Genomic DNA, 230,686 nt, shown 5'->3' with positions numbered 1-230,686 from the left:
TGGGTTGGACACTTTGTAACTTAATCATAATTTGTTCAAAATCTTGCGGACTAAATCCTAACCGATGCATGCCCGTATCTAATTTCACCCAGACTTTAATCGGTGTTTGAATATCCGCTTTCAATAGCCAGTTAACTTGATGAGGTGAATGCACTACCATTTCTAAGCGGTGTTGTTCTACTAGATTGATTTCATCGGCTGAAAAAACCCCTTCAAGTAGCAGGATACGATGGATAAATCCTTTTTGACGCAAAATTAGAGCTTCATCAACTGACGCCACCGCAAATCCGTCAGCCGAAGCAAGTTGATTAGCCACTCGGCCTACTCCATGACCGTATCCATTCGCTTTAATCACCGCCCAAATTTTAGAATTTGGTGCTAAATCGCGAACTTGGTTTAAATTATGACGTAATGCCGCTAAGTTGATTTGGGCGCAAATAGGACGTGACATACTAGTAATGCATATCCTGTGCTGGCATGGAAGCGTAATTTTCAAAACGAGTATATTCGCCAATAAAGGTTAGACGAATCGTACCTATAGAGCCGTTACGGTGTTTACCAATAATAATTTCAGCGGTGCCTTTATCATCGGTATCAGGGTGATAAACTTCATCACGATAAATGAAAATAATTAAGTCGGCATCCTGTTCAATCGCACCGGATTCTCGCAAGTCTGACATTTTGGGACGTTTATCTGGGCGTTGTTCTAAGCTTCGGTTGAGCTGTGATAAAGCAATAACGGGGATGTTTAATTCTTTTGCAAGGGCTTTTAAACCACGCGAAATTTCGGATATTTCATTTACACGATTATCGGTATTATGAGAGCCTCGCATAAGCTGAAGGTAATCGATGACAATTAAACCTAAACCGGTTACTTTTGATTCCGGATCCTCAACCCCCGAATCGATCGCTTTGCGGCGTTGTTTATCCCGAATATCTTTATCAATACGACGTGCGCGGGCTCTCAACTCTGTAATCATGAGAGCGGGTGTATCATCAATATAAATATCAGCGCTAGACAAAAGTGAAATAGATTTATTCATCTTGGCCCAGTCTTCCGGCTGGAGCTTACCAGTTCGCATGCGATGGGCGTCAATTCGGCCCAACGAGCTAATCATACGCATCGCCAATTGCTCGCCGGGCATTTCCATACTAAAGACCGCGACTGGATAACCGCTTCTTGTCGCTACGTTTTCAGCCAGGTTCATCGAAAAAGTGGTTTTACCCATGGATGGTCGTCCGGCCACAATTAATAAATCACCATTTTGCAGGCCGGATGTCATTTCATCAAACTCAGTTAAGTGGGTTTCAATTCCGGTAATCGAACCATCTGAGTTAAATAGTTCATCAATTCGGTTAATGGCTGAGGCCAATAGCTCATCCATGGTTTTGTATTGGCGTTGTTTACCTTCTCCATGCTCAGCGATCGCCATGATTTTGGATTCAGCAAAGTCCAGAATTTCACGAATATCTTTACCTTTGGTAAAGAAACAGCTTTCCGACACTTCATTTGATGCATCAATCAGCTTTCTAAGAACCGATTTTTCGCGCACAATTTGTGCATAGAATAGAATGTTACCGGCACCCGGTGTATTTGACACAAGTTCTGCAAGATAAGCTTTCCCCCCCGCCAATTCAATTTGATTTGAGGCTTCTAACAACTCCACCACTGTAACCAAGTCAAATGGTTTATTACTACGGCTTAATTCGCAAATGGCCGAGTAAATCGCTTGATGTTGTTTGGTATAGAAATCATATTCGTTAATGACAACTGAAACATCTTCAAATGAAGTGTTTGATAACATTAACCCGCCCAGTACAGATTGTTCTGAGTCGATGGAGTGCGGTGGCACTTTAAAGGGAGTTTGGGCGGCCGTTGTAACGGTTTGGAGATTGCCTTTCATAACCAACATGCTGAATTTATAAATGAGTTCTTATTATAAACGATGCGGATAGAAAAATCGGGGCTGTCGAGTTGAAATAAAAAAAAGCCAAAATGAAAAAATCATTTTGGCTTTTTTAAACGCAAGTAAAGCTGACGAATTAAGCGCCTGCTTTTACCTCAACATTAATTGAAGCAATTACATCAGTATGTAATTGAACATCAATTTCAAATGTGCCGGTATGACGAAGTGGCCCTTCAGGCATACGCACAAAACGACGCTCGATATCGAAACCAGATGCTTTTAGTGAATCCGCAATATCTTGGGTACCGATTGAACCGAATAGCTTGCCTTCTTCACCAGCGCTCGCTTCAATCGTGACAACCATACCATTCATTTTTTCATATACCGCTTGGGCCTGAGCTAATAACTCAGCCGCTTGCTTTTCAAGCTCTGCACGACGTGCTTCAAATTCCGCTACGTTGTCTTTTGTAGCAGGTTTAGCTTTACCTTGTGGAATCAGGAAGTTACGAGCATATCCGGCTTTAACCGCAACCTGATCACCCAAACCGCCTAAATTTTGTACTTTTTCAAGCAGAATAACGTTCATAAGAAAACCTCTATTTACTTTCTACCCATCGACTGCGGAAATCACTAAATGTATCCGCTAAGCCGACGATCGCTAAAACTAATACTGTTTGTGGAAACACAAGCAGTAAAAAATATAGAGCAAATAACCAACCCTTGCTGAGATGTTTAATAAACACTGCATGGTGGCTAATCGCCAGTCCTTGAAACATTAATACAATACTAAGCAAGCCAAATAAGTCACCTAACAATCCACCGCTAGATTCATTTAAAAATAAGCTGGCAATCGCGACAATCACCGTTGCTATCGCCACATTCTTAGGCAATCTTAACTGATGAAAATCTTTTTGGAACTGTCCTGGATAATATAAAACACCCTGCATCCAGCGCCCGATTAACACCGTACCAAACCAGAGAACAACCGCAAACATGGCTAATAACATAGACATAACATTGGTCATTTGCTCAATCGTGTCGGTCGAATAAGCCACACCGGCTTCTTCTAAAACAGGACGGAACATCTGGTCAAATAAACCCATCCACCATGCAGGTAAATCCCCTAACATGAAATGAGCGAGTAATAAACCTGCACCGGACATTAAGGCCGCTAACTGAAGTGTTGAACCCATTGAATTGCTTTGACGTAACACAACCGCCAAAATCCAAATAGGCACCATAAACTCAATAATGGCTATTAGACCAGGTAAGTAAGTTCCAGATAAAAATCCAGAAACCACCAGGTGAACAGCCATTGCAGCTAATAATGTTTTAAAACCATCGTTTACACCAACTCGTAATGTAATTAATGCGATAACGGCACCCGCAAAAATACCAAACGGGCTAAACCAAACAGTCAACAAGGCAAACCCAATCGCTGCTAGATAAGCCTGCATAGGGCCTTTCATCACAAAATTGGCAATTGCTATCATAGTATTACTTGTTTCTTCAGAACTTTAATTACTTGTGCTGATCAGTGTATGGCAATAAAGCTAATACGCGTGCACGCTTAATAGCTGTCGCCAATTGACGCTGATACTTAGCGCTGGTACCTGTAATACGGCTAGGTACGATTTTACCTGTTTCGGTAATGTAAGCACGCAAGGTATCAATATCTTTATAATCGATCTCTTTAACGCCTTCTGCAGAAAAACGGCAGTATTTTTTACGTCCAAAATTTCTCGCCATGTTACTCTCCCTTATGGTATGAAGTGGCTTCAGATTTATCATCTTTCTTGCCTGCCATGACAGACGGCTCAGTAACCGCTTCGTTACGTGCGATTACCATTTTGCGTAACACGGCATCATTGTAATAGAACGCATTTTCAAGTTCATCCAAAGCGGTTTGGTTACATTCAATATTCATTAGAATGTAATGCGCTTTGTGTACTTTGTTGATTGTGTAAGCTAATTGACGACGACCCCAGTCTTCTAGACGGTGAATCTTTCCATCAGCTTGTTCAATGATCGAACGGTAACGCTCGATCATTGCAGGCACCTGCTCGCTTTGATCAGGATGCACTAGGAATACTACTTCATAATGACGCATGGTCTCTCCTTATGGATCTAATAACAGAGCCTTTCACTTTTCAATGATAAGGCAAGGAATTCCAAAACGGCGTTTATGCCGCATGAAAGGCGAGAATTATAGAGAAATCCACGCCTTAATGCAATAAGTTTAGAGGGCTTTCTAGCTTAAAGATTGGTTAATTTCTAATAACGATGCCAAAGGGTCTGATGATTGAGTAATTGGACGGCCGATCACCAAATAATCCGAGCCAGCTTGAACGGCTTCAACCGGGGTCATAATGCGCTTCTGATCATCCGTTTTTGAGCCGGCTGGACGAATCCCCGGAGTGACTAAACAAAAATCCTTTGACACATGTTTTCTAAGTTCGGTGGCTTCTTGTGCAGAGCACACTACCCCGTCTGCACCAGAACTTTGCGCCAGTTTAGCCAAACGCACGACATTGTCTTGAATACTTCCTGATAGGCCAATAGCATTTAGCTGTGCAGGATCAAAGCTGGTAAGAATAGTCACCGCGGTTAAAATCGGCTGATGATCAGCAGACAATATAGCCTCTTTGGCAGCAGTCATCATATTGGGACCACCTAAAGCATGCACATTAACCATCCAAACACCCATGTTTGCCGCGGCTTTACAGGCCATTGCAACCGTATTTGGAATGTCAAGATACTTTAAATCTAAAAACACATCGAAACCACGACTGACCAGCTGTTCAACCAGGCCTGGTCCGGCGATGGCAAATAATTCTTTGCCCACTTTGAGCTTGCATTGCGTTGGATCAAGCTGATCAACAAGCTTGAAAACATCGGCTTGATTAGCAAAATCTAAAGCCACAATAACACGAGAAGATGACGACACGATCGTTCCCCTAGTAACGTAAAATTAATTTAAATTTAAACACTTAGCCCGGATTCTTAAGTGCCATATCATGTGACGGGGCTGAGGGTGTTTTATGCAATTGTTTTTTGAGTTCAATAATTTCAATGGCTTGTTGTTTATGCTGTTTATTCAAACGATGCAGTTTCCATTGCAAACGCATGACTTGCGTAAACACGAATAGACCGGCGAAAAGCATACCAAGGACAAATGAAACACTGAGTAAAACGGAAAGAGGAATGTGCCGCTGACCAAATAAATAATCAAACGACACAAGTGTTGGATTAAGCAAACCCAATACGACTCCAAATCCAACAAATGCAAGGGTTGCAATTAAAGATAGGAGCTTAATCATAAAAGGTTGGCTCAATTTTTAACATATGATATCAGTCGATGCTTTAGACGCATCAACCTGTTCACGCAGAATTTTACCCGGTTTAAAGTGTGGAACACGCTTTTCGGGTAGCTTTACTGCTTCACCAGTTTTAGGATTTCGTCCCATTCTGGCTTGTCTATGATGCAAACTAAAACTGCCGAACCCACGAATTTCAATTCGATCGCCTTCAGCTAAAGCATTAATCATCGACTCAATAATCTGATTTACCGCAATCTCGACATCTTTTTGTGAGAGTTGGGTTTGTTTTCTCGCTATGAGCTCAATCAATTCTGACTTGGTCATTTCAATACTCTTTACCTTCTCACTAATGATGAGGAACAGCATTGAGCTAATAAAATTAACTCAACACTGAACGACCAAACAATATTTTTAATTCAAGCTAATGAATTAAAAATCGTTTGTCAGGTTTAGAGCTGACCTTTTAATAAGTCACCAAGCGTATTGGTGGCTTGATCTTGATTAGAGGTATAGCCTTTAATCGCTTCTGCCTCATCCTGCTTATCTTTCGCTTTAACAGACAAAGATAGGCTACGGCTCTTACGGTCAATGTTAGTGATCTTAGCTTCAACTTTATCACCAACACTTAGAACAGTAGTTGCATCACGCGTTTCTTCTTTAAGTTCTGAAGTACGAAGATAACCTTCCACTTCTTCAGCTAAATCGATTACCGCGCCCTTCTCGTCTACAGACTTAACCGTCCCAACTACAATGCTGTTTTTGCCATTAGCGGCCACATATTGTGAGAAAGGATCTTGCTCAAGCTGCTTTAGACCTAGCGAAATACGCTCTCTTTCTGGATCAATAGAAAGAATGATGGTTTCAAGCTCGTCACCCTTCTTGAATTCACGAATGGCTTCTTCGCCATTTTGAGCCCAAGAGATATCCGTCAAGTGAACCAAACCATCAATACCGCCGTCTAGGCCGATAAAGATACCGAAGTCAGTAATTGACTTGATGTTACCTGTGATCTTGTCACCCTTGTTATGAGTCGCTGAGAAGCCTTCCCATGGGTTAACAGTACACTGTTTGATACTTAATGAAATACGACGACGTTCTTGGTCTACGTCTAGGATTTTCACGCGCACTTCTTGACCCAAGTGAACCACTTTAGATGGGTGAATGTTGCGGTTAGTCCAATCCAACTCAGAGGTGTGAACAAGACCTTCGATGCCTTCTTCGATTTCGATGAATGCGCCGTAGTCTGTGATGTTAGCCACTTTACCAGCGGTTTCAGAACCGATTGGGTAACGCGCGACCATATCTGACCATGGATCTTCTTCCATTTGCTTCAAGCCTAGAGAAACACGGTTACGTTCTTTGTCGAACTTAAGAACCTTAACTTCGATTTCATCACCAACCTGAACGATTTCTGAAGGATGGTTAACACGACGCCATGCCATATCAGTGATATGCAATAGACCGTCAACACCACCCAAATCGATGAATGCGCCGTAGTCAGTAAGGTTTTTAACGATACCTTTAAGAACGGAACCTTCTTCCATGTTCGCCAATAGCGCTTCACGTTCTGCACTGCTCTCAGCTTCGATCACGGCACGACGTGATACCACCACGTTGTTACGCTTACGATCGATCTTAACCAGCTTCAACTCAACTTCTTTACCTTCTAGGAAACCAAAGTCGCGAATCGGACGTGTGTCAACCAATGAACCTGGTAAGAAACCACGTACACCTTCAACATCAACGGTCAAGCCGCCTTTAACTTTACCGGTAACAAAACCAATAACGGTTTCGTTTTCTTCAACGGCAGCTTCAAGACGATCCCAAGTTTTCGCGCGTTTCGCTTTTTCGCGCGATAAGCGAGTTTCGCCGAAGCCATCTTCTAAGGCCTCTAGGCAAACTTCAACTTCATCACCAACGGCGACTTCTAGTTCGCCATTAGCGTCTTCAAATTGTTTTCTTGGGATGGCCGATTCTGATTTCATACCGGCATCAACCATTACGGTTTCTTTATCAATACCAACAACAGTACCGATGATTAAAGCGCCTGTTTGGAAGCGGTCTAGCTGAAGAGATTCTTCAAATAACTGTGCAAAAGTTTCACTCATGAGTGGATTACCAAATTAAATTACAAAACCGAATACAATACCAATTTTGGGGCAAGTAATGTGTTTCGGGTCAGTTAGCAATGGTTGATTCCCCAATAATCAACCTTGTCGTCATATCCCACGTTTTTGTAGGAATTCTTTTGCTTTTTCAAAGACTTGATCGATGTTTAAATCGCTCGTATCAATGATAAAAGCATCTTGCGCAGGCACTAAAGGCGATACTGAGCGGTTTTGATCACGCTCGTCACGTTCCATAATGTCGCGAGTTATTTGGGCAATATTAACAGTAACACCTTGATTTTTCAACTGGTTAACGCGTCTTTCTGCACGTACTTCAGCGGAGGCCTTTAAAAAAAGTTTTGCATGTGCTTTTGGGAAAACAATCGTACCCATATCACGACCATCAGCCACCAGGCCTGGTGCTTGTGCGAAATCCTTTTGGCGCTGTAATAAAGCCGCGCGTACTTCAGGAATCGCCGCTACTTTGGAGGCCATGGCAGCGACCTCTTCATTGCGAATGGCCGTGGTTATATCTTTACCATCAAACAGTACGCGTCCAGATTCAAATATCACCGGTAAGCTTTCGGCTAAATTCACCAGTTCAGGCATATTGGCCAGATCAATATTTTTCGCGATCACGCCATAAGCGAGCGTGCGATAAATCGCCCCACTATCTAAAAAATGAAAACCTGTATAGTCACATAAAAGTTGAGCTAATGTGCCTTTCCCAACTCCGCTTGGGCCATCAACAGTAACGATTGTATGCATTATTCTGATGCCTCCTGTGCGACAACTTTAAGACCAACTGAGTTTGCCAGCTCAACAAATCCAGGAAAAGACGTGTTTACGTTGGCGCAATCTTCAATTTCAATCGGTGCCACTGCCGTTAAGGCCGCAACCGTCATTGCCATTGAAATACGATGATCATGATGACTAATGATTTTTGATTTTTGCGGTACTTGTTGGCCACCTTTAATGATCATGCCATCTTCTGTCGGTTGCGCGTCAACACCAATGGCCTGCAAAGCATCCGCCATAACTTGGATCCGATCAGACTCTTTGACGCGTAATTCTTCAGCACCAGTTAACACCGTTGTACCTTCAGCGGCGGAAGCAGCAACAAATAAAACCGGGAATTCATCAATCGCTAAAGGCACTAAAGCTTCAGGAATCTGAATTCCTTTTAGTTTTGCATAGCGTACACGGACATCCGCCACCGGCTCTCCGCCGACTTCATGTTCGTTTTCCAAGGTTAAGTCAGCACCCATCAAACGCAAAATATCAATAATGCCGGTGCGAGTTGGGTTCAAACCTACGTGCTGAATTAATAAATCCGATCCTGGTGCGATCGAGGCGGCAACCATATAAAACGCGGCTGAAGAAATATCAGATGGCACATCAATAGGCCCAGCTTTGAGTTTTCCGCCACCTTTTAATGTAACGCGTGTGGCTAATTTATCTAAGGCTTCAGATTGCACTTCATAACCAAAACCGCGCAACATGCGTTCCGTATGGTCTCGAGTCGGTGCAGGCTCAATAACGCGGGTTACGCCATCGGCATATAAACCGGCCAATAACACGCAAGACTTAACCTGTGCACTCGCCATGGGTAAGGTGTAATCAATCGCTTTAAGCTTAGGACTTCCCTGAATCTTTAGTGGAGGAAGACCTTTATCCTCACTGGCAATCGTCGCTCCCATTTGTGTTAGAGGATCAATTACACGCTTCATGGGACGTTTGCTTAAAGAGGCATCGCCGGTTAATTCACAACTAAAGTCTTGACCAGCCAAAATGCCAGATAATAAGCGCATAGAAGTGCCTGAATTTCCCATATTCAGCGCGTGACTGGGTGCCTTTAAACCTTTCAAGCCGACGCCTTCAATTATAACTTTGCCCTGATGTGGGCCATCAATCTTAACCCCCATTGCTTGGAAAGCTTTTAAGGTCGCCAAGCTATCATCACCTTCTAAAAAGCCCGTTACGCTGGTTGTGCCTTCTGCAATTGACCCCAACATGATGCTTCGGTGTGAAATAGATTTATCACCTGGAACACGAATCGTACCGGTTAATGAGCCACCAGGCTGGATAATAAAACGTATATTTTTCATAAGGTTGGTCTTAATATTGAATTTTAATTTAAAGAAGTTAGATTATTAAATATCCGTGTTGCGATTTAGAATATGTTGATCCCGTGCCGCTTTGGCTTGATCAAACAGTGTAAATAACGCGGGACCATTTTTGGATTCAATTAACTGTGTGAGTTGTTTTAATTCCGCCTGATACTCGTTCAACCACTTCACTAGGGCTGTCGAATTATGCAAAGCTATATCTCGCCACATAGTCGCATCGCTGGATGCAATCCGTGTGAAGTCGCGGAATCCTCCAGCGGTGTATTGAAAAACATTGCCCAGCTCAGCGTGTTCATTCAACATATCCACTAACGCAAATGCCAGCATATGTGGCAAATGACTGGTTGCAGCAAATACTTCGTCATGAAAAGCCGGAGCCATTAAGCTGACATTAGCGCCAACCGATGTCCAAAGTGACTTTACTAACTCAACTGCGGATTCACTGGTGGTTTCAGTGGGAGTTAAAATGACACGATGGTTTTGGTACAAATCCGCTTCAACCGCTTCCACCCCGCTTTTTTCACGACCTGCAATTGGATGCCCAGGTACAAAGTTTGGCGGACAATCTCCCAGTTTCTCTACAATATCTTTGATTACGCTGTCTTTGGCACTACCGGCATCCGTTACAATTGTTTTTGGATTAAGATGTGGCACTATTTCGGCAAATAGCGAACCAATCGCGCCTAATGGGACGGACAACACCACTAAATCCGCGTCTTTAACGGCGAAGGTGACGTCTGTTTCATAGCGGTCAATGACACCGAGCGCAACCGCTTTTTCTAGATTTTCGACGCGATGTCCGTAACCGACAATTTCATCTACCAAACCCAGCTGTTTAAGCTTTAAAGCAAACGAACCGCCAATCAAACCCACTCCGATTACACATAAGCGCTCAATTCTCATGCGTTAAAGCACCTGATGCAGGGCATCGATAAAGTGTTGGTTTTCGGCCCGGTTACCAATGGAAACGCGTAAAAAACGAGTTAAACCATAGTTACTAACTGGGCGAACAATCACGCCATGGTGTAATAGTTTTGTGTTTATTTCTGAAGCCTTATCACCAAATTCAACACACACAAAGTTGCCTTCTGAATGAATAAATGAGATATCCAATCTAGCTAAAGCTTCGCAGATTTGTTGTTTACCTTGGCGATTCAATTCAACCGATTGCAAAACAAATTGCTGATCTTGCAAAGCCGCAGCGGCCGCTACTTGAGCAAAGTGGTTGACGTTAAATGGCGCGCGTAAGCGGTTAATATACGAGATAATTTCCTCACTAGCCACCATGTAGCCTACACGCAAAGATGCCAAACCATAAGCTTTCGAAAAGGTACGTGACACAATCAAATTTGGATATTGCGCTAAATAATCCAAGCCATTCGGGTAGTCTGATGTTTCTACATATTCTAAATAAGCTTCATCCAGCACGACCATGACCGTGTCAGGTACAGCCTTCATAAAGCTTTCCCATTCGGCTCGGCCAAAAAGAGTTCCGGTTGGATTGTTTGGGTTGGCAACATAGATCAGTTTTGTTTTTGGTGTAACCGCCCGAGCCATAGCTTGAAGATCATGAGCATAATTCTTAGCCGGAACCTCTACGCCAGTAGCGCCCACGATTTGTGCCGTAATCGGATAGACCGCGAACCCGTATTGAGAGTAGATTATCTCATCGCCTTGACCGCAAAAAACGCGACCAACTAACTCAAGCAACTCATTCGACCCGTTCCCCAACGCAATTTGATTTGTCGGTGCTGATAAGAAGTCACTCAATACTTCGCGTAAATAAAAGGTATTGCCATCGGGATAACGAGCGATGTCTTTGAGTGCAACCTCAATCGCACTCAATGCTTTCTGGCTGGCACCTAAAGGGTTTTCATTCGATGCTAATTTACTGATGTGCTTTAAACCAAGTTCACGCTGCAGCTCACTCACCGGTTTGCCAGGAACATAAGGTTGAATTGATTGAATTTGTGGCTGAACTAAATGTTCAAATATGGGACTCATACAAGACTCTCTACAATTAAATGGGGGTCGATCTAATCGTTTGTTAACGATTTATTCGAGTGGCGAAACCGGATAAGAACCTAAGAGCTTGAAAAAGCTGGTTTGCGCTTCCACTTCGTTTAAAGCTTCCGCCACCTTGGATTCGGTTTGATGGCCGACAATATCAATAAAAAATACATAATCCCATTTTTTATTGTTGGATGGTCGAGACACAATACGGGTCATGCCAATGTCGCGTTTAGCAAAGCTATCCAAAATTTTGGCTAGAGCACCGGCTCGGTTTTGGATCGATAACACTAGCGCGGTTTTATCTTCGCCACTTGGACAAGTTGTTTCAGACCCAATAACCCAAAACTTGGTGGTGTTATCACTCACATCTTCAATATGAGATTTTAAAATCGTCAATTGATATAAAACCGCCGCTTGTTCTGAAGCAATCGCGGCCAATGACGTATCCGCCTGTGCCATTTTGGCGGCTAGCGCATTCGATTCAACCGCTTCCAATTCAACCCCAGGCAAGTTATTTTTTAACCAGCTTCGGCATTGCCCTAAGGCTTGTGCGTGAGCAACGACTTTAGTGATTGAGCCCATATCTTTGGCATTGGATAATAAGCAATGATGAATGGCTAAATCGACTTCACCCGTCACATGAGCGCGCATGGTTATTAGACTGTCTTGGGTAGCATTAACCACGCCTTCGGTGGAGTTTTCAACTGGCACCAAACCATAATGCGTCACACCCGTTTCAACCGACTTAAATACGTCCTCAATTGTCGATACCGGATAAGGCTGGGCAAACGAACCGAATTGTTTAATGGTCGCCGCATGCGTATAACTGCCTTCTGGGCCCAAATAAGCCACTTTAATAGGCTGCTCTAGTGCCAAACAAGCGGACATGATTTCGCGGAATAAACGCGCCATATCATTGTCAGACAAAGGACTATTGTTGCGCTGTTTAACCGCACGTAAAACTTGGGCTTCACGTTCTGGGCGGTAAAAAACCGCTTCAACTTTGCCACCTTGGGTTTTTATGTCGGCTACTTTTTGTGCGCAACGCGCGCGTTCGCCAATCAGCTCCTGAATTTGTGCATCAATCGCATCGATCTCATTTCGGATACTATTTAATTGCTCAGCTTCTTGTGTATTCGGTGTCATGCGCAAACTCTTGTTATCCGTAGCGTTGAGCAAAGTCGTTCATAAACGCAATCAGCGCTTCAACGCCCTCTTCCGGCATCGCATTATAAATGCTAGCGCGCATGCCACCGACCACTTTATGACCTTTTAAGTTTAGCAAGCCAGCTTTTTTGGATTCTTCTAAGAATAGGCTATCCAAGCTTGAATCTTTTAAAGTAAATGGCACGTTCATCCATGAGCGCTGAGAAGGCTCAACCGGATTACTGTAAAAGGGATTCGCATCAATCGCCGCATAAAGTTTTGAAGCTTTGGTTTGATTGTGTTTAGCCATAGCCTCTACACCGCCCTGTTCTTTAATCCAGTCAAATACCAGACCGGCTAGGTACCAGGCATAGGTAGGTGGCGTGTTATACATTGAATCGTTTTCTGCCGTGACTTGCCAATTCATAAGTACGGGTGTGTTATCGCGAGCCTCGCCCAATAAATCTTCACGCACAATCACAATCGCCAATCCAGCAGGGCCGATATTTTTTTGCGCGCCTGCGTAAATCACACCAAATTGCGAGACATCAATTGGGCGCGATAAAATAGTGGACGACATATCGGCGACTAAAGGCACATCAACTTTTGGCGGTTTCATAAATTCCACACCACTAATGGTTTCATTCGGTGTGTAATGCACATATTTAGCATTCGAAGATAACGACCATTCCGATGAATCGGGAATACGATGGTGGTTTTCACACACCACATTCACATTGACATAACGCTGGGCTTCTTTAATCGCTTTATGCGACCAAACGCCCGTATCAAAATAATCCACCACATCATTCGGCTGGCTTAGGTTTAACGGAATCGCGCTAAACTGTAAAGAGGCACCGCCATGAGTAAACAATACTTTGTAGTTGTCCGGAATGCCCATAATTTCGCGTAAAGTCTGCTCAGCATGCTTGGCCATTTCCATGTATTCTTTTGAACGGTGGCTCATTTCCATTACAGACATGCCCGTGTCGTTCCAGTTCAACATTTCCGCTTGCGCTTTGCGCATCACGGCTTCTGGCAACATGGCCGGACCGGCGCTAAAATTAAAGGCTCTTGACATTTTTCAGGCTTGCTCCGAGTTATTTATCTTCGTTAGGATCAATTAAATCAAGTTGGAAGTCATCAGGATCATCAGCTTGAGTTGACTCATTTTCAGTGGTTTGTGACTCTTCTACCGTTGATGTGGCTTCCGTTGTTTGAGAGGCCATGACGGTGTTATCTGTTTCGACTGAATCTTCATCAATCATATCGTCATCTTCTGACGCATTAACGACGGCCAGACCTACTACGGCTTCGTCTTTACCAACATTAATTAACTTAACACCTTGTGTATTACGGCCCACAACTGAGATTTCACTCACACGTGTGCGCACCAAGGTGGCTTTATTGGTAATTAATACCACTTCTTGCTCAGGCACAACCGACAAGGCCGATACCACTTTACCGTTGCGCTCAGACGTTTTAATCGAGATTACGCCCTGACCACCACGGTTAATGGTCGAATAATCATCAACCGTCGTACATTTACCATAGCCATGTTCAGTGGCGGTTAAGATGAGCGTTGAAGGTGTCGCAATTTGCATGCTAATAATGGTTTGACCAGCCGCTAGTTTCATACCGCGAACACCACGAGCCTGACGCCCCATGACACGTACATCCGACTCTTTAAAGCGAATCGCTTTACCACCATCCGCAAACAACATCACTTCTTGATTACCATTCGTCAGTGCTGTTCCCACCAACTCATCGTTGTCTAACAAATCGACCGCGATGATGCCGTTGGCACGTGGACGCGAGAAATCCGTTAAACGCACACGTTTAACCACCGCATGTTTGGTCGCCATAAATACAAAGTGCTCTTCATCAAATTGGCTAATTGGTAAAATCGCCGAAATATGCTCACCGTCTTCTAACGGGAACACATTCACAATTGGCTTACCACGTGCACCACGGCTAGCTAAAGGTAACTGCCAAGTCTTCTGCCAGTACAATTTGCCTCGGTTCGAGAAGCACAGCAGCATATCGTGTGTGCTGGCGACTAAAATTTGACCGACTTCGTCTTCTTCTTTCATTGCGGTAGCGGATTTACCGCGTCCACCGCGTTTTTGTGCGCGATAGTCGCTGACCGGTTGGGTTTTAATATAGCCATCTTGCGACAAGGTCACAATTCGGTCTTCAACAGCGATTAAATCTTCTTCGTCTAAGTCTACGTAAGCATGATCAATTTCAGTACGACGCTCATCACCGTACAGCGTTTTAATTTCAACCAACTCTTCGCGGACTACTTCGGTTAAACGGTCTGGATTGCGCAGAATTTCGAGGAATTCAAAGATCTTTTCAATCAAACCTTTGTATTCTTCTAAGATTTTATCTTGCTCTAAACCAGTTAAACGGTTTAAACGCATATCCAAAATAGCTTGTGCTTGGGTGGGTGATAAACGATAAATATCCGCTTCAACCATACCAAAGCCAGGTTCAAGCTCTTCAGGACGGGTATCTTTTGCTTCTACACGCTCTAACAATTGAATAACATTACCAGCCGGCCAATTGCGTTCTAGCATACGATCTTTAGCCACGCTAGCGGTTGGCGATGACTTGATTAACTCAATCATTTCATCAATATTGCTTAACGCAACGGCCAAACCTTCTAACAAATGGGCTTTTTCGCGTGCTTTGCGCAGCTCAAAGATAGTGCGGCGCGTCACCACTTCACGGCGGTGACGGACAAAGGCTTCAATAATTTCGCGCAGATTAAGTAACTTAGGCTGGGCATTGATTAGCGCCACCATATTGATACCAAACACAGTTTGCATCGAGGTCAACTTATACAAGTTGTTAACCATGACTTCTGGCACTTCACCGCGACGTAGTTCGATGACAATACGCATACCGTCTTTGTCAGACTCATCACGTAACGCCGTGATACCTTCAATTTTCTTTTCTTTGATCAACTCAGCAATTCGTTCAATCAAACGAGCTTTGTTAACTTGATAAGGAATTTCATAAACGACGATGGTTTGTTTGCCAGACTTATCGGTTTCAATCTTGGTACGAGCACGAATTTGTACACGACCACGACCGGTTTCATAAGCTTCGCGAATACCGCGTGTACCGTTAATAATGGCGCGAGTTGGGAAATCTGGACCAGGAATGTGTTCCATCAAGCCAGCGACATCAATATCCGGGTTTTCAATTAACGCCAAACACGCATCAATCGTTTCATTAAGATTGTGAGGCGGAATATTGGTCGCCATACCGACGGCGATACCAGCCGAACCGTTGACTAATAGATTAGGAATACGACTTGGTAATACGTTAGGTTCATGCTCAGAACCGTCATAGTTGGCTGTGAAATCAACGGTTTCTTTTTCTAGATCGGCTAGTAACTCATGCGCGATTTTAGACATACGTACTTCGGTGTAACGCATAGCGGCGGCGTTATCACCATCAATCGAACCGAAGTTACCCTGACCGTCGACCAACATATAACGTAAAGAGAAAGGCTGCGCCATACGAACAATCGTGTCATACACAGCGGTGTCACCGTGTGGGTGGTATTTACCAATCACGTCACCCACGACACGCGCCGATTTCTTATAGGGCTTGTTCCAATCATTCTTCAATTCATTCATGGCGTACAAGACACGACGATGAACCGGCTTTAAACCGTCACGAACATCGGGTAGTGCGCGTCCTATAATTACGCTCATCGCGTAACTTAAATAGGACTGTTTCATTTCATCTTCAAGCGATATCGGGTGTATTTCACGTGCAAAATCTGACATGGAGCATCCAATCTAGTTATATTTTTGACATAAAGTCAGCATTATAACCGAATTATGACAGGACTATTAGCGCGAAATGCAAAAAATAAGCGGGTACAAAGCGTTTTTAATCCAGTAGAATATCGCCCTATGTGTTTTAACTAAAAAGCTGACATAAGCCCTATGAACGTCTCAGACAATTTTGATCAACAAGAGTTGCACAATTTTAACCAACATGCGCAAACTTGGTGGGATACCGAGGGAGAGTTTGGTGCCCTGCATAAAATTAACCCATTGAGACTGGAGTTTATGCAGCGCCATGTGTCCTTGTCTGGCCAAACCATCTTAGATATTGGGTGTGGTGGTGGTATTTTAAGCGAATCCATGGCCAAATTGGGCGCTAATGTGACGGGAATAGATTTGGCAGAAGATGTTTTAAACGTGGCCAAATTACACAGTTTAGATGCTGGCGTCGAATTAGACTATCAACTTATCTCAGCCGAAGATCACGCACAACAGCACCCCGAGCATTATGATGTGGTAACTTGCATGGAAATGTTGGAACATGTTCCCAACCCGCAAGCCATTATTAAAGCAGCGACCCATGCCACCAGGCCTGGTGGGTATGTGTTTTTCTCGACCTTGAATCGTACCACTAAATCCTATCTATTAGGTGTACTGGCAGCGGAATATGTATTAAACCTGGTCCCTAAAGGTACCCATCAGCATGATAAGTTTATCAAACCGAGTGAGTTGAGTGAGATGGCACGTGGTGCTGGTTTAACTTTAATTGACTCCGCCGGTATTGATTTTAACCCCCTATTTAAACACTATGCTTTAAGTCATAATCTCGACATTAACTACTTAATGGCCTTTCAAAAGCTGGATTAACCCAAACCATGACCCAAATTGATTGCATTTTATTCGACCTAGACGGCACCTTGCTAGATACCTCATACGATTTTAGCTATGCCTTAAACTTAACTTGCGCTGAGCTAGGCCAAACCCCACCGGGTTATGCCGAAGTTCGCAATACGGTATCGCAAGGCGGTGCCGCCCTTACCCGCCTTGCTTTTCCAGAGGCCGATGATGCTTTATTCGAACAACGCCGCCAACAGTTTTTAGCCAATTATCACGATCATATTGCCTTGCATACCCAAGTCTTCCCAGGCTTACTACCAGGCCTGGTGCACTTGGCGGAAAAAAACATTCCTTGGGGCATCGTCACCAATAAGCCAGAAAAATTAACGCATCATTTACTAAAAAACTTTGACTTCCCCAGTGCACCCCAAAGTATTGTGTGTGGCGATACCTTACCCATTCGCAAACCCAACCCAGAACCCATGTGGTTGGCTGCTGAACAATGCGGTTTTGCGCCCGAAAAGTGTTTGTATCTAGGCGATCATCCGCGTGATATCGAAGCCGGCATCAACGCCCGCATGCAAACCGGCGCGGCCTTATTTGGCTACTTACCTGAAGATAAAATCGACAACTTAGATCAAGCTGATTTTCTTTTCCGCACGCCATATGACATTACTCAGTTTCTAAAAGAGCGTTTTAACTAATGGATTTACAACCGAAAAAAACCTTTTTAATTACCGGCGCCGCCAATGGTTTGGGGCGTGCATTAGCGCAACATTTGAATGGCGAACAGCATCAATTGATTTTGCTTGATAGCGATCTTAAAGCGCTGAATAAACTCTATGACGAACTCGATGCCAGCGGTTGGAATAATGTTTTTTTGTTCCCCATGAATTTAACCGGCTCTGCTCAAGCCGAATTTGAACAATTGGCCGAAGGTTTAAATGAATTCAGCCAACTGGATGGCTTGTTTTTAAACGCCGCCATTTTGCCAGCTTTAACGCCAATTGAACACTTTGATCCCATGCAATGGTACGAAGTGATGCAAACCAACTTAAATGCTAACTTCCATTTGATTCAAACCTGCCTACCGAAGCTAAAAGCTAGTAACCAGGCCTGGTTGGTGACTATTTCTGACCAAGCGGTAAAAAATAATCAACAATATTATGGCGCTTATGCCGTGGCTAAAGCCGGTTTAGAACAACTCACTCAGCTAGTGGTAGAAGAAAACGCAAACCTTCAAGGTGTAATTGCGCACTTCCCTGCGCTCGCCAGCCACTTACGCTCCAAACTCTATCCAGGCGAACCGCCCTGCCAAAACGAAACCGTGGAATCCGCGGCGCAACGCTTAATCGCGACCTGTTTCAAACAGCAGACATACGACGATATAAGCTTACTATAATTGGTTTTAAATACACTATTGAACACTTAAAGGCGATCGAAATGAATATAGTTGAAATTGCACAAACACGTTACTCCACCAAAAAATTTGATAAAACTCGCCGTATTTCAGATTCGGATCTGGCGCAAATCAAAGCCCTACTACGCTTAAGTCCATCCAGTGTCAACTCACAGCCTTGGCACTTTATTATCAGTGGCACAGATGAAGGCAAAGCGCGTATCGCGAAGTCGGCGCAGGGTTCTTATGTAGCGAACGAATCAAAAATCCTAAACGGTTCGCATACTATTGTTTACTGTGTCAAAACCGACTTCACCGACGACTATATACACGCTATCACTAACCAAGAAGAATCAGATGGCCGTATTGACTCTCAAGAAATGAAAGATAAGGTGAATGCTGTTCGAACCTTTTATGCTGACCTACACCGCGTAAACTGGCACGACACCCAATGCTGGATGGAAAAACAAGTCTACTTAAATATGGGCGCTTTGCTATTAGGTGCGGGCGCTCTAGGCCTAGATGCCGTACCGATCGAAGGGGTGGATACCGAAGTATTGGATGAAGAATTTGATCTACCAAGTCAGGGTTACAAAGCCCTGGCCGTGGTCTCATTAGGTTATAAACAAGAAAATGACTTTAACGCCACCCTGCCGAAATCGCGCTGGCCTGAAGATCAGATTATTACTGAAGTTTAAATTTACCAAACCAGCCTAACAATGTTCATTGTTTGCAGGGCTGGTTTTCAATTCAAATCACTGGTACATTCAAGTTTCGTTTCATTATTAAACGGAGACTAGTATGAAAAATATCGTGATTATTCAAGGTCATCCTGATAATACTCATGCCCATTTTGGCCATGCCTTGGCGCAACAGTATCTTGACGGTGCACACGAAGCGGGTCATCAAGTGCAGATTATTCAAGTCGCCCGTTTAGATTTTCCCTGGTTAAAGTCCGATGAAGAGTTTGAGCATGGTGACATTCCACCAACCTTAAAACCTGCCCAACAAGCGATTGAGCAAGCCGATCATTTGGTGTTTATATATCCGTTATGGTTAGGCGATATGCCCGCGATTTTAAAAGCCTTTTTAGAGCAGGTGTTTCGACCCGGCTTCGCGATAGGCAAAGCGGATGACGAACAACGAAAAGGTGGATTACTCAAAGGTAAAACTGCTCGAATAGTGGTGACCATGGGCATGCCGGCGTTTATTTATCGTTGGTTTTATGGCGCGCATAGCTTAAAAAGCTTTAAGCGAAACATCCTTAAGTTTAGTGGTATAAAAATATCCGGCGAAACCTTGATTGGTTTTATGGGAAAAACCAAGCCACATATGAACCAGGCCTGGTTAGAGACCTTGTTGCAACTTGGTAAAAAAGCGATTTAAGATAAGATTAATTACGTTTCAATTGGGCGAACTTGTCCGCAAGTGTGCCCATGCTGTTATTGTTTGGTGATGGCTTCGGTGTCGCTTGTTTAGATTTGGTTGCGGTTTGAGCACCGGCAACGCCCTTCTCGGTTACATTCGGTGCGGTTTTCATCGACAAACTTATACGTTTGCGCGCTTCATCCACCTCCAAAACCGTCACCTTCACAATTTGTCCGGCTTTCACAATGGTGTGTGGGTCGCTGACAAAGCCATTCGATAGGTGTGAGATATGCACCAAACCATCCTGATGCACACCGACATCCACAAATGCGCCAAAATGCGTGACGTTCGTCACCACACCTTCAAGCACCAGGCCTGGTGATAAGTCTTTAATTTCCGTAATCGCGTCGTTAAATTCAACCGTTTTAAACGTCGGACGCGGATCTCGCCCGGGTTTTTCAAGTTCAGATAAAATATCACGTAGCGTCATTAAGCCTATGTTTTCATTTACAAACTCGGTTGCGTTAATGCGTTTTACCTGCTCAGGCTGACCAATTAATTGCGCTAAATCCACACTCAGTTTTTTGGCCATTTGTTCAACAATCTCATAAGATTCAGGATGCACCGCTGATTGATCCAATGGATGCTCACCTTCGCGAATTCGTAAAAACCCAGCACACTGCTCAAACGCTTTTGGCCCTAAACGTGGTACTTTCTTTAATTGCTGACGATTACGAAACGACCCATTTTCATCACGCCAATTCACAATTTCTTGCGCCAAACGCGACGACAAGCCCGATACATAACTTAACAAGGCGCTAGACGCGGTATTTAAATCCACCCCAACGGAGTTCACACAATCCTCTACCGTATTCTGTAGGGATTGTGCCAAAGCCGTTTGGTTCACGTCATGCTGATATTGGCCCACACCAATCGCTTTTGGATCAATCTTAACTAACTCGGCAAGCGGATCTTGCAAGCGGCGGCCAATCGAAATCGCACCGCGAACCGTTACATCCAGTTGTGGAAACTCTTGCTGAGCCATTTCAGAAGCCGAGTACACAGAAGCGCCGGCTTCTGATACCACCACTTTCTGGGTATTAGAGAACTTATTTTGGTTTAAAACCTCATTTACAAGCTGCTCGGTTTCGCGTGAGGCGGTGCCGTTGCCAATGCTAACCAACTCAACGCCGTAATCTTTAATCAGCGTGGCCAGTGTTTGTTTACTTTGATCCCACTGGCTTTGCGGCGCATGCGGATAAATGACGCCATGATGTAAAAATTTACCGGTTTGATCAACTAACGCCAGTTTTACGCCGGTACGAAACCCCGGATCAAGCGCTAACGTGACCTTGGCGCCCGCGGGTGCGGCCAATAATAAATCTTTTAAATTATGCGCAAACACGTCTATCGCGCCCTGTTCAGCCATTTCACGCAAACGACTAAACAGTTCGGTTTCGAGTGACTTGGCCAACTTTAAGCGCCAGACCTGGTGAATAACCTGACTAAAAAAGGTTTGGCTCGGTAAACGCTCAAACTGCAATTGATGAAACTGCTGAATGCGCGCTAAGAATGGATGAGAGCTGGTAGATTCTACCTGCGGCAATTCCAGCTTGAGTTTAAGAACCCCAGCCTGTTCTCCACGGAACAACGCCAAAGCACGGTGCGAAGGAATCTTACGAATCGGTTCTTCATACTCATAATAGTCTTTAAACTTTTCGCCTTCATCCACCTGCCCTTTAACCAAACGGCTGGTCACCACCCCTTCTCGCCACAGGGTTTCACGCAACTCGGCCACCAGGCCTGGTGGTTGCGACAGTTGCTCGGTCAAAATATCCTGCGCGCCACTTAATGCCGCTTCCGCGGTTTCAATGCCTTTTTCGACATTAATATAGGCTTGTGCCTCAGCTAGCGGATCAAGTTTTGGATTGGCTAACAACGCCTGCGCCAACGGATCAAGCCCGGCTTCTTTGGCTTTTAAAGCTTTTGAGTTACGGGTGAGTTTATAAGGTCGATAAATATCTTCCAACTCGGTCTTGCTTTGGGTGTTGGCCACCGCCTTTTCTAATTCCGGCGTCAGTTTTTGTTGCGCTTCTAAACTTTTGAGAATGGTTTGTTTGCGTTCTTGCAGACTGGTTAAATAGCCCAAGCGTGTCTCGAGCTGACGCAGTTGGATATCGTCCAACCCTTGCGTTGCTTCTTTACGATAACGCGAAATAAAGGGCACCGTAGCGCCATCGCTTAATAACGCGATAGCCGCCTCCACTTGGTTTGACTTAACCTTTAACTCATCTGCAATAATCTGCGCAAAATTCAAACTGTTCATGGTTCTCTCTTATTATTTTATTGATCAAGAATTTGTATTTTTCGGTTGGCCAAAAATGCCTCGAATTCGCCTTGTGAGGCCAGCGGCAATTGCACCTCTAACCGCACTTGTTCGCTGTATTCGGTTTGTAAAATCGACCCGTTTAGTAATTCAAGTTGGTGTCGAATCACCTGCTCATCGCCAAAACCACACTCAAGCTGTAAGGTGAGTTGAGCTTCAAAGGTTTGTATCGGCAAATCGGCCATCACCGCTTGCGCCGCTTGACTATAAGCTCGTGTTAAACCACCCGCACCCAGTTTGATGCCACCAAAGTAGCGCACCACGACCAGCATCACATCGCCCACACCCTTATGCTGCAGCACATTTAAAATTGGTTTACCCGCCGTGCCCGAGGGCTCGCCATCATCGCCCATGCCCGCATTCGACGCGCAATTTGGATCACCCAACAAATAGGCCCAACAATGATGACGTGCGTCAGGATAATCGGCTTTCAGTTCTTCCAGCATCGTCATCGCCTGCGCACGGGTTTCAACCAAATCCGCATAAGCGATAAATCGGCTTTTTTTAATTTCAATCTCAGCGCGGCCACGCTCAGCCGGAATTGGGTAACTCATGTGATTCGTTATTTTAAAAATTTGCCATAGCCTAAGACAAAGCCTTGTGATACGCAAATGGTTTTCACGTAAAATAGCCTCTCGTTCACGATACCAGGCCTGGTTGTTATGCAAACACAATTAAATTGGGATATTTTTTGCACTGTCATCGACAATTATGGCGATATTGGTGTCAGTTGGCGTTTGGCGAAAATCCTGCGTCACGACTTTCAGCAAAACGTACGTTTATTTGTAGATGATTTGAATGCCTTGCACACCCTCGTGCCTGAAACCGATCCGGTTTTAAACCAACAATTTATCCAGCAAATTGAAGTTCAGCATTTAAACTACGATCTAAGCACCAGGCCTGGTGAGGTGGTGATTGAAGCCTTTGGTTGTGAATTGCCGAGCGACTATGTCGAACAAATGAAAATATCCAAACCCATTTGGATTAACCTGGAGTATTTCAGTGCCGAACCCTGGGTGCAAGACTTTCACGGTTTACCATCTAAACAAGCCAACGGACTAGATAAAACTTTCTTTTTTCCCAGCATCCTATCAGGCACCGGTGGCTTAATGCGCGAAGCTGATTTATTGCAACGTCGCGCGCAATTTATAAGCCGTCACCACCATACGGGCATAAAGGCCTGGTTATCTGAAATTGGTTTACCCGAACCGATTCAAAACAGCTTTAAGGTCTCGCTTTTCGCTTATGAAAACAAAGCATTAGCCTCGCTTTTTGATAACTGGGCGAAAAGTGAACAACCGATTGAGGTGTATTTGCCGCAAGGTCGATTATTAAGCAGCGCGCAAGCTTATTTTAATCAACCGCTAAAAGCTGGAGATTCAATACAACAAGGTCAAATGCGTTTGCATATTCTGCCGTTTTTACCCCAATCTCAATATGACCACTTGTTATGGCTATGCGACCTTAATTTTGTGCGTGGCGAAGAATCTTTAGTGCGTGCCCAATGGGCCGGTAAACCGTTTGTTTGGCACATCTACCCAACAGAAGACGATGCGCACTGGACTAAGTTAAATGCATTTTTTGACGTCTATAGTCATACCTTAAATCCCGCTGCAAAACAAGCTCTTATAAGCTTTAATCAAAGTTGGAACCACCAAAAAATCGAGCACCAGGCCTGGCACTTGTTAATGCAACAATGGCCAAGTTTAAATCAGCATGCCGAAAACTGGATAAATCACTTAGAAAGTTTAGGCGAACTTAGCGCAAATCTAGTCAAGTTTGCTAAAAGCAAGGTATAATGCGGCGATTTTTAAATTTTTAGGAAACAAGCATGAAAACAGCACAAGAGTTTCGCGTTGGTAACGTGATTATGGTTGGCGATGAGCCAATGGTTATTTTAAAGACCGAATTTAACAAGTCTGGCCGTAACTCTGCGGTCGTTAAAATGAAAATGAAAAACCTACTGAACGGCAGCGCGAGTGAGCAGGTTTATAAAGCAGACGATAAGTTCGACCAAGTTATTCTTGAGAAGAAAGCTTGTACTTATAGCTACTTCGCTGATCCTTTGTACGTTTTCATGGACGAAGAATACAACCAATACGAAGTTGAAAAAGAAAACCTAGGTGACGCTTTAAACTACATCGAAGACGGCATGGAAGACCAGTGTGAAGTAACCTTCTATAACGAAAAGCCAATTTCGATCGAAATGCCGATCATCATCGTGCGTGAAGTGGCTTACACCGAGCCGGCCGCTCGTGGCGACACGTCAGGTAAAGTGATGAAAGTGGCTCGCCTACATAACGGTGCAGAACTACAAGTGGCCGCGTTTGTTGAGATTGGTGATAAAATCGAAATCGATACTCGCACAAACGAATTCCGCAAACGCGCTTAATTCGTAACGCTTCAAACGCAAAAATAAAAATGCCCCATTAATTGGGGCATTTTTATTGGGCAAAAAAATCTAATCACAACTTCATCTAGCGTATTTAAACTCTAAACATGCCAATTAACTGGCTTAACTGATTCGCTAGCTGACCAACCTGATTACTCGCATCCAGTGTCTTGTGTGCGCTCTTAACAACCTTCTCTGACGCATCACTGACTTTATTTAAATTACTATCCACCAAGTCAGCGTGTTTAGACTGCTGAAGGCTCGATTCTACAATCTGTGAGTTCTTTTGATTAATCGTAGAAACCGCTTTTTCAATCGAGGTTAACGACTGGCCAGCTGTGTTGGCTTGCTGAACACTTAAGTGTGCTTGTTCGCGCCCTTCTGACATTACTTTGGCCGCTTCTCTTGACACTTTTGCAAGGTGTGAAATGGTCGCTTCAATTTCCAAAGTCGATTCTTGGGTACGGCTGGCAAGAACACGCACCTCATCGGCCACCACCGCAAAACCTCGCCCATGCTCACCTGCGCGCGCGGCTTCTATCGCCGCATTTAACGCTAATAAATTGGTTTGTTCGGCAATGTCTTGAATCACACCCAGTACATTCGAAATATTAACGCTATCCTTTTCTAGGCGCTTAATCACCTCAGCGGCGGCATCCACTTGATTGGCTAGCTCATTAATTGAACGTGTCGAGTTTTCTACGTTTTGACGACCCTGTTGTGATTCTTTATTCGCGACCTCGGCCGCATTTAAAGCGTCTTTTGCCTGAATAGAAACCTTTTCTAAAGCCTCACGCATAGACTGCATGGCCTGCACCATTTTTTTAGTATCTTGTTTTTGTACATCCACGTCTTTCTGTGTCACTTCCACTTCATTCAACATGGTTAATGCAGCATGGTTCATCTGCGACGATACGTCGTAAATCTTTTGCACCATAAAACGCAAGTTATGCGTCATGATATTAAAACTGTCAGCCATCTCACCAATAAAGTCATGGCTATTAAATGTGCACTGAACCGAAATATCATTATTGCTGATAGACTTTGCGACCTCACCAATACGTTGAAGACGCTTAAGTAACATCTTGTTTAATAACCAAAAGTTAAATAATCCAATACTCACACCCGCCGCAATACAGGCGATCACAAACCAAATCAACATGCCTGGTTTCCATTCCACAAACAGATCGGCAAAAATCGGAAACACTAAGCCCATGATGATCCCAAAGCCTAAAAAGGCCAAAAACATATTCCTGAGAATGCTGGGCTGTTTGAAATTGAAGTTAAAAGTAATCACAACGGCTCTCCAGAGCTTGATCTAAAAGGGTTCACTAACTGATTGGTTTGTTAGCAAAAACCAAGCCACATTGATATGGATCAACTCACTTAAGGCTTAAACTTATTGAAATGGACTATGTGATTGGCAATCCGCATAATAATCTTCAATCATGCGTTGTTCTTCTAGCAGAAACCCATTCAATGCCTCTTGAAATGGATTGGGCGTTAACCAATGTGCGGATTGGCTGATAATCGGCTCAAACCCGCGCGCTATTTTGTGTTCACCACCTGCGCCGGGCTCAAAACGTTTTAAACCTTTCTCTATCGCAAACTCAATGCCTTGGTAATAGCAAGCTTCAAAATGCAGGCTGTTCACCTCATCTATACAGCCCCAATGACGGCCAAATAAAACCGAATCGCTCACAAACATGAGCGAACCGGCAATCGTTTCCCCATCACGATCCGCCATCACCAGTAATACTTGTTCCGGCAAGGCCTGGGCAACCGCCTGAAAAAAGCCTTGATTTAAAGTCGCTAAACTGTGTTTTTCGGCAAAAGTCTTTTCATAAAAATAGGCAAAATCTTGCCAATCCTGCTCGCTGGCGGTGTGCCCATTTAAGCGTCTCAAGGTTACACCGGCTTCTTCAACTTTGCGGCGTTCTTGTTTGATATTCTTACGTTTCTTGGGTTTTAATTGCGCTAGAAAATCATCAAAGGTTTGATAATCTCGGTTAAACCAATGGAAATGACAATCGTGGCGAATGAGCCAATCCGCTTGGTCTGACAACCAGGCCTGGTCGTTCGGCTCTTCATAATGCTCGGCAAATAAAATATGCCAACCACTCACACCCTGCTCTTCAGCTAACTTCTGAAAATGTTTAACTAATAACGCGCGGATTTGATCTGACGTGTAGCGATCATTAAGATCATGACTAATCAGAAAACGTTGCCCCGTCACTGGCGCATAAGGAATCGAACTCACCCATTTAGGGAAATACGCCAAGCCCACCGACTGCCAAGCCTGTGACCAGGCCTGGTCGAACACAAACTCACCATACGAATTGGTTTTAGCATAAAGCGGCATCGCCGCAATCAAACGACCCTGATCATATAACGCCACATGCTGCGGATACCAACCAAATTGGGCACTCACGCAGCCATGATCTTCCAACGCCTGTAAAAACTCATGGCGTAAAAACGGATTATTATCCACCACCAACGCATTCCAGGCCTGTCGATCAATATCCGCAATCTGTTGAACTAAACGTAATTCCATATGGAAAGATTTAACCCCAAAGATTTAAAGGAGGGTCTTGGAGCATCGCTTTAAGCAAATCTGTCCGTGTCACAATGCCAACAAGATGGTCTTGTTCGTTAACAATAGGCACGGCGGTTAAATGGTATTCAACCTTGACATGTGCGATACGTCTTACATCTGACACCGGGTCAGCCGTGATCACTTCATCAGACATGGCATCTTCAACGGTTTTGTTCCTAACGAATGAAATCTTGTCACCATCTTCGATTATAAAAGCTATATAAATCATTAAGCGTTACTAAGCCAACTAAACGCATTTGTTTATTACTGACGGGCATCTGATTCACCTTATGTGAGTGAAGCAGGTGGTAAGCCTCTTGAACCGGGGTTTCAAGCGGTATGGTGATCACGGGATGTTTCATGACTTGGTAAGCGTGAAATACTCGTTCACGCTTATTAGCGTGAATCATTTTTTTATAGGCATCAACACCCTTAGCATTGACTTCAGAGGTATCAGAGGTAGTGAGCCCTTGGACGACAAGGGTTTCATCTTGAGCAATATTGGCGTGGAAACCAACATCCTGAGTTTGATGAGGCGAATGTACTCTTTTAAGGTTTTCTAAGTTGTCTCTAAAACGACGACCTTGGATATTGTAAATTGCAAACATACGATGACCTCTAAAACAGGGTGATTATTTATTTTTTATCCAATACGACTTGTTTTCAATTCGGCCCATAACGTAGTTTCAGCTCATAAAATTGACGGGATCTTGTTTTGTTTACCTCTCCTGTGCATTGTAATACTACAAAAGGGGCTTTGACCCCTTTTCTTACATCGCGCTAAAAAATCATCACAGATTTGATAAGCGCGATTAACCAAGGGAAATGACAATCGTGGCGGATGAGCCAATCCGCTTTCGCCGACCACCAGGCCTGGTGGCTTGAAAAGAATAATATCAAATTGCGGCTTTTAAGTTTCTGAAGTTGTTACGGAGAGTTAAAAGTCTTCGCAGAAAATACTTTTGCATTTCTTGTTTGTACTATTTCTCATGCAACGGGAGCGCAATTCATTAACTCTTTATCAAATTAATGGGTCGCATCCCCTTTTTGCTTCCTTATTTCAACTCGTGACGGCTGAACGCCCTGCATCACCGGACACAAAAAGCATAGCGAAGAAAGAGCGGCACTTTTTGTGGTCGAGTGAATGCGCTTGTTAGGCATTTTTTCCCACTGCCATCAATACTTTCATATCATTCATGGTAAAAGGCTCATCCATAAAATGTAATTTTAAACCTGCGCTATTGTATGCTTCTATTACTCTATCTTTGCTAAGTCCAAAATCTCCATCATCTATTTCTGCTAGCCAATCCCATTGAACGAAAGTACCATTGGGCTTCAATATGGACTTAATAAGCGACAATGTATCCTCAAAGCAAGGTAGAAATGCACATACAGACGAAGCTACTACAACATCAAATTTATTGGAAAACAGATCGCCTTCATTAACTAGACTTTCTGTTAACTCATCAGTTAATGCCACGACATTAACCAGCTTCTTTTGATTCAAAATCGAGATCATTTTATTGGAAGTATCTAAGGCAACAATTTCTTTGGCGAGTGGCGATATTCTCTCGGTAAGAAGGCCTGTTCCACAACCAAAATCTAAAACCCTAAGGCCTTTAATATCTACCACTTTAGAAAGACTATCAAAAGCTTTTGCCGAATATGAGATTACATCAGAATTGCTATCCCATCCTTCAGCGTACTCATCCCACTCTTTACTCATAATTCAAACTCTACTAATACCTAACGAATGTAACTCTGAGATAGGGTTTATATACCTCTTAGTTATATGGTGCTAGCTCAATCAGGCCGTTCCTCGAACTTTGGCACCTCTGCTAACCCCTCATCCCAAGCCGCTTTGCTGGATAAAAAAATGTGTGCCGTTGGCAACATATTGACTTCAGTGTCCAAGCACCCTGCCGGAACGACGAGCACATCTGCCATTTGAGCGCTTGGCAATGCTGAACCACACAACTTACAAAAGCTCTTATTATGGCGAGTACCAGGGAGCGTAAAGGAAGTCACCGCATCTGCACCCGATTGCCAGACCAATTTAGCTGAATTTGAGAATAGATTGGCCGCATGAGCTGAGCCTGTATCTTTTTGACAGTACTGACAATGACACAGGTAAAAGCTATCAAACTCACCTTTTACCGAAAATTTCACTGTGCCACACAGACAAGAACCGAAATGATCCGTCATAAAAACCCTTCCATACCCTCTGTTTTAACGCCTTTGAAGTAAACGTAATTCCATAAGCACCAGGCCTGGTGGTGGGCGAAAATCTAATAAAACAATCTGTGGCAGCCTAAAATGAATGCCGATTCTCGATCAATTGTTTCATGGCTTGTGGCATTAAGCCTCGTAGATAGCCACTAATATTAGCTTCATGTCGCTGCCAATAGATACCAAGCAAAATAACACCAAGTCCCATCAATGTCAGCACAAAAGGAAACAACATACTGTCTTTGAATACATCATAAGCTAAGTGCCCAAGGTAGCCAGCCGCGCCCAATCCACCAAACACCGTGAAGACTCTACGTGAAAGAATGGCGCCAATGACAATCATCAGCAGATTGATGCATAAATAGATGAATTTGCTCAGTTCGCTGTCTGAGTTCATAAACGACAAGGCACCCCAAAAGGCGACCACGCCAAACAGGTAAAGCCAATAAGCATAGTCTTTTTGTTGGCGGGTTTGAATATCAACCCAAAAAGCCAATACGAGCATGAAAAGGCCAAATATCAGCGAGACTAACTTTCGAAGCTCAAACGTCAAATCCTCATTGTTAAACAAGAATGGCGTAAGGTCCATGCTCATATACCAAAGCGTCACCGCAACTGGCATCACCAAAAAAGGCAAACGATAACGCCACAACATAAGCGCGCCCACCGCCAGAGTCGCCAGCTCCATAAACATCCAGCGTCCATCAATCAAACGATGTAAATCACGATAAACCTGCCCTTCTTCCCACCAACCTAATGCAACTTGCAACCCATACACCGCCAAGGGCGTTAACACGACAACAAACGAAGCCGTAATGCCGGCTGGAATGGGGAGTTTACTACGGTTTAACAAAAACTCCGTTAACCAAAGCCCCGCGCCAGCATAAGCAAGCGCAATAAAAAACAGTCCCCATCCACCAAAACGCTCCCAACCCAGTGTCATAAACAAACTCATGGCACCAATCGCCGTCAAGCCACCCGCGTAATATAGGATATGAGAAAAACGAAAACTCGGCGTATCCATCCCCCGCTCACTCAAAAAAGCCCAAAGCTTGTCGGCCTGCTGCTGACTTATCAAGCCATCTTCAGCCGCCTCATTAAGTTGACTACGTTTTAAGTCCATGCAAATCCCTTTTCTCAATTCAAAAAGCTTACTTTCTTAACGGATCAAGAAGGTGCTTTAAACCGTTGTGATCTAACTCCTGCATTAGAGCTAATAATTGCCCTAAATGACCAGATGGAAAGCCCTCACGCGCAAACCAATTAAGGTAATTTCCTGGTAAATCAGCAATAATTCGTCCCTTGTATTTGCCATAAGGCATCGTGACGGTAACGAGTTTTTTTAAGTTTTCTGGATTCATAAGTTAACGTTTAGAGATAAGCCTTTATTGAGATTGAGAATGTAAGCCCTGGTTATACAGTTGCAGCTTTCGACAGCGTTTAATGGGAGCATCCCCATTTATCAAAAGCCATGACGGATAGTTTTAATCCGCCCTACGCTTTTTCCAGTTAAGCGCCTGATTTGTAGGCTTTGTTTTCAAAGGTTTAATTTTCTTGACTGGTTTTTGCAACAACAGATTGTTTGGATAGACTAACGTATGCCCTTCATCATCGCGCACATGAATCTGAAACATCCCAATTTCTAACAACTCACCTTTCACTGAGTTAACGCCATCCACAATCTCTATCGAATCCCCGACTCTGGCCGGAAAAGTAAAAAACACGATAACACCGGATGTTACGTTGCTTAAAATCGACCACTGAGCAAATAACGCCACACCCAAAACGGCCAAAACAGATGAGGCCACTAACCACAAGCCACGATAATCCACACCCCAGATCAACGTAACCAAAATAAACAAAACAACTAACATTAACACCTTAAAGTAACGGACTACCTGCTCAACCCGCACTTTTCGTTTGCTGTGCTGTGCCGCCCAAGAGCGAACGCCCTTGGCGACTAACTTAAAGACCATTAAATAGGCAATAAATGCACCTAGCGTAAAGGCCAACTGTGTTACCCAGCGATACTGCTCAAATAAATCCATATATTTAACTCTTAATAGTCACCACCAGGCCTGGTGGTTTGAAAGGAATAATATCAAATTGCGGCTTTTAAGTTTCTGAAGTTGTTACGGAGAGTTAAAAGTCTTAGCAGAAAATACTTTTTACATTTCTTGTTTGAACTCTTTTTCATGCAACGGGAACGCAATTCATTAACGCTTTACCAAATTAATGGGTCGCATCCCTTTTTTGCTTCCGTATTTCAACTCGTGACTGCTGAACACCCTGCATCACCGGACACAAAAAGCATAGCGAAGAAAGAGCGGCGCTTTTTGTGGTCGAGTAAATTCAGGCCTTACCAGAGTGAGTCAATCACTTGAGAGAAAAATATCTCCATTCGATGCTCACTTCTTACTCGGAGATTAAACTCGTTATTGCGTTAGATTTCACGAACTACGAATATTGGAGGGTATACGCGTTCCAGAAACAACTCAAAATCCCTGCCAGCTTTGTTGAACTGCCACTGATGCACGCCGTCTCGGTCCTCTGAAACGCGCTCGTCATGTCGGGGTGAGTCTGGCAACTCTAGGGAGAATGTGACATCCATTTTCCCCTTGGAGCCACCAGCATCCTTGATTTCTATATATACGCCCAAGCGCTGGTTGTGCCACTTGCCAAAGAGACTTAACTCTCGCCGAACTGGCTCAAACGGAGACGGAATGCTTTGAAACTCGGCTTTAAGGCGCCGGTTTTCTTCAGCAATGGCTTCGTATTCTTCTCTCGGGACGTAATCTCGGCTGATTGTTTTGGAAGGAAGGTAATCTTGAAGGATTTCATCTACATCCTCCTTGAGGACATACTCTTTGTGAACCTTGCTCTTTTCGACATATCCAGCCCCGATGACTGAACGATGTACGTAGTCGGCTTGGAGGTCGGCAACGGACACGACAGAATCCGCAGGTACGAGTTCCAAATCAAAGAAGGCTACGACCCAGGCAAGTCCGCTCGCCAGAACTATAAAAGAGTAACCCCCTGCAAAAATACACCCAATTACTCCGACAGGTTTCTTATTTTCGTTATTCAAACAGCACTCTCCTTCTGGTTTAGTAGTCATAACGCCCGCAACAGCGGAGGAGTTAAAAGGGGTCAAAGCCCTTATTATGCATTAATAAGTATTTTCGTGGGCGACCGACCACGGTTTAGTTGTCCGACCTTTCGACCTAAAGTCGATTCGATCTGCTCTTTAAAACGTTCTGACCCAATTGGCGTACCAGAAGATACACCTTTCCTTAAATCCATAAGCAAATCTTCAGCGATCGCTTGTTGGAAAAGCTCAGCACAACACTGACTACGCACCAGCGGGTTTTCACTTAACTTTACAAATTCCGAATGGGGTGTCACCAACAAATTAGGCTGGGCAAGCGCATTTGCATTGTAGCTAGAATAAAGATACGCCTCAGGTGAGCTTACTATCCCTGCTCTAATTGGATTCAATTCAATATATCGCATACATGCAAATAAATAGCGCTCTGAATCAATCAAACTGCTCTTAAAACGTCCTTCCCACAAACTGCCGCTGAAACCATATTTTTTATTAAAATAAGGTACATAATGCCGCCCTACAAACTGCATCAGGTGACTGATAGCATCTTCACCAGGGGCAGACATCAATAAATGTACGTGATTGGTCATCAGAACATAAGCATGTAACGAAACGTCATATTTATCCAACGCCTCGCGAAGCTTGTCCAGGTAAAAATAATAGTCCGAAGATTCAAAGAAAATAGGGTCACGATTGCGCCCACGTTGCACAATATGGTTAGGTACATCAGGTAAGAAGAATCTTGGTTTACGTGGCATAAATAATCCAGGCGTGGTAAAAAGTAAAGTTACTAACAATAAGGGCTCTGACCCCTTTTTTCATTAGCATGCATCAGCGTGGCCCACCCATACCGCGGTCCGGGACTGGGGTCAAATCCGGACCAAGATTCATATGCTCACAATAGTTTGCAAGTCCTTCGCAATGAGTTATCTCACCATCACTACTGACCGCTACAACTGTCGAATAATCTAGGCTCCGCCCGCCCGATCCTTCTTCCGCCTCTCCGAATTTGAAATACAAAAAGTCAGACAAGTAATTATTGAACTTCTTTTGAGCCACACCGCAGCCAAGAGCCTCTTTGGGATCAACTGTTTGGTGCCGAAAATAAGAAAGTGCTTTCAGTTCAATTGGCTGATGGTCACCTCTTTCACCAAAAATTAGCAGGTGGTGGCTATCTTCTTCAGCGAGCGCAGCTTTAGCGCTTTCATACGAATCTAAAGAGGGTTCAGCAAATTTCTGAACCTCATCATCAATGGTCTGTGCATTCCGCTTAAACTCGATCAGCACCCACTTATCGTTGTGTCGAGCCATCAAGTCAGCACCCGCCTCGTAGTTCCCATCCAAGGGAGCCATCAGAGCGTCCCTGTTCATACAGGTAATAACAAACAGGTACTCAACAGTTTTTTCCCACCACATTGACACTCGTACTCCTCACTTTTCTAAGTTAAGCTTTGCTCACCGGTAAATTGCAAGCGCAGCGAGTAATTTATCCGCGTGTAGCAACTTGTTATATACCGGTACCGCCAATTCAGTTCGTCTCACTTAGGGCAGCGTCCAAGCTTTCTAAAGCAGAAATCACCTCGTTGACAGTATGCTGATCGAACTCAGGCAAGTCAGTCTCGTCATGTGTACCTTTGTTCAAGTACGACCAATATGCGTTTCTTCCATCTTGACCTAGCACAGAAGTGAGTGCAGACACTATCAGCTCTTTATTAGGTATATTTGACTGAGAACGATTCAGCTTAGTTCTTAGATTTTCAGCTAATGCCCTTAGATCCCATGGCGCTGAAGGAGAACGACGAGAGACACTAATTAGGCTGTCCTCCTTATCACTATGCTTTCCGTAATGAAACCAAGTTTTTTCACATAGGTTCTCTAGCGCTCTTCTTGCCGACATCAACGCGTCGCGATACTCCCCTTGTGCATATAGATTGCGCGCAGCTAATACATAATTTTTGGGTCGCCTTAATGAGTCAACTTGAATATGGTCTTCGCCAGCGCTTGATAGGAAAATATATGACTGAGACGCAAGTGACTGACTCTTACCTAGCAGTTGATGTGTGTTATTAAAGAACTCCTCACCATGCACTGCCAAAATGATCTGACGACCTTTGAAAAAATCATCAACAAATAGCGTTTCCCTTATGGCACGACGATGCTCATCATCAATTGCGTTCACTGGGTCATCAAAAATAAGCACCGGACAACGCTCTTTTACGTTCTTAGCAAGCAATATTGCTAGCCCAAGGCAACGAATATGACCCTCACTCAGAATATGGAGAGCATCAAATGAGGAAGAAGGGTCTTTAAAAAATGCAATGCCCAACCGTTGATTTTGAGATAACGGAAGTTGAACAGAAGCTAATTTATCTGCTTCTGAATCGTAACGATTAAAAGCATTATAAAGTCTCACAACTAGGTCACCTAGGTCAGCAACCAACTGGCTCGGCAATCGATTCTTATATGCATTCAATCTTTCAACAAAGCTCTTATAAGAAGCTGCAATCTCTTGATTTATTTGAACTTTGGCATGCTCAGCATCCACATCAGCTATAAGTTGAGCATTCTCCGTATCAAAACTGGTCATTGCCTGTTGCGCAGCAATAATTGCTTGTCTAGCAGTGTTTCTGCGTGTTTCTAAGACAGTGATTTGCTCTTTAAACCAGCGCAAACGATTTAGCTCAGCTTGCTTGGTTGAACGTTTTTGAGCGTCCTGATCAGTATTTTTGTCGGCTTCCTCGAGATACTTTACCTGAGCTTCCAGGTGCTGCCATGGCGTAAAACCATCCGCTAACTGTTGCTGCAAGGAGTACCACCACCCGATATCGATTTGTGAGCCAGGTGAAATATGGAAATTTCGGATAGCATTGTTTTGTGGCAGAAACGTCAAACAAACATTCAATATTTGCGAGAGATCCAGCAACCATCTACTAACATTTTGTTGAAGCTGTTGTGCTGTTTTCTGAAGCTCTGCCAAGTGTTGCAACTTTTGAAGTTCTTCATTAGCGTTACCGTAAGGGTTTACGGATACCTGGGTGAGCGGCGTTTTACACGCTGGACAATGCTCTGGACTACTCGATTGTAGCTGAACAACTGCGTCGTATAGATTCTTGAATGATACCTCTTGACTTGCATTTTCCAGGTCTTTTTGCTTCAACTCCAGCTCGCTGAGGCCGCTTCTAATGGAGCTACCAAGTGTCTGCAATGCGCTAATTGTTAAGTTAGTTTTACTTGCTTGGGGCTGTTGCAAATCGGTTTCTAGTCGCTGGATTGCTCCTGGATTTTCATCATCACCGTTTAGTTCGAAGTCCAATTGGCTAAAGATTGCTCCGTCTCGGTACTGGCTGGCTAGTGTTTGCTCCTCCACATTTAGCCTTTGTAGCTCTGCATTGTTAGTCGTTATCTGCTGCTGTGAACCAGAAAGTGCCTGCCTTTTTTGCGCTAACTGAGCTGTTTTAACACCAGTAAGATCAATATATTTTGGGTCAAGCTCATAAGTAAAATTGCGTACAAAATCGTTGAAAGAGTCTAAGCCAAATAACGTTGATATAAGCTCAGTTTGCTTGGCGGGCGCCTGAGCGGCAATTCTAGAAAAGTTATCGATACGATTTTTTTCAACGAAACAAAATCTAAATAGTTCCTCATTTTCTTCAATTTCAACCTCAGCGTCTTGCTCGTTTAAGCCCGTAACAACTGGCGTCGCAAAACGATTAACATGTGCGTTTTTCAGGTAATCACCCTGATCTCGAAAACGCTTGCTTTCCGCTTCAGCTACGTTACCCAGAAGGCTATATTCAAGGGCTTCGCAGAAGCTAGATTTGCCAGTTCCATTTGGGCCGTATATAAGGACCAAACGGCTTTCTAAATCAAAAACCTCTTGCCTGGAGAAACCACGAAACGGCCCCACTGCCATACTTTTTATCTGAGTAATGGGAGAAGTTTTCTCGACGCCCTGCTCCGGTGATGACTGAATCTCTGCGCTTAAGGTATCCCAGTTAGCCTGTGCCAAAGCAATCATTCTCTTAACCCGCTGACCTTGATAGGTTCCTAGAGCAGCAAGATCATCAAGATTTGCCAGTACAAGATTCGCTAGCTTACACACTCCCGGAATAACTTCGTTTGAATTAAGAGTTCGCAAAAAGCGTAGATATTCAGACTTAATCATAATGCTTCCTTAGAATTTAGATTCAATCCCTTAACTTTTGGAACCTGTCGTCAAAGGCTTATAATGCTATCCAGTGAATTATAGATACGATCTGTGTATGTCTCCGCGCTGCTCCTATTTTAAGCAACATGGATCGCTAGTCGGTCATATCCTGTTCTGAGAACAAATTTTTGTTGATCACTTACAAGACATCTAATTTTTGCAAGTTTTGGCATATAACGACCTAGCTAATCCGACGAAAACCGCGCAGCGATTTTTTGGGGGAGCACAGTGTTATGTGCATCACCCCCCCAAAAACCACCCTGCAACTGTTAATACTGTAGTTAATAATGCTATAGCCAAACTTAGTTCTGGCGCCCTACGCCTTATAAATCCGTCTTCGTTTGTGATGCGCAAGGTAGCCACGGGCAATAATCTTCCGCTTGAAATAAAAATTAACCATAAGAACAGAACCAATAACAGCCAAGCTGTCGACAATGCTTCGTTTTTGAGTACATCTTCATACCCCAAGGTAGCCAATACTGTCGGTACCAATACCATTGCTAATAGCATGGTGCCTAAAGGCCATTTCACAAACCAGTAATACCAAGTACGATGAGACGAAATGAATGAATAAACTGTTTCTATAGCACCAGCGCACCATGCTTCATTATCAGCTTTGGCAGACACAGTGACCAAAGATCTTATAAATGAGTATGTTCTTATTGACACTACCTTGTCGCCTCGACTAATCCGCACGACAAAGCCATTAACCTTACCCTTTAGTTCCTTATAATTTTTTATTTCTTCAACAGAATCAAACTCCAGGAACTCATTCTTAAGTTTAAAGTCAATACTACAGCGTACGCTATCAGGATTATCAAACAAAGCAACGAGGCGGTCTACCAGAACCCCAAGCTCGACGATATCTAGCTCGAATGCGGGCAAGTTCTTTTCTCTCTCAACTTCTCGTTTCATGAATTTTTTTCCTTTTCACATAACACACCAAGCTGAGTGGCGCAGTATAGTGGCCAAGTTTTTTGGCCACAGATTTGGAATAATTTGACCAATAAATTACCTCAACTTTGCTTGGCACTTTACCGCTATTGATTATCATAATGAAAAAGAAACTTTATGAATAATACACTAAAGGCACCGGCCTGACTAGGTGAAATGCCGTAACATTTGCGCCGTAAGCGGTATATCTATTCTATAGTGAATAGGCATTACGATTGGATACAGCGCTTTGTGCAATTTCTCGGTTTTACAAACTATGCTGCATATCATGAAAACTCGGAGCAGCCGCTAATAGCGTTTGGGTGTAGTGGTGTTGTGGGTTTTCTAGGATGGATTGCACGTCGCCCTGCTCTACGATTCGGCCTTCTGACATCACGGCGACGCGGTGGGCGATGCGTGGGATGATGGATAGATCGTGGGTGATAAATAATAACGATAGGTTGTAGGTTTTTTGTAGGTTGTTTAACAGGTCTAAAACCTGTGCACGCACGGTGACATCTAGCGCGCTGGTGGGTTCATCGCAGATGATTAGTTCTGGCTCTACCGCTAAGGCGCGCGCGATGCCGATACGTTGGCGTTGGCCACCGGAAAACTCATGCGGGTAACGTAGTTTGTGTTCCGGCAATAGCCCTACTTGGCTAAGTAGTTCGGTAATGCGCGCGTCTTGATCGGATTTTTTCTGCGAGCCAACTTTAAGGCTTACCATGCCTTCGCGAATGATTTCGCCAATGGTCATACGCGGGTTTAAGGCCGAATATGGGTCTTGGAAAATGACTTGTATTTTTTGGCGTAAGGGTTTGATTTTATTTTCTTTTAGCTTGGCTAAATCAACATCTTGATAACGAATTTCGCCATCGGTGCTGTCGATTAATCGCAAAATGGCTTGGCCGATGGTGCTTTTGCCACTGCCGGATTCACCCACCAAAGCTAGAGTTTCGCCGCGATTAATCACTAAATCGACGCCATCTACCGCTTTTACATAACCGACGGTACGTTGTAATAAGCCTTTTTTAATCGGGAAATGCACTTTTAAACCACGCAAATCCAACAGCGAATCTTGGCTTGTCGCGGGTTTGTAATCGCGAGTTGGTAACGCATCCGCCAGTAGTTGTTGAGTGTAAGGATGGGTGGGCGCGGTAATAAAGTGTTCACATTCGGCGGTTTCTAGGATTTTGCCTTTTTGCATGACCGCAACTCGGTCCGCCATTTGCGCGACCACACCCATATCGTGGGTGATAAATAAAATCGACAAACCGCGCTCGTCACGCAGCTTTTTCAGCAAAGTGAGTACTTGGGCTTGGATGGTGACATCTAGGGCGGTGGTGGGTTCGTCTGCGATTAATACATCCGGTTCGCAAGCCAAAGCCATCGCAATCATCACACGTTGCTTTTGACCGCCTGATAACTGATGTGGATACCAATCCACCCGATCTGATGCTTCAGGAATGCCGACTTCATTAAACAGCTCGATGGTGCGCAGTTTGGCGTGTTTGGATGACAAGCCTAAATGAACACGTAACACTTCGGATACTTGATCCCCTACTCGCATCACTGGATTAAGCGAGGTCATGGGTTCTTGGAAGATCATCGCGACCGATTTGCCGCGCACTTTTTGCATTTGCGCTTCGGACAAACTTAACAGGGATTTTTGATGCAATTGAATTTCGCCAGCAGCAATATTTAACGCCTCTGGCAATAAACGCATAATCGCCAGTGAGGTTAAAGATTTACCACTGCCCGACTCACCCACCAGCGCAAAAATCTCACCCGGCTGAATGCTAAAGCTAATACGGTCAATCAGCGTGTTTTCGCCTACTTTAATCACCAGGTTGTGTATGTCTAAAACGGGCTTATTCACTTTGCATTCCTATTTAAAATTGATTGTCTCGTGCCTTGCAAGCGCTTAATTATTTTTGGGGTCTAGTACGCGTTGAACTCGATCTGAGAACAGATTGGCGGCCAGTACCAGAATAAACATAAAGATAAACGCACTTAGTAGCGACCACCATACCATGGGTTCGCGTGCCATTTCTAAGCGGGCTTGGTTAATCATATTACCCCAGCTGTACATAGTTGGATCGACACCGACACCGACATATGAAAGTACGGCTTCCGCTAACACTAAGGCGCTAAAGTCCAACACCACCGCGATCAATACGATATGCATGACGTTAGGCAGAATATGGCGGCCGATAATTTTAAAACGGCTTACGCCAAATGCGCGGGCGGCGGTGACGTATTCGACTTGGCTGATTTTTAGGGTTTCGGCGCGCAATAAACGACACAGCCCTGTCCAGCTGGTGAGACCTAGAATCAGCACCAATACGAGCAGACGAATATCAGCACGTTCGGTGGCGGTTTCAAACCAGTGCGGGTTGTTCATAATCATGGTTTGCATGACTAGCACGGCGGCGGCGATTAATAAAATGCCGGGGATTGAGTTCAACGTGGTGTAGAGATATTGAATGACATCATCAATCCAACCACGGAACAAACCGGCGCTGATACCTAAAATCAGTGCCAAAGGTAACATCACCAAGGTGGTTAAAACGCCAATCAATACGCCGGTTCTGACACTTTTAAAGCTTTGATAAAGCACATCGCCACCCACTTTATCGGTGCCGAGCACATGATAATAATGCCCTAAATGATAAAGCCAAGCTAACACAATTAAACCGATACTAAAGGTTAAATACGCGGTGCGCCATGGCAGATCGGTTTTACCTTTAAGCACCAGGCCTGCTTGTTGCCGCCAACGGACGTTTGTTGCGCGCGCGCGCCAGTAAAGATGCAGGCTAATGAATAACAGGCTTAATAACCCAGCCACAAATATCGCCCAGAGGGATTTAAGCAGAATATCTTGGTTTCGATCCTCCGCCGCTACTAAATGCGAGCCAGCATGGGTTAAATCGAGCGCGACTTGTTTGATTTGGCCGTCGTCGGTTTTAACAATGGAGCTACTGTGTTCTTTTAAAGCAAAAGGCGCGGAATAAGTGCGCTCTACTTTGCCGCGAATTTCACCAAACACCCAATCCAAAACACTCAGGGTTTGACCTTGATATTGGACTTTTTCACCCACGGGTTGATCGGGCAAGGCTAATCTAAAATGCAATGAATCCAGCAATGCGATGGAAACGTACATTAATAAGACAATCGCCGAGGTCATCGCGATTTTAGAGCGGAAAATTGCGATCCATTGGGCTTTAACCTGCGGCGAACGCGAGATTGTCCAGCCCCACAAACCTAGCGACACCACCAAGAGCCAAATCATGATGTCTGTCCATAACCATACCCACATCATGATAAACGCACCCTTGGATCAAAAATTGTGTAGGAAATATCGGTCAAAATCAGGCCAATGATATAAAGCACTGCGCCAAAAAACACCATGGCTTTTACAATCGCAAAGTCTTGGGCGTTGATGGCATCAATTGTATAGCTACCCAAACCGGGAATACCAAAGAAGGATTCCATAATTAAACTGCCCATAAACAGGCTGGGAATGACGACCACCACCCCGGTTAAAATCGGCAACATGCCATTGGGTAAAACGTGTTTAAACAAGACTTTGATTTCCGACAGGCCTTTGGCGCGCGCGGTGCGTACGTAATCGCGGTTGATTTCTTCGAGAAAAATACTGCGATACCAACGTGTGCCTGCGCCTAATCCGGCAAATACACCGATCAGCACCGGTAATATGACAAATTTGACGCCCGCCCAGCCGGATTCATAGCCGGAGATCGGCACCCAGTGGAGGATTTTGCTAAATAACACTTGGCCGGCAATGATATAAAACAGCCCAGAAATCGACATAATCATCACCGCAATCACCATCGCGGATGTATCTAACGCAGTGCCTCGGAATAGCACAATCAATAAGGCCAAGGTTATGGTCGTGATCAGGCCAATCGCAAAGGTGGGCAAGGCGATCTGCAAGCTTGGCCACATTCGCTCTAAAATATCCGCGCCAATGTCGCGCCCCGAATCCGAGCGGCCGAAATCAAACACAAATAATTTAAGCGATTCTTCAACAAATAATGTATTGGTGAACTTCACCAGGCCTGGTGCTTCGTTATTAAAGAACAAAGGTTTGTCGTAGCCGCGTTCGGCTTTCCAAGTTTCAATCATCGCGGGCGTGGTTTGTTTGGCGCCCAGTTGCGCGCGCGCCATATCATCTGGACTATTGACCATAAAAAACAGCACAAACGTAATCAAGTTTACGCCAATTAAAATCGGAATCGCATATAACAAACGCCGTGCAATATAAGCCATCATGAGGCGGTATCTCCTGTCATTACACGCTGTTGTTGGCGTTGGCGATAAGCCCACACCGCCCAAATAATCAGTAATAAGGTCGCGCCCGCGATTAACCACAGCGGCCAAACTATCGGTTGATTCCATTGAGCTTGTTGTTGCGCACGTTGCTCGGCATCAATCGCGAGATATTTGACTGTATTGTTGGCCAAACTGTTTGGCCAGACGTTTTTATACCAGCTGTGATACAAGCTGAGCGAGCGTGGGTGCAAACCCCAAATCCAAGGCGCATCTTGACGTGCAATACTTAACATTTCTTGCAGTTTTTCCATGCGCTCTGGCGTGTTTTCCATGGTACGAATTTGCTCAAATAAGCGGTCAAATTCTGGGTTGGCGTAATTGGACGAGTTAATCCCTGCTCCATTCGTTGCGACTGAGCTATTTGGGCCATATAACAAGAATAAGAAGTTTTCTGGATCTGGATAATCCGCATTCCACCCCCAGAAGAAGATCTGCGCATCGCCTTTACGCACCTTGTCCTGAAAGCGGTTGTAATCGGTCGAACGAATCATCAGTTCTATGCCGAGCTGTTCAAATTGTTTGCGCATCCAATCCATACGGCTGCGATCATCTGGGCCAGTGGCGACGGCATCATAATGCAATTGTAATCGGCGCCCCGTTTCAAGGTTTCGGCCTTCCGGATAACCGGCTTCTGCCAAGAGTTGACGGGCGGTTTCAAGCGATTTACGTTGTGCCTCACCTTCATGCCACTCGTGCACATAAGGATTGATGCCGGCTTGCCCTTCTAAATGACCAAAAATGCCGGGCGGTATGGGGCCTTGTGCCGCTAAACCGCGTTCGTTCATAAAGATCGAAATAAACTCTTCATAGTTCACCGCAATACTAATGGCTTGACGCAGTTTTTGCGCTTTTTCATCGTAACCGCCGACCACCTCATCGAGCATATTAAACGCCAGATAAAAAATGGTTGGCTGTACGCTGGAGCGCATTTGAATGCCTTTGGTTTTCATATCGCCGGTCAAGTCTAAATCGCCATTCACCGATACTTGCACCGCTTGGTCAAAGCTATCTGAGCTCACGCCCGAGGCATCGTAATATCCTTGTAAAAACTTATTCCAATAAGGCACGCTTTCCTTTTCGAGTGTGTAGATCACTTCGTCTATCATCGGTAAGCGTTTACCGGCATCGGCTAACAAGCTTGCTGGCATAGTGTCGGCTAGGCCTTCGCTTGGGTAAAACTGAGCTTGGTATTGCGGGTGTTTTTGCAAACGCATGCGGCTATTCGGGTTGTTTTCCACCAAACGATAAGGCCCAGTGCCAACCGGAAAGGTATCAAAACTGATATTCAAGTCCACCAGGCCTGGTTGTGCGTAAAACTGCATGACTTCCCAAGGCACAGGCGCAAAAAAGTTCATGCTCAGCCAATACATAAACTGGGGGTAGATGCCATGTAAACGAATACGCAGTTCGTGGTCATTGACAACGTTTACGCCATCAATTTGATGGGATCTTAAATCAAAAAACTCGTGATTATCGGCTTTAGAACGTAGTTCGCTGATCTGTTCCGAAAAGGCCTTCAAACCAACAATGTGTTCATTCATGCTGTCCAAAATGGGCGAATGGTTTTGACGCACCGCCATGCGTTTAATCGCATAAGCATAATCGTCCGCCACCAGTTCACGACTGGCTTGGTCTTTAAGCTCAAATGGCGATTTTAGTCCGCTTAAGTCCTTTGCCGATAAAGTTGCGTAGCGCAAATCGCCCTGTTCATCTTTGACAAAAGCCGGATGGGGTTGATATTGAATACCGGGTTTAATGCTTAAAATGACTTCCGAATAAGTCATATCCTTAGCTGTGGCTGACACCAGTTCGCCTTGTTGGTTTAAATAACGCACCTCTGGCATTTTGCTGAGTGTGAGCGGCTCTAGCGTATAAGGACGTTTTAAATAGTGATATTGCAGTGGCGGTTCTAAAATTTGTGCGTTGATCGCCCATTCGTTTGAGCTATAGGAACGAACCGGATCGAGATGTTTGGGCGGTGCGGAAAAAGCACTAAATAAAGTGTTAGAGGACACTTGCTGGGCGGTATAAGGCGTGTTCCATTGATCCGAACAGGCCGTTAGTGCTAAAGCCGTCAGGCTTAATAAAACAAATCGTGCGCCTTCAAACAGCATTTTTATCTTCGATTTTAATTTCACGTTATAATGGCGCCACTGTTTTATTTAGAATTGAATTATAGTTACGGAGTAAATTATGGGATTCTTAACGGGCAAACGTGCCTTAATCGTAGGCGTCGCCAACAACAAATCCATCGCTTATGGTATTGCAAAACAAATGCATGAGCAAGGCGCAGAGATCGCCCTAACCTACCAAACTGAAAAATTGAAGAGTCGTGTAGAAGGTGTGGCCGAAGAATTAGGTTCAAAAATCGTTTTACCTTTGGATGTGGCTGACGACGCACAAATTGAAAACGTATTTAGCGAATTGAAGAAACAATGGCCTGAAGGCTTGGATATTTTGGTTCACTCAGTGGCCTTTGCACCACGTGAAGAATTAGAAGGCCGCATGATTGATGCGTCTACCCGTGAAGGTTTCAAAACCGCGCATGACATCAGTGCTTATAGCTTAACTGCTTTAACTAAAGCCGGTTTTGAAATGCTAAAAGCACGCAAAGGTTCTGTGATGACCTTGTCTTATTTGGGCGCTGAACGTGCCGTACCTAACTATAACGTAATGGGTATTGCGAAAGCTTCTTTAGAAGCGACCGTACGTTATTTGGCCGCTGACTTAGGTCAAGACGGTATCCGTGTAAACGCAGTTTCAGCAGGTCCAATCCGTACTTTGGCGGCATCTGGTATTAAAGACTTCCGCTCTATGCTAGACAAAGCGGCACAAGCGACGCCTTTACGTCGTAACGTCACAATCGAAGAAGTCGGCAACACTTGCGCCTTCTTATGTTCTGACCTAGCGTCAGGCGTGACCGGCGAAATTACTTATGTAGACGGTGGTTACAACATCACCGCTTCAACCTAAGTTTTTCCGCATGTCATCCTGAGTGAAACGAAGGATCTTGTAGCCGAGCAACTCGGTGGGAGATGTTTCGCTTCACTCAACATGACAACGCACTTTTAACCCTGATTAAACAGTTTTTTGGTGTCGTAAGAAATCAGATAATTTTCAAATACCCGCTTGATATAGTATTTAGCCAGTTCTTTGGCTTGATTCACTAACTCGGGCGCCACATCAAATAAAGCCGGTTCTTGCCATTTAGGGCTTGGTAGTTCACCATTTTTAGGCATCAATCGCATCGGCAACATGTCGTAAATAGGCGCGAGTCCTTTTAGCTCAAAGTCTTCAAAGTAGAATGAAATATTCGCCAAATGTCGATCGTTATTACCTATATAGGCGCCAAAGGCATACAGCAAATGGATGGTGTTTTTTTCGTCTTCATTAATCACACCCTGCTGAAACAACGCATCCGCCGTTAAGGGCCAGTTTTGGGTCTCGCCGATGTAATGATCGGCCAAGGCTTTTAATGAAATCAAACCTCGTCGCCCCTTTTCACCAACGCGATCAAAACGTTTGAGCTGTAGATATAATCGCTCCGCCTGCACTAGTTTCGCTTCCGATACAGCCAGACCCGTCTGACCTAAGGTTTGTAAAGCTAAAAACTCACACACCAATAAGTCTTTATAACGAATAGCGAGGGGGTCATGCGCATCAAGCTTAGGCGTGTATTTGACCAATAAATGATCCGTGCCGTTATAGCAAGTAAACTTGGGTTGTTTGCCAACAACCCAACCGCCACGATTTACGCCGCTAGCCAATTCCTTAACAACCTTCGTATAATCGGCCTCTTTCACAATCGGCATTTCTGTATGTAACCAGGTTTCAACGGTATGACGTCCGAACATTAAATTGCCGCTTAAGTCAGTGCCGTAATGGGTTAAAAAATACACGAAATCTTGATGCGACCAATGTAATGAGTTCATGGTAACGCGACTATCTAAACGATGAATTTGCTCCAAACCAATTTCGGCCAAAAAACCGCTTGGTATTAAATCCATCATAAAATGCGGTAACTTTGTAAAAGCTTGAGTTTTGTTATTTTGGCTGAACGCCACCAAGCATCGTTGATTTGGCTGTCGATAAAAATAAGCCACTTTTTCAGCTTTACCTTGTGGGTTAATTTGAAAAATCGGCTCAGCCGAATCTTCAATCCAAGCAAAACGTGTGGCGCGACCCGCCCCTATTTTTTTAACCGGTAACTCAGCTAAGCTTCGACTCACCGTGGGCTGACTCAAGCCAGTTTTGTTTGCGATTTGCACGCTACTTAAGTTGTCCAATGCCAAGGCTTTCTGAATTTTAATGCGATTATCTTTCATACCTAAAGGCTTATCCGATACTTGAAAAATGAATAGATTAGTGAATAGTTTTAAAATAACATAATTTATTAAAAAATAACAAGTTAAAATAAATTATTATTGTTTTAATACAAGTTTATGAATAGTTTATAAGAGCGGTTTTTAAGCTGGGTTTTCAACTAAGAATTGCTGGATTAAAGCCAGTTTTCGCGGACGTGAAAGTTGTTTGATTTGGTATTCGTGCTGTGATGCTTGGGATCGATTAGGATGCGGCCAAAAAGCTTTAATTTCGACGGGACGACGTGTGGCGGTATACTTGGCTCCACCGACTAATTCGCCATTATGTTGCTTAAGACGGCGCGCCAAATTATTGGTCACGCCACAGTAAAGTGATTCATCCGAGCAACACACCAGATAGGTATACCAGGCCTGGTGCTTGGATTCTGTTGGTTCATCAGACGTCCGGCTTGCGTTAGAAATACAACGAGCCGTTTTGGAATCCGTCATGTCTTAATTTACAGCTTAATTAACTCAAAGCCTTGTGAGCTGAGTAATTCTGAATGACTGGACTGAGTGACCACGGCACGTGTATAAGGCGTGGTTAAATAACGCTGCGCGACTTCACGCAATTGCGCCAATTCAGCATTCAAAACACGCTGGCGATAAGCAAAACGTTTTGCGTGAGTGCGGCCATAAAGCTCTTGATAGAAAGCCTTTTTGGCTTCACCCGCTGGTGAACCAGGTTTATCCATCGCACTCACCACATTTAAAATTGCCTCATCAACTTGCGCTTGGGTTGCATCGGTCATGAGCCAATTTAAAGCGCGCTCAAAATCCGCATAGGTTTCCATTAAACGTGGATCGCGATACGAGAAGAATACAAATGCGCCGGCTTCGGCATCAAAACTCGCGCCGCCACCATAAGCTCCGCCCTTTTCACGAATCGCACTGTGCAGAAAGCCGTTTCGCAAACACGCACTTAAAACCGATAATAAAGGTGCATCTTCATGCCCCCACATAACGGCAGGATAAGCTTGCGCACAGAAATTAACCTGAGTAGACGTCAACCAGGCCTGGTGCTTAACCGGATCAGGCTTAGCTAGGTTTAAAACGCCAGATTGACTATTGACCGGATCGGCCAGTAAATCGGTAAAGCCTGCTTTAGCCGAGTCATAGCCCTGTTCATCCGCTACTAACAAGCCTTGCTTGGGTGCATGCGCAATCTTGTCACGCAATTGCGCCAAGGTTTGTGAAAACTGGCTTAGTTTCTCGTCGTTGGCTAAATCTTTATCCAGTTGTTTGATAAACCGAATACCGGCTAAACCAGAACGTTCAAAACTCCATTTTGCGGCGACTGAGAAGCTTTGCGAAGCCGCACTCATAGCCAAGCTGTGACCCGCGCCAGTAATGCGATGTTCCATAGAAGAACGAATTTGAGCAATCAAGTCTTTTAAACGTTGGGTTTCGCTAAAATCCACTTGATGCAGGGTTTCGGTCATCATTTGGCTTAGGTCGGCTTGGTGACGGTTTAAAGCTTTACCAGCCAGCACAAAATGGCTTTGATACTTGGTTGGATCGCTTAAATCAGCTCGTACCGCAGAACGCGCACTTAAGCCGCCTGTTACCGAGGCTTGCAATGATTGAGTCGCTAAATAATCACGCCCACCACTGCCGACTTCGGTTAAACAGCTATTAAACAACGGCATTAAAGCCTGTTCTTGTTCAGTTAAATCGGGCGTATCCATAATGAGTTGTTGATACACCAAGCCATTCGTACCGCGTTCGTAGCTGGTTAGGTTCGCCTGCTTGTGTTTTGGCTCAATCTTTGGCAGTTCTGGCTCAACATCATCCTTGGTGACTTTCGGCAAAATGTCAGGATCATCTTCCTGCGCTTGACGCACTTCCAACGCTTTGGCTTGATCAATAATCGCTTGTTTTTGTTCGTCAGTTAAACCCACTTGAATTTTAGCGAGTTTAGCTTTTTCAGCCTGCTCACGCTTGGCCGCTAATTCTGAATCAGGTTTTAGGGTTAAACGCACACGATGCGGATTATCCAGCAACCAGCTTTGAATCAAGTTAGGGATAAATTCGGGTTGACGCACTTCAGCTTGCAGCTCTAATAAAATCTTATCGACATCGAGTAACGCGACCGGATCACCTTGATGCAATGCACCCGGCAATGCACCAAGCATGAGCTCCAAACCATAAGGATAACTATCGCCGCCCACTTCACGTTGTGATAGTTCAAGTTGATGCAACATAGCTTCAACATGAGACTGGTCAACCCCTTCCTTAACAATACGTTCTAGCTCATTGATAATTAAGGCTTCAATAGCCTGCGCATGTTCTGGTTCGGTGCCTTGTAAACCAACCACGAACGCCATTTCTTTATTGGAATCTTCGATGCCACAAAGCGGTGATGGCGCGGTTGCCAACTCGGATTGCTCTAGCACATAACGCAATGGTGACGCGCTGTTATCCAACAACACGGACGACAATAAATGGCCTTTTAATACGTCCATTGGGTTTTTATTCAGACCTAATAACCAACCCAGTACAACGTGGGTTTTTTTGCTAGTATCTTCTTCCTCTAACGCATAGGTTTGTTCAATCGCTTTGGGCGTGGTAAAGCGTTGCTCGGTGACGACATAAGTTGGTTCGATTTGATCTTTAAAACGCGCCAACGCCAAGGCTTCAAAATCGGCTTGCAGATCGGCTGGATTTTGGTTGCCATAGGTCATAAACACGGCATTAGACGGATGATAATGCGTGCGATGGAAATCAACCAATTGCTGGTAGGTTAAATCCGGGATCGCTTCAGGATCACCACCACTGTTGTAATGATAAGTCGAGGTTGGATAAAGTTCAGTGGTTAAGGTTTGCCAAAGCGTTGAAATCGGTGAACTCATGGCCCCTTTCATTTCATTGAACACCACGCCTTTGTAGGTTAAAGCTGAGTTGGCATCGTCCATGGTTTCAAACTCAAAACGGTGACCTTCCTGGGCAAAATCAAGCGGATCCAAATTGGGGAAAAACACGGCATCCATATAGACTTGCAGTAAGTTTTGATAATCCTTGTCGTTTTCAGTCGCAAACGGATAGGCTGTCCAGTCACTTGAGGTAAACGCGTTCATAAAGGTGTTGATGGAGCGACGAATCATCATAAAGAATGGATCACGCACCGGAAACCGCTCACTGCTACACAAGGTGGTGTGTTCCAGTATATGCGCCACTCCAGTTGAGTCTTCAGGAACCGTGCGCAACGCTACCATAAATACTTTATGCTCATCATCGGCCGCTAAATGATAGTGCATGGCACCGGTAATTTTATGGCGATAAGTTAGTACATTAACCGACAAACTTTCTATCGCATGTTCACTGATGAATTCGAATGTTGTGTGACTGGGTTGCATAGCCTTCCTTTTGATTATTTCGGCGTGCCTAAAATAAAAAACCGTCTTAACAACGGTTTAAATATTTGAGTGCAAACTCATGTCTATATGGACGTGACTCGTTTAAACAAGGGTTTAAAACAAGCTACGTCCATAACAGAGTATTGGTATGTTGGCTGCTGTTTAAACCGCTTTGATTGACAGCTTAACACGCCCCTGTTTGTCAATTTCTGTTAAGCGCACTTTGATCTCTTGACCTTCTTTTAGATAGTCTTCGACATTCTCAACACGCTCATCCGAAATTTGCGAAACGTGAACTAAGCCTTCACGACCTGGCATGTAAGATACAAACGCGCCAAAATCGACGATTTTAACCACTTTAGCATCATATACTTTACCGATTTCCGGTTCAGCCACGATCTGCATAATACGCGCAATCGCATCATCCGCACAGGACTGATCGGACGCTGCAATACGCACCGTACCATCGTCGTCTAGCTCGATGACCGCACCCGATTGCTCGGTTAGCATACGGATGGTTGCGCCACCTTTACCGATGATTTCACGCACTTTTTCAGGTTTAACTTTAATCGTGGTAATACGTGGAGCCGTTGCTGCGACATCAGTATTAGATGAGGTAATGGCTTTATTCATTTCACCCAAAATATGCAAACGCCCTGCTTTCGCTTGATCTAGCGCGATTTGCATAATTTCTTCAGTAATGCCTTCGATTTTAATATCCATTTGAAGTGCGGTAATACCTTGATCCGTCCCGGCTACTTTAAAGTCCATATCACCTAGATGATCTTCGTCACCTAAAATGTCTGACAGAACGGCAAAGCCTGATTCTTCTTTAATCAGACCCATCGCAATACCGGCTACTGGTGCCGCAATTGGTACCCCGGCGTGCATTAAGGACATACTGGTACCACAAACGGTCGCCATCGAGCTTGAACCGTTTGATTCGGTAATTTCAGACACCACACGAACGGTATAAGGGAACTCGTCGGCTGTCGGTAGCATAGCCGCAACGCCGCGACGCGCTAACATACCGTGTCCAATTTCACGACGCCCTGGTGTACCCATACGACCACACTCACCAACTGAATATGGAGGGAAGTTGTAATGCAACATAAAGCGATCTTTGTAAGAACCGGTTAGCTCGTCAACAATTTTGGCATCTTGTTCGGTACCCAATGTGGTCACAACTAACGCCTGGGTTTCACCACGCGTAAACAAGGCTGAACCGTGTACTTTTGGCAATACGCCAACTTTGCAATCAATTCCACGAATGGTTTGGTTATCACGACCATCAATACGTGGCTGACCCGATACGCTACGGCCGCGCACGATGTCTTTTTGTAATTTACCAAATAAACCTTCTAATTCTTTCTCTGACGCCCCATCTGGATTTTCTTCCGTGGCTGCCAAGGTCTGAATTAGTTTTGCTTTAGCTTCATCTAAAGCCGCGTAACGCGCCATTTTGTCAGCAATGTTATAAGCCGATTCAACATCCGAACGGATTAAGCTAAATACTTGATCTTTTAATGCGGTGTTTTCGGCAACTGGTTGCCAATCCCAACGTGGTTTACCGACTTCTTCAGCCAGTTCACGAATCGCTTGAATCGCCACTTGCATCTGCTGGTGACCAAACATGACCGCGCCTAACATCACGTCTTCTGGTAGTTCGCTGGCTTCAGATTCCACCATTAATACTGCTGATTCTGTACCGGCCACACTTAACTCTAAATCTGACTCATCAAGGTGTTGAACCGATGGGTTTAAGATATATTCGCCGTCACGGAAACCGACAATCGCCGCCCCAATCGGGCCATTAAATGGAATACCAGATATGGCTAAAGCGGCTGAGGTACCTAACATAGCCGCCACTTCTGTTCCCGCATCTGGGTCTAAAGCTAATACCGTAGCCACGACCTGCACTTCATTCATAAAGCCTTTTGGAAACAGTGGGCGAATAGGACGGTCAATCAAACGCGAGGTTAAGGTTTCAAATTCCGATGGACGCGCTTCACGCTTTAAAAATCCACCTGGGATTTTACCGGCCGCGTAGGCTTTTTCTTGGTAGTTAACCGTTAAGGGGAAGAAGTCTTGGCCTTCTTTGGCTTTTTTAGCACCGACCACCGTGACTAAAATGCGAGTATCACCCATGCCGATTACAACCGCACCATCGGCTTGACGCGCAATTTCGCCCGTTTCTAACGTAATGGTGTGGTGACCATACTGGAAGCTTTTTACATGTTTTGCCATCAGAGTTTCCTTTCTGCTTGCTTTAACTGGAAACCTGAATCCCTAAAGTCACCTAGTTAATAAGCCAAACCACCAGTCCTGGTGATGGATAAAAACGGATGGGTTTAGGGATTCAGGTTATAAAGGGTTTTCAGTTAATTCGTTTAAATAATCAAAAATATCAGGTTTTTATTCAGCTACATATTGTACAGACTTTGTTGGCCTTGCGCCTACAAAAAAGCCCCGACTAAGCGGGGCTTTTTTAGCAGCTTGAAATCTTACTTACGTAAGCCAAGACGTGCGATCAAATCTAAATAACGCTGACCGTCTTTTTTGTGTAAGTAGTCTAGCAACTTACGACGACGACCAACTAAACGTAGTAGACCAACACGTGAGTGATTGTCTTGCTTATGCGTTTTGAAGTGACCAGTTAAGTATTGAATACGGTGAGTTAACAAAGCAACCTGAACTTCAGTTGAACCTGAATCGTTTGCGTTTGCGCCATATTCAGCGATGATTTTTGCTTTAGTTTCAGCATCAAACATTATCTTCTCTCCTAGAGATCGGTTTTTTATTAAAAGTCAATTTCCGCAACCGATAGCAGAAACTGAACGACGTACTATACAGATTTTATTGCGTTTTTCAATCTAATTTCGTAATTAATGCTTACCATAGCCGTGCATATAATGCTCGATCTGCGCCATGGATTCACTCATTGCGCGCACCAAATGATCTAAGCTGACTACGGCATTTTCAAGAATATTTACCGCAATATATGGATGCTCGACTTTTAGGCGGTCGTACATGGAGCGTGTTAAGGCCAATAAGGTGACTTTTTTAGAGGAGCAATACATTCTTAAATTACGTGGTTTGCGGTCGAAAAATGACATTTCACCAATCAAACTACCCTCACCTTGATGGCCAACATTCACTTCGTTCTGACCATCATAACTGGTAAAGCCAACTTTGCCTTGAATCACAAACATGAGGCAGTCGCCCACCTCACCGAGGTCTGAAATAATCTGATCACGCTCGTAAGTTTTCTCTTGCAAGTAACTGGTCAAGGTTTCAACCTCATTACGAGTTAATGACTCGCAAATAAAGTGTTGCTGGAAAAATTCAAAAAGTTCAGTGGCTGTCATATTCGTCATGTTTTATTCTCCTCTAATCGTCGCGCCAAGAAGGACGCAACCGGGCGGCCATCTTCAATGCGGCTTATTTTATCAACTATCACTTCAAACTCGGCAAATTCTTTTGCTAATTCGTGTTTTTTTATTAATAAATTGGGATTTTTGGGGGAGCCAAAGACTTCGGCACCCTCGGCAAAGGTAGAAATCAAGACATAACCACCAGGCCTGGTATGTGCGCGCATATAAGGATATAAGCTGCGATTAAGGAAACGATTCATCAGGATTAAATCAAACGATTGATTAGGCAAACAATCTTGCGAACGTAGATCACAACAGTGCCAATTCACGTCTACCCCATTGTGTTTGGCTAGGGTTTTGGCACGTTGAATCACTCGAGCTTGCTGATCAATCGCGGTAACTTGCCAGCCCTGCTCAGCTAAATACACGGCATCACGTCCACCGCCACAACCTAAATCTAGCGCGTTTAATGGTTCACTGTGCAAAAACGTCAGTAGATTCTTTTCATTCACTTGCTGCAACAAGGGGTTTGGCGACCATAAACGTGTGGATTTAACTCCGACCACTAGGCCTGGTGCTTTCAGATTAGCAAATTCAATATCGGTTAAACAGGCGCTAATTTTATAACCTTTTTCACGCAAAAAAGTTAGGATTAAGCCCAGCTGAGCTTCGGGAGCGATTAAACCCAAGTTCGCTGGAGCGGCCGGCAATTCGTTTAAACGATGTTGTAATTCAGGCCAGCTAAAAAACGCCGCATTGGGAAAGTGCCCGGCACTATATTCTTGCAACGAACGACAGTCTAACCAGGCCTGGTGGTCACTATTGAGCATGGGAGTCGAGGCTTGGATCGACGTTAAAACCACGCTTTATTTTTAAGCGTTGTTTATCTGCACGCCACTCACCAATCGCAAAAATCTGCTGATGCTCGTTATATAATCGTACCAAGCAATCTTTTTCTGGGTTTTGCGGTTTTACATCAAATAAAAACCCGCCCAACCATAGATGATTTTTTTGTTCAACTGTGAGATAAATCGCTTCATAATCGACCAAGGCAATATCAATCGGTAACAGATTAGTAACACGAAACATGGCGATTTCATCCAAATCACGCATCATATCGGCTTTGAACACGCCGGTTTGGGTACGGTGCAAGGCGGTTAGATGCCCTACTGTGCCTAAAGCCTTGGCAATATCTTCACCCAAAACCCGCACATAAGTGCCTTTTGAACAATGTACTTCAAAACGGATTTGGTGTTGATCGAAATCTAATAGGCTTAATTCCATAATCTGAACTTGGCGCGGCTCACGCTCAATTTCGATGCCTTTACGGGCATAGACATGTAGGGATTTACCTTCAAATTTAAGCGACGAATACATGGGGGGCACTTGTAAAATCTCACCACGAAACCGTTCTAAAACCGATTCAATTTTTTCGCGTGTTAAAGCAGGCACAGCCATCTGTTCAATAATTTCGCCGTCATGATCGCCGGTATCCGTTTCGACCCCTAACCCCAAGGTGGCAATATAACGTTTGTCAGAAGCGAGTAATAATCCCGAGACTTTTGTTGCTTCACCCAAACAAACTGGCAACAATCCGGTGGCAAATGGATCTAAGGTGCCGGTATGGCCCGCTTTTTTAGCCGAATAAATTCTGGTGACCTTTTGAACGACATCTCTTGAGGTCAAGCCCGCCGCTTTATTAACCAACACTATGCCATTGACAACTTTTTTTCGTCTACCTCTCGCCGCCATGCTTAATACAGGGCCTTTTTGATCAACTGTTCAATGTGATCAACATGTTCGGGAACGGTATCGTGGTAAAAACGTAAATTTGGCGTAATACGCAAACGTAATTGTTTGCCCAGCTCGGTGCGGAAAAACCCTTTGGCTTTTTCTAAGGCTTTAATCGCCTCTTCCACTTCAACATCACCAGACTTAGCACCCAGCACGGTAAAATAGATTTTCGCCAAGCTCATGTCTTTCGTGACTTTACATTCTGTCAGGGTCAAACCTTGCAGGCGTGGATCTTTGGTCTCACGACGCAACATGTTTGATAACAAACGAAATATTTCTTGCGACACACGATCGGTGCGGCTAAATTCTTGACTCATGATTTTCCATTTCCATCAGACCACCAGGCCTGGTTATTTTGTTTTCTGTAAAAACAAAATGCCCCGAAGGGCATTCTAATGTAGTTATTTAAACGTCTTCTTTAACGCCTAACCTTGCGGCTTTTCATCGGCTGTTGTCTGAGTAGATAAGCACCGATGAATAGACACAAGGCCAGAATAGAATCTTAATCTAAAGTACGCTTGACTTCATAACGCTTAAAGACTTCGATTTGATCGCCAACTTTAACATCATTATAGTCTTTCACGCCAATACCACATTCCATACCTTGACGAACTTCTTTCACGTCATCTTTAAAACGACGTAAAGATTCAAGTTCACCTTCGTAAATAACCACGTTATCACGTAATACACGGATTGGCTGGCTACGTTCAACAATACCTTCGGTAACCATACAACCCGCAATCATGCCGATTTTAGGTGCTTTAAATACATCACGTACTTCAGCAATACCGATGATTTCTTCACGTTGTTCAGCCGATAGCTTACCTTCAATTGCGCGTTTAACTTCGTCGACTACTTCATAAATAATGCTGTAGTAGTACAAGCCAACACCTTCACGTTCAATCAAACGCTTAGCCGATGCATCCGCACGCACGTTGAAACCAAATACTAAGGCATCGGACGCAATGGCAAGGTTTACATCACTTTCGGTGATCCCACCTACGCCACTGCTTACGACGGTTACACGTACTTCGTCGTTACTTAGATCGGTTAAGGCATTACTGATGGCTTCGATCGAACCTTGTACATCGGCTTTTAGCACGATATTGACGGTCTTCATTTCGCCCTCGGCCATCTTGTTGAACATATTATCCAACTTAGCACTTTGCTGACGCGCGATCTTAACTTCTTTATATTTACCTTGACGGAACAACGCGACTTCACGAGCTTTACGCTCATTGTCGACCGTGATCATTTCGTCACCCGCGGCCGGTACGCCAGATAGACCTAAAATCTCAACTGGGAAAGATGGGCCTGCGCTATCGACAACTTTGCCTTGTTCGTTCACCAATGCACGTACACGACCGAATTCCATACCACACAAGGCGATATCGCCTTTTCTTAAGGTACCAGACTGGACCAATACGGTAGCGACTGGACCGCGACCTTTATCTAGACGCGATTCGATTACCACACCTTTTGCATGTCCTTCTGTAGGCGCATCTAACTCTAGAATTTCAGCACTTAATAAAATCGCTTCTAGCAAGGCGTCAATCCCCATACCCGTCTTAGCCGATACAGGTACAAACTGGATATCCCCACCCCATTCTTCTGAGATGACGTCTTCGTTTGCCAATTCTTGTAATACACGGTCAGGATTGGCGCCCTCTTTATCCATCTTGTTGATCGCCACCACAATGCCAACGCCTGCGGCTTTCGCATGTTGAATGGCTTCTTTTGTTTGCGGCATCACACCATCATCAGCTGCCACAACGATAACCACAATGTCCGTTACTTTGGCACCACGTGCACGCATCGCGGTAAAGGCCTGGTGACCCGGGGTATCGATAAATGTGATATCACCATTTGGCGTTTCAACATGATAAGCACCAATATGCTGGGTAATCCCACCGGCTTCACCCGTGGCTACTTTGGCTTTACGAATATGGTCAAGCAAGGAGGTTTTACCATGGTCAACGTGACCCATGATAGTGACCACCGGTGCACGGTGAACAAATTCACCGTGATATTCTTGCTGTAGCACTTCTTCTTCCAGCGCGTTTTCTTTAAGTAGAACTGGCTTATGACCTAGCTCTTCTACCACGATCGCGGCCGTTTCCTGATCAAGCACTTGGTTAATGGTGACCATGCCCATCATAAACTTAATTACTTCGGCGACCTTAACCGACATTTTATCAGCCAGTTCGGCGACCTGAATCGTTTCAGGAATGGCGACATCACGCACAACCGGGCCAACTGGTTTTTGGAAACCGTGCTGATTATCATGCGCCGCTTGTGAATTGCTTGGCTTTCTATAGTCAAAACGCTTCTTAGACTTACGACGACCCAAGCTCATTTTTTCATTATCATCACTGACAATTTTAGTTTTAATGGTTTTCTTAGCTTTAGGTGGACCATCTTCTAAACGACTATCAAGCGTTTTGCCTTTTTTGGCTTTAGATTTTTTATCGTTTTTAGAATCCACCACTGCTTCTGGTTCAACCGTAGCTGGATCCACCACTGGCTCTGCTGCTTGAGCGGCCTTAGTATCAGCTGTCTTAGCTTCTGTTGTGGCTTCCACCGTCTCTTTGGTTTCTACGGCTGTTGTAGTTTCAGGTGTAGCATCGGGGGTTTTAACTTCATCAGTCGTAACCGCCGCTACCTCTTCAATCTCTTCCGGCTTCGTTTCTTCTAACTCAGAACGCTTAACGTAGGTACGCTTTTTACGTACTTCAACATTGACTGTTCTTTTATTTGAACCTGATGACAAATTTAATGTCTTAACTTCTTTACGACGTAAAGTAACTTTTTTAGGCTCGTCTTCTGCAACATCCCCGTGCAGGCTTTTTAGATAAGCCAACAAAGTGCGTTTTTCTTCTTCGCTGATTGCATCATCTTTGGTCTTGTTTTTGACGCCCGATGCTTCAAGCTGCGCTAATAATTTATCTACAGAAAGGTTGAGTGTTTCTGAAAACTTTAATATCGATACTTCGGCCATAATCTCGCCTCTCCCTTTTCCTGTTATTCAAACCATGGTGCGCGTGCTTTCATAATGAGCGCAGCAGCGGCGTCTGCATCTAAATTGACTAACTCAAGTAATTCATCCGTACCAAGCTCGGCTAAATCTTCTTGAGTCACTATGCCTTTAGACGCCAACTGTTTGGCCATGTCATCGTTCATGCCTTCAAGCGCCAATAAATCATCAGCGGGCTCGGCAAGCGCGGTTTTTTCTTCATTTACAATGGCTTGCGTTAACAATGCGTCTTTAGCGCGCTGCTTCAGCTCGTTGACTAAATCTTCGTCAAAGCCATCAATTTCTAACATTTCAGCGGTCGGTACATACGCCACTTCTTCGATCGTGGTAAAGCCTTCTTCTACCAATACTTGAGCCAACTCTTCGTCAACTTCAAGCAGGGTTACAAAGGTGTCGATGTATTTACCAGCTTCATTATTGTGTTTTTCTTCCATGTCCGTTTTTGACATGATGTTTAATTCCCAACCGGTTAACTCAGATGCCAAACGAATGTTTTGGCCACCTTTACCAATTGCTAAAGATAACTGTTCGTCCTCTACCGCTAAATCCATTTCGTGACGATCTTCGTCCACCATAATTGAGGTGATTTCAGCGGGTGCCATCGCGTTGATAACAAACTGAGCATCGTTTGGATCCCACTGAATAATATCAATACGTTCGCCATTCAACTCGTTAGTAACCGCTTGAACACGGCCACCACGCATACCCACACAAGCACCAATTGGATCTAGGCGCGGGTCATTTGCACGCACAGCGATTTTGGCACGGAAACCGACATCACGCGCGGCGGCCATAATGTCAATTAAATCATCACCAATCTCGGGTACTTCAATTTTAAACAATTCCATCAGCATTTCTTTACAAGCACGCGACATAAACAACTGTGGGCCACGTGGACGGAAGCTGACTTCTTTTAAATAAGCACGCACACGATCACCGATACGGAAGGTTTCACGCGCGACCAATTCACTGCGTGGAATAATGGCATCAACGTTATCGCCCATATCCAGAATCACATCACCGCGATCAACGCGTTTAACTTGGCCGGTTAGGATTTCACCAACACGTCCTGAATAGTCTTCAACCACTTTTTTGCGTTCGGCTTCGCGGACTTTCTGAATGATCACTTGTTTAGCCGTTTGAGCACCAATACGGCCAAACTCAATGGATTCAATTTCCTCTTCAACATACTCGTCTGGCTGAGCGTGTGGATCAACATCCACCGCATCCATCATACGAATATATAAACCCGCTTCACCTTCAATAGCCACATCGTCTTCAATCACTAACCAACGACGGAAGGTTTTGTAGTCACCTGTATGACGGTCGATCTCAACACGTGCATCTATCTTGTCATCATAACTTTTGGTGGTCGCCATCGCTAAAGCGGTTTCAATCGCCTCAAAAATGATTTCTTCATCCACGCCTTTTTCGTTAGACATGATTTCAACAACGGATAATACTTCTTTACTCATGATTCAACCGCCTTACAGTTCTACGACTAAATTTGCTTTATCAATACTCGAAAATGGAATCTCATATACTTCACGATCCACTTCCACCTCGATTTGGTCTTGATCCGCTTGGATCAATTCCCCTTTAAACTTGCGGCGCCCCATAATAGGTGAGCGCGCACGTACATTTACTGTTTTACCAATATAGGGTGTGTAATGTTCGGGCTTGAACAAAGGGCGCTCCATACCCGGCGATGAGATTTCAAGCAGATAAGCCGCTGAAATCGGATCTTCAACATCCATGATCGCACTCACCTGACGACTCACTTTTGCACAATCATCAACCGTGACACCGACACCGGGACGATCAATATAAATACGCAAGGTTGAATCTTTACCGGCCGGGATATATTCGCAGCCCCATAAATCCATTCCTAGGGCTTCAATCGCAGGAGCGACAAGCGATTCAATTTTTTGTTCTAACGTCACACTTCACCTATAGTCAAAAAAAACCAACAAAAAACCCCGTAAAAACGGGGTTCTCTAAGGCCAAAAAACGGTTAAATTAAGATTATAACTTACCTGTAACCGCTTTTTGAAAAATACATTTCAGAAAAACTGCGCTAAGAATACTCCTAGAATCAGATTCTGTCAAGGCGAAAGCCTTTATTTACAGAGTTTTAAGCAAATATCTTTAAATCTTTACACTTTGAATTAGCAAACTATGAACCACTTAAATCCTGCAACTTAACGTAAATCATCGCGGTCATTAAAGCATCGTTAAATGCATCATGTTGGCCCATTTTGGGCAGATCTAATCTATCCAGAATAGCATTAAAACTAAGATCAAAAACTTCATGTTCAGGCTGCAGCCAGTCTTGGTAGAACTGTTTATGGTATAGCTCTGAGACTTCAATTTGTTTATTCGGTAATTTTATACCCAACCAAGGCTTAATTATTGCGTTAACCATCGCCATATCAAACTCCAAATAATACCCAACCAAAGGCCTTGAACCAATAAACTCAATAAATTGCTTAATCGCCTCTATTTCATCAAGTCCAACCACGACATCAACATTGCGTAAACGGTGAATAACAATGCTTTCAGGGTTAATACTGTGTTGCTGTTTAAACTTAAGATTTAAGCTTTGACTCGATAAAATTTGATTTCGTCGGATCTTGATTGCACTAAGGGATATTATTTTATCTGTTTTGGTATCCAAGCCTGTGGTTTCACAGTCAAAACAAACTACATCCTGGTCCTCAGCCGCCTCAAATAGAAAACAATAATCGGGAATTTTGAGACGCCTTTTCAACCAGGCCTGGTGCAGCCTTGCCAACATTAGATCGCACCATCCATTTTAAAATGTTGTTCAATCATTTTTTTAAACTTATGCACGACACTAAATGCATCTTTTAAAAGATCCTGTTGAAAATGATTTAGATGATCGGTCTCAATTGAATTGTCGACGACTTTTTCTCGCGACTTCTTTTCCAGCATAGACTCTAGCCTTAAGGTATTTAAAAAGTTTAAGGTTTCCCCCAACTCAACCCCAAAGGCTTCATCAAAAACGTGTTGATTAATCAACTCTCGAATGCGCCAGTGGGTGTTTGTTTTTTCAATCCCTTTTTCCATCGCTAAACAACGCACACCATGCACAATCGGAAAAATGCCGCCTTTTTTTAAATCAATAGAATGACCTTCATCTTTTTCCGTAATTAACCGCCCAAATAACCCGATTGGCGTGTCAAACTGAAGGACACTACGTGCAAATTGCGCCAAAAACATTTGACGTTTTTGTACTTGTTTCTGCAGAACCGCTTTGATTCTTATCAAACGTTCAGCATCACCGTGAACGGTTTGAGCATCAAACAGAATGGCCAAGCTCATAAAACTTTGCAATGATGGACGTTCAAACCAATCAATTATCTGAGATTCAAATGCACTCTCGCTTACACACCACTGTGGGTTGGACACCATAATTCCACCCGGACATGGCGGAAACCCTAATTCAATTAATTTGGCTGAATAGGTTTGGCAAAACGACATCAAAGCCTTTGAATCAAGGTGGTCTGCATGTATGACCGCATTATCTTGATCCGTACGCACGACTTGTTCAGAACGCCCTTCACTACCCATAACGATAAATGTTGCGTCAGAAAACTGTTGTTTTTGATCCAAAATCTGCCAAAGCTTAGCTTGAAGTTTGCGATGCAATTCATTCACTAACTTAGCGATATAATGGGTTTTTACGCCTTTATTAGACAAACCTGCGACCAGTTCATCAACCTGTTGGGTGACTTTTTTCAGATCATCAAAACACTCAGCACGTTCGAGCGTTAACATCACCAGGCCTGATTGGTTAGCAAACAGACTCATTAACTCTTTTTGGTGTAAGACGCCAATAAAGCCTTGTTTATCTCGCACCATTAAACGGTCTACACCGTATCGTGTCATTTTTAATAAAGCATTAAACAAGTAGTCATTTTGATTAATTGAAATGACCGGGTAACTGACCAAATCATTAACGGGGCTGCTTAAATCAAAACCCTGAATCGCGAGACCTCTTAAAAGATCGGAGGATGTAATCACGCCCAAACGATCATTATCACTCACCAAGCAAGCATCCGTTTTTTCAGCCTCCATCCGCTCAACACATTCTTTAATACTGGTTTGACTGCTTATTTCAACTAAAGCGTGTAGTGGTGCAATTTTAACCGCATCCATCATCGCTTCACTCGATGATTCGATTTGTAATTGACGGTGAAAATGACTGAGTTTCTGGGTAATATCATTAAAATAAAATGATTCAAACTCCGGATTATGTTTAAGCAGATTCTGAAAAGTAGCAAAAGGTAAACGATAAGCCAACGTTTCTTCAATAGCCTGATAACTCAACCTAGCTTTCTGATCCAGCAGGGTTGAGGCGCCAAACTGTGAGTTAATTCCATAGAGTCCACACTGACCACTACCATCCTCGCCCATGCACTCAGAAACTCGCCCTTTAATCACAATATAGATAAATGCATTTTCCATTAAATCCAAAGGGATCTTGGCATTTAATGGAAAATACACAACATCTAATGCCGCCGCCGCTTCATTTAAATGCGTCGTGCTCAACCGATCAAACGGATGAATTTTTGTTAAAAAGCTGACTTGTTCAACAATAGACATAAACACCTCATAAAACAAATAAAAAAAGGGAGCCGAAGCTCCCCTTTATTATGGTTTAAATTTCTGTTTTAAGAAACTTATTTACCATGGGCTTGCGCCATAAACTCATCCGTATTACCACGATCGCTTGTTATGAAACTAACAACAATCGTAACCAATACCGCAAATGGCACAGAGTAAAGTGCTGGGTTAACCAGTACATCTAAGCCTAGCATTGATGCTTCGCCGAAGAAACGAGCAAACGTAAACAGTAAAGAAGAGACTAGACCAGCAGCCATACCCCAAATTACTGCCTGGCTTGTCATACGCTTCCACCAAACTGCAAATACTAAAGCTGGAGCGAACGTACTAGCTGCAATACCAAAACACATCGCAACCAACATGGCCACGTTTTGTTCTTTCAACCAAATTGACATCGCGATAGCGATAACGGCTAACACAGCCGCCCCTGCTTTTGCAAAACGTACTTGCTGCTCATCGGTTGAATTAGGGTGAATCACACCTTTAAACAAATCATGTGACAAACTCGTCGTCGCAGAGATCAATAAGCCGGCAGAGGTACTTAACATCGCGGCCATTGCACCAGCGGCAATCACACCCATTAGCAATTGACCACCCATCATCTCACCTAACATTGGCATCGTCATGTTAGTTGCTACACCACGCTGACCACTAGCAATCAACTCAACTAAAGTTGGGTACAAGGCGTACATAGCAATCAAACCAACAAAGAATACACTAGCGTAGAAAATGGCTAGACCCCAAATAGTGAACTGGGCTGATTTACGCGCATCTTTTGCATTCGAAACGGTATAAAAACGGATCAAAATATGTGGCAGACCCAATACACCCAAGAACAAAGCTAAAACCAAACTGGCGTTGTCCATCAAGCTACGTAGCTGCACACCTGGTGTAATTGCAGTAGGCGCTTCAGACATAATGCCACGCACGGTTTCAATAGCAACGGCGCTTTCAGCATTCGTCATACCTGCAATCGCGGATACCGCTTCAGCATTACCTGCCGCTAAAACAGGCGGAACCATATCCTTACCTTCGATAACCATACCTACTGGGTTACCACCGAAGAAGTGCACTACACCGAAAATTAGTAAGAAAATTAGCGCACCGAATAAAATCGCACCCTGTACCGCTTGGTTATAACTGGTACCTTTCATACCACCCATGATAACGAAAATCGCCATCAATGAACCGGTAACGATGACCGTTGGCAAATAATCCCAGTCAAGCAACAGGCCGAACAATAAACCTGCGCCCACAATCTGTGGTACCAAATACATAACACAAAGCACTAAGGTTGAGATCATGGCAACCAAACGAATACCACGCTCACTACCTTGGTAACGAGAGTTCAAAACGTCAGCTACAGTAAATTTACCAACATTTTTCAATGGACCTGCAATAACGAGCAAAACCACAATCCATGCAGCAAAGAAACCAATGGCTAGCCACCAACCGTCAACACCCATTAAGGCTACGGCACCCGCGACACCTAAGAAACTTGCGGCACTGGCATAGTCACCAAACATGGCCATACCGTTAACACGTGGGGAAATACCACCACCAGCAACATAAAAATCCGCTGTTCTGGCTGTTGAACGGCGATGGAAATAACTGATATAAAGCGATAATAATATGCCTAATATTACAACACTAAGAGCTACTATATTTTCCATACTAATTAGCTCCTTCTTCTAATTCTGATTTTTTAAGATAAAGGTGAGTTATGACTACGCCTGAGATAATAATGATTAATCCACCCCAAATAGCCAATGGCAAACCAATTATTTCGAATGCGGCAATATCTTTAAACGTAGCCGATGTCATCAAAGCCACTCCAAAATATAATACCGTGTAAATCGCCAATAGAATGGCGGCAAATTTTACTTTACTTCCATTCATAGGAAACCTCCCACAACATTTATTGTTTTATTCATAGTTAAAACTCTCCTAATTGATATAAATTCGACTTTACCTCTAGAATCTAGGGCTAAAATCGACCTCGCTTCGTATTATGTTTTTTTTGGGGTTAAATTCGCAACAAAAAATTGCACAATTTGACCAGAATTTTTTTGTGCACGCCCAAAAACTGTTCAAAATTGTGCATAAAATTAGATTTTAATTAGCTTTTTTTACTTCTGTTGGAATTGCTTCAAAATACCTGGATCTTCCAGGGTAGACGTATCTTGAGTAATTTCTTCACCTTTCGCCAAGGTACGTAATAGACGACGCATAATCTTACCGGAGCGTGTTTTAGGTAAATTCGTTCCAAAACGAATATCATCCGGCTTCGCTATCGGACCAATTTCTTTGGCCACCCAATTACGTAACTCCGTTACCATCGCATCACGTTCGGCTCCCTCTGGTAAATCTTGGTTCAATACCACAAACGCAAATACCGATTCACCTTTTACATCATGCGGTTTGCCTACCACGGCGGCCTCAGCAACTTTTGGATGCGCGACTAAAGCCGATTCAATTTCCATTGTGCCTAAACGATGACCGGATACATTCAAAACGTCATCAATACGCCCTAGAATCCAAATATAACCATCTTCATCCTTGTGCGCACTGTCACCTACTACATAGTATTTGTTATTAAACTTCGCATAATAGGTGTCGATATATCGCTGATCATCACCCCAAACAGTCTGTAGCATTGAAGGCCAAGGCTTGCGTACTACTAAATAGCCACCTGAGTTATTACCAATTTCATTGCCTTCTTCGTCTACCACTACGGCATCAATGCCAGGTAATGGGCGCGTACAAGAGCCCGGTTTTAATGGTGTCACACCTGGGAAAGGAGCAATCATATGAGCACCCGTTTCTGTCTGCCACCAAGTATCAATAATCGGACACTCGCCACGACCAATCACGTCGTGATACCACATCCAAGCTTCTGGATTAATCGGCTCGCCCACGGTACCTAAAATACGTAATTTAGATAGGTCATATTTCTCAGGAACCTCTTTACCAAACTTCATTAAGGCACGGATAGCGGTTGGTGCGGTATAGAACACCGTAACACCATGATCCTGACAGATCTGCCAGAAACGGCCCGCATCTGGATAAGTCGGAACACCTTCAAACATTAAGATGGTTTGACCCATTGCCAACGGACCATAGGCTACGTAACTATGACCGGTAATCCAGCCCACATCGGCGGTACACCAAAACACATCACTGTCTTTTAGATCAAACATCCATTCGTTGGTCAACATGGCGTTAAGCAAATAACCACCTGAACCGTGTTGAATACCTTTTGGTGTGCCAGTTGAACCAGAGGTGTAAAGCAAGAATAATGGATGATCGGCATTCACCATCACTGGGTCGTGATAATTGCTCATACCGGCTTCGGCTTCATGCCACCAAATATCACGCCCTTCTTTCATATTGACATCTTGCTTGGTGCGCTGATACACAATCACGTTCTTAACTGTATCGCAACCTTTCTCTAAGGCTTCATCCACCGAAGCCTTAAGTGGCACTGATTTACCACCACGCAAACCACCATCGGTGGTGATCACCATCTTAGCACCTGCATTTTCAACACGGTCTCTTAAAGCCTCAGCCGAGAAGCCACCAAACACGATAGAATGAATTGCCCCAATACGTGCACAGGCTTGCATTGCAAATACCGCTTGTGGAATCATTGGCATATAGATAATAACGCGATCACCCTTAGTAATGCCTTGCGCCGTTAAAGCATTGGCAAAACGCGCCACTTCATCATGCAACTCTTGGTAGGTGTAATGATGCACATCCCCTTGGTCACCTTCGAAAATAATCGCTAACTTATCACTTTTGTTTTCCAAATGACGGTCAATACAGTTATAGGAGACATTTAACTCACCATCACTAAACCAACGATAAAGCGGGGCTTTTGAATCGTCCAATGCCTGGGTGAATGGCTTAGACCAACTTAGTTTTTCGCGCGCTAAATCTGCCCAAAATCCAATGTGATCTTTGTCTGCTTTTTCATACATCGCATCCAAAATTTCTTTATTGATGCCCGCTTGGCTCTTGATCATTTCTGAGGGCTCAAAAACACGGCTCTCGGTTAGGATTGATTCAATATTGTTAGACATCTCCACCTCCACTCACTCTAAAAATTCGAAAATAGGATCTTGTACAATGCTTAGCGCATTGCAAAGTACAAATAGGTATTACTAAAATTTGGCGTATTCTAACGCGTTTTGGCCCTTCTCGGCTTTAAACTTCTTTATTACCAGGCCTGGTTGTTTTATTAAACTGACCAATAATTTGATTTCGGCCCTTTTCTTTCGCTTGATATAAACGTTGATCAGCCAATTTAAAAGCTTCATCCAGCGATCCCGTTGAATCAATAGCGGCCACCCCGCCACTAATCGTAAACATGAAAGGTTGATGACTGTTACTTGAGGCTTCAACAAACTGTCGGAAACGTTCCGCTTTTTGATAGGCTTCGTCTTCTGGCATATTATTAATAAAAACCGCAAACTCTTCACCGCCCCAGCGCACAATTAAATCATCTTGACGGAAAAAACCGGTCAACATTTGCGCAAACTCAACTAATACTTGATCACCTGCCTGATGTCCATGCGCATCGTTAAGCTGTTTAAAGTGGTCAATATCAAAAAACAACATGGTTCCGGCTTGGCCATAATCAAGTATTTTTTGCAAAGACTCGTTAAAAAAACGTCGATTATACAATCCGGTTAGTTCATCCGTATTCGCTTGAGTACGTAGTTGATGACTTTTTAAATGTAGAGCTTGAATCATGTCGTAAGAGTTTTCTAACGCATAGGTATAACGACTAAAAATTACATATATGACCGTCCATAAAAACAGTAACACGAGCAAGTTAAGAACGGATTCGGCTATCAATGAACGCTGATTTTGATTTTGAATATCGGTAATATCTGTGGCGATCACTACTTTCGACACGACTTCACCTTGATGATTAGGTTGGTCCAAGTGAGTCAACACCAGATAGGTTCGACCTTGATACTTAACTAACTGAGAGTTGCGCTTTAAGTTAATCTGATTAGCTAATTCTTCAAACAGAGCCGTTTGTTGAATAATAGAAAAGCCGTTTAAATTATCAAAGCCATAAGTGGTCTGCAACTTACCTAAAGAACTTGACTCCACTAAAATCATAGACTCAACATCAAATCGATCCACTAACTTTTCAACAAAATAGTTAGGACGGATACCGAACTCCAATAATCCTAAATATTCTTTATTTTGGTTAATAAGGGGCGTGGTAATTCGATAAGTAATACCATTTTTGCCAACTTCAAAACCCTGTAACGATTGTTTAGTGGCATTTACATCCCGAACAATCGGGCGAATTTCAGTCAAATCATCACCATAAACTTCCGGTTGATGTAATCTTAAAATTGTACGATTGTCTGGCGCAATAAAATGCATTATGTGAAGATTGGGTTCAATGGAACGCATACGATCATAATCAGACTTTACATAATTTAACAAAGCTTCATGATTACGTTCTTGCATTAAGGGCGTCATAAGAGGTTCATAAGCATAATGCATTGAAAGCATTAGATATTTATCACTCAACCCCTTAATTAAGTCTTGAAAATATAAATGCGCATCCGCACCCAGATTTTGAACCTGAGACTCCAGCTGTTTTTGATGCTTTATATTCGCGTTAATAGTCTGTACTACGACACTGATCAAAATAAAGCCAAAGATAATGCTTAGGTATTTCCACTTTATTTTATTTGTCATTTCATCACCACTTCCGGTTGCCATCCCAATGCGTTTAAAGCTTCGATTAAATCGTCTTCTGGTCGAATCCACCAGTTTGATTTTAACTGTGCTTTGGCTTGTCGGTTTTGATACTCCAGCACCAACGGTAAGCCGGTTTCAGATTTATAAGGCATCACTAACGTCAACAGCTCTTGCAGTGCCGTTTCGCTCATTCTAGTCGATTCTGCGTAGAGTTTTAAAGCACGCGCTTCTTTAATACGCATTTCTGACAAGGCAACCACCTGTTCGGCATCGAGCTTAATTCCGCCATTAAAACTATCTTCGGCCACCGTACCATACATTAGCAACACGACATCAGGTTCAATTATGTCTTTCGCACTGCTAAATACCGCCGGTCGTAACACAGCTTCTAAACGTGCGGTTCGGTCATCTAAAGTCACAAACCCCATTTTATCGCCACTGCGTGTGTTTTTAGCGCGAACACCGACCACCAGGCCTGCCACCCAACGTTTATCGTATTTATTTGGGGTCAACTTAGACAGGTTTTGCGACACATAATGGGTGAGTTCTTGACGATAAGCTTCGATCGGGTGACCGCTCAAATACAATCCAAGTGTGTCCTTTTCGCCTTTTAATTTATGGCGCTCAATCATTTCCGGAACGTCTACCAAGCTGGCCGCAGGGGTTAAATCAGGTTCATCTGAACTGAGCGCACCAAATAAGTCTTCTTGACCAGAGTCCGCATTCTTTTGTTGTTGTTCGGCTTGGTGCAAGGCTAAAGTCACACTGGATAACATGGCTTGACGATTGGTGTGCAAACAATCTAACGCGCCAGCGCGGATCAACGCCTCAATTAAGCGACGATTAATTTTTTTGCCAGCGCGTGCGGTAAAGTCAAACAAGTCCTTAAACGGCCCGTTTTCTTTGCGATCCTGAATCACCCCAACTAACGCGGCTTCCCCCACCCCTTTAATCGCGCCTAAACCATACAAAATGGTATCGGTCGAGCTCGCTTTAAACTTGATATGGCACTGGTTAATATCTGGTGATACAAGGTTCAAGTTCATCGCATAACACTCGTTGATCATATGCACGACTTTTTCGGTGTTGTCCATGTCGGATGAAATTTGCGCCGCCATAAAGTGCGCCGGGTAGTGAGTTTTTAACCAAGCAGACTGATAAGACACCAACGCATAAGCGGCCGAGTGAGATTTGTTAAAACCGTAACCGGCGAACTTTTCTACCAGGTCGAAAATTTTCATTGCCAAATCAGCATCAATATTGTTTTTAGCCGCACCTTCGGCAAAACCAGCGCGTTGCTTTGCCATTTCTTCTGGCTTTTTCTTACCCATGGCTCGGCGCAGCATGTCAGCTTGACCTAGGGTGTAACCCGACATAACCTGGGCGATCTGCATAACCTGCTCTTGGTACAAAATAATGCCGTAAGTCGGTTCTAGAGTTTCCTTTAAACACTCGTGCTGATATTGCGCATCCGGATAAGAGACTGGTTCTTTTTTGTGCTTACGTGCAATAAAGTTATCTACCATGCCTGACTCTAATGGGCCAGGACGGAACAAAGCCACTAAGGCGATAATATCTTCAAAAGAATCCGGCTTCAGACGACGAATTAAATCTTGCATACCGCTCGATTCCAGCTGGAACACACCGGTAGTTCGGCCAGTTTTAATCAGGTCAAATACTTTTTGATCAGCCAATGGAATGCGCGCGATATCAACAAAACCTTCATCTCCTGGTTGTTTGCCTTCGTTAATCGCTTGCAAGGCCCAATCAATAATGGTTAAGGTACGCAAACCCAGGAAGTCAAACTTCACCAAACCAATGGTTTCAACATCGTTTTTATCTAATTGAGTAACCACGCTGCGACCATCGGCTTCCGAATAAAGCGGACAGAACTCATCCAATGGCCTTGGGCCAATTACCACCCCGCCGGCGTGTTTACCGACATTACGAACTGTGCCTTCAAGCTTTAAACCCAAATCAAGTAAGGTTTTAACATCTTCGTCTTCGTTATAACGATTTTTTAATTCTTCTTCTTTTTCTAGCGCTTCGCCCAACTTAATCCCCAGCTCGTTGGGAATGAGCTTGGCGACGCCATCCACCATACCGTAAGCATTGCCTAATACGCGCCCCACGTCGCGCACCACCGCTTTAGCGGCCATGGTGCCATAGGTGATAATTTGCGATACATGGTCGCGCCCATAATGCTGGGACACATAATCAATCACTTCGTCGCGTCGCTCCATACAAAAGTCGACGTCGAAATCGGGCATGGAAACACGTTCTGGGTTTAGAAAACGTTCGAAAAGCAAATCGTATTCAATCGGGTCTAAGTCGGTAATTTTAAGCGAGTAAGCCACTAACGAACCTGCGCCAGAACCTCGTCCAGGGCCTACCGGAATGGCATGATTTTTAGCCCATTGAATAAAGTCGGCCACAATTAAAAAGTAACCTGGGAAACCCATTTGCAAAATGGTTTTTAGCTCAAACTCTAAGCGCGCCACATATTCTTGCTTTTTAGCCGCCTGCTCATCCGCGCTTAAATGACCAAATAAAAACGCTAAACGTTCATCCAAGCCTTTACGGCACTCTAAATCGAAAAATTCATCCATCGTCAAGCCTTCCGGAATCGGAAAGTTTGGCAGGAAGTATTCATCCAAGACCAGTTCTAAATTACAGCGTTTGGCGATTTCAACCGTGTTTTGAATCGCCTCCGGAATATCCTCAAACAAGGCCAACATTTCATCGCTTGAACGAAAATATTGCTCTTCCGAAAAAGGTTTAGGACGGTTTGGATCATCTAAAACATAACCGCCGTTAATACAACAGCGCACTTCATGTGCTTCAAAGTCCTGCGCTTGCATGAATCGCACATCGTTGGTGGCCACCACCGGTAACTCATAACGCTCCGCTACATCGAGTGCGGCCTGAATATAGCGTTCTTCATTCTCTCGATTAGTGCGCACTAATTCTAAATAATAGCGACCATCAAAATGGGTTCTCCACCATTCGACACGCTTGGCAACCAAGTTTGGTTTTTCGGCCAGAATCGCCAAACCCACATCACCCTGACGCGCACCCGACAATACAATCAAACCGGCATTATGTTGCGACAACCAGGCCTGTTCAACCAAGGGAACTTGCTGTAGATTCCAGATTTTTTGATTAGATAAGTAACTTTTAGAGATCAACTTAGACAGGTTTAAATAACCCTGCTGGTTTTGGCATAAAACCGTGATGCGGAACACTTCACCTTCAGGCTGCTCGACTAATAAATCCGCTCCCAGAATCGGTTTAACGCCCGCGTTACGCGCCGCATTGTAGAATTTGACCAGCGCAAACATATTGCCTTGATCGGTCAAGGCTAAAGCCGGTTGCTGAAAGCTACTCGCTTGCGAAACCAACGGCTTAATATGCAGCAGACTATCCACCACAGAGTATTCTGAGTGAACATGCAGGTGGACGAATTGATTCATAGAATTTGCATAAAAGATTGAGGGGCTCGTTAAACATCGCGAAACAAGCAAGCTATTTTAAATATAATGCACGGGTAATGCCAGACATAAAACCTTTAACAAGTCATTTAAACCAATTGTTTAACCGAATGAGAGCCCAAAACCCCTTATGAGAAGTTACCCTGACCACCTACCTATTTGGATTGATGACTCGCTCCCACCGCATTTTCCCCCCACTCATTTAGCGTTGGATGAGCCAAATGGTTTATTAGCGGTTGGGGTTGAAAAACTCACCCCCGAGTGGATGTTGGAAAGCTATACACAAGGCATCTTTCCTTGGTCGGGAGACGATGAACCTATCACTTGGTGGACACCCAACCCGCGTGCGGTGCTGTTTACCGACCAGGTCAAAATCAGTAAAAGCCTGCGCAAAACCCTTAACTCTGAGAAGTTCACGGTCAGCTTTGACCAGGCTTTTTTAGACGTAGTAAAAGCTTGCGCAACCACCACCAGGCCTGGTCAGGACGGTACGTGGATTCGCCAGGATATGCAGCAAGCTTTGCTACAACTTCATCAAAGTGGGAATGCACATTCGGTTGAAGTTTGGTATCAGGATCAATTGGTTGGCGGCTTATATGGTTTAAGTGTCGGCCAAATGTTCTTTGGCGAATCCATGTTTGCGTTGATGTCGGATGCCTCCAAAGTCGCCTTAGTGACGTTATGCCAGCAACTTAAAGCCTGGAACTGGCCGATGATTGACTGCCAGATGGAAACAGACCATCTCAAAAGTTTAGGTGCAACCACGCTGGCGCGTGAAGAGTTTGAAGCCATTATTCACCAACAAACCGCACTCGTGGTCGAACCTCATCCGTGGAAAGTTAAGCCTATATAAATGTAAAACAGGGTAATGCCGTATTTGCTTTAGCATCGGTCATAGAATAAGATTCAAACACAGTTCGTCCGTCAGCCAACAGCAACACCTTGATAGTGAAGAGAGGCTCATGATACCGCGCACCGATAAACGGCCCGTCAATTTAAGCTTATGGCACTTCCATTTCCCGCTCAACGCCCTTGTTTCCATCAGCCATCGTATTAGTGGCGTGATTTTAATCCTCAGCTTATTTATTTGGCTCCTTCTGCTTAATCAAATGATATTAATGCCGACTGACTTTGCTCAGCACCAGGCCTGGTTGTCGAGTCTAAGCGGTCAAGTTTTTTTGAGCTTGTTTTGGCTGGCGCTCTGGTTTCACTGGCTCGCTGGAGTTCGGCATTTATTAATTGAATTCTGTCTCAGCAACCGAATCAAAACGGCTTTAAGAACCCCGCAAGCGGCCATTGGCTGCTTTACTGTTTGGGGCGTGGGCACTTTGCTCATCTTGGTGAGGATTTGGTTATGAAATTAATAAGCGGTCAACGTGCATTTGTCTGGCAAATGCTTAGTGGGTTCTATCTTGCCATCTTTTTCCCTTATGTGGCTTGGCTAAGCTTGAGCCAAGCCATTGATTCAGCTAACCAATTAGCCACCCTCTTAACCTCACCCGGCGTTTTAATACCAGGCCTGGTGGCGGTCGGTTTAGGTTTAATCCACGCCTGGGTTGGGCTGCGTGATGTGTTGATTGACTATGCGCCCAGACGCTATTTAATTGCTTTATTATCAAGCATGGCCTTGTTTTGGCTATTCCTCATCGCCAATTTAGCTTGGTTAGTGGCACAACTGATAGGAATGTCTATATGAACTCAAACTTACAAGCGGATAATTTTCATTTTGACGCGATTATCATTGGCGCAGGCGGTGCGGGTTTACGTGCCGCTTTAGAATTGGCCGAGTCAAAATACCAGGTCGCGGTTATTTCCAAAGTTTTTCCGACGCGCTCGCATACCGTGGCGGCGCAAGGCGGCATCAACGCGGCTCTGGGTAATGTCTCCGCTGACAATTGGCACTGGCATATGTTTGATACGATCAAAGGCAGTGATTATTTAGGCGACCAAGATGCGATTGAGTTTATGTGCCGCGAGGCCAGTGAAATTGTGCGCGAACTTGAACATTTTGGCGTGCCCTTCTCGCGCTTAGACTCAGGCAAAATTTATCAACGGCCGTTTGGTGGACAAAGTCAGGAGTTTGGCAAATCACAAGCGACCCGCACCTGCGCCGCGGCCGACCGAACTGGTCATGCGATTTTGCATAGCCTTTACCAACAGAATCTGAAAGCCGGCTCCAGCATTTTTTCCGAACACTATGCGCTTGATTTAATCAAAAACCAAGCTGGCCAAATTGCAGGTGTCATGTGTTTGGACATTCAAACCGGTGAATACCGTTTAATGCGCGCACAGCATATCCTGATCGCCACCGGCGGAGCCGGCCAAGTTTATCGCACCAACACCAATGCCACCATTAATACCGGCGACGGTTTAGGCATGGTGTTACGCGCCGGTTTACCCTTAATGGACATGGAATTCTGGCAATTCCACCCCACCGGCGTGGCAGGCAAAGGGATGTTAATGTCCGAAGGCGCACGCGGAGAAGGTGGTCTATTACGCAACGCCAGTGGCGAAACTTTTATGGAACGCTATGCCCCTAAAGTGAAAGATTTGGCTTCTCGTGATGTGGTGGCGCGAGCCATTTCGATTGAAATCCGTGAAGGTCGTGGTTGTGGACCCAATAAGGACTACATTGAGCTCGACTTAACTCACCTTGATCCTGAGCTCATCAAAAAACGCCTACCCGGTATTCGTGACATTTGTTTAACCTTTGTGGGTAAAGATCCGATTGACAGCCCTATTCCGATTCACCCGACTTGTCACTATATGATGGGTGGCATTCCCACCAATTTACACGGCCAAGTCATCACAAAAGAAAACGGTCAAGTTAGTGTGGTGCCGGGGCTATACGCAATTGGAGAAGCCGCTTGCGTCTCCGTACACGGCGCGAACCGTTTAGGAGGGAACTCTCTACTCGACCTGGTGGTTTTTGGTCGAGAGGCGGCTCGCCACCTAAATCAGAGTTTAAAAAACAAATCAACTGAACGCTTTGATCCAGTGTTGGATTTAACGTCCGTTGAACAACGTATTCAAAAATGGCAAACCACTGAAAATTCAGTCGACTCAAACACCACTACCGACTCAATTCGTCAAATCAAACAAGACCTTCAACAAGTAATGGAACACCACTGCGGCGTATTCCGTAATCACGACACCATGCAGCAAGCTTTACCTAAGCTCGAGGCCTTAAGCCAACGTTTAAGCAAGGTGGGATTGCAGGATCAATCCAATGTTTTTAATACCGAACGCCTGCAAGCCTTTGAGTTGGATAATTTGTTAAGCATCGGCTACGCCACGCTGCACAGTGCGTTAGCGCGCGAAGAAAGCCGAGGCGCTCACTCGCGTATCGACTTTCCTGAACGTGACGACCAGGCCTGGTTAAAACACAGTTTGTATTTTTCTAACTTACATCAACTGGATTACAAACCAGTGCAACTGAAACCGCTCACTGTGGAAAGCTTTGAACCCAAAGCTCGCGTTTATTAAAGGTTTTAAAGGTCTCATTATGAAATTTATCATTTACCGCTTTAACCCAGAAGTCGATGCCGTTCCTTATACTCAGACGTTTGAATTAAATTCAGCCGAGCTGAATGACGATATGATGCTGCTCGAAGCCTTGCAAAAACTAAAGGAACAAGATCCAACTCTCACTTTTCGCAGCTCCTGCCGTGAAGGGGTTTGCGGCTCGGATGGCATGAATATTAATGGAAAAAATGGCCTAAGTTGCATCACACGTTTATCCGAACTCAGCCAGCCCATTACGATTCGTCCTCTGCCCGGCCTGCCGGTTATTCGTGATCTGGTAATTGATATGGACACCTTCTACCAACACTACCACGCGGTTGACCCTTATCTCGAAGCGCCGATTAAAGATTTGGATCATGAGCATCTACAAAGTCCGCAGGAACGTGATCAACTGGATGGCCGTTATGAGTGTATTTTATGCGGCTGTTGCACCACCAGCTGTCCCTCCTTTTGGTGGAACCCGGATAAGTTTTTAGGCCCAGCGGCGCTGCTAGCCGCGAGTCGATTTTTAAAAGACAGCCGCGACCAACAGACCGAATTGCGTTTAGAAAGTTTGGATGACCCCTACAAAACCTTCCGCTGTCGCAACATTCAAAATTGCACCAGCAGCTGCCCAAAAGGCTTAGATCCAAGCAAAGCCATTTCTGAAATCAAGCATATGATGCTTAAAAAATCGCTATGAAGAACCACCAGGCCTGGTTAAACCCCATTCGGATAGCGGCTCGACGCGGTAATTTAGAAGCTGAATTATTGCTGGATGCTTATATTGACAAAGTATTAAGTCAGCAGAATAACCCCGAATTAATCAGCCAATTTACCCAATTGCTCGAACAAGATGATCAAACATTATTTGACTGGCTAATGCATCCTGACTCTAGTCCACCCCGCTTTCAATCCCTGATAACCGATATTCGCAAAACCTACTTAACCCCTAGTTGAGTTTCATTATTTTTTAAATTTTCCTATTCAAAACATGGTATAATCCGCAACAATTTTAATCCAAGGGCAATTCCTAGAAAGGACTTATGGCAAAACAAGACGTAATCGAATTTGAAGGCACGGTTCTAGAAACCTTGCCAAACACTATGTTCAAAGTACAACTTGAAAATGGACATGAAATTCTGGCTCACATTTCGGGTCGTATGCGCAAGAACTACATTCGCATTTTGGCTGGCGACAAGGTTAAGGTTGAACTAACACCTTACGACTTAACTAAAGGTCGCATCACCTACCGCGGAAAATAATCGTCTGCGCGATTGATAGAAAAAGCCAGCGTATTGAATTTATCAAACGCTGGCTTTTTTGTTTTCACTAACTCTTTCCTTATACTCAGTTATCCCTGTTATCAGTATAAAGCTGCAAAATCCCGGTTTCACCTCGCAGATCCCCCAACAGCCAGATTTGTTCAAAAGGATGCGATTTCGGTAAATTTACCAAATGTAAGTTGCGCTCAAAATCTTCACGTGTCCAAAGCGGATTGGCATTACGAATGATGAGCCAAGTTTGTTCAGAATGATAATGTTTATCGCCCTTGTTTTTGAGCAATAGATTTAAAGCTTCAAGTAAGCGATGATCTGGCGGGGTTTGGATTAGATTGATTAAGGCTTGGCGGGTTTCATCTTTTAGTTCGCGACCTAACAAATGCATGGCTTCAGCTTCGCTTCCGTACAAATGCGCGATTTCTAAATCGAGTTTTTGATGGTCGAAATAGCAGGTCACATCGGGCTTACGTGGCTCATTATGCCAAATATGACGCATTTTAATGCCATACTTCGCTTCGTAAAGCCGCATAAAAAGCTTGGCGGCGGCATGTTCAAGTTTGATTTTTTCAGACTGACTCATGTCACCGTTTGCAACATTTGATTGATTAGATACCACAGCATATAGCCGCCATATAAAACGACCATTACCACACTTAATAACGTGATCGGGCGTAAGCCTTTTTGTTCTGGAACACGTTCGCCTTTCCACTGCATTTTTTTTAAACGCCACTGGCGTTTTAATAGCCAGCCTAAAAAAATGACAACACCAATTAGGGTTATATACTTAAACATTCAATCTCATTAAGGTTTTACGGGTTTAATCAACTGGCGCACTTTTTCCAGTTGCGCTTGGGTATCCACCCCTACTCCGGCATCACACAAAGCATCTTCTACTAATATTTTTTCGCCGTGCCACAACACACGCAATTGCTCTAACTTTTCAACCTGTTCCAAATCGCACTCCGGCCACGCCACATAACGTTTCACAAAGCCTGCGCGGTAGGCATACAAACCGATATGACGCTTATAGTGCCAATTGGTCGGCAAAACCTTAGGTTCATTGGCAAACTCGTCACGCGCCCAAGGTAAAGGCGCACGACTAAAGTTGATCGCAAAATTCTGTGCGTCACGACTCACTTTAACGGCGTGAGGGCTGAATAAAGTATCCAAATCCTCAATTGGCTCACATAACGTGGCCATAAACACGTCATGACGACCTTCTAAGGCTTGCGCGACCTGGTGAATAAGATCTTCCGGTAACATGGGTTCATCGCCCTGCAAATTAACGATAATTTCGTTATCTAATAAGCACAGTTGATCAATCACCTCAGCAATGCGTTCGGTGCCGGATTGATGGTGTTCGCTGGTTAAACACACCTCTGCACCAAACGCTTCGCAAACGGCTTTGACTTGCTCAGATTCGGTTGCAATCACGACACGTTGCGCTCCGGACTTAAGTGCTTGCTGCCAGGTCCAATAAATCATCGGATGACCGTGAATATCCATCAAAGGTTTACCGTGTAAACGACTGGATGCAAAACGCGCGGGAATGATCACATTAAAAGACATAGTTGAGCCTTAAAGGTAAGTGCGAAATAAACAAGCTTGGATTAAGACTTCAGCTTACGGTAGTGTTCGGCCTCATCTGGCGTAATCTGGCGTGCCTCTTCCTCTAGCATAACCGGAATACCATCACGCACCGGAAACGCTAAATTAGCCGCGGTCGAAATCAACTCTTGCTTGGACTTGTCATACACCAGCTTGGTTTTGCTGATAGGACAAACCAGAATATCCAATAAGTTCGGGTTTAACGTCATGTGCTTGCCTTATGTTTAAGTTTGGGGTGCTGGCTTATTTGATTCAATAAACCTTGCGCGAATTCGTCGGAACATTCAGGCTCCACTTCCAACACCCACCAGTTGTCTGCTGCGAATTCTTGACATTTTACCGCATCTTTAGCTGTCATAAACACGGGTTTTTGTGTGTCTAACGATTTAAAGTCCTCAAGCCTATAAGCATGATGATCACTAAAGTTCAGTGGTTCCACCTTCACCGCCAATTCCTCCAAAGTCTGATAAAAACGTGCGGGATTGCCGATTCCGGCCATCGCATAACCGGATTGACCTGAAAATGCTTGAATATCAAGCCGTTTGCCAGGCTGATTAAGCGCATAAAAATAGTGAGGTTTGAGTCGCATTGTACCGAGCAATGGTCTATTAAACTCAAACAAAGCGGGTTGATCGCCATTAAACACCACGAAACCCACCTCATTTAATCGCAAAGGGGGTTCACGTAAAGGTCCGGCTGGCATACATAATCCATTACCTAAACCATTATTCGGGCGCGAAGAGTCCAGTAGCACGACCTCAATATCACGTGCCAAAGCATAGTGTTGCAAACCATCATCACTAATCACCACATCCACACCAAACTGCCGCTGCATTAGCGCTAAAGCCTCAGCACGTTTCGGCGCCACCACCACCGGACAGGCTAAGCTTTGTGCAATTAATACCGGCTCGTCCCCTACCAGGCCTGGTGCTGAATCTGACGTAACAACTTGTGGCCAGGTTTTGGACTGACCACCATAGCCACGGCTAATAACCCCAAAGGTCAATCCACGCGCTTTGAGCTGACGACCGAGCCATTGAATAAATGGCGTTTTACCCGAACCGCCGACTACAATATTGCCCACCACAACCACCAGGCCTGGTGATTGTGGTGGGGCTTGGCGAAACTGGGCGAGCCGACGACGCGCCAACCAACACACTGCTTTAGATAAAGGTTTTAATAAAGCGCTACGCCAATCGGCTTTTAACCAAAAACTTGGCCAACTCAAATGAACATCCTCTTGTTAGCTTTTATTTCTGTAATCATCTTTTTCCTTAGCACCAGGCCTGGTGATTAAACACATCTGACGTTTAAAGCTAATTAATCGCACAATAATTTGTCAGACGGCTTTCAACTCGTCTCAAGTTTTCATTTGCGCCAAACAATACCAACACATCATCACGCTCTAACTGGGTTTCTGGATCAGGCGTTAAGTTGCGCTCGCCACTTCGCACCAAGGCATTCAAGACGAGGTCATCTTGTTCTAGTTTGAGTTCAGATAAGGTTTGACCAATGGCTGAACTGCCTTCGGTTAAGACCACCGAATGCAAAAATTCGGGTAAGTTTCGACAATCGTTAATTTCTACCGTGCTTCTAAAGAGTTCTCGCATCATTTGGTAACGACTTACACGGTTGTCCTGCAAGGTTCGGGCGACTTTGGCTAAAGGCATTTTTAATGCCAACATTGCGTGTGAACCTAACATTAAACCGGCTTCAAATGTTTCTGGAATCACTTCAGTTGCGCCCGCTTTTTGCAATTCTTCAACATGCATTTCGTCGCGGGTTCGAACCAGTATCGGAATTTTTGGACTGGTTTGACGAACCAGCTTGAGTGTTTTTAAAGTAGAGGGCAAATCGTCATGACAAATTAACACCAATTTAGCCCGCATCAAGCCTACACTTTCAAGCACGGCGATGTCGGATGAATCACCATAATAAACTGGCTCACCACCTAACCGTGCTTCCTTTACACGCCCTGAATCCATATCAAGTGCGACATAGGGCACACTTTCTTTTTCCAGCATATGCCCCACAATCTGACCTATACGACCATAACCAGCAATAATCACGTGGCTGTTTTGATTATCAGGCGGGGTTTGTTCAATCGTTAAATCCGTACTGACACCTTGATCAGCTTTAGGTTTAAACCAACTCGCAATCCTCTGATTGTAGCGAATTAAAAACGGTGCCAAGATCATAGAAAACAGCACGGCGGTCAAAACCACTTGGGACATACGTTCTTCTAAAATCGAATTTTCAATCCCAATTGCCAGCAAGGCAAACCCGAATTCACCGCCCACCGCCAATAACAAACCAGTACGCAAAGCGGTCGCAAAATCGACCCCTGAGAGTTTAACAATTGCCGTCACCAATAATAGCTTAACCGTCAATAACGCCAATGCACCCAATAAGGCTTCAACCCAAATATCCGGCAGGATAGACGGGTTGACCAACATACCAATACTGACAAAAAATAAACCGAGCAATACATCCCGAAAAGGTCGAATCGTAGACTCAACTTGATGGCGAAACTCCGTTTCGGCCAACATCATACCAGCCAAAAAGGCGCCAAACGCCATGGATAAACCAAGACTCATGGTTGTCCAAGCCGCTACTAAAGAAACCAATAGCACCGTTAAGGTAAACAGTTCCGCCGAACCACGTTGTGCGACCATATGAAAAAACGGTTTAAGCAAATAACGTCCTAAAACAAATACGATCAAAAATGCTAATACTGCTTTAAACATCGCCCAGCCTAAATCCATCGCCAAAGCTTGGGTGGAGGCTACCGCCAAAACCGGAATAATCACGACAAACGGCACCGCCGTAATATCCTGAAACACCGACAAAGTCACGCCCAAACGTCCATGACGGGTTTGATCTTCACCCTGTTCTACCAGTTGTTTAGAGATAATGGTGGTTGAGGATTGGGCAAAAATAGCGCCGATGACAAAAGCCGCAACGCTCGGCACACCCATAAACCATAAAATAAGCGCGACCACCGCAGTGGTTAAAACCACCTGTGCAGTGCCTAAGCCTAAAATAGTGTGGCGCGACGCATAAATTTGCGCCATAGAGAAACTTAAACCGATCGTAAAAAGAAGAAAGACAATACCAAACTGAGCGATTAACCTGACATACTCTTCACTGACCACCGGACCGGCGGTGTGCTCACCTAACAAAATCCCAACCGCCAGATAGGCTAAGCTGGCTGGAATTTGTAAGCGTTGGAAAAGCAAAATGATAAAAACCGTAACCGCAAGCAACAATAAAACTTGTGTAAGCGCTTGTTCTAGCATGCGGCAATCCTTATCGTAGGCTTAAATTATCGCAATTATAGCAAACGATAAGCTTTTCTTATAACCCAGTTTCAGCAAGCTTTATTAAATACGGATAGGCGTAATAAAACTCGCTGGTTTAATCGCCAACACCGAACACTCAACTTGTTCCAAAATGGATTCGGCGGTATTACCAATCATCAAGCCTGGTAAACCGATCCGACCAATCGTGCCCATAACTAACAAATCAATACCGTGGTTTGACACCAACTTTGGTATGACTTCTTTCGCATCACCTTTAGCCGCATGCACCTGAACATCTGGCATCGCATCACGCGCGGCACGAATTTCATATTCAAGCGCCGACAGATGTTGTTGACGAATTTTTTCACTAAACCGCAACATGTCTTCATCAGACAAATCACTATTCCAATACCGCACCAAATTTTCAGCATCGGCCTGCCAAGCATGCGCAATATGCAAAAAGGCATTATCCGCTTGGGCCATATCCTGAGCTACCGATAAAATCACTTGATTTAACGGCTCGACTTGTAAGCTTTCAGACTCAATATCCACATCAATACTTGCCATCACCTTATTTAAAGTGACTGGCGAACCTTGTTGATGTAATAACAAAGGACAGGGGCATTTGCGCAGTAAATGCATATCCTGACTACCAAACACATGGTGAGCTAGATTCTTTACATCTTCATCTGTTTGCTTAACCACCAAGTCGACTTGATCTATTAGTACTTGTTGAACAGTTTTATAAAAAAGCTTGCCAAATTCAACCTGTGTCTCAAGCACAACACCCTGTTCGCGCGCTTGAATAGACCAATCTTGCATGGATTCGAACGCATGCTGAGTTTGTTTTTTTACTAACTCCCTAATTGAACTCTCATCCAATAAAACTGAGACACTCGAACTCATAGCCGGCAATACACGCAAACATTTAATACTCGCCTGCTTACGTTTGGCTAGAGCCAAACTCCAATCGAACAGCGACTGTTCTTCTGCCGGGTTTTGAGAAACCAATAAAATACGATTTACTTCAAACATGTTTTGCTCCTAAATCCTGGCTTGCTGTTGCTGTACTAATATCGGTTGTTAATCGGTTGACCGCTTCTAACGCCGCATCATGATACGGAACCATCACCATATCCACACCCAACTCTTTAAAATATTCGGCATCATTTTGATGTGTTGCTGCTAAGGCCACCCTGCCTTGATACTGATCGGACTTTAATGACTTGTATAATGCCAAACTTAAGTTCCGATCACGCATCGTCCCCACCACCCAACTCGCTTCATGCAATGGCAAGCTAGCAATAAATTCGGGGTCTTCGGCGTCCCCATAACGGGTAGGTACACCGTGATTTGAAGTCTCGCGTACCAAATCAGGATTAAAATCAATTGCTAAAACCGTTTTACCTTGTTTTTGTAGGTTTTGTGCAATCACCATACCAAAACGCCCTAGACCAAATACAATTACATCTGTTGATTTAGCCGGCAAGTCTTGGTCAAACTCGGTTTCTCGATATGGCACTTTGCGTTCAAACACACTCATGTAAGGAGCCAATTTTTCGTAAATTGGGTGTGAATAAAGAATCATATAGGTTGAAGCTGAAATTGTGATTAAGCCAACCAACGTAATTAAGCCGACCGTTTCTTGATCGATATGACCTAAATTAAAGCCTAGAGCGGCTAAGATTAAAGAGAACTCTGAAATCTGAGCGACTGTTAAACCGGCTAAAAAACCAGTTCGTTTTCGATACCCCATATACCCCATAATCGCCATAACAATCAAAGGGTTACCAATTAAAACAAACACCGACAAAATAAGCGCCGGGGTTACTTGAGCACCAAGGGTTTCCATCTCAAGGCTAGCGCCCAAGCTGATAAAGAAAAATAGCAACAAAAAATCACGCAAACTGACTAAACGTGCACCAATCAATTCACGATAATGGGTTGACGCAAGTGAAATGCCGGCCAAGAAAGCTCCGACCTCTTGGCTGAAGCCAAGCATTTGACCCGCAGCAGCCCCCATAACGGCCCAAGCAATGGCAAACAGAATAAGTAGCTCAGGTGAACGAGCTAAACGATTAAGCAATCCCGGAATCACATAACGCATCAACAAGGCGACCACCATCAGCATAAACACGCCTTTAGTTAATACCATAAAGGCTTCCAAACCCATATTAGTGGTGCCATCGTTTTGGCCCAATGCAGTTAAACCAATCATCGCCAACACAACGACGATATCCTGCACAATCAAAAAACCGATTGCAATACGACCATGTAGGGCATCTAGCTCACGTTTGTCGGATAAAAGTTTAACGATAATAATGGTACTGGAGAAGGTTAACGCAACGGCGACATAGAGCGCTCCGATGGGTGACATACCAAGGGACAAAGCAATTAAAAACCCAAACACCGAAGTAAATAAAACCTGACCTAGGCCGGTAAATAAAGCGACCACACCCATGGTTCGAATAATGTGCAAATCGAGCTTTAAGCCCACCACAAATAATAGAATCGCGATGCCCAAATGCGCAAGCAGATTGATTTGTTCATTTAGTGTTACGACGCCAAACACCGCTGGCCCGACAAGAATCCCAACCGCAATAAACGCCACAATTAAAGGCTGGCGAAGCTGCATCGCTATAAAACCGACAATAGCGGATACAGCTAATAAAATACCAAACTCGACAAACGCACTTTCAAACATAACTTCTCCAATCGAGATTGGTTAATATGAAATAGAGTAACATTCTAGCACCTAGAGAACTAAAACCAACTTGATCACATTAATTTACGCGGTACTTACTCATTATTCGATAGCACGAACCACCTTGCGGCAATCATTAATCACTTTATAAATGTCATCCCTCTCGAATGGCTTAGTGATAGAACCATCAAATCCAAGTTTAATTAAATCCTCTATTTCCCCTGGATTGCTCTGCGTGTTTATTGCATAAAACTGCGTACTATACCGGGTAAGAGTGGGTATGGATTTAAACAAAGTTAAAGCCTCACCATTATTCCAACCCTGTAAATTACTATCCAGCAGTACCAAATGTGGTGGCCAGCGCTTAGCGATCTCCAAACCGTTTTCTACAGTGGGTGCAATTTTAAATTCCAAATCATTCAAGGAAGCGACAATATTCGACATGGACTTCATATTGGCATGATTATCTTCAATATAAAGTATTCGAAACTTTTTTGAGACTTCGGTTAAATGGACTAAGTTAGACGGCTTAGATTGAAAGTTTTCATCCTCTAAGGTTGATGGCAATTTTTCTAGATTAGATGCTTGAAGCGGCAGACCCAGCCTAAAATCAGAACCGCGCCCTTCTTCACTGGTAACACTTAAATAACCCTGCATTTGATTCACCAAATCCAGTGCAATACTTAAACCGATACCAGTCCCTTCAATATTAGAGGTTTCATGCCCTAAGCGATTAAAGGGTTCAAACACCTTATCAAGATAAGACTTAGCAATTCCGACCCCAGTATCCTTTACACTTAACTCCCAATAATCCTGATTTGATTTATGCGTAATTTGGCAACTGAGCCGGACTTCACCATTTGGTTTATTGTATTTGATTGCATTACTGATTAAGTTCAATATCACTTGTTTCAGTCTTAACCTATCCGCAATCACCACCTCATCCGTATCAAGTGTCTTATATACCAACGTGACATTATGAGCTTTGGCTTCTGACTCGGTCAAAGTGATCGCTTCTTTAACTACCTTCTTCGCCAATACCGGTTCAAGTGAAATTTTAAGTTTGCCACTTTCGAGTTTAGCAAATTCCAAAACATCATTAATCAACTGCAGCAAATGTTTACCACTGGATTGAATAATCTCAACTTGTTCACGTTGCCCGTCTGTTAAGTTTGAGATATTTAGCAATTGAGAAAACCCGATAATCGCATTTAAAGGGGTTCTAAGTTCATGAGTCATGGAAGATAAAAATTCAGACTTGGCTTTATTGGCTGTTTGCGCCACCGACTTCTCATATTCCGCCGAAACCAAAGCCCTTTGTAAGGTTTCTCTCAACTCAACAATTAAAGTAATATCTTGACGGATTGAAAGGTATTCGACTAGATTATCTTTCTGATCCAAGATTGGAATAATGTAGGACATAACATAATAACTTGTGCCGTCTTTACCTAAGTTTTTGATTTCACCACGCCATATTTGTTTGTTTTGGATTGTGTGCCACAAGTCCTCAAACACATCCTTCGACATATCAGGGTGACGTACCAAGTTATGTGGTGAACCAATTAACTCTTCAGCCGTATAACCGCTAATATGACAAAAATTGTCATTCACACTCGTGATGTTTCCATATCGATCAGCTCGAGAAACAATTAGCGTTTTATCTATTGCGATATTTAAATATTTCAGATTGAAAATTAGGTTATTTGTTCTGACCAATAGTTGGTTAAACAGCGTTGACATCTCACCTATTTCATCTTTACGTAATACTTCAACAGACTGATTGTACTGCTTAGTTTTTATAATATTTTTAATTGTACGACTCATGTCACGCATCGGCTTCAATACACTTGAACGCAACAACCCCATTTGTATCATTAACATTAGGAATACTAAGGCATAAATGGCTAATAAAATCCAAGCCAATTTTAACGTTAAAGACAATGCTTGCTGTCTGAGTACCTTTTCTGGCACAGCAATCAAATGAAAAGCTCGAACATTATTCAACTCATCAAAAATCGGTTTGGTCTGATAGTACCAGCCCTGTTTCTTTTGCATTTCAGGCTGAATAGCTTCAGCCCGAGAAAGTGTCCAACCCGCTAATGGGCGATCTACAAAATAACGTCCATTATCCAGGACGTATTTTTGATCGGCTTCTACAATCGATGCACCCGTGTCTTGCTCAAAGACCAAATACTCCATTCCATCGGCTTCAAACTCCATCAAAATTTGTTTAAGACCTTGAGAAATCGTCATATAACCAACCAACTCATTAGAGTCCAAAGCAAACACAGGTTGAATAGTAATGACTCGATAAACATTACCAAACCCACCCTTATCCACCTGGGTTACAGTCGTCGCTTCAGCCATCACTTTTTTAATCATTGGGTGTTCAGTCACATCCTGACCATAAGAGTCGGGGTCATAAGACTTATACAATGAGCGCCCATCATATGAAATGGCATGGAACGCATAGTTCACAAACCCAGTCCACTTAGCATACTCTTGTCTTAAATGACCCAGTTCGCGAATTAACGCTTCACGATCTTGATAGGCTAGTGCGTCGCGTATAGTTGAAACATTAGACAAGGCAACCGCCACACCATGCAAAATCTTTTGTTTTTTATCAATGCGTTCTTCTAGCAATATAGCCTGGCGGGTTTGATGGCGATTTTCTACCTGGTCTAAATAATACTCATACACAAAAAACAACGAGACCAACCCCACTGCAAACAACAATAACAAGCTGATTATTGATAATTGAACATTCTTAGCTAATAATGAATTTCTCATGTGGGTGGGAGCTCTTGGTAGCGATCGCAAATTAACTGGACTTTAGGAAGGATTTTTAAAAAGACCTCGACCAACACTGGATCAAAATGCTGGCCTTTTTCACGCTCAATTAATGCTACCGCTTGCGCGGTAGACCAAGCCTTCTTATAAGGACGTTCTGAGGTTAAGGCATCAAACACATCCGCTACCGCAACAATTCGTCCAGATAATGGAATTTGTTCGGCTTTTAAGCCATATGGATAGCCTTTTCCGTTGTATTTTTCATGGTGAGTTAAGGCAATTTCGTGTGCCATTTTCAATAAGTCAGAGTCCGAATTAGACAAGATTTCAGCGCCGATTTTAACGTGTTCTTGCATTAATAAATACTCGTCATCATTTAACTTGCCGGGTTTGAGCAAAATAGTATCCGACACCCCGATTTTACCTATATCGTGCATAGGAGAGGCGATAGCAATCAACTCACAATAATCGGCATCCATTCCCAACTCTTCAGCCATGGCTTGCGCAATCAAACTCACACGTTTGACATGATTACCGGTTTCATTATCGCGGTATTCAGCCGCACGCCCTAGCCGGTAAATCATTTCCATTTTTGCTTCTTCAAGTGCTTTGGTGCGTGCTTGCACTTCAGAGGTCAAAACTTTATTTTCCGATTGCAGCGCGCGCTTCATATGCCAATTCTGTAAATGAATCGCAACCCTTTTTAACAGCTCTATACGGTTAAAGGGCTTGGTTAAATAATCGCTCGCACCAACCTCTAGTGCACGAATTCGGCTTTCTTCATCGACTTGTGCCGTCACCATAATTACGGGTGGTCGGTTAGCCACACTCCAATGTTGTTCAAATAAAGCCAATACCGAAAAGCCATCCATAATTGGCATGTTGATATCTAACAACACTAGGTCAAATTCTTGATCTCGAATCAAGTCGGCAATATCTAACGCATTGACCACTGAGGTAAAATTCCGGTAGCCACCTGATGCTAAGGTGGCCTCGACCACATTAATGTTCATTTTGTTATCATCAATGATCAAGAAATTCGAGTCTTCAATAGGAATGGGGGATGATTTCATAAAGCATCTCGCTTAAACGGTTTGGGTACTGGCTTAGGTATAAGTATAAGTTTCATCTAGTATTTAAACTCAAATAACGTTTTTAATGATTAAATTATACTAAACAGCTAAATACAACAAGAAAAACCTCACATTATTAGGGATTATAAAGTCAATTCGCATTGGTGATGGAACCAACGCTTTTTCGAGACCCGCGAACGATTAAAAACTAGCCATTCTTGAGGCGTAAAACGAATTTGAATTGCCCCTTCGCAAGCGGTATTTAACCAATCAATCTGTTTGGCCTCAATACGTTGACGCGTTTGCTGAGCGGGAAAGCCAAAGGCATTTCGATAGCCGGCGCTAAACAAAACTAATTCAGGCTGTAAAGCCTGCAGCCAGGCCTGGTGAGTCGAATGACGACTGCCATGATGTCCAGCAATCAACACTGAACTCCGGAGATGAGATTGACCATAATGCTCGATTAGCTTGGCTTCGTGTTTGGAACTTAAGTCCCCAGTAATCATCACACTGGCATCAGTTGTACTCACCTTCAAAACACAAGATTGATCATTATGATCTCCTGCCACAAATAAACCCGGCGCCAAGACTTCAAATTTCACTCCATCCCACCACCAACTTTGCGATGCTTCGCAAGCCTCAAAACCGCTCAATTCAAAATTCTGTTTTAAACGCTCAACCTGGCCGCTTAAACGCGTTTCGATTGGCCAGTCCTCCACTAGGCTGCGAGCCCCGCCGGCATGATCTCGATCCGCATGGCTCACCATTAACATCTCAATGGTTCGCTTGCCTCTATAGCGCAAATAAGGTGAAATTGCGATTTGCGCGCCATCGAAACGGGCACCAAAACTCGGTCCAGTATCATAAACCAAGGTTTTATTTTGGGTTTCAATCACCAAAGCTTGGCCTTGACCAACATCTAACAAGCTTAACCAAAACCCACCATAAGGCACGTTTTCTGGTTTATTAGGCCAGAACAAAATGCCGACGGCTAAACCAATACTCATGAGTTTGACAAACAAGTTAGACTTTAAATGACTTCGGCTTGGCGGCCGCGGAGATTTTGCTACTGGCTTTGAAGCCGTCCACCGAAATAACAGTCCACTAAATACCAACCCATAGACCAACACTACTTGCCATAATGCAATTGGTACGGGTTTCCATTCACTCAACGGCCATTGCGAAATGGTGTTTAAAGCCCACCATAAGCCCGCCCATAAGTAGTCATTCAACCAAACCAACAACACGGCAAGGTCGTTTGATAGAAAAGAAACCAGCGTGGTCAGAAACAACAATGGCAAGCCAATAAAACTCACAAACGGTACAGCCAGCAAATTGGCGAGCAAACTGTATATCGGCACTTGTTGATAAAACCACCATAAAGCCGGAGCCAGGCCTATCGACAAAACCAATTGAATTAAAACGGCTTTTTGCCAAACTGGCCGAGCTTTAACCTGAGGCTGATTTAACACTAAAAAGATCAAACCCACAGCTAAAAATGACAACCAAAAACCCTGTGATAACACACTTTCCGGCTGCCAAACGACCACTACTAAAGCTGCCAATAATAACACTGACCAAGGTTGAAACTGGCGTCTTAAAAGCAAAAACACCACCGTCACCGCTACCATGATCCAGGCTCGCTGAGTCGGAATACTAAAGCCCGCCAACAAGCCATAAATAGTCGCCAACATCAGTGCGACTGCACTACCAAACCAGTGCACCGGATAACGCTCAAAACGTCGGATCGGTAAACGCCAAATCAAGCGCCCGACGCCATACCCCATTAAAGCTACCAAAGCCAAATGCAGGCCGGAGATGGCCATTAAGTGAATGGTTCCGGTGGCGCGCATTAATGACCAATCGTTATCTGAGATAGCTTGTCGATCAGCATATAACAAAGCGTTATAGATCCCGCCAAAACGAGAATCACCCCAAACCGAATTTAAGTGGTGTCCTAATGCCGCACGTATTTGATGGTGATCAAAGCTGTGCTTAAGCAAGCGTGGTTCCGCTTCATTGATTCGCACATATCCCGTGGCTTTTAGATCCTGCTGATGCGCCCAAGCCTCATAATCAAACCCGCCTGGGTTCATACTGCCATGAATGGGTTTAATACGTACCGCCAGCCGATAAGACTCGCCTGGTTTTGGTGTCCAATTGCAACGATAACAACTTAATCGAATGGTCGGTTTAGGCCACGACCAGGCCTGATAGGCATTTTGATCAAGGCTTTCCAGCCGTGTTAAACGCATCTCATATCGTTGAATTGGTAAGGAGTTAGATTCACGCACATTATTTTGCACCAAACCCACAATTCGTCCTTCTACCCAATGGGTTTCGCCCATCATCGACTCGGACAAATTAGGTGTCAAAAAGACAGACAAACTTAACCAAATCCAGCCTATAATAACGCCTAAACTAAAATGTTCAATTCGCAGCCAAGATCGCCATATTGCCACACTGAAAACAAGAATCGCAGGCATTAGATACAACCAACTCGGCCAGTCACCCAGTTGATAAAGACCAAATATAACGCCAACAAATCCAAGCGAAAAACTGATAAACATGCCAAAAAAACTCTTTAAAAAATGGATTCCAGACCCAAAAAAACTGCTCAAGATAAAAGGGTTTAGTTCAATCGCGCACTGGTTTCAAGACCCCAATCTCTGGCATTTAAACCGAAACTCGGTTGCCAAGGCTTTTTTTGTAGGCCCCTTTTGGGCCGCCATGCCAATGCCTTGGCAAATGGTCACGGCTGCATTATCAGCGATGATAGTGAGAGCAAACTTACCGTTAAGTATTGCGCTTGTGTGGATTAGTAATCCATTCACGATGGCACCAATTTGGTACTTCAACTACCGTGTTGGTTCATTATTATTGGGGGAACGAGCTAATGAGAGTTTGAACTTAGTCATAAGTTGGGAATGGATTTTCCATACCTTTACCGTAATCTGGCAACCCTTATTACTTGGTAGCTTTGTAGTTGGTTTGGCATTAGGTAGTATTGGCTATTTAGGAATTCACGTGCTGTGGCGCATTCAAGTCAACTTAAGTTGGCGTCGCCGCTTATCGTCAAGAAAAAATAAAGTGGTATTTAAAAAACCACGCTCTTTTCATGCACCCGACAATGTGCATAAACAAGACAACCACTAAGCACCAGGCCTGGTGCTTAGCCAGCATTTAACAAGTGATTTTCTGGCTTGCCAAACAAATACCCCTGCAAATTATCAATCTCTAAGTGCTTGACATAGTCATAAATGCTTTCATCCGCCACAAACTCAGCGACGGTTTGTATATTAAGTTTGCGCGCAAAATTAATAATGGTTTCGGTAATGACCTGGGAGGATTTATTATGTTGAATATCTCGGATAATCGAGCCGTCAATCTTAATAAAATCAACGTCTAAACGCATAATGTAAATAAAGTTTGAATAACCTGCGCCAAAATCATCAATCGCAATTTTGACACCGTATTGTTTTACATCCCGGATAAAGTGATTTACAACATCGTAGTTTTGAATACCTTCGGACTCAACAATTTCAAAAATCACTCGTTCGGCAAACGAACAGTTACTCACTTTTTCAATAATCCATGCACTGGTAACTGGGTCAACAATATCTTCAATTGATAAATTAATCGAAAAGCTGTCTCGTTCTTCCGCGAACTTTTCGAAGGCTTTATCTAGCATACGCCGAGTTAACTGTGGATAAAGCTTGAGTTTTTTCGCCGTTTCTAAAAAGTTAAATGGTGAAACGACTTGGCCATCACTTTCAACGATTCTAACGAGACATTCATAATAATCGACCTTTAATGTTTTAGCGTTAACCACCGGTTGGAAGAAGGGAACCAAACGATCTTCTTCCATCGCACTGCGTAAACGCTTAATCCAAGCCAAATTATTCTCATAACTTTGTTTGATATTCAGACTGGATTCGTAAAAAACAAAAGGTTTACGCTGTCTTTTTGCCATTTTAAGTGCCATATCTGCCGCAACAAGAGCATCTTTGGCTTGATTATTAAGCGCATTGGAAGATGCTAAACCCGCCGTTAAAGTTAAATTAATTTGCTCTAATCCAACTTTAAAACTGCGTGCCGACACGACCTCTAGCAAGCCTTGTACAAAATGCTCAAGATCTGGGCGCGCCCAATCGTTTTTAATTACAATCGCAAATTCATCAATCGGCAACTTATACACCTGAGCCGGTAACCCTAGGGTCAATTCAACGAACTTTCGCGCCAAGACTTTTAATAACTTATCCGCCAAATAATGGCCATAAAACGTATTGATCTCGTTGAAACTATCAACATTAAATAAAATAATATGTTCTGACTGATTAGACGCCTCTGCATCCGCTAGGAGCTTAACTCTGTTAGGTAACTCCGTCAGCGAATCATAGTGCAATCGGTGACTTAAAGCCTGGGTGGTTTCCATCAAAGGGGTCACATCATGACTGATATTAACCAATTCAATAACCTCACCCGATTCATTACTGATTGGAACAATGTAGGCCTCAAGATAAAAAATCGTACCGGCTTTAGTCAGCATCGTAACCATGCCATTCCAATGTTTGCCACTTAAAACCATTTCAGTAATTTCGGGAACCAACTGTTTTGATTCTTGGCTCCACAAAAATGTGCATGCTTGACCGATTAACTCCTCGCGTTGATAGCCTGAACGCTCGCAAATTGAATCGTTAACTTCAATCAAACGTTTATCTAGTGCGCATTTGCTGACCATACTACTGACATCAATGGCTTTTTTATAACTTGATAGCACGGCCATTTGATCATTTAAAATCTGAGTGCGCTCAGCCACAATATCTGATAAATATTGATTGTAATGTTCAAGTTCTTGGCTGGTTTGAGTCAATTTTGAGTTGAGTTGGTGGATAGGTGTTAAATCACGCACGCTGATGATTAATCCAGGTTTACCCTCTTCGTCCACCAGGGTTTGAACATTCTTGGAAATATTCAAAAAAGCACCATCAGCGCGTTTAAAAATGGTTTCTTGACCCTGACAAAAGCCTTTTGCATTTATTTCAGCTTGGCATTCCGCCAGAATATTTAAGTCCTGTAAGTGCGTCGTGATCTCACTGCCCAGCAAATCGGCTTCTTTATAACCCATCAACTGACAAAAAGCAGGATTTACATAAGTAATTTTCAAATCGCTGTTGAGAGTAAACACACCGTCTGGAAAATTCTCCATAATGTGTTTAAGCAGGGTCAAACTCGTCTTTGTTTGTTGCTGGATCATGTTTTGGCAAGGCCTAAAGTAAATTTTTTATACAACGTGAATTCATATTAACCTTAGTCAAAATGGGGGTCAAACAAATCTACTATCACAATTACTAATAACCAGATAAGCTTGTTCCGGACCAAGCATCGAAAAAATCTATTTTATTCGAATAAAATATGCATAAATAATACTAGCACAGATTAACCCTAAAAGGGTTCGCCCGCTGGGTTAGGTCTGTTAAAATGCAGTCCCTAACAAATGACCGATAACACCCTATGCTTAAGCCGCCTCGCATTACACAACGCCCGCTAAACCCGAGCAGCCATGAAGCCGCCAAAGCGTTGGGCTTAACGGATCTGCAAGCGCGCTTAGTTGCCCAGCGCTTAGAATCGCCCGAGCAAATAGAGGCCATTATTTCGCCCCAGCTCAAGCACTTACAACACCCCAACCAGCTCAAAAACTCACAACAAGCCGCCCAGCTGATTGCCAATGCGATTGAGTCAGATGGTCTAATTGTATTAGCGACCGATTACGATACAGATGGTGTAACCTCGGCTTGGGTCGCCCATCGTGCGTTGATTGATCACTTTGATGTCAATCCAGCGCGCGTTGTTCATTTGATCGGTGAACGCAAAAACGGTTACGGCATTACTGATGAAATGTGTGATGAGATTTTAGGCTTAGAGCAAAACGTAGAGCTCGTCATTTCAGCCGATCAAGGTTCGAGTGATCAACCACGTATCGAACGTTTGGCACAAGCCGGTATCAAAGTATGCGTCACCGACCACCATAGTATCCCAGCAGAAGGGGCACCCGCGAGTGCTACTTGCACTGTCAATCCACAGCAAAGCGGTTGCGAATACGACAAAACCATCGCAGGTTGTTTTGTCATTTTCTTGGTCATGACACAAGTTCGTAACGAGCTCATAAAACGTGGCATGTTACCTAGGGATACCCCCTCTTTAAAAGACCTCAGTTTGCACGTGGCATTGGGAACTATCGCCGACAGTGTGAGTTTAAAAAGCCCAAATAATCGGGCCATTGTATTGGCGGGTTTACAACAAATAAATCAATTCGAACACCCAGCCTGGCAAGCCTTTCGTAAGTTAAACAATAACTCAGACCGTCCTTATAATGCCGAGTTTTTAGCCTTCCAAGTTGCTTCACGTATTAATGCGGCCAGCCGAGTCAATGACGTGACCCAAGCCTTTCATTTTTTAAATGCCGACAGCCTCGACCAGGCCTGGTTGCATCTGCAGCAACTCGAAGCCGATAACCAAGAACGTCGTCAGCAACAAGAAGGGTTAATGCAACAAGCCATGCAAAAAGCGCATGACTTGTATCATGATAAACGCTTCAGTTTGGCGATTTCCTTAGAAGGTAACGCTGGTATTCAAGGTATTGTGGCCACGCGTGTAGGTGAAAAGTTTGGTTTACCTTGTGTAGCCATGACCGATTTAAACGATGGTACCTTGGCGGGTAGCGGACGCGGCATTGTGCCGGAGTTTGATTTGATTCGGGCGTTTAATTGGATCGAGGAGCAACATCCTGGCTTATTCTTAGCCAAAGGCGGCCATAAAGGTGCGGCGGGCTGTCAGATAAATCTCGCCGACTTTGCCATCTTTCAACAGGGATTAGAAGAAGCCGCACAGCAACAATTTGGCGACACCACGCCTACGCCCTTAATTGAAACCGACGGTGAGCTTGCAGGCCACCTATTTACGCCACAGTTAATGGACGAACTGGAACGACTCGAACCCTATGGCCGAGAATGGCCACAGCCGCAATTTAATGGCCGTTTTAAAATCTTGGATATCAAACAGATTGGCCAAACCCAAACCCATTTGAGTTTGCGTTTAATACCGGAAAATAGCCGCTCGCCAGTTAAAGCCATTTATTTTGGCGCGCTGGATCACAGCCAACAGCCCCTGCCTTACAAACAAAATGATTGGATAGAGTGTGTTTACCAACCTACTTTGAACCAATATATGGGGCGCACCTCATTACAACTGCGTTTACAATTTGCCTTTAAAGTTTAAGCCTAATCTTTTTAGTGTGTTTTAACAGTCATAAAAAAACCGCAGAGAAATGACCTTTCCTGCGGTTCTAGTCGACCCAATAACCCATTCAGTTACTTAAAAAAACTCAATATCTCGGTTTCGATATTTTGTTTATCAATCACCTTCGCTTGAGTGGCTGGCAAATCAAATAAACGTGAAATTTGCGCCGGAATTGGGATTTGGCCTTTATCAGCAATACGTTTTAGCGCGTCAATATCCGAAGTCAATTCACCACCAAATAAGGTTTTGGCAATGACCGGCGAAAACTTAGTCCACTCGGCGGTCGAATAAGCAATGGTTTTGAGCTTTTGATCACGTTTGGTATCGTAAACTTTTAAGCAAGTTGCGGTATGCGGGTCCATCAAATAGCCATCTTCATAGGCTTGTTTAATGTAATCTTGACCTTCCTGGTTGGTACAAAAGTCCGCTGCAAAAATCGTTTGCACCATCCCCAACTCATCTGAGGTTAGTTGATAAAACTTATCTTTATCCAAGGCGAGCATTAATTCTTTAGTGCGCTCAGCACCAAATAAATCAAACAAAATACGCTCGATATTGGACGACTTCAAGATATCCATTGCCGGTGATGTCGTAGCAATCACACCGCTATCCCTTAAATCGTATTTACCTTCCTCAATAAACTGCGTGAGTACATTGTTTTGGTTAGACGCGATCAGGATTTTTGCAACTGGCAAGCCCATTTTATAAGCGTAATAGCCCCCTAACGCATTTCCAAAGTTACCGCTTGGCACATCTAGATAAACCTGGTCACCTAAACCAATTTCTTGTAGACGCACTAATTCTAAATAGCTGTGGACATGGTAAATAGTTTGGAAAATAATACGCCCGAAGTTAACCGAATTCGCCGCCGAAACCTGCACGCCCTGCTGCTTTAGGGTATCGCGGAAACTAGTTGATACTAATAAGGATTTCAGTGCAGTTTGGGCATCATCGAAATCGCCTTTAATGCCAATGACTTTTAAATTTTCACCGGTTTCTGTCACCATCTGCAAACGCTGAACGTCAGATGTGCCACCGTCCGGATACATACATACCACTTGTACATTGGGTTTATTACGGAAGGTATCCAGCGCGGCTGGCCCGGTATCACCGCTGGTAGCGGCTAAAATTAAAAATTTCTCATTACGCTTTTGCGCAACCGCCGATAATACCGTGCCAAACGGCTGTAACGCCATGTCTTTAAAAGCGCGCGTTGGGCCGTGATAAAGCTCACTCACAAACAAATCATCACGCACCTTAACCACTGGTACCGGATTAGTCGGGTCGTCAAACTGGTCATAAAGTGCAAGCGCTTGATCAATAACGGCTTGGTCAATATCAACTTCAAACTCAGCCAATATCGCTTTCGCTAGCGTTTTATAGTTTGAATTTAAATGTGCCTTTAAAAAATCTAAACCGAGCTGAGGTAAGCTTTTGGGCGAATAAAGCCCGCCAAACGAAGACATCGGGCTTAAAATAGCTTGTGAAAACGTCACTTCTTTTGGGAATTGACCATCGTTACCGCGTGTTTCTATAAAATTCATGAGTTCTTGCCTTGCGTGCTGGCGAATTCGCCAGATTTCAAAATAATGCGCGGATTATACCAAAAACCCGCTCAATCGCTAAATTCATGTCATCCAAACACTTGAGACTAAGATTTGAGTGGATTTCGCCAGCGCCGCCAAAAACGACGTAGATGTGAAGGTTCAATTAAAAAGCCTTTCGCGCCGCCTAAATCAATAAATAAAGAATGAATACGGCCATGTTTCAGATCATCCAACAAGCCCTGCATCCAATCTTTCTCTAGACTTAACAATAAGTCACCATCTGAAGTCTCTTCACTCGAAGCCAGCTGGTGCTTTAGATCAAGCGTAATAAAATGCGCTTCTTGTTGTGCGTTATCTAAGCACCAGGCCTGGTGACTAGCTGGTGTTTGCTGAATCTGCGCTTGGGTTAAATTCGCTAAACCTTTTAGGTACGCATGGTTTCCCCAAATTTTAGCCTGTGGTCGCCTTTGGATGCTATCTGGCTTAATTTGACCTTCGCCCCACACCCAAACACTATTAATTTCAGCTTGGCCAAGTTCACGCCGTGCAAGATTAACGGGATGCTGATAAAACAACATTTGAACTTCATTCATCAAAGTTCGCCAATAAGACCCAGCATGTCCGCTTGGATAAAGGCCGTGTAAATTACGATAATTGGCTTGCGCTAGATCGGTGGTTTGAATATCTACGGCTTGTGGCAAACGCATATACCAAGAGTCGTTATCACCCCACTCAAGCTTAACGCCATCTTCAGCAAAATGTTGGTTAAACGCATCTAACAGCGCTTGGGATTCAGCTCGCGTAATATCTAGATCTTGAGCCGAAACCAAGACCAAGGTATCGCGATCTGGAATCATCTGAACTGGATCTACTTTTAACCAAAAAGCCTGCGGATCGAAATCAGTCAACTCCACAGAGGCCATAGTAGCGGCCGCACTAAGTGTTTGTGGTTGGTGGAACAGTTGACTAGCACGTTCGATAAAACTGTAGGGTTTGAGCGGATAAACATCGGCTTTATTAAGCAGCGTTTGAAAAGCGGAACCTGACCAGCAGGCCTGGTGGTCAGGTTGAAAATGATCTAATAAACCAGGAATCCATAAGGTCACCGCCTGGTTGGACATGTTTGAATCCCTCAAAAATCGCTGACACGGATTTTGGTAATTTTACCTTCGACATCATCCAAACCTTCTAGCACGGCTAAGGCTTCACCAAATTGACCTTCGTTGACCACATTAGTGGTTAAAACTACCAATGCAAAATCAGGCTCATCACTCATTGGTTCTTGGTGTAAATGCTCGATACTGATGTCGCAATCCGCCAAGGTTTGTGACAAACGTGCTAAAACACCCGGCTGATCTTTAACCATAAAGCGGACATAAAAAGCCGTGTCAATATCATCAATCGACATAATATTGGCGTCTTTGTAAATCGCATCGGCTTGATAACCCAAACCAGGAACATGCGCATCAAAGGGTGCTTCCCAGCAACGCGCCAAATCCATTAAATCGGCCATCACGGCTGAAGCCGTCGCACCGCCACCAGCCCCGGCACCATAATACATGGTCGAACCCACGTGATTACCGTGAATCAGAACCGCATTCATCACACCGTTCACATCGGCCAATAAGACTTTTTTAGGCACCAATGTCGGGTGAACGCGCAATGAGAACCCATTATCATCACCGCGGCTTGCAATACCTAAATGTTTGATTTCATAGCCAAATAAATTAGCGAAACGAACATCATCCGCGCTAATATGACTAATACCTTCGGTATAAACCCGCGAATAGCTGAGTTCAATGCCGAAGGCCAGCGAGGCTAGGATCGTCAACTTGTGAGCCGCATCAATACCTTCGACATCATAAGTCGGATCAGCTTCGGCGTAGCCTAATTTTTGAGCCGTTTCTAAAACGGCTGAAAAATCAGCATTGGGCTTTTTCATTTCCGTCAAAATGTAATTGCCTGTGCCGTTGATAATGCCTGCTAACCACTCTACTTGATTGCCGGCTAGACCCTCACGTAGCGCTTTGATAATCGGAATACCACCAGCCACTGAGGCTTCATAGTAAATTTGAACCTGATGTTTTTCGGCTAACTCGAACAATTCATTACCATGCAATGCAATCATAGCCTTGTTCGCGGTCACGATGTGTTTGCCGTTTTTGATGGCTTGTTCAACTAAATCACGCGCTAAAGTTGTACCGCCCATAAGTTCAACCACTACTTGAACATTCGGGTTTTGTACCACCTCAAACGGATCATCTGTTAAGGGAATGTCTTGCGTGTCAATTCGGCGTGGCCGATTCAGATCCCTAACGGCAATGCAGCCTATCTCAAAACGCTTGCCTAAACGACGTTCAATTTCGGTTGAGCTGGTACGTAAAATATTAACTAAACCACTTCCAACCGTTCCTAGCCCTAAAAGTCCTAGTGTTAATGCCTTCAAACTATACTCCTTGAATCAAGCCGTCTTTTTTGAACATATCACGAATTCCCCGAATGGCTTGACGGGTACGGTGTTCATTCTCAATTAAACTGAAGCGTACATGGCCATCGCCATAAGTACCAAATCCAACACCCGGTGATACCGCGACTTTGGCTTCAATCAAAAGTTTTTTCGAAAATTCGATGGAACCTAATTCACGATAAGCTTCTGGAATCGGTGCCCATAAAAACATAGTCGCTTTCGGGTAGTCAACTTCCCAGCCGATTGCATTCAAACCTTGGCAAAGCACATCACGACGCGCTTTATACATGTCACAGATTTCTTGCACACAGTCTTGTGGCCCTTCTAAAGCGGCAATCGCGGCTACCTGGATCGGCGTAAAAGTGCCATAATCCAAATAAGATTTCATACGTTTAAGGGCATTGACCAAGGTTGGGTTGCCGACCATAAAGCCAACCCGCCAACCCGGCATATTGTAGCTTTTAGATAGGGTGTAAAACTCAACCGCAATATCCTTAGCCCCTTCTACCTGCAAAATTGATGGTGCAACATAACCGTCAAACACAATGTCGGCATAAGCCAAATCGTGAATAACCCAAATATTGTGTTCTTTAGCGATTTCAATCACGCGCTCAAAAAAAGCTAAATCCACCGTTTGAGTGGTTGGATTACCAGGGAAATTGAGCACCAGCATTTTGGGTTTTGGCCAAGAGTCTTGAATGGCTTTTTTCAGCTCCTCAAAGAAGTCGACGTTTGGCGACATTTCAACATGACGGATATCTGCGCCCGCAATCACAAATCCATAAGGATGAATTGGATAAGCCGGGTTTGGTACCAATACCGTATCGCCCTGCTCAACTGTGGCCAAGGCTAAGTGTGCTAAACCCTCTTTTGAACCAATCGTGACTACGGCTTCTTTGTCGGCATCTAAATCCACATCAAAACGCGTTTTATACCAGTTACAAATGGCCTTACGTAAACGTGGAATACCCTGTGAAACTGAGTAGCGATGCGTGCCTTCACGTTGAACCACTTCGACCAATTTGTCGACGATGTGTTTTGGTGTGTCCTGGTCTGGATTTCCCATTCCAAAATCAATAATATCTTCGCCTCGACGACGGGCTTCGGCTTTTAGCTCGCCCACAATATTAAACACGTAAGGTGGTAAACGTTTGATTCTTTGAAATTCGCTAGTCACGAAAAGGCCTTTTCAAGATTGCTGCAAAAATTGCGAGATTGTTTAAAAGTATGCTGGTCAAAATGACGTTATTAAGCCGATAAATGATACAGAATCTATTAGATTCGTCAATTGAATTTCGGGGAAAACTAGGATTAAATAGAGACTTAATTTTTAAAAGAAGCATCTAATGAAATTTACGGAACATCGCGACCCTAAAATCAACATGATTAACCACTATGCACCAGGCCTGGTAACCATCAATAATCAAGATTATCAGACCAGTTGTATTATTACTCAACAAAGTTTAAACCCAGCTTGGCCAGTCAAAAAATTAGACGACTTAACATCAGCAACTTTGCAACAACTTTTAGATTTGTCTCCCGAAGTGCTGATTCTGGGTACGGGTGAAAAGCAGCAATTTCCTTCAGCCGAAATTTTTGGTTTATGTGCACAACAAGGTGTCAGCTTAGAAGTAATGAACAACGCTTCAGCCTGTCGAACGTATAACGTATTAACTACCGAAGATCGAGAAGTGGTCATGGGCTTAATTCTTAATTAAGTCTTGAAACGACTCTAGGTTAAAGAACAAATACTTTAAAAAGAACACCCTACACAGACTACTTGAGAATATAAGTTTTCTAAGGCTGATCTAACAAACCTTCAGCCGCTACTTTTCGACCATGCAACCGTGCTTCAAAATACAACTTGGGCAGCTCTGTTGAACCGGAACGGCCTAGGTTGGCAATCACCTCGCCACGCTTTACGATTTGGCCTTCTTTTACTTGTAAACGTTGATTGTGTGCATACACAGTTAAATAGCCGTTCTCGTGTCGAATAATCACCATTAAACCGAAATTACTCACACTGTTATCTGCAAACACAACTTCACCAGCCTCAACACTTTTAACCAAACTCCCGGTTTCCGAATAGATATTTAGGCCAGAAATACCGGCTGAGTCTTTCACATAATCAAATTTATCAAAGTGCTCAACTGGCCAAACCCAATTCGGTTTTTGCACTGACAACGTCGGTTTCGCTTGCTTATTCGGCAGGCTCAACTCTTGGCCAGGATAGAGGACATAAGGGGGAAATATACTATTCTTCTTAGCCAGCTCATTAAAGCTGACCTGGCACCGCACCGCGACTTGACTTAGCGTATCCCCTTTCGCCACCACATAATGACCCGATTTACACTTACCGGCACTTTGATTTAAAGGATTAACTTGATTATGACCCGGTTGTAGATAACTGCGAGTTGTTTGACCACAGCCCAATAAACTTATGGAAATCAACGCGACCAATAAGACTCTAAACATCGTTTTACCTTAACACTATATACATAATCACTAACACTACAAAAGCCCAACCCAGCCATTCAACCCAACGTCGAATTAAAGGTTCATAACGCTGACCGCCCCATTTCATTAACCAGGCGACTAAAAAGAAGCGTGCGCCACGACCAACCAACGAAGCTAATAAAAATGGTATCAAAGCCATGCCGGTCGCGCCGGCACTGATCGTAAACATTTTATAAGGCAGAGGGCTAAAGCCCGCCACAAATACAATCCACACACCATAAAGATCAAAAAATTCAACAATTTGGTGGTAATGATGCTCGTAGCCAGCCGACACAATAAACGGCCAAACCGACTCTAACAATAACATGCCGATTAAATACCCCAACAATCCGCCTAGAGTCGAAAATATTGTGGTTAACCAAGCAAAACATAAAGCTTTGTTAGGTTGGGCCAAACTCATTGGCATCAACATCACATCTGGCGGAATCGGAAAAAATGACGACTCAGCAAAGCTCATCCCACTTAAATACCAAGGCGCTTTAGGATGCTTAGACCAGCGCAAAGTTAAATCATATAAAGGCCCAAACAATCTCACACTTCCACCCCGGTTTTTAATGGTACAAACATCACTTCTCCTAAAAAACTTTCTTTTACGCCAGTCGAGGTTTTTTCATACCCTTTTAAGACCTGCACTTCTTTACCAATCGGCAATACTAAACGACCGCCTTCGTTTAATTGTTCTAGCAAACTTTCTGGAAGCTTATCCGGTGCCGCGGCACATAAAATTGCATCAAATGGGGCTTTTTGTTGCCAACCCCAATGGCCATCACTAATATCAAACTCAATATTGTTTAAACCTAATTTTTTTAAAACCTGCTGAGCGCGAATTTGCAACGGTGCAATGCGCTCAACACTAAAGACTTGATCCGCTAATAAAGACAAAATAGCCGCTTGATAACCGGATCCCGTACCAATATCCAGCACCTTGTGCAAGGGTCGACCAGCTCGAATCCAACTTGTCATAATGGCCACTACCCAAGGCTGTGATATGGTCTGACCATAGCCTACTGGCAAAGCCGTATCTTCATAAGACTGGCCAGCCATAGCTTCATCGACAAACAAATGTCTTGGCACGACACGCATTACCTTTAAAACCTCAGCATCATGAACCCCCAAGGTCATTAAGCGTGAAATCAAACGATCTCGCGTTCGCTGAGAACTCAAACCTACTCCTTGAAACTGTTCAAATTCGATTGTCGGATAAATAGGTTTTTGAGTTAAGTCTAGTGCGGGTTCGGCCATTTTTTATCAATCCATTGGTGCATCGTTTTCAACATGGCGTGATGAGTTAAATCAATTTGCAATGGCGTGACCGAGACATAACCGGATTCGACTGCATGAAAATCTGTACCTTCTCCGGCATCTGCCGCACTGCCCGCTGGTCCAATCCAGTACATCTGACCACCTCTTGGATCGACTCCTTTCACAACCGTTTCAGAAGCGTGACGCTTACCTAAGCGCGTGACTTTCACGCCTTTAATTTGCTCAAAAGGTAAATCCGGTACATTGATATTAATAATTGTATTGGCATCTAGGTCTTGCGTATGCAAGTCTTCTAGCAAATCAACCACGATTTTTGCGGCACTAGCAAAATGTTGCTCACCGCAAAGCGAGATTGCAATCGAAGGCTTACCTAAAAACCGGCCTTCTGTGGCGGCCGCGACCGTTCCCGAATATAAAACATCGTCTCCCATGTTCGCGCCATTATTAATACCAGACACCACCATATCGGCTCGATACGACAAAGCCCCATTTATACCCAAGTGTACGCAATCAGTAGGTGTGCCGTTTACGCTGTAGATTTTAGGCTGGTGCTGGGTAATGCGCAATGGATCCAACAAAGTTAACGAGTTGCTGGCTGCGCTGCGATTACGATCCGGCGCAATTAAAACCAAGTCATCCACTGATGCATGGTTAATTAACGCATCAAACAAGGTTTGAATACCCGGCGCAAGATAGCCATCGTCATTCGATAACAAGATGCGCATAGCTTTTATATCCTTTAAAATACAATTTGAATTAGTAGGGATTATAAAGTGTCTAAGCTGTCAGAAGAAGACAAATTACTGTTTGCGCAAGCAATTGACGGTGTGGTGCCGATCAAAACGTCTGAAAAAGCCGTTTTACCGCGACCAAAATTAAAAGCTAAACGACCTAAAGCATCACATATTGAACCAATTGAGTCTCACTGCTTTGAGTCAGTTGAGACTGTGACCGCGCACCAAAGCTTGTTATTTCATAAAAAAGGCTTACGCCTACAAGATTTAAGTCGGTTACGCAAAGGCGAATTCAGCATTCAGGCTCGATTAGATTTACATGGCGATACCGAAGACGTTGCGCAACAACGTTTATTACAGTTTATACAACAAGCTTATCTAGCCAAATATCGATTTGCTTTAATCATTCATGGCAAGGGTTATAACTCAGATACAGACTATCCTGTACTAAAAAACCAAGTTAATCAAACTCTTAGAGGTTTACCTCAGATTGTGGCCTTTTGCAGCGCACAACAAAAGGATGGCGGAACTGGAGCGGTTTATGTATTGCTCAAAGCGCATTAAGTTTTGAGATTATTCGAACTAACTTTTAGTAAAAATAGAAATGGAACGCAAGCACCAGGCCTGGTTTTTAGAAAGAACTCAGTCGGTATGAATACGATTGATGGGTTGAGGGTTTTCAAGAACAGGCGTTGCTGATTGATCAGGAGAGGGAGCCACAATATTGCTGGGTTTAAGTTCTAACAACTGAACAAATACCTCATCTTTTGCCACCATACCCAAGCGTTGACGGGCAATCGTTTCGAGTGCGGTATCGCCAGACTGTAAATCTAACACTTCTTGTTTCAGCAAAGCATTGGTATTTTGGCGCTCTTCAACTTGTGTTTCGAGCTCAGCTAGACGTGACTGTAAAGAAAAGACCTCGCCTAATCCCCCATTGGAGGACAATAGACGAGCTAAAGATAAAAAAAGCAAGACGGCGAGAATGATTAGAAATACTCTCATCCGTCTTTACTATATTACTTTAGGTTATAAAACGCAGACATGCCAGGATAGACAGCCTTGTCGCCTAAAGCTTCTTCGATACGTAACAACTGGTTGTATTTAGCAATACGATCCGAACGAGACATAGAGCCCGTTTTGATCTGCCCTGCACCGGTAGCCACTGCGATATCGGCAATGGTCGCATCTTCCGTTTCACCTGAACGATGTGAAATAACCGCCGTGTAACCAGCATCTTTCGCCATTTGAATCGCATTCATGGTTTCAGTTAATGTACCGATTTGATTAACCTTGATTAAGATTGAGTTTGCAATGCCTTTATCAATACCTTCCTTAAGAATTTTGGTATTGGTTACAAACAAATCATCCCCAACTAACTGGACTTTTTTGCCGAGTTTTTCGGTTTGCATTTTGAAGCCGTCCCAATCACTTTCGTCAAAACCATCTTCGATTGAGATAATTGGGTAACGTTCACACCAGTCGGCATAGAAGTCGACCATTTCAGCGCTAGTCAAAGTACGGCCTTCAGAAGCCAATACATAGTTACCGTCTTTGTAGATTTCACTCGCCGCTACGTCTAATGCAATCATAATGTCTTTGCCCGCTACATAACCAGCTTGCTCAATCGCTTCTAGAATAATCGTAATGGCTTCTTCGTTAGACTTAAGGTCTGGTGCAAAGCCACCTTCGTCACCAACCGCCGTGTTATAACCCTTTTCATGCAATACTTTTTTCAAAGTATGGAAAACTTCAGCTCCATAACGCAACGCTTCTGACAAGCTTGGTGCGCCAACCGGCATAATCATAAACTCTTGGAAGTCGACGCTGTTATCCGCATGTTCACCACCATTGATAATGTTCATCATCGGAACCGGCATACGATAATCGTCATTTTTTAGGTATTCAAACAAAGCCTGACCTTTTGAAGTGGCCGCGGCTTTTGCAACAGCCATAGACACCGCCAAAATCGCGTTCGCGCCTAAACGCGCTTTATTATGTGTACCGTCCAGATCAATCATAACCTGATCAATTTTCGCTTGATCAGTCGCTTCTTGACCAATTAAAGCCGTACGAATTTCAGTGTTAATGTTATTGACGGCATTTAAGACGCCTTTGCCTAAATACTTAGACTTATCGCCATCACGCAATTCAATGGCCTCACGAGACCCTGTTGACGCGCCTGATGGTGAAGCTGCGCGACCCATAGATCCACATTCTAAAATCACATCTGCCTCAACCGTAGGATTTCCACGTGAGTCGATGATCTGGCGTGCTTTGATTTCTTTAATCAATGACATCTTTTCAACCTTTTCAATAACTTAAAAATTAAACTTACAAATAAACCGCATCAAAATGCCGGATAGGATCCGACTATTTACATTAAATCGTTTTCAATAAAACCATGTTTTTTAACCGTATCGTCCAGCGCTTTTAGCACCTCTAATACCGGCTTTAAATTATGCAACGGCCACATGTTTGGCCCGTCACTTTTAGCATTAACCGGATCAGGGTGGGTTTCCATAAAGACACCCGATACACCAGCGGCAATCGCCGCACGTGCTAGTACAGGTACAAATTCACGCTGACCACCCGATGTTGAACCTTGGCCACCCGGTTGCTGGACTGAGTGGGTCGCATCAAATACGACTGGACAACCAGTTTGACGCATAGAAGCCAAACCACGCATATCCGATACTAGGGTATTGTAGCCAAATGAGGTGCCACGATCACAGACCATAATCTGTTCGTTACCCACTTCGCGCGCTTTTGCCACCACTTGATCCATATCCCAAGGCGCTTGAAACTGGCCTTTTTTGATATTAACCGGAATGCCTTGACGACACACATTTTGGATAAAGTTAGTTTGACGCACTAAAAAAGCCGGGGTTTGCATCACATCAACCACCGATGCAACTTCACTTAAAGGTGTGTCTTCATGCACGTCGGTTAAAACCGGTACACCAATTTCGTCTTTTACTTTTTGCAGAATACGCAAACCTTCATCAATTCCCAAACCACGAAAACTAGCGGTGGACGAACGGTTGGCCTTGTCGTAAGACGATTTAAAAATAAACGGAATGCCGAGCGAGTCGGTGAGTTCTTTTAACTGGCCGGCCGTATCTATCGCTAACTGCTCGGATTCAATTACGCACGGACCGGCAATCAAGAAAAACGGCTGATCAATACCGACATTAAAATTACAAAGCTTCATATTGATTCCTTTACCTATTTGTTTGTTTTAGCCGCTTGCACAAAGGCGCTAAACAGCGGATGACCATTGCGCGGCGTGGATGTAAATTCAGGGTGGAACTGACAAGCCACAAACCATGGATGATCTGGAATCTCAATGGACTCAACTAAATGCCCATCTTGCGAATGTGCTGAAAACACCAGGCCTGCTTGTTCTAAACGACTAATATACCCGTCATTCATTTCATAACGATGACGATGACGTTCACGAATTACATCTTTACCATAAATACTGGCGAGTTTCGTGCCGGCTTTAACCACGCAGTTTTGACCACCTAATCGCATGGTACCACCTAAGTCTGAGGTTTCGTTGCGCTCGACTTTATCGCCCTTCTCATCCGTCCATTCGGTAATCAAAGCTACGACTGGATGCGGTGTATTAGGGTTCAGTTCTGTGCTGTGAGCTTTTTCTAAACCGGCGACATGTCGTGCATATTCAACCACCGCCATTTGCATACCTAGACAAATCCCTAAATAAGGTTTTTTGGATTCACGCGCATGTTGAATGGCTAGAATTTTGCCTTCAACTCCGCGCTCACCAAAGCCACCCGGTACTAAAATGGCGTGCATGCTTTTGAGCTGATCAATACCGGCTTTTTCCAGCTCTTCTGAGTCAATATAATGAATTTTAACGCGTGTACGTGTGTGAATACCGGCGTGCAATAAGGCTTCAATCACCGACTTATAAGCTTCGGTAAGATCCACATATTTGCCAACCATTGCAATATTAACTTCATCCTGGGCATTGAGCTGTGCATCAACCACCTGATCCCAATCTGATAAATCAATCGGTTTAAGACCGGTCATTTGTAGTTTTTTAACCACCAACTCATCCAAGCCTTGCTCATGCAACATACGCGGCACTTGGTAGATAGACTTGGCATCCAGTGAACTAATAACAGCTTTTTCTTCCACATTGGTAAATAACGCAATTTTGCGTTTATCACTTTCACCTAATGGAATTTCGGAACGACAAATCAATACGTCTGGCTGAATCCCGATAGAACGTAACTCTTTAACCGAATGTTGAGTAGGCTTAGTTTTGACTTCACCCGCTACCGCAATATAGGGCAATAAGGTTAAATGCATAAACATCGCACGATCACGACCAACTTCGACACCCATTTGACGGATGGCTTCGAGGAAAGGTAAGGATTCGATATCCCCCACCGTGCCACCGACTTCGACAATCGTCACATCGAAGCCATCGGAAGCTAGTTTGATGCGGGCTTTAATTTCATCGGTAATATGCGGAATCACCTGTACCGTTCCGCCTAAATAGTCGCCACGACGTTCACGACGAATCACTGTTTCATAAACCTGACCGGTTGAAAAGCTATTACGCTTTCCACAAGGCCTCTGCACAAAACGCTCATAATGCCCCAAGTCTAGATCCGTTTCAGCACCATCATCAGTGACAAATACTTCACCGTGTTGGAGTGGGCTCATGGTGCCTGGATCCACATTGATATAGGGGTCCATCTTCAACATGCTGACGTTCATGCCCCTTGCTTCTAGCAGGGCACCCAGAGACGCCGCAGCGATGCCTTTCCCCAAGGAAGACACAACACCACCGGTTACGAATATAAATTTAGTCATTATTCACACTTTGTAGAAAATTTAGAGAAGTTCGCCAAACTATTCCTTTTAAGACGACTGGCGATTTCAGAGCTCAGAATGGAAACAAATTTTAACCTAAAACCCACTTGGCTTCAATTTAAACCCACTAACTTTAGCGCTTTTTCATCAGATTTTGCCTGAAAGCCATCCAAGGTACGATAACCAATAACAACCGCAAGTTGAGAATTAATTTCAACCACTGGCCAATTCTGGCGCTGCCAAGGTGGGATTTTTTGAGCTTGAAACCACTTTTTTAGAGAGTCCCGGTTCACTTGATCGTCTTCACGCAAAGAGCGTATCCGAACTTCATTACCAGGTTCCAACCAATGTTGGGCTATGCCATTACCGAGCGTGGGCACTTTCTTAATGCCCTGCTTCAGCCAATCCGAATCTTGTTGAACCAAAACACTAAATGGTGACTTGATAGTCGATTCATCCAGTAGATAAATCCAATTCTGATAACGACGAATTTCAGCCTGCTTCAACATTCGCTTGGGCTGAGCATCAGGGTTAGTGTTAAACCCATCAGAGCGCAGCCAATCTAAGCTCGCCTGGTCAATGGATACCTGATGAAAGCGTTTAAACCAATAACGTAGAGCATTTTTTTGACGCGACCAATTAAGCTTCTGCAGCTGATGCCAGTTTAATCGAGTCGTATCATGCTCAATCTCAGCTAAATCATTTTGCGCCAGCTCATGCAGCAGCTCAGCCGCTTCCGCTTGATGAGCACAGGCTTGGGCTAATTTAGCTTGCGGATTCGACCAGGCCTGGTCGAGTATTGGCAATAACTGATGGCGAATAAAATTGCGCCGATACTCAACATGCTGATTGGTCGGATCTTCTACCCATTGCAAATGATATTGCTTGGCGTAATTCTGAACCGCTTCATAACTAGTACTTAACAAGGGCCGAACCAACCAGGCCTGGTGATTAGTTAAATCGGCTTGATTAGCTAAAACACGTCGTTTAGGCATGGCACTTAAACCCTCTAGGCCTGCACCACGCATTAAATTTAATAACAGTGTTTCCACTTGATCACGTTGGTGATGGCCTGTGCAAATCACCTCGTTTTCTTCCACCCATTTTTCAAACGCTTGATAACGAGCTTGACGTGCCGCGGATTCGATATTTTGGCTTTTATCCACTTCAACATATTCAACCTGAAGCGGGACTTGAAGCGCATTACAAACCGAATGACAATGTATGACCCAACTATCCGCCTCGGCCTGTAAGCCGTGATGCACATGAATCGCCGCCAGCTCAACATGAGCGGGTTTAAGTTCGACCAGACTCTGCAATAAAACATGTGAATCTAACCCACCACTGTAGGCAACCCAGACTTTTGAGGCTTGAAGCGATCGGTAAAAGCGTTCGATGGCTTGAATAACAGGTTCGGCAGATTGCATGGTTTTTAACGCCCTGAAACAAAAAAAGCGCCAGTGGCGCTCTTAGTATGGTGACTCTTAAGCCACGTCGAAATTACCATAACCCATGTAGCGGTCATAACGTCGTTGTACTAACTGTTCTGGTGATTGCTTTTTGAAGTTTTTCAATTGCTCCAAAATCGCCGCTTTTAAATTATCGGCCGCGGTTCTAGGATAACGATGTGCGCCGCCAATCGGCTCTTGCACAATCACATCCACCAATCCTAAACTGTGTAAACGTGGTGCCGTCACACCCAAAGCCGCCGCCGCATCCGGTGCGTTCGCTGCACTCTTCCATAGAATAGACGCACAACCTTCTGGCGAGATAACGGAATAGGTACTGTATTGCATCATCATCGTGACATCACCTACGCCAATTGCCAAAGCACCGCCTGAGCCACCCTCACCAATAACGGTGCAAATGATCGGCACTTTTAATTCAGCCATTTCAATTAAGTTACGTGCAATCGCTTCACTTTGTCCACGTTCTTCGGCATCAATCCCTGGGTAAGCACCCGGCGTATCTATAAAAGTCAAAATCGGCAATTTAAAACGCTCGGCCATTTTCATTAAACGCAAAGCTTTACGATAGCCTTCTGGACGTGGCATACCAAAATTACGGCGAATTTTTTCTTTGGTATCACGCCCCTTTTGCTGACCAATTACCATAACAGCCTGACCATCAATACGCGCTAAACCACCGACAATCGCGGCATCGTCCGCAAAAGCACGATCGCCATGCAACTCTGAGAATTCGGTAAAAATATGCTCGATGTAATCCAACATATAAGGACGCTGTGGATGACGTGCTAATTGAGAAATTTGCCAATCCGACAAGCCTTTAAAAATACTTTCGGTCAAGGCATGACTTTTATTTTCAAGTGAGCTAATTTCTTGCAACAGGTCAAAATCTTGCCCGCCTTCTAAATGGCGTAACTCGTTTATTTTTGCTTCCAGCTCAGCGATCGGCTGTTCAAAATCTAAAAAATCTAATTTCATAATCTTGTCCTGAATAGGTTAAATCTCATATCGGCGTATTCTACCAAAAAATTCAAGCCTAAAGTCGCGGGGTTTAATCAAACATCTCGAAACGCTATAATGTCGAATCCAATTTATAACGATAAAGGTTATTCATGCTTAAAAAGCGAATTTTACCAACTTCCATTTTATACATCGCTCTGATGTTCAATAGTGCATGGGTTAATGCTGAAGAACTAAATGACGAGTTGGGTTTTCATGGCTCAGGCGAAGCTGGATTTAATCAAAAAACCGGTAATGTCGATTCTGAATCTTTATTAGCGCGAATAAAAATGAATTACAGCCAAAAACAAACCGATTATAAAAGCCTATTAGAAATCGAAAATAAAACCGAAGAAGACATTAAAATTTCAGAGCGTTACGTTTTAGAGCTGCAAGCTGATCGTTATTTTTCCAAAGACAAAAACTATTATGCGTTTGCCAACACCCGCGGCGAACAAGATGAAATTGCTGACTTAAGTCAGGATTTAAGCTTAACTCTCGGTTTGGGTAAAGTACTTTACCGAACGGAACAAACCCGGTTAAGCACTGAACTCGGTTTGGGTTATCAAGAAGTCGAATATGTAACCGATACTGAAAACGACTTCAACCAGACTACTGGCCGAGTTAAGTTGGATTTAAGCCATAAATTTAATGATAAGGTTCGATTTGTACAAGACTTAACCTACTTTACTGGTGCCGAACAATACAAAACCGAAAGCAACTCCAGCTTGCGCGTTGCGCTAAACAGTAAGCTTTCAGTTAGCACATCCTACAAGTATCGCTACAATTCCAACCCTGCTGATGCAGCAGAAAAAACCGACACCGAAACCAACTTAAGCTTAATTTACAGCTTTTAAAACAACCAGGCCTGGTGATTAACTCAACCACCAGGCCTGCTTTTACAGTCTAATCCAGCTACGACCAATTATTGCTGATTGAAAGCCTGTTTTGCCTTGCGTGCACGTGCATAAACCTGCCACATAGCTTGATGACGCTGACTATCTAAAAAGGCTTGATGGCCCAATGGGATATCCCAAGCTTGTTTTTGTTGATTTAGGTGTTGCTCAACTTTTAGCACACAGTCCTCACCAAATAATTGAACCATACCGGTGCGATAATCATCCCAGATCAATTCTTCAAGTTTGATATCCAATGCGAAACTAAAGGCCTCATAGACTTTAGCCATAGGCTTGTCTGGATGAACATAGACTTTGCAAACCTCTAAAGAATCATAAGCCGCCGAATAGTCTTGAACCGCCAACTCAATCCAGAAGCGTAAATCTATAATTTTCAAATCATTCCATAGATGACCCGCATCCGGCATCAGACCGATTAATGAGGCCACACCTTGATGATCACTAAAGCCCACCTCGTCCAATAAGTTCAACAATTCATTCGCGTCAGAGCTATCCACAAAACGCTGAATGGCTTGGCGCAAGCGACGGCCATCGTTTTGGTTTTTTACCAACAACTCATCCATCGGGTAAACTTCCGACATACCCGGTGCCACAATCCGACAGGCTTTAAAACCGTAATGTTCATAATCAGCCACATAAACTTCAAAACCTTGCTTAGCCGCTAAATCTACTAGCCATGACCATTGTTGATCAGTCGGATAATCCCAGTTCCACTCAGCAAACTCAAAGTCGGCCTGTTTTGAAATAAAACGCGCGTTAATTAAACCACTAGAATCAATAAAATGATTTTCTAGATTTTCGGCTTCGGCTACCGCTTGCTGGTCAAATGTAGGCACCTGGAAACCATCCAAAAAGTCTAAATGACGGCCTTGCAAGGATTCAGTAAGAGTACGCTCTAAAGCGACTTCAAAAATAGGGTGGGCGCCAAATGAAGCAAAGCACTGCCCTTTCGCTGGATCAAATAAAGTCACATTCATGACTGGAAATTGGCCGCCAAGCGATGAATCTCGCACCGAGACTTCAAGACCTTGCTGACGCAAGGCGGTCAGGGATTGATAAATTGAAGGGAAACCCTTTAAAACGTGATCCGGCACTTCCGGCAGACATAAGTTTTCGGTCAAAATTTTATTTTTTATCCAGCGTTCAAATATCTCAGACAATCCTTGAACTCGAGCCTCTTCAATTGTGTTGCCGGCTGACAAACCATTACTCGCATAAAGGTTGCTCAATAAATTCATCGGAAAATAACTAACTTCCGCCGTCTTGGCGTGACGCATTTCAATCGCACGAATTTGGTCGCCATCATCATTAAAACTTAATAGGTTCTCGGCTTGCAGTTCATTATGCGGGTCGTAAATCGACCAAAGTTTCGGATTCAGACAAGACTTATAATCAACCAATTCAAAGTGGCGTTCGGTTGGGTAATATAGCCAATCCGCGCCCAAAGGTTCGGCTTGCAAATAATAGTCTGAAAAGAAGTAGTTGGTTGATAAACGCTCTAAATACTCACCTAAAGCACTCGCTAAAGTGGCTTTTCGACTTGCACCTTTGCCATTCGTAAACAAACCGGGACACACCTGATCATGAATGTGTAATGAAAAGATATTATCAACCGGATTTAACCATTTAACCTGATTAATCTCAAAGCCTTGCGCCCGAAGAATACCCTGCATGAATTCGATTGATTTTTCGAGACTTTCATCTTTACCTTTAATGTATGTAACTTCGCTCACACTTCCGCCCTATTAGTTTTTTGATTTAGTGGATAAATAAATTTTTAATTTGATCGTTGATTTACACGCTAGAATGAAACGTGGCTTTATTGGTAATATAACCCAGCCATCATAACTTAGAGGACGTAACCATGAAGAAACTCGCCATATTCGTTAGCACATCACTTACCCTACTGATTTCAAACTCAAGCTTCGCTGGAAGCCCAGAAGCCGGTAAATCCCTGCATGACGAAGCCAACTGCTTACGCTGTCATGCCGACAAACCCTATAACCCGACTAAAACCGATACTTACGAAAAACTCGTAGCAGCGGTCAGTTTTTGTAATAACAACATGAATGTCGGTTGGTTTGATGATGAAGTAGAAGATGTGGCCGCGTACCTAAATCAAAAATACTATAAACATCCCAACTAAAAGCCATTCTATGCTTTATAAAAAATGCCAGCTAATCTGGCATTTTTTATATCTTAGGTTTCCCCAGAGCTTTAAGATGTTTGGTTAACGCTTTTACTTCTTCAGGATCGGCTTTTTCTAAGTCTTCATACAACTGATCGAAAGCATCCTCAACCAGCTTATCAATGGCAATGATTAAGAAATATGTGCGCTCATCTGCTTTAAGCTGATTCTGATCACGTGGTTTTTGTTGCCACAAACGCTTTAATGACGAGTCTTGCTTAAACAAAACATCAATACGATCTAGCAAGCCATTTAATGCCGGAATCGTTTCGTAAGGCCAATAAGGGCGTCCCCAACCATTTTCATAGAAGGCCAAACGATGCGCAATGGCCAGGTCAAATGCATCTTCCATTCCACCCAAGCCAATTGACTGGGCTGTTTTTTTGGCGCGCTCTATGCGTTCCGGAGCCAAAATTGGAGCATCCGACATCCAGCGCCCAAAAACCACCCAAGTGTTATTGCGCTCTATATATTCGTATTGGCCAGTGCGATATGCCATCACATTTTCCGCTTTTACAATGTATTCAAGGTTAGGTTGATCAAGTTTGCGCGTATCTTCCCAGCGTTCCCAACCATCACCATATTCGCTTTCCTTATCGGGCAAATTGACCGCCACTGGGGTACAGAAAGCGCCATAATCATGTCCTTCTACATAGTCCTCTACAGAGACCTGATAATCGCCTGACTCTAATACACGCGTGACTTCCCCAACAATAAAGGCATCATCACGGATGGTAGTGGATGGAAAACCGATAAAAACACGATCGCCTACATTAAAGGTTTGAGCGTAAGCATTCCCCATTACTAAAAACGATAAAGCCCATAACCAAGTTTTTGGGCGCTTGAAAAAGCTCATAAATTATTCCTCAATTTTAACAGCCAGCACATCACAAGCGGCTTCATGCAAGATTGCATCCGCTGTCGAACCAATTAGGCGCTGTAACCCAGAAATGCCACGACGCCCGATTACAATTAGATCAGCGTTTATTTGTTGAGCTTTTGCAATCACTTCAACTCGAGGAATACCACTTATAACCTGACAGGCTGAGGTCTCAATACCTTCTTTCTCAGCCAAGCCTTCTAATCTTTTTTGAGCCGCTTTATAAAGCTTATCACCTAATTCGTCATCCCAAATTCCAGGCATCCCCGTAATCGCGATATCTTCTAAAACTGGATAGGTCGGAATTTCAGTGACATGAATCACGCTTAAATCCGCATCGTAAATTTGCGCCAACTGTTTTGCACGCTGTAAAGCCTGACCACTGTGTTGTGAAAAATCGATTGCGACAAGGATGGTTTTATAGTTATGCATACTTCTTCCTTTTTTACACAGTTTCTGTGGATAAGATTGTTAGGAACTATTTAAATCTAGCAAAAACTTCAATAAAGTCTAGTGGATGTTGGCGGTTGCACATTTTTTTGGCAATCACGAACTTACCGATGCTCTTAAGTAAACTGGCTGAGGAATAGCAACAGCTAAATACTTGGATTGCTTTAACTCACTCAAAGCCAGTCTTGCCAAGGCTTCGGCTTGAGGTACGGCATCAAGCCAGTTTGTAAAATCCTTGACAAGATCTGGGTAAGTCGAACCAATATCACCCACACCATTTACGTCAGCTTTTAAGACTTTAAAGTCGTTAGGTTTGACTAATTCGGCCGGTTTAGCGGTCATTTTGGCCGCTTGTGGATCAAATTCACAATACTGAACGTATATTTCACCCATTCGGGCATCCAAACACACCCACCAAGTTGTTTTACCGGTAGCTTCGTAGGCTTGATAGGCTAAAGCTTTTAAAGATGAAATAGGCAAGATCGGCTTATTCCATCCCAACGCTAAACCTTGCACCACTCCAGCCGCGATTCTCAAACCGGTAAACGCACCCGGCCCCTCACCAAACACCAAACTATCAATCTGTTTTGGCTCAATACCGGCCTGTTGGATAACCTTGTCGACCATCGGCAGAATAAGCTGGGCATGTTGTTGCGGAGCAAACTCAGCACAAGTATAGACTTCATCCTCAACAATTAAACTCGCTGCGCAGTTGGCTGTGGCACTTTCTACGGCTAATACAATACTCATGTTTTACTCATCATTGATTTTAAAATTTTTATTTATCTTGCTGGGATTTTAATAGTTCCAAGGCTTTTTGTGGCTCAAACACCCAAGGAAAATTCGGCAGACTATCAATAATACTCTGTCCATATCGTTTGGTGGTTAAACGTGGGTCACATAGCATTAACACGCCTCGATCAGTCTGGTCGCGGATTAAGCGCCCACTGCCCTGCTTTAAAGCCATCACCGCCTCAGGTAACTGGAAGTGAGCAAAACCATTCAAACCTTTTTGCTTTAAATAACTTTCACGGGCTTGCACCAACGGATCATCCGGCGGTGAAAACGGAATCCGATCAATAATTACTAACTGCAATGCTTGACCTTTTACATCCACCCCTTCCCAAAAACTACTAGTGCCCAATAATAACGCGGACTCTTCGGATTTAAAACGCTCTAATAATAGATTTTTAGGAGCTTCACCTTGAACTAATAATGGGCCTGACCAGTGTTTTTGTAAAATCACTTGCGCCTCACCCAGCGCACGAAAACTGGTAAACAATAAAAAAGCACGGCCTTGGCTGGCTTTTAACAGTGGCCAAGCGGCTCTTAAGCAAATTTTAATATAATCAGGATCACGCGGTTCAGGTAAACCAACCGGATGATACACCACCCCTTGATTGGCATAATCAAATGGGCTAGGCCAAACTGCGGTTTGAGCATCATACAAGCCTAAACGCTGTTGAAAATAATCAAATTGATTACGTACGCTCAGTGTCGCCGAAGTAAAGATCCAAGCGCCACCAATGGACTCACGTTGTCGTTTAAACGGCTCAGCCACACTTAACGGCGTCATATTAAGCTTAAATCGAGCTTGCGACGACTCCGCCCAACGCACCTCAGTTTCTTTTTCAGTTTCCAGCCAGGCTTTTAGTTGTTTTTCCATCTCTTGAGTGCGCTTGGTCACAGCGGCTAATAATTTACCACGCTCCTCTAACGCTTTTAAATGATCGGCCAATGCGCCTAAATGATTTAACAGTCGTTTTAAACTGGCTAAAAACACATCGGTGCTAGATAACTGCTGCCAAGTCCAACGTTTTTCCCACTTGCCTAAGGCCTCATTCACTAATTTGACCTGTTCGGCTAATAAATTAACCCGATCTACTAGGTCATCGGATTCAGGTGACTCTTGCAATTTCGCTTGCTTAATATCCCGACCTAATTCATCAAGCTGATGGCGCGATACAGAAAAACCTAAAAATTGAGCCGCGATATCTGGAAGCTGATGGGCTTCGTCAAATATCGTGACGTCCGCATTTGGTAGTAATTCGCCAAATCCTTGTTCACGCAAGGCTAAATCAGCACAAAACAAGTGGTGATTAACCACTAAAACTTGGGCGTCGGTTGCTTTTTGTTTCATTTGAGGATAAAAACAATCAGCCTCTTTCTGGCAACCAACCGCCTGACAGAATTCCAAACGAGCGCAAACTTTTCGCCAAATAGGATCGCTTTCCTCAATCTTAATGCATTCAGCTAAATCACCGGTTTTTGTTTTACCTGACCAGTCTCGAATATCTGATAATTTTTGCCAATCCGATTTGTTATTCTGCTCTTGGGTTTCGGCTAAGGCCAAGCGTTGACTGCAAAGGTAGTTTTCTCGGCCCTTGAATAAAACAATCTGACCTTTTAAACCACATACTTTTTTCAGTAAAGGTAAATCTTTATCCACCAGCTGTTGTTGAAGGGTTTTGGTAGCGGTCGATACGATGATTTTTTTGCCGGATAGAAGCGCTGGGATTAAATAAGCAAAGGTTTTACCGGTGCCGGTTCCCGCTTCTGCAATTAAGGTAGACTCGGCTTCAATCGCTTGGGCAATCTGCTGTGCCATGTCTATTTGAGCATCACGAACACCGAAACCCTCAATCGTCTGTTCCAAACCTCCGCCTGCCTTTAAAAAGGCTTCTACCTTATTTTGCAACGACAATCTGCACCCTTCACATCCTTAAAATCAATTAAAACTTTGCCTAAGCTGCTGGCTAAAGCGACTAGCATAACTAATAATCACTTTATTTCAATCAAAATCCCGCTCAATACTAGACAAACTCGCCACAAGTCAGTAGAATTCGCGTTTCAAATTTGAACCGAGTTGAAAGACTCATTAACCTAGGTAATTATCATGAAAATTTTATCTTCATTGAAATCAGCGAAAACTCGCCATAAAGACTGTCAAGTTGTACGTCGTCGTGGCAAGGTGTATGTGATCTGTAAAACAAACCCGAAATTCAAAGCACGCCAGCGTTAATCTTTAACGTTTCATCGCTTTAAATAAAAAAGCCGTCCTGATCAGACGGCTTTTTTATTGGCTGTAATTCTATTTAAGACGTATTTAACTCAGTCATTCAAAGCACCAGGCCTGGTGCCTTAGAATGCAGATGCTCAAGTTTAATTTGCTAAGGCAACAAAATCTTTTTGAGCCTGTTGCAAGGTTTTTACGATCAGATCCGTATCCACCTTACCAATAAAGTAATTTGCACCCATTTCAATCACCTCACGACTATTATTATCGCTGGTCATCGAGGTGTGAACAATAATCGGCAAGTTGCGCGTCTTGGGATTTAAACGCAACTCTTTAATAACCGTATGGCCCGAAGCCACCGGCATTTCCAAGTCGGTAAAAATAACCGAGATGTCGTCTAGATTTGGTTGCTTAGCGATGTAGTCCAACATTAATCGACCATTATCAAAGCCTTGTGAGCGAAGACCAAGTTGCTCGAACACCATGCTCATGTATTTTTGGATTGACTTACTGTCTTCTGCAAACAAAATCTGACGCTGTTTCATCGCGGAGCTGAACTGAACTTTAGACGCATCCACTTCTTTTGCGGATGAAAATATCTTTTTAGCCATTACCGGCATGGCTTCAATCAGGAGCTTTTCAATATCTAGAATGTAGCACAGGGTTTCACTGCCTTCGAGGTAGGTGTGGTTTACAATTTGATTACGGTTAACGTCTACATTGTAGTTTCCAGCCGGGTGAATATCCGTCCATTCTTTTTCTTCAACCCCATGAATATGCGCAACACGCAAACCAATAAAGTTACGACTAAAGTCGGCCACGATAATGATTGACTTTGCACGCTCTTCATCAGTCATATCGAAACCCATCCACTTTGGCAAATCAATCACCGGGAGATAAGTCCCTCTTAATTCAATCATACCTTCAATTAACGGGTTACTATCCGGCATTTCAGACACCGGATAAGCGCGGGCTTCCAACACTTCACGCACTTTAAATACATTCATGCCGTAATAAGACGGGGGCCTTTGATTAGGCTGCGGAAAGCGAACTTGAAAAACCATCAAACTTAACTGATTGTTTTTACTTAAATTAGCGGTCTTTTCAATTTGTTCCAGCGTTGTACTCATCCGATATCACCTGTTTAAATAGGGTTTAATGGCCTTATATTAATACCAATCTACAAAGATAAAAAGACCAATCGTCTAGAAACTAACTAATTTGATCTTTTTCAAGCCATTGTCTAACTGGTTTAAAACTGCTTCTATAGCCGTCAATTAAACCATAACGCTCAATTGCGGCTAAATGTTCAACTGTGGGATAGCCTTTGTGACGATCAAACCCATAATCTGGATATTGCGCATGTAGCTGCATCATTTGTTCATCTCGATAGACTTTGGCTAAAATCGAAGCGGCACTGATTTCAGCAATTAATGCATCCCCTTTAACAATCGCGCGACACGCGCAAGGTAAATCTGGGCAGCGATTGCCATCCACTAATACCTCATCAAACGGCTGATTTAAAGCTTCGACACTTTGACGCATAGCGAGCATGGTGGCTTGCAATATATTGATTTCATCAATCGTTTTGGCTGAAACGCCAATCACGGCATAATCAACGGCCACCTCACGAATGCGATCAGCCATCTCGATGCGTTGCGCATGCGTCATTTTTTTAGAATCTTTTAATTGCAAGCGACAGTCTGCCGGCAAAATAACCGCGGCCGCAACCACTTCACCCACTAACGGGCCGCGTCCGACCTCGTCTACACCAACTCGAATAGCGCCAGGCCTGGTGGTTAGAGGCGTGTCAAATAATCCTGTCTGCTGCATCTAGTTAAGCTCTGCCCATTCAATTATCGCTTGAGCCGCTAGTGAAGCACTATCTTGCTTGAGCGCGCTACGCTGGATTCGAAACGCTTTTAGCTGGATTTCTCGGCGACTTTTATCCAAAATTAAACGCCCTAACTCTAAAGCCAATTTGTCAGGCGTCACATCATGCTGAATCAATTCGACCACGACATCTTGCTGAGCTAAAATATTAGGCAAGCCAACCCATTTTGAAATCGCTAGCCGCTTCATAATCCAGTAAGAAATTGGGTGAACCTTAATCGCAATCACCATCGGGCGCATCATTAAAGCGGCCTGCAAAGTCGCGGTGCCCGACGTTACAATCATTTGATCACAGGCTTCCATTACCGTTTGTGCCTTTTGATCAACCAGCTTTATGGGCAATTTGGCACCATAGTGCTTAATCGACTCTTCAATACGCGCACGAGCCCGTTGATGAACGCATGGAATTACAAATTGCATAGAGGGATGAATCAAAGCCAGTTTTTTGGCCGCTTGAATATATGGATCGGCCATACGATCTATTTCACTCATGCGAGACCCCGGCAATAAAGCCGTAACTGGCATATCCAAGGGTAAACCAAGGTTTTGACGAGCCTGTACCGCATTGGGTTCAGCTGGCACTTGATCTGCAAATGGGTGACCGACAAACTTAACCGGAATGTCGTAACGCTCATAGATGGGCGGCTCAAAAGGAAACAGTACCAACACGCCATCCACCGATTCCTTGATCTTATGTAGTCGGTTTTCACGCCAAGCCCATACCGAAGGACCAACATAGTGAATGACTTTTATACCTGCTTGCTTAAGCTGGCGTTCAACGTAAAAATTAAAGTCAGGTGCGTCGATACCAATAAATGCATGTGGTTTAAGATCAAGCAGTTTTTGGATTAATTGTTTTCTAAGGCGAAGTAATTTTGGCAAATGTTTGAGAACTTCAAACAAGCCCATAACCGAAAGTTGCTCCATTGCAAACCAACTTTCTAAACCCTCCGCTTGCATATTTGAACCGCCGATCCCGACAAAACGCGCATTAGGATAACGCACCTTCAGGCCTCGAATTAAGTCCGCTCCTAATAAGTCACCGGAGCTTTCGCCTGCGACCAATGCAAAAATGGGTGGTGGTTGGATGCCATTCATAAGGGTTTGCTTAACGAACGATACCGCGCTTAGCCTGTTGAACGAAATGAATTAGTGAATCCAATGTACCTCGATCATCATTTAAGGCTTGAATTTCAGCGAGCGCATCATCCAATTTTAATCCACTCCGATACAAGGCACGATATGATTTTTTTACTAGACTTAACTGATCTCGATCATAACCACGACGTTTTAAACCTTCTAGGTTTACACCGCGAGGTTGAGCTAAGTTTCCTGAAACTACGACATAGTCAGGGACATCTTGATTAATCACGCTGCCCATACCGCAAAAACTGTGAGCCCCGATATTACAAAACTGGTGAACCAAGGTATATCCACCTAAAATAGCCCAGTCATTAACGGTTACGTGACCAGCTAATGCGGTCGCGTTTGCAAAAATGGCATGGCTACCTATTACACAATCATGTGCAATATGTACACCCGCCATAATCCAGTTATCATCACCAATTAGTGTTTCACCACGATCTTGCGTAGTGCCCCGGTTTACGGTCACGTTTTCTCGGAAGGTATTACCATTCCCAATCACAAGTGTGGTAGGTTCATCGCGATATTTTTTATCTTGTGGTGCCGCACCAATCGAGCAAAACTGATAAAAATGGTTAGCGCGCCCGATGGTGGTAGGTCCAGTAATAACTACGTGAGGTTCCAGTACACAATCCTCACCAATCACAACATTAGCACCAATCACACAATATGCTCCGACTTTGACGTTGTCTGCTATTGTTGCACTTTCATCAATAATGGCTGTGGAATGAATCAATCTACTACACCTTTCTTTCTGCACACATAAGATCGGCTGAAGCAATCACTTTCCCATCAATACGTGTCTCACATATAAACTTCCAAATACCACGTTTATTACCCGTGGTGCGCACCTCAAAATCCAAGCGATCACCTGGAACCGCTGGCTGCCTAAAACGACAATTATCGACCGCTGCTAAATAATACATGGTGTCACCGTCTGGCTTTACTTCTTGAGTTTTGAAAGCCAGAATTCCGGTACATTGCGCCATGGCTTCAACAATCATAACGCCCGGCATAATCGGGTTATTAGGAAAGTGTCCAGTAAATTGAGGCTCATTAAACGTCACATTTTTATAAGCCTTAAGGTATTCACCTGACTCAAATTCGGTCACTCGATCAACCAATAAAAAAGGATAACGGTGTGGTAAGTATTCAAAAATATCTTTGACGTTTAACATGAGTATGGATCCCAATTTACATTATTTATATTTGCCAGAGACGAAATTTAGGTTTCGTTCGATTTTTTTTCTAACTTGCTTAAACGTTGATTTAAGCCTTTGATTTTTTCAGAGAATTTGGCCAGATTTTTGGCATAAATCGCATTCTTTTGCCATTCAGCAATAGGGACGGCTGGAAAACCGCTGTATACACCAGCCTGGTGAATGCTATGTGTCGCCACACCACGCCCCATAATTGTCACACCATCCGTCAATTCGATATGTCCAACCATGCCAGACTGGCCTGCGAAGGTACAATTCTTACCCACCACCGCACTGCCAGCAAAGCCTACTTGACCGGCAATCGCAGTACCTGAGCCAATTTTTACGTTATGCGCAATGTGAACCAAATTATCAATAATGCAGTTATCTTCAATCACGGTATCCTCAATGGCTCCGCGGTCAATCGTCACGTTGTTGCCGATTGAAACACAATTACCAATTATGACACGACCAATCTGGGGAATTTTTACCCACTGACCTTGGTGCTTGGCCCAGCCAAAGCCGTCGCCACCAATCACACTGCCCGCTTCCACAATACAGTTTTCACCTAGCCGGCAATCATTCATAATGGTGACATTCGGAGCTAAACGCGTATTTTTACCCAGCCTTACACCAGATTCCAATACGCAACCCGCGCCGACAACGACGTGATCATCAATCACAACGCCCTCTCCGATCACGGCATTTGGGCTAATGGTTGCATTAGTTGAGATTCGGGCGGAATCAGCTACCACAGCACTTTGATGTATTCCATTCGTTTCAACCGGCGCATATAGTTTCTGAGCAATAAAGGCATAAGCAGCATAAGGATTATCGACGATTACGGCCGCTGTTGTGCATAAATCGGCATGCTTTGGCTGAACTAAAACCGCCGATGCTTGTGAGGATGAAAGTTCTTTAAGGTATTTTTCATCCGATAAAAAACTAATATCCTCTATTTTGGCCGTCGACAAACGTTCGATTCGCTTTATTTTTAGTGATGCATCTCCGCGCAACACCGGTTCAAAGCCTTTTTCTGTCAAAAAATCGACAATCGCTTGTAGCGTCAGACTATTAGAAGCTTGTGCCATATTGGACCTATTTAACGATTAAAATTAGAACTTTGCTTTTCGAAATCTTTACTCAAATAGTCCAAAACGGCTTGGGTTAAGTCTATACGTTTGTTGGTATAAGCAATACCTTCATACAAAATCAAGTCATAAGCTTCACTCGTTCCGACTTCTCGAATTGCCGAATTCACAAGGCTTTGCAGTTTAGCCAATTCTTCATTGCGACGAATATTTAACAACTCTTGCACATCATTGCGTTTACGCTGAATTTCACGCGTTAGCATCTGAATTTCGCGCTCTTTCGAAGCTTGCTGGGCTTCACTCATAGCTAAGCTGTTGCGCTGCAAGTCACTCTTTTCTTTTTCGAGTTGACTATTAAGCTTCACCAGCTCTTCTTGCTGTGGTGCAAACTCTCGCTCTAACTCAGTACTGGCGGCTTTAGCTTGTGGCGACTGTTCCAATAATAAACCTACGTTAACAACACCAACCTTAATGGGCTCGTTGGCTTGGGCGGGCGCGATTGAAGCCATAAAAACAAGCCCCAAAATTAAAATCTTTTTAAGCATACTTAACCTTATTAAACTTTGAATTTTGCTGAAAGAAAACGCATAAATAATAAACCATCTGAGCCATTGATAACAGAGATTAATCTTTTTTCTTACGATTTATGACTGACTAAAACGGCACACCTAAACTAAATTGGAACGATTGTAATTTATCGTCTTTTTTATAATGCACAGGTTTTGAAAAACTAAAGGCAAGTGGCCCAACTGGAGTAATCCAAGCAAAAGCTAAACCGGTTGCTGAACGGAACTCACTGGTTTCAACATCTTCGAGCGTTTCGAAGATATTACCTGCATCAAAAAACAAACTTAAGCGTAAATTAGAAGAGTCTTCAATTAATGGCATAGGGAATACGACTTCAGTCGATGTTAATACTCGAGCATCACCACCACGTGGTCGATTAATATCTTCGTAGTAGCCACCCAGCGAGTTAGGATCAAAACCTCGAACAGAACCTATACCACCCGCATAGAAACGTTCATAAAATGGTAGCTTTTCTATCTCACCATAACCCGCACCGTATGACACACCACCGCTCAATTTAAAGCTAAAATTATCCGATAAAGGGTAGTACCATTTTTCCTCGGCAAAAACCTTATAAAACGTCATGTCAGATGTGCCCGGCACCACCGCTTGGGCTGATAAATTGGTGGTATGACCTTTTGATGGAAAGTAAAAACTGTTACGAGAGTCATAACGCCAGCCTGTGGTAAACAATAAGTATTGATTATCTTCATCAAACTCAGCCAGGTGCTGTTCACAAGCATCAAACGCAGTTAAACATCGCAAAGACTGGCTTTCTGCTTTTAAGCCGAAATTTAGTCGAGTCTCTTCACTCGTGGGGTAACCCACATTGACTCTAAAACCAACCTTATCCAAGGTATAATCAGTAATATTTAATTCTGACGCATCAATTTCACTATAATAAAAGCCAGTTCCTAAACTTACGCCGTCATCAGTAAAGTAAGGGTTGGTATAACCTATGTCGGCGGATTTCATAGACGCACTGGAGTTCATACTCAAATTCAGCTCATTACCCGTACCCAAAAAGTTTTTCTCAGAAATACCCAGGTTAAAGCTCACACCATCTAACTGCGAATAACCCACACCGGCCGTAAAAGAGCCGGTGGGTTGTTCTTCCACTACAATCACTAAGTCAACTTCATCTTCTGAAACTCGACGGGTATCAATATTAACTTTTGAAAAGTAACCCAGGCGGTTTAAACGGGTCGTTGACTGGCGCACCGCAGCCAATGAATAAGGTGCGCTTTCTTGCTGACGCATTTCTCGACGTAAAACATAATCACGCGTTCGTGTATTGCCTTCAACTTCGATCTTACGAACATAAACACGGCTTTTGGGCTGAATATAAAACTCTAAGTCAACCAACTGGGCTTTCGGATCCATTTGTGTGCGCGGCTCAACTTCTGCGAACGCATACCCCTCTTCACTCAAACGATCTCGAATTGCGGTAATGGCTGCAATAACGTCACTGCGTGAAAACAAGTCTCCGCTTTCCAACTTGGCAAGCTCAAACAGCTGCTCTTCAGTCAATTGTGTGGTACCGCTGAACTTAATGCTGTCCAACCGATACTGTGGCCCCTCAGTTAAGCTAGCCGAAATAAATACTTTAGTTTTGTCTGACGATAACGAAACTTGTGAAGAATTAATTGTAAACTCAGCAAACCCCCGATCCATGTAAAAGGATCGTAACGTTTCAAGATCAGACTGGAGTTTAGGACGAGCGTACTTATCACCATTGCCAATCAAAACACTTTCAGACAATAAAAATAAAGCCTTTAAGCGTTCATCAGGATAGGTTGCGTTACCAACTAGTGTTATGCGCTCAATACTAGCTGGCTGACCTTCATCAACGGTTATTTTGAGCTCTACACGATTACGTGGTAATTCAATCGCTTCAATCTTAATCGCCGCGGCATAATAACCCTGATTATGATATTGACGCTTTAAATCGATATTAACGCGATCCATCTCGATTGCATTGTAAATCTTGCCTTGGCTGATCCCGAGTGACTTTAAGGCTTCCATCAAATCATCAGTTTTAATCAGTTTATTACCTTTCACATCGATTTGCGCGATCGAAGGACGCTCCGTCACTTGGATAATCAGCTCATTATTGTCGCCACGATAAAGTGCTATATCGTTAAAAAACCCAGTTTTATACAAGGCACGCAAACTTTCGCTTTCTTTTTCTGACGTTAAACTATCCCCAATACTCACGGGTAAATAAGTATTCACGGTTTCAAAACCAATTCGCTCGGTACCATCAACGACAATATCAGTAATCACAAATTCATTTGCCAATAACGCTTGGGACAGGCTTAAGACAAAAAAGCCGATAATAAGTTTGGGTTTGAAAAAATTCTTCAACATTCTATCCATTTGTAATTCTGACCAAGTCATTCGTAAAAGCCAAAATGGTTAGACCGACGATTAATGTCAATCCAATACGATAACCAATTTCTTCAACGCGCTCACTTACTGGGCGACCGCGTACCATTTCAACCAAGTAATACATTAAGTGCCCACCATCCAACATAGGAATAGGCAATAAATTCAAAACCCCTAAACTTAAACTCAACAGCGCCATCAAGCTTAAAAAACTAATAAAACCAGACTGCAAGGCTTGTCCTGAAAAATCGGCAATGCTTAAAGGCCCCGACAAATGAGCGAGTCCAACTTCGCCAAACAGCATTTTTTTGAACATCACCAAGGTCATGTTTAATAAGTTAACTGACTGATGCAAGCCTTGTTCAAAAGCGCCTAATACACCATAACGTTCAATCGCATAATATTCACTCTGCTGTAGCTGGGTTTGGTCAACTGATGCACCTAAACGCCCTATTTGTTCGCCAGACTGCTCAACACCTTCAAACCTAACCATCACATCATACTGAGCTTGGTTTCGTTGATAGGAGATCAAATGTGATTCATTTGGATGCAAGCGCACAAAGCGGACTAAAGCTTGCCAATCATTTATGACTTGGCCATTAACCGCAGTAATACGATCCCCTGACTGTAAGCCCGCTTTAAAAGCCGGCGAACCGTCTAACACCTCATCAATCAAAGGCGCTAAATTGGGAGGTTTTGGCCTAAACCCCAACTCACCTAACCAGTTCGATTTGACATTATTAAGATCCAAACCAGACAAAGGGAGTTCAACCAGCTGATTGTTGACCTGTTCATCGGCTTTAGTACCAAAAGGTTGCAATGATAAAGTTACGCTGGCTTTATCATGCACCAAGCCTTGCAAAACAGCTTGTTGCACGCGTGGCCAACTGGAGACAGGTTGATGGTCCACTTCAACCAACCACCAGGCCTGGTGGTCACCATCTAAATCTGTCATCGCTGAAGCCAAAGGTGAATTGTTAGTTGGTGTTTCAAATAACGGTTTTAAATTGCTGACACCGATCATATTAATCACTGCAAACAGCAACCAAGCAAAGATTAAGTTAATAATGGGGCCGGCCAAAACGATCGCAAAACGCTTATAAACCGATTGCTGATTAAAAGCCCGCGCCTTTTCATGTTCGGCAACCGAGTCAACTCTCTCATCTAAAAACTTAACATAACCACCGAGTGGAATCAGGCCGATTTGGTATTGAGTTTCACCGCGCTGTTTTTTATATATGGCACGCCCAAATCCGATTGAAAAGGTTAATACTTTGACGTTAAAAAAGCGTGCGACAGCAAAATGTCCCCATTCATGTATCGTCACCAATACGCCAATTAGTAAACTAAAGCCCAGCACCGCCCATAAAATCGTCATATCAGTTTAAACTCACGTAAACGACCAAAACACCCAAAACAATGGCAATGCCAATAATAAACTATCAATACGATCCAGTACCCCGCCATGACCGGGCAAGATTTTGCCACTGTCTTTTATGTTAACTTGGCGTTTTAGCAGGCTTTCAAACAAATCACCATAAACCGATAATGCAGCAATCAAACTACTTAATACTACAAACACAACCAGGCCTGGCGTGTAAAAAGCTTGCGCCCATTCAAACCAAACCAACACTGAAACCAAACCAACTAGAACCACACCGCCCAAGACACCTTCCCAGGTTTTGCCTGGACTGACATGGGGTGCGAGTTTATGACGACCAAAACGCCGACCTGCAAAATAAGCGCCTGAGTCCATCACCCAAATCATCGCCATACTAAATAAAACAACCCAAGCCGAATAAGCGTCTCTTAGCCATATCAGTGACCATGCAAAACTGACCAGAAACAATAATCCAACTAAGCCCACAAACAAGCGATGACTCAGACCCACTTGACCTTCACTCAATTGAAATCTTGTTACCATATAGACAACAATCAGTAACTGAAGCATCGCCAAGTAAACAATCCAATTTTGCAGATCAAATACTAGACCCAGAACAATTAATCCAGCCGTCACAGCACTGAAAGCTAATTTTATTATTCGATTTTCTAGGCGCATAAACTGCGTCCATTCCCAAGCACCTATCATGGCGATCAAAGTAACCGCCGATTGCCAAACAAGTGGCTCAGCACCAAATAAGGCCCATAAAGAAACCACAATTAACACCAAGGCGGTGATCAGTCTTTGCTTTAACATTAGGAAATTTGCTCACTGGTTTGGCCAAAACGACGTTCTCTTCGAGCAAAGGAATTAATCGCTTCGTCTAGGCTGGCCTCGTTAAAATCAGGCCACAAGGTATCGGTAAAATAGAATTCAGCATAAGCCATTTGCCAAATCAAAAAATTGCTTATGCGCTGTTCGCCACCGGTGCGTATTAAAAGGTCTGGCTCTGGCAATTCAGCTAAACATAAATAAGGGGCTAAATCAGCTTCGGTAAGATCGGCTGGTGTTTGATTTGGATGGGCAACCTGCCATGCTTTGATGGCTTCCAGAACATCCCAACGTCCACCATAGTTAGCCGCAATATTAAGTGCTAAACCCGTATTGGCCTGAGTAAGCTGTTCGGCCTGGAGAATATGAGACTGAATCGTTTCACTGAAACCCGCACGATCGCCGATAACACGCAAACGCACGTTATTTTCGTGCAACTTGCCGACCTCTTTTTGCAAAGCCTGCAAAAATAAATCCATCAACTTACTCACCTCATCCTGCGGCCGACGCCAATTTTCAGTACTGAAAGCAAATAAAGTCAAGGCTTTTACACCACGTTTGGCACAATGAGCCACCACCTTACGAACCGCATTACGACCTTTTTGGTGGCCGATATAACGCGGTAAAAACCGTTTTTTTGCCCAACGACCGTTACCATCCATAATGATGCCAATATGTTGAGGAACAGGTTGTGAGGGCTCAGTCTGTGACAAGGTCAATCCTAAAATATGGTTCTAAAAACTATATAGTGTATAGCTAAGCCAAAATTGATGGCAAAGAATGACAACGGCCCAGAAGGGCCGTTGTATGTGCAGACGAAATTATGCCTTATTCAGGGCTAAAATTCGACTTATATTTCCAATAATGTCGCTTCTTTATCGGCAAGTAGTTTATCGATTTTACCGACAAACTCATCCGTTAACTTTTGAATATCATCATCCGAGCGATGCGCCTCGTCTTCTGTGATTTCTTTGTCTTTTAACAAAGTTTTCACATCGCCATTTGCATCTCGACGAATATTACGAATTGCGACACGCGCATGTTCAGCCTCAGTTCGTGCAACCTTGGCGAACTCTTTACGGCGTTCCTCGGTCAACATTGGCATTGGGATACGCATCATATTGCCATGCACAACCGGGTTAACACCCAAATCAGAAATCATAATCGCTTTTTCTACCTTTTGAAGCATCGGGGCTTCCCAAGGCTGAACCGTCAAGGTACGCGCATCTTCAACGTTTATATTGGCCACCTGACTAATCGGTACATCTGAACCGTAATAATCCACCATCACCGAATCCAAAATACTTGGATGCGCGCGGCCTGTGCGGATTTTTGCAAAGTTACTTTCTAAAGTTTCAAGTGACTTTTGCATTCTATTTTTCGCATCATCACGAATGTCTTTTAACATGATTAGTCTCCTGTCGTTACTAGCGTGCCTTCATCTTCACCTAGTAAAATTCGATTAAGCGCGCCGTCTTTTAACATATCAAACACGCGTATGGGCATTGCATGGTCACGGCACAAGGCAAAAGCGGCCAAGTCCATCACCTGTAAATTCTGTTGGATAACGTCTGAGTAGCTCAACTGAGAGAATCGAATCGCTTGTGGATTCTTCTTCGGATCTGAATCGTAAATACCATCGACTTTGGTTGCTTTAAGCACAACATCAGCACCGACTTCAATGCCACGAAGCGCCGCGGCTGTATCAGTAGTGAAAAAGGGATTTCCCGTTCCGCCAGCGAACACTAAAACCTCGCCACTTGCCAAACACTTTTGTGCGTGGTTAGCATTAAAACCTTCAGCTACACCCTCAACCGCATTCGCGCTCATAATGCGGCTTTTCAAACCAATACTTTCAAAAACATCTCGCAGTGCTAGACCGTTCATAACCGTAGCCATCATACCCATCTGGTCAGCAGTACTACGTTGAATTGACTTGGATTGAACCTGCCCGCCACGGAACACGTTACCTCCGCCAACAACGATAGCGACCTCAACACCCTGCTCGCGAATCGCTTTAACTTGTTCGGCTACCTGCTGTAAAACAGACATATCCCAACCAAAGTCCGCTTTCCCCATTAGGACTTCGCCGCTAAATTTCAATAAAATTCGAGAGTACTTTAGTTTCATGGCGAACCCTTTAGTCTATTTTACACTTTATAAAGCTTTTAAAATTACCGGCCAAATCGTCGATTACACGCAATTTTAAAAACTCTAAAAAATCATTAGTAATGATTATGTTTTAAACACAAAAAAACCATAACTACCAGGTCGATCTTCGGCTGGCAATTATGGTTTTCACGACCAATTAACCTCGTGCTGCGGCGGCGGCGGCGGCTACTTCGTCTGCGAAGTTTAATACTTCTTTCTCGATACCTTCACCCACTTCTAGGCGAATGAAACGTGTTACTGAAGCATCATTTGCTTTCAATAGTTTTTCTACTGTCTGGTCAGGATCCTTAACAAAAGGCTGACCTAACAAGGTAATCTCTTCTAAATACTTTCGAATACGACCATCAATCATTTTCTCAATGATTTCCATTGGCTTACCACTTTCTTTAGCTTGATCAGTCAAGATTTCACGCTCTTTATTAAGCATTTCTTGATCCACATCGTCAGCTGAAATGGCTTGTGGCTTCGTCGCGGCAACATGCATCGCAACATCGCGAATAAGGGCTTCGTCACCGTTATTCATCGCAACCACAACACCAATTTTTTCGCCGTGCTGATAGCTACCAATTTCGCCACTTGAAGTTTCAACGATTTCAACACGACGAATTTGCATGTTTTCACCAATTTTAGCGATCAATGCACGACGAGTTTCATCAATGGTTTTGCCCGATTCAAGGGTTTCTTTCTCAAGGTCTTCAACACTTGTGAAGCCTTTTTCAAGTACCACTTTAGCCACACCATTTGCAAACGCCTGGAAGTCTTCACCTTTTGCAACGAAATCCGTTTCACAGTTAACTTCTGCGATCGCCGCTTTTTTCTTATCATCCGAAATTGCAATCGCGATTACGCCTTCAGCAGCAACACGACCGGCTTTTTTATCCGCCCCTGCCATACCTTTGACGCGCAAAAACTCAATTGCTGCATCCAAGTCACCCTGTGTTTCATCCAAGGCTTTTTTACAATCCATCATGCCTGCGCCCGTTCTTTCGCGCAATTCTTTTACCATCGCTGCAGAAACTGCCATGTTTAATTCCTTCTAAAATAATCTTTGTTTGGTTAGAAACAACCAGGCCTGGTATGACCAGGCCTGGTGATGATGCTTTAAAGCTTTAATTAAACGGCTTTTTCTTCCGTCTCTACCGCTTCAACAAACTCATCCGCTGCAGAAGCGGTTGTAATGCTAGCTTTCGCCTCCATTACCGTGTCAGCCATAGATTCTAAATATAGTTTGATTGCACGCAATGCATCATCATTACCAGGGATAACATAATCCACACCATCTGGGTTGTTATTAGTATCAACCACACCAATAACCGGAATACCTAACTTTTTCGCTTCCAAAATAGCAATATCTTCATTACCGGTATCGATAACAAAGATAGCATCAGGCATAGCGCGCATGTCTTTAATACCACCCAAAGACAATTCTAACTTTTCTAATTCACGAGTTAGTGTCAGAGCTTCACGCTTAGTGATTTTATCGAAGGTACCATCCTGTTGCATGGCTTCAAGCTCTTTCAAACGCTTAATAGACTGCTTAATAGTTTTGAAGTTAGTCAACATACCACCCAACCAACGGTGGTTTACATAAGGCATACCACAACGAGTAGCCTGCTCAGCAACTAAATCACGCGCGGCGCGCTTAGTACCTACAAATAAAACCTTGCCCTTATTAGCAACAACCGAACCTGCAAAGTTCAATGCATCGTTGAACATAGGAAGGGTTTTTTCAAGGTTTACAATATGAATTTTATTACGAGCACCAAAGATATATTGACCCATTTTAGGGTTCCAATAACGGGTTTGGTGTCCAAAGTGACAGCCCGCTTCAAGCATTTGACGCATTGTTACTTTTGCCATGTTTCTCTCCAATTTTGGGTTAGGCCTCCGTTTACCCAGCTAAAACGAACTAAGTCAATCGATCTGAACTTAGCACCCCGTTTTATGTTCCGATAAACGTGTGTTTTAATTAAAGTCGCACTATCTTTAAAACGCGTTTAAAAATAAGCGCGGCATTTATACCATATCACCCCCAAACACTCAAGTCTTCCAGCATCAAATAACATCAAAACAAGGCTTTTAATAAATATTTCTTAGGATCACCCTGCTTAGCCTTTAGCCAGAAGCTAGATATCTGGTAGACTTTGTAAAAAATAACTGTCTGGATATAAACCTAATCAACTATGAGTATTATCTTAAAAACCCCACAACAAGTTGAAAAAATGCGCGTAGCCGGCCGCTTAGCAGCTGACGTGCTTGAAATGTTAACCCCCCTTGTACAGCCTGGCGTTACAACAGAAGAACTTAATCAAAAAGCACATGACTATATGACTCAAGTACAAGGTACCGTTCCGGCCACCCTGGGTTATCATGGCTTTACGAAGTCCATCTGCACCTCCATTAACCAAGTAGTCTGCCATGGCATCCCCAGTGATAAAAAACTAAAAAAAGGTGACATTATTAATATTGATGTCACTGTGATTAAAGATGGGTTCCATGGTGACACCAGCATGATGTTTGAAGTTGGCAAAGTCGCGCCTTTTGCTTCTCGTCTATGTCGGATAGCGCATGAGTGTTTATGGAAAGGCATTCAACAGGTAAAACCAAGCGCTACACTTTATGATGTCGCGCTTGCAATTGAACAACACGCTCATGCCAACGATTGTTCAGTTGTAAAAGAATACTGCGGGCATGGTATTGGTGCGGATTTTCATGAAGAACCTCAGGTCCTACACTACAGCTCTCAAGAACAAAAACAAGTCGTACTAAAGCCTGGTATGACGTTTACCATTGAACCCATGATTAATCTAGGTCGCCCAGAGGTCAAGCTATTAGGTGACGGCTGGACAGTCGTGACTAAAGACCGCACGCTATCAGCTCAATGGGAACATACCTTACTTGTAACCGAAACTGGCTATGAAGTATTCACTTTAAGAACTGGTGAGAAACCTCTTTTATAGCGCTAAAGGTCTACTTAATGCACACCCAATCCGACCTACCCAACTTTATCAACGCACTTAAACAACCTGACATTGCGGCTAAGGTTGGACGCGATATGCTTCAGCGCTTTAGTGCCCATCAGTTCAATCAGTTTGACCAAGGAACGGCGGTTTCTGAATTGATTAAAGAGCGTTCGGTGTTTATTGATCAAATTCTAAAGAAGATTTGGCATCATAGTTTCGATGCTGAAAACTTTGCTTTAGTCGCAGTGGGTGGCTATGGTCGTGGCGAACTTCACCCTCATTCGGATATCGATTTATTAATTCTATGTAAAACCTCTTTCAGCGACTCTGACAAAATCAGTCACTTTATTACCCTGCTATGGGACATGGGATTTGAGGTAGGTCATGCTATTCGAACGGTCGAAGAATGCCATCAAGCCGGCTTAGAAGACATCACCACCGCGACCAATTTATTGGAAGCACGCTGGATTACCGGTAACTATGAACTGTTTGAAGCGCTGCAAACCATTTGGAAGTCTGACAGTTTTTGGCCCAGCCAAGCTTTCTTTGAAGCCAAGCTTAGTGAACAAGAGCAACGCCACAAGCGTTTCCACGACACCGTTTATCAACTTGAGCCCAACATTAAAGAAAGCCCTGGGGGCTTACGTGACATACAAACCATTTTCTGGGTCGCCAAGCGGCACTTTAATGCCACCTCAATTCACCAACTGGTTCAAAAACAATTTATAACACCGGATGAATACCGGGAGTTAGATGCAGCCTATAAGTTCTTAAGCCGAGTACGCTTCATACTGCACCGTCTAAAAAACCGTCGCGAAGACCGCTTGTTATTCGATAACCAACAGCAAGTTGCGGAAACATTTAACTATCAAGACACCAGCGAAAAGCTAGCCGTTGAGCAGTTTATGAATAGTTACTACCGAAACTTGCGAGCTGTGGTCAAACTCAATGAGATTTTGCTACAACATTTTTATGAAGAAATATTCACCCAGCAATCTCAAAAAATCACCAAAATCAACCAACGCTTCCAACTCGTTAACCAATATCTCGACATCCGAACCGAACATGTTTTCCAACAGTTTCCAAGCGCCCTACTTGAGCTTTTCATTATTGTAGAAAATGATCCCAGCATCGCCGGCATCCGTGCTCGTACGATTCGACTTTTACGAGAAAACCTGCATTTAATTGATGAATCGTTTCGTAACGACCCCATTAACAAAGCTTTATTTATTGAAATATTCCGCCAACCCAAGGGCGTAAACGCCTCCTTAAAACGCATGCATAGCTACGGCATTTTAGAAGCCTACATACCCGCCTTCCACAAAATATCTGGCCTCATGCAGTTCAATATTTTTCACGCCTACACTGTAGATGAACATACTATTTTGGTGATTCGGTATTTGAGACGTTTTTTCATCAAAGAATATGCGTTTGAATTCCCTACCGCCCACCAGGTTGCGCGCTCTATTTGCAAACCCGAGATCCTGTTTCTGGCCGGTTTATTCCATGACATTGCAAAAGGTCGCAATGGTGCTCATGAAGTATTGGGGGCTGATGACGCATTGCAATTTTGCAAAGCGCATAACTTATCCGATAACGATACCAAACTGGTCGCTTGGCTAGTTCGGCATCATCTTGAGTTTTCAAGCGTGGCACAGCGTAAGGATTTAAGTGACCCCAATGTAATTTTGGAGTTTTCTCGATTAGTTGGCGACCAAAATCGCTTGAATTACTTGTACCTTCTGACGGTTGCCGATGTTTGCTCCACTTCCGATGATGTGTGGAATGATTGGAAAAACGCACTTTTTTTAGAGCTGTTTAACGAAACCTCCAATGCGCTCGATAAAGCCTTAGAAATCCCAAAAGACAAAACCAAAAAAGCCTTACTTCATCAAGAAAAAGCGCGCGAAATCCTAGCCAAAAATGCGCTTAATGCCAGTGATTACCAAGCCTTATGGAACAGTTTTAAAAAGACTGAGTTTTTTAATCGCCAAACTCCGCTGGAAATCAGTCGCATCACGCAACAGCTGTATCAAACCCCTCTCGAAGAGATGGTTATATCCATTACCGGCAAAACCCATCGTGGTGCGTCTGAACTAATGATTTATATGCCTAACCGAGACTTCTTATTCGCTCAAATCACCCAAACGCTTGATAACTTAAACTTAAACATCGTAGAAGCTAAGGTCTACTCAACTCGCGAAAATATGACTCTAGTTTTAGTCTACTTTTTAGACAGGGATCAAGTCGCGATCGAAGATCCAGAACTGCTCAATCAAATTAAACTAAAACTGGAACACAATCTAGTCGACCACCCGCCTATTAAGCCAATGGTAAACCACACCAAAGAGCGTAGAATCCGTCACTTTAAAACACCCACTCAAGTGCAGTTTCAAGATTTAAGTAAAAAACTCACTGAAATCACAATCGTGACAAAGGACATACCAGGCCTGCTTTCCCGTGTAGGTCAAGCCTTTAGGGATTGTGAAATCCGCATGCACGATGCCAAAATTAATACCGTCGGCGAAAAAGCCGAAGATACATTCCTCATAAGCACCACACACAACGAAGCCATCCCCATTGAACGCCAACAACAGCTCACGCAAATCTTAATGACCTATATTGAATCCTAAAAACAGCCTGGCTCAACCGACTTCAAAAAGCTCAATAGCGTTGTGATCCAAATCTCTTAAAAATACGGCCTTTCGCCCTGACCGACTGGACGTATAAGACATGTTATGCTCATCAAGCATTGCAATAAATTCATCAATACTATCCACTCTTAACGCAAAATGCTGATCTCGTCCACCATGCTCAGGACGAACGGTTTCTTCACAAGGATTTGGCAACTGCATAATATGCAAACTCTGACCAACACCTAAGTCTAACCAATAACCATCAAAACCTAAATTGGGTCGATCTAAGCAACTTAAACCCAATAAATCTTGATAAAACGCTAAACTCGCCTGCGCATCTTTCACCAAAATACTGACATGGTCGAAGCCGACTACTTTTGCCACACTAACTCCTTTTTTCTTTAGGCCATAAATCAAAAATGTTATAATTCGTCAATTGTATTTTAATTAAGTAAACGGAAAACGGAAACTAAAAATATGTCTGCGGATCTACAGCAAATTATTGAAGCGGCGTTTGAACGCCGTGCCGAAATCACGCCAAAAAATGTTGACGCTGAAACCAAGCGTGCCATTCAAGAAAGCTTACATCTATTAGACAGTGGTCAAATGCGTGTGGCTGAACGTCAATCAGTCGGCAAATGGACGGTTAACGAATGGTTAAAAAAGGCCGTACTACTATCTTTCCGTACACAAGATAACATTGTGATGAATTCGTCTGAAACACGTTACTTTGACAAAGTGCCATCTAAGTTTGCTGACTATTCACAGGCCGACTTTGAAGCCGCTGGTGTTCGTGTTGTTCCACCAGCTATGGCACGTCACGGTTCTTATATTGCGCCTAGCACGGTTTTAATGCCGTCTTATGTCAACATCGGTGCCTATGTCGACTCCGGCACGATGGTGGATACCTGGGTAACAGTAGGATCTTGTGCGCAAATTGGTAAAAATGTTCACTTATCGGGTGGTGTTGGTATTGGTGGCGTACTTGAACCATTACAAGCTGCGCCAACTATTATCGAAGACAACTGTTTTATCGGAGCGCGCTCTGAAGTCGTAGAAGGCGTGATTGTTGAAGAAGGTTCCGTTATCTCAATGGGTGTTTATATCGGACAATCAACACGGATTTATGATCGCGAAACTGGCGAAATCCATTATGGTCGTGTACCGGCTGGCTCAGTTGTAGTATCCGGCAACCTTCCATCAAAAGATGGTACCTATAGCCTATACTGCGCAGTCATTGTGAAAAAAGTCGATGCCAAAACACTTGGTAAAGTCGGCATTAACGAATTATTACGCGATATTTAAACACTTCGAAAAGGCGCTTTTTAGCGCCTTTTTTGATTTAACCCAATATCAGGGTTAAACTCAAACTATAAACCCTTTTCTGGAAAACTCTAAACATGATGATTCTGTATGGCATTTCAAATTGCGACACTGTTCGCAAGGCACGAAAATATTTAGAGTCTGCTGGTCACAACTTCCAGCTCCATGACTTTCGCAAAGATGGCTTAACCACCCAATCCATTCAGTCTTGGTTAACCTATACCGACTACTCAAATTTAATTAATAAACGCAGCACTAGCTGGAAACAGCTTTCGGACGACGAAAAATTGGCGATTGAAAATAAAGATTTAGACCTGCTAACACAGTACCCGACCTTAATTAAACGCCCGGTTCTTCAACTTGACCAAACGGTGTTGATCGGCTTCAAACTGGAAGAATATCAAAAATTATGAGCGCCACCATAGATCTAGCCCAAACCCTACTCCGCATTGACTCCGTTACACCTGACGATAAAGGATGTCAAAACTTAATTACCGACTTTCTTAAACCGCTCGGCTTTAACTGCGAACCCATGCCATTCGGTGATGTCAGCAATCTTTGGGCGCGCAAAGGTGAAAGTGGCCCATTGCTCGTATTTGCAGGCCATACAGATGTAGTGCCAACGGGACCACTTGATAAATGGAAACACCCGCCCTTTTCAGCTGAAATTGATCAGGGAATGCTATATGCACGCGGCGCGGCAGACATGAAAAGCAGTATTGCTTGTTTTATGATTGCGACCGAACGGTTTATTAATGACCACCCTCATCACAAAGGCTCAATCGGCTTTTTAATCACCAGTGATGAAGAAGGGCCAGCAATTGACGGTACGATAAAAGTAATCAAAACACTTGAAGATCGTAATGAAAAAATCGACTATTGCCTAGTCGGTGAACCCTCAAGTGATATTAAGCTGGGTGACTCAATTAAAAATGGTCGTCGCGGATCATTAAACGCCAAGTTAACTATTAAAGGCATACAAGGGCATATTGCCTACCCACAGCTAGCGGACAATCCAATACATAAAGCGTTACCCGCTTTAGCCGCATTAACTGGAATTGAATGGGATCAAGGAAATGATTACTTCCCACCTACTTCCCTACAAATATCTAACGTACAGTCAGGCACAGGCGCCACTAACGTAATCCCGGGTGAAATAGAAGTCATGTTCAACTTCCGTTTTTCTACCGAACATACCCCTGAGTCATTAAAACAAGGCGTGGTGGATTGTTTAGCGCCATTTAACCTAGACTACCAGCTTGACTGGAACCTATCAGGATTGCCATTTGTAACGCCTGCAGAAGGTCAACTGATACAAGCGACATCTGATGCGATTCAAAAAATCATGAATTACCGTCCAGACCTATCAACAGGCGGGGGTACTTCGGATGGTCGCTTTATAGCACCGACTGGCGCACAAGTAATTGAGTTTGGACCTTTAAACGACACTATTCACAAGGTCAACGAATGTGTTAGTGTTAAAGATCTAGATTTATTAACAGATATCTACTATCAAATAATGATTAATTTACTCATACCAAAGGCGTAAATATGGAACTCCCTATCTGGCTTGAATATCTACTAATTGGACTTCAAATAGGTGCGGCGGTATTTTTTGTCTGGTTGGTATGGCCGCTGATTAAAGGCGAGCAATGGCGAAAAAAGTTTATTGAAAATAAACAAGCTTTTTCTATTCTGATCGTATTCATACTGATTTTTATATTTGTATACGGTTTAGGCTTTGTTTTTGACGCCTTATTTCCCGTCGAAATTCTCCGCTAATCAGTACCTATTTGTTATTTAATACCTACGCAACTAGTAAGGAATAAAAATGAGTTCAAACGACATCTTAACACTTTCACAGTCGGTCTTAGGCGCTGACTTATCGGAATCAGAATGCAAAGCTCTATTAGATATTAGTAAAAAAAGAAACCTACAAAAAGAAGATATCTTATTCAAGGAAGGCGATTCTGATGAGCAGTTATACGTTGTAGTATCTGGAAAAATTGATGTCATTAAAAACTTAGGTGCTAAAGATGAGACCATTATGGCGACCTTAACGGCCGGTTCTCTCGCTGGCGAATTGAGTTTTATAGATGGAGAGCCTCACTCGATGACATTAAGAAGTCGCAAAGATAGTGAAGTCATTATTTTAAACCGTAGCGATTTTGAAGGCTTGATTACAACCCAGCCGCACGCGGTTTATAATGTGATGCGGGCAATTGTTCGAGCATCCCATAAATTGCAGCGCGATTTAAATACTCGTTTTATGGAAATGAACCGCTTTGTCACTAACCAGTATATGTAATAGCTGATAGGTTATGCCGACTAGTTATATAGTCGGCATAACACATTAAACTAAACCTCTCTTGCCTTTAAACGCTTAACTCTAAGCAACCTCACCACGTAAATCACATAGACCGCAATACTGATTAGCATGATAGGCACAATATAAGTTTGACTCAAATTATAGGCAAACACCAAAATAATAGCGAAAGGGGTGACATAACGCAGACTAAAGTTAAATAAAGCCATCACCCAACCCTGCAAATCAATTTGTTGTGTTTTTAAATCAGCACGCATCGTCCAAGCTACAAATACGCCTATCAATAATCCACCTAGCGGTAACATGATACTGGAGGTTAAAAAATCCACCGAGGCAAAAAAGTTACGGTCACCTAATACTTTAATGTTTTCCCAGTAATTAAAGGATAGTACCGTACCCAGGCCGATCAACCAAGCAATTGCACCCAAGATCCAGGCCGATTTTCGGCGCGAATATCCCCCAATTCTGTTCAAACCAGCTGACAGCCGGTTCGATCAATGAAATTGCCGAACTTAAAGCCGCCATCACAACAAGTAAAAAGAACAAGCTACCAAAAAACCAGCCGCCTACCATCTGACCAAACGCAATGGGCAGGGTTTGGAATAACAACCCAGGCCCAGCTCCTGGCGCCAAGTCATTCGCAAAGACGACCGAAAAAATCACCAGGCCTGCCATAAGCGCAATCAGTGTATCCATTACCACAATCCAAACACTGGCTTTAACAATCGACATATTCTGATTTACATAAGCGCCATAAGCCATCATGGTGCCTAACCCAATACTGAGCGTAAAAAAAGCATGCCCAAGTGCGATTAATACCGCTTCCCAACTAAGCTTAGAGAAATCTGGCGTAAACATAAACGCCACGCTTTGTCCAAAAAAACCGGTAGTGGTCGCATAAGCTAACAACACCAACAATATAATCAATAAGCCTGGCATCATAAAATTGATCGCTTTCTCTAATCCGCTACGGATACCTTTTGAAACAATCACAATCGTAAACAGCGTTACCAAGCTATGCCAAAACAATAATTCCCAAGGACTCGCGACTTTTGCCTCAAACAAGTCTTGCGCTTGCTGGCTAGTTATATCAACAAACACCCCTTGCACACTGGTGACAAAATACGCCACCGCAATACCGGCGATCACCGTGTAAAACGACAAAATCAATAACCCCGCCAACACGCCGTTGAAACCCAAACCCGACCAAACACGTGATGCATCACTTTCATGAGCCACATTAGCCATCGCCTGCACTGGATTTGCTTGGCCGGTGCGCCCCAACGCGATTTCAGATAATAAAATCGGTAACCCGATAATTAAAATACATGCCAAATAAACAAGTACAAACGCCCCGCCACCATTGTCACCCGCAATATAAGGAAACTTCCAAATATTACCCAAACCCACCGCTGAGCCGACGGCGGCCATAATAAACACGGTCTGGGATGACCAAGATTGTGTCGAAAGTTTTAAAAGACTCATGCGTTTTCCTTTATAATTTGGGCCTGCTCGCTCTGTAACGACATCACGTTTTGGCAAAAAAGCTAACCCAATTGAAAAAGTTAGCTCACAATGGGCGTTAAAGACTTCTCTTAAATTTTAAAAATTATAGCAAACTAAGCAAAAACTATGCACATTCAAGCCAATTATCCGATTACTCATCTCAATACATTCAATATTGCAACTAAAACGCGTTATTACGTTGAGGTCAGTAAACAAAGCGATATTCCGGTTCTGCGCTCAGATTTAAAACTGGCTTCCATGCCTTGGACGATCATGGGAGATGGCAGCAATATTTTATTTACGCACGATATTGAAGGTGTCATTGTTCGCTGTAGCTTTAATAAAATAAAAGTCGTGAAAGAGGACCATGAAGGCATTTGGCTATCAGTTGGCGCAGGCATGAACTGGCATCAATTGGTTGAGTACACTGTCAAACAAAATTGGTGGGGTCTCGAAAACCTAGCTTATATTCCTGGAACAGTGGGGGCTGCGCCAGTACAAAACATTGGTGCTTATGGGACAGAAGCCCGCGACACCATCACCCGTATTCAAGCCTTAAACCTATATGATGGTCATCGTATTGAGTTTCGCAATGCCGACTGTGAGTTTGGTTATCGTACCAGTATCTTCAAACGCCAATTCACAAACCGCCTACTTGTTCATAGAGTAACCTTTCGTTTAAGAAAATTACATGCCGGTCAGGCCAACCTTGTATATGAACCGCTAAAGAACTACCTTCAAGCCCAAAACTTAAGTAGTATCACGCCACTAGATGTATTTAATGCAGTAGTCACCTTACGCCAAGAACGTTTGCCAGACCCCAAATTATTCGGAAATGCCGGCAGTTTTTTTGAAAACCCAATTGTCTCCGCTGAATACTTTGAGCAAATACAGCAAGAACATGGCGAAATTCCGAACCATAAAATGCTGGATGGTCAATACAAGATACCCGCTGCTTGGTTAATTGAACAATCCGGTGCGCATAAACTTAACCATGGCCGTGCGGCTGTATCTGATAAGCATGCATTAGTATTAGTTAATTTAGGCGGCGCGACTGGCAAAGAACTTGTTGAACTCTCTCAGATGGTGCAAGACGAAGTCATGCACAAATTCGGCATCCACCTCGAGCCAGAAGTGAATATTCTGTAATATTCGACTAAATTAAAGCGGCCTGTAAAGCCTGCTCACTAAGATGATTAATATTTTTAGCTGTGGCTTGCCAAAGAGGTTCATAATGCAAACGATCAAACGAAATCTGAGCGCGCCCGTGAAGTCGAATTAAACGCGCGTGGGATAACGGGCAGGTACGTTGAACGCCTTGTGCTAACACATCTGGTATTTGATCCAACTCATTGCATACCAAGACCAAATCACAACCCGCTTGTAACGCCAGATTGACGCGTTCAACCACTGACCCATAAACAACCGCCGCATGCATTCCCAGGTCATCGCTAATGATCGCTCCATCAAAATGACACTCTTCACGTAAAATCTTTTGCAGCCAATAATGCGAGAAACCAACAGGCAAATCATCCACATTAGGATAACGTACATGAGCCGGCATAACCGCCTCTAAACCATGAGACATCAAGCTCAAGAAAGGTTGTAGATCTTGTTGTTCTATTTGCGGCCAATGACGCTCATCAATCGCAATTTCCTCATGTGTATCCGCTTTGACATAACCATGACCGGGAAAGTGCTTGGCTACCGAGGCCATCCCCGCTTCACGCATACCTAAACTGACTTGCAGCGCCAACTTTCCAGTAATAACCGGATCAGCCGAAAAAGCACGATCGCCGATCACATGGCTTTCACCATAATCTAAGTCAACAACTGGAGCAAAACTGAAATCTACGCCACAAGCGAGTAACTCAGTCGCTAACAACCAGCCCAGCTCATGCGCTTTTTTTAGTGCTTGTTCAGAAGAACGTTGGTAGAGCTGACCCAAAACCCGCATAGAAGGCAAACGCGTAAATCCTTGACGAAAACGCTGAACCCGTCCGCCTTCATGATCAACGGCAATCAGAAGTTTAGGGTGGCGCAACGCGTGCACCTCATCGCACAAGGATTTTAGTTGCTCGGGAGACTCAAAATTGCGGCTAAATAAAATAACGCCAGCAACCATTGGATTAAGTAACCAATCTCTTTCTTGAGCGGTTAATTGTAAACCGCTAATGCCAATCATCACACTACCTAGCGACATGGCTTTACCTTGAACTTTCAACATAAATAGATTCCTTATACCAGGCCTGGTGCTTATAGGTGCGGCGAATTTTGTTTAACATCCAAGCGATCTCGCCAACGATCACCCAATACATTAATCGCTAATACCACCAGCATAAGAGCCACACCGGGCACTATTACCAAATGCGGTGCCACCAACAAATAACGCGTGCCTTCACGAATCATATTTCCCCAAGACGCATCCGGTGGCTGAACACCTAACCCTAAAAATGATAAGCCCGCCTCTGCAATCACCGCGCCGGCAAAGCCAAACGTAGCTTCAACGCCCAGTGGTGCGATAATCAGCGGCAACAAATGTCGGTATAGAATCACCGGCTGATTGACACCCAATGCACGCGCGGCTTGAATATGTTCTCGATGGCGTAAACTCAAAGTTTGAGCGCGCGCCAAACGCGCATAGCCTACCCAGCCCACGGCTACTAAAGCAAAAATCACATTCTCAATGCCTGGGCCTAATACCGCAGCCAGACCAATCGCAAGCAGCAAGCCTGGAAAAGCCAAAAACACATCAATCACTTTGGTAATAATACGATCGACCCAACCGCCCATAAAACCGCTGTAAATACCAATACTTGTGCCTATCAAGGCTGAAAAAACCACCACACCCAACGCCACAAACAAAGAGGTTTGTGCGCCAAGTAATAAACGCTCAAATAAAGGCCGACCTAACTCGTCATAACCCAACCAACTCTGCCAATCGGGAACCGCCAGCAATTTAGTCAAATCTACTAGGTTCGCAGACTCCCCGACCAAAAAGGCGCCGAAAGCCATTGCAAACCAAGCTATTACGATCAGCAAACTCAACCACTTCATTGAAAATATTCCATTCTATTAGTCATCATTTTGCCAGTCTAATTCTTGGGTCTAACCATGCGTAAACTAATTCTGTCAGGGCGTTAACCGTAATATAGGCCACACTAATAATTAAAATACAGGCTTGAACTACCGGATAGTCACGCCGCTGAATCGAGTCAACCAACAGTTGACCTAAACCAGGCCAATCAAATACTACTTCGGTAATAACCGCGCCACCTAATAAAGTCCCCAGCTGTAACCCCATAATCGTCACCACCGGTAACAATGCGTTACGCAAAGCATGCAGGCCATACACTCTTGTATTGGATAAGCCTTTCGCTCTGGCGGTACGAATATAATCTTCATGGAAAATTTCCAACAATGAAGCGCGTAACATCCGAGCTAGAATGGCGGCCAACGCCGTACCTAAGGTAACAGCCGGTAACACCCAAGCCCAAGGTTGATCCGCGCCACTGACCGGTAACCAAGCTAAGCTGATTGAAAACAATAAAATCAACATCGGGCCCAACCAAAAGTTAGGGATAGACACCCCGACTAAAGCCACCGTCATCGAAGCGTAATCTGGCCATCGCCCAGATTTTAAGGCGGCCCACATCCCTAACGGGAAAGCGATTAACACCGCAATCAGCATGGCCATGACAGCTAAATAGGCCGTCATAGGTAGCCGCTCTAAAACAAGATCCGATACTGGTTGTTGAAAGAATAACGAAGTGCCTAAATCAAACTGCAGCAAGCCCATAAAATAATGAATATACTGCTGCCAAAGCGGTTGATCCAAACCTAATTGATGGCGTAACGCCTGCTCATCGGCTGGGCTTGCCCAGTCGCCCAGCATGACAGAAACGGGATCACCCGGAACCAGATGGATAAGTAAGAAAACCAGACTGCTCACCACCCAAGTGATAAACACGAGAGATAAACCGAGTCGCAACAAATAATTAATCATAAATGAATGTTCACTCGCGTACCCACTGAGACAAGGTCAAACAGTTCAAGCATATCTTGATTTCGCATACGCACACAGCCATGCGACAAAGGCTGGCCCATAGGTTCAGAGTCAGGCGTGCCATGAATATAAATATAACGTTGCATCGTATCAACGTTACCCAAACGATTGCGCCCTTTTTCGCAGCCACTTAACCAAAGAATTCGGGTCAAAATCCAATCGCGGTTCGGGTTTGATTTAACCAGCTCATCAGAATAAATTTCACCAGTTGGCCGGCGCGCGACAAACACGCTATTAACCGGCAGGCCATCGCCAATTTTAGCTCGAATCACATGTTTACCTAGAGGAGTTTGATTGGAGGCTTTCGCTTGACCGGTGCCTTTTAAAGCCGTGCTGATTGGATAGGTTTTTTTGACACGGTGTCCACGCCATACCTTCAGTGTTTGAATTTTAACTGACACCTCAATATGCACGGGGTCTTCAATAATAATTCGCTTCAAGGTCACCACCAGGCCTGGTTATTCGCTATAACCGCTGGTGATCGGGTAACGTCGGTCGCGTCCAAAAGCGCGCAACGAAATTCGTACGCCCGGCGCCGCCTGACGACGTTTGTATTCACTGCGATTGATTAGACCTACCACTCGGTAAACGACTTCCGCTTCCGCGATCTCCGATGCAACGATTTCAGCCGGTGTATTATCTTGTTCAACATAGGCTTTAATAATCGCATCCAACACATCGTAATCTGGCAAGGAATCCTGGTCGACTTGATCTGGTCTCAGCTCAGCCGATGGCGGACGCGTAATCACACGTTTCGGAATGACTTTGTTTAATTGATTCCGATATTCCGCTAAACGATACACCAACGTTTTAGGCACATCTTTAAGCGGTGAAAATCCCCCCACCATATCACCATAAAGCGTACTGTATCCCACCGCCGATTCGCTTTTGTTACTGGTGGCCAACACTAACTTGCCAAGCTTGTTCGACAAAGCCATTAACAAGGTTCCACGAATACGTGCTTGCAAATTTTCTTCAGTAAGATCCACCTCATAACCCTCAAATCGTTCAGCCAAACTCGCTTCAAACCCACTATAAATTGACTCGATCGGCATATTGTCATATTTGACACGCATGGTTTCCGCTTGGGCTTGGGCATCTTCAATACTAATTTGAGCCGTATAGCGAAATGGCATCATGATAGCTTCAACTTGATCCGCGCCTAATGCATCGACCGCTAAGGCCAAGGTTAACGCAGAATCAATTCCACCGGATAAACCCAATAACACACCCTTAAATCCATTTTTGTGTACATAGTCACGAATGCCCAACTTGATCGCTTCATATATACGTGCTTCACCTTGGTAAAGCGGTGCCTGCGAACCGGCTAAAACCTCAACTTTACCTTGGTTTTTTACCAACTGCACGAGGGTTAACGCATTCGTAAACTCCGGCGCTTGTACTTGAACTGAACCTTCTGCCGACATGGCAAACGAACCACCATCAAACACCAGTTCGTCCTGACCACCCACTTGGTTGACGTAAACAACTGGCAGTTTAACTTCATCAATACGACGACGCACCACGGCTAATCGGTCTTGGTATTTTTCAGTGTGGAAGGGAGAAGCATTAATGTTAATAATGACTTCAGCGCCGGCTTGAGCCGTCTGTAAAGCCGGGCCTGGTTTCCAAATATCTTCACAGATGACTAAGCCAAACTGCACGCCTTTAAAACCCACCACACAGGGTTTACTTCCAGCGGCAAAATAACGCTGTTCATCAAATACATTGTAGTTTGGTAAATGCTGTTTCATATAGCTGGCTTGGATCATGCCTTCGCTAATCCAAGCCGCCATATTAAAACGTTCACCCAGCGCATCGATCATAGGATAACCCACCACCATCGCGATATCTTTTACTTGATCACATAGCGAGTTTAGCGCTTCCTGAATTTGTGGATACAAGCCATGCCTTAATAATAAATCTTCAGGCGGGTAACCTAACAAACTCATTTCGGGAAACACGACCAGGTCGGCATTATGGTCTTGTTTAGCCTGATTCGCCGCCCGAACCATGCGTTCCACATTGCCAGAAATATCGCCAACTAATGGATCAATTTGAGCCATGACAATTTGGATCGTGTGCGACATGTTTCCCCCTAGACCTTAAGCCTTGTTTAGTCGTTCAAAAAGTGCCGATCCCATTTCGGTTGGTGTGCGTACCACCGTGACTCCTGCCGTCTCTAAAGCGGCGAACTTGGCTTCTGCTGTGCCTTTGCCACCGCTGACAATCGCCCCAGCATGCCCCATACGCTTTCCAGGTGGAGCCGTCACGCCTGCAATGTAAGCCACCACAGGTTTGGTCACATGCGCCTGAATAAATTCAGCCGCATCTTCCTCAGCTTGACCACCAATTTCGCCTACCATAATAATGCCTTCGGTTTGAGGATCTTGCTCAAACAAACTCAAGCAGTCAATAAAGCTCATACCATGAATTGGATCACCGCCGATGCCCACACAAGTTGACTGGCCTAAACCATTTTGGGTGGTTTGATGCACGGCTTCATAAGTTAAAGTGCCAGAGCGAGAAACCACACCCACTTTGCCCGGCAGGTGAATATGACCCGGCATTATGCCAATTTTGCACTCACCCGGCGTAATCAAGCCAGGGCAATTTGGACCGATTAAATAGCTATCAGACGCCTCCAACACGGCACGAACCTTTAACATATCGTTAACCGGAATACCTTCGGTAATGCAGGTGATCACTTTAATACCAGCGTCAATTGCTTCAATAATGGAATCCGCTGCAAAAGCCGGTGGCACATAAATCATACTGGCTTCTGCACCCGTTTGTTTGACCGCGTCTTTAACGGTGTTAAACACAGGTAAACCTAAATGCGTTTGCCCGCCTTTGCCGGGAGTCACACCACCCACCATTTTAGTGCCATAAGCGATCGCTTGTTCTGAATGGAAGCTCCCTTGTTTACCGGTAAAACCTTGGCAGATAACGCGGGTGTGTTTATTAATTAAAATACTCATGCGCTTTCTCCTGCCACTTCAACCACTTTACGCGCGGCACTCGCCAAGTCATTGGCGCTAATAATACTTAAACCACTTTGCGCTAATTTTTCACGCCCTAACTCTACATTGGTACCTTCTAATCGCACTACCACTGGAATAGATAGCCCAACTTCTTTAACGGCCTGAATAATGCCCTCAGCAATTAAATCACAACGTACGATGCCACCAAAAATATTAACTAAAATAGCTTTGACTTCTGAAGACGACAAAATCAACTTAAAGGCTTCGGAAACACGCTCAGGCGTGGTGCCGCCACCTACATCCAAAAAGTTAGCCGGTTGACCGCCATTGAGTTGAATTAAGTCCATGGTCGCCATGGCCAAGCCGGCGCCATTTACCATACAGCCGATATTGCCATCTAATGCAATATAGTTAAGCTGAAACTGAGAAGCTTGTGCTTCACGTTCATCTTCTTGACTAATATCGCGCCATTCCACCAGGCCTGGTTGTCGGTAAAGCGCATTTGGATCGATATTAACCTTCGCATCTAGCGCGATCAACTGATTATCAGCGGTTAAAACCAACGGATTAATTTCAACCTGGGCAAAATCCTTATCCAGTGCTAACTGATACAAACGCTTTAAAATAGAACCCAGTTGCTTGAAGGCGTCACCGGTTAACCCTAGTGCAAACCCAATTTCTCGCGCTTGATAAGGCATTACACCCAATAAAGGATTCACATCCAAGCAGATAATTTTTTCCGGCTGAGTGTCGGCGACTTCTTCAATGTCCATCCCGCCAGCCGCAGAAACCACAAACCGATGGGCTTTTTCGACTCGATCTACCACCAAGCTCAAATAGAGTTCTTGTTGAATATCGAGCGTTTGCTCAATCAATAATTTGTTAATCGGCAAAGCTTTACCGGCCGTTTGAATCGTTGCTAAGCTTGAACCCAGCAAGGCTTTTGCAGCCTGCTCCGCTTCCGCGACCGTTTTAACCAGTTTAACGCCACCGGCTTTACCACGTGCGCCAGCGTGAATTTGAGCTTTCACCACCCAGCCTTGACTTGGTAGCTGGTTAACCGCATCCAACACCTGTGACAGATCATCAACCACTACACCTTGCGGCACTGCAATTCCAGCTTGTTTAAACAGGAGCTTAGCCTGATACTCATGTAAATTCATTGTGTGTTTCAACTCCAACCAACAATGGCAAAGGCCGGACATGGCCTCAGATTAAAAATTGCTTTTATTGTAAATATTTCAGACAATGCTTGCATCCATGTACCCTATTAAAGGCTCACTTTGTATGCAAGCTGTTCTATTTTTAGCGTTTGTTCTACTCATTTATTTTTTGATTCGATTAATCCTTAACCTCATTATCGAGGCTCGGGAAAAAACCCAAAAACCGTCGAAAACCGAACCCCTCGATAGCCAACTCATGGTGCGCTGCGCCCGTTGTGGTATACATTTACCGCAATCTGAAGCCTACTTTGATGGCACGCACACCTACTGTAGCGAAGGTCATATGAAAGCCGGTCCTAAGCTTAACCCTAACGAAACATCAGAATCGAAACAAGCCGAAACTCAAGAGACCGAATCGTAAACTGCTTCAATCTTCACATCAAAAATAAAGGTTTGGCCGGCTAAAGGATGATTAAAATCCACGGTCACATCATCCTCTTGCATACTTACCACTGTACCTGGCACTTCATCACCAGTGGGCGTATCAAATCCCACTACATCGCCGACTTTTAAGGCCATGTCATCCGGAAACTCTGCGCGTTGCATGGTATAGACATTAGCTGGGTCAGGAAAGCCAAACCCATCTTCAGGTGGCACAAAAAATTTAGCCTGCGTGCCAACCTCTAAACCGATTAACAAACTTTCAAGATTAGCCAGTAAACTGCCCTCACCAATTCTAAAGCGATAAACCTCACCCGGCTCAGTTTGATCAATGGGCGTCTCATCAGCTAAACATAACGTAAAACTAATACCTATTTCACTGTTTTCCTGTACAACCAAAGGCCTTGAACTCATAAACTCTCCTGGTATAACTCGCTAATTGAGCCAATCTATTCATTTGACTCAAACGCATTTATTAGGTTTTGCCAAACAAAGAAAACGGTTCTCGCGGAATATCACCGCAACGAATACGCCACTTTAATTCATAACGGCAATCTTCACCGACAGCACAAGCCGCATGATTTTCAACAAATTCAGCCGACTTATGTGCGTAGCGCAATAAATATTCATAGCCTGTTGGACACAAGGCTTCAGCTTGCTTACGCAACGCTCGGCTTTCAAAATTCTTAGGTGGCTCACTGCGAGTCTGAACCAACTCGTATTCTTCATTCGCTTCAGATAAAGGATTAACGCTTACTTGCGCACAACCCGATAATACAAGTACCAGGCCTGGCACTAACCATAAAACATGTTTTATTTTCATAACATCGCTATTCAATTCAGGTCACGTGAATAGTGCATTTAAGCACCAACAACCGTTAAAACGCCAAGTTTACCACAAGCCCCGTTTAAACGAAGGTCATCCTTAACCAAAAAACCTTGTAATGAACGCAAATATTTATCTTTATCTAAAGTCAGCTCGCGTAAAATAGGCTGATTAATCTTTTTAGGAAAAAGCGAGCTTTTATGATTTTTGATCGTCTTGAAAATGCCCACTTATATAAAGGGCTACACCCAGCTATTGATCAGGCCTTGGATTATATTTCTAGTGGAATGGACTTTAATAAGCTTGAGATTGGTCGCCACCATGTCAGCGACCAACTGGACGCAATTATTGATGAATACGAAACCCAACCCAGTGATGGTTCACTTTACGAAGCCCATCGCCAATATATTGACGTACAAGTTATCTTAGCTGGTGATGAATACATGGGCGTCCAACCACTCGTCAATCAAACACCAGTACAGGCTTATAACGAAGAAAAAGATTTTGCACTTTACCAAGTCGCTGGCCAAATGATTCATGTTAAAAGAGGTATGTTTATCATCTTTTTCCCAACTGATTTACATATGCCGTGCATAGGCACCCCAGCACGCAAAATACGCAAACTAGTGATGAAAGCAAGAGTGGATGCAAAAAGCTAATTCGTTGAAATTCACCGCCAGCCAAAACAGCGCGAAATCATCACTTTATAAAAGCACAAAAAGTTTGCTATGATAACTTGAATATTTTGCGCATTAGGTAAGGAAAAACTATGAAGATTGCGATTCTAGGCACCGGGTTTGCGGCTTTAACCGCTATTAAACAAGTTCGAAAACAGCTTAAAGACGTTACCATTCAAGTATTCTCACCCAACCAAAATTTGATCTATCTGCCCAGTTTAATCTGGGTGCCGTCAAAAATCCGTCAACCCGACGACCTTAAAGTTGACCTGCATAACTTCTTCAACCGACAACGTGTTGAGTTTGTTCAATCTCAAGTTGAATCCATCAAAGACGGTGGACGCACCGTCGTTACCGATAGAGGTGAATTCTCAAATGATGGTTTAATCATTGCCAGCGGTGGGCGTTTTATTAAAAAATTGCCTGGTATTGAACATGCCATCACCCCTTGCGAAGGCATCCCAGCTGTCGAAAAAATCCGTGACCAACTTGAAGCCATGGAATCCGGCACAATCGCAATCGGATTTGGGGGCAACCCTAACGAACCAGCCGCCATGCGTGGTGGCCCCATGTTCGAGTTTTTATTCGGTATCGACACCTTACTTCGCCAGCAAGGACGCCGTGATAAATTCAAAATCATTTTCTTTAATCCGGCTCCAGAACCGGGCAAACGCTTAGGTGCTAAAGTGCCAGCGAAAATGCAAATCATGATGGCTAAAAAGAATATTGAAACTCATTTAGGACATAAAATGGTCGGATTTGAAGCCAACAAAGTCCAAACCGAAGGTGGTGAGTTTCAGGCCGACTTAATATTATTCATGCCCGGCATGACTGGCCCAGCTTGGTTAGAAAACACCGATTTACCTAAGTCGGCTGGCGACATGATTGTTGCCGATGAATTTGCCCAAGTCAAAGGCTTTGACAAAACCTATGTCGCTGGGGATGCAGGTAGTTTCGAGGGGCCAGATTGGCAACCTAAGCAAGCTCATGCGGCTGACATACAAGCCAAAGTCGCGGCACACAATCTGGTCGCCGACATTAAGCAAACGGGGAAAAAGCAAAAAATTAAACATGAGTTAGTCTGTATTGTGGACACACTTACTCACGGCCTGTTAATTCGTCGCACCGAAAAGGGCACTTTGATGCTGCCGCCCTGCCGTTTAATGCATTATGCTAAACGCTTTTTTGAATGGTGGTATTTGCGCAGCTACCGTTAATAACGCATTAACTCAAGCAATCTAAAATTCAAACTCAAGTAAATTTTAGATAAAAAAAAGCCCGCTATTAATCAATAATAGCGGGCTTTTTTTATCAACCACCAGGCCTGGTGGTTGTATTATCAGCCAACGGCCACGCCAATTTCGGATAAGTTTTTAGGCGACTTAATCTCATAATCCGCCATTTCATCAAATTGCAAATAACGATACACATCATCCGCCATGGTATTTAATCGACTCACCGCCGCCAAATATTCTTCTGGTGTTGGGATTTGTCCGGTCGCGGCAATCACCGCCGCCAACTCAGCCGAACCTAAATACACATTCGCGCCATTACCTAAACGGTTGGGGAAGTTACGTGTTGAGGTTGAGAATACCGTCGAACCGTCCGCTACACGCGCCTGGTTACCCATGCACAACGAACAACCCGGCATTTCAGTTCGTGCACCAGCTCGACCAAAAGTACTGTAGTAGCCCTCTTCGATTAATTGACGCTCATCCATTTTAGTCGGAGGCGCGATCCATAAACGTGTTGGCACCACGCCATTTAACGTTTCTAACACCTTACCAGCGGCGCGGTAATGACCAATATTGGTCATACATGAGCCAATAAATACTTCGTCAATTTTCTCACCCGCAACTTCAGACAACAGCTTGACATCATCTGGATCGTTTGGACAAGCAACGATAGGTTCTTTAATCTGATTAAGGTCAATCTCGATGACTTCGGCATACTGAGCATCGGCATCCGCTTCTAACAAGACAGGGGTATCAATCCACTTTTGCATTTCATCACGACGACGCAACAAGGTACGCGCGTCTTCATATCCATTTTCCACCATCCATTCAATCAAACGGATATTGGACTTCAAGAATTCAATAATCGATGCTTCACCTAACTTAACCACACAACCATTCGCCGAACGTTCCGCCGATGCATCGGACAACTCAAACGCCTGCTCTACTTTTAAATCCGGTAAGCCTTCAATTTCTAACACGCGACCATTAAAGACATTCTTTTTGCCTTTCTTTTCAACCGTCAACAAACCTTGCTGAATCGCTTGATACGGAATCGCATTTACCAAGTCACGTAAGGTCACGCCAGGCTGCATTTGACCTTTAAAACGCACTAACACCGACTCCGGCATATTCAACGGCATAACACCCAAGGTTGCGCCAAACGCCACTAGGCCTGAACCCGCCGGGAATGAAATCCCGATAGGGAAACGTGTATGTGAATCACCACCCGTTCCTACTGTATCCGGCAATAGCATGCGATTTAACCAAGAATGGATTACGCCATCACCCGGACGCAAAGATACGCCGCCACGACTGGTAATAAATTCAGGCAAACTGTGTTGCAATTTAATATCGACCGGCTTGGGATAAGCCGCCGTATGGCAGAAAGACTGAAGTACAAAGTCGGCGCTAAAACCTAAGCAAGCCAACTCTTTCATTTCATCTCGTGTCATCGCACCAGTCGTATCTTGAGACCCCACGGTTGCCATATGCGGTTCACAATATACCCCCGGGCGCACGCCATCGACACCACAAGCTTGACCGACCATTTTTTGAGCCAGTGTGAAACCATGGGTTTGTTTATCTTCATCCATTGGGCGAATGAAGTGCTCACTGGGTGCCAGTTCTAGCGCACGGCGCGTTTTATCGGTTAAGTCACGTCCAATAATTAAAGGGACTCGACCGCCCGCTCGTACTTCGTCGGGCATGGTAATTGGGTCTAATTTAAATTGAGTTAAAACATCCCCTGCTTCATTGGTGATTTTGCCTTCATACGGATAAATATGAATCACATCGCCCATATTCATGGCAGATACATCACACTCAATCGGTAACGAGCCTGAGTCTTCCGCTGTGTTAAAGAAAATTGGCGCAATTTTGCCACCCAATACCACACCACCTTGGCGTTTATTAGGTACATAAGGAATATCATTGCCAAAAAACCACATGACTGAATTCATGGCCGATTTACGCGACGAGCCCGTACCAACCACATCACCAACATAAGCCACTGGATGACCCTTGGCTTTTAAAGTCTCAATTGTTTGAGGCACATCTTGCATTTTTGAGGCCAACATTTCTTTGGCGTGCAAAGGAATATCCGGACGAGACCAAGCGGCTGTAGCAGGAGACAAATCATCTGTATTCGTCTCACCATCCACTTTAAATACCGTCACGGTAATTTTCTCAGGCATCTTCTGCTTGTCGGTAAACCACTTCGCGTCTGCCCAAGCGTCAATGACCTGCTTAGCATACTGGCTAGTATTGGCTTTTTCCAATACATCATGGTACGCATCATAAACTAGCATAGTTTTAGACAAGGCTTTCATCGCGGCTTCCGCCACCCCTGTATTTTGGCTATCCAACAACTCAATTAGCGGTTGAACATTGTAACCACCCAGCATCGTGCCCAACAAAAAAGCGGCTTTTGTCGCCGGAATAGCTGAAACGTTGACTTTCTCGGAAGCCACATCGGCCAAAAAACTAGCCTTAACATAAGCCGCTTCATCCACCCCAGGTGGCACACGATGCGTTAAAAGCTCGACCAAAGCTTCAACCTCTTCAGACTGCGGGTTTTTTAACAGCTCAATCAAATCAGCTGTTTGTTTCGCATCCAGTGGTAATGGTGGAATGCCCTGTTCAGCGCGCTCCGCTTCGTGTTGTCGATAAGCTTTTAACATAAAATCATGCTCCCTAATTTAGTTCGTCTAATTGCGATATAATATCACGTTTGATTATTTAAGGCTCGCAGCATCTACAAAGCTTATGTGCAATAAGCTCAATTTGACTGGCCCAGAATTCGTTTTAAGGAAATTATTATGTCTGACTCTCTCATGCTTTCTGAACTCACTGCTATCTCACCTGTTGACGGTCGCTATGGCGCACGTCTTAACGACTTAAAAGCCATTTTTAGCGAATTTGGGTTAATTAAAAACCGCGTAAGAGTTGAAGTTGCCTGGTTACAAATGCTATCCAATCACCCTGGCATTCCTGAGGTGCCAAAATTCAGCGAACAAGCTACCCAACATTTGCTTAAATTGGTTAACGAGTTCAGTTTAGACATGGCGCAACGTGTTAAAGAAATAGAACGCACCACCAACCACGACGTAAAAGCGGTTGAGTATTTAATCAAAGAACACATGCAATCAGTAGCGGAACTCGATGCCATTAACGAGTTTGTGCATTTTGCCTGCACCTCTGAAGATATTAACAACCTAGCCTATGCCCTAATGCTTAAAGATGCGCGTGAGCAAACCCTGGTTCCGCAAATGCAAAAACTGGTCGACCAAATGGCTGAAAAAGCCATTGAGATGGCCGCCATCCCGATGATGTCACGCACTCACGGCCAGCCCGCCTCGCCCACCACGGTTGGTAAAGAATTTGCGAATGTGGCTTACCGCCTACAGCGCCAGATTAAACAATTAATGAATGTCCAAATCATGGGCAAAATCAATGGCGCCACTGGCAACTATAACGCGCACTTGGCCGCCTACCCAGACTTAAACTGGTATGAGCTTAGTGAGCAGTTTGTTCAATCACTTGGACTGGCCTGGAACCCTTACACCATTCAAATTGAGCCGCATGATTATATTGCTGAATATTTCCATGCTGTATCACGCTTCAACACGGCACTAATCGATTTTGATCGTGACATTTGGGGTTATATTTCACTTGGTTTCTTCAAACAAAAAACCGTAGCCGGTGAAATTGGTTCCTCTACCATGCCACATAAAGTTAACCCGATTGATTTTGAGAACTCTGAAGGCAACTTAGGCATGGCCAATGCGATCTTTGACCACTTGGCACAAAAGCTACCGATTTCTCGTTGGCAACGCGACCTAACCGACTCAACCGTACTGCGTAATTTAGGTGTAGGCGTCGCACACACTCAAATTGCACTGCAAGCCAGTATGAAAGGTCTAGGCAAATTGGAAGTCAATGAAGCAAAACTTGCTCAAGACTTAGATGACAATTGGGAAGTACTAGCGGAAGCGATTCAAACGGTGATGCGTCGTTATAGCATTGAGCAGCCTTATGAGAAACTCAAAGAACTCACTCGTGGACGCCGCGTTAACTCACAAATTATGCAAGAGTTTGTGGATCGTTTGGAGTTACCAGCGGAGGCTAAAAAGGCTCTAAGAGAAATGACGCCAGCCAGCTATATCGGCAATGCACAACGTCAAGCTGAAACAATTCAATTGGCACTCACGATCGTTAAGGGTCGCTAAATAACAAGCGAACAAAATAAGTCTTCGGCACCAGGCCTGGTGCCGAACCCTCTCCAGCCCAAATAACGAACCAACCGTCTCTATATAGAAGGAATTATATGATTCATTTCAACAGCGTGGATCAAGCCACTTTTTTGCGCGATTATTGGCAGAAAAAACCACTGCTCATTCGCCAAGCCTTACCCAACTTCATCAGCCCTTTAACGCCGGAAGAACTGGCTGGCTTATCGCTGGAAGAAGAAATCGAAAGCCGCTTGGTTATTCAAAAATCGGATACCGACTATGAATTAAAAAATGGTGCTTTTAACGAACAAGATTATCAAAACCTGCCCGAAAAAAACTGGACCCTGCTTGTACAAGGCGTGGATCGATTAATTCCGGAAGTACATGACATTCTGAACGAGTTTGACTTCATCCCACGTTGGCGCATTGACGACATCATGATTAGCTACGCCACCGAAGGTGGAAACGTCGGTCCGCATTTTGACCATTATGATGTATTTTTACTTCAGGCGGCCGGTCAACGCAAATGGATGCTCACCTCACAAAACTGCACCGAAGATAACTATTTAGAAGACGTCTGTTTACGCCTAATGAAATCGTTTCCGATCGAAGAAGAATGGACGCTTGAAGCCGGTGATGTTCTGTATTTACCACCGAAATGGGGACATCATGGCGTCGCTCTAGACGATGAATGTATGACTTACTCGATTGGTTATCGCAGTTATAAAGGTCAAGAACTTTGGGATAGTTTTGGTGATTATTTATCTGAACATAATCAATTCAATCAACTCTACCAAGACCCTAACTGGATAGACGCAAAACCAGCCGAAATCCCTAACCAGGCCTGGTCGCAAGCCAAACAGTCTCTAACAAGCATCTTAAACAACGATCAAGCACTACAGCACTGGTTTGGACGTTTTGCTACTCAACTAGACCAACAAGCGCATCAAGCCTTGCCAGAACCGTTAAGCCCTGAAGAAACCGCCAGTCTTGAAGATTTCAAAGAAGCACTTTCAAGCACCAAAGGGTTTCAGAAAGATCCTGTTTGTCGTTTTGCCTATCAAAAACTTAACGATCAAGCGCAATTAACGCTCTATATCAATGGTTTTGAATGGCCAACAAATGGCCTTCAAGATGCCATTATTATGCAACTGGCAAACCAAGACTTCATCGACAAGACCACACTTGATCGCTGGTCTAAGCAACCCCAAGTTGTCCGAAGCTTATATGAGCTTTGGCAAAGACAATTCTTTACTCTAGTAGACGATGACCCAGTGGCTATTGAAGTCGACGAATTCGATTAATTAAAGTCAGCCTTGCAAATGACACGGCATTTGCAAGGCCAATTATTGAACTAGCTGAAAAGACATAGATAGATAGCACAAATAACGCAGACATAAAAAAGCCTCTAGAATCAAACAGACTCTAGAGGCTTTTTAGTATTGGCGGAGCGGACGGGGCTCGAACCCGCGACCCCCGGCGTGACAGGCCGGTATTCTAACCAACTGAACTACCGCTCCAATGTGGTGGGTGCTGAGGGGATCGAACCCCCGACCCTCGCCTTGTAAGGGCGATGCTCTCCCAGCTGAGCTAAGCACCCATGTAACGGATTACACTTATTTTGTCACTGTTTGCAAGGTGTCAAGCTTGCAATAAAAAAGCTAGCAATGCTAGCTTTCAAATCTGGCGGAGCGGACGGGGCTCGAACCCGCGACCCCCGGCGTGACAGGCCGGTATTCTAACCAACTGAACTACCGCTCCAGAATTTGGTGGGTGCTGAGGGGATCGAACCCCCGACCCTCGCCTTGTAAGGGCGATGCTCTCCCAGCTGAGCTAAGCACCCAATTCTGCATTCTGACTGGCTTAGAGCCGTGTGTCGTTGTGCTTAATTGATGCGCGTATTATAAAGAGCTGGGGAGCGATGTCAACAGAATTTACGACAAATTTATGACATTTAACCCTGAATTAGTTAACAGCGTCTTTTAAAGCCTTACCTGCTGAAAACTTAGGCACTTTAGCGGCTGGAATTTTCATCTCTGCGCCAGTTTGAGGGTTACGACCAGTGCGCGCCGCACGTTCACCTACTTTAAAGGTACCGAAACCGATGATAGCCACCTGGTCACCTTTACTTAGGGCCGTTGTTACTGTACCGACTGTTGCTTCTAGGGCTGCGGCCGCTTGTACTTTTGTTAAACCGGCTTTTTCAGCAATTGCGCTTACCAATTCAGATTTATTCATGTTTATATACTCCAGTAAAAATTATTATTATCGCCATCGAAATGGACTCAAGCATTTATAGCAACAGCCAGCCCCCTATGTCAAGGCATAGAGGCGCATTTTAGTCATTAATGTGGCTTTCGTTCTTCTAAAACGACACTTTCAAGCGCCGAATCCGCAACTGGTTGAATATTAGAAGGTTCTTCAACTAAAGGCGTAGGCTTAATCGTTAAGGCCTCTTCCAACACCTCTTCAATCCAATGCACGGGTTTAATATTCAGCTGCGATGTAATTTCTGTCGAAATATCGGCCAAATCTCGTACATTATCATAAGGGATCAACACGGTTTTAATTCCGCCACGTAATGCAGCCAACAATTTCTCTTTAAGCCCACCAATCGGTAAGACCTCACCACGCAGTGTGATTTCACCCGTCATGGCTACATCAGCACGTACGGGGATCTGAGTTAAGGCGGAAGTAATCGCCGTACAAACGGCAATACCAGCACTAGGGCCATCCTTTTTAATCGCGCCTTCTGGAAAATGCAAATGCAAATCCAGCTTTTCATAAAAGTCAGGTTGCAAACCAAAATCGGCTGAGCGACTGCGAATCACACTCATTGCGGCCTTAACGGATTCAGACATGACACTGCCCAACTGGCCAGTACTATCCAACTTGCCTTTACCTGGCATGACCGTAGCTTCAATACGCAACAAATCGCCACCAACCCGAGTCCAAGCTAGCCCTGTTACTTGACCAATACGGTTTTTATCATCCGCAAGGCCGAAACGATATTTAGCCACTCCCAAATAAGCTTCCAAATCCGCCTTATCAACCTTAATTAAACCCGCCTTAGAACCATCAACTAGTTGCTTTACGGCTTTACGGCAAATCTTAGCCAATGAACGATCTAGTGAACGCACACCCGCCTCTCTGGTATAAACCTGAATAATGTCTTTAACGGCCTGCTCCGTTACTTCAAGCTCACCTGGCTTTAAACCGTGATCCTTAATCTGTCTTGGCAGTAGATGTTGAATCGCGATATTAATTTTCTCTGGCTCTGTGTAACCGGCTAGATTAATAATCTCCATACGATCCAACAAAGCTTCGGGAATATCCATTGAGTTGGAAGTCGCAACAAACATCACATCCGACAGATCGTAATCAACCTCAAGATAATGATCGTTGAAGCTCGCATTTTGCTCTGGATCAAGCACTTCTAATAATGCGCTCGCCGGATCACCACGAGAATCACTCGCCATCTTGTCGACTTCATCTAACAAAAACAGTGGATTTTTTGTGCCCGCATTTGCCATTTTCTGGATAATTTTGCCCGGTAATGCACCAATATAAGTTTTACGGTGACCACGAATTTCCGCCTCATCACGTACCCCACCTAACGACATACGCACATATTTTCGGTTAGTCGCCTCAGCAATCGAACGCGCTAAGGTAGTTTTACCCACACCGGGCGGGCCAACTAAACATAAAATGGGGCCTTTAATTTTTTTAACGCGCTGTTGTACCGCCAAATACTCAACAATACGTTCTTTAACCTTTTCTAAACCATAGTGTTGCTGATCTAAAATAGTTTCAGCCCGCGCTAAATCCTTAGAAACACGCGAGCGTTTCTTCCATGGCACACTAACTAACCAATCCAAATAATTACGAATGACATTCGCTTCAGCCGACTGTGCCTGCATTTGCTTTAATTTACGCAACTCAGTATGAGCTTTAGCCAACACCTCACTGGACATACCAGCTTCATTAATTTTAGTCTCAAGGCGAGTTAAGTCATCTTCACCCTCTTCACCTTGGCGTAATTCTTTATGAATCGCTTTAATCTTTTCATTTAGATAATATTCACGCTGCGTTTTATCTATTTGATTCTTGACGCGCATCGTAATGCGTTTTTCAGATTCAATTAGCTCAATATCTTCTTCCACATAAGCCAACAAACCCTCTAAACGTGCATTAACTGAAACGAGTGATAAAAGGGATTGCTTACGCTCAATCCCCAAACTCATATTGGCCCCCACTAAATCCACTAAGCGATTAGCGTCATGGGTTTTCTCTATGGTGTCTTTAACCTCAGATGGTAATTTTTTACGCAACTCCGCTAAATGAAGAAAACGATCACGCAATAAACTGGTTAAAGCACGCGTTTCGGCATCTGGGCCGGAATCCATATCTAACGCCGCAATATCAGCCTCTAAAAACTCACCGTCAGTATGCAGATTTAACAGCTCAAACCGCTGCACACCTTCCACCAGAACTTTAACGGTTCCATCCGGTAGTTTTAAAGTTTGCAGAATGTTGGCCAAAGTACCCACTGAATACAAGTCATCACGTGTCGGATCTTCCAATTCTGGGCTTTTTTGGGCAATTAAAAATAATTGACGGTCACGTTTCTGGGCTTCATAAACGGCATTAATGGATTTTTCACGACCCACAAATAAAGGCATTACTGAGCCGGGAAAAACCACGACATCACGCAATGGCATAATCAACACTTTCATTTTCATCGCAATTTGTTCTATGTCCATAAGCTCTCTTTTAGAATAAAAAGCCCAGACTAGGCTGGGCTTTAAACAAATAAAAACACGTTAGCTAGCAAACTTTACTCACTCGCAGCTTTTGCTACGTCTGAATACACCATCATAGGTGGTTTCTTCCCTTGAATAACGGCCTTATTAATCACAACCTTCTCTACATTCTGCATACTTGGTAAGTCATACATAGTATCAAGCAAAATTTGCTCTAAAATAGATCGCAAACCACGCGCACCTGTTTTACGGGCGATCGCTAACTTTGCTATTTCTATAAGGGCATCTTTACGGAATTCAAGCTCTGCCCCTTCAAGTTCAAACATTTTTTGGAATTGTTTGACCAGCGCGTTTTTAGGCTCAGTCAGAATCTGAATCAAAGCTTTCTCATCCAGTTCAGTTAAAGCCGCAATGACGGGTAAACGCCCAACAAACTCAGGGATCAAACCATACTTAGTCAAATCTTCCGGTTCAATGCTGGCAAATTTTTCGGTTAAGCTTTTTACTTTATCAGCCGATTTGACTTCAGCAGAGAAACCAATCCCCATATTTTTTTCGGTACGTTGTTCAATGATCTTATCCAACCCTTCAAACGCCCCGCCCACAATAAACAGGATTTTTGAGGTGTCGACATAAATCATTTCTTGATTCGGATGTTTACGCCCGCCTTGTGGCGGGACAGCGGCTTGTGTACCTTCAATTAACTTCAACAGTGCTTGCTGAACCCCTTCTCCCGACACATCACGTGTAATAGAAGGATTTTCAGATTTGCGAGTGATCTTATCAATTTCATCTATATAGATAATGCCACGTTCGGCCTTTTGAGGGTCATTATCACAGCGTTGTAGCAGTTTTAATACAATGCTTTCAACGTCTTCACCAACGTAACCCGCTTCCGTCAAAGTGGTCGCATCCGCAATCGCAAAGGGAACGTCAAGCAATCTCGCCATCGTCTGCGCAAGCAATGTTTTACCTGAACCGGTTGGCCCAATGAGCAAAATATTACTTTTAGTGAGCTCGACCTCATCTTCTGAGTTCGCATTCTGCAAACGTCTGTAGTGGTTGTATACCGCCACCGACAAGACCTTTTTAGCTCGATCCTGACCAATAACATAATCATTTAATATGTGGCTAATTTCATGTGGTGTCGGCAAATGATCTAAATCAAAGGTCGCCTCAGCCTCTTCACCAAATTCTTCGCGCAAAATATCATTGCATAAATCCACGCATTCATCACAAATATAGACCGATGGGCCAGCAATTAGCTTACGAACTTCTTCTTGGCTCTTGCCACAAAACGAGCAATATAAAATTTTATCTGCCATAGGTTCCTCTCCACCCCCAATCATTTATTAGCGGTTCTGTAAAACTTGATCAATCAAACCGTATTCTTTCGCGCGTTCAGCACTCATAAAGTTATCACGATCTGTGTCATTTTCAATCACGTCTAAAGGCTGCCCGGTATTTTCAGCCAGTGCACGATTGAGTTTATCTTTAATATGTAAGATTTCCTTCGCATGAATTTCAAAGTCACTGGCTTGACCCTGAAACCCGCCTAAGGGTTGGTGAATCATCACTCGTGAGTTAGGAAGAGCAAAACGTTTGCCTTTTGCGCCAGCCGCTAACAAAAAAGAACCCATGCTAGCCGCTTGACCTAAACACATAGTCGACACATCTGGCTTAATAAAGCGCATAGTATCGTAAATCGCCATGCCAGCTGTCACGCTTCCACCTGGAGAGTTGATATAAAGATGGATATCTTTATCCGGATTTTCAGACTCAAGAAACAGCATTTGCGCCACTATCAAGTTTGCCATGTGGTCTTCAACCTGACCCACTAAAAATATCACTCGCTCTTTAAGCAATCTTGAAAAAATATCGTAAGATCGTTCCCCACGACTAGTCTGCTCAACCACCATCGGAACTAACGCATTACTGATTACCGAGTTGTCCATTCACTACCTCAACTTTAATAAATCTACTATGTAAGCCTATATTAGCGTTTTATGACACTAAAAAAAACTAAACCCCGTGACAAATTGCAAAAACAACTCGTCACGAGGTTTAATTAAGCATCTAAGTCCTTAAAAGCGGGGTTAATTAACCTGCGTTAGTCACCACTTCATCAAAGGCTTTTTTAACTTCTTTTACTTTGGCTTCATCCAAAATTTTCTTCGCCACAGCGGACTCAACCAAAATTGAGCGTACTTCGTTTAGGCGACCTGGATTTTTAGCATACCATTCTTTAATTTCAGATGGGTCTTCGTAAGTTGACGCCTGGTCTTCGATAAAGGCATTGATATCTTCTTCTGAGGCTTTAATCTCATGCGCACGAATAATATCACCAATAACCAAACCTAACTTAACACGTTTTTTCGCTTCTTCGGCAAACAGGTCCGCTGTCATACCCGACATCTGACCTTTTGGCATGCCTTGTTGTTCCATACGCTGAACATACTGCTCTAATAAAGCTTGTGACTCTTGAGTGACTAAAGCGGCCGGCACCTCAACATCCACTTCTTGCTCTAATGCATCAAACGCAGCTTGGCGGTTACGAGCGTCTAGAGTGCGCTTCAATTCACGCTCCATGTTGTCACGAATTTCTTTACGTAACGTTTCTTCCTTGCCATCTTCAACACCAAAAGACTGAATAAACTCTTCATCCAACTCAGGTAATTGTTTAGTTTGCACAGAATGAACCGTAATATCGAATTGCGCTGTTTTACCTTTTAGGTTTTCAGCTTGATATTCTTCAGGGAAAGTCACATCGATTGTTTTGGTTTCACCTTTTTTCATGCCAATAATGCCATCTTCAAAACCAGGGATCATACGACCACTACCTAGTTCTAATGGTACGTTTTCAGCTTTACCGCCTTCAAACTCAACACCATCAAGCTTACCAACAAAATCAATAATCACTTGCTCACCAGACTTGGCTTTTTTAGCCGCGCCAGCTGGCTTCCATGCTGAACGTTGTTCACGCAAACGCGTAATCATTTTTTCAACATCAGCATCGGTTACTTCAGACTTAACCGTTTCTACTTTAATGCCATTGAAAGCCGGTAAGGTAATTTCAGGATAAACGTCAAAGCGAGCCGTGAAGTTAATCTCACCCTTATCTACTTTTACTTCATCAATTTCAGGATAACCCGCAACTTGTAATTTTTCTTTATCAGCCGCGTCAAAGAAAGCGTAGTGAACCGCTTCACCCAAAAGCTCTTGGCGAACTTGTGCACCGTAACGTTTTTTGACCATGCCCATTGGCACTTTACCTGGGCGGAAACCGTCCATTTTCACGGTACGGCGCATTTCAGATAAACGCTGATCAACTTTTGCGTCTAATTCAGTCGACGGGAAGGTAACCGTGATCTTGTGCTCTAGGCCTTGTTCAGGTTTCTCAACAGATACTTGCATACAAATTCTCAAATCTCGTTAAATTCAAAATAAAGACACTCAACTAATAAAGCCAGTCGGTGCACGTAATAAATAGTCCCAAAATTATACAGATCCCAATAAAAACAACAAGGAAAATATCAACCAGGCCTGGTGCTCCAGAATATTAGCATTTACTTATTTTCTTCACACGATAGCATCAATTTAAGTTAAAATGAGCGCGTTATTTTCCATTCGATTTAGTTAAAAGGAAACGAGTATGAATATTGAAAGAGTCGTATTATTTGTTGCAGGTAGTGTTGTGTTAATCAGTTTGGCACTGGGTACTTGGGTTGGTCAGGCCTGGTTCTTATTAACCGCATTCGTTGGTTTAAACTTAATTGTTTCAAGCTTAACGCGTTTTTGCCCGATGGTGATGATCCTAAAGAAATTTGGATTGAAGCACGGCTCACCTTTCTTAAAAGATCCGGTTAAGTAATTAACCTTGTCTTAGCCGGTGACCTAGTCCGGTCACCGGCTCTTTAAATCCCTCTAACTAATCCGCATCACTCAGTCATTCATTTGAAATGATTTGCTGATTGTTTCAACCTCTTCTTGCAACATCAACCATTCGGTTTCTACATCATCCAAATTAGTTTGATATTCGACTTGCTGTTTTAATAACTCAGCTAACTTTTCAGATTGCTCCACATCATAAATCGCATCATCGGCTAATTGCGCGAGCACCTCTTCCAAGGAAGTCTGTAGCTTTGCCAACTGTTTATCCAACACGTCAATTCGCTTACGCTGAGATCGAGTAGCGTCCTGAATCTGCTTACGTAACAGAGCCGTTTGTTGACGTTGTTCGCGCTTGTTTTGTGAGCTTTCACTTGCACCTCCAGCTCCCTCAGTAACCTTATTTTCTTCTTGTTTCTGTTGTTTCAACAAGGTTAAACGCTGCTGTAAATACGCATCCAAATCACCGTGAAACAAGTTTACATTTGCGTTATGCACCCACCAATATTGATCCACAATCCCCGCTAACAAATGTCGGTCATGCGATACCACAATCAGCGCGCCCTCAAAACTCTGCAATGCCTCATCTAAAGCGTCGCGGGAATCCATGTCTAAGTGGTTGGTCGGTTCATCCAAAATGATTAAGTTAGGCTTTAAATACACAATCAAAGCCAAAGATAAACGCGCTTTTTCTCCCCCCGAAAACTGTTTAACGGGTGACAAAGCTTGTTCATGACTAAAACCAAACCCTCCCAAAAAGTCACGCGCCTGCTGATCTGACAGCTCTGGAAAGTGCTTTAACATCGTTTGCAATGGAGTTTTGTCTAAATCTAACGATTCAACCTGATGCTGGGCAAAATAGCCAATCTTCAAACCTTTGCTATTTATAATCTTGCCTTGATCCGGCTTAAGTTCATCCACAATCAGTTTCAAGAAAGTGGTTTTGCCGCTACCGTTTATACCGACTAAACCAATTCGGTCCCCGGCTCTGAGCACCAAATCAACCTTGTCTAACACAACTTTTTTATCGTAAGCAAAACTGACCTGTTCAATACGCATCATCGGGTCAGGTACATGATCTGGGTTCATGAATTCAAAACGAAACGGATTGGTGGCTTGCAAAGCCGCCACTTCTTCCATTCGCTCTAAAGCTTTGACTCGGCTTTGGGCTTGTTTGGCTTTACTGGCTTTGGCTTTAAATCGGGTGATAAAGGTTTTAAGGTGCTGCATACGTTGTTTTTGCTTGTCATGCAGGGCTTGCTGCTGCATTAACTGCATACTGCGCTGACGTTCGTAGGACGCAAAATTGCCGGTATAAAGCTGAATACGCTGATCTTCCATCAAGGCAATACCGTTAACCACCTTGTCTAAAAAATGTCGATCATGCGAAATCAACAACACCGCACCCGGATATTGCGCCAACCACTGTTCTAGCCATGCCACCGCTTCAATGTCTAAATGGTTAGTCGGCTCATCCAATAACAATAAATCCGAACGCTGCATTAAAGCTTTCGCCAATTTTAAACGCACCTGCCAGCCACCAGAAAACTGAGTAACCAACTGCTCAAAGTCGGCTTTCTCAAACCCCAGACCGTATAAAAGTTGCTGCGCTTTTTGCGGTATTTCGTAGGCCTGAATATGATCCAGATGGTCATGCAAACGCACCATCGCAGCCTGGTCATTTTGCTGTTCGGCCTGTTTCAGATCCGTAATTAACTGGAAGTACAGCGTATCGCCAGAAGTGACATAATCCAGCGCGCTGAGTTGCTCGGTCACTTCAGACTGCTCGACATAACCAACCTGCCAACCCGCCGGCAAACCAATCGTGCCCGCATCCAAACTGACTTGCCCCAAGATGGCTTTAAATAAGGTGGACTTCCCGACGCCGTTACGACCGATTAAGCCGACTTTTTGGCCCGGGTTCAGGGTTAAACTTGCGTTTTGCAGTAAGCACTTAACACCCGCATACAAACTCACAGATTGAATCGATAGCATAACGCGTTAAACTGCAGCGGGCTGAAGAATTCGACCATCGACCAAAGTGATGGTCTCGCCAATTTGAGCCGCTAAATCTAGGTCATGTGTCACCACTAATAATGCCGTATCAAACTCATCATTCAAGGACAACATTAAATCAAATACCTGCTCGGCCGATTTAGAATCCAAATTACCCGTTGGTTCGTCGGCCAGAATACAACCAGGCCTGGTGATTAAGGCACGGGCAATCGCGACACGCTGACGCTCACCGCCAGACAACTCAGCCGGTTTATGATGCAAACGATGCCCTAATCCAACTTGTTTGAGAAGCCCAATCGCTTGTTTTTCGGCGGTTGAAGCCGATTGGCGCGCCACTCTTAATGGCAACATAACATTCTCTAGCGCGGTCAATTCGGCGAGTAAATAATGGAATTGATACACAAAACCCATATTTTGGTTACGCAGAATACCGCGCTTGGTTTCTGATAAATTCGAAAAATCTTGACCAGCCAGTTTCACTTCGCCCGTGGTCGGTTTATCCAGCCCGGCTAACAAATGCAACAAAGTACTTTTACCCGAACCGGAGGCCCCGACTATGGCTTTACGCTCTCGTGCATGTAACACCAAATCAACACCCTGCAACACTTCGGTATTGATGAGTCCATCTCGATAAGTTTTGCCCAAATTATTAGCTTGTAGGATAATATTTTTCTCAACTGAGTTTGTGTGTAGATTACTCATAACGCAATGCCTCCGCTGGTTGAATGCGAGAAGCTCGCCAGGCCGGGTATAAAGTAGCCAACAAGGTCAACACAAAAGCTAAACCGGATACGGCCCACACATCCGACCACTCTAGCTTAGAAGGCACTTCACTGATGTAATACACATCCGCCGGGAAAAACTGGAAACCAAATAATTGCTCAATAAACGGAATAATCACATCAATATTCAGCGATAAGGCCACCCCACCCAACAAGCCTAATAGCGCACCAATAATGCCAATCACTAAACCTTGAATCATAAAAATGGCTTGCACACTCATGGGCGACGCACCAATAGTACGCAACACCGCGATGTCTTTTTGTTTATCGGTCACCACCATCACCATGGTAGAAACAATGTTAAACGCCGCCACCATAATAATCAGGGCCAACACGATAAACATCATGCGTTTTTCCATCTGAATGGCTTTAAAAAAGTTCGCATGTTGTTGGGTCCAGTCTCGAACTGAATATTGCCCTTCCAATAACTCAACATAATCGTTTCGGACCTGATGTACTTGAAACAAATCGCTTAAACGAAGTTGCAAACCGCTGACCTCACCATCCCGATACTTAAAAATTTTGGCCGCATCGTCTAAATGCAAAAACGCCATGCCCGAATCATATTCATACATACCCGCTTCAAACAAACCCACCACCGTTAAACGTTTAATACGCGGCAACACGCCCACTGGCGACACGCTACCTTGCGGTGCAATTAAGGTAATGCGATCTCCCACGGTGACCGCTAAATTCTGCGCCAAGTCAAATCCCAATACGATGCCAAACTCACCGGTTTTCAAACTGTTTAATGAACCAATTAGCATATTGTCTTCAAGCGTGGACACTTGGCTTTCAAGCTCCGGCAAAATACCGCGCACCATGACACCCTTAACGCGATCATTATTGGTGAGCATGCCTTGCTCTTCAATATTAGGCGCCGCGCCCACCACTAATGGGTGCTGTTTGCTAATATCGTAAATCTCCTTCCAATCACCTAAACGTTGATAACTTTCAGACAAAGTCATGTGCGCCGTCATGCCTAAAATACGTTCACGCAGTTCATGCTGAAAACCATTCATAATCGACATTACGGTTATCAAGGCCATCACCCCCAAACCAATACCAATCATTGACGACATAGAAATAAACGAGATAAAGCCATTGCGGCGTTTGGCGCGTATATAACGCAAACCCAACAGCCATTCGAAAGGAAGTTTAAACATAATCACCCATTAGTTATTGTTTATTCTGACCGATTCTCTGATCGATTTGACGGTGCAAACACCGGTAAACTGTAATTTTTTTGAATCGCCAATACACGCAAGCCAAACACCAAAACGATAGCCAATATACTCGCTAATTCTCGACTCGGTAAATAATGAAAACCTAACACTAAAACACTCGCCCCTAAAAAGGAAGCGGTGGCATAAATTTCTTTACGGAAAATCAGCGGTACTTCACCGGCCAATACATCACGAATCACGCCGCCGACCACACCTGTCATCACACCGGTCATAATAACAATCGGATCACTAAAGCCAAGCTCAAAGGCCTTTTGCGCCCCGATCACGGTAAACACGGCCAACCCAAGCGCATCCAAGATCAATATCAAACGAACCGGCACATCGTAATAACGTGCATAAATAAACATAAACACAGCAGAAGTCACAATCATATAAATATAAATGGTTTGCTGGGTCCAAAAAACCGGCACGTCCAAAATCAAATCACGCAAAGTGCCGCCACCCACCGCCGTCACCATAGCAAGCACTATCGCACCGAATAAATCCAGCTGTTTACGGCTAGCCGCCAGCAAGCCGGTGATCGCAAATACCACCGTGCCTAATAAGTCTAAATAATAAATGGCGTTTAAAAATGTCATAGTGGCGCAATTATACTCGCGCCCAAACAAAAACGCTGGCAAAAACCCGCTTTTTTACGCCCCATTATTAGGTAGAATAAGATTTTTTTATCAGCGGAATCAATCAAGCGGCATGAGCCATCCCATTTCCTTACTCGAATTTGAATCCATCCCACTGAAAGCGACACGTTCACACTGGGGACCACTCAACTTAAGTGAGCAAGCGCTCGCTATTGCCAAGCAAGCTAAACAAGCACCAGGCCTGGTAGTCGTATTATGTGCCGACAGCGCACGAGCCAATGACATGGTTGACCTATTACGGTTTTTTGTGCCCAAAGACTTCAAACTCTTGCAGTTTCCAGAATGGGAAACCTTGCCTTATGATCGGTTTTCGCCACACCAAGACATTATTTCCGAACGCTTAAAAACCCTCTACGAGCTACCTAACACCCAGCAAGGTTTGCTAGTGATTCCGGTCAATACCTTACTACAAAAACTCGCGCCATCGGCTTATATTCAGCAACACACGCTCCTGTTAGAAACCGGCCAGACCCTAGACATGTCGAACTTTGCGGAACAGTTAGAAAGTCACGGCTATCAACGTGTCAGTCAAGTCATGGAGCACGGTGAATTTGCAATTCGTGGCGCGCTTATCGACTTATTCCCAATGGGCAGCAAACAGCCGTATCGATTAGACTTATTTGATGACGAAATCGAGTCGATCCGCCGTTTCGATGCGGATAACCAGCGCACGATTGACCAGATGGGTCGTATTGAACTTTTACCCGCAAAAGAATATGACTTTACCGAAAAAGGCATAACTCAATTTCGTCATGCATTCCGCGAGGTGTTTGGCGCAGAATCACGCCAAAGCAGCATTTATAAAAAAGTCAGCGACGGTGAAAATATCGGTGGTCTGGAATATTACCTGCCACTCTTTCACGAACAAAGCGCCACCTTGTTCGATTACTTCCCAGACGACACCTTGTTTTTTGACCAATCTAACCTAGAAGACGCGATTGAACAAAACTGGCACGACTTTAACGAACGTTACGAAATTGGTCGCCATAACCCGGATTACCCCTTGTTAGCGCCTGATCGGTTAATTTTGAATGTCAGCGACACCTTAAGCCAGCTCAAACAATACCATCGCATCAGCCTACACGCGCATGACGATCAAACCAAGTTAACGACTCGGTTTGATACGCTTGTACTGCCCGACCTGAGCGTACAAAACCATTCCGATTACCCGATGGCTAAACTCAAGGCCTTTTTGGATCGCTACGAAGGCCGAATTGCGTTTAGTGCTGAAAGCTTAGGTCGGCGCGAAACGCTACTTAACCTGCTTGGTAAACATCAAGTTCATCCTAAAACCTTTAATAACTGGTTGGAATTGGAAAAAACCCATACTGACCTAAAAGCACCAGGCCTGGTGGTTGCACCACTGCAAGAATCAATACATACATCACAATTCAGTTTGATTGCTGAATCGGCTTTACTGGGTCAAACCGTAGCGCAAAAACGCCGACGTAAAACCAAACACAACGAATTCGATCAAGCGATTACCCACCTAGTCGAACTCGAAGTTGGCAGCCCAATTGTGCATTTGGATCACGGGGTCGGTCGCTACCTTGGGTTAGAACACATCAATCTGCATGGCGAAAATCGCGAATTTCTGATGATTGAATATGCTGGTCACGACAAACTCTATGTGCCGGTTACCTCTTTACATTTAATCAGTCGTTATACCGGTGCCAGTGCCGAAACCGCGCCCCTGCATAAATTGGGCACCGACAAGTGGGACAAAGCAAAACGCAAGGCTGCCGAAAAAGTGCGCGATGTGGCGGCCGAGCTGCTCGACATCTATGCACAACGCGAAGCCAAATCGGGTTATGCCTACACCCTAACCCAAGACGCCTATAGCCAGTTTTGCGCCGGTTTTCCGTTTGAAGAAACCGACGATCAACAACAAACCATCGAAGCCGTATTGCACGACATGCAAAGCCCACGCCCGATGGATCGGTTAGTATGTGGGGATGTCGGCTTTGGTAAAACCGAAGTCGCCATGCGCGCCGCCTTTGTCGCCGCTTATGCTGGCAAACAAGTGTCAGTTTTAGTGCCAACCACCCTACTAGCTAACCAACACTTTGAAAACTTCAAAAACCGTTTTGCCGATTGGCCGGTGCGGATCGAGGTTTTATCACGCTTCCAGACCGCCAAAGAACAAGCCGGTATTTTGCAGGACTTGGCCGACAATAAAGTCGACATTATTATCGGCACCCATAAACTCATCCAAAAAGATGTGCAGTTTGCCAATTTGGGTTTAATTATTATCGACGAAGAACATCGATTTGGCGTACGCCAAAAAGAACAACTTAAAAAACTGCGTGCCGAAGTCGATGTGCTCACCATGACGGCCACCCCTATTCCGCGTACCCTTAATATGGCGATGAACGACTTACGCGACCTATCCATTATCGCCACCCCGCCGGCCAAACGCTTAGCTGTACAAACTTTTGTGCAAGAATGGAATGAAGATACGGTTCGCGAAGCTTGTTTACGTGAATTAAGGCGCGGTGGCCAAGTTTATCTACTGTTTAATCAGGTCGATAAAATTGAACGCATGGCCGAAGAGATTGCCTTATTAATACCGGAAGCCCGCGTTGGGATTGCACATGGTCAAATGCATGAACGTGATTTGGAAAGAGTCATGCAAGATTTCTACCACCGTCGATTCAATATTTTGGTTTGTACCACCATTATTGAAACGGGTATTGACGTACCGACCGCCAACACCATTATCATCCACCGCGCTGACAAGTTTGGTTTAGCCCAGTTACACCAATTGCGTGGCCGTGTAGGTCGATCCCATCATCGTGCTTACGCCTACCTATTTACCGGCGACAAAGCCATGATTACCGATGACGCCCACAAACGACTCGACGCCATCGCCAAACACGATACCTTAGGTGCAGGCTTTATGCTCGCCAGTCACGACCTAGAAATTAGGGGCGCTGGTGAATTGCTGGGTGAAGGCCAATCCGGTCAGATTCACGAAGTCGGCTTTGGCCTCTACAGTGAACTATTAGAACGCGCGGTTAAAGCGCTAAGATCCGGCAAACAGCCTGAGCTTAATGCGCCGCTAGAAACTGGCTGCGAGGTGGACTTAGGTTTTGCGGCCTTAATTCCAGAAGACTATCTGCCCGATATTCACTCGCGTTTAGTGTTTTACAAACGCATCGCCAGCGCCGAAGACGAACCAGCGCTGCATGAACTTGAAATTGAAATGATTGATCGATTTGGTTTATTGCCACAACAAGTCAAAAACCTGTTTGATGCCACCCGCATTAAACTCATGGCCGAACCTTTGGGCATCAAAAAAATTGACGCCGGCCAAACCGAATGTCGCATTCAATTTAGTGCTCGGCCCAACATTGACCCGGGCAAATTGATTCAATTAATTCAAACGCACCCTAAACGCTACAAGCTAAAAGGTCAGACGGAATTAAAAGTTTTCGATACAATGCCTGAGATAGGTTTGCGCACTCAGGTTATTCAGTTTACGTTAGAAAGCCTGGCACCGGATAATGCCGCCGCCAACCCTAACGACACACAGCCAAAAGCCGTTAAACCAGCCAAAGCAAAAAATAAAGGTTAACTCATTCATGAAACTACTTGTTATAGCCTTAACCAGTTTGATTAGTTGGTTACCCTTCCAAGTCTCAGCCGAAGACGAAAAAGCGCCACCGAAAGTTCAAATTGAGGTGATCGTATTCCAGTCGCTCGCATTGCGTGGTTGGACGGAAGAATACTGGCCGGATATTTTGGCATTACCGGATACGGAAAACGCCACCCAGTTTAATGCCGAAGATGGCTATGCTCGACTTCTAACAGCGGAGTCTTTCACGCTGAACGAAGAAGTCGAAAAGATGACCACCGAAAAAGGTTATGACGTGCTCGCACACTTTGCCTGGCGTCAAAATGCCTTATCAAGAGAAGAAGCTTTGCCTGTTTTAGTTGACCAGTTTGTTCAACAAAGACGCCTAGAATCGAGCATCTTGTTTGGCACCATTCGCATGTATCAAGAACGCTTCCCTCACGTTCAAGTTAACCTAGAGATTGACCGCCAAATCCCGCAAGCGGTGTTAGAGCGTTTTACAGAGCATCAGCATTTAGACATTGACTGGATCACCGAAGGTTGGCGTTTTCAAATCAACGAATCTCGCCGTGTTCGTTTTGGCGAAATCCATTATCTTGACCACCCTATTTTTGGTGTATTAATTAAGGTAGACCGGGTTAAATAAACACCACAAGTTCACCGACTTAGATACAAAAAAACCACCAGGCCTGGTGGTTTTTTTGTATCTCAAACAATAACTTAAATGATCACTTAAATAATTTAGCGTTATTTATTTTTTAGAGTCCGGCAGGATTAAATTCAACTCTAATACTTCAAACCCGTTTTCTTCATCTAACGAAATCTGCAAGTTTTCATCATCAATATCCACGTATTTGGCAATCACCTGCAAAATCTCTTCACGCAATTGTGGCAGATAGTCTGGTGCTTTAGCTTGCAAACGCTCATGGGCTAGCAATATCTGCAACCGATCGCGAGCTTGCATGGCAGACGGCTTTTTGTTCTGCCCTAATAAATAGTCTAGTAATGCCATATCTACTTCCCAAACAGTTTCTTAAATAGGCTTTTATGCTCAACGGTTAAAAAACGCTGGGGTTTTTCTTCACCCAAAAAGCGATCTACAATATCTTTATAAGCTTCCGAAGCATTGGTGTCTTCATTCAGAATCACCGGAATACCCGCGTTTGAAGCCTGTAAAACCTCTTCCGACTCGGGTACAACACCCAACAAATCTACACTCAACAGCTCAACCACATCTTGCATCGCCAGCATTTCACCCGCCGCCACACGACTTGGGTTATAACGTGTCAAAATTAGGTGCTCAACGACCGGCGTTTCGCCATCAATAGCACGTTTCGATTTAGCCTGCAAAATCCCCAAAATACGGTCAGAATCTCGAACCGAAGACACTTCAGGGTTTGTGACAATAATCGCTTCATCCGCATAATACAAAGCCAGTTGTGCGCCCTTTTCAATCCCAGCTGGCGAATCGCAAATAATATAGTCAAACCCATCCGCTTTCAGATCATCAATAACCTTGCCTACGCCTTCCAAGGTCAACGCGTCTTTATCGCGGGTTTGAGAGGCGGCCAAAATAAATAGGTTCGGCGTTTTTTTGTCTTTGATTAAAGCTTGCTTAAGGCTCGCTTCGCCTTGCACAACGTTCACAAAGTCATACACGACACGGCGCTCGCAACCCATAATCAGGTCTAAATTACGTAAACCCACATCAAAATCAATCACCGCGACTTTAAACCCTTTAAGCGCTAAACCGGCTGAAAAACTTGCACTGGTCGTGGTTTTGCCCACGCCACCCTTACCTGATGTTATTACGATGACTCGTGCCACATTGACTCCTTTTGAAGCTCATAAATATATAAAACATTATAATGAATAATAAATACAACTGGCATTAAAACAATAAAAACTACGCCAGCTTATTAAAAACTAATCGGTCGCCATGCAGACTAACCTCGATCCAGCCCTGCTTATATTCAGGCTTAATATCTTCCGACATTTGATACATTCCTGCAATACAGACCATTTCTGCATCCAAGTTATGTGCATAAATACGTGCCTGAGTATAGCCTGCGCTGCCCGCAAACACCTTACCTTTAACCGATCCGTAAATATGCACATGACCATCGGCGACCACTTCGGCACCAGGGTTAACCGTACCTTTCACAATTAAATCACGGCCTTGCGCATACACCTGGCGGCCAGAGCGAATCGCACCCTCAACCACCAAAGCTCCCTGATCAGCGGATGAATTCGCCGATGAAGATTTTGGCGCTTCATCTGCCGCGTTAGCAACTGGCTCAAACACCGCCAGGCCTGCATACTGAGCTTGTTCACGAATCGCCGCCTGAGAGGTTCTTACCCCAATCGGCACCATTTGATGTTGATGCAAAAAATCCACCAACAAGGCTAAAAAGGTCGGTTCAAATCCGTCTGCCTCTGGCTCGATCACCACTGGTAACCCGTTAAAAAAATCGGGCGCTTGAGTAATACTTTGTTCTAACTGGCTTTTAACCAACGCAATATCATCGCTGTAAACTTTTAACACGGATAAGGATAAAACCGACCCTTTTAAGGCCACCGCTTTGCTCATAATCTCAATCCAAAAAAAGCTTTAAATAGACAGTATTCTACCATTAATCCGCCTTTAAGAATTTAGCGAAAAAATCCAAAACACTTTGATCATATTGTTCAATACCACGGAACCGATGCCCCCCACCAGATGTAACGATTTGTGGCGCTTGAGGCAAATAATCCAACGCTAATTTTGCATCCAACACCTCATCATCAAGCTGCTGCAATAACAACAATCGTTGTTGCAAAGATTGGCTCGGACTTTCTACCCGATAGGCCGACAAACGCTCTAAATGCGCCGCTTGCCAACTAAAGCTTTGCGGCATGTTTGGTCGATTTTCACCGTCCAACACCGATTGCTGATCCCAAGGCGGAATCGCTGGGTTAATTAACACCGCCGGTAACTTGTATTTATTCGCTAAATAAATCGCAAAATAACCGCCTAAAGATGAACCAATTAAGCCAACCTTCTCATGATGTCCAACGGCCTGAATAATATTCTCTAAAGTATGAACGGCTAAACGAGATTCGGTGGATAAGCTAGGCGTCAAAAACGCCTCACCCTCAAACAGTTTTTGATAATGACGTGCTTTTTCGCTTAAGCCATTTGAGCCATAGCCGTGAATGTATATCAGCATAAAACCAACAATTCGTTTTTATAATTAACCATATAAAGAGCGCAAAAAACCATCCGCACTTATTCTTGTGGCACAGCGGGCGGTAAAGCCGGGCGTGTAATTAAAATGCCGCCAATTAAAATCGGAATCACACCCAACATTTGTGACCAGGTAGGCAACTCCGCCAACCAAAAATACGCCAACACCAAGGTAAACAAAGGCGTCATCGCCGCCAAAGCACTGGTTTTAGTAATCGAAATACGGTGCAGCGCCTCTACCCAAAGCCACTTGCTTAATCCCAATATCAGCACCCCAACGATTAACAAAGGCAACCAAACGGCCTGAATAGCCGACCAATCCGGTAAACCTTCCAACCACCAGGCCAGCCCCAGCAGAACCGGAAACGCCACCAGATTACGAAACCCCAACAAGGTTAAACTATCCACATGTAAACGCGCGCGCTGCTGAAACCGATTCGCAATCGGTGCCACCATCGCTGCCAACAACACCAAAGCATCGCCTATATTTAACTTAAAGTCTTCGGGAAACAACACCAAAATCGCGCCTATCATCATTAATAGCGCGCCCAGACTATGAAACAGCGATAACGGCTGACGCCCTAAAACATGAAAATAAAGATAAGCAAACAAAACCTGCAAAAACAAAATCACCGCCATATTACCGGCCGTCGTGGTTTGCAAACCTAAAAACACCAAGCTAAATAACAAAGTAATCCAAAACGCCGTCATCCAAAGATCAAACTGCGCACGGTTCTGCCATAAACGTCCCAAACGCCCGTTTAACGCCAACAAACCAATAAACACCAACGAAGCCAAAAACGTCGCCAACGCATAAGTGCTTAACGCACCCAAACTCGCCACCAACCCAATCGACAAAATAGGAAACCAAGCCTCGATTAAGGTCAAACTTAATACCGACGCCTCGCCCTTGCGCTCAGTCGAAAACTTAAAACTCATAAAATCTCATTAACTTCTTAACCAACAGACTTTTTTAAGCGTTTGATGTTACCCTCAATCACCGGTTTCAAACGCACAAAGCTGCCCAATATTTCTGCATTCTGCTCAACCGACTTAATAAGCTTTGCTAGCTCTTTCTCAAGCAAGCCAACCTTCACGCCTATCGCCTCAGCAAACCGATCAAAGTGGCGTTTTTGCAACCAATCTAAACGATTTTCCCCACCCAGCTTCATACTAAATTTGTCACTTAACCCTTCATAACACTGGGTAGACAACAAATCATAAAACGGCGCTAACTCACATTTTGGCGCATATAAAAAAGCGATATTTTTACCATGCGCATCCCGGTTACCAATCAAAATATTAAAAAGCACCCAGCGCACCAACTGTAAAATATCCGCCGCAGGTCGGTGACTGTAAGCGCGAATCAGTTCAGCACATTGTTTTAAAGTTGGGCCGCCTTCTGATTCATATTTATTTTCCGCATCTATCGCTAACGCTTGGCAAAAATCTTCCTGATGCAAACGCTCACCCTGCATCCGGTCATAACGTGTCACCAGCAAATGCATCTGGCCTTCAACCGGCAACAAATCCACCTCAGCCACATTCAAGCCCACCGCTTTGGCTAATCTCATGCAGGTCAACTCATTCATCACCAAGTCATCAAAATGCAGATTAGCGAGTTTAATAATATGTGTAGTCGCGATATCCGGTGACAAAGGCAAAGCAAACGTCCATGGTGCTTTATCATCCTGTTTAATAATCGGCAGTTTATTCTGCGCACCCGCCAAAGATAAACGCATTTCACCTTTTAAGGGTTTAAACGGTGTGCGGCCAACCTGTTGTAACACCTCGGCCAAATCGCTCAATCTCAAAGCAATTTGTTGGCTTTCGTATTTTGGCAAAACAGGTGTATCGTAAATCGAAATCGCACCCGCCACCTCACCGCCAATTTCCGCTAGCAGACCAAAATCATTTTTAGCAGACAGTCCCAATTTTCGGCACAAAGCGCTTCTTACATCCCCTTCAGGCAGTACATTGGCAAAAAACGTTTCAGCGTGCTCAAACGGCTGGTTTCCTAAAGGCAAGCTAATAGACAGCGCAAACGCCTCCTCAGAGTCCAACCAGGCCTGGTCATAGGTAAACTGCATATGGCGAGCCGCCGTTTTAACCAACTGACCAACCAAAGCGCTTTTATAAAAAACATACAAAGTTTGCATGACGACCACTACCTACCCATTATCTAACTATCTATCCGATAACATAAGCTGCAAGCCTAACGCATGCAAAACCGCCAAAACAGAATCCAGCTGCACACTCGGTTTACCGTTCTCAAGTTCCGACACAAACCGCACTCCGACATTCGCAATGGCGGCTAAGTCCTGCTGAGTCAGACCATCCGCTTTACGTTTTTCACGCACCCTTAAGCCAAGCTGACTCGAATCCTGTAAGCTTTCAACATTACCGAACGGGTTGTTTTTTACATAATCCATCATAAAAACCTAAATTAATCCCTTTCGGGAATAATAACCCAGTTATGACATTAATAAAATAATATTTTACCGAACGGGAATAAATTTATGAAAGAAACCAGGCCTGGTTGGACTACCGCTACTTTAATTGAAAATTTCTAACCTTATTTCGCAAGGGTTCTACGGCTTAACAAGAGATCATCACTAGGGTGCGCCATCTACAAATGTCTTGATGTAACCCAACACCTTGTCCAAAATGCGTTGTGAGACCGCTTTACGTTTTAAGATGGAAGGCTTCGTTAACATTGTTTCAACCACATCATCACGATAAGGCAGCTTTTCGGTGAACAGGTAACTTGAGATTAACTTTTTCAACTTGTCATGATCAAGCCCTTCTTCTTCGCTCAATTGATGCAGATAAGCTTGATCTTGCGCCTCCCAAAAGCGTTTAAACTCAGCTTCAACATCCCCACCGGAGGCAATCTTGGGCATATTTTCTTCAATAAACTTTTCAATCAGTTTTTTCTTAGAGCGCATTTCAACATCGCCTGAGAGCATATCAAGGATATTTTTCTTCTTAGCTTCGTGCTCTTTCGGTTCGATATCTTTCAGCTGGCCTAGCAGCTTAAGGATATAAGTGACATTGATATCATCTCGGTGAATAAGCTCCAGCTCAAAATCAATGTCGTTAAGAATCGAGACCTTTTCGGTCATGCGATTACTTTTGACCTTTTCATAAAGGTCTAAGTATTTGCTGCCATAATCGGCATATTCTTGTTCGTCTATCTCTACATCTTCAAACTTAAAATCCGTGAAAGTGTTAAGAATATTAAACACTCGCATCAATTCACGATAGGTACGAATAAACTCAAACTCAGCCTTTTCATCCAGCAATTTATTTACGTCATCCACCTCTGGCGCAATCGCTTTTAGATTCGCCAGCGCCTCATTAAAGCTCTTAACGTAATCTTCATAAGGCTCCATGATAATAGTGTCTTTAGCGTTCTTATCTGAGAACAAACTAATCGCATCATCCGTGGCTTGTTTGAGGTTGCGGAAACAAACAATATTACCCTGTGACTTCTTTTCACCCATGGTTCGATTGGTGCGTGAAAACGCTTGAATCAAGCCATGATGTTTGAGGTTTTTATCCACATACAGTGTGTTCAATGGCGGGGAATCAAACCCGGTTAAAAACATATTAACCACCAGAAGAATATCAACCTCTTTTTCGCGCACTCTTTTGGCTAGTTCGTTATAGTAGTTGTAAAACGATTTACTATCTTTGGTAGTGTACTTGGTGCCAAACATCGCATTGTAATCACCAATATAAGATTCCAACTTATCGCGACTGTGCTGATTAATCTTTTTGCCGGTCATGTCGGTGGTTTCTTCGGTGATAAAGTCATCTGAGCCTTTATCTTCTTCATTCGCCGCATAGCTGAAAATCGTCCCCACTTTTAAATTATGCTCACCGGCCCGTTTTTTCTGCTGGAAGATGTCGTAATAAGTCGTTAACACCTCCACCGAACTCACACAAAGCATCCCAGTAAACTCTTTGGCGTGGGTTTTACGTTCATGGTTCGCAATAATGTAATCCACAACCGCTTCAATGCGCCGCGGCGAATCCATCACCTCTTTGGTGTCGATGGCTTCGACTTCAATATCTCGAATCGTGTCATGCTGTTTAAAGGTATTAATGTACTCCACCGCAAACTTCAGCACGTTTTCATCGCGTATTGCGTCCGTAATCACATATTTGTGTAAGCACTCACCAAACAAGTCTTTGGTCGTGCGTTTACCATGCTGATTCTTAGCCACATTTTCAACAAAAATGGGCGTACCCGTAAATCCAAACATTTGATAGTGATTAAAGTATTCGGTAATGCGTTTATGAGTATCCCCAAACTGGCTGCGGTGACACTCATCAAAGATAAAGATAATGCGCTTATCTTTGAGCGGTTCCATGGCGGTTTTGTAGCGCTCTTTCATAATCGCCGTATTCAGCTTTTGAATGGTGGTGACAATAAGCTTAGTATCATCGCCCAGCTGGGTAACCAGCTTTTGGGTATTGTCGGTACTGTCCACACTGCCTTCGCTGAACGCATTGAATTCTTTAGCCGTTTGATAATCCAGGTCTTTACGATCCACACAGAACACGACCTTATCCACTTTGGGTAAATTGGTGAGGATTTGCGCGGCCTTGAAGGAAGTGAGCGTTTTACCCGAACCCGTTGTGTGCCAAATATAGCCGTTATGCACCGAGTTTTTCACCTTATCAATAATCGCCTCAACCGCGTAATATTGATATGGGCGCAACGCCATCAAGATTTTAAAGGTGTGGTTTAACACAATGTACTTGGTAAACATCTTCGAGAGATGACACTTTTCCAGAAAGGTTTTGGCAAATTTTTCGAGCTGAGTGATCTGGTTATTTTCTTTATCAGACCAAAAGAACGTTTGCTTAAAAGACTGCTTTTTATTATTAGCGTAATACTTGGTATTCACGCCATTACTAATCACAAACAACTGAATATATTGAAACAAACCCGCACCCGAACCATAAGAGTGTTTGTCATAACGTTTAGTCTGGTTAAACGCCTCTTTAAGCTCTAAACCACGACGCTTTAACTCAATCTGCACCAACGGCAAACCGTTAATCAAAATCGTCACGTCATAGCGGTTTTTATACTCGCCTTCCATCGTGATTTGATTAGTCACCTGATACTGGTTTTGGCACCACTCGATTTGATCAATAAAATCGACATACAAAGTCGAATCATCATCACGTTTTAAATTGAACTTATCACGCAAAGTGACAGCGCGCTCAAACACGTTACCCTTATTTAAGTGGTTCAGGACTTTGCTGAATTCGTTTTCGGAAAAAACCGTTTTATTATGTTTTTCTAACTGGCGCTTCAGGTTGGCCAATAGGCCAGTTTCGTTTTCAATCACAACGCGTTCGTAGCCTTGGCTGGCTAACTGTGCAATTAGATTATTTTCTAACTGCGCTTCCGATTGAAGCTGGCCAGAAGTGTAGAAACCTTGTTGATCGGAAACTTTATTTGTCATAAAACTCTTCAAATTAACTTATAAAAATGAAACTCAAAATCCTATTGATACCTAAATACTACCAGGCCTGGTACTTATAAATAGACACCAACTAAGTGTTTAAAGTTTATATATACAGGGAAGCGTCCTTTTTAAATTGCCACCTCCCGATTCAAAACCTTAAGTCAAAATTTGGTCTTGCGTCTTAACGCCACAATAAAATGATAACCAAGATAAATCATTATTACTTTATGCAAAAACCACACTGTATATGCACTCATATAATGCTCACTGGATCTGTTGAACGGATTCATAAAGTGAAAAAAACTATTAAGACCGCAATCCCAGAGCGCGGTTAATCCACAAATATAAGAGTAGGATAAGATAGAAATCAGACTCATCCAAACAAGCGGTAAAAACCAACTTTGTGCAAAATTTGATGTATAACGACTAAACAGGAAAACAAACTGATCCTGCCAATTATTTCGCCGCCATCCTATTTTTTTGAGTTCTTTACGGTAAGCCTCCATTTCTAAGCTATGGAAAAAGGCTTCATCAATTAAGTTTTTAGACTCGTCCATGCATATTTTTAGCTGTCTAAACGTATCACGCGGAGCCATCAAACTATCAAAGTTTGGCCATGCAATATTTTGAAGTCTAAAGTCTTTGGAAAAACTACATCCCGACAAGGTTAATGAATTATCAAAGTCTATATTTATAAAAAAGGACTTCATCTCCGTCAAATTTCCACCAGGCCGCATTTGAGGTTGAAACCGAAACCCAACAAATTCGGCTGAACTTTTGAATTGACAGTCCTCTAATGACAATACTCCGTCGCTATTGGGTTTGCTAAACAATAAGACCTTCCCCAAAAAAATACAGTTTTTAAACGTTATTTTCCGGCTCGCAGAAGTTTCTATAGTTACATCAGAACTAAAATGACAACCCTTAAAAATAATATCAGCCTTTAATAGATCAAGCCTTACCTCTGAAAAAGAACAATCCGAAAAACTAACCGAAAAACCCGCTGACGGAGCATTAATACTATTACCTGAAATAATCTGTTTTAAGTGTGAAGTATCGAAGTTTGGTAAGCCAAGCTTCGCATAGCTTGTACCACCCACATCTTTTCTAAGAATATGTTCAGGGGCAGACTGACTAGTTAGATGTAAAACGTCATCCCATGAATCAAAAGCCTGTAATTCAACTTCCGCACTCATATCAAACAAACATCTTCTGTAACAAGCCTTTCTTGAAGGCTTTGGTTTGTTCTAGGGTTGACCAAGCCTGGTCGATTTTATGGTCGATTTCGGTTAAAAACTTGGCTACTTTTTGTTGTTCTTCATCTCTTGAAGGAATCTTAAATCTTATTTTTGACAAATCAGAATTCTTTAAATTGTTTATATTTGTGCCTGCTAATAGAACATGTAGAGCTCTCTTATAATTCTGGTGGTCAAATAACAACCTAGCCAACACGCTCTTACTTCTATAAATACTACAGAAAGCACCTACTGTAAGCTCTCCAGTATAGGATCCATCATACAATCCCGCCTTACCTACTAAAGCTTTACTCCCGTTTGCCATGCATACTGCAATATCACCTTTTAAAAGAGCTATGTTTTCTGGACAGTTTTTATCTACAAATTGAGTATCTTCGTAAAAATTTAATTTACCTTTCTGAATATTTGACGAACGAAGCACTAACAAACCTGAACTTTTAACATTACTGGAGTCATACGATAAACCTCGTACAAACTCACCTAGCTGTCCAAGTGCTTTCTCCTCCCACTCAGGATAATCATTGCCATTGTCATCTTTAAAGCGGATCTGTTGGGTGAAGATTTGTTGCATGACGCCTTTTTTGTATTGGGTAAGCAGGCGGTATTTTTCGGTGAGTTGTTCGATTTTTTTGTCCACCGAACTTAAAAAATCAGCGATTTTTTGTTGTTCTTTTAAACCTGGCATTACAATCTTACAATGCGAAATTTCACCAAGATTGATCTTTTGAGGAAAAGCAACGTGAATTGTTCTTTTCCATAGCTCTCTTTGAAAATCTGGCGAACTTATCAATTGTGATAAAAACTTACTGTCAAAGGAGTCAAACACCTTAAATAAGGCAAGACTAACGTAAAAGGACGCTCGAACATCCCAATCTATATACTTGGCTTTCCCGATACTTCCTATACGGGTCATCAAGATATCGCTTTTTTCAAGCCTTACTCTCTGATTTTCTTTCTCATAAACCTCTTCAGAAATGTATTTAGTTTCTGAAAACTGGTTAGCCGTAACATGCTCAACACTGTAAAAAGGTACCCCCTGTTCAACATACTTAGGAGTTTGGTGGGTTCCATCATAAACTCTTGCAACATCAGAAACTTTTAAAAGACTCCAAGCATCCAAAAACTCAGAAAACCTCAACTCTGGCACATTCTTTACTTCACTCATCAGAACGGTGCCTCAATACCCAACTGTTTACAGTAATCCGCAATCACCGCATCGGTCTGTTTCATGTCTTCATCCAGCTTTTTAATTTGTTGCGTCACAGCGGTTAAATCAATCGATTCCTCTTCTTCAAACGTATCCACATATCTTGGAATATTGAGGTTGTAGTCGTTTTCCTTGATTTCTGACAGACCTGCTACGTAGCTGTATTTGTCGTGCGTTCCACGGTTGTGATAGGTGCTGACAATCTTTTGAATATGCTCAGGCGTTAGGGCATTTTGGTTTTTGTTTTTCTCGAAATCATTAGAGGCATCAATAAACAGAATGTCATCGGGATTGGTTCGGCATTTTTTGAACACTAAAATACAAGTTGGAATACTCGTACCATAGAAGATATTGGCGGGTAAGCCAATCACCGCATCCAGATAATTGCGGTCTTCAATCAGGTATTGGCGAATATGACCTTCGGCCGCGCCACGGAATAACACGCCATGCGGTAACACCACCGCCATCGTGCCATTGTCGGCCAAGTGGTGAATCATGTGTTGCACAAAGGCAAAATCGGCTTTGGTTTTGGGTGCGAGTTTGCCGTATTGCGAGAAACGGTCGTCACTTAAAAACAGTGGATTGGCTGACCAGTGTGCGGAAAATGGTGGATTGGCGACAATGGCTTCGAACTGTTGGCCCAAGTGGTGCGGATGTTCCAGCGTATCGTCTTGACTGATGTCGAACTGTTTGTAGTTCACATCATGCAAAATCATATTCATGCGCGCCAGGTTATAGGTGGTACGGTTTAGCTCCTGACCATAGAAATGACCGACTTCTTTGACTTCTTTGGCAACACGTAACAATAAAGACCCTGACCCACAGGTTGGATCATAAACCGACTTTAAGTAGTTTTTATCGTCGGTGACGAGCTTGGCAAGAATGGTCGAGACCGTTTGCGGGGTATAAAACTCTCCGGCTTTTTTTCCGGCACCGGAGGCAAACTGCCCAATCAAGTATTCATAAGAATCGCCCAACACATCGGCATTGGCGTTTTCTAGCTGAAAATCGACTTTATCCAAGTGCGAGAGGATTTTAGACACCAGTTCGTTTTTTTGTTTTTCAGTTTTACCCAGCTTGCTGGAGTTAAGATCGAGGTCTTCAAACAGTTTATTGAAGTCGTCCTCGGACTCAGTGCCCATGGTGGATTGTTCAATGTTGTTAAGAATGGTTTGAAGCTCACCCAGAATAAAGTTGTCGGTGGATTCACCTTCAATCGCCGAACCTTTTTTAGCCACCGCGGAAAAGAGTTCGGAAGGTTTTAGAGCATAACCCAGCTTTTCAATGGTTTCTTGAGCGACGGCCTCAATCATCTCTTTGCCTTCTTCGGTATTTTCATCGACTGAGGCATAGTCAAAGCCATCTTCTAAACTGTTGGCGTAAAGACAGAGCTTTTCGGATAGGTATTTATAGAAGATAAAGCCCAAAATGTAATCCCGAAATTCATCGGCGTCCATCTTGCCACGCAAAGCGTTGGCGATATTCCAGAGTTGTTGTTCGAGGAGCTTTTTTTCTTCTTCTGACATTTTGACGTTAACCTGAACTCAATTAGTAAAATTTATGTTCGCAATCTTAACACTTCCACCCACCCAGATAAACAGAACTTAGCTAATGTTATGCGTGGCAAGATGCGGTTAGATAGTGCATAGACAAGGATTTTACTATTGGGATTTTTTACAAGCATTTAAAAACATTTAAAAGCTGTATAGACAGTTTTAAAGTCAGATAACTTGAAACGGACAGAATCAAAATTTGAAAAAATAGAGAGGGGTATTCGGAAAATCAATAATGGTGCCCAGGGCCGGAGTCGAACCGGCACGGAGTTTCCTCCGAGGGATTTTAAGTCCCTTGCGTCTACCAATTTCGCCACCTGGGCGGTGACTTGTACATCTGTATAACGAATGGAGGCAGAGCCCGGAATCGAACCGAGATCCACGGATTTGCAATCCGCTGTATAGCCATTCTACCACTCTGCCATACTGGAGCGGGAAACGAGACTCGAACTCGCGACCCCAACCTTGGCAAGGTTGTGCTCTACCAACTGAGCTATTCCCGCTTTACAGTGGCGGTATTATAGGGGCTGAGGCTAAAACGTCAAGTATTATTTTGACGCTTTAGGCGATTAAATGCCGGCCTTTATCGCTGGCCAAGCCGCTTTAGCGTACTGCCACAATGACAACACGGTTAAAAATGTCGCCACAATCAATAAGATAAGACCGAGCGTAACCCAAGGCACGCCAAATAAATCACCTCCGTAAATTAAAAACGATAACGCAATTAATTGAAAGGTGGTTTTGTATTTACCCATTTTGGAGACCGCCACGACATCACTGAGCTTGCTTTCGGCCATCCATTCACGCAAGGCCGACACAGCCATTTCGCGCATAATGATAATGATAGTGGCTAAGGTAACGATCCAGTGTTGGTAATCGACCGCTACCACGACCAATGCCACGGCGACAATCAACTTATCGGCCACCGGGTCTAGAAACGCACCAAAACGGCTAGTGGCTTGAAAACGACGCGCTAAATAGCCGTCTAGCCAATCGGTGACCGCAGCAATTACAAAAATAACCATGGCACTAAAATGGGCTAATTCGAATGGTAAGTAATACACCACTAAAAATACCGGAATCAGCAGAACTCGAAGCCAGGTAATTGTCATGGGAAGTTGTTGGAGTGTCATAGCTTTCCTAGTCAGATAAATTTATTAACAGAATTTTAGCACCAGGGGCGGCCTGCTGGCTATTCAATTTGTAAAATTAGAACCACTCTACCGCCATGCCGACGCGTAAGATTGGATTTTTAATTGGATTTTTCTGATTATCTATTTGTTTAGAAACGGAATCGAACAATAGGTTTTGACCAAATAGAATCTCGGACTGTATTTTTCGGTAGCTCAATAATGTCTGGGCGGGTTGGTTGGATCTTTTGGCGGTTAATGGGTCGATATTTGGGATCGAGCAACGTGCACAGGGTTTCACGATTCTAAAGCGCTGGTCGCCTATTTTAATACCCTGCGCTTGATCTTCTGCGTAAGCGTCTGCTCCCGCAATCACCAAGTTGGGCCGAAAACGCGACATGCTAACCGGCTCGGCCAAACGTTGGTTTAAATCATCTAGCGAAACTTGGGTGATGAGTAGCAATGGAAAGCCATCCGCAAAGGCCAGTCCTTCGCCGCGATTGGCATAGTTCAAATCGACTTGGCGAAAATGATGATCTGGAAACCAGACTAAACGCACCGGCTTTTCTAAAAAAGCACTTAGTTTGTCAGACGCTTCCGAATCCGCCAACCAGGCCTGGCAGTGGTCGTTCCAAACCTGCACTTTGATGACCTGTTGCCCATTTGGAATCGCGACATCGAAAGCCTGTTGATTTGGCAACTGAAGCACCAGGCCTGGTGCTTGTGCTGGCTCGATTACACGGATTAAACACATTTTAGGACAGCTTCTTTGTGTCACCATTTTGCCTGCCGGGTCAACCAGCATCCAACGCCGATCATTTTGCAAACCAAATGCATCTAACTGGGCTTTGGCTAGGCTTAAGCCTTTGGCGGATTTAAGCGGGTAACGCCAAATTTCGCTTAAAACCAACTTAGCCTCCCAAGCAGGCCTGGCGCAAAGCCTGCATTTGTTCGAGGCCTTTTTCTCGCGCTAGGTCGATATTGGTTTGCGGAATGCTGTCTGGGTCGGGATGATGCGCTAAGGCTTTTTCTAAGCTGGCTTCTCGAATTAAGTGGAGCATTGGATAAGGCGAACGGTTTGTGTAGTTGGCTGGATCATTTTCGGCCTCGCCTGCAAAACAGTAATCTGGATGAAAGCTGGCTAATTGATAGACGCCTTCATAGCCTTCTTGCACCATTAAGTCTTCCGCTAGAGCGATCAAATCAAGATAGTCTAAAAACCCTTCAAACCCGACTGGCAGAATGAGCAGACTGGTTTCTATATCGGGGTTTTGATCCAACCGCTGACATTCGAGCATGAGCTGAGTCAAAACAGCTTCTAAAGATGAATCTTCTTGCACGCTGTAATATACGCGCTCGGCATCGACTTCACGTTTGGCAAACGGGCAAAAATTTAAACCCACCACGACTTTATCTACCCAACAGCGCGTGGCCTGGATAATTTGCAGATCGGTTGTTGAATCGCTCATATTAGGCTCCGTGGAAATGGTCGTAAATTCGTTGGGCGATTTTGGCGCTCACACTGGGCACTTTTGAAAGCTCGGATACCGCGGCATTTTTAACCTGATCCAACCCGCCAAAATGGGTTAATAGCGCCTTTCTTGTTTTGGGCCCGACCCCTTCAATGGATTCTAAGCTGGATTTGGTTTGTGCTTTTTGCCGACGCGCGCGGTGGCCGGTAATGGCAAAGCGGTGGGCTTCATCACGAATGTAATTTATTAAATGCAAGGCGATGTCATCGGCCTCTAAATCAATGCCTTCATTTTGTTGGGGGGTATAAAGCACTTCTAAACCCGCTTTGCGCCCTTCGCCTTTGGCCACCGACACCAGTGGCACGGATTCCAACTCTAAGGTTTTTAACACGTCAATCGCCTGACTTAATTGGCCTTTGCCGCCATCCACAATAATCAAATCGGGCAATACGGCGGATTCGGCTTTTAAACGCTGATAACGTCGGGTTAAAGCTTGGTGCATGGCGGCGTAATCGTCACCGCCGGTAATGCCTTCGATATTAAACTTTCGGTATTGTTGCGTCACTGGCACGCCGTCAATAAACACCACGCAGCTGGCAACGGTTTGTTGCCCCATGGTATGGCTGATATCAAAACACTCCATCCGCGTCGGCGGCTTGGCGAGCATCAGCGCCTCTTGCAAGGCGTTTAAACGATCTTGCTGGGTGGCTTTTTGGGTCAGGTGCTGTTTAAGTGCGCTGTTGGCATTGGTGAGCGCAAGCTGAATTAAGCCTTTACTGGTAGCTTGGCTGGCTTGCTTGATTTGCACATTTTGCTGTTTTTTGTCTGTCAACCATTCTACCAACCAGGCCTGGTCGTCGGGTTTTTCACTGGTCAACAAGGTTTTAGGAACCGGATGGGTTTCATAGTGCTGAGTTATAAAAGCCGCCAACACGGCGGCGGTGGAAACCTGTCCTTTTGGGAAATAGTTTTCGCTGCCCCATAAATGCCCGCCTCGATACATCATCAAAGTGACACAAAGTTGATCGGCCACTTCGGCCACCGCGAGCACATCCAAGTCTTGCGAACCGGGTTGATTGATAAGGTGCTGACTTTGAATCGCGCGCAAGGCTGAAATCTGATCACGCAATTGGGCGGCGCGTTCAAAATCCAATTGTTCGGAAGCCGAATCCATTTGCGAACCCAGTTCTTCGATCACATCAAAACTTTTGCCTTCTAGAAACATCAAGGTATGACGTACATCTTCGGCGTAATCGGTCGAACTTATTTTGCCGACACAAGGCCCAGAACAGCGTTTGATTTGATATTGCAAACAAGGGCGCGAACGATGATTAAACACGCTGTCGGCACACTGGCGAACCGGAAATATTTTTTGCAAAGCTTGCAGAGTTTGGTGCACCGCACCGGCATTGGGGAATGGGCCAAAATAACGCCCTACTTTGCGTTTGGCGCCACGATGAAAACTTAACGCCGGATAACCTTTTCCTGTAGAAACAAACACATACGGATACGACTTATCATCACGAAACAACACGTTATAACGAGGTGTCAGGCGTTTAATTAAGGTGTTTTCGAGGATTAAGGCTTCTGATTCGGTATCGGTCACCGTCACTTCAATGCGCGCCACCTGCTCCACCATCGCCTGGGTTTTGATGGCTTGCTGGTTTTTAACAAAGTAACTCGACACCCGGCGTTTTAGGTTTTTGGCTTTACCCACATAAATTACCACCCCTTGTGCATTCAACATTTGATACACACCGGGGCGTTCGGTTAAATTAGCCAGAAACGCCTTTAAATCAAACTCAAAATCCTGCGACATCCATAATCCAAAGCGGTTAAAATTAGTGAACACCATTATAGGCTATCTTGCGGCTTTTATAGGCCACAAGATCAAACTGCAATTGCTAAATTAGGACAAATGCATGGATCAAAATAACCCTTGGACAACCAATCCACCCGCTTCACAAGATTCTACGCCTTCAAACCCAACCGACTCTTCTGCGCAAAGCGCATTAGATAAAATCGCAAATGCGGCTGAGTCTTATGTCAAGCAAGAACGTTGGTCACGCCGCTGGACTAACGCGCTAAAAATCTTAATCGTGGTTTATATTTTATTTTCTATCGTGATGTTTGCTGGTTTTTTTGGTGATAACGAGGTTCAACCAACCAGTTCTGAACATATTGCGGTCGTCAAAATCAACGGCACCATTATGGCCGGTGCCCCCACGAGTGCTGAATCCCTGAACCCTGTTTTGCGTGACGCGTTTGAAGCGAAAAACTCGCGCGCGGTTGTGTTGTCTATGAATTCGCCTGGCGGTAGTCCGGTGCAGTCGGCGTTGATTAATGACGAAATCACGCGCCTGAAACAACTGCACAATAAGCCAGTTTATGTTGTGGCGGGCGATTTATGTGCGTCTGGCTGTTATTACATCGCGGCCGCGGCGGATGAAATTTATGCCAACAAAGGTTCAATCATTGGTTCTATTGGTGTGCGTTTTGATACATTTGGTTTTACTGAACTCATGCAGAAAATCGGCGTAGAAAATCGTTCTATGACGGCAGGCGAGCACAAAAGCTTTATCAACCCGTTTGGTAAAGAAGATGAAGAAGCCAAAGCGTTTTTTCAAACGCGCATTCTTGAACGGACGCATCAGCAGTTTATTGATGTGGTGAAAAGCGGACGTGGTGAACGCTTGAAAGAGAATGAAGACCTATTTACCGGTTTGGTTTGGTTAGGCGATGAAGCCGTCGAATTGGGTCTGATTGATGGTTTAGGTGACATTGGCTTTGTGGCTCGCGACCTAGTCGGTGTTTCGCGTTTACGTACCTATGAGCAAGAAAAAACCTTTATGGAACATTTGATGGGGGATTTAGTGTCGGAAACCGCACTTAAACTGAGCCAAACACTCAGCCATCAGTGGCAATAAAGCATACATAAGTAATAAAGAGCTTGAAGAAGTTTCTTTTAAAACCGGATGACGCTTCGGTGCGCTTCCGGTTTTGCTTTAAATCGAATCCGTCTGCGCAATTGCGAAAGCGACCGCATGATTTTTCTCATCACTAATCGACAAACGCCAAGATTGAATTCCCAAGTTTTGCGCCGTTTGCAACGCGACCCCTGTCAATTCAACCAATGGTTGACCCCATTCCGTATGTCCAATACTGATGTCATGAAAACTCACGCCTTGCGAAATACCGGTTCCTAAGGCTTTACTAATGGCTTCTTTTGCGGCCCAGCGTTTAGCTAAAAAACGTTCTGGATAGGCTTTATCCGCGAGTTCAAGCAGCTCTGATCCGCTTAACAAACGTTCTGCAAAACGTGAACCTTGACGGTGCCAAAGTCCAGCAATGCGTTCTACATCAACAATGTCCGTACCAATTCCAATGACCATAGTTAATCTTGCAAATAGGCTTGTTGACGAGCTTCAACCATCAAACGTTTCATTTCAGTGACGGCCGCCGGTAAGCCTGAGTAGATTGCCTGCGCAATAATGGCATGACCGATGTTTAATTCTTCGATCACCTTAATCGCTGCAATGGCTTGAACATTATGGTAATGCAAGCCATGACCGGCATTCACCACCAAACCTAAACTGTGCGCCAATTCCGCCGCTTTACGGATTCGTTGCAACTCGGCTTCCACTTCCGCTGGCTTAGTCAGCTCAGCGTAAGTGCCGGTATGCAATTCAATCACCGGCGCACCCACCGCTTTGGCGGCACGAATTTGAGTTTCATCTGGGTCAATAAATAAAGACACGCGACAACCCGCGTCTTTTAAACGCGCGCAAGCTTGGGTCATCCACTCTTGTTGACCGGCGACATCCAAGCCGCCCTCAGTGGTGAGTTCTTCGCGCTTTTCAGGCACTAGGCACACATCTTCCGGTTGGGTTTTGCAGGCAATCGTCAGCATCTCTTCCGTGACGGCCATTTCTAGGTTTACTTTGGTTTGATAGCACGCCATTAAGCGATAGACATCTTCATCCTGAATATGACGACGGTCTTCACGCAAGTGCAGTGTAATGCTGTCGGCCCCCGCCATTTCGGCATCCAGCGCCGCCTTAATCGGATCTGGATAACGCGTACCGCGTGCTTGGCGAAGGGTGGCGACGTGGTCAATGTTTAATCCTAGAAAAATCGGGTTCATATGGCTTTACCTTAAATAACGGTTAAATTAAGTACAGAGCTAAAATATTATGGGTTTAAAACGACTTAAACAATTGGCGCGTGGCCAAGGGTTTGGGGCCTAAATGCGGATGTAATACGCGACGCATTAATTGCTTCCAGGCGGGCAAACAGTCTTTACAAAAGGCTTTCTGAGCGAGCTTAATAATACACTCGCCAGAAATATTCCACTCAGACGAGTTTGCATAATTAGGGTGCAACGCGATTAAACCTAGCTCGGGCCGGTAAGTATACGAAACTGAATCCAATATTGGCTGAGCTTGCTGATCTTGTAGCAAATCCAATTCATAACCCAGTTCGGATAATAACGCCAACTCAAACTGACGTAAGCACCAGGCCTGGTGGTCTCTATTAACGGCCTGCTGCAGTGATTGTAAGGTAGTTTGGTAGTGTAAAAATAACGCTTCCATCGGCGCACAAGTTTGTAGCAAACGATATAACAACTCATTTAGATACAAACCACATAAACTGGCTTCACCTTTCAGACCAATGCTTAAACCATGCGGCTCAAAGCCTTGTGGGTGAATCCATTCACTGACTTGATTTTCAGCACCCCGCCATTGTATTTGCAAAGCCTGGAAGGGTTGCAACCAGGCCTGCTTTTGTACCGCGGCTTTGCCGCCAGACCGAACACCACGCACGGTGGCATTTAACTTACCAAACTCAGGTGTGAACAGCGTTAACATCACACTGGTTTCCCGATAGGGTCGGCTATGTAAAACGAACGCCGGCTGCTGATAAATCATTGATGGGCACCCGAGTTTTCAGTTTCAATCGTAAATTGAATCGGTATAACCTAAACTGGCTAAGGCGCGGTCATCATCCGACCAGTTTTCTTTTACTTTTACCCAAAGCTCAAGGTGAACCCGATTTTCAAGCAACGCAATCATGTCCTTACGTGCTTCGGTGCCCATCTGTTTAATCTTCTCGCCCTTATCGCCAATAATAATGCGTTTTTGACCTTCACGCTCCACCAGAATACGTGCGTTAATTTCCCATCGACCTGTTTCCGGGTCCTGCTCAAAACGCTCAATTTCTACTGTGGCACCGTAAGGCACTTCATCACCCAAACTGCGCATCAATTTTTCGCGCACAATTTCTGAAATTAAAAACTTGGTGGAACGATCGGTTATGTAATCTTCGGGGAAGATGGGGGGTTGGGTCGGCAAGGCGTTCACGACTTCTTTTTGAATTAAGTCTAAGCCGCTTTTCTTAAACGCGGATACCGGAATGACGGTATGAAAATCGACCTTACCATTTAAGCTTTGCAAATAGGGTAACAAGTCGGTTTTATTCTTAAACTTATCTACCTTATTAACCAATAATACAACCGGCGCTTCAACGCCGCGTAATTGATCAGCTACGGCTTGATCTTCTTTGCTCCAGCGCCCGGCTTCTACCACAAACAAAATGACATCGACCCCAGAAAAGGCACTTTTTGCGGTGCGATTCATATAACGGTTAATCGACTTTTGACCGCCCAAATGCATACCCGGCGTATCCACATACACAATTTGATGCTGTGGCGCGGTAAAGATACCGTGAATGCGGTGGCGGGTGGTTTGCGGTTTATGTGAGGTAATGCTTAATTTCTGGCCTAGTAGCTCATTCATTAAAGTCGACTTGCCCACATTGGGACGACCAATTACGGCGGCAAATCCGGCTTTAAAATGTTCAGTGTCCATTGGGATTTCTGGCGTTGTTGTGTTTTGCTCTGTCATATCAGACTCGTTATTTAATGATGGTGGCGTCATATCACTCATTGTTTTGCCAAGGCGGCAAGCGCATATTCTGCGGCCTGTTGTTCTGCTTTACGCCGACTGGTATCAGTGGCTTCAAATTTGGTATTGAGCTTGGATACATAACAAGCCACGGTAAAATGTTGAGCGTGAGCCGCACCATTAACACTGATGATGCTATATTCTGGCAAGGGCTCTTGGCGCGACTGCAACCATTCTTGCAAGCGAGTTTTTGGGTCTTTACCCACTTTCTTCGGGTCTAATGCTTGTAAACGTTGAGCATAAATACGCTGAACAAAACTGCGACAAGCCTCTAAGCCACCGTCTTTATATATGGCGGCAATAATGGCTTCAACCGAGTCGGCAATAATGGAGTCACGACGGTAACCACCACTTTTTAGCTCACCCGGCCCCAAGCTTAGATAAAGACTTAAATCGTATTCACGCCCAATTTCAGCTAGGGTTTCACCTTTAACTAAATGCGCGCGAATACGGCTTAAATCGCCTTCTGGTAACTTGGTAAATTGGTGAAACAAAATATCAGCGACCATAAAGTTGACTAAACTGTCTCCTAAAAACTCAAGACGTTCGTTATTTTTAGCCCCCAAACTACGGTGGGTTAACGCTAAGTTTAGCCAACTTGAATCACTAAATTGATAGCCAAGCTTGTTTGATAACTCTTTGAGCTTGGCTTCTCTTTCAACATCCAATGGCATTAGTTGATCCCCTTACCAATGCGATTAAAATGAATGCCGTCATCCCAATTCATCCAAATACCAAATGCACGACCTTTCAAGTTTTCATCCGGCACAAAACCCCAGCTGCGGCTGTCGGCACTATGGTCACGATTGTCGCCCATTGCAAAGTAATGCCCTTCTGGCACTACCACCGTATTAAGGTTTTGTCCGCTACGATCTGGGTCAATCAGAATCTCATGGGTTAAATCATCTGTTAGCTGCTCTTTTAGCAAGACCGCGCCGGTCATCACCGAGCCTGAATCTATCCCGACATAACGGCCAATTGGGGTTTGATCGGCTAGTTGACCGTTTACATAAAGCTTTTTATCAATATAACTAATTTGGTCGCCCGGTAACCCCACAATACGCTTAATATAATCCACATTTGGATCTAACGGGTAACGGAACACCACAACGTCACCGCGCTCAGGTTCACCTAATGGAATCAACTTATTTTGAATGACAGGTAAACGAATGCCATAGGCCGATTTGTTGACCACAATAAAGTCGCCAATCTCAAGGGTTGGATACATAGAACCGGATGGGATGCGGAAAGGCTCGATAATAAATGAGCGTAAAACTAAAACAATTAGAAATACCGGAAATAAAGAACGCGAATATTCGATCAACATCGGTTCTTTTTGGGTGGTAGCGGACTCTAAACGCTTTTGACGCCAGACCAGTTTATCGACAAAGACGATCACCCCCGTCACCGCCGTGATGATCACCAAAATTAATTCAAAGTTCACTTATCCGATCCTCCGGTATTGAGTATAGCCATAAAGGCCTCTTGTGGCAGTTCAACGCGTCCAATAGTCTTCATGCGTTTTTTGCCTTCTTTTTGCTTCTCTAACAGTTTCTTTTTACGCGACACATCGCCGCCATAACACTTGGCCAATACATTTTTACGCATCGCTTTGACGTTGGTTCGGCCAATAATCTTGCCACCAATCGCGGCTTGAATCGCAACTTCAAACATTTGACGCGGAATAATATCTTTCAATTTTTCGATCATTTCTTTACCACGAGATGGCGCGACCGAGCGGTGAGTAATCATCGCTAAGGCATCCACTGGTTCACCGTTGATCAAGAAGTCGACACGAACCAAGTCATCGGCTTGGAAACGTTTAAACTCATAATCCATCGAAGCATAACCACGACTGGTGGACTTTAAACGATCAAAGAAATCCAATACCACTTCGTTTAACGGCATTTCAAAACTGATTGAGATTTGGTTACCCGCATAACTCATGTGTTTTTGTACGCCTCGCTTTTCAATACAAAGCTTCATTACGGCGCCGATATGTTCTTGAGGCACTAAAATATTGGCTTGAATAATCGGCTCTCGAATTTCCTCAATCAAACTCACTTCCGGCAATTCGGATGGGTTATCAATTTTGAGGATCTCGCCCTTCTTGGTTTTCAATTCATAGACTACGGTAGGTGCGGTACTGATCAAGTCCAGGTTATATTCACGTTCTAAACGTTCTTGGACAATCTCCATATGCAACATGCCTAAGAAACCACAACGGAAACCAAAGCCTAACGCCTCGGAGGTTTCCGGTTCAAAATGCAAAGCGGCATCGTTTAAACGTAATTTACGCAAGGCTTCACGTAAGTTTTCATAATCCTCTGAGCTGATTGGAAATAAACCGGCAAATACGCGAGGTTGCACAGGTTTAAAACCAGGCATACGTTCTTTGGCTGGGTTTTTAGCATCGGTTAAGGTATCCCCTACTGGCGCACCATCAATATTCTTGATACCGGCCACAACATAACCTACTTCACCCGCACTTAATGAATCTCTAGACGTTCGTTTGGGAGTAAAGATACCGACATCGCCAATTTCATGGTCTTCCCCTGTCGACATGACTCGCATCTTCATTTTTTTGGTCAGTTTACCGTCTAACACACGCACCAACGAAACCACACCCAAGTAGCTATCGAACCAGGAATCAATAATTAGCGCTTTTAACGGGCCATCTAGATCCCCCACTGGTGCGGGCACTCGTGCCACAATTTGTTCTAAAGTTTCTTTAATCCCAATACCGGCTTTCGCACTGGCATTAATGGCTTCATCCGCTTCAATCCCAATAATTTCTTCAATCTCAGCTTTAACGCGATCGGGCTCGGCGGCCGGTAAATCGATTTTATTGAGTACCGGAATCACTTCCAGCCCTTGTTCAATCGCGGTATAACAGTTGGCAACCGTTTGGGCTTCAACGCCTTGTGATGCGTCCACAACCAGCAAAGCGCCTTCACAAGCCGCAAGCGAGCGCGATACTTCATAAGAAAAGTCGACATGTCCAGGCGTATCAATGAAGTTAAGCTGATAAGTGTTGCCATCGTCTGACGGGAACTGCAAGGTCACACTCTGAGCTTTAATCGTAATACCACGTTCACGCTCAATATCCATCGAATCTAAAACTTGCATTTCCATTTCACGGTCTGTTAGTCCACCGCAAAGATGGATAAAACGATCGGCAATCGTTGATTTTCCGTGATCAATATGCGCAATAATTGAGAAATTACGGATATGTTTTATTGGTTGTGACATGCATACTCCAAAAACAGCCAGGTGTCGGATCAAATAATTCAAAAAAATAACAAGAAAAAAGGGTGCTTCCGCACCCTTTTAAAGATTGTATCGTGTTCTGTTTAGCCCACAGAGCGACGAAAGACGACGCTCGACTTTAAAATTGCGTGTATTTTACGCTAATTCTAAACATCGCACCAGATAGATGAGGGCTAATCCATAACCAAAGCTAAAAAGATCGAACGGCCACCACGCACAACTCTAACGGGCAATGATTGGCCTTTTTTGGCTTTTGACAATACGGCATCCACATCTTTCACGCTACGAATGGGTTGGAAGTTAATACTAACCAACACATCCCCTTCTAAAATTCCGTTTTTCTTGGCTAATCCGTCACCCACTTCAGCCACGCCAACCCCAAAAGGTAAATTCAATCGTTTGAGGTCTTCATCGCTAATTTCCTCTAACTTTACATTTAATTGAGTGCTATGCGTCGCGCTTGATTCCTGAGAACCACCCATGGGGCCGTATTCGTCCAACGCGGCCAAACGCGTTTTTAACGTCATACGTTTGCCTTGGCGTAAAATGACAATTTCTACCGTTTCACCTAATGGCGTAATACCAACGGCTGGTGGCAAGTCAGTCGACTTTTCAATCACCGTACCATTAAAGCTCAAAATAATATCGCCCGATTCCAAACCGGCCTTTTCGGCTGGTGTATCAGGATAGGCCTGCGCAACCAACGCGCCTTGCGGTTTATCCATATCAAAAGAACGCGCTAAATCGCTGGTCACTTCTTGAACCTGAACCCCCAAAAACCCGCGCTCGACTTTACCGGTATTTTTTAGCTGATCGACCACATTCATCGCAATTTCAATCGGAATCGCGAATGACAAGCCCATAAACCCACCGCTTTGGGTAAAGATTTGGGCATTAATCCCAATGACTTCGCCATCAAGGTTGATCAAAGGCCCGCCTGAGTTGCCTGGATTGATGGCTACGTCCGTTTGAATAAAAGGCACATAAGTATCATCCGGTAAGCTACGGCCTTTGGCGCTCACAATACCCGCAGTTACCGTGTAATCCAGCCCAAAAGGCGCGCCAATCGCCAACACCCATTCGCCGACTTTTAAATCTTCACTGCTACCGGTACGAACAACCGGTAAATCATCGGCGGCTACTTTAAGTAACGCGACGTCGGTACGTGGGTCACTTCCCACTACTTCGGCCTTGTATTCCTGACGGTCGTTTAATCTTACGGTTACCGTATCGGCTTCGGCAATAACGTGGTGATTGGTCAAAATATAACCATCTTCACTGATAATAAAGCCTGAGCCAACCGATTGAGAACGACGCTCTGGAGCGCGCTTACCCTGTTCTGGGTCGATTCCAAAAAAATGTCTTAAAAAATCATCTGGCAAACCGCGAAATTGCGGCGGTAAAGCCTCGCGCCCTGAAGTTGCTTCGGTTCGTGTTGTGCTGATATTAACGACCGCCTGATAATTCTGCTCTACCAATTGAGTAAAATCAGGCAATCCGGCTGGATTGGCAAGACTTAAGGCTGGTATGGCTAACACAACCCAGGCAAACCAACTAAGTGTTTGTTTTTTCATAATTTACTCTCTTCTCCGTTAAGCATTTTGTTCAAAACAACACGCACCAATTTAGGCTGTAATGGCTGGTGATATCGCTTTACCCACCACCAAGCGATGGTTAATCCAAGCAAGCTGCCTGTAATAGTGGCGATATCTCCCCCATCAGGCCATAACCACAAGGCTAACAAGGCACCAATAAACAAACCAATCAGTGGCAAACCATAGGCCATAAAGGCTTGACTGATTAAGTTATGCCCTTCTAACGCCAGTTCTACCTGATCACCAGGCCTGGCATTAATATCGTTAGGAAGTTTCAATAAGGGTTGCGTACCCATCGAAAACAATCGAGCCAATGTACTGGTACCACAAGTTTGTTCTGAGCGACAGCCTCCACATCCAGATTCACGCTGGGTTCGGATATAAGCATACTGCTCTGATACCTCTTCAACCTGAGCATAAGCCACCAAGGTTTCACTCGAACTCATTTCATTCCTTTAATCGCTGTTAAAGCGGGGTTATCAAGCCTAAATGTTAGAACAATATGCTACTATTAGTCGAATTATTCAAGGGTAGAGCGAATTTTTTGTGTCAAACCATAATCTCAAGACAGATGTTTTAATAATCGGCAGCGGCATTGCTGGTTTATCGTTGGCTTTAAAGCTCGCGCACAAACGCAATGTCATCGTGCTGGCTAAATCGTCTCTATCTGAAGGTAGCACCATGTATGCTCAGGGTGGCATTGCCGCCGTTTTAGATCCTTTTGATTCCGTTGAAGCCCATATTAGCGACACACTCAATGCAGGTGCTGGATTATGTGATCCGCAAGCGGTACGTTATGTGGCCGAAAATGCATCAAAATCCATTGAGGAATTAATAGCATTAGGCGTGCCCTTTAGCCCGGCCGAAAACAGTCAAGCGGATTACCCATTCCATTTAACTCAGGAAGGTGGACATAGTCATCGTCGCGTTATTCATGCCGCCGACCATACTGGCCAATCCGTTTTATCGACTTTGATTGATCAGGTTAAACAACACCCCAATATCAAACTCTTACCCAACCACATGACGGTTAATCTCATTACCAACGATGACAAAACACGATGTGTGGGGGCCTATGTTTTAAACAAACAAAGCCGCAATATTTATAGCATTCAAGCGCCCTTTACAATTTTAGCGACAGGCGGTGCAAGCAAAGCCTATCTTTATACCAGTAATCCTGACACTTCTACTGGCGATGGTATCGCGATGGCTTGGCGTGCCGGTTGTCGAGTCGGCAATATGGAGTTTAACCAATTTCATCCGACCTGTTTATTTCACCCTAAGGATCGTTCCTTTTTAATAAGCGAGGCTGTGCGTGGTGAAGGTGGTATTTTACGCTTACCAAATGGCGACGCCTTTATGACGAAATACGATGAGCGAGCTGACTTGGCACCACGAGATATTGTGGCAAGAGCGATTGACCAAGAAATGAAAATTCACGGTATTGACTGTGTATTTTTAGATATTACTCATAAACCTAAAGCATTTTTAGAGTCCCACTTTCCCACTATCTATGGTCGCTGCAAAAAACTCGGCATCGACATCAGCAAAGAACCGATTCCGGTGGTCCCAGCCGCTCACTATACTTGCGGGGGTATTGTCACTAATTTAAAAGGCGAAACCGATCTGGCGGGCTTATACGCAATTGGTGAAACGGCCTTTACGGGCTTACATGGTGCCAACCGCCTAGCGAGTAATTCGTTATTAGAAGGGTTAGTGTTTGCTGAAGCCGCTCGCCAAAGCATTGAGTCGACGAGTATTGAAAACCTTGCTATGCCTGAACAAATTCCGGCTTGGGACAGCAGTCGTGTTAGCGAAGCGCGGGAGCGAATTTTAGTTGCTCACGATTGGGACGAGTTAAGGCGCGTCATGTGGGATTACGTCGGTATTGTTCGAACCGACAAACGACTTAAGCGCGCGGCGCAACGTATTCGCAACCTGCAAAATGAAATTGACGAATTTTATTATCAACATACACTCGATAGCGACCTGCTCGAGCTACGCAACCTGGTCTTGGTTTCCCAACTAATGGTAACCAGCGCACAAAAACGCAAAGAAAGCCGCGGGCTACACTACAACTTGGATTATCCTAAAACTAAAAGTCGATCCAAACCTACCATTTTGAAGCCCCCAAAACGAAAAAACCAAGTGAATTAACTTGGCTTTTTCAGTTTAAACATCGAGCGATTCGGTCTTAACCATTACCACGAATTGTGTGCGCATCGGCCGCTTCAATATCTTCTATGAGCCCTTCGCTTGCCAGTTTGTCAATATCAATCACAATGACCATGCGACCTTTTTTAGACGCCCCTGCTTCATTTTGATCTTTTTGTGGCGCACTTGAGTTAAACACCGTGGTTAACCCTAGAATAAACTGACTGTCGATAGAGGCCGAAATGTCTGGAGCGGCTTGCAAGCTAGCCACATCAAACTGCTGTACATCTGAAACCGAGTCGACCACCAAGCCCATGATACGCTCGCCTTGGTTAGTCAAAACATGCACCACCACAACCACCGTCGTGACATCATAAGAGACCTTCAGTTTAAATTTTTCACGTAAATCAATAATCGGCACAATCGTCCCGCGTAAGTCGACCACGCCTTTCACATAACTGGGCACGTTCGGTAATGGATCGGGGTTTTCCCAACCGCGAATTTCTTGAACACGTAATATTTCTACCGCGTATTCTTCTTTACCCAGCTCAAAGGTCAAAAACTCTTTCTTATTCGTTGTCACCAGTTACTCCCAGTGTTTACTTATTTAGACGCTAACATACTCGCTAATATACTGGGGTCCCCGCAAAATTTCAATCAGATTCCAACATGCCCCATTTAACCCAGCGCCATACTAGGGTATGATTTCAGGCCCAAACCAATAGGATTCGAAAGGAATAACCGTCATGAATAGTCTATGGCACGATTTTTTGACCGAACAAAAAGCCCAGTTTGACGATAGCGGCGCGGTCAGCCAGTTTGAGTTTCCCGAATTAGAACGCGTGTTAATCAAACATGGCCCGGTCATGACCAGCTTAGCCCACCAAGCTTTGATACGTGTATCAGGCGAAGAAGCCCAAGCTTTTTTACAAGGTCAGCTGAGTAATGATATTACCCAAGTGAATGAAGAAGCGGCTCAATTTTCGTCCTTCAATGATCCGCAAGGGCAAGTACTCGCTTTGTTTTTGGTGTTCATGCACGATGGTGACTATTTCCTAAGTTTTGATGGTTCATTACGTGAGCCAATTCTAAAACGTTTACAAATGTTTGTAATGCGCTCTAAAGTGACCTTAGAAGAAATCTCTGACACTTGGGTACGTTTTGGCTTTGCGGGTCAATTTGCAGACTTGGATATTCAGCGACGCTTAGATACTAAAATCAAAAAAGAATTTGCTTCCATGGCGTCTAAAGAACCTGGGTTAGAGTCAGTTCGCATTATCAAAGTGCCCGGGCCATTCCATCGCTACGAACTATTTGCGCCGGCAGAACAAGCGATTGAGGCCTGGTCAAAATTACGTTCAAATGGCGATGTTACTAATAGCTATGATTGGCGTTTGCTTAACATTGCTTCGGGCTTAGCCGAAGTGACCGCCGCCAACAGCGGTAAACACATCGCGCAATTTCTTAACTTAGACAAAACTCAGGTCATTAACTTTAAAAAAGGTTGCTTCCCTGGCCAAGAAATTATTGCACGCCTGCATTACCGTGGTAAGGCTGCCAAACGCATGTTACGCCTGCATCTGGATGAAGTGTTGGAATTAAACACGGGCGATACATTAGAAGTGATGGATTCCAACGAGAAGGTTCACAAGCTGGATGTTGTATTATCCAACCCGGATATTTTTGAAGGCACCTTGTGTCTTGTGGTTGGCAGTTTACGCGCGCTGGAAAAAGTAGAAGGCAACCTACACACGCTAAGCGGTGGACTGGTTAAAATTGAACCTTTACCTTATTTGATCACCGACGAAGATTAACCTCCCCTCTCCACCAGGCCTGGTGCTTCCGAATACCAGGCCTGGTGGCCTTAAACCTTAGCTTAAATTAAGTGCCTGCCGCAAACTCTTGGGCAAAACTAATACACGTTTAGCGCGTGTAATCGCCACATAAATGACATTTAATCCTTCCCGAAAACTGGGTTGTTTTACATCCGGCCATTCAAAATCTGAGGCTAAGACAACTTGATCAAACCCTAAGCCTTTCGCTTTATGCACGGTACTAATAAACACATGGGCTTGCGCCGCATAAGGAAATGCATTTTTACCTAACTGCTGGATTTTATTGAGGGTTTTCTCTTTATGGGTTTCAACAAACTTAATAATGGTTTTCCATTCAGATTTATTAAGCTCGTCTGCGACCTCACTAAACTCTTGCCACGAACCGAATAGACTTAGCTCCGGTGAACGCGGCGCTTTTCGATCGCCCTGATACAAACCATAGGCGGATGCAATCAAACGCGTAATTTGTTCTAACCCGCCATTAATACTGTAGGGAATACCGCGCGTTAAACAAAAGTCGGCGACCTCAAACACTTTGGCGTTAGTTCGACACATGACCGCATAGGGTTGATGTTTATCAAACCCCTGATTAATTGGAAGATCCTGCCCTAAACCGACAATTTTTCGAGTTTCCGACACCTTTTGTAGCAACCGATTCGCCAGCTCTGAAATATGCTCGCCAAACCGGAAAGAATGCGTCAAAGCGTATTCTTTTAACGCCAAACCTTCCATGGTATTAACTGCATTGCGCCAAGCGTAGATTTCTTGATGTCGATCCCCCACTAGGATTTTCTGGCAGGCCTGGTGGCGCATAATGGCCTGTAAAACCGGATTAGTATCCTGCGCTTCATCCAACAAAATCACATCATAAGCCAATTTGGGCTGGCGAAGCTGGAAGGCTTTAAGATAAGCATCATGGGTCATGGCGCAATCACAAGCCGGATCCAGCATATTGTCGGCGAGCTGCTGCGTTATATCGATAAGTTGTCCGACAAACAAAGCCAATTCTTGAGGACGCGCCGATTTACCCCAGAGCATGACCGCTTCAGGAATATGTGCTTCTGTGACTCGAAGATCGGCAGAATTGAAATACTGAGCAAGCGTTTCCCCAATCGCAATATTCACCTGAAAACGCGATCGACGAAACGGTCGCCAATGTTCAGGCTTGCCGGAGTGGGTTTCTAAGTCTTGATAGGGTAAAAATGCGCCACCACGCTGCAGCTTATCTTTATAGCTCGGCTGAGAAGCCATCATAAAACGATAAGCCAAACTGTGGGCGGTGCGACATTCGACCCAGTTAGGGAAAAGTTGGCGTGCCTCATCAGCAATCGCTTTGTTAAACGCCAAGTACAGGATGCGTTTATAAGTCAGGTGTTCCGCCACACCTTTAAGCGTGGTGGTTTTAGAGGCCCCTGCAAAAGCGGGCACTTTAAAACTTTCGCCACGTAAAGCCGCTTCAATAATCAACACCTGTTCTGGTGTGGCTTCATGTGACCCAATTTGATAACCAGAGTTCATCCCAACATCGCATTTTGTATAAGGCTGCCCATTATGCGAACCGCCTGTTATAAACGCAAGGAATTAAATAAGATTAAACCTACCAGCACTCCGAATCACCAGGCCTGGTGGTTAGGTCACCACCGAAGCCTGAGTGTTTGGCCAGCGTAAAGAGCCGATAACCATACCGATAATGGCCGCAAAGAAGCCAATAAAGTGAGCCGGCAAGCTTTCTTCTAGCGACGGTACTAATACCTCCAGAGCCAACCAAACGATTACCCCCATCGCAATCCCCAAATACGCTCCCGCAGAGCTGGCTCGCTTCCAATAAAGACCCGCCACCAAGGGCACAAAGGCCACCACCAACGTGATCTTATAAGCATTCTCAACCATTTTATGAATCGAGGTATCTTGCTCTAAAGACCAGAGAGTATAAATTGCCACCAACAAGGCAAACGCCACCACCACGCCACGTGTCATCATTAATAAATAACGATCACTCAACCCTGTAACAAAGCCTTTTAATATGTTTTCAGAAATAATTACCGATGGCGCCAGCATGGTGGCGGATGCGGTTGACATAATCACCGATAAAAGCGCGCCATAAAAAATCACCTGAGCAAATAAAGGCAAGTGTTGTTTGACCAACTGTGGCAAAACCTGCTGACTATCGAGCTGCATAAAATGATTAACTAGATCAGGGTTAATCAGGTAGGCGGAATAACCCAAGAAAATTGGCACAGCGGCAAACAACAAGTACAACACCCCGCCACCAACCGTCGCCCAGACCGCTACGTTTTCATTTTTAGCGGTGTTGGCTCGCTGAAACACATCCTGTTGCGCGAGCGACCCCAAACCCATAGTTAATAAGGCCGACATAAAAGCCAGCATCGCAATCGCATTAAAATCGGGCAAAAAGTTAAACTTATTTGCTTCGGCGGCATGTTCAATCACCGGCGCTACACCACCCGTCATACCTGACAAATACCAAGCAATAAACAACAAACCCAACACAATCACAATCATCTGTACAAAGGTAGTGACAGCCACCGACCACATGCCACCAAATAAGGTATAAATTAACACCACCGAGGTGCCTAACAAGATACCGTTGAATTGACTAATGTAGCCATCCGATAAAACATTGAATACAATGCCTAACGCCATAATTTGGGCTGATACCCAGCCTAAATAAGAGATCGCAATCGCAACGGACGCCACTAATTCAGTACGACGGTCAAAACGTACTCGATAAAAGTCGCCCAGTGTGAGTAAGTTCATTCGATAAAGCTTGCGCGCTAAAAACAAGCCAAACAAAATCAAACATAGAGCCGCACCAAAAGGATCAGAGATCAAAGAACCTAAATCACCCTCTAAAAACTCCGCCGGAATTCCCAGCACCGTCTCGGCACCAAACCAAGTAGCGAACACCATCGCCATAACCACCCAAATAGGCAGACTTCGACCGGCTGATACATAGTCACCCATGTTTTTAACTTTGGTGGCCGCATACAGCCCCAAACCTATCGAAACCAATAAATATAAAAATGTAAAACTAATTAACATTAAAGGGATCCTTGTTCAAAAGATGACCTTGCGATAATGGCACGCTGGGTTGGTGATAAAAAATCGAAATATAGCAGACAAAATCTAAAACGAATAGCGGTTTTTGAATTCAAGGCATAAAAAAACCCTGTTAAGTAAACTTAACAGGGTTTCCATATATGGTGGGTCGTGTGCGACTCGAACGCACGACCAATTGGTTAAAAGCCAACTGCTCTACCAACTGAGCTAACGACCCTCGTTGATATGCGGCGTATTATACAGAGCTAGCGCGGCTTGGCAAGCCTTTTGGTGATTTTTTTTAGATTTTTTTAAGCCACCAAATAGACAGACCAATCAGACAAACCACCAAGCTAACATAAACCTATGAAACTTAATCGTTTATATGAATCCACAGGTATAAACCAAATTAAAAAGAATATAGAAATTAGCGATAGCGTGTTGGGTCGGTCACACCAGCTTCGGCAAAACCTTGTTGGCGTAAACGACAAGAATCGCATTGACCACATGCTCGTCCATCACTATCAGCCTGATAACAAGACACCGTAAGCGAATAATCCACACCTAACTTCAGCCCCATATGGATAATCTGAGCTTTAGTGAGATTCATCAATGGAGTTTGAATTTTAATTAAGTGACCTTCCACCGCTGTTTTAGTCGCAAGATTCGCCATCGTTTCAAACGCCGCTATATATTCGGGCCGACAATCCGGGTAACCCGAATAATCCACCGAGTTAACACCAATAAAAATATGCTGCGCTTCCAAAACTTCAGCTAAACCAAGCGCATAAGACAGGAAAATTGTATTACGTGCTGGCACATAGGTGACTGGAATATCTGTCCCTACTCCGCCTACAGGAACATCAATTGTATTATCAGTTAAAGCTGAGCCGCCAATCGCAGCCATATTCATTTGCATGACTCGGTGAGTTTTGGCCCCATATTGCGCCGCTAATCGCTCTGCAGCCTGCAATTCAACTTGATGACGTTGACCATAGTCAAAACTCAAGGTATGGCACTCGTAACCTTGGGCGTGAGCATGCGCCAATACCGTTACGGAGTCCAAACCACCGGACAATAAAACGACGGCTCGTTGCTGACTCATGTTAATTACCGCTGTTAAAACGTTCTAAACGTCGTACCGCACTTTTAGCTGAACGTGATTCTGGCGCTTGCTTAACGAGTTGTTCATATAACTGTTTAGCTTCTTCCAGACGGTTAAGCCCCACCAAGCTGTCAGCGCCGCGCAACATAGCGTCTTCGACTTTATTGCTATTAACGTGCTGCTTAATAACGGTATCAAAGGCCGCATAAGCCTTAGCAAACTCTTGCTTAATTAAGTAGGCTTCGCCTAACCAATAATAACCATTACTTGTCAGACTAGTATTAGGAAAGTCTTTAACAAACTGACTTAAGGCTTGAATCGATTCGTCATACTTTCCCTCTCTTAACAAGCCAAACGCTTTATCATAATCGGCCTTGGCATCCGCGGTATTTTGGGCTGAACCACTGCCTACAGCTGTGGAGGCACTTTTAGCCGCTTCGGTTTTTACCGAACCAACAACAGCCGAATCTAGCTGAGTTGTTGATTCAGGTGATGCCGTTTGTTTTGGACGTGTTTCAAGCTTATTCAGGCGTTCATCCATTTCTTCATAAGATTGATCCAGTTTAGACTCTAACGTTTGTACTTGGCGTACCAATCGATCCACTTGATCATAGAGTGACTGAATTTCACGTTGTTGATCATTCATTCTCTGCGAATGCTGCAATAACACCGGATTACTCGATATACGCTCTAAACGCTCAATACGTTGTTCTAAAGTCTGAGAAAAACCAACTGAGCTAAAGACGGACAATCCGACGAAGGCAACAATTGAAAACGTTATTCTTTGTTTACTGATTTGCATTGTGATCACTTTAAACCTTAATTAAAACGCAATTCTACACGACGATTTTTATCCCAAGCCGACTCATCATGCCCCAGCTCAACCGGCTGCTCTTCACCAAAGCTAATTACGGTAATACGATCCGTATTTACACCATATAACATCATCACTTCCGCCGCCGATTTTGCGCGTTTCTCACCGAGTGCTAAATTATAAGATGGGCTGCCTCGTTCATCCGTATGCCCTTCTAAACTCAACAACAATCTTGGGTTTTCCAACATTTGATTCGCATAATGTTTGAGGGTTTGCATGGATTCCTCATCAATCGAAAACTGATCATAACCAAAGTAAATGACCGGCGAATATTCACGAATGGCTTCATCGGCTAATAAATCGCCGATTTCGCCCTGAATCAAGGTTTCACCTTCCAAGCCTTGTGAGTCACTTAAAGACAAAACTTCCACACCTTCATCCCTAGCTTGTTGGTTTCGATCTAACAAGCCTGCATCAGCTGTACGACGATCATCGACTGAAGCCCCATCAACACCAGGCATCGTGGTACAAGCGGTTAAAGAGCCTAGCAACAAGCCTGTCAACACAATCTTTGTTAAGCGCATTTGTCTAAATCCTTTTTAAATACAAGTTCGTTGAGTTCTGATTATTTGTTTGGTTGTACACGATAAGGACTCCAAGCCGGCTCCCTAACCTGTCCATCCTCCACACTTAGAATTTGTGAAGCACGACCATCGACCGAAACGACCGCTAACTGGCCTTTATTATTACGATTCATCGCATATACAATCATATCGCTATTAGGCGCAAAACTAGGTGATTCGCCTAAAAAAGCATCGGTGATAACATTAAACTCATTGGTATATAAGTCTAATAAACCAACATTAAAGCCATTATTAGAATGCACCATGGCTAAATAACGCCCATTTGGGGAGGTTTCAGGGTTTGCATTGTAATTTCCCTGAAATGAAATGCGCGAGACATTGCCTGAATCTAACTCCATTTTAAAGATTTGAGGCTGGCCTCGACGATCCGAGTTAAAGTAAAGTGACTTGCCATCTACTGACCAAGCGGCCTCCGTTTCAATCGCCCAATGACGTGTCACTTTACGTAATGCCTTGGTTTGCAAATTCATGATAAAAATATCCGCATTTCCGTCTTTGGACAGAGTCATGGCTAAGCTTTTACCATCCGGTGACCATGCTGGTGCACTGTTAATGCCAGAAAAATCGGCCAAAACTTCTCTATTGGAACCATCTAAATTCTGTACGACTACATTCGAGCGCCCGGTCTCAAATGAAACATAAGCCAACTTACGCCCATCCGGCGACCAACTTGGTGACATAATTGGCATTTTAGAGCGTAGCAAAGGTTGCGGGTTATGCCCATCAGAATCCGACACTTCTAAGGTGTAATGGCGCTCATCACCACGAATTTTCATTGTGACATAGGCCAGACGAGTGTTAAACGCCCCTGGAATGCCGGTCAACTCAAGATAGATCTCATCCGACATCTGGTGCGCTACCTGCCGTAATTGCTGGCGTGGTACATCACGCCAACGTTTACCGATGACTTGTTTACGGCGTAACACATCAACCAATCGCATTTCAACATCATAAAGACCGTTGGGTCGCTGGGTCACATTTCCCATAATCAAATGGTCAATATCTTTAGAGCGCCATTGCTCAAACACAATATCATCAACCTGAGCTGGCCTAGATGGTAACGCATTTTTATCTAACGGTGAAAAACGCCCGCTTCTCAGTAAATTGTGGCTGACAATAGCGGAAATATCTTCTGGAACTGCACCTGTACCATCTACTTGAAAGGGGATCACCGCAATTGGTAGGGCATTTTCATAACCTTCACTAATTTCAATTACTAGATTAGCTTGAGACGCACTCGCCATTAATCCCAATGTAAAAAATAACAAGGTTAGGATTCTATTTTTGACCTGAAACACTGATTTCATAATTAACCTGGTTTACGTTTAGGGTTTAAAAACAAAGCGTATATTACGCTCAAACAATTCTTCTACCGGCGGTTTAGGCAAAGGTTGTGCTCTTAGCACGGCGCTTTCAGCCGCTTGTTTAAACTGCTCGGTGGCCTGAGCATTGCAATTTTCGGTTTTAACACTCGACACATTACCATTCGGGGTTTGTGTAATCACTAATTCACACTGCGCTTGTTCCGAAATATTTGCCGGCGTACGCCAATTTTCACGCACTTTTGCGGAAATAGACGAAATATAGGTTTCGCGCAAACTTAATAATTCTCGCTGACGAGCGGCTTCACGTTGTTTAGAGGCCTCCTCTTCCGCTAACTTCTTAACCAACGCCTCTTGCTCTAATTGCTCACGCATTAAACGCGCCGCCAAGGCTTCCGCTTCCAACTGTCGTTTTTGGGCTTCTTTCTGTTTAACTTCCTCCGTAATCGCTTGTTGACGAGCGCGCTCTTTTTCAGCCTGCGCTTGAGCTTCACGTTGTAAAGCCTCTAGTTCTTTCAAGCGCTTCTCTTCGGCTTCACGTTGTTTGGCGGCGGCCTGTGCAATTTCTCGTGCTTGCTGCTCCGCTTGTTGACGACGAAGCTCGGCCTCTTGGGCGGTTTTACGGGCTTGCTCAGCTTGACGCTTAGCTTCGGCGGCGCGTTGACGTTCGGCCTCTTTGCGCTGGCGTTCGATATCGGCCTGCCGACGTGCCTCTTCTGCTAAACGAGTTTCAGCTTCTTGATCTCGACGCAACTCGGCTAGACGCTGTTCGTTACGCCTAGCTTCAGCCGCTAAACGCTCCTGTTCTTTTCGACGCGCTTCTTGTTCAGCCTTGATGCGCTCAACTTGAGCCTGAACGATTTGCTGGTCTACCGCAAACGTTTGCAATGGTTCGTTCTGAACGACTTCATCAATTTCGGTTTGACCATCAGACGACATATTAATTTTTAATGCATCGGTTTCTTTAAACCAATTATTGGTAATCAACACCCCTAAAGTTAAATGCAGCACAACCGCTAATGAAACAGCTATGGGGTGGCGTTTAACGAATAAAATCATTGGCGTTCCTCTGGCTGAGTAATCAGTGAAACATTTGGCACTCCATTATTTTTCAACACCACAAACAAATGCACTACTCGTCCATAAGGGGCTTCACGATCACCCTGCAAATAGACAGGTAAGCGCTCATCAATCTGGGTACGAGCTACAACTTCAGCCACCAAATCACCTACTTCAGTTTGGGTTAACACCACTTCGGGTGCTTCACTGGTTTTATACTGACCATCTTTGGTAATCGTAATCACAAATGGCGTAATAGGTTTAATGCTATCCGCGGATTCTTTTACCTCTGGCGCTTGTGGTAACTCAACGGTTACAGCTTGCTGCACAATGGGGGCCGTAACCATAAATATAATCAACAAAACCAAGGTGACATCAATATAAGGCACCACGTTAATTTCAGCCATTAAGCGCCGTTTGTCACGTGCTGTTCGAAATCCTTGCTGCATAGATCTACCCTTGTCCGTGTTGAGTTTGCGGACTCAATTTATAAAACATTCTATTTAGACGATACATGCGCTTGGCGCTGCAAAATGGTTAAAAACTCTTCGGCAAAACCTTCATAACGACTTAATAATTTATCTACTTTATTGGTTAAATTATTGTAAAAAATAACGGCCGGAATCGCCGCAAACAAGCCAATTCCAGTCGCCAATAAAGCCTCTGCAATACCGGGCGCGACAGCAGACAAAGTAGCGTTTGGTGTATCGCCTAAGCCCTGAAAGGCGTGCATGACACCCACAACCGTACCAAACAAACCAATATAAGGGGCCGATGAACCAACCGTCGCGAGAATAGACAATCGATTTTCTAACAGATCAACTTCTTTGTTAAACGCGATTCGCATCGTACGTTGAGAGGCCGAAACCAAGTCTGACGCTTCTTTCACACCCTGGTTTTTTAAGCGTACAAACTCTTGAAAACCTGCTTCAAAAATCGCATGCAGGCCTCTCGTGTTATCGTCTCCGTAGCGCCCCATATCGTTATACATACGACTTAAATCTTCCGATTCCCAAAAGTCATCTTGAAACTGTTTCACCAAATTATTGGCTTTACTTACTTCGTAAGATTTTGCCAAAGCCACCGACCAAGCCAATAACGACATAAAAACCAATATGGCCATGACCGCCTGCACAATAGGGCTTGCCATTACAACTAAATCCAGCATCGACTGATCGTACATCTCTTATTCCTTTTCTGTGTAATCCAAACCTAAGTGTTCGTATGCGCGCTTGGTCGCAATACGCCCTCTTGGGGTTCTCATTAAAAATCCCTGTTGAACCAAAAATGGTTCGATGACATCCTCGATCGTGCCTCGTTCTTCGCCTACCGAGGTGGCCATACTGTCTATTCCGACTGGCCCACCGTCAAAATGACTTATAATCGTTTCTAGTAAACGACGGTCCATCTTATCAAGACCTAGCAGGTCAACTTCAAGCAAATTTAGTGCCGCATTCGCGATCTTCTGGTCAATAACGCCACGACCTTCAACCTGAGCAAAATCCCGCACGCGTCGTAATAAACGATTAGCAATACGCGGCGTACCTCTTGACCGCTGAGCCACCTCACGCGCGCCCAATTCGTCTGAATCTATGCCTAGAATATTGGCGGATCGACTCACGATTTGAGCCAGCTCATCCACTGAATAAAATTCTAGACGCTGCACTATACCAAAACGATCGCGCAAGGGAGATGTCAATAACCCTGCACGCGTAGTCGCCCCCACCAAAGTAAAGGGGGGCAAATCTATTTTGACACTATGAGCGGCCGGCCCTTCACCAATTAGAATATCTAATTGGAAGTCCTCCATTGCTGGATAAAGAATCTCTTCGACAATCGGGCTTAAGCGGTGAATCTCATCCACAAACAACACATCATTTGGCTCTAAGCGGGTCAAAATCGCGGCTAAATCACCTGGCTTATCCAACACCGGCCCCGATGTTTGACGCAAGGTTGCGCCCATTTCTTGCGCCACAATGTTGGCTAAGGTCGTTTTACCCAGGCCTGGTGGCCCATATAACAGCACATGGTCCAAGTGCTCTTGACGCATTTTAGCGGCATCCATAAACATGCTTAACTGTTCGCGCACCGCCACTTGACCAATATAGTCCTGCATCATTTGTGGGCGAATTTTGGGCAGCACGTACAAATCGTCGTCCTGCTCCTGATTGCCGATTATGCGATCGGTTTCGATCATATTTTCACCTGTTGCAATGCGCGCTTAATCAACACTTCTAGACTTAAACCTTCTTCATACACACTTTTAATTAACGATTCAGCCTGTGCTTCTTTGTAACCCAAGGATATCAGAGCCGACACTGCAGAATGTGAATGTGATGTGACGACCAGGCCTGGTGCTAATTTAGATGCACTATTGGTTTGAATATTCGCCATTTGCCAGCTTTTTAAGCGGTCGCGCATTTCAATGACTAGGCGTTCAGCGGTTTTTTTGCCGATACCTGGTACCTTCGATAAAGCAGCGGTATCGGCGGCATTCACGTGTGCGCAGAATTCATCAACCGCTTGACTGGATAAAATCCCCAATGCCATTTTGGCACCAATGCCGCTGACCTTAATCAGCTCCCGAAACAAAGCACGCTCTTGCTCGGTGACAAAACCGAATAACAGCATCGCGTCTTCACGTACATGCATGTGCGTTAAAATCTGAACCTCAGAACCCAATTCTTTGAGTGCATAAAAACTCGACATCGGGGCTTCTACTTCATAACCCACGCCCTGCACATCAATCACCAACAAAGGCGGTTGTTTGACCACCAGTTGGCCACGTAAAAATCCGATCATGCTTTGTATCTCAGTGTCATTGCGTTACTCATTTTTATACGACTAACTAAAGTGGGTGCCTTTTGACAGGCTTTGTGGGTCAATCCCCAAGCTTAAATAACGGTCGTGGCATAAGGCGCACGCCAGCGCATCGGCGGCATCTTCCTGCGGCACCTCGGTTAAGCGTAAAAGTTGCTTGACCATAAACTGCACCGCTTCTTTACCGGCATGACCTTGTCCGACGATGGTGCTTTTAATCTGGGTCGGCGTGTATTCAATAATTGGGATATTTTTAATCGCGGCCGCGCACAAAATCACACCGCGCGCTTGCCCCAGCTTAATGGCCGAGTTAGGATTTTTATGCACAAAGACTTTTTCAATCGCCATCATCGACGGCTGGTATTGATCAATCAATTGGCCAACCGATTCAAATATATTCTTTAACCTTTCGGCCCCACTAAACTTTTCGACTCGAATCACGCCACTGACCACATAGGTCGGATGATAACGACCGGATTCAATTAAGCCAAAGCCAGTTTTACGTGAACCCGGATCAATGCCTAATATGCGTTGGGTGACTTTCAAACCTGTTGACTCACGTGCTAATCAGCGGCCATCAATTGTGCCATGACTTCGTCCGACAGCTCCATGTTGCTATAGACCCGTTGCACATCATCCAAATCCTCAAGCATATCAATCAGTTCCATCACCTTTTGAGCATCCTCAAAGTCTAAAGCGACTTTGATGTCCGATTCCATATGTACATCGGCTTCACTAGGTTCGTAACCGGCGCTGACCAATGCATCTGCAACCGTATGAAAATCCTCTGACGGTGTCACCACATCAATACTGCTGTCGTTGTTGACGATTACATCATCCGCGCCCGCTTCTATTGCGGCTTCCATTACCGAATCTTCATCTAAACCCGGTTCAAAACTGATCACACCTTGTTTATTAAACATATAAGCCACCGAACCATCGGTGCCCAAGTTGCCGCCTTTTTTACTGAAGGCATGGCGCACTTCTGATACGGTACGATTTCGATTATCGGTTAAACAGTCCACCATCACCGCCACTCCGGCTGGGGCATAGCCTTCATAACGAATTTCTTCGTAATCATCACCTTCTTGATTACCCGCACCGCGTGCAATGGCTTTATCAATCGTGTCACGCTTCATGTTTTCACGTAGGGCTTTATCAACCGCGGCACGTAGACGGGGATTGTCTTCAGGATAAGGCCCACCGGCTTTTGCCGCCACCACTAGCTCACGAATTAACTTGGTAAACACCTTGCCTTTTTTGGCATCTTGGCGGGCTTTACGGTGTTTAATATTTGCCCATTTACTATGTCCAGCCATGCTTTCCTCTTAACTTTTCTGTTTGACCAAACCGATTTGACGCGAGAAGGCTAGCATTCGGTCCAACGAGCCTAGGGCTTTTTGGCGAATTGATTCTTCAATCTCAATGGTTTGATCCAGTTTTTCTAAGCTATCCGCCAAATTCTGTAAACCATTCATCGCCATCCACGGACAATGTGCACAACTAATGCACTGCGTGGTCTTTGAATCGGTCGGTGCTACAATTAATTTTTTATGCGGCGCTAATTGACGCATCTTATAAAAAATGCCGTGATCCGTTGCCACAATAAAGGTTTCATCTGGCAAAGTTTGCACCGCATTAATTAACACCTTGGTAGAACCGACTACATCGGCCAATGCGACTACGGCTTCGGATGATTCTGGATGAACTAATAATTTGGCTTCAGGATGTTCGCGTTTTAATTGCTCTAGTTCAAACGCTTTAAACTCATCATGAACAATGCAATGCCCCATCCAACGTAGCATTTCTATGCCGGTTTCTTTTTCTATCCAGTTACCTAAATGCTGATCCGGTGCCCAGATAATTTTTTCACCTTGAGCTTTTAAGTGATTCACTATCTGCAACGCATTACCTGATGTCACCACCCAGTCGGCAATCGCTTTTACCGCTACGCTGGTATTGGCATAAACCACTACCGTATGATCTGGGTGTTGTGCGCAAAACGCAGCAAACTCATCCGCTGGACAACCAACATCTAAAGAGCAGGTTGCATTAAGATCCGGCATGATAACGGTTTTTTCCGGACTTAAAAGCTTGGCGGTTTCACCCATAAAACGCACACCGCAAACCACCAACACATCCGCATCTGACTGTGCACCAAAGTTGGCCATTTCCAGCGAATCTGCGACGATGCCACCCGTTTCTTCAGCCAAGGCTTGAAGATCAGCATCGACATAATAGTGTGCCACAATTTGGGCATTACGCTGTTTCAAAAGTTTTTTGATTCGCGTGATTAACGCCGTTTTATCTTCTACGTTTAACACTTTCGCCGGTTGGGCATCTGCCGCCAACTCGTTTATACGAGAAACAAGCTGAAGCGGAATTTCATTTTGTAAGTGGCTCATAGGCAACTACTTTGGCGCGTCTGCGACCTTTTTATTTAAACGCAGGTTTAACTCACGTAATTGAGCCATGTCCACCAGGCCTGGTGCTTCGGTTAGCAAGCATGCGGCTGACTGAGTTTTCGGGAAGGCAATCACGTCACGAATCGATTCACGTTCCGCCATCAACATAATTAAACGGTCCAAACCAAACGCCATGCCCGCATGGGGTGGACAGCCATATTTCAAGGCATTTAGCAAGAAACCGAACTTATCTTGCGCATCCTCATCCGAAATACCCAAAAGTTTAAAGACAGCGGCTTGCATCTTAGTTTCGTGAATACGTACCGAACCACCACCGACTTCAATCCCGTTGATTACTAAATCGTAAGCACGCGCCAGCATTTGACCAGGTGCTTGGCTGCTTAAGATTTCTTCGGTAGTCGCTTTTGGTTGTGTAAATGGGTGATGCATCGCGGCCACACGCGCGGTTTTTTCATCGACTTCAAACATTGGGAAGTCCACAACCCAAACCGGCTTCCAAGCTTCGGTAAACAGTTTGCGATCTTCACCAATTTTGACACGTAAAGCACCCAACGCTTCGTTCACAACCTTGGCTTTATCCGCACCAAAGAACACAATATCGCCATCTTTAGCGCCTACACGCTCAAGAATCTGCATGACTTGATCCGGGAAGAATTTGACAATCGGTGACTGCAAACCATCAATACCAGCCGACATATCGTTAATCTTAATGTAAGCCAAACCTTTAGCACCGTAAATGCCGACGAACTTGGTGTAGTCGTCAATTTCTTTACGCGACATATCGCCCGCACCCGGCACACATAAAGCGGCAACACGACCATTTGGATCTTTTGCTGGGCCGGCGAATACTTTAAAGTCAATATTTTGCAATAAATCCGCCACATCGACTAGTTCCAGCGGAATACGGAGGTCTGGACGATCAATACCGTATTTTTTAACCGCATCAGCATAGGTCATGCGTGGAAAGTCATAATCGAAATCGACACCAATGCCTTCTTTAAAGATGGTTTTAGTTAAGCCTTCCATCATGCCCATCACATCCGCTTCTGACATAAATGAAGTTTCAATATCTAACTGGGTAAATTCTGGCTGACGATCAGCACGCAAGTCTTCATCACGGAAACAACGCGTGATTTGGTAATAACGATCAAAACCAGACATCATCAACAATTGTTTAAACAACTGTGGCGATTGTGGCAAAGCAAAAAACTTATTTTCATGCGTACGGCTTGGCACCAAATAATCACGTGCGCCTTCCGGGGTAGACTTGGTTAAAATCGGCGTTTCCATATCAATAAAGCCGTTATTATCCAAATAGTTACGCATCGAACGCGTAACTTTATACCGCAACATTAAGGTTTTCTGCATTTCATCACGGCGCAGATCAATATAACGATACTTTAAACGAACCTCTTCGCTGACTTGCTTGTCGTCCAACTGGAAAGGAATCGGCTCAGCCATGCTCAAAACCTCTAGGTCTTTCGCCAACATTTCAACCATACCAGTCGGTAAATTAGGGTTCGTCGTTCCTTCTGGACGTTCGCGCACACGGCCCGTAATCGTCAACACACACTCAGCACGTAAGTGTTCTGCTTTAGCAAAAATTTCAGCGGTATCCGGATCCACGACAACCTGCAACATGCCTTCACGATCACGTAAATCAATAAAAATCACACCACCGTGGTCACGACGGCGATGAACCCATCCCGCGACGCTAACCGTTTCACCAATTAAAGCTTCTGTTACTTGACCACAGTAGTGTGTACGCATTATTTTTCCTTTCTTATTCAACATAACGAGCGAACGCATGACAAAATCCCGCGTTGCACTCTTTTAATAATTATTCTTAAACGTTACTTTCGTTATCTTTTTTTGACTGATTATCTAATACAGGATCGACATCCTGTTCTACAACATCAAGTTTCTGAGCCGTAATCCCCTTGAGTAACGGCTCGTTTGAAACCGGCGGCCAAGGTGGCACTACAACCCCTCCAGAAATCACCATTTTCAAGGCATCATCCACCGACATATCCAACTCAACCACTTCATGCAAAGACGCAATAATAAAAAAACCGGACGTTGGATTAGGTGTCGTCGGTACAAACAAATTGATGGTACCAACCACCCCGGTTTTCATCTGAGCTTCACCCCGACTCTTACTGGTCTGAAACGCTAACGTCCACAAACCAGGACGAGGATATTGAATCAAATACACCTTTTGAAAGGTTTGATCCCCTGCACCAAATAAGGCTTCAGCAATCTGTTTAACCGCGCTGTATATCGAGCGCACCAATGGTATTTTGGATAAAAAACGTTCCCACCAACTGACTAAACGATGACCTAAAATATTCGCCACCAACATGCCTGTCAGTAAAATAATACTCACCGACACGACAATGCCAAATCCAGGGATATCAAACCCCAGCAAAACATCAGGTTGGTACTTAGCAGGCAACAACAGTAAACTGCGATCAAATAAACCAATTAAGAAACGCAAGGCTTCAAATGTGATCCATAAGGGCAGCAAAACCAATAACCCTGCTACAAAATAGCGTTTTAAAACACCCATAACCACCCCGTAAAATTAAGCTCCACATTATACCTGAAACGAAACATCATGCGACACCAATCCACTATTGCCACCTTGATTTTATTCCTAGAATTGGTAGCGATAAAAACGGTTTTTATGTTAATTTGTTGCCAATTCAGTCGAGCTTAAAAGATTAGGACTTACAAACCATGCCAATCCCTATCACCCCTCCACAAACCATTTTAATAACGGGTTGCTCCAGCGGCATTGGACATCACTGCGCGCACGCCTTACAAAACTTAGGCTATCGAGTGATTGCTTGTGTACGCCAAACGCAAGATATACAACGCCTGCGCGAAGAAGGCTTACACGTGATTCAACTGAATTTAGCTGACCCAGATTCCGTTGACCAGGCCTGGTCTGAAGCGCTTGAACTCAGCAATAACCAGGTCGATGCCTTATTTAACAATGCCGCATTTGGTCTACCCGGTGCCGTTGAAGACCTCAGCCGAGAGGCACTGGAACATCAGTTTGCCACCAATGTGTTCGGCACTCAGCAACTCACTAACCTGGCCATTAAACACATGCGCCAACAAGGGCATGGCCGAATTATTTACAACAGCTCGGTTTTGGGGTTTGCTGCCATGGCTTACAGAGGAGCCTATAACGCAAGTAAATATGCAATTGAAGGTTTAGCCGACACTTTACGAGTCGAACTAAAGCATGACCCTATTCAGATCTGCTTAATCGAGCCCGGCCCAATATTGTCGCGTTTTAGAGCCAACGCCTACCGTGAATTTAAGCAATGGGTTGAACCTCTGTCACAAAATTCGGTGCATCAAGCAAACTATCAATCCATGGTGGCACGCTTGGCAAAAACCGAAGCCTCGGCGCCCTTTACTTTAGGCCCAGACGCGGTGTGCAAGGCGTTGTTACACGCACTGCAATCCAAACGCCCTAAAACTCGTTATCGCGTTACTTTGCCAACTAAAGCCTTCGCCCTCTTGAAACGACTTTTACCTACCCGCGCATTGGACTGGGTACTGGCTAAAGCCGGCGGCGATGGGCGACGTTAAACCAGGCCTGGTATAATGCGGACTTAATATAAATCTATCAAACTAAAACGAGCGCCCTGTGAACGCCCAATTGCAAGCCTATCAACAGCATTTAGAAACGGTATTAAACCAAACATTGGATCAATATCTAAAAACCACACCCGAACCTTTAAATCAAGCCATACGTTACGCGAGTCTGAGCCCAGGCAAACGTATTCGCCCGGCTTTAGTATTTGCGATTGGCGAGGGACTTGGAATCGAACGTCAACAAGTAGAGCCTGCGGCCTGTGCGATAGAATTAATTCACAGCTATTCACTCGTGCATGACGATCTACCCGCCATGGACGATGATGACTTGCGGCGAGGCCAGCCCACCTGTCACAAACAATTCGACGAGGCCACTGCGATTTTAGTTGGAGATGCTCAACAAACCTTGGCTTTTGAAATTCTAACCAAGGCCACACAGCTGTCAGCGCCAACAATTATTAAAAGCTTAAACATCCTATGCCAGGCTAGCGGACCAAATGGCATGATTGGTGGTCAGATATTGGACATCCATAGTGAAAATAAACAGCTCGATTTAGCCAAACTCACACAACTCCACCAGATGAAAACCGGCGCGCTCATTAAAGCCGCGTTACTGCTCGGCGCCGCACCCCATACCGACTTTGAACAACTCCAGCCCGCTCTATCAAAACTTGGCGAAGCGCTGGGATTAGCCTTTCAAATTCAAGATGACATTATTGATATTGAAAGCAATACGGCTACCCTGGGCAAAACCCAAGGTAGAGACCAACAACTCAATAAATCGACCTTTCCGAGCTTAATGGGAATGCAAGCGGCGAAAGCATTACGCGACCAAACAATTGATCTGGCGCATAAACACCATCAAAACTTACCTTTCCAAAGTCTTTTCCTGCATGATTTAATTAACTTTATTGCCCAGCGCCAACACTAATTTCGTTATAATTATTTTTTTGGGTATCATTTGGCACCCTATGCTTAATCCGCGCCTAACAACGCGTTGATTTCACGTAATTTATTAGTAGAAGACTGGAACTTATGGCACAGCAATTTACCCTTAAAACTTTACTCGACTTTGCCGCCGCTCACAGCTTACGTGGCTATGATGGTGACTGCGCAAAATTGCATGGCCACAACTGGAAGGTCGAAGTAGAAGTATCTGGCAATAGACTTAACGATATCGGTATGTTGATTGATTTTAAGCAAATCAAACAACACGCCAAACAAGCCGTGCAAGAACTGGATCACACTTTTTTGAACGATCATCCCCATTTTCAGCGCGTTAACCCAACCGCTGAAAACATTGCACAATACCTTTACACCGAAATTGCAAAACGCATTGAAACCGAAGACGTCAAAATGCACCGCATCACGATTTGGGAAAATGATCGAAATTGCGTTATCTATTCTGAATAAACTGGGAGAACCCGATGAGCATAAGCAGTCACGTAGAAAACAAAACCCTTCACCTACAAGTGATTGGCGCACTAACTGTTGATATTTTTAATGAATTTGAAAATGCTTATGCTCAAAAACAGCTTGACCACATTATTATTGACCTATTGCAATGCAATCATATCGACAGTGGCGGATTAGGCATGTTGTTGCAAATGCGGGATCGAATGGGACAGGATGCAAGCAAAATCACCATCAAAAACATGTCTCAGGACATTCAAAAAATATTTGAAGTAGTACGATTCGAACAGCTGTTTAAGATGGCGTAACGCATGAGCGAGTTGTTTATTACTGGCCTTTTAGGCTTGGTGCTTGGTAGTTTTATCTCAATGCTAAGTTGGCGTTTGCCACGCATTATGTTTCATCCAGCAGACGAACAACTTAAAGCCATCAGTCTGGGTGGCTCACACTGCCCTAAATGCGAGTCACCGTTAGCTTGGTATCAGTTAATTCCACTATTTAGCTGGCTTGTTAGTTTAGGTCGTTGCCAAACTTGCAAACAACCGATTTCTTGGCGTTATCCACTCATTGAAATTAGCGCAACCGCCTTGGCCCTTCTAGCGATTTGGCAGTTCGGATTTAATATGAGTGGACTAATTGGCGCGCTATTTTTGCTCTGGCTCCTCACCATCAGCGTGATTGATTTAGAACACCACTTAATTCTCGACAACCTGAGCCTGCCGCTACTTTGGGTCGGCCTACTCCTCAACACTCTTGGCCACTTTACCGATCCACAGCAAGCGATATTAGGTGCCGTCTTTGGTTATGGCATCCTCTGGTTAATCTATCAAATTCATTTTCGTCTGACCGACAAGCACGGCATGGGTTATGGTGACTTTAAATTAACGGCCGCGTTGGGTGCTTGGTTTGGCGTAAGTGCATTACCGCAAATTATAGTGGTTGCTGCTATCAGCAGCCTAGTTATTGCGATTCTACTTATTATGACTCGCAAACAAGCCTGGCAAAGCCATATGGCATTTGGGCCATTTCTGGCGATCGGCGGCGCGGTTCAGTTATTTGCAGGGGAGCAAGCCCTAATTGAATGGGTACTTAAGTTTGCTTAATTTGGCTGAGTTTTAATACAAAAGGATGGAACTGGAACCACCAGGCCTGGTGGTTCGGAAACCCGCAAGGTTAAGTCTTTTAGAACTTAAAAACGACAGGCTTTATGCGCCGAGTTTGACGCTCTCTAAGTCACATACCTTGGACATTTTCAGATTATTACTTTTGGCAAAATGCATCACATACTCAAACATACTGGGATTTTTTACCTCAAGCTCAGTATCAATAATTAAACATTTCACGCCATTATATAATTCTGGGTGTAAGAGTTCTGAATAAACCAAACGATGGGATTGTCCGTAGGACGCCATCATCGAAGAAATACGGTCAATCCAGTCACTCGGGCGGAATTTACGACCGTCTTCAGTCATACCTTCAATAATGTATTTGCAGTGTTGGGCCAAGACTTCACCACTTCTTTTTGAATCAATTTAATTGAAACAAATTTTAGCATAGTAAATTTTTTTTAATACCGTTGAAGCCATTTAATTTATTAAAAACCCCATTGATTCAGGCTATCGAACCACAAAAGTGATTATAAAAAATTCAAAACTACCAAAATCAACCGGTTTTTGGTAGGAGTGAGGTATCTATTTGGCTTATAATAGCTGGATTTTATGCCGCCCAAAAACGCAGGATACTGAACAAAGATGACGCAATATCAAACTGACGACCTTCGCATTAATCACATTACAGAAGTGCGCCCGCCAATTGATTTACACGAAAAGTTTCCCTTATCAGAAACTGCATCCAAGACTGTGTATGACACGCGTCAACAAATTCACAACATTCTTAAAGGCGAAGACGATCGTTTATTAGTCGTAATCGGGCCTTGCTCTATCCACGATACAAAAGCCGGCTTGGAGTATGCCCAGCGTTTAAAACAACAAATCGATCACTTTGAAAAAGACCTGCTAATTGTAATGCGAGTCTATTTTGAAAAGCCACGTACAACTGTAGGCTGGAAAGGCTTAATTAATGACCCGGACTTAAATGAAACCTTCCAAATTAACAAAGGCTTGGAGTTAGCTCGCGGCTTTTTGGTTGATGTAAATAACCTTGGTGTGCCGGCGGCAACTGAATTTTTAGACTTAATCTCACCGCAATACGTATCAGACTTAATTAGCTGGGGTGCGATTGGCGCTCGCACTACCGAAAGTCAAGGACACCGTGAGCTGGCCTCAGGCCTCTCCTGCCCGGTAGGTTTTAAAAACGGTACCGATGGTGGGTTTAAAGTAGCAGTAGATGCAATTCGCGCAGCCAACAAACCACACATTTTCTTATCGCTCACCAAAACTGGTCATTCAGCGATATTCTCCACCACTGGCAATCAAGATTGCCATGTAATTTTGCGTGGTGGTAACTCAGGACCAAACTACGAACCAGAATTTGTCGCTGATGCGGTGAATCAACTTAAAGCCGCCGAAGTACAGGCTCGTTTGATGATTGATTGTAGCCATGCTAATAGCAGCAAAAACCATGAACGCCAAATGATTGTGGCACAATCGATTGCCGATCAATTAGCACGCGGCTCTCAACATATTATGGGTGCGATGGTTGAAAGCCATCTAGTGGGCGGCCGACAAGATGTCACACCGGATCAAGACTTGGTTTATGGTCAAAGCATCACCGATGCCTGTATTGACTGGGATAGCAGTGAAAAACTGTTGGAAAACTTGGCACAAGGCGTTCGAGCCCGCCGAAAGAAATAAAACCTTGCGGGTTTAATATCTAATGACACTGGTATCGCGCACAATTTGTCGCATGCCAGTTTACTCAAACCCTTTTTTAAAAGTGCTCATAACCTCGCACAGCCATCTCACCGACCAAACCTTCGACCACCAGGCCTGGTGCTTGACGAATTTCACCAATACGATAAATCGACAGCTTCAACAAGTCGGATAAATCCTCAATAATCTGACGCTGATTTGAACTCGCCGTAAAGCACAGCTCATAGTCATCACCGGCATTTAAAGCTTGAAGTGGGTTTGACTGCGCCCACTTCTTGACGGCTATACTGAGCGGTATATCGGCTAACCGCAACTGTGCGCCCAGCTTAGACGCCTGCAAAATATGCTGTAAATCGGCTAACAAACCGTCCGACACATCAATGCTACTACTCGCCAAGTTTCGCAAGGCTAAACCTAACGCCACTCTCGCTTGTGGCCGATTTAAACGCGCTAATGCCTCAACCTCACCCGCATGGCTTGGAGCGCACCCTGCCTTAGCGAGCATCAATCCAAGCCCGGCTTCACCAATCGTGCCGCTGACATAAATGTCGTCTCCGATCTTTGCGCTGTTTCTTAACAAAGCCTCGCCTTTTGGCACCCAGCCTTGTGCCGTGACGGTAATACACAATGGCCCTTGCGTGGTATCACCCCCAATCAAAGGCATGGCATAGGGTTGAGCACAATCCTGCAAGCCTCGGCTAAATTCGGCTAACCAGGTTGAGTCAGCATTGGGCAAGGTTAGCGCCAGCGAGTAAAATGCCGGCTGCGCACCCATTGCAGCCAAGTCACTTAAATTAACGGCTAGGGATTTCCAACCAATATCGTAAGGCTCCGCGTCGGGCAGAAAGTGTACGCCGCTTACTAAGGTATCGGTGACCACCACCAGCTGTGAATCTTCTGGCGGTGTAATTAATGCGCCATCATCGCCTATCGCTAAATCACCAGGCCTGGTGGTTTGGCTCAAGGGTTTAAAATATTGCTCAATTAAATCAAATTCCATCGCCGGACTACCCAAAGCAAAAAACCCACGCCAAACCGGATAGATTGATTTATCCGATTACTTGGCATGGGCTTACTGATTAAAAAATACTTAAACTGAAAATTCGACTGGGCGCAGTTTTTTGGCGACCTTGTCCAGCACACCATTGATATATTTATGCGCGTCTTCAGCCCCAAAACGTTTAGTTAACTCGACAGCTTCATTGATCACAACTTTATAAGGAATTTGCATTTGAGTTTGCAGTTCATAAGTTGCCATACGTAAAATCGTGCGCTCGACTGGATTGATTAGCTTAGCGGAGCGATCAATAAATTGCACATATGCCTCGTCCAACTGCTCGGCTTGTGCTGAAACCTGTGCCAATAGCTCTCTAAACCATTCACGATCTAAATTAGACAGCTGTCCATCTTCAAAAAACTGCTTTTCAATCAGATAAACCTCTTCTTGGTTCACCTGCCATTGATACAACGCCTGTAAAGCCACACGACGTGCTTGAGTACGTGGGCTGGCCTGCGCTTCTTGTTCTTCGATTTCTTGTGACGGTTGCTTAATTAAGTCCGCCAGTTCTTTTGGATCGTTCATTAAATCTGCTTCAGTACATTAACCATTTCAATTGCAGATAGCGCGGCTTCTGCTCCCTTGTTACCCGCTTTAGTGCCAGCACGTTCAATCGCTTGCTCAATTGAATCGACGGTTAACACGCCAAATGCCACCGGAATATTATGATTTAACATGACTTGGCTTAAGCCTTTAGTGCACTCACCGGCCACATATTCAAAGTGTGGCGTACCACCACGAATCACCGCACCTAGTGCAACAATGGCATCATACTTGCCAGACGCCGCCATTTTTTGCGCGGCAATCGGCATTTCAAACGCGCCAGGTACATACACTTGCTCAATCAAATCCGCGCTACCACCGTGACGCACAACCGCATCCACCGCACCCTGTACCAGATGGTCCACCACGAAGCTATTGAAACGCCCCACTAATAGTCCAATTTTCATATCTTGTGCGGTTACATTTCCGGTAATCACTTTCATGTTTTTATCCTTGTTTTTCAATATATTCGGTCACTTCTAAACCAAAACCACTTAATGCGTTTAACTTCCAAGCTGAACCAATCACGCGTAACTGTTTAAGCTCTAAATCCGCTAAAATCTGTGCGCCCAAACCAAAGGTTTTGGCGTCATCTTCGGCTACGGCTTCAGGTACGTTGATACCACGATCCGACAACTGATAATGTGCAATTCTGTCTAATAGCTCGCTGGCTTCTTCGTGTTTGCGTAATAACACAATCACGCCCGACCCCGCTTGCGCAACTTGCGCCATCGCTGAGCGTAAAGGCCAGCCGCACTCTTGGCGTTGAGCGCCCAGTAAATCACACAGCGTATCCTGCATATGGACTCGCACTAAAGTCGGTTGTGTAGGATCGATTTTGCCGTACACCAACGCAAAATGCGCTTTATGGTCTAACGCGTCTTCATAAGCAATCAACTTAAACTCACCAAACTCAGTCGGCAAGGCACATTCCGATACACGTTCAACCGTCTTTTCATTCTTTAAGCGATATTCAATTAGATCCGCAATGGTGCCTAATTTTAATTCATGTTGTTCAGCGAACGCTTCCAGGTCATCACGACGCGCCATGGTGCCATCTTCATTCATAATTTCGACAATAACAGATGCCGGTTCAAACCCCGCCAAACGGGCTAAATCACAACCTGCTTCGGTATGACCGGCACGCGTTAAGACACCACCCGGCTGGGCCATGAGTGGGAAAATATGGCCAGGAGTAATAATGTCACTCGGGGTGGCATCCGCTTTAACGGCCGCTTGAATCGTAACCGCACGATCTGAAGCCGAAATACCAGTTGAAACACCTTGAGCGGCTTCAATTGAAACCGTAAAGTTGGTGCCATGCGGGTCTTGATTATCACGCACCATTAAGGGCAAATGCAGTTGCTGACAACGTTCTTTAGTTAAGGTCAGACAAATCAAACCGCGCCCATAACGCGCCATAAAGTTAATATCGCTGGCCGCTACAGTCGAAGCCGGAATCAGCAAGTCACCTTCATTTTCGCGGTCTTCATCATCCATTAGAATCACCATTTTACCTTGGCGATAATCTTCTAAAATTTCTTCTATCGAACTTAACTGCATGTTTATCCTTTTATGCCCAGAACTTCTGTGCGGGCGTTTGCCTGTGTAAAGTATCGCATTGCTAGAACCAATGTAGCTTGATTATGACATAAAGCCATGCTGCGCTAAAAACTCAGCTGTTAAAGACGAATTAACCGATTCAGCTTGCGGACCGGTCAATAGGCGTTCTAAATAGCGCGCTAACAAGTCTACTTCCAAGTTAACTTGCGTTCCTACTTGCCATTCAATAATATTAGTTTCGGAACGAGTGTGTGGCACGATGTTGACGTCAAACACACAATCCTCCACCCCATTCACAGTCAAGCTGATGCCATTAATACACACCGAGCCTTTTTGCGCAATGTAACGCGCGATCTCATGTGGCGATTCAATTTTATAACGCCATGAGCGGGCATCAGCTTCTATTGATTTAACCGTACCCACTCCGTCAACATGACCGCTCACTAGATGCCCACCAAGCCGATCTTGTAAACGCAACGCCTTTTCAAGATTTACTTTTGAGCCGGTTTTCAAGTGGCCTAAAGTCGTTACTTTTAAGGTTTCAGCTGATACATCCGCCACAAATGAGGTTTGATCAAATTCAATCGCGGTCAAACACACCCCATTAGTCGCGATGCTGTCGCCCAATTGAACATCCGACATATCTAAATCACCGACATCGACACTTAAACGCCAATCACCTTGGCGGGTTTCGATACGGCGAATTTGACCTTGTGCTTGGATGATCCCTGTAAACATATCGTGCCTTCTATTGTTTAATTCGCGTTAGTCGCTGCTCACGTGAATCTGGTTTATTGTGACGCGAACTCAAACACAAAATGCCAGTCATCGGCCACGGCTTCAACCGATTTAGCTTTTAAGTTTATACGATCTTGCATCGTCACCAGACCTGGTAGCATCAAAAGCGGTTTGCCTTGATGCCCCATTAAATGTGGCGCGACAAACCAATGCAACTCATCCACCAACCCGGCTTCAATAAACGCACCAGCGACAATCGCACCAGATTCGACCATGACATCGTTGATCTGCTCTTCTTGTGCTAAGTAGTCCAACACACTTTCTAAATCTAAACGATCCTCCTGCGCCTGTACCGCGACAATTTCAGCACCATTCGCCAACAAAACTTCAACCACCGGATCATTGTTTTCTACGGTCGCTTGGCTAGTCATAACTAAGGTACGACCCGGCAAACTTAACATCTTAGCATCCAATGGCAAACTCAAGTTTGGATCTAAAACCACCCGAATCGGGTGGCATAAAGCTTCATCCAATCCAAGCTCAGCCTGAATATTGGTTGGCAAGCGCACATTCAAACTCGGATCGTCGGCCAATACCGTACCAATGCCGGTAATAATCGCGCCATGGCGGGCGCGTAATTTATGCACCTCTGTGCGCGCCAATTCGCCAGTAATCCAAACACTTTC

At 44.2% G+C, this 230,686-nt stretch carries 219 protein-coding genes and 8 tRNA genes (2 of these 227 only partly in view); 47 read left to right on the top strand and 180 right to left on the bottom strand.

Translation table 11 applies throughout. The features are described 5' to 3' along the window. The 17 genes from alr to gyrA all read right to left on the bottom strand — a co-directional run. Positions 1-451 carry the beginning of an alanine racemase gene (alr, locus tag N746_RS10830; RefSeq protein ID WP_029934754.1) on the bottom strand. It extends 629 nt beyond the left edge of the window, so only the first 451 of its 1,080 coding nucleotides appear in the window; the start codon lies at positions 449-451; the stop codon falls past the left edge of the window. A 1-nt stretch (position 452) separates the two neighbouring features. Then, the gene (gene dnaB / locus N746_RS0105825) at positions 453-1,904 is read right to left on the bottom strand and encodes a replicative DNA helicase (RefSeq protein ID WP_029934753.1); all 1,452 of its coding nucleotides are present in this window, start codon (positions 1,902-1,904) and stop codon (positions 453-455) included. A 139-nt stretch (positions 1,905-2,043) separates the two neighbouring features. Continuing rightward, a complete protein-coding gene (gene rplI / locus N746_RS0105820; protein ID WP_029934752.1) occupies positions 2,044-2,493 on the bottom strand; it encodes a 50S ribosomal protein L9 in 450 nt (149 codons plus the stop codon). Between the two features lie 10 nt (positions 2,494-2,503). Further along, positions 2,504-3,400 (bottom strand): DUF2232 domain-containing protein, encoded by an 897-nt coding sequence (locus N746_RS0105815; RefSeq protein ID WP_029934751.1) that lies wholly within the window; start codon positions 3,398-3,400, stop codon positions 2,504-2,506. Between the two features lie 28 nt (positions 3,401-3,428). Continuing rightward, positions 3,429-3,656 (bottom strand): 30S ribosomal protein S18, encoded by a 228-nt coding sequence (gene rpsR / locus N746_RS0105810; RefSeq protein WP_029934750.1) that lies wholly within the window; start codon positions 3,654-3,656, stop codon positions 3,429-3,431. A gap of 1 nt (position 3,657) precedes the next feature. Beyond that, positions 3,658-4,017: a 30S ribosomal protein S6 gene (gene rpsF, locus N746_RS0105805; RefSeq protein WP_029934749.1), complete on the bottom strand. Its 360-nt coding sequence runs from the start codon at positions 4,015-4,017 to the stop codon at positions 3,658-3,660. Positions 4,018-4,158: 141 nt separating this feature from the next. Then, positions 4,159-4,854: an orotidine-5'-phosphate decarboxylase gene (gene pyrF, locus N746_RS0105800; protein ID WP_038125900.1), complete on the bottom strand. Its 696-nt coding sequence runs from the start codon at positions 4,852-4,854 to the stop codon at positions 4,159-4,161. Positions 4,855-4,897: 43 nt separating this feature from the next. Next, positions 4,898-5,227 carry a LapA family protein gene (locus N746_RS0105795; RefSeq protein ID WP_029934742.1) on the bottom strand — a complete coding sequence of 110 codons (330 nt, stop codon included), beginning with the start codon at positions 5,225-5,227 and terminating at the stop codon, positions 4,898-4,900. 18 nt (positions 5,228-5,245) lie between these two features. Next, positions 5,246-5,593, bottom strand: coding sequence for an integration host factor subunit beta (locus N746_RS0105790; protein ID WP_483855297.1), 348 nt, complete (start codon positions 5,591-5,593; stop codon positions 5,246-5,248). 83 nt (positions 5,594-5,676) lie between these two features. Further along, positions 5,677-7,335 (bottom strand): 30S ribosomal protein S1, encoded by a 1,659-nt coding sequence (gene rpsA, locus N746_RS0105785; protein ID WP_029934738.1) that lies wholly within the window; start codon positions 7,333-7,335, stop codon positions 5,677-5,679. A 111-nt stretch (positions 7,336-7,446) separates the two neighbouring features. After that, the gene (cmk, locus tag N746_RS0105780) at positions 7,447-8,103 is read right to left on the bottom strand and encodes a (d)CMP kinase (protein ID WP_029934736.1); all 657 of its coding nucleotides are present in this window, start codon (positions 8,101-8,103) and stop codon (positions 7,447-7,449) included. After that, positions 8,103-9,443: a 3-phosphoshikimate 1-carboxyvinyltransferase gene (gene aroA, locus N746_RS0105775; protein WP_029934735.1), complete on the bottom strand. Its 1,341-nt coding sequence runs from the start codon at positions 9,441-9,443 to the stop codon at positions 8,103-8,105. Before aroA ends, cmk begins: the two co-directional genes overlap by 1 nt. Before the next feature lie 45 nt (positions 9,444-9,488). Next, the gene (locus tag N746_RS0105770; protein ID WP_029934734.1) at positions 9,489-10,367 is read right to left on the bottom strand and encodes a prephenate dehydrogenase; all 879 of its coding nucleotides are present in this window, start codon (positions 10,365-10,367) and stop codon (positions 9,489-9,491) included. Between the two features lie 3 nt (positions 10,368-10,370). Beyond that, positions 10,371-11,468 carry a histidinol-phosphate transaminase gene (gene hisC / locus N746_RS0105765; protein WP_029934733.1) on the bottom strand — a complete coding sequence of 366 codons (1,098 nt, stop codon included), beginning with the start codon at positions 11,466-11,468 and terminating at the stop codon, positions 10,371-10,373. A 51-nt stretch (positions 11,469-11,519) separates the two neighbouring features. Continuing rightward, positions 11,520-12,623 carry a prephenate dehydratase gene (gene pheA, locus N746_RS0105760; RefSeq protein WP_029934730.1) on the bottom strand — a complete coding sequence of 368 codons (1,104 nt, stop codon included), beginning with the start codon at positions 12,621-12,623 and terminating at the stop codon, positions 11,520-11,522. A gap of 13 nt (positions 12,624-12,636) precedes the next feature. Next, positions 12,637-13,704: a 3-phosphoserine/phosphohydroxythreonine transaminase gene (gene serC / locus N746_RS0105755; RefSeq protein WP_029934726.1), complete on the bottom strand. Its 1,068-nt coding sequence runs from the start codon at positions 13,702-13,704 to the stop codon at positions 12,637-12,639. 19 nt (positions 13,705-13,723) lie between these two features. Beyond that, positions 13,724-16,429 carry a DNA gyrase subunit A gene (gene gyrA / locus N746_RS0105750; RefSeq protein WP_051678539.1) on the bottom strand — a complete coding sequence of 902 codons (2,706 nt, stop codon included), beginning with the start codon at positions 16,427-16,429 and terminating at the stop codon, positions 13,724-13,726. Positions 16,430-16,591: 162 nt separating this feature from the next. Here gyrA and ubiG point away from each other — a divergent pair, with 162 nt between their 5' ends. The 5 genes from ubiG to N746_RS0105725 all read left to right on the top strand — a co-directional run bounded on the left by ubiG (position 16,592) and on the right by N746_RS0105725 (position 20,054). Further along, entirely contained in the window at positions 16,592-17,299 is a 708-nt protein-coding gene (gene ubiG, locus N746_RS0105745) for a bifunctional 2-polyprenyl-6-hydroxyphenol methylase/3-demethylubiquinol 3-O-methyltransferase UbiG (RefSeq protein WP_029934722.1), read from the top strand. A gap of 8 nt (positions 17,300-17,307) precedes the next feature. Next, on the top strand, positions 17,308-17,973 hold the full coding sequence (locus N746_RS0105740) for an HAD family hydrolase (RefSeq protein ID WP_029934720.1): 666 nt from the start codon (positions 17,308-17,310) through the stop codon (positions 17,971-17,973). After that, positions 17,973-18,671 (top strand): SDR family NAD(P)-dependent oxidoreductase, encoded by a 699-nt coding sequence (locus N746_RS0105735; protein WP_029934718.1) that lies wholly within the window; start codon positions 17,973-17,975, stop codon positions 18,669-18,671. Before N746_RS0105740 ends, N746_RS0105735 begins: the two co-directional genes overlap by 1 nt. Before the next feature lie 41 nt (positions 18,672-18,712). Next, positions 18,713-19,366, top strand: a complete 654-nt coding sequence (nfsB, locus tag N746_RS0105730; RefSeq protein ID WP_029934716.1) for an oxygen-insensitive NAD(P)H nitroreductase — start codon at positions 18,713-18,715, stop codon at positions 19,364-19,366. Positions 19,367-19,469: 103 nt separating this feature from the next. Continuing rightward, positions 19,470-20,054: an NAD(P)H-dependent oxidoreductase gene (locus N746_RS0105725; RefSeq protein WP_029934715.1), complete on the top strand. Its 585-nt coding sequence runs from the start codon at positions 19,470-19,472 to the stop codon at positions 20,052-20,054. Between the two features lie 7 nt (positions 20,055-20,061). Here the strand turns inward: N746_RS0105725 and N746_RS0105720 are convergent, their stop codons facing one another. Further along, positions 20,062-22,362 (bottom strand): Tex family protein, encoded by a 2,301-nt coding sequence (locus N746_RS0105720; RefSeq protein ID WP_029934714.1) that lies wholly within the window; start codon positions 22,360-22,362, stop codon positions 20,062-20,064. A gap of 17 nt (positions 22,363-22,379) precedes the next feature. After that, on the bottom strand, positions 22,380-22,976 hold the full coding sequence (locus N746_RS0105715; protein ID WP_029934712.1) for a YigZ family protein: 597 nt from the start codon (positions 22,974-22,976) through the stop codon (positions 22,380-22,382). Positions 22,977-23,084: 108 nt separating this feature from the next. Between N746_RS0105715 and earP the strand changes: the two genes are divergently transcribed. Both earP and efp read left to right on the top strand, forming a co-directional pair. Next, on the top strand, positions 23,085-24,221 hold the full coding sequence (earP, locus tag N746_RS0105710) for an elongation factor P maturation arginine rhamnosyltransferase EarP (RefSeq protein WP_029934710.1): 1,137 nt from the start codon (positions 23,085-23,087) through the stop codon (positions 24,219-24,221). Between the two features lie 32 nt (positions 24,222-24,253). Further along, entirely contained in the window at positions 24,254-24,814 is a 561-nt protein-coding gene (gene efp / locus N746_RS0105705; RefSeq protein WP_029934709.1) for an elongation factor P, read from the top strand. Between the two features lie 94 nt (positions 24,815-24,908). On the opposite strand, the gene N746_RS0105700 is transcribed toward efp, so the two are convergent. The 18 genes from N746_RS0105700 to N746_RS0105615 all read right to left on the bottom strand — a co-directional run bounded on the left by N746_RS0105700 (position 24,909) and on the right by N746_RS0105615 (position 44,379). Then, the gene (locus N746_RS0105700) at positions 24,909-26,063 is read right to left on the bottom strand and encodes a methyl-accepting chemotaxis protein (protein ID WP_038125897.1); all 1,155 of its coding nucleotides are present in this window, start codon (positions 26,061-26,063) and stop codon (positions 24,909-24,911) included. 150 nt (positions 26,064-26,213) lie between these two features. Continuing rightward, positions 26,214-27,368: a GNAT family N-acetyltransferase gene (locus N746_RS0105695; protein WP_029934707.1), complete on the bottom strand. Its 1,155-nt coding sequence runs from the start codon at positions 27,366-27,368 to the stop codon at positions 26,214-26,216. A 10-nt stretch (positions 27,369-27,378) separates the two neighbouring features. After that, positions 27,379-27,564 (bottom strand): CBS domain-containing protein, encoded by a 186-nt coding sequence (locus N746_RS0105690; RefSeq protein ID WP_029934706.1) that lies wholly within the window; start codon positions 27,562-27,564, stop codon positions 27,379-27,381. 40 nt (positions 27,565-27,604) lie between these two features. Further along, a complete protein-coding gene (locus N746_RS0105685) occupies positions 27,605-28,018 on the bottom strand; it encodes a CBS domain-containing protein (protein ID WP_029934705.1) in 414 nt (137 codons plus the stop codon). A gap of 545 nt (positions 28,019-28,563) precedes the next feature. Further along, a complete protein-coding gene (locus N746_RS0105680) occupies positions 28,564-29,136 on the bottom strand; it encodes a class I SAM-dependent DNA methyltransferase (RefSeq protein WP_029934704.1) in 573 nt (190 codons plus the stop codon). Between the two features lie 77 nt (positions 29,137-29,213). Further along, positions 29,214-29,615 (bottom strand): GFA family protein, encoded by a 402-nt coding sequence (locus N746_RS0105675; RefSeq protein WP_029934703.1) that lies wholly within the window; start codon positions 29,613-29,615, stop codon positions 29,214-29,216. A gap of 106 nt (positions 29,616-29,721) precedes the next feature. Continuing rightward, positions 29,722-30,762 carry a DUF2157 domain-containing protein gene (locus N746_RS0105670; RefSeq protein ID WP_029934700.1) on the bottom strand — a complete coding sequence of 347 codons (1,041 nt, stop codon included), beginning with the start codon at positions 30,760-30,762 and terminating at the stop codon, positions 29,722-29,724. Between the two features lie 28 nt (positions 30,763-30,790). Next, on the bottom strand, positions 30,791-31,000 hold the full coding sequence (locus N746_RS0105665) for a DUF3820 family protein (protein WP_029934698.1): 210 nt from the start codon (positions 30,998-31,000) through the stop codon (positions 30,791-30,793). Between the two features lie 123 nt (positions 31,001-31,123). After that, entirely contained in the window at positions 31,124-31,687 is a 564-nt protein-coding gene (locus N746_RS0105660; protein ID WP_051678538.1) for a mechanosensitive ion channel domain-containing protein, read from the bottom strand. 395 nt (positions 31,688-32,082) lie between these two features. Beyond that, the gene (locus N746_RS0105655) at positions 32,083-32,727 is read right to left on the bottom strand and encodes a hypothetical protein (protein WP_029934694.1); all 645 of its coding nucleotides are present in this window, start codon (positions 32,725-32,727) and stop codon (positions 32,083-32,085) included. Between the two features lie 74 nt (positions 32,728-32,801). After that, complete coding sequence (locus N746_RS0105650) at positions 32,802-33,503, bottom strand: transposase (RefSeq protein WP_029934692.1); 702 nt, start codon at positions 33,501-33,503, stop codon at positions 32,802-32,804. A 73-nt stretch (positions 33,504-33,576) separates the two neighbouring features. Further along, positions 33,577-34,161 carry a hypothetical protein gene (locus tag N746_RS0105645; protein WP_029934690.1) on the bottom strand — a complete coding sequence of 195 codons (585 nt, stop codon included), beginning with the start codon at positions 34,159-34,161 and terminating at the stop codon, positions 33,577-33,579. Between the two features lie 112 nt (positions 34,162-34,273). Continuing rightward, entirely contained in the window at positions 34,274-36,910 is a 2,637-nt protein-coding gene (locus N746_RS0105640; protein ID WP_029934688.1) for an AAA family ATPase, read from the bottom strand. 282 nt (positions 36,911-37,192) lie between these two features. Next, positions 37,193-37,867: a hypothetical protein gene (locus tag N746_RS0105635; protein ID WP_029934686.1), complete on the bottom strand. Its 675-nt coding sequence runs from the start codon at positions 37,865-37,867 to the stop codon at positions 37,193-37,195. A 286-nt stretch (positions 37,868-38,153) separates the two neighbouring features. Next, positions 38,154-39,764, bottom strand: a complete 1,611-nt coding sequence (locus tag N746_RS0105630) for an ABC transporter ATP-binding protein (protein WP_029934684.1) — start codon at positions 39,762-39,764, stop codon at positions 38,154-38,156. 45 nt (positions 39,765-39,809) lie between these two features. After that, complete coding sequence (locus tag N746_RS0105625) at positions 39,810-41,207, bottom strand: ABC transporter permease (protein WP_029934683.1); 1,398 nt, start codon at positions 41,205-41,207, stop codon at positions 39,810-39,812. Then, positions 41,204-42,181 (bottom strand): ABC transporter permease, encoded by a 978-nt coding sequence (locus N746_RS0105620; protein WP_029934681.1) that lies wholly within the window; start codon positions 42,179-42,181, stop codon positions 41,204-41,206. Before N746_RS0105620 ends, N746_RS0105625 begins: the two co-directional genes overlap by 4 nt. Next, the gene (locus tag N746_RS0105615) at positions 42,178-44,379 is read right to left on the bottom strand and encodes an ABC transporter substrate-binding protein (protein WP_342662262.1); all 2,202 of its coding nucleotides are present in this window, start codon (positions 44,377-44,379) and stop codon (positions 42,178-42,180) included. The genes N746_RS0105620 and N746_RS0105615 overlap by 4 nt, the downstream gene beginning before the upstream one ends. Positions 44,380-44,434: 55 nt before the next feature. On the opposite strand from N746_RS0105615, the gene N746_RS0105610 reads away from it, so the two are divergent. Continuing rightward, complete coding sequence (locus N746_RS0105610; protein ID WP_029934677.1) at positions 44,435-45,214, top strand: enoyl-ACP reductase FabI; 780 nt, start codon at positions 44,435-44,437, stop codon at positions 45,212-45,214. 95 nt (positions 45,215-45,309) lie between these two features. On the opposite strand, the gene N746_RS0105605 is transcribed toward N746_RS0105610, so the two are convergent. The 19 genes from N746_RS0105605 to dnaE form a co-directional block, all read right to left on the bottom strand. Further along, positions 45,310-46,566, bottom strand: coding sequence for a HipA domain-containing protein (locus tag N746_RS0105605; RefSeq protein ID WP_029934676.1), 1,257 nt, complete (start codon positions 46,564-46,566; stop codon positions 45,310-45,312). A gap of 141 nt (positions 46,567-46,707) precedes the next feature. After that, positions 46,708-47,052: a GIY-YIG nuclease family protein gene (locus N746_RS0105600; RefSeq protein WP_081835988.1), complete on the bottom strand. Its 345-nt coding sequence runs from the start codon at positions 47,050-47,052 to the stop codon at positions 46,708-46,710. Between the two features lie 8 nt (positions 47,053-47,060). Further along, the gene (locus N746_RS0105595; RefSeq protein ID WP_029934672.1) at positions 47,061-49,958 is read right to left on the bottom strand and encodes an insulinase family protein; all 2,898 of its coding nucleotides are present in this window, start codon (positions 49,956-49,958) and stop codon (positions 47,061-47,063) included. A gap of 162 nt (positions 49,959-50,120) precedes the next feature. Continuing rightward, positions 50,121-52,205 carry a polyribonucleotide nucleotidyltransferase gene (pnp, locus tag N746_RS0105590; RefSeq protein WP_029934670.1) on the bottom strand — a complete coding sequence of 695 codons (2,085 nt, stop codon included), beginning with the start codon at positions 52,203-52,205 and terminating at the stop codon, positions 50,121-50,123. A gap of 257 nt (positions 52,206-52,462) precedes the next feature. Continuing rightward, positions 52,463-52,729 carry a 30S ribosomal protein S15 gene (rpsO, locus tag N746_RS0105580; RefSeq protein ID WP_029934666.1) on the bottom strand — a complete coding sequence of 89 codons (267 nt, stop codon included), beginning with the start codon at positions 52,727-52,729 and terminating at the stop codon, positions 52,463-52,465. A 114-nt stretch (positions 52,730-52,843) separates the two neighbouring features. Continuing rightward, positions 52,844-53,335 carry a Crp/Fnr family transcriptional regulator gene (locus N746_RS0105575; protein ID WP_051678537.1) on the bottom strand — a complete coding sequence of 164 codons (492 nt, stop codon included), beginning with the start codon at positions 53,333-53,335 and terminating at the stop codon, positions 52,844-52,846. Then, on the bottom strand, positions 53,332-54,162 hold the full coding sequence (locus tag N746_RS0105570; RefSeq protein ID WP_051678536.1) for a methyltransferase domain-containing protein: 831 nt from the start codon (positions 54,160-54,162) through the stop codon (positions 53,332-53,334). Before N746_RS0105570 ends, N746_RS0105575 begins: the two co-directional genes overlap by 4 nt. Then, positions 54,152-55,084 (bottom strand): tRNA pseudouridine(55) synthase TruB, encoded by a 933-nt coding sequence (gene truB / locus N746_RS0105565; RefSeq protein ID WP_029934662.1) that lies wholly within the window; start codon positions 55,082-55,084, stop codon positions 54,152-54,154. Before truB ends, N746_RS0105570 begins: the two co-directional genes overlap by 11 nt. Before the next feature lie 2 nt (positions 55,085-55,086). Beyond that, positions 55,087-55,443, bottom strand: a complete 357-nt coding sequence (rbfA, locus tag N746_RS0105560) for a 30S ribosome-binding factor RbfA (protein WP_029934661.1) — start codon at positions 55,441-55,443, stop codon at positions 55,087-55,089. 185 nt (positions 55,444-55,628) lie between these two features. Next, positions 55,629-58,124, bottom strand: a complete 2,496-nt coding sequence (infB, locus tag N746_RS0105555; protein WP_029934660.1) for a translation initiation factor IF-2 — start codon at positions 58,122-58,124, stop codon at positions 55,629-55,631. A 23-nt stretch (positions 58,125-58,147) separates the two neighbouring features. Next, positions 58,148-59,635, bottom strand: coding sequence for a transcription termination factor NusA (nusA, locus tag N746_RS0105550; RefSeq protein ID WP_029934659.1), 1,488 nt, complete (start codon positions 59,633-59,635; stop codon positions 58,148-58,150). 12 nt (positions 59,636-59,647) lie between these two features. Next, positions 59,648-60,103 (bottom strand): ribosome maturation factor RimP, encoded by a 456-nt coding sequence (gene rimP / locus N746_RS0105545; RefSeq protein ID WP_029934658.1) that lies wholly within the window; start codon positions 60,101-60,103, stop codon positions 59,648-59,650. Between the two features lie 233 nt (positions 60,104-60,336). Then, positions 60,337-60,957, bottom strand: coding sequence for a 3'-5' exonuclease (locus N746_RS0105540; protein WP_029934657.1), 621 nt, complete (start codon positions 60,955-60,957; stop codon positions 60,337-60,339). Beyond that, positions 60,957-62,789, bottom strand: coding sequence for a putative nucleotidyltransferase substrate binding domain-containing protein (locus tag N746_RS0105535; protein WP_029934656.1), 1,833 nt, complete (start codon positions 62,787-62,789; stop codon positions 60,957-60,959). The genes N746_RS0105540 and N746_RS0105535 overlap by 1 nt, the downstream gene beginning before the upstream one ends. 77 nt (positions 62,790-62,866) lie before the next feature. Then, positions 62,867-64,483, bottom strand: coding sequence for a sodium/solute symporter (locus N746_RS0105530; RefSeq protein ID WP_029934655.1), 1,617 nt, complete (start codon positions 64,481-64,483; stop codon positions 62,867-62,869). Position 64,484: 1 nt separating this feature from the next. After that, entirely contained in the window at positions 64,485-64,709 is a 225-nt protein-coding gene (locus N746_RS0105525; protein WP_029934654.1) for a universal stress protein UspA, read from the bottom strand. 230 nt (positions 64,710-64,939) lie between these two features. Continuing rightward, the gene (gene acs, locus N746_RS0105515; protein WP_029934650.1) at positions 64,940-66,895 is read right to left on the bottom strand and encodes an acetate--CoA ligase; all 1,956 of its coding nucleotides are present in this window, start codon (positions 66,893-66,895) and stop codon (positions 64,940-64,942) included. A 124-nt stretch (positions 66,896-67,019) separates the two neighbouring features. Next, complete coding sequence (locus tag N746_RS10660; protein ID WP_162173030.1) at positions 67,020-68,540, bottom strand: sensor domain-containing diguanylate cyclase; 1,521 nt, start codon at positions 68,538-68,540, stop codon at positions 67,020-67,022. Continuing rightward, on the bottom strand, positions 68,537-72,016 hold the full coding sequence (gene dnaE, locus N746_RS0105505) for a DNA polymerase III subunit alpha (protein WP_029934647.1): 3,480 nt from the start codon (positions 72,014-72,016) through the stop codon (positions 68,537-68,539). Before dnaE ends, N746_RS10660 begins: the two co-directional genes overlap by 4 nt. A gap of 148 nt (positions 72,017-72,164) precedes the next feature. On the opposite strand from dnaE, the gene aat reads away from it, so the two are divergent. The 7 genes from aat (at position 72,165) to infA (ending at position 76,803) form a co-directional block, all read left to right on the top strand. Further along, the gene (gene aat, locus N746_RS0105500) at positions 72,165-72,887 is read left to right on the top strand and encodes a leucyl/phenylalanyl-tRNA--protein transferase (RefSeq protein ID WP_038125894.1); all 723 of its coding nucleotides are present in this window, start codon (positions 72,165-72,167) and stop codon (positions 72,885-72,887) included. 109 nt (positions 72,888-72,996) lie between these two features. Continuing rightward, a complete protein-coding gene (gene sdhC / locus N746_RS0105495) occupies positions 72,997-73,392 on the top strand; it encodes a succinate dehydrogenase, cytochrome b556 subunit (protein WP_051678534.1) in 396 nt (131 codons plus the stop codon). Then, positions 73,389-73,730 (top strand): succinate dehydrogenase, hydrophobic membrane anchor protein, encoded by a 342-nt coding sequence (gene sdhD / locus N746_RS0105490; RefSeq protein ID WP_038125892.1) that lies wholly within the window; start codon positions 73,389-73,391, stop codon positions 73,728-73,730. The genes sdhC and sdhD overlap by 4 nt, the downstream gene beginning before the upstream one ends. After that, positions 73,727-75,520 carry a succinate dehydrogenase flavoprotein subunit gene (gene sdhA, locus N746_RS0105485; protein WP_029934641.1) on the top strand — a complete coding sequence of 598 codons (1,794 nt, stop codon included), beginning with the start codon at positions 73,727-73,729 and terminating at the stop codon, positions 75,518-75,520. Before sdhD ends, sdhA begins: the two co-directional genes overlap by 4 nt. 19 nt (positions 75,521-75,539) lie before the next feature. Further along, positions 75,540-76,241, top strand: coding sequence for a succinate dehydrogenase iron-sulfur subunit (locus tag N746_RS0105480; protein WP_029934640.1), 702 nt, complete (start codon positions 75,540-75,542; stop codon positions 76,239-76,241). After that, entirely contained in the window at positions 76,238-76,498 is a 261-nt protein-coding gene (locus tag N746_RS0105475; RefSeq protein WP_029934639.1) for an FAD assembly factor SdhE, read from the top strand. The genes N746_RS0105480 and N746_RS0105475 overlap by 4 nt, the downstream gene beginning before the upstream one ends. 86 nt (positions 76,499-76,584) lie before the next feature. Further along, entirely contained in the window at positions 76,585-76,803 is a 219-nt protein-coding gene (gene infA / locus N746_RS0105470) for a translation initiation factor IF-1 (protein ID WP_029934638.1), read from the top strand. An 85-nt stretch (positions 76,804-76,888) separates the two neighbouring features. On the opposite strand, the gene N746_RS0105465 is transcribed toward infA, so the two are convergent. The 11 genes from N746_RS0105465 to N746_RS0105415 form a co-directional block, all read right to left on the bottom strand. After that, complete coding sequence (locus N746_RS0105465; protein ID WP_029934637.1) at positions 76,889-77,401, bottom strand: hypothetical protein; 513 nt, start codon at positions 77,399-77,401, stop codon at positions 76,889-76,891. Beyond that, a complete protein-coding gene (locus N746_RS0105460; protein WP_029934635.1) occupies positions 77,398-77,613 on the bottom strand; it encodes a hypothetical protein in 216 nt (71 codons plus the stop codon). The genes N746_RS0105465 and N746_RS0105460 overlap by 4 nt, the downstream gene beginning before the upstream one ends. A gap of 9 nt (positions 77,614-77,622) precedes the next feature. Further along, positions 77,623-78,390 carry a 3-deoxy-manno-octulosonate cytidylyltransferase gene (gene kdsB, locus N746_RS0105455; RefSeq protein WP_029934634.1) on the bottom strand — a complete coding sequence of 256 codons (768 nt, stop codon included), beginning with the start codon at positions 78,388-78,390 and terminating at the stop codon, positions 77,623-77,625. Positions 78,391-78,431: 41 nt separating this feature from the next. Continuing rightward, on the bottom strand, positions 78,432-78,638 hold the full coding sequence (locus tag N746_RS0105450; RefSeq protein WP_029934633.1) for a Trm112 family protein: 207 nt from the start codon (positions 78,636-78,638) through the stop codon (positions 78,432-78,434). Further along, a complete protein-coding gene (gene lpxK, locus N746_RS0105445) occupies positions 78,635-79,657 on the bottom strand; it encodes a tetraacyldisaccharide 4'-kinase (protein ID WP_029934632.1) in 1,023 nt (340 codons plus the stop codon). Before lpxK ends, N746_RS0105450 begins: the two co-directional genes overlap by 4 nt. A gap of 88 nt (positions 79,658-79,745) precedes the next feature. After that, positions 79,746-81,728, bottom strand: a complete 1,983-nt coding sequence (locus N746_RS0105440) for a monovalent cation:proton antiporter family protein (RefSeq protein WP_029934631.1) — start codon at positions 81,726-81,728, stop codon at positions 79,746-79,748. Positions 81,729-81,812: 84 nt separating this feature from the next. After that, positions 81,813-82,766, bottom strand: coding sequence for a universal stress protein (locus tag N746_RS10655; RefSeq protein WP_029934630.1), 954 nt, complete (start codon positions 82,764-82,766; stop codon positions 81,813-81,815). Then, complete coding sequence (locus tag N746_RS0105430) at positions 82,759-84,435, bottom strand: cation:proton antiporter (RefSeq protein ID WP_051678533.1); 1,677 nt, start codon at positions 84,433-84,435, stop codon at positions 82,759-82,761. The genes N746_RS10655 and N746_RS0105430 overlap by 8 nt, the downstream gene beginning before the upstream one ends. Positions 84,436-84,537: 102 nt before the next feature. Beyond that, complete coding sequence (locus tag N746_RS10650; protein WP_051678532.1) at positions 84,538-87,225, bottom strand: ATP-binding protein; 2,688 nt, start codon at positions 87,223-87,225, stop codon at positions 84,538-84,540. After that, on the bottom strand, positions 87,222-88,298 hold the full coding sequence (locus N746_RS0105420; protein WP_029934625.1) for an HD domain-containing phosphohydrolase: 1,077 nt from the start codon (positions 88,296-88,298) through the stop codon (positions 87,222-87,224). Before N746_RS0105420 ends, N746_RS10650 begins: the two co-directional genes overlap by 4 nt. Before the next feature lie 143 nt (positions 88,299-88,441). Then, a complete protein-coding gene (locus N746_RS0105415) occupies positions 88,442-90,868 on the bottom strand; it encodes a DNA internalization-related competence protein ComEC/Rec2 (RefSeq protein WP_029934623.1) in 2,427 nt (808 codons plus the stop codon). Between N746_RS0105415 and N746_RS0105410 the strand changes: the two genes are divergently transcribed. Continuing rightward, positions 90,867-91,454 carry a DUF2062 domain-containing protein gene (locus N746_RS0105410; RefSeq protein WP_051678531.1) on the top strand — a complete coding sequence of 196 codons (588 nt, stop codon included), beginning with the start codon at positions 90,867-90,869 and terminating at the stop codon, positions 91,452-91,454. The two genes, N746_RS0105415 and N746_RS0105410, sit on opposite strands and share 2 nt — an antisense overlap. Before the next feature lie 16 nt (positions 91,455-91,470). Here the strand turns inward: N746_RS0105410 and N746_RS10645 are convergent, their stop codons facing one another. Further along, the gene (locus tag N746_RS10645) at positions 91,471-93,555 is read right to left on the bottom strand and encodes a bifunctional diguanylate cyclase/phosphodiesterase (RefSeq protein ID WP_051678530.1); all 2,085 of its coding nucleotides are present in this window, start codon (positions 93,553-93,555) and stop codon (positions 91,471-91,473) included. 257 nt (positions 93,556-93,812) lie between these two features. Here N746_RS10645 and N746_RS0105400 point away from each other — a divergent pair, with 257 nt between their 5' ends. Next, positions 93,813-95,576: a single-stranded-DNA-specific exonuclease RecJ gene (locus N746_RS0105400; protein WP_029934618.1), complete on the top strand. Its 1,764-nt coding sequence runs from the start codon at positions 93,813-93,815 to the stop codon at positions 95,574-95,576. Positions 95,577-95,668: 92 nt separating this feature from the next. On the opposite strand, the gene thrC is transcribed toward N746_RS0105400, so the two are convergent. From thrC to alaC, 4 genes are all read right to left on the bottom strand, one after another. Then, on the bottom strand, positions 95,669-97,141 hold the full coding sequence (thrC, locus tag N746_RS0105395) for a threonine synthase (RefSeq protein WP_029934615.1): 1,473 nt from the start codon (positions 97,139-97,141) through the stop codon (positions 95,669-95,671). A gap of 107 nt (positions 97,142-97,248) precedes the next feature. Next, complete coding sequence (locus tag N746_RS0105390) at positions 97,249-98,265, bottom strand: hypothetical protein (protein ID WP_029934613.1); 1,017 nt, start codon at positions 98,263-98,265, stop codon at positions 97,249-97,251. An 11-nt stretch (positions 98,266-98,276) separates the two neighbouring features. Beyond that, on the bottom strand, positions 98,277-99,590 hold the full coding sequence (locus N746_RS0105385) for a homoserine dehydrogenase (protein ID WP_029934611.1): 1,314 nt from the start codon (positions 99,588-99,590) through the stop codon (positions 98,277-98,279). Between the two features lies 1 nt (position 99,591). After that, positions 99,592-100,788: an alanine transaminase gene (gene alaC, locus N746_RS0105380; protein ID WP_029934609.1), complete on the bottom strand. Its 1,197-nt coding sequence runs from the start codon at positions 100,786-100,788 to the stop codon at positions 99,592-99,594. Positions 100,789-100,957: 169 nt separating this feature from the next. Between alaC and N746_RS0105375 the strand changes: the two genes are divergently transcribed. Beyond that, on the top strand, positions 100,958-101,329 hold the full coding sequence (locus N746_RS0105375; protein WP_029934607.1) for an Mth938-like domain-containing protein: 372 nt from the start codon (positions 100,958-100,960) through the stop codon (positions 101,327-101,329). Between the two features lie 79 nt (positions 101,330-101,408). Here N746_RS0105375 and N746_RS0105370 read toward each other — a convergent pair whose 3' ends face one another. The 4 genes from N746_RS0105370 to surE are packed head-to-tail and all read right to left on the bottom strand — an operon-like array spanning position 101,409 to position 104,116. Further along, positions 101,409-102,086, bottom strand: coding sequence for a M23 family metallopeptidase (locus tag N746_RS0105370; RefSeq protein WP_029934605.1), 678 nt, complete (start codon positions 102,084-102,086; stop codon positions 101,409-101,411). A 4-nt stretch (positions 102,087-102,090) separates the two neighbouring features. Further along, positions 102,091-102,663: a YqaA family protein gene (locus N746_RS0105365; protein WP_029934603.1), complete on the bottom strand. Its 573-nt coding sequence runs from the start codon at positions 102,661-102,663 to the stop codon at positions 102,091-102,093. After that, positions 102,660-103,370: a protein-L-isoaspartate(D-aspartate) O-methyltransferase gene (locus N746_RS0105360; RefSeq protein ID WP_081835987.1), complete on the bottom strand. Its 711-nt coding sequence runs from the start codon at positions 103,368-103,370 to the stop codon at positions 102,660-102,662. Before N746_RS0105360 ends, N746_RS0105365 begins: the two co-directional genes overlap by 4 nt. Beyond that, positions 103,352-104,116, bottom strand: a complete 765-nt coding sequence (surE, locus tag N746_RS0105355; RefSeq protein ID WP_029934599.1) for a 5'/3'-nucleotidase SurE — start codon at positions 104,114-104,116, stop codon at positions 103,352-103,354. The genes N746_RS0105360 and surE overlap by 19 nt, the downstream gene beginning before the upstream one ends. A 48-nt stretch (positions 104,117-104,164) precedes the next feature. Between surE and N746_RS0105350 the strand changes: the two genes are divergently transcribed. Beyond that, positions 104,165-104,689 (top strand): Smr/MutS family protein, encoded by a 525-nt coding sequence (locus N746_RS0105350; RefSeq protein WP_051678529.1) that lies wholly within the window; start codon positions 104,165-104,167, stop codon positions 104,687-104,689. A 78-nt stretch (positions 104,690-104,767) separates the two neighbouring features. Here the strand turns inward: N746_RS0105350 and N746_RS0105345 are convergent, their stop codons facing one another. The 6 genes from N746_RS0105345 to N746_RS0105320 all read right to left on the bottom strand — a co-directional run bounded on the left by N746_RS0105345 (position 104,768) and on the right by N746_RS0105320 (position 111,420). Beyond that, positions 104,768-105,130, bottom strand: coding sequence for an FtsB family cell division protein (locus N746_RS0105345; protein WP_038125887.1), 363 nt, complete (start codon positions 105,128-105,130; stop codon positions 104,768-104,770). Between the two features lie 14 nt (positions 105,131-105,144). Further along, positions 105,145-106,425 carry a phosphopyruvate hydratase gene (gene eno / locus N746_RS0105340; protein WP_029934592.1) on the bottom strand — a complete coding sequence of 427 codons (1,281 nt, stop codon included), beginning with the start codon at positions 106,423-106,425 and terminating at the stop codon, positions 105,145-105,147. 77 nt (positions 106,426-106,502) lie between these two features. Continuing rightward, positions 106,503-107,339, bottom strand: coding sequence for a 3-deoxy-8-phosphooctulonate synthase (gene kdsA / locus N746_RS0105335; RefSeq protein ID WP_029934590.1), 837 nt, complete (start codon positions 107,337-107,339; stop codon positions 106,503-106,505). A 14-nt stretch (positions 107,340-107,353) separates the two neighbouring features. Then, positions 107,354-108,976, bottom strand: a complete 1,623-nt coding sequence (locus tag N746_RS0105330) for a CTP synthase (RefSeq protein ID WP_029934589.1) — start codon at positions 108,974-108,976, stop codon at positions 107,354-107,356. A 113-nt stretch (positions 108,977-109,089) separates the two neighbouring features. Then, entirely contained in the window at positions 109,090-110,403 is a 1,314-nt protein-coding gene (gene tilS / locus N746_RS10640) for a tRNA lysidine(34) synthetase TilS (RefSeq protein WP_051678528.1), read from the bottom strand. A gap of 57 nt (positions 110,404-110,460) precedes the next feature. Next, positions 110,461-111,420 carry an acetyl-CoA carboxylase carboxyltransferase subunit alpha gene (locus tag N746_RS0105320; RefSeq protein ID WP_029934587.1) on the bottom strand — a complete coding sequence of 320 codons (960 nt, stop codon included), beginning with the start codon at positions 111,418-111,420 and terminating at the stop codon, positions 110,461-110,463. 134 nt (positions 111,421-111,554) lie between these two features. On the opposite strand from N746_RS0105320, the gene N746_RS0105315 reads away from it, so the two are divergent. Continuing rightward, complete coding sequence (locus N746_RS0105315; protein WP_029934586.1) at positions 111,555-112,298, top strand: DUF481 domain-containing protein; 744 nt, start codon at positions 111,555-111,557, stop codon at positions 112,296-112,298. Between the two features lie 68 nt (positions 112,299-112,366). Here N746_RS0105315 and ycaO read toward each other — a convergent pair whose 3' ends face one another. Then, on the bottom strand, positions 112,367-114,091 hold the full coding sequence (ycaO, locus tag N746_RS0105310) for a 30S ribosomal protein S12 methylthiotransferase accessory factor YcaO (protein ID WP_029934585.1): 1,725 nt from the start codon (positions 114,089-114,091) through the stop codon (positions 112,367-112,369). A gap of 131 nt (positions 114,092-114,222) precedes the next feature. On the opposite strand from ycaO, the gene N746_RS0105305 reads away from it, so the two are divergent. Beyond that, positions 114,223-114,504: a c-type cytochrome gene (locus N746_RS0105305; protein ID WP_029934583.1), complete on the top strand. Its 282-nt coding sequence runs from the start codon at positions 114,223-114,225 to the stop codon at positions 114,502-114,504. Positions 114,505-114,550: 46 nt separating this feature from the next. Here N746_RS0105305 and N746_RS0105300 read toward each other — a convergent pair whose 3' ends face one another. The 4 genes from N746_RS0105300 to yoaA all read right to left on the bottom strand — a co-directional run bounded on the left by N746_RS0105300 (position 114,551) and on the right by yoaA (position 118,580). After that, positions 114,551-115,402 (bottom strand): hypothetical protein, encoded by an 852-nt coding sequence (locus tag N746_RS0105300; RefSeq protein WP_051678527.1) that lies wholly within the window; start codon positions 115,400-115,402, stop codon positions 114,551-114,553. Between the two features lie 3 nt (positions 115,403-115,405). After that, on the bottom strand, positions 115,406-115,858 hold the full coding sequence (locus tag N746_RS0105295; protein ID WP_029934579.1) for a universal stress protein: 453 nt from the start codon (positions 115,856-115,858) through the stop codon (positions 115,406-115,408). A gap of 114 nt (positions 115,859-115,972) precedes the next feature. Continuing rightward, positions 115,973-116,626, bottom strand: coding sequence for a tRNA (adenosine(37)-N6)-threonylcarbamoyltransferase complex dimerization subunit type 1 TsaB (gene tsaB / locus N746_RS0105290; RefSeq protein ID WP_029934577.1), 654 nt, complete (start codon positions 116,624-116,626; stop codon positions 115,973-115,975). A 28-nt stretch (positions 116,627-116,654) separates the two neighbouring features. Continuing rightward, entirely contained in the window at positions 116,655-118,580 is a 1,926-nt protein-coding gene (gene yoaA, locus N746_RS0105285) for a DNA repair helicase YoaA (protein ID WP_029934575.1), read from the bottom strand. Positions 118,581-118,772: 192 nt separating this feature from the next. On the opposite strand from yoaA, the gene ykgO reads away from it, so the two are divergent. Then, on the top strand, positions 118,773-118,898 hold the full coding sequence (gene ykgO / locus N746_RS0105280; RefSeq protein WP_006459136.1) for a type B 50S ribosomal protein L36: 126 nt from the start codon (positions 118,773-118,775) through the stop codon (positions 118,896-118,898). Positions 118,899-119,038: 140 nt separating this feature from the next. Here ykgO and N746_RS0105275 read toward each other — a convergent pair whose 3' ends face one another. The 15 genes from N746_RS0105275 to rpsB all read right to left on the bottom strand — a co-directional run bounded on the left by N746_RS0105275 (position 119,039) and on the right by rpsB (position 133,417). Beyond that, positions 119,039-120,022 carry a chemotaxis protein CheV gene (locus N746_RS0105275; protein ID WP_029934569.1) on the bottom strand — a complete coding sequence of 328 codons (984 nt, stop codon included), beginning with the start codon at positions 120,020-120,022 and terminating at the stop codon, positions 119,039-119,041. Between the two features lie 82 nt (positions 120,023-120,104). Further along, a complete protein-coding gene (locus N746_RS0105270; protein ID WP_051678526.1) occupies positions 120,105-120,725 on the bottom strand; it encodes a ribonuclease HII in 621 nt (206 codons plus the stop codon). After that, the gene (lpxB, locus tag N746_RS0105265) at positions 120,726-121,883 is read right to left on the bottom strand and encodes a lipid-A-disaccharide synthase (RefSeq protein WP_029934564.1); all 1,158 of its coding nucleotides are present in this window, start codon (positions 121,881-121,883) and stop codon (positions 120,726-120,728) included. A 10-nt stretch (positions 121,884-121,893) separates the two neighbouring features. Further along, entirely contained in the window at positions 121,894-122,664 is a 771-nt protein-coding gene (gene lpxA / locus N746_RS0105260) for an acyl-ACP--UDP-N-acetylglucosamine O-acyltransferase (RefSeq protein ID WP_029934563.1), read from the bottom strand. A 4-nt stretch (positions 122,665-122,668) separates the two neighbouring features. Then, complete coding sequence (gene fabZ / locus N746_RS0105255; protein WP_029934561.1) at positions 122,669-123,106, bottom strand: 3-hydroxyacyl-ACP dehydratase FabZ; 438 nt, start codon at positions 123,104-123,106, stop codon at positions 122,669-122,671. Positions 123,107-123,153: 47 nt separating this feature from the next. Continuing rightward, positions 123,154-124,218: a UDP-3-O-(3-hydroxymyristoyl)glucosamine N-acyltransferase gene (gene lpxD, locus N746_RS0105250; RefSeq protein ID WP_029934559.1), complete on the bottom strand. Its 1,065-nt coding sequence runs from the start codon at positions 124,216-124,218 to the stop codon at positions 123,154-123,156. A gap of 11 nt (positions 124,219-124,229) precedes the next feature. Beyond that, positions 124,230-124,763 (bottom strand): OmpH/Skp family outer membrane protein, encoded by a 534-nt coding sequence (locus N746_RS0105245; protein WP_029934554.1) that lies wholly within the window; start codon positions 124,761-124,763, stop codon positions 124,230-124,232. 109 nt (positions 124,764-124,872) lie between these two features. Further along, the gene (gene bamA / locus N746_RS0105240) at positions 124,873-127,185 is read right to left on the bottom strand and encodes an outer membrane protein assembly factor BamA (protein WP_245603340.1); all 2,313 of its coding nucleotides are present in this window, start codon (positions 127,183-127,185) and stop codon (positions 124,873-124,875) included. Next, positions 127,157-128,551 (bottom strand): RIP metalloprotease RseP, encoded by a 1,395-nt coding sequence (gene rseP / locus N746_RS0105235; protein WP_029934550.1) that lies wholly within the window; start codon positions 128,549-128,551, stop codon positions 127,157-127,159. Before rseP ends, bamA begins: the two co-directional genes overlap by 29 nt. Before the next feature lie 12 nt (positions 128,552-128,563). Further along, positions 128,564-129,370: a phosphatidate cytidylyltransferase gene (locus N746_RS0105230; protein WP_029934548.1), complete on the bottom strand. Its 807-nt coding sequence runs from the start codon at positions 129,368-129,370 to the stop codon at positions 128,564-128,566. Continuing rightward, entirely contained in the window at positions 129,370-130,047 is a 678-nt protein-coding gene (gene uppS, locus N746_RS0105225) for a polyprenyl diphosphate synthase (protein WP_156018349.1), read from the bottom strand. The genes N746_RS0105230 and uppS overlap by 1 nt, the downstream gene beginning before the upstream one ends. Before the next feature lie 188 nt (positions 130,048-130,235). Continuing rightward, positions 130,236-130,793 carry a ribosome recycling factor gene (frr, locus tag N746_RS0105220; protein ID WP_029934546.1) on the bottom strand — a complete coding sequence of 186 codons (558 nt, stop codon included), beginning with the start codon at positions 130,791-130,793 and terminating at the stop codon, positions 130,236-130,238. A gap of 2 nt (positions 130,794-130,795) precedes the next feature. Then, positions 130,796-131,515 carry a UMP kinase gene (gene pyrH, locus N746_RS0105215; protein ID WP_029934545.1) on the bottom strand — a complete coding sequence of 240 codons (720 nt, stop codon included), beginning with the start codon at positions 131,513-131,515 and terminating at the stop codon, positions 130,796-130,798. Between the two features lie 178 nt (positions 131,516-131,693). Then, positions 131,694-132,581 (bottom strand): translation elongation factor Ts, encoded by an 888-nt coding sequence (gene tsf / locus N746_RS0105210; protein ID WP_029934540.1) that lies wholly within the window; start codon positions 132,579-132,581, stop codon positions 131,694-131,696. An 89-nt stretch (positions 132,582-132,670) separates the two neighbouring features. Beyond that, positions 132,671-133,417, bottom strand: coding sequence for a 30S ribosomal protein S2 (gene rpsB / locus N746_RS0105205; protein ID WP_029934538.1), 747 nt, complete (start codon positions 133,415-133,417; stop codon positions 132,671-132,673). 323 nt (positions 133,418-133,740) lie between these two features. Here rpsB and map point away from each other — a divergent pair, with 323 nt between their 5' ends. Further along, entirely contained in the window at positions 133,741-134,517 is a 777-nt protein-coding gene (map, locus tag N746_RS0105200) for a type I methionyl aminopeptidase (protein WP_029934536.1), read from the top strand. A 17-nt stretch (positions 134,518-134,534) separates the two neighbouring features. Further along, positions 134,535-137,153 (top strand): [protein-PII] uridylyltransferase, encoded by a 2,619-nt coding sequence (glnD, locus tag N746_RS0105195; protein WP_029934534.1) that lies wholly within the window; start codon positions 134,535-134,537, stop codon positions 137,151-137,153. Between the two features lie 12 nt (positions 137,154-137,165). Here glnD and N746_RS0105190 read toward each other — a convergent pair whose 3' ends face one another. Further along, complete coding sequence (locus N746_RS0105190) at positions 137,166-137,540, bottom strand: VOC family protein (protein WP_029934532.1); 375 nt, start codon at positions 137,538-137,540, stop codon at positions 137,166-137,168. A 93-nt stretch (positions 137,541-137,633) separates the two neighbouring features. Here N746_RS0105190 and dapD point away from each other — a divergent pair, with 93 nt between their 5' ends. From dapD to N746_RS0105165, 5 genes are all read left to right on the top strand, one after another. Then, positions 137,634-138,461, top strand: a complete 828-nt coding sequence (gene dapD / locus N746_RS0105185; RefSeq protein ID WP_029934530.1) for a 2,3,4,5-tetrahydropyridine-2,6-dicarboxylate N-succinyltransferase — start codon at positions 137,634-137,636, stop codon at positions 138,459-138,461. Between the two features lie 95 nt (positions 138,462-138,556). Beyond that, positions 138,557-138,892, top strand: coding sequence for a Spx/MgsR family RNA polymerase-binding regulatory protein (locus tag N746_RS0105180; protein ID WP_245603339.1), 336 nt, complete (start codon positions 138,557-138,559; stop codon positions 138,890-138,892). Continuing rightward, complete coding sequence (gene dapE / locus N746_RS0105175) at positions 138,889-140,028, top strand: succinyl-diaminopimelate desuccinylase (protein WP_029934527.1); 1,140 nt, start codon at positions 138,889-138,891, stop codon at positions 140,026-140,028. Before N746_RS0105180 ends, dapE begins: the two co-directional genes overlap by 4 nt. 2 nt (positions 140,029-140,030) lie before the next feature. After that, positions 140,031-140,261 carry a hypothetical protein gene (locus N746_RS0105170; protein ID WP_029934525.1) on the top strand — a complete coding sequence of 77 codons (231 nt, stop codon included), beginning with the start codon at positions 140,031-140,033 and terminating at the stop codon, positions 140,259-140,261. Positions 140,262-140,310: 49 nt separating this feature from the next. Further along, a complete protein-coding gene (locus N746_RS0105165) occupies positions 140,311-140,787 on the top strand; it encodes a cyclic nucleotide-binding domain-containing protein (RefSeq protein WP_029934523.1) in 477 nt (158 codons plus the stop codon). A gap of 50 nt (positions 140,788-140,837) precedes the next feature. On the opposite strand, the gene N746_RS10965 is transcribed toward N746_RS0105165, so the two are convergent. Further along, positions 140,838-141,233: an SLC5/6 family protein gene (locus N746_RS10965; RefSeq protein WP_342662261.1), complete on the bottom strand. Its 396-nt coding sequence runs from the start codon at positions 141,231-141,233 to the stop codon at positions 140,838-140,840. Further along, the gene (locus tag N746_RS10415; protein ID WP_342662260.1) at positions 141,184-142,290 is read right to left on the bottom strand and encodes a sodium-dependent transporter; all 1,107 of its coding nucleotides are present in this window, start codon (positions 142,288-142,290) and stop codon (positions 141,184-141,186) included. The genes N746_RS10965 and N746_RS10415 overlap by 50 nt, the downstream gene beginning before the upstream one ends. Before the next feature lie 147 nt (positions 142,291-142,437). Between N746_RS10415 and murB the strand changes: the two genes are divergently transcribed. Next, on the top strand, positions 142,438-143,460 hold the full coding sequence (gene murB / locus N746_RS0105155; RefSeq protein ID WP_029934521.1) for a UDP-N-acetylmuramate dehydrogenase: 1,023 nt from the start codon (positions 142,438-142,440) through the stop codon (positions 143,458-143,460). A 7-nt stretch (positions 143,461-143,467) separates the two neighbouring features. On the opposite strand, the gene nagZ is transcribed toward murB, so the two are convergent. From nagZ to sucC, 7 genes are read right to left on the bottom strand one after another with little or no spacing between them, the layout of a single operon-like run. Then, on the bottom strand, positions 143,468-144,538 hold the full coding sequence (gene nagZ / locus N746_RS0105150) for a beta-N-acetylhexosaminidase (RefSeq protein ID WP_051678525.1): 1,071 nt from the start codon (positions 144,536-144,538) through the stop codon (positions 143,468-143,470). Between the two features lie 29 nt (positions 144,539-144,567). Next, positions 144,568-145,368 carry an ABC transporter permease gene (locus tag N746_RS0105145; RefSeq protein ID WP_029934516.1) on the bottom strand — a complete coding sequence of 267 codons (801 nt, stop codon included), beginning with the start codon at positions 145,366-145,368 and terminating at the stop codon, positions 144,568-144,570. A gap of 25 nt (positions 145,369-145,393) precedes the next feature. After that, positions 145,394-146,317, bottom strand: a complete 924-nt coding sequence (gene nikB / locus N746_RS0105140; RefSeq protein ID WP_029934514.1) for a nickel ABC transporter permease — start codon at positions 146,315-146,317, stop codon at positions 145,394-145,396. Further along, the gene (locus tag N746_RS0105135) at positions 146,314-146,817 is read right to left on the bottom strand and encodes a L,D-transpeptidase (RefSeq protein ID WP_281169726.1); all 504 of its coding nucleotides are present in this window, start codon (positions 146,815-146,817) and stop codon (positions 146,314-146,316) included. The genes nikB and N746_RS0105135 overlap by 4 nt, the downstream gene beginning before the upstream one ends. Positions 146,818-146,835: 18 nt before the next feature. Continuing rightward, positions 146,836-148,467: an NAD+ synthase gene (locus N746_RS0105130; protein ID WP_029934510.1), complete on the bottom strand. Its 1,632-nt coding sequence runs from the start codon at positions 148,465-148,467 to the stop codon at positions 146,836-146,838. A gap of 15 nt (positions 148,468-148,482) precedes the next feature. Beyond that, complete coding sequence (gene sucD, locus N746_RS0105125; protein ID WP_029934508.1) at positions 148,483-149,358, bottom strand: succinate--CoA ligase subunit alpha; 876 nt, start codon at positions 149,356-149,358, stop codon at positions 148,483-148,485. Continuing rightward, entirely contained in the window at positions 149,355-150,524 is a 1,170-nt protein-coding gene (gene sucC, locus N746_RS0105120; protein WP_029934506.1) for an ADP-forming succinate--CoA ligase subunit beta, read from the bottom strand. The genes sucD and sucC overlap by 4 nt, the downstream gene beginning before the upstream one ends. 124 nt (positions 150,525-150,648) lie before the next feature. On the opposite strand from sucC, the gene N746_RS0105115 reads away from it, so the two are divergent. Further along, on the top strand, positions 150,649-150,945 hold the full coding sequence (locus tag N746_RS0105115) for a PP0621 family protein (protein ID WP_051678524.1): 297 nt from the start codon (positions 150,649-150,651) through the stop codon (positions 150,943-150,945). Here N746_RS0105115 and N746_RS0105110 read toward each other — a convergent pair. Next, positions 150,927-151,379, bottom strand: a complete 453-nt coding sequence (locus N746_RS0105110) for an FKBP-type peptidyl-prolyl cis-trans isomerase (protein ID WP_029934502.1) — start codon at positions 151,377-151,379, stop codon at positions 150,927-150,929. The two genes, N746_RS0105115 and N746_RS0105110, sit on opposite strands and share 19 nt — an antisense overlap. 61 nt (positions 151,380-151,440) lie before the next feature. Beyond that, a complete protein-coding gene (locus N746_RS0105105) occupies positions 151,441-151,788 on the bottom strand; it encodes a hypothetical protein (RefSeq protein WP_051678523.1) in 348 nt (115 codons plus the stop codon). Between the two features lie 203 nt (positions 151,789-151,991). Here N746_RS0105105 and N746_RS0105095 point away from each other — a divergent pair, with 203 nt between their 5' ends. Further along, positions 151,992-152,450: a NanQ anomerase/TabA/YiaL family protein gene (locus tag N746_RS0105095; protein WP_029934498.1), complete on the top strand. Its 459-nt coding sequence runs from the start codon at positions 151,992-151,994 to the stop codon at positions 152,448-152,450. Positions 152,451-152,560: 110 nt separating this feature from the next. Continuing rightward, positions 152,561-153,685 carry an NAD(P)/FAD-dependent oxidoreductase gene (locus N746_RS0105090; RefSeq protein ID WP_029934496.1) on the top strand — a complete coding sequence of 375 codons (1,125 nt, stop codon included), beginning with the start codon at positions 152,561-152,563 and terminating at the stop codon, positions 153,683-153,685. A 122-nt stretch (positions 153,686-153,807) separates the two neighbouring features. Here the strand turns inward: N746_RS0105090 and acnB are convergent, their stop codons facing one another. Beyond that, positions 153,808-156,384 carry a bifunctional aconitate hydratase 2/2-methylisocitrate dehydratase gene (acnB, locus tag N746_RS0105085; RefSeq protein WP_029934495.1) on the bottom strand — a complete coding sequence of 859 codons (2,577 nt, stop codon included), beginning with the start codon at positions 156,382-156,384 and terminating at the stop codon, positions 153,808-153,810. Positions 156,385-156,522: 138 nt separating this feature from the next. On the opposite strand from acnB, the gene purB reads away from it, so the two are divergent. Then, on the top strand, positions 156,523-157,932 hold the full coding sequence (gene purB / locus N746_RS0105080) for an adenylosuccinate lyase (RefSeq protein ID WP_029934493.1): 1,410 nt from the start codon (positions 156,523-156,525) through the stop codon (positions 157,930-157,932). 98 nt (positions 157,933-158,030) lie between these two features. After that, positions 158,031-159,239, top strand: coding sequence for a cupin domain-containing protein (locus N746_RS0105075; RefSeq protein ID WP_029934491.1), 1,209 nt, complete (start codon positions 158,031-158,033; stop codon positions 159,237-159,239). A 139-nt stretch (positions 159,240-159,378) separates the two neighbouring features. On the opposite strand, the gene N746_RS0105070 is transcribed toward N746_RS0105075, so the two are convergent. The 9 genes from N746_RS0105070 to tig all read right to left on the bottom strand — a co-directional run bounded on the left by N746_RS0105070 (position 159,379) and on the right by tig (position 166,112). Then, positions 159,379-159,455 (bottom strand) — tRNA-Asp (locus N746_RS0105070). A 4-nt stretch (positions 159,456-159,459) separates the two neighbouring features. Beyond that, positions 159,460-159,535 (bottom strand) — tRNA-Val (locus tag N746_RS0105065). An 84-nt stretch (positions 159,536-159,619) separates the two neighbouring features. Next, positions 159,620-159,696: transfer RNA gene (locus N746_RS0105060), tRNA-Asp, on the bottom strand. A gap of 6 nt (positions 159,697-159,702) precedes the next feature. Next, a tRNA-Val gene (locus N746_RS0105055) sits at positions 159,703-159,778 on the bottom strand. A 122-nt stretch (positions 159,779-159,900) separates the two neighbouring features. Further along, positions 159,901-160,173, bottom strand: a complete 273-nt coding sequence (locus N746_RS0105050; protein ID WP_029934489.1) for an HU family DNA-binding protein — start codon at positions 160,171-160,173, stop codon at positions 159,901-159,903. A 107-nt stretch (positions 160,174-160,280) separates the two neighbouring features. After that, positions 160,281-162,698, bottom strand: coding sequence for an endopeptidase La (gene lon / locus N746_RS0105045; RefSeq protein ID WP_029934487.1), 2,418 nt, complete (start codon positions 162,696-162,698; stop codon positions 160,281-160,283). A 74-nt stretch (positions 162,699-162,772) separates the two neighbouring features. Beyond that, positions 162,773-164,023, bottom strand: coding sequence for an ATP-dependent Clp protease ATP-binding subunit ClpX (gene clpX, locus N746_RS0105040; protein ID WP_029934485.1), 1,251 nt, complete (start codon positions 164,021-164,023; stop codon positions 162,773-162,775). 27 nt (positions 164,024-164,050) lie between these two features. Continuing rightward, positions 164,051-164,653 carry an ATP-dependent Clp endopeptidase proteolytic subunit ClpP gene (gene clpP, locus N746_RS0105035; RefSeq protein WP_029934483.1) on the bottom strand — a complete coding sequence of 201 codons (603 nt, stop codon included), beginning with the start codon at positions 164,651-164,653 and terminating at the stop codon, positions 164,051-164,053. Between the two features lie 145 nt (positions 164,654-164,798). Then, positions 164,799-166,112 (bottom strand): trigger factor, encoded by a 1,314-nt coding sequence (gene tig, locus N746_RS0105030; RefSeq protein ID WP_029934481.1) that lies wholly within the window; start codon positions 166,110-166,112, stop codon positions 164,799-164,801. Positions 166,113-166,350: 238 nt separating this feature from the next. Here tig and N746_RS0105025 point away from each other — a divergent pair, with 238 nt between their 5' ends. Beyond that, positions 166,351-166,569 carry a YgaP family membrane protein gene (locus tag N746_RS0105025; protein ID WP_029934479.1) on the top strand — a complete coding sequence of 73 codons (219 nt, stop codon included), beginning with the start codon at positions 166,351-166,353 and terminating at the stop codon, positions 166,567-166,569. A gap of 71 nt (positions 166,570-166,640) precedes the next feature. Here N746_RS0105025 and N746_RS0105020 read toward each other — a convergent pair whose 3' ends face one another. The 4 genes from N746_RS0105020 to N746_RS0105005 are packed head-to-tail and all read right to left on the bottom strand — an operon-like array spanning position 166,641 to position 171,209. After that, positions 166,641-168,581, bottom strand: a complete 1,941-nt coding sequence (locus N746_RS0105020) for an ABC-F family ATP-binding cassette domain-containing protein (protein ID WP_029934477.1) — start codon at positions 168,579-168,581, stop codon at positions 166,641-166,643. Positions 168,582-168,587: 6 nt separating this feature from the next. Next, positions 168,588-169,304: a lipoprotein-releasing ABC transporter ATP-binding protein LolD gene (lolD, locus tag N746_RS0105015; RefSeq protein ID WP_029934475.1), complete on the bottom strand. Its 717-nt coding sequence runs from the start codon at positions 169,302-169,304 to the stop codon at positions 168,588-168,590. Further along, a complete protein-coding gene (locus N746_RS0105010) occupies positions 169,297-170,550 on the bottom strand; it encodes a lipoprotein-releasing ABC transporter permease subunit (protein ID WP_029934473.1) in 1,254 nt (417 codons plus the stop codon). The genes lolD and N746_RS0105010 overlap by 8 nt, the downstream gene beginning before the upstream one ends. A 20-nt stretch (positions 170,551-170,570) precedes the next feature. Then, positions 170,571-171,209, bottom strand: a complete 639-nt coding sequence (locus N746_RS0105005; RefSeq protein WP_029934467.1) for a trimeric intracellular cation channel family protein — start codon at positions 171,207-171,209, stop codon at positions 170,571-170,573. A gap of 112 nt (positions 171,210-171,321) precedes the next feature. On the opposite strand from N746_RS0105005, the gene mfd reads away from it, so the two are divergent. Both mfd and N746_RS0104995 read left to right on the top strand, forming a co-directional pair. Beyond that, complete coding sequence (gene mfd / locus N746_RS0105000) at positions 171,322-174,846, top strand: transcription-repair coupling factor (RefSeq protein ID WP_081836030.1); 3,525 nt, start codon at positions 171,322-171,324, stop codon at positions 174,844-174,846. 7 nt (positions 174,847-174,853) lie between these two features. After that, on the top strand, positions 174,854-175,492 hold the full coding sequence (locus N746_RS0104995; protein ID WP_051678522.1) for a CsiV family protein: 639 nt from the start codon (positions 174,854-174,856) through the stop codon (positions 175,490-175,492). 105 nt (positions 175,493-175,597) lie between these two features. On the opposite strand, the gene minE is transcribed toward N746_RS0104995, so the two are convergent. The 18 genes from minE to uvrC all read right to left on the bottom strand — a co-directional run bounded on the left by minE (position 175,598) and on the right by uvrC (position 191,995). After that, complete coding sequence (gene minE, locus N746_RS0104990; protein ID WP_029934463.1) at positions 175,598-175,858, bottom strand: cell division topological specificity factor MinE; 261 nt, start codon at positions 175,856-175,858, stop codon at positions 175,598-175,600. A gap of 2 nt (positions 175,859-175,860) precedes the next feature. Next, entirely contained in the window at positions 175,861-176,673 is an 813-nt protein-coding gene (gene minD / locus N746_RS0104985; protein ID WP_029934461.1) for a septum site-determining protein MinD, read from the bottom strand. A gap of 79 nt (positions 176,674-176,752) precedes the next feature. Beyond that, the gene (gene minC, locus N746_RS0104980; RefSeq protein ID WP_029934459.1) at positions 176,753-177,436 is read right to left on the bottom strand and encodes a septum site-determining protein MinC; all 684 of its coding nucleotides are present in this window, start codon (positions 177,434-177,436) and stop codon (positions 176,753-176,755) included. Positions 177,437-177,479: 43 nt separating this feature from the next. After that, complete coding sequence (locus N746_RS0104975) at positions 177,480-178,055, bottom strand: YqiA/YcfP family alpha/beta fold hydrolase (RefSeq protein ID WP_029934458.1); 576 nt, start codon at positions 178,053-178,055, stop codon at positions 177,480-177,482. A 59-nt stretch (positions 178,056-178,114) separates the two neighbouring features. Then, the gene (locus N746_RS0104970) at positions 178,115-179,011 is read right to left on the bottom strand and encodes a DMT family transporter (protein WP_029934457.1); all 897 of its coding nucleotides are present in this window, start codon (positions 179,009-179,011) and stop codon (positions 178,115-178,117) included. Between the two features lie 17 nt (positions 179,012-179,028). Further along, a complete protein-coding gene (locus N746_RS0104965; RefSeq protein ID WP_051678521.1) occupies positions 179,029-180,231 on the bottom strand; it encodes a type II toxin-antitoxin system HipA family toxin in 1,203 nt (400 codons plus the stop codon). Between the two features lie 27 nt (positions 180,232-180,258). Continuing rightward, positions 180,259-180,507, bottom strand: coding sequence for a helix-turn-helix transcriptional regulator (locus tag N746_RS0104960; RefSeq protein WP_211245124.1), 249 nt, complete (start codon positions 180,505-180,507; stop codon positions 180,259-180,261). Between the two features lie 180 nt (positions 180,508-180,687). Continuing rightward, positions 180,688-183,555, bottom strand: a complete 2,868-nt coding sequence (locus tag N746_RS0104955; protein ID WP_051678520.1) for a type I restriction endonuclease subunit R — start codon at positions 183,553-183,555, stop codon at positions 180,688-180,690. Between the two features lie 164 nt (positions 183,556-183,719). Continuing rightward, positions 183,720-184,754 (bottom strand): hypothetical protein, encoded by a 1,035-nt coding sequence (locus tag N746_RS0104950; protein WP_029934449.1) that lies wholly within the window; start codon positions 184,752-184,754, stop codon positions 183,720-183,722. Position 184,755: 1 nt separating this feature from the next. Continuing rightward, positions 184,756-185,979, bottom strand: coding sequence for a restriction endonuclease subunit S (locus N746_RS10410; RefSeq protein WP_051678519.1), 1,224 nt, complete (start codon positions 185,977-185,979; stop codon positions 184,756-184,758). Continuing rightward, positions 185,979-187,547 carry a type I restriction-modification system subunit M gene (locus N746_RS0104940; protein ID WP_029934446.1) on the bottom strand — a complete coding sequence of 523 codons (1,569 nt, stop codon included), beginning with the start codon at positions 187,545-187,547 and terminating at the stop codon, positions 185,979-185,981. The genes N746_RS10410 and N746_RS0104940 overlap by 1 nt, the downstream gene beginning before the upstream one ends. Positions 187,548-187,810: 263 nt before the next feature. After that, positions 187,811-187,897, bottom strand: a tRNA-Leu gene (locus tag N746_RS0104935). 26 nt (positions 187,898-187,923) lie between these two features. After that, positions 187,924-187,997, bottom strand: a tRNA-Cys gene (locus tag N746_RS0104930). A 4-nt stretch (positions 187,998-188,001) separates the two neighbouring features. Beyond that, positions 188,002-188,077: transfer RNA gene (locus tag N746_RS0104925), tRNA-Gly, on the bottom strand. Between the two features lie 66 nt (positions 188,078-188,143). Continuing rightward, the gene (gene pgsA / locus N746_RS0104920) at positions 188,144-188,707 is read right to left on the bottom strand and encodes a CDP-diacylglycerol--glycerol-3-phosphate 3-phosphatidyltransferase (RefSeq protein ID WP_029934444.1); all 564 of its coding nucleotides are present in this window, start codon (positions 188,705-188,707) and stop codon (positions 188,144-188,146) included. Positions 188,708-188,783: 76 nt separating this feature from the next. Continuing rightward, positions 188,784-189,614 carry an MOSC domain-containing protein gene (locus N746_RS0104915; protein WP_051678518.1) on the bottom strand — a complete coding sequence of 277 codons (831 nt, stop codon included), beginning with the start codon at positions 189,612-189,614 and terminating at the stop codon, positions 188,784-188,786. A 1-nt stretch (position 189,615) separates the two neighbouring features. Then, positions 189,616-190,173: a DUF1415 domain-containing protein gene (locus N746_RS0104910; protein ID WP_029934439.1), complete on the bottom strand. Its 558-nt coding sequence runs from the start codon at positions 190,171-190,173 to the stop codon at positions 189,616-189,618. Position 190,174: 1 nt separating this feature from the next. Continuing rightward, complete coding sequence (gene uvrC / locus N746_RS0104905; protein WP_029934435.1) at positions 190,175-191,995, bottom strand: excinuclease ABC subunit UvrC; 1,821 nt, start codon at positions 191,993-191,995, stop codon at positions 190,175-190,177. A 103-nt stretch (positions 191,996-192,098) separates the two neighbouring features. Between uvrC and sppA the strand changes: the two genes are divergently transcribed. After that, a complete protein-coding gene (sppA, locus tag N746_RS0104900; protein WP_029934434.1) occupies positions 192,099-193,103 on the top strand; it encodes a signal peptide peptidase SppA in 1,005 nt (334 codons plus the stop codon). Between the two features lie 78 nt (positions 193,104-193,181). Here sppA and acpS read toward each other — a convergent pair whose 3' ends face one another. The 9 genes from acpS to N746_RS0104855 all read right to left on the bottom strand — a co-directional run bounded on the left by acpS (position 193,182) and on the right by N746_RS0104855 (position 201,450). Next, entirely contained in the window at positions 193,182-193,568 is a 387-nt protein-coding gene (gene acpS, locus N746_RS0104895) for a holo-ACP synthase (RefSeq protein WP_029934433.1), read from the bottom strand. Positions 193,569-193,570: 2 nt separating this feature from the next. Next, positions 193,571-194,320 carry a pyridoxine 5'-phosphate synthase gene (gene pdxJ / locus N746_RS0104890; protein WP_029934432.1) on the bottom strand — a complete coding sequence of 250 codons (750 nt, stop codon included), beginning with the start codon at positions 194,318-194,320 and terminating at the stop codon, positions 193,571-193,573. Positions 194,321-194,375: 55 nt separating this feature from the next. After that, positions 194,376-195,104: a DNA repair protein RecO gene (gene recO, locus N746_RS0104885; protein ID WP_029934430.1), complete on the bottom strand. Its 729-nt coding sequence runs from the start codon at positions 195,102-195,104 to the stop codon at positions 194,376-194,378. A 24-nt stretch (positions 195,105-195,128) separates the two neighbouring features. Then, entirely contained in the window at positions 195,129-196,043 is a 915-nt protein-coding gene (gene era / locus N746_RS0104880; RefSeq protein ID WP_029934429.1) for a GTPase Era, read from the bottom strand. Positions 196,044-196,117: 74 nt separating this feature from the next. Continuing rightward, positions 196,118-196,813, bottom strand: a complete 696-nt coding sequence (rnc, locus tag N746_RS0104875) for a ribonuclease III (protein ID WP_029934428.1) — start codon at positions 196,811-196,813, stop codon at positions 196,118-196,120. Then, on the bottom strand, positions 196,813-197,583 hold the full coding sequence (gene lepB / locus N746_RS0104870) for a signal peptidase I (protein WP_029934427.1): 771 nt from the start codon (positions 197,581-197,583) through the stop codon (positions 196,813-196,815). Before lepB ends, rnc begins: the two co-directional genes overlap by 1 nt. Beyond that, entirely contained in the window at positions 197,580-199,391 is a 1,812-nt protein-coding gene (lepA, locus tag N746_RS0104865) for a translation elongation factor 4 (RefSeq protein WP_029934425.1), read from the bottom strand. Before lepA ends, lepB begins: the two co-directional genes overlap by 4 nt. Positions 199,392-199,582: 191 nt before the next feature. Further along, entirely contained in the window at positions 199,583-200,983 is a 1,401-nt protein-coding gene (locus N746_RS0104860; protein WP_029934423.1) for a DegQ family serine endoprotease, read from the bottom strand. Then, a complete protein-coding gene (locus tag N746_RS0104855) occupies positions 200,980-201,450 on the bottom strand; it encodes a SoxR reducing system RseC family protein (protein ID WP_029934421.1) in 471 nt (156 codons plus the stop codon). Before N746_RS0104855 ends, N746_RS0104860 begins: the two co-directional genes overlap by 4 nt. A 100-nt stretch (positions 201,451-201,550) precedes the next feature. On the opposite strand from N746_RS0104855, the gene nadB reads away from it, so the two are divergent. Next, positions 201,551-203,161: an L-aspartate oxidase gene (nadB, locus tag N746_RS0104850; RefSeq protein WP_029934419.1), complete on the top strand. Its 1,611-nt coding sequence runs from the start codon at positions 201,551-201,553 to the stop codon at positions 203,159-203,161. A gap of 37 nt (positions 203,162-203,198) precedes the next feature. On the opposite strand, the gene N746_RS0104845 is transcribed toward nadB, so the two are convergent. After that, positions 203,199-203,741, bottom strand: a complete 543-nt coding sequence (locus tag N746_RS0104845) for a chemotaxis protein CheW (protein ID WP_051678517.1) — start codon at positions 203,739-203,741, stop codon at positions 203,199-203,201. A gap of 163 nt (positions 203,742-203,904) precedes the next feature. Between N746_RS0104845 and ygfZ the strand changes: the two genes are divergently transcribed. Next, the gene (gene ygfZ / locus N746_RS0104840; RefSeq protein WP_029934415.1) at positions 203,905-204,972 is read left to right on the top strand and encodes a CAF17-like 4Fe-4S cluster assembly/insertion protein YgfZ; all 1,068 of its coding nucleotides are present in this window, start codon (positions 203,905-203,907) and stop codon (positions 204,970-204,972) included. 57 nt (positions 204,973-205,029) lie between these two features. On the opposite strand, the gene N746_RS0104835 is transcribed toward ygfZ, so the two are convergent. The 17 genes from N746_RS0104835 to N746_RS0104755 form a co-directional block, all read right to left on the bottom strand. Beyond that, positions 205,030-206,511, bottom strand: coding sequence for a 3'-5' exonuclease (locus N746_RS0104835; RefSeq protein WP_029934413.1), 1,482 nt, complete (start codon positions 206,509-206,511; stop codon positions 205,030-205,032). A 111-nt stretch (positions 206,512-206,622) separates the two neighbouring features. Then, positions 206,623-208,056, bottom strand: coding sequence for a high affinity choline transporter 1 (locus N746_RS0104830; RefSeq protein WP_038125885.1), 1,434 nt, complete (start codon positions 208,054-208,056; stop codon positions 206,623-206,625). Between the two features lie 159 nt (positions 208,057-208,215). After that, positions 208,216-208,291 (bottom strand) — tRNA-Lys (locus tag N746_RS0104825). A 189-nt stretch (positions 208,292-208,480) separates the two neighbouring features. After that, positions 208,481-209,158, bottom strand: a complete 678-nt coding sequence (gene queC / locus N746_RS0104820) for a 7-cyano-7-deazaguanine synthase QueC (protein ID WP_029934402.1) — start codon at positions 209,156-209,158, stop codon at positions 208,481-208,483. Between the two features lies 1 nt (position 209,159). Continuing rightward, positions 209,160-209,960 (bottom strand): tol-pal system protein YbgF, encoded by an 801-nt coding sequence (ybgF, locus tag N746_RS0104815; RefSeq protein ID WP_029934400.1) that lies wholly within the window; start codon positions 209,958-209,960, stop codon positions 209,160-209,162. Between the two features lie 17 nt (positions 209,961-209,977). Further along, positions 209,978-210,556 carry an OmpA family protein gene (locus tag N746_RS0104810; RefSeq protein WP_029934398.1) on the bottom strand — a complete coding sequence of 193 codons (579 nt, stop codon included), beginning with the start codon at positions 210,554-210,556 and terminating at the stop codon, positions 209,978-209,980. Between the two features lie 41 nt (positions 210,557-210,597). After that, entirely contained in the window at positions 210,598-211,923 is a 1,326-nt protein-coding gene (tolB, locus tag N746_RS0104805) for a Tol-Pal system beta propeller repeat protein TolB (protein WP_029934392.1), read from the bottom strand. A gap of 18 nt (positions 211,924-211,941) precedes the next feature. Then, on the bottom strand, positions 211,942-212,997 hold the full coding sequence (gene tolA / locus N746_RS0104800; RefSeq protein WP_029934390.1) for a cell envelope integrity protein TolA: 1,056 nt from the start codon (positions 212,995-212,997) through the stop codon (positions 211,942-211,944). Then, positions 212,994-213,446, bottom strand: a complete 453-nt coding sequence (locus N746_RS0104795; RefSeq protein ID WP_029934389.1) for an ExbD/TolR family protein — start codon at positions 213,444-213,446, stop codon at positions 212,994-212,996. Before N746_RS0104795 ends, tolA begins: the two co-directional genes overlap by 4 nt. A gap of 50 nt (positions 213,447-213,496) precedes the next feature. After that, the gene (tolQ, locus tag N746_RS0104790) at positions 213,497-214,180 is read right to left on the bottom strand and encodes a protein TolQ (protein ID WP_029934388.1); all 684 of its coding nucleotides are present in this window, start codon (positions 214,178-214,180) and stop codon (positions 213,497-213,499) included. A 3-nt stretch (positions 214,181-214,183) separates the two neighbouring features. Continuing rightward, the gene (gene ruvB / locus N746_RS0104785; RefSeq protein WP_029934387.1) at positions 214,184-215,194 is read right to left on the bottom strand and encodes a Holliday junction branch migration DNA helicase RuvB; all 1,011 of its coding nucleotides are present in this window, start codon (positions 215,192-215,194) and stop codon (positions 214,184-214,186) included. Then, on the bottom strand, positions 215,191-215,799 hold the full coding sequence (ruvA, locus tag N746_RS0104780) for a Holliday junction branch migration protein RuvA (RefSeq protein WP_029934385.1): 609 nt from the start codon (positions 215,797-215,799) through the stop codon (positions 215,191-215,193). The genes ruvB and ruvA overlap by 4 nt, the downstream gene beginning before the upstream one ends. Positions 215,800-215,841: 42 nt before the next feature. Next, a complete protein-coding gene (gene ruvC, locus N746_RS0104775; protein WP_029934379.1) occupies positions 215,842-216,363 on the bottom strand; it encodes a crossover junction endodeoxyribonuclease RuvC in 522 nt (173 codons plus the stop codon). 17 nt (positions 216,364-216,380) lie between these two features. Beyond that, positions 216,381-217,136 carry a YebC/PmpR family DNA-binding transcriptional regulator gene (locus N746_RS0104770; RefSeq protein WP_029934377.1) on the bottom strand — a complete coding sequence of 252 codons (756 nt, stop codon included), beginning with the start codon at positions 217,134-217,136 and terminating at the stop codon, positions 216,381-216,383. A 9-nt stretch (positions 217,137-217,145) separates the two neighbouring features. Continuing rightward, positions 217,146-218,222 carry a quinolinate synthase NadA gene (nadA, locus tag N746_RS0104765; protein ID WP_029934376.1) on the bottom strand — a complete coding sequence of 359 codons (1,077 nt, stop codon included), beginning with the start codon at positions 218,220-218,222 and terminating at the stop codon, positions 217,146-217,148. Between the two features lie 6 nt (positions 218,223-218,228). Further along, positions 218,229-220,013, bottom strand: a complete 1,785-nt coding sequence (aspS, locus tag N746_RS0104760) for an aspartate--tRNA ligase (protein ID WP_029934374.1) — start codon at positions 220,011-220,013, stop codon at positions 218,229-218,231. Between the two features lie 76 nt (positions 220,014-220,089). After that, positions 220,090-220,812 (bottom strand): DUF502 domain-containing protein, encoded by a 723-nt coding sequence (locus N746_RS0104755; protein WP_038125884.1) that lies wholly within the window; start codon positions 220,810-220,812, stop codon positions 220,090-220,092. Between the two features lie 170 nt (positions 220,813-220,982). Here N746_RS0104755 and N746_RS0104750 point away from each other — a divergent pair, with 170 nt between their 5' ends. The 5 genes from N746_RS0104750 to N746_RS0104730 all read left to right on the top strand — a co-directional run bounded on the left by N746_RS0104750 (position 220,983) and on the right by N746_RS0104730 (position 224,371). Then, positions 220,983-221,849 (top strand): SDR family NAD(P)-dependent oxidoreductase, encoded by an 867-nt coding sequence (locus N746_RS0104750; protein ID WP_029934371.1) that lies wholly within the window; start codon positions 220,983-220,985, stop codon positions 221,847-221,849. Between the two features lie 58 nt (positions 221,850-221,907). Then, the gene (locus tag N746_RS0104745) at positions 221,908-222,786 is read left to right on the top strand and encodes a polyprenyl synthetase family protein (RefSeq protein WP_051678516.1); all 879 of its coding nucleotides are present in this window, start codon (positions 221,908-221,910) and stop codon (positions 222,784-222,786) included. Positions 222,787-222,890: 104 nt separating this feature from the next. Continuing rightward, positions 222,891-223,268, top strand: a complete 378-nt coding sequence (gene queD, locus N746_RS0104740) for a 6-carboxytetrahydropterin synthase QueD (RefSeq protein WP_029934369.1) — start codon at positions 222,891-222,893, stop codon at positions 223,266-223,268. A gap of 14 nt (positions 223,269-223,282) precedes the next feature. Further along, positions 223,283-223,576: an STAS domain-containing protein gene (locus N746_RS0104735; protein WP_029934368.1), complete on the top strand. Its 294-nt coding sequence runs from the start codon at positions 223,283-223,285 to the stop codon at positions 223,574-223,576. 3 nt (positions 223,577-223,579) lie between these two features. Then, positions 223,580-224,371 (top strand): prepilin peptidase, encoded by a 792-nt coding sequence (locus tag N746_RS0104730; protein WP_029934366.1) that lies wholly within the window; start codon positions 223,580-223,582, stop codon positions 224,369-224,371. A 102-nt stretch (positions 224,372-224,473) separates the two neighbouring features. Here N746_RS0104730 and N746_RS0104725 read toward each other — a convergent pair whose 3' ends face one another. Then, positions 224,474-224,773 (bottom strand): DUF3579 domain-containing protein, encoded by a 300-nt coding sequence (locus tag N746_RS0104725; RefSeq protein WP_029934364.1) that lies wholly within the window; start codon positions 224,771-224,773, stop codon positions 224,474-224,476. Between the two features lie 246 nt (positions 224,774-225,019). Here N746_RS0104725 and aroG point away from each other — a divergent pair, with 246 nt between their 5' ends. Beyond that, positions 225,020-226,081: a 3-deoxy-7-phosphoheptulonate synthase AroG gene (aroG, locus tag N746_RS0104720; RefSeq protein ID WP_029934362.1), complete on the top strand. Its 1,062-nt coding sequence runs from the start codon at positions 225,020-225,022 to the stop codon at positions 226,079-226,081. Between the two features lie 76 nt (positions 226,082-226,157). Here aroG and thiL read toward each other — a convergent pair whose 3' ends face one another. From thiL to ribD, 6 genes are all read right to left on the bottom strand, one after another. Beyond that, positions 226,158-227,099, bottom strand: a complete 942-nt coding sequence (gene thiL, locus N746_RS0104715; protein WP_029934360.1) for a thiamine-phosphate kinase — start codon at positions 227,097-227,099, stop codon at positions 226,158-226,160. A gap of 90 nt (positions 227,100-227,189) precedes the next feature. Then, entirely contained in the window at positions 227,190-227,681 is a 492-nt protein-coding gene (gene nusB / locus N746_RS0104710; protein ID WP_081835983.1) for a transcription antitermination factor NusB, read from the bottom strand. Further along, entirely contained in the window at positions 227,681-228,142 is a 462-nt protein-coding gene (gene ribH, locus N746_RS0104705; protein WP_029934351.1) for a 6,7-dimethyl-8-ribityllumazine synthase, read from the bottom strand. The genes nusB and ribH overlap by 1 nt, the downstream gene beginning before the upstream one ends. Positions 228,143-228,146: 4 nt before the next feature. After that, positions 228,147-229,262: a bifunctional 3,4-dihydroxy-2-butanone-4-phosphate synthase/GTP cyclohydrolase II gene (gene ribBA / locus N746_RS0104700; RefSeq protein ID WP_029934350.1), complete on the bottom strand. Its 1,116-nt coding sequence runs from the start codon at positions 229,260-229,262 to the stop codon at positions 228,147-228,149. Between the two features lie 81 nt (positions 229,263-229,343). Next, positions 229,344-230,000, bottom strand: a complete 657-nt coding sequence (locus N746_RS0104695) for a riboflavin synthase (protein ID WP_029934349.1) — start codon at positions 229,998-230,000, stop codon at positions 229,344-229,346. Between the two features lie 53 nt (positions 230,001-230,053). Beyond that, a protein-coding gene (ribD, locus tag N746_RS0104690; protein ID WP_029934348.1) for a bifunctional diaminohydroxyphosphoribosylaminopyrimidine deaminase/5-amino-6-(5-phosphoribosylamino)uracil reductase RibD crosses the window boundary here: on the bottom strand, positions 230,054-230,686 show its 3' portion. 504 nt of this gene lie beyond the right edge of the window; only the last 633 of its 1,137 coding nucleotides appear in the window; its start codon lies off the right edge, out of view; its stop codon occupies positions 230,054-230,056.

This window comes from Thiomicrospira pelophila DSM 1534 (assembly GCF_000711195.1).
GTDB lineage: Bacteria > Pseudomonadota > Gammaproteobacteria > Thiomicrospirales > Thiomicrospiraceae > Thiomicrospira > Thiomicrospira pelophila.
The sequence above is the reverse complement of the archived record's forward strand: the minus strand, read 5'-3'. Positions and strand labels throughout refer to the sequence as shown.

Bases quoted from the DNA above. Each gene is read 5' to 3' on its own strand.
- dnaB (WP_029934753.1), bottom strand. From the start codon at position 1,904: ATGAAAGGCAATCTCCAAACCGTTACAACGGCCGCCCAAACTCCCTTT.
- rplI (WP_029934752.1), bottom strand. From the start codon at position 2,493: ATGAACGTTATTCTGCTTGAAAAAGTACAAAATTTAGGCGGTTTGGGT.
- N746_RS0105815 (WP_029934751.1), bottom strand. From the start codon at position 3,400: ATGATAGCAATTGCCAATTTTGTGATGAAAGGCCCTATGCAGGCTTAT.
- rpsR (WP_029934750.1), bottom strand. From the start codon at position 3,656: ATGGCGAGAAATTTTGGACGTAAAAAATACTGCCGTTTTTCTGCAGAA.
- rpsF (WP_029934749.1), bottom strand. From the start codon at position 4,017: ATGCGTCATTATGAAGTAGTATTCCTAGTGCATCCTGATCAAAGCGAG.
- N746_RS0105795 (WP_029934742.1), bottom strand. From the start codon at position 5,227: ATGATTAAGCTCCTATCTTTAATTGCAACCCTTGCATTTGTTGGATTT.
- N746_RS0105790 (WP_483855297.1), bottom strand. From the start codon at position 5,593: ATGCTGTTCCTCATCATTAGTGAGAAGGTAAAGAGTATTGAAATGACC.
- rpsA (WP_029934738.1), bottom strand. From the start codon at position 7,335: ATGAGTGAAACTTTTGCACAGTTATTTGAAGAATCTCTTCAGCTAGAC.
- cmk (WP_029934736.1), bottom strand. From the start codon at position 8,103: ATGCATACAATCGTTACTGTTGATGGCCCAAGCGGAGTTGGGAAAGGC.
- aroA (WP_029934735.1), bottom strand. From the start codon at position 9,443: ATGAAAAATATACGTTTTATTATCCAGCCTGGTGGCTCATTAACCGGT.
- N746_RS0105770 (WP_029934734.1), bottom strand. From the start codon at position 10,367: ATGAGAATTGAGCGCTTATGTGTAATCGGAGTGGGTTTGATTGGCGGT.
- hisC (WP_029934733.1), bottom strand. From the start codon at position 11,468: ATGAGTCCCATATTTGAACATTTAGTTCAGCCACAAATTCAATCAATT.
- pheA (WP_029934730.1), bottom strand. From the start codon at position 12,623: ATGACACCGAATACACAAGAAGCTGAGCAATTAAATAGTATCCGAAAT.
- serC (WP_029934726.1), bottom strand. From the start codon at position 13,704: ATGTCAAGAGCCTTTAATTTTAGCGCCGGTCCGGCCATGTTGCCAGAA.
- gyrA (WP_051678539.1), bottom strand. From the start codon at position 16,429: ATGTCAGATTTTGCACGTGAAATACACCCGATATCGCTTGAAGATGAA.
- ubiG (WP_029934722.1), top strand. From the start codon at position 16,592: ATGAACGTCTCAGACAATTTTGATCAACAAGAGTTGCACAATTTTAAC.
- N746_RS0105740 (WP_029934720.1), top strand. From the start codon at position 17,308: ATGACCCAAATTGATTGCATTTTATTCGACCTAGACGGCACCTTGCTA.
- N746_RS0105735 (WP_029934718.1), top strand. From the start codon at position 17,973: ATGGATTTACAACCGAAAAAAACCTTTTTAATTACCGGCGCCGCCAAT.
- nfsB (WP_029934716.1), top strand. From the start codon at position 18,713: ATGAATATAGTTGAAATTGCACAAACACGTTACTCCACCAAAAAATTT.
- N746_RS0105725 (WP_029934715.1), top strand. From the start codon at position 19,470: ATGAAAAATATCGTGATTATTCAAGGTCATCCTGATAATACTCATGCC.
- N746_RS0105720 (WP_029934714.1), bottom strand. From the start codon at position 22,362: ATGAACAGTTTGAATTTTGCGCAGATTATTGCAGATGAGTTAAAGGTT.
- N746_RS0105715 (WP_029934712.1), bottom strand. From the start codon at position 22,976: ATGAGTTACCCAATTCCGGCTGAGCGTGGCCGCGCTGAGATTGAAATT.
- earP (WP_029934710.1), top strand. From the start codon at position 23,085: ATGCAAACACAATTAAATTGGGATATTTTTTGCACTGTCATCGACAAT.
- efp (WP_029934709.1), top strand. From the start codon at position 24,254: ATGAAAACAGCACAAGAGTTTCGCGTTGGTAACGTGATTATGGTTGGC.
- N746_RS0105700 (WP_038125897.1), bottom strand. From the start codon at position 26,063: ATGTTTTTGGCCTTTTTAGGCTTTGGGATCATCATGGGCTTAGTGTTT.
- N746_RS0105695 (WP_029934707.1), bottom strand. From the start codon at position 27,368: ATGGAATTACGTTTAGTTCAACAGATTGCGGATATTGATCGACAGGCC.
- N746_RS0105690 (WP_029934706.1), bottom strand. From the start codon at position 27,564: ATGTCTGATGAAGTGATCACGGCTGACCCGGTGTCAGATGTAAGACGT.
- N746_RS0105685 (WP_029934705.1), bottom strand. From the start codon at position 28,018: ATGTTTGCAATTTACAATATCCAAGGTCGTCGTTTTAGAGACAACTTA.
- N746_RS0105680 (WP_029934704.1), bottom strand. From the start codon at position 29,136: ATGAGTAAAGAGTGGGATGAGTACGCTGAAGGATGGGATAGCAATTCT.
- N746_RS0105675 (WP_029934703.1), bottom strand. From the start codon at position 29,615: ATGACGGATCATTTCGGTTCTTGTCTGTGTGGCACAGTGAAATTTTCG.
- N746_RS0105670 (WP_029934700.1), bottom strand. From the start codon at position 30,762: ATGGACTTAAAACGTAGTCAACTTAATGAGGCGGCTGAAGATGGCTTG.
- N746_RS0105665 (WP_029934698.1), bottom strand. From the start codon at position 31,000: ATGAATCCAGAAAACTTAAAAAAACTCGTTACCGTCACGATGCCTTAT.
- N746_RS0105660 (WP_051678538.1), bottom strand. From the start codon at position 31,687: ATGGATTTATTTGAGCAGTATCGCTGGGTAACACAGTTGGCCTTTACG.
- N746_RS0105650 (WP_029934692.1), bottom strand. From the start codon at position 33,503: ATGCCACGTAAACCAAGATTCTTCTTACCTGATGTACCTAACCATATT.
- N746_RS0105645 (WP_029934690.1), bottom strand. From the start codon at position 34,161: ATGTGGTGGGAAAAAACTGTTGAGTACCTGTTTGTTATTACCTGTATG.
- N746_RS0105640 (WP_029934688.1), bottom strand. From the start codon at position 36,910: ATGATTAAGTCTGAATATCTACGCTTTTTGCGAACTCTTAATTCAAAC.
- N746_RS0105635 (WP_029934686.1), bottom strand. From the start codon at position 37,867: ATGAAACGAGAAGTTGAGAGAGAAAAGAACTTGCCCGCATTCGAGCTA.
- N746_RS0105625 (WP_029934683.1), bottom strand. From the start codon at position 41,207: ATGATGTGGGTATGGTTATGGACAGACATCATGATTTGGCTCTTGGTG.
- N746_RS0105620 (WP_029934681.1), bottom strand. From the start codon at position 42,181: ATGATGGCTTATATTGCACGGCGTTTGTTATATGCGATTCCGATTTTA.
- N746_RS0105610 (WP_029934677.1), top strand. From the start codon at position 44,435: ATGGGATTCTTAACGGGCAAACGTGCCTTAATCGTAGGCGTCGCCAAC.
- N746_RS0105605 (WP_029934676.1), bottom strand. From the start codon at position 46,566: ATGAAAGATAATCGCATTAAAATTCAGAAAGCCTTGGCATTGGACAAC.
- N746_RS0105600 (WP_081835988.1), bottom strand. From the start codon at position 47,052: ATGACGGATTCCAAAACGGCTCGTTGTATTTCTAACGCAAGCCGGACG.
- N746_RS0105595 (WP_029934672.1), bottom strand. From the start codon at position 49,958: ATGCAACCCAGTCACACAACATTCGAATTCATCAGTGAACATGCGATA.
- pnp (WP_029934670.1), bottom strand. From the start codon at position 52,205: ATGGCAAAACATGTAAAAAGCTTCCAGTATGGTCACCACACCATTACG.
- rpsO (WP_029934666.1), bottom strand. From the start codon at position 52,729: ATGTTTGATGCTGAAACTAAAGCAAAAATCATCGCTGAATATGGCGCA.
- N746_RS0105575 (WP_051678537.1), bottom strand. From the start codon at position 53,335: ATGACGAATATGACAGCCACTGAACTTTTTGAATTTTTCCAGCAACAC.
- N746_RS0105570 (WP_051678536.1), bottom strand. From the start codon at position 54,162: ATGCTCAATAGTGACCACCAGGCCTGGTTAGACTGTCGTTCGTTGCAA.
- truB (WP_029934662.1), bottom strand. From the start codon at position 55,084: ATGGCGGCGAGAGGTAGACGAAAAAAAGTTGTCAATGGCATAGTGTTG.
- rbfA (WP_029934661.1), bottom strand. From the start codon at position 55,443: ATGAGTCAAGAATTTAGCCGCACCGATCGTGTGTCGCAAGAAATATTT.
- infB (WP_029934660.1), bottom strand. From the start codon at position 58,124: ATGGCCGAAGTATCGATATTAAAGTTTTCAGAAACACTCAACCTTTCT.
- nusA (WP_029934659.1), bottom strand. From the start codon at position 59,635: ATGAGTAAAGAAGTATTATCCGTTGTTGAAATCATGTCTAACGAAAAA.
- N746_RS0105540 (WP_029934657.1), bottom strand. From the start codon at position 60,957: ATGTTGGCAAGGCTGCACCAGGCCTGGTTGAAAAGGCGTCTCAAAATT.
- N746_RS0105535 (WP_029934656.1), bottom strand. From the start codon at position 62,789: ATGTCTATTGTTGAACAAGTCAGCTTTTTAACAAAAATTCATCCGTTT.
- N746_RS0105530 (WP_029934655.1), bottom strand. From the start codon at position 64,483: ATGGAAAATATAGTAGCTCTTAGTGTTGTAATATTAGGCATATTATTA.
- N746_RS0105525 (WP_029934654.1), bottom strand. From the start codon at position 64,709: ATGAATGGAAGTAAAGTAAAATTTGCCGCCATTCTATTGGCGATTTAC.
- acs (WP_029934650.1), bottom strand. From the start codon at position 66,895: ATGTCTAACAATATTGAATCAATCCTAACCGAGAGCCGTGTTTTTGAG.
- N746_RS10660 (WP_162173030.1), bottom strand. From the start codon at position 68,540: ATGACAAATAAAATAAAGTGGAAATACCTAAGCATTATCTTTGGCTTT.
- dnaE (WP_029934647.1), bottom strand. From the start codon at position 72,016: ATGAATCAATTCGTCCACCTGCATGTTCACTCAGAATACTCTGTGGTG.
- aat (WP_038125894.1), top strand. From the start codon at position 72,165: ATGAGAAGTTACCCTGACCACCTACCTATTTGGATTGATGACTCGCTC.
- sdhC (WP_051678534.1), top strand. From the start codon at position 72,997: ATGATACCGCGCACCGATAAACGGCCCGTCAATTTAAGCTTATGGCAC.
- sdhD (WP_038125892.1), top strand. From the start codon at position 73,389: ATGAAATTAATAAGCGGTCAACGTGCATTTGTCTGGCAAATGCTTAGT.
- sdhA (WP_029934641.1), top strand. From the start codon at position 73,727: ATGAACTCAAACTTACAAGCGGATAATTTTCATTTTGACGCGATTATC.
- N746_RS0105480 (WP_029934640.1), top strand. From the start codon at position 75,540: ATGAAATTTATCATTTACCGCTTTAACCCAGAAGTCGATGCCGTTCCT.
- N746_RS0105475 (WP_029934639.1), top strand. From the start codon at position 76,238: ATGAAGAACCACCAGGCCTGGTTAAACCCCATTCGGATAGCGGCTCGA.
- infA (WP_029934638.1), top strand. From the start codon at position 76,585: ATGGCAAAACAAGACGTAATCGAATTTGAAGGCACGGTTCTAGAAACC.
- N746_RS0105465 (WP_029934637.1), bottom strand. From the start codon at position 77,401: ATGAGTCAGTCTGAAAAAATCAAACTTGAACATGCCGCCGCCAAGCTT.
- N746_RS0105460 (WP_029934635.1), bottom strand. From the start codon at position 77,613: ATGTTTAAGTATATAACCCTAATTGGTGTTGTCATTTTTTTAGGCTGG.
- kdsB (WP_029934634.1), bottom strand. From the start codon at position 78,390: ATGTCTTTTAATGTGATCATTCCCGCGCGTTTTGCATCCAGTCGTTTA.
- N746_RS0105450 (WP_029934633.1), bottom strand. From the start codon at position 78,638: ATGACGTTAAACCCGAACTTATTGGATATTCTGGTTTGTCCTATCAGC.
- N746_RS0105440 (WP_029934631.1), bottom strand. From the start codon at position 81,728: ATGCTAGAACAAGCGCTTACACAAGTTTTATTGTTGCTTGCGGTTACG.
- N746_RS10655 (WP_029934630.1), bottom strand. From the start codon at position 82,766: ATGTTTGAAGTAAATCGTATTTTATTGGTTTCTCAAAACCCGGCAGAA.
- N746_RS0105430 (WP_051678533.1), bottom strand. From the start codon at position 84,435: ATGTTTGAAAGTGCGTTTGTCGAGTTTGGTATTTTATTAGCTGTATCC.
- N746_RS10650 (WP_051678532.1), bottom strand. From the start codon at position 87,225: ATGAGAAATTCATTATTAGCTAAGAATGTTCAATTATCAATAATCAGC.
- N746_RS0105420 (WP_029934625.1), bottom strand. From the start codon at position 88,298: ATGAAATCATCCCCCATTCCTATTGAAGACTCGAATTTCTTGATCATT.
- N746_RS0105410 (WP_051678531.1), top strand. From the start codon at position 90,867: ATGCCAAAAAAACTCTTTAAAAAATGGATTCCAGACCCAAAAAAACTG.
- N746_RS0105415 (WP_029934623.1), bottom strand. From the start codon at position 90,868: ATGTTTATCAGTTTTTCGCTTGGATTTGTTGGCGTTATATTTGGTCTT.
- N746_RS10645 (WP_051678530.1), bottom strand. From the start codon at position 93,555: ATGATCCAGCAACAAACAAAGACGAGTTTGACCCTGCTTAAACACATT.
- N746_RS0105400 (WP_029934618.1), top strand. From the start codon at position 93,813: ATGCTTAAGCCGCCTCGCATTACACAACGCCCGCTAAACCCGAGCAGC.
- thrC (WP_029934615.1), bottom strand. From the start codon at position 97,141: ATGAATTTTATAGAAACACGCGGTAACGATGGTCAATTCCCAAAAGAA.
- N746_RS0105390 (WP_029934613.1), bottom strand. From the start codon at position 98,265: ATGTCCAACCAGGCGGTGACCTTATGGATTCCTGGTTTATTAGATCAT.
- N746_RS0105375 (WP_029934607.1), top strand. From the start codon at position 100,958: ATGAAATTTACGGAACATCGCGACCCTAAAATCAACATGATTAACCAC.
- N746_RS0105370 (WP_029934605.1), bottom strand. From the start codon at position 102,086: ATGTTTAGAGTCTTATTGGTCGCGTTGATTTCCATAAGTTTATTGGGC.
- N746_RS0105360 (WP_081835987.1), bottom strand. From the start codon at position 103,370: ATGGCCGAACCCGCACTAGACTTAACTCAAAAACCTATTTATCCGACA.
- surE (WP_029934599.1), bottom strand. From the start codon at position 104,116: ATGCGCATCTTGTTATCGAATGACGATGGCTATCTTGCGCCGGGTATT.
- N746_RS0105345 (WP_038125887.1), bottom strand. From the start codon at position 105,130: ATGAGAGTATTTCTAATCATTCTCGCCGTCTTGCTTTTTTTATCTTTA.
- eno (WP_029934592.1), bottom strand. From the start codon at position 106,425: ATGTCATTGATTAAAGAAATCAAAGCACGCCAGATCATCGACTCACGT.
- kdsA (WP_029934590.1), bottom strand. From the start codon at position 107,339: ATGAAGCTTTGTAATTTTAATGTCGGTATTGATCAGCCGTTTTTCTTG.
- N746_RS0105330 (WP_029934589.1), bottom strand. From the start codon at position 108,976: ATGACTAAATTTATATTCGTAACCGGTGGTGTTGTGTCTTCCTTGGGG.
- tilS (WP_051678528.1), bottom strand. From the start codon at position 110,403: ATGCAATCTGCCGAACCTGTTATTCAAGCCATCGAACGCTTTTACCGA.
- N746_RS0105320 (WP_029934587.1), bottom strand. From the start codon at position 111,420: ATGAAATTAGATTTTTTAGATTTTGAACAGCCGATCGCTGAGCTGGAA.
- N746_RS0105315 (WP_029934586.1), top strand. From the start codon at position 111,555: ATGCTTAAAAAGCGAATTTTACCAACTTCCATTTTATACATCGCTCTG.
- N746_RS0105305 (WP_029934583.1), top strand. From the start codon at position 114,223: ATGAAGAAACTCGCCATATTCGTTAGCACATCACTTACCCTACTGATT.
- N746_RS0105300 (WP_051678527.1), bottom strand. From the start codon at position 115,402: ATGAGCTTTTTCAAGCGCCCAAAAACTTGGTTATGGGCTTTATCGTTT.
- N746_RS0105295 (WP_029934579.1), bottom strand. From the start codon at position 115,858: ATGCATAACTATAAAACCATCCTTGTCGCAATCGATTTTTCACAACAC.
- tsaB (WP_029934577.1), bottom strand. From the start codon at position 116,626: ATGAGTATTGTATTAGCCGTAGAAAGTGCCACAGCCAACTGCGCAGCG.
- ykgO (WP_006459136.1), top strand. From the start codon at position 118,773: ATGAAAATTTTATCTTCATTGAAATCAGCGAAAACTCGCCATAAAGAC.
- N746_RS0105275 (WP_029934569.1), bottom strand. From the start codon at position 120,022: ATGAGTACAACGCTGGAACAAATTGAAAAGACCGCTAATTTAAGTAAA.
- N746_RS0105270 (WP_051678526.1), bottom strand. From the start codon at position 120,725: ATGCAGCAGACAGGATTATTTGACACGCCTCTAACCACCAGGCCTGGC.
- lpxB (WP_029934564.1), bottom strand. From the start codon at position 121,883: ATGAATGGCATCCAACCACCACCCATTTTTGCATTGGTCGCAGGCGAA.
- fabZ (WP_029934561.1), bottom strand. From the start codon at position 123,106: ATGTTAAACGTCAAAGATATTTTTGAATACTTACCACACCGTTATCCT.
- lpxD (WP_029934559.1), bottom strand. From the start codon at position 124,218: ATGGCACAAGCTTCTAATAGTCTGACGCTACAAGCGATTGTCGATTTT.
- N746_RS0105245 (WP_029934554.1), bottom strand. From the start codon at position 124,763: ATGCTTAAAAAGATTTTAATTTTGGGGCTTGTTTTTATGGCTTCAATC.
- bamA (WP_245603340.1), bottom strand. From the start codon at position 127,185: ATGACTTGGTCAGAATTACAAATGGATAGAATGTTGAAGAATTTTTTC.
- rseP (WP_029934550.1), bottom strand. From the start codon at position 128,551: ATGACGATTTTATGGGCGGTGCTGGGCTTTAGTTTACTAATTGGCGTA.
- N746_RS0105230 (WP_029934548.1), bottom strand. From the start codon at position 129,370: ATGTTAAAGCAAAGACTGATCACCGCCTTGGTGTTAATTGTGGTTTCT.
- uppS (WP_156018349.1), bottom strand. From the start codon at position 130,047: ATGGATGGTAACGGTCGTTGGGCAAAAAAACGGTTTTTACCGCGTTAT.
- frr (WP_029934546.1), bottom strand. From the start codon at position 130,793: ATGTTAAAAGACATTCGTGATGATGCGAAAAATAGAATGCAAAAGTCA.
- pyrH (WP_029934545.1), bottom strand. From the start codon at position 131,515: ATGAAACTAAAGTACTCTCGAATTTTATTGAAATTTAGCGGCGAAGTC.
- tsf (WP_029934540.1), bottom strand. From the start codon at position 132,581: ATGGCAGTTTCTGCAGCGATGGTAAAAGAATTGCGCGAAAGAACGGGC.
- rpsB (WP_029934538.1), bottom strand. From the start codon at position 133,417: ATGGCAAAAGTAACAATGCGTCAAATGCTTGAAGCGGGCTGTCACTTT.
- map (WP_029934536.1), top strand. From the start codon at position 133,741: ATGAGTATTATCTTAAAAACCCCACAACAAGTTGAAAAAATGCGCGTA.
- glnD (WP_029934534.1), top strand. From the start codon at position 134,535: ATGCACACCCAATCCGACCTACCCAACTTTATCAACGCACTTAAACAA.
- dapD (WP_029934530.1), top strand. From the start codon at position 137,634: ATGTCTGCGGATCTACAGCAAATTATTGAAGCGGCGTTTGAACGCCGT.
- N746_RS0105180 (WP_245603339.1), top strand. From the start codon at position 138,557: ATGATGATTCTGTATGGCATTTCAAATTGCGACACTGTTCGCAAGGCA.
- dapE (WP_029934527.1), top strand. From the start codon at position 138,889: ATGAGCGCCACCATAGATCTAGCCCAAACCCTACTCCGCATTGACTCC.
- N746_RS0105170 (WP_029934525.1), top strand. From the start codon at position 140,031: ATGGAACTCCCTATCTGGCTTGAATATCTACTAATTGGACTTCAAATA.
- N746_RS0105165 (WP_029934523.1), top strand. From the start codon at position 140,311: ATGAGTTCAAACGACATCTTAACACTTTCACAGTCGGTCTTAGGCGCT.
- N746_RS10415 (WP_342662260.1), bottom strand. From the start codon at position 142,290: ATGAGTCTTTTAAAACTTTCGACACAATCTTGGTCATCCCAGACCGTG.
- murB (WP_029934521.1), top strand. From the start codon at position 142,438: ATGCACATTCAAGCCAATTATCCGATTACTCATCTCAATACATTCAAT.
- nagZ (WP_051678525.1), bottom strand. From the start codon at position 144,538: ATGTTGAAAGTTCAAGGTAAAGCCATGTCGCTAGGTAGTGTGATGATT.
- N746_RS0105145 (WP_029934516.1), bottom strand. From the start codon at position 145,368: ATGAAGTGGTTGAGTTTGCTGATCGTAATAGCTTGGTTTGCAATGGCT.
- nikB (WP_029934514.1), bottom strand. From the start codon at position 146,317: ATGATTAATTATTTGTTGCGACTCGGTTTATCTCTCGTGTTTATCACT.
- N746_RS0105130 (WP_029934510.1), bottom strand. From the start codon at position 148,467: ATGTCGCACACGATCCAAATTGTCATGGCTCAAATTGATCCATTAGTT.
- sucD (WP_029934508.1), bottom strand. From the start codon at position 149,358: ATGAGTATTTTAATTAATAAACACACCCGCGTTATCTGCCAAGGTTTT.
- sucC (WP_029934506.1), bottom strand. From the start codon at position 150,524: ATGAATTTACATGAGTATCAGGCTAAGCTCCTGTTTAAACAAGCTGGA.
- N746_RS0105115 (WP_051678524.1), top strand. From the start codon at position 150,649: ATGCAAGCTGTTCTATTTTTAGCGTTTGTTCTACTCATTTATTTTTTG.
- N746_RS0105110 (WP_029934502.1), bottom strand. From the start codon at position 151,379: ATGAGTTCAAGGCCTTTGGTTGTACAGGAAAACAGTGAAATAGGTATT.
- N746_RS0105105 (WP_051678523.1), bottom strand. From the start codon at position 151,788: ATGAAAATAAAACATGTTTTATGGTTAGTGCCAGGCCTGGTACTTGTA.
- N746_RS0105095 (WP_029934498.1), top strand. From the start codon at position 151,992: ATGATTTTTGATCGTCTTGAAAATGCCCACTTATATAAAGGGCTACAC.
- N746_RS0105090 (WP_029934496.1), top strand. From the start codon at position 152,561: ATGAAGATTGCGATTCTAGGCACCGGGTTTGCGGCTTTAACCGCTATT.
- acnB (WP_029934495.1), bottom strand. From the start codon at position 156,384: ATGTTAAAAGCTTATCGACAACACGAAGCGGAGCGCGCTGAACAGGGC.
- purB (WP_029934493.1), top strand. From the start codon at position 156,523: ATGTCTGACTCTCTCATGCTTTCTGAACTCACTGCTATCTCACCTGTT.
- N746_RS0105075 (WP_029934491.1), top strand. From the start codon at position 158,031: ATGATTCATTTCAACAGCGTGGATCAAGCCACTTTTTTGCGCGATTAT.
- N746_RS0105050 (WP_029934489.1), bottom strand. From the start codon at position 160,173: ATGAATAAATCTGAATTGGTAAGCGCAATTGCTGAAAAAGCCGGTTTA.
- lon (WP_029934487.1), bottom strand. From the start codon at position 162,698: ATGGACATAGAACAAATTGCGATGAAAATGAAAGTGTTGATTATGCCA.
- clpX (WP_029934485.1), bottom strand. From the start codon at position 164,023: ATGGCAGATAAAATTTTATATTGCTCGTTTTGTGGCAAGAGCCAAGAA.
- clpP (WP_029934483.1), bottom strand. From the start codon at position 164,653: ATGGACAACTCGGTAATCAGTAATGCGTTAGTTCCGATGGTGGTTGAG.
- tig (WP_029934481.1), bottom strand. From the start codon at position 166,112: ATGCAAGTATCTGTTGAGAAACCTGAACAAGGCCTAGAGCACAAGATC.
- N746_RS0105025 (WP_029934479.1), top strand. From the start codon at position 166,351: ATGAATATTGAAAGAGTCGTATTATTTGTTGCAGGTAGTGTTGTGTTA.
- N746_RS0105020 (WP_029934477.1), bottom strand. From the start codon at position 168,581: ATGCTATCGATTCAATCTGTGAGTTTGTATGCGGGTGTTAAGTGCTTA.
- lolD (WP_029934475.1), bottom strand. From the start codon at position 169,304: ATGAGTAATCTACACACAAACTCAGTTGAGAAAAATATTATCCTACAA.
- N746_RS0105010 (WP_029934473.1), bottom strand. From the start codon at position 170,550: ATGTTTAAACTTCCTTTCGAATGGCTGTTGGGTTTGCGTTATATACGC.
- N746_RS0105005 (WP_029934467.1), bottom strand. From the start codon at position 171,209: ATGACATTTTTAAACGCCATTTATTATTTAGACTTATTAGGCACGGTG.
- mfd (WP_081836030.1), top strand. From the start codon at position 171,322: ATGAGCCATCCCATTTCCTTACTCGAATTTGAATCCATCCCACTGAAA.
- N746_RS0104995 (WP_051678522.1), top strand. From the start codon at position 174,854: ATGAAACTACTTGTTATAGCCTTAACCAGTTTGATTAGTTGGTTACCC.
- minE (WP_029934463.1), bottom strand. From the start codon at position 175,858: ATGGCATTACTAGACTATTTATTAGGGCAGAACAAAAAGCCGTCTGCC.
- minC (WP_029934459.1), bottom strand. From the start codon at position 177,436: ATGAGCAAAGCGGTGGCCTTAAAAGGGTCGGTTTTATCCTTATCCGTG.
- N746_RS0104975 (WP_029934458.1), bottom strand. From the start codon at position 178,055: ATGCTGATATACATTCACGGCTATGGCTCAAATGGCTTAAGCGAAAAA.
- N746_RS0104970 (WP_029934457.1), bottom strand. From the start codon at position 179,011: ATGAGTTTTAAGTTTTCGACTGAGCGCAAGGGCGAGGCGTCGGTATTA.
- N746_RS0104965 (WP_051678521.1), bottom strand. From the start codon at position 180,231: ATGCAAACTTTGTATGTTTTTTATAAAAGCGCTTTGGTTGGTCAGTTG.
- N746_RS0104960 (WP_211245124.1), bottom strand. From the start codon at position 180,507: ATGATGGATTATGTAAAAAACAACCCGTTCGGTAATGTTGAAAGCTTA.
- N746_RS0104955 (WP_051678520.1), bottom strand. From the start codon at position 183,555: ATGACAAATAAAGTTTCCGATCAACAAGGTTTCTACACTTCTGGCCAG.
- N746_RS0104950 (WP_029934449.1), bottom strand. From the start codon at position 184,754: ATGAGTGCGGAAGTTGAATTACAGGCTTTTGATTCATGGGATGACGTT.
- N746_RS10410 (WP_051678519.1), bottom strand. From the start codon at position 185,979: ATGAGTGAAGTAAAGAATGTGCCAGAGTTGAGGTTTTCTGAGTTTTTG.
- N746_RS0104940 (WP_029934446.1), bottom strand. From the start codon at position 187,547: ATGTCAGAAGAAGAAAAAAAGCTCCTCGAACAACAACTCTGGAATATC.
- pgsA (WP_029934444.1), bottom strand. From the start codon at position 188,707: ATGACACTCCAACAACTTCCCATGACAATTACCTGGCTTCGAGTTCTG.
- N746_RS0104910 (WP_029934439.1), bottom strand. From the start codon at position 190,173: ATGAGCGATTCAACAACCGATCTGCAAATTATCCAGGCCACGCGCTGT.
- uvrC (WP_029934435.1), bottom strand. From the start codon at position 191,995: ATGTCGCAGGATTTTGAGTTTGATTTAAAGGCGTTTCTGGCTAATTTA.
- sppA (WP_029934434.1), top strand. From the start codon at position 192,099: ATGGATCAAAATAACCCTTGGACAACCAATCCACCCGCTTCACAAGAT.
- acpS (WP_029934433.1), bottom strand. From the start codon at position 193,568: ATGGTCATTGGAATTGGTACGGACATTGTTGATGTAGAACGCATTGCT.
- pdxJ (WP_029934432.1), bottom strand. From the start codon at position 194,320: ATGAACCCGATTTTTCTAGGATTAAACATTGACCACGTCGCCACCCTT.
- recO (WP_029934430.1), bottom strand. From the start codon at position 195,104: ATGATTTATCAGCAGCCGGCGTTCGTTTTACATAGCCGACCCTATCGG.
- era (WP_029934429.1), bottom strand. From the start codon at position 196,043: ATGGACACTGAACATTTTAAAGCCGGATTTGCCGCCGTAATTGGTCGT.
- rnc (WP_029934428.1), bottom strand. From the start codon at position 196,813: ATGCCATTGGATGTTGAAAGAGAAGCCAAGCTCAAAGAGTTATCAAAC.
- lepA (WP_029934425.1), bottom strand. From the start codon at position 199,391: ATGTCACAACCAATAAAACATATCCGTAATTTCTCAATTATTGCGCAT.
- N746_RS0104860 (WP_029934423.1), bottom strand. From the start codon at position 200,983: ATGAAAAAACAAACACTTAGTTGGTTTGCCTGGGTTGTGTTAGCCATA.
- N746_RS0104855 (WP_029934421.1), bottom strand. From the start codon at position 201,450: ATGAGTTCGAGTGAAACCTTGGTGGCTTATGCTCAGGTTGAAGAGGTA.
- ygfZ (WP_029934415.1), top strand. From the start codon at position 203,905: ATGAATAGTCTATGGCACGATTTTTTGACCGAACAAAAAGCCCAGTTT.
- N746_RS0104835 (WP_029934413.1), bottom strand. From the start codon at position 206,511: ATGAACTCTGGTTATCAAATTGGGTCACATGAAGCCACACCAGAACAG.
- N746_RS0104830 (WP_038125885.1), bottom strand. From the start codon at position 208,056: ATGTTAATTAGTTTTACATTTTTATATTTATTGGTTTCGATAGGTTTG.
- queC (WP_029934402.1), bottom strand. From the start codon at position 209,158: ATGAGTCAGCAACGAGCCGTCGTTTTATTGTCCGGTGGTTTGGACTCC.
- ybgF (WP_029934400.1), bottom strand. From the start codon at position 209,960: ATGCAAATCAGTAAACAAAGAATAACGTTTTCAATTGTTGCCTTCGTC.
- N746_RS0104810 (WP_029934398.1), bottom strand. From the start codon at position 210,556: ATGCGCTTAACAAAGATTGTGTTGACAGGCTTGTTGCTAGGCTCTTTA.
- tolB (WP_029934392.1), bottom strand. From the start codon at position 211,923: ATGAAATCAGTGTTTCAGGTCAAAAATAGAATCCTAACCTTGTTATTT.
- tolA (WP_029934390.1), bottom strand. From the start codon at position 212,997: ATGATTTTATTCGTTAAACGCCACCCCATAGCTGTTTCATTAGCGGTT.
- N746_RS0104795 (WP_029934389.1), bottom strand. From the start codon at position 213,446: ATGCAGCAAGGATTTCGAACAGCACGTGACAAACGGCGCTTAATGGCT.
- tolQ (WP_029934388.1), bottom strand. From the start codon at position 214,180: ATGTACGATCAGTCGATGCTGGATTTAGTTGTAATGGCAAGCCCTATT.
- ruvB (WP_029934387.1), bottom strand. From the start codon at position 215,194: ATGATCGAAACCGATCGCATAATCGGCAATCAGGAGCAGGACGACGAT.
- ruvA (WP_029934385.1), bottom strand. From the start codon at position 215,799: ATGATCGGATTTTTACGTGGCCAACTGGTGGTCAAACAACCGCCTTTG.
- N746_RS0104770 (WP_029934377.1), bottom strand. From the start codon at position 217,136: ATGGCTGGACATAGTAAATGGGCAAATATTAAACACCGTAAAGCCCGC.
- nadA (WP_029934376.1), bottom strand. From the start codon at position 218,222: ATGAGCCACTTACAAAATGAAATTCCGCTTCAGCTTGTTTCTCGTATA.
- aspS (WP_029934374.1), bottom strand. From the start codon at position 220,013: ATGCGTACACACTACTGTGGTCAAGTAACAGAAGCTTTAATTGGTGAA.
- N746_RS0104755 (WP_038125884.1), bottom strand. From the start codon at position 220,812: ATGGGTGTTTTAAAACGCTATTTTGTAGCAGGGTTATTGGTTTTGCTG.
- N746_RS0104750 (WP_029934371.1), top strand. From the start codon at position 220,983: ATGCCAATCCCTATCACCCCTCCACAAACCATTTTAATAACGGGTTGC.
- queD (WP_029934369.1), top strand. From the start codon at position 222,891: ATGGCACAGCAATTTACCCTTAAAACTTTACTCGACTTTGCCGCCGCT.
- N746_RS0104735 (WP_029934368.1), top strand. From the start codon at position 223,283: ATGAGCATAAGCAGTCACGTAGAAAACAAAACCCTTCACCTACAAGTG.
- N746_RS0104730 (WP_029934366.1), top strand. From the start codon at position 223,580: ATGAGCGAGTTGTTTATTACTGGCCTTTTAGGCTTGGTGCTTGGTAGT.
- aroG (WP_029934362.1), top strand. From the start codon at position 225,020: ATGACGCAATATCAAACTGACGACCTTCGCATTAATCACATTACAGAA.
- thiL (WP_029934360.1), bottom strand. From the start codon at position 227,099: ATGGAATTTGATTTAATTGAGCAATATTTTAAACCCTTGAGCCAAACC.
- nusB (WP_081835983.1), bottom strand. From the start codon at position 227,681: ATGAACGATCCAAAAGAACTGGCGGACTTAATTAAGCAACCGTCACAA.
- ribH (WP_029934351.1), bottom strand. From the start codon at position 228,142: ATGAAAGTGATTACCGGAAATGTAACCGCACAAGATATGAAAATTGGA.
- ribBA (WP_029934350.1), bottom strand. From the start codon at position 229,262: ATGCAGTTAAGTTCGATAGAAGAAATTTTAGAAGATTATCGCCAAGGT.
- N746_RS0104695 (WP_029934349.1), bottom strand. From the start codon at position 230,000: ATGTTTACAGGGATCATCCAAGCACAAGGTCAAATTCGCCGTATCGAA.